Origin of the sequence: Salmonella sp. NW177 (genome assembly GCF_051811585.1) — a bacterium.
Classification (GTDB): Bacteria; Pseudomonadota; Gammaproteobacteria; order Enterobacterales; family Enterobacteriaceae; genus Salmonella; species Salmonella enterica.
Genome location: NZ_JAMMZV010000001.1, coordinates 1,034,203 through 1,256,446, shown reverse-complemented (window position 1 = coordinate 1,256,446; position 222,244 = coordinate 1,034,203). Strand labels below are relative to the sequence as shown.

Annotated in this window: 248 protein-coding genes, 4 tRNA genes and 6 pseudogenes (2 of these 258 running past the window's edge); 161 read left to right on the top strand and 97 right to left on the bottom strand. The window is 50.7% G+C overall.

Annotated elements, in window-relative coordinates; all coding sequences use genetic code 11:
* The 4 genes in view from csgG to csgD are tightly spaced (at most 26 nt apart) and all read right to left on the bottom strand, a layout consistent with a single transcriptional unit that may run on beyond the window.
* Window positions 1-349 carry the 5' end (the start) of a curli production assembly/transport protein CsgG gene (gene csgG, locus NA986_RS06620; protein ID WP_001137620.1) on the bottom strand. 485 nt of this gene lie to the left of the window's left edge, so 349 of the gene's 834 nt are visible here — the first part of the coding sequence; the start codon lies at window positions 347-349; the stop codon falls past the left edge of the window.
* Window positions 350-375: 26 nt separating this feature from the next.
* A complete protein-coding gene (gene csgF, locus NA986_RS06615; RefSeq protein WP_001264073.1) occupies window positions 376-792 on the bottom strand; it encodes a curli production assembly/transport protein CsgF in 417 nt (138 codons plus the stop codon).
* Between the two features lie 26 nt (window positions 793-818).
* The gene (csgE, locus tag NA986_RS06610) at window positions 819-1,214 is read right to left on the bottom strand and encodes a curli production assembly/transport protein CsgE (protein ID WP_000833307.1); all 396 of its coding nucleotides are present in this window, start codon (window positions 1,212-1,214) and stop codon (window positions 819-821) included.
* Window positions 1,215-1,218: 4 nt separating this feature from the next.
* Window positions 1,219-1,869: a biofilm master transcriptional regulator CsgD gene (gene csgD / locus NA986_RS06605; protein ID WP_023216570.1), complete on the bottom strand. Its 651-nt coding sequence runs from the start codon at window positions 1,867-1,869 to the stop codon at window positions 1,219-1,221.
* A 754-nt stretch (window positions 1,870-2,623) separates the two neighbouring features.
* On the opposite strand from csgD, the gene csgB reads away from it, so the two are divergent.
* The 6 genes from csgB to NA986_RS06575 all read left to right on the top strand — a co-directional run bounded on the left by csgB (window position 2,624) and on the right by NA986_RS06575 (window position 6,465).
* Window positions 2,624-3,079: a curli minor subunit CsgB gene (gene csgB / locus NA986_RS06600; RefSeq protein WP_000791655.1), complete on the top strand. Its 456-nt coding sequence runs from the start codon at window positions 2,624-2,626 to the stop codon at window positions 3,077-3,079.
* A 41-nt stretch (window positions 3,080-3,120) separates the two neighbouring features.
* Window positions 3,121-3,576 (top strand): curli major subunit CsgA, encoded by a 456-nt coding sequence (gene csgA, locus NA986_RS06595; protein WP_000771416.1) that lies wholly within the window; start codon window positions 3,121-3,123, stop codon window positions 3,574-3,576.
* Between the two features lie 61 nt (window positions 3,577-3,637).
* Window positions 3,638-3,964, top strand: coding sequence for a curli assembly chaperone CsgC (gene csgC / locus NA986_RS06590; protein ID WP_000557256.1), 327 nt, complete (start codon window positions 3,638-3,640; stop codon window positions 3,962-3,964).
* A 130-nt stretch (window positions 3,965-4,094) separates the two neighbouring features.
* Window positions 4,095-4,415 (top strand): type 1 fimbrial protein, encoded by a 321-nt coding sequence (locus tag NA986_RS06585; protein ID WP_000111257.1) that lies wholly within the window; start codon window positions 4,095-4,097, stop codon window positions 4,413-4,415.
* A gap of 87 nt (window positions 4,416-4,502) precedes the next feature.
* Complete coding sequence (ymdB, locus tag NA986_RS06580; protein ID WP_000203941.1) at window positions 4,503-5,042, top strand: O-acetyl-ADP-ribose deacetylase; 540 nt, start codon at window positions 4,503-4,505, stop codon at window positions 5,040-5,042.
* The gene (locus NA986_RS06575; protein WP_000976323.1) at window positions 4,978-6,465 is read left to right on the top strand and encodes a phospholipase D family protein; all 1,488 of its coding nucleotides are present in this window, start codon (window positions 4,978-4,980) and stop codon (window positions 6,463-6,465) included. The genes ymdB and NA986_RS06575 overlap by 65 nt, the downstream gene beginning before the upstream one ends.
* 16 nt (window positions 6,466-6,481) lie before the next feature.
* On the opposite strand, the gene mdoC is transcribed toward NA986_RS06575, so the two are convergent.
* Complete coding sequence (gene mdoC, locus NA986_RS06570; protein ID WP_000100069.1) at window positions 6,482-7,636, bottom strand: glucans biosynthesis protein MdoC; 1,155 nt, start codon at window positions 7,634-7,636, stop codon at window positions 6,482-6,484.
* A gap of 271 nt (window positions 7,637-7,907) precedes the next feature.
* On the opposite strand from mdoC, the gene mdoG reads away from it, so the two are divergent.
* The 3 genes from mdoG to NA986_RS06555 all read left to right on the top strand — a co-directional run bounded on the left by mdoG (window position 7,908) and on the right by NA986_RS06555 (window position 12,280).
* Window positions 7,908-9,443 carry a glucans biosynthesis protein MdoG gene (mdoG, locus tag NA986_RS06565; protein WP_001562609.1) on the top strand — a complete coding sequence of 512 codons (1,536 nt, stop codon included), beginning with the start codon at window positions 7,908-7,910 and terminating at the stop codon, window positions 9,441-9,443.
* Complete coding sequence (mdoH, locus tag NA986_RS06560; protein WP_001044610.1) at window positions 9,436-11,979, top strand: glucans biosynthesis glucosyltransferase MdoH; 2,544 nt, start codon at window positions 9,436-9,438, stop codon at window positions 11,977-11,979. The genes mdoG and mdoH overlap by 8 nt, the downstream gene beginning before the upstream one ends.
* Before the next feature lie 73 nt (window positions 11,980-12,052).
* Window positions 12,053-12,280, top strand: a complete 228-nt coding sequence (locus tag NA986_RS06555) for a YceK/YidQ family lipoprotein (RefSeq protein WP_001217832.1) — start codon at window positions 12,053-12,055, stop codon at window positions 12,278-12,280.
* Here the strand turns inward: NA986_RS06555 and NA986_RS06550 are convergent, their stop codons facing one another.
* From NA986_RS06550 to NA986_RS06540, 3 genes are all read right to left on the bottom strand, one after another.
* The gene (locus tag NA986_RS06550; protein ID WP_023216568.1) at window positions 12,281-12,655 is read right to left on the bottom strand and encodes a MysB family protein; all 375 of its coding nucleotides are present in this window, start codon (window positions 12,653-12,655) and stop codon (window positions 12,281-12,283) included. It lies immediately after the preceding gene.
* An 81-nt stretch (window positions 12,656-12,736) separates the two neighbouring features.
* Window positions 12,737-13,951 carry a multidrug efflux MFS transporter MdtG gene (mdtG, locus tag NA986_RS06545; protein ID WP_000075053.1) on the bottom strand — a complete coding sequence of 405 codons (1,215 nt, stop codon included), beginning with the start codon at window positions 13,949-13,951 and terminating at the stop codon, window positions 12,737-12,739.
* Between the two features lie 154 nt (window positions 13,952-14,105).
* Entirely contained in the window at window positions 14,106-15,026 is a 921-nt protein-coding gene (locus NA986_RS06540; RefSeq protein WP_000163977.1) for a Kdo(2)-lipid IV(A) acyltransferase, read from the bottom strand.
* Window positions 15,027-15,245: 219 nt separating this feature from the next.
* Between NA986_RS06540 and trhO the strand changes: the two genes are divergently transcribed.
* Entirely contained in the window at window positions 15,246-16,298 is a 1,053-nt protein-coding gene (trhO, locus tag NA986_RS06535) for an oxygen-dependent tRNA uridine(34) hydroxylase TrhO (protein WP_001144637.1), read from the top strand.
* Window positions 16,299-16,349: 51 nt separating this feature from the next.
* Here the strand turns inward: trhO and NA986_RS06530 are convergent, their stop codons facing one another.
* The 10 genes from NA986_RS06530 to mdtH form a co-directional block, all read right to left on the bottom strand.
* Window positions 16,350-16,925 (bottom strand): YceI family protein, encoded by a 576-nt coding sequence (locus NA986_RS06530; RefSeq protein WP_000739886.1) that lies wholly within the window; start codon window positions 16,923-16,925, stop codon window positions 16,350-16,352.
* Entirely contained in the window at window positions 16,922-17,494 is a 573-nt protein-coding gene (locus tag NA986_RS06525) for a cytochrome b (RefSeq protein WP_001159776.1), read from the bottom strand. Before NA986_RS06525 ends, NA986_RS06530 begins: the two co-directional genes overlap by 4 nt.
* A 262-nt stretch (window positions 17,495-17,756) precedes the next feature.
* Entirely contained in the window at window positions 17,757-17,870 is a 114-nt protein-coding gene (locus tag NA986_RS06520; protein WP_001253282.1) for a YceO family protein, read from the bottom strand.
* 40 nt (window positions 17,871-17,910) lie between these two features.
* Window positions 17,911-19,029, bottom strand: a complete 1,119-nt coding sequence (gene solA, locus NA986_RS06515; protein WP_023216567.1) for an N-methyl-L-tryptophan oxidase — start codon at window positions 19,027-19,029, stop codon at window positions 17,911-17,913.
* Between the two features lie 112 nt (window positions 19,030-19,141).
* Window positions 19,142-19,396 carry a biofilm formation regulator BssS gene (bssS, locus tag NA986_RS06510; protein WP_000414441.1) on the bottom strand — a complete coding sequence of 85 codons (255 nt, stop codon included), beginning with the start codon at window positions 19,394-19,396 and terminating at the stop codon, window positions 19,142-19,144.
* 289 nt (window positions 19,397-19,685) lie between these two features.
* Window positions 19,686-19,931 (bottom strand): DNA damage-inducible protein I, encoded by a 246-nt coding sequence (gene dinI, locus NA986_RS06505; RefSeq protein ID WP_001217763.1) that lies wholly within the window; start codon window positions 19,929-19,931, stop codon window positions 19,686-19,688.
* 73 nt (window positions 19,932-20,004) lie between these two features.
* Window positions 20,005-21,051 (bottom strand): dihydroorotase, encoded by a 1,047-nt coding sequence (pyrC, locus tag NA986_RS06500; protein WP_070793863.1) that lies wholly within the window; start codon window positions 21,049-21,051, stop codon window positions 20,005-20,007.
* Window positions 21,052-21,155: 104 nt separating this feature from the next.
* Window positions 21,156-21,716, bottom strand: a complete 561-nt coding sequence (locus NA986_RS06495) for a lipoprotein (RefSeq protein ID WP_000713054.1) — start codon at window positions 21,714-21,716, stop codon at window positions 21,156-21,158.
* 124 nt (window positions 21,717-21,840) lie between these two features.
* Window positions 21,841-22,488: a glutaredoxin 2 gene (gene grxB, locus NA986_RS06490; protein ID WP_000780893.1), complete on the bottom strand. Its 648-nt coding sequence runs from the start codon at window positions 22,486-22,488 to the stop codon at window positions 21,841-21,843.
* 63 nt (window positions 22,489-22,551) lie between these two features.
* Window positions 22,552-23,760 carry a multidrug efflux MFS transporter MdtH gene (mdtH, locus tag NA986_RS06485; protein ID WP_000092177.1) on the bottom strand — a complete coding sequence of 403 codons (1,209 nt, stop codon included), beginning with the start codon at window positions 23,758-23,760 and terminating at the stop codon, window positions 22,552-22,554.
* A 236-nt stretch (window positions 23,761-23,996) separates the two neighbouring features.
* On the opposite strand from mdtH, the gene rimJ reads away from it, so the two are divergent.
* From rimJ to murJ, 4 genes are all read left to right on the top strand, one after another.
* Window positions 23,997-24,581 carry a ribosomal protein S5-alanine N-acetyltransferase gene (gene rimJ / locus NA986_RS06480; RefSeq protein ID WP_000468204.1) on the top strand — a complete coding sequence of 195 codons (585 nt, stop codon included), beginning with the start codon at window positions 23,997-23,999 and terminating at the stop codon, window positions 24,579-24,581.
* 35 nt (window positions 24,582-24,616) lie between these two features.
* The gene (locus tag NA986_RS06475; RefSeq protein WP_000873047.1) at window positions 24,617-25,264 is read left to right on the top strand and encodes a YceH family protein; all 648 of its coding nucleotides are present in this window, start codon (window positions 24,617-24,619) and stop codon (window positions 25,262-25,264) included.
* Window position 25,265: 1 nt separating this feature from the next.
* Entirely contained in the window at window positions 25,266-26,189 is a 924-nt protein-coding gene (locus NA986_RS06470; RefSeq protein WP_001259725.1) for a Gfo/Idh/MocA family protein, read from the top strand.
* A 303-nt stretch (window positions 26,190-26,492) separates the two neighbouring features.
* Window positions 26,493-28,028 carry a murein biosynthesis integral membrane protein MurJ gene (murJ, locus tag NA986_RS06465; protein ID WP_001537775.1) on the top strand — a complete coding sequence of 512 codons (1,536 nt, stop codon included), beginning with the start codon at window positions 26,493-26,495 and terminating at the stop codon, window positions 28,026-28,028.
* Between the two features lie 81 nt (window positions 28,029-28,109).
* Here murJ and flgN read toward each other — a convergent pair whose 3' ends face one another.
* The 3 genes from flgN to flgA all read right to left on the bottom strand — a co-directional run bounded on the left by flgN (window position 28,110) and on the right by flgA (window position 29,581).
* Complete coding sequence (gene flgN / locus NA986_RS06460) at window positions 28,110-28,532, bottom strand: flagella biosynthesis chaperone FlgN (protein ID WP_000197547.1); 423 nt, start codon at window positions 28,530-28,532, stop codon at window positions 28,110-28,112.
* 4 nt (window positions 28,533-28,536) lie between these two features.
* Window positions 28,537-28,830: a flagellar biosynthesis anti-sigma factor FlgM gene (gene flgM, locus NA986_RS06455; RefSeq protein ID WP_000020893.1), complete on the bottom strand. Its 294-nt coding sequence runs from the start codon at window positions 28,828-28,830 to the stop codon at window positions 28,537-28,539.
* Between the two features lie 91 nt (window positions 28,831-28,921).
* Entirely contained in the window at window positions 28,922-29,581 is a 660-nt protein-coding gene (gene flgA, locus NA986_RS06450; protein WP_001194086.1) for a flagellar basal body P-ring formation chaperone FlgA, read from the bottom strand.
* Window positions 29,582-29,737: 156 nt separating this feature from the next.
* On the opposite strand from flgA, the gene flgB reads away from it, so the two are divergent.
* The 11 genes from flgB to flgL all read left to right on the top strand — a co-directional run bounded on the left by flgB (window position 29,738) and on the right by flgL (window position 39,588).
* Window positions 29,738-30,154, top strand: a complete 417-nt coding sequence (gene flgB, locus NA986_RS06445; protein ID WP_000887043.1) for a flagellar basal body rod protein FlgB — start codon at window positions 29,738-29,740, stop codon at window positions 30,152-30,154.
* Between the two features lie 3 nt (window positions 30,155-30,157).
* A complete protein-coding gene (gene flgC / locus NA986_RS06440) occupies window positions 30,158-30,562 on the top strand; it encodes a flagellar basal body rod protein FlgC (protein WP_001196448.1) in 405 nt (134 codons plus the stop codon).
* A gap of 11 nt (window positions 30,563-30,573) precedes the next feature.
* Complete coding sequence (flgD, locus tag NA986_RS06435; RefSeq protein WP_000020450.1) at window positions 30,574-31,272, top strand: flagellar hook assembly protein FlgD; 699 nt, start codon at window positions 30,574-30,576, stop codon at window positions 31,270-31,272.
* A gap of 26 nt (window positions 31,273-31,298) precedes the next feature.
* Window positions 31,299-32,510: a flagellar hook protein FlgE gene (gene flgE, locus NA986_RS06430; protein ID WP_000010567.1), complete on the top strand. Its 1,212-nt coding sequence runs from the start codon at window positions 31,299-31,301 to the stop codon at window positions 32,508-32,510.
* Window positions 32,511-32,530: 20 nt separating this feature from the next.
* Window positions 32,531-33,286 (top strand): flagellar basal body rod protein FlgF, encoded by a 756-nt coding sequence (locus tag NA986_RS06425; RefSeq protein WP_000349278.1) that lies wholly within the window; start codon window positions 32,531-32,533, stop codon window positions 33,284-33,286.
* Window positions 33,287-33,299: 13 nt separating this feature from the next.
* Complete coding sequence (gene flgG / locus NA986_RS06420) at window positions 33,300-34,082, top strand: flagellar basal-body rod protein FlgG (protein WP_000625851.1); 783 nt, start codon at window positions 33,300-33,302, stop codon at window positions 34,080-34,082.
* Window positions 34,083-34,136: 54 nt separating this feature from the next.
* On the top strand, window positions 34,137-34,835 hold the full coding sequence (flgH, locus tag NA986_RS06415) for a flagellar basal body L-ring protein FlgH (RefSeq protein ID WP_001174897.1): 699 nt from the start codon (window positions 34,137-34,139) through the stop codon (window positions 34,833-34,835).
* Between the two features lie 11 nt (window positions 34,836-34,846).
* On the top strand, window positions 34,847-35,944 hold the full coding sequence (locus tag NA986_RS06410) for a flagellar basal body P-ring protein FlgI (protein ID WP_001518955.1): 1,098 nt from the start codon (window positions 34,847-34,849) through the stop codon (window positions 35,942-35,944).
* Complete coding sequence (gene flgJ, locus NA986_RS06405) at window positions 35,944-36,894, top strand: flagellar assembly peptidoglycan hydrolase FlgJ (RefSeq protein ID WP_000578680.1); 951 nt, start codon at window positions 35,944-35,946, stop codon at window positions 36,892-36,894. The genes NA986_RS06410 and flgJ overlap by 1 nt, the downstream gene beginning before the upstream one ends.
* 64 nt (window positions 36,895-36,958) lie before the next feature.
* Window positions 36,959-38,620: a flagellar hook-associated protein FlgK gene (gene flgK, locus NA986_RS06400; protein ID WP_070793862.1), complete on the top strand. Its 1,662-nt coding sequence runs from the start codon at window positions 36,959-36,961 to the stop codon at window positions 38,618-38,620.
* Between the two features lie 14 nt (window positions 38,621-38,634).
* Window positions 38,635-39,588 carry a flagellar hook-associated protein FlgL gene (gene flgL, locus NA986_RS06395; protein ID WP_001223032.1) on the top strand — a complete coding sequence of 318 codons (954 nt, stop codon included), beginning with the start codon at window positions 38,635-38,637 and terminating at the stop codon, window positions 39,586-39,588.
* A 256-nt stretch (window positions 39,589-39,844) separates the two neighbouring features.
* Here flgL and rne read toward each other — a convergent pair whose 3' ends face one another.
* Window positions 39,845-43,048 (bottom strand): ribonuclease E, encoded by a 3,204-nt coding sequence (gene rne / locus NA986_RS06390; protein ID WP_070793861.1) that lies wholly within the window; start codon window positions 43,046-43,048, stop codon window positions 39,845-39,847.
* A 573-nt stretch (window positions 43,049-43,621) separates the two neighbouring features.
* Here rne and rluC point away from each other — a divergent pair.
* The 3 genes from rluC (at window position 43,622) to NA986_RS06375 (ending at window position 45,908) form a co-directional block, all read left to right on the top strand.
* Complete coding sequence (rluC, locus tag NA986_RS06385; RefSeq protein ID WP_000846319.1) at window positions 43,622-44,581, top strand: 23S rRNA pseudouridine(955/2504/2580) synthase RluC; 960 nt, start codon at window positions 43,622-43,624, stop codon at window positions 44,579-44,581.
* Window positions 44,582-44,736: 155 nt separating this feature from the next.
* Window positions 44,737-45,480, top strand: coding sequence for a DUF3053 domain-containing protein (locus tag NA986_RS06380; RefSeq protein WP_077248367.1), 744 nt, complete (start codon window positions 44,737-44,739; stop codon window positions 45,478-45,480).
* Window positions 45,481-45,683: 203 nt separating this feature from the next.
* Complete coding sequence (locus NA986_RS06375) at window positions 45,684-45,908, top strand: hypothetical protein (RefSeq protein ID WP_070793860.1); 225 nt, start codon at window positions 45,684-45,686, stop codon at window positions 45,906-45,908.
* A 70-nt stretch (window positions 45,909-45,978) separates the two neighbouring features.
* On the opposite strand, the gene NA986_RS06370 is transcribed toward NA986_RS06375, so the two are convergent.
* Window positions 45,979-46,563 carry a Maf family protein gene (locus NA986_RS06370; RefSeq protein ID WP_001137604.1) on the bottom strand — a complete coding sequence of 195 codons (585 nt, stop codon included), beginning with the start codon at window positions 46,561-46,563 and terminating at the stop codon, window positions 45,979-45,981.
* A 197-nt stretch (window positions 46,564-46,760) separates the two neighbouring features.
* On the opposite strand from NA986_RS06370, the gene yceD reads away from it, so the two are divergent.
* From yceD to ptsG, 14 genes are all read left to right on the top strand, one after another.
* Window positions 46,761-47,282, top strand: coding sequence for a 23S rRNA accumulation protein YceD (gene yceD / locus NA986_RS06365; protein WP_001174492.1), 522 nt, complete (start codon window positions 46,761-46,763; stop codon window positions 47,280-47,282).
* A 51-nt stretch (window positions 47,283-47,333) separates the two neighbouring features.
* Window positions 47,334-47,507: a 50S ribosomal protein L32 gene (rpmF, locus tag NA986_RS06360; protein WP_000290727.1), complete on the top strand. Its 174-nt coding sequence runs from the start codon at window positions 47,334-47,336 to the stop codon at window positions 47,505-47,507.
* Between the two features lie 133 nt (window positions 47,508-47,640).
* Window positions 47,641-48,720 (top strand): phosphate acyltransferase PlsX, encoded by a 1,080-nt coding sequence (gene plsX / locus NA986_RS06355; RefSeq protein WP_001518286.1) that lies wholly within the window; start codon window positions 47,641-47,643, stop codon window positions 48,718-48,720.
* A gap of 79 nt (window positions 48,721-48,799) precedes the next feature.
* Complete coding sequence (fabH, locus tag NA986_RS06350; RefSeq protein ID WP_000288148.1) at window positions 48,800-49,753, top strand: beta-ketoacyl-ACP synthase III; 954 nt, start codon at window positions 48,800-48,802, stop codon at window positions 49,751-49,753.
* Between the two features lie 15 nt (window positions 49,754-49,768).
* A complete protein-coding gene (gene fabD, locus NA986_RS06345; protein ID WP_001529843.1) occupies window positions 49,769-50,698 on the top strand; it encodes an ACP S-malonyltransferase in 930 nt (309 codons plus the stop codon).
* 12 nt (window positions 50,699-50,710) lie between these two features.
* On the top strand, window positions 50,711-51,445 hold the full coding sequence (gene fabG / locus NA986_RS06340; protein WP_000007236.1) for a 3-oxoacyl-ACP reductase FabG: 735 nt from the start codon (window positions 50,711-50,713) through the stop codon (window positions 51,443-51,445).
* Between the two features lie 155 nt (window positions 51,446-51,600).
* A complete protein-coding gene (gene acpP, locus NA986_RS06335; protein WP_000103754.1) occupies window positions 51,601-51,837 on the top strand; it encodes an acyl carrier protein in 237 nt (78 codons plus the stop codon).
* 85 nt (window positions 51,838-51,922) lie between these two features.
* Window positions 51,923-53,164, top strand: a complete 1,242-nt coding sequence (gene fabF, locus NA986_RS06330; RefSeq protein ID WP_000044664.1) for a beta-ketoacyl-ACP synthase II — start codon at window positions 51,923-51,925, stop codon at window positions 53,162-53,164.
* Window positions 53,165-53,287: 123 nt separating this feature from the next.
* The gene (gene pabC / locus NA986_RS06325; protein WP_000478653.1) at window positions 53,288-54,097 is read left to right on the top strand and encodes an aminodeoxychorismate lyase; all 810 of its coding nucleotides are present in this window, start codon (window positions 53,288-53,290) and stop codon (window positions 54,095-54,097) included.
* 2 nt (window positions 54,098-54,099) lie between these two features.
* Window positions 54,100-55,122 carry a cell division protein YceG gene (yceG, locus tag NA986_RS06320; RefSeq protein ID WP_000736459.1) on the top strand — a complete coding sequence of 341 codons (1,023 nt, stop codon included), beginning with the start codon at window positions 54,100-54,102 and terminating at the stop codon, window positions 55,120-55,122.
* Window positions 55,112-55,753, top strand: coding sequence for a dTMP kinase (tmk, locus tag NA986_RS06315; RefSeq protein ID WP_000535396.1), 642 nt, complete (start codon window positions 55,112-55,114; stop codon window positions 55,751-55,753). The genes yceG and tmk overlap by 11 nt, the downstream gene beginning before the upstream one ends.
* Window positions 55,750-56,754 carry a DNA polymerase III subunit delta' gene (gene holB, locus NA986_RS06310; RefSeq protein WP_000872450.1) on the top strand — a complete coding sequence of 335 codons (1,005 nt, stop codon included), beginning with the start codon at window positions 55,750-55,752 and terminating at the stop codon, window positions 56,752-56,754. Before tmk ends, holB begins: the two co-directional genes overlap by 4 nt.
* 10 nt (window positions 56,755-56,764) lie before the next feature.
* Complete coding sequence (locus tag NA986_RS06305) at window positions 56,765-57,562, top strand: metal-dependent hydrolase (protein WP_023216626.1); 798 nt, start codon at window positions 56,765-56,767, stop codon at window positions 57,560-57,562.
* 294 nt (window positions 57,563-57,856) lie between these two features.
* Window positions 57,857-59,290, top strand: coding sequence for a PTS glucose transporter subunit IIBC (gene ptsG / locus NA986_RS06300; protein WP_000475705.1), 1,434 nt, complete (start codon window positions 57,857-57,859; stop codon window positions 59,288-59,290).
* 85 nt (window positions 59,291-59,375) lie between these two features.
* Here the strand turns inward: ptsG and fhuE are convergent, their stop codons facing one another.
* On the bottom strand, window positions 59,376-61,550 hold the full coding sequence (gene fhuE / locus NA986_RS06295) for a ferric-rhodotorulic acid/ferric-coprogen receptor FhuE (RefSeq protein ID WP_023216625.1): 2,175 nt from the start codon (window positions 61,548-61,550) through the stop codon (window positions 59,376-59,378).
* A gap of 341 nt (window positions 61,551-61,891) precedes the next feature.
* On the opposite strand from fhuE, the gene hinT reads away from it, so the two are divergent.
* The 8 genes from hinT to NA986_RS06255 all read left to right on the top strand — a co-directional run bounded on the left by hinT (window position 61,892) and on the right by NA986_RS06255 (window position 67,966).
* A complete protein-coding gene (gene hinT, locus NA986_RS06290) occupies window positions 61,892-62,251 on the top strand; it encodes a purine nucleoside phosphoramidase (protein WP_001532068.1) in 360 nt (119 codons plus the stop codon).
* Window positions 62,252-62,253: 2 nt separating this feature from the next.
* Complete coding sequence (locus tag NA986_RS06285; protein ID WP_023216624.1) at window positions 62,254-62,628, top strand: YcfL family protein; 375 nt, start codon at window positions 62,254-62,256, stop codon at window positions 62,626-62,628.
* Window positions 62,629-62,641: 13 nt separating this feature from the next.
* On the top strand, window positions 62,642-63,280 hold the full coding sequence (gene lpoB / locus NA986_RS06280) for a penicillin-binding protein activator LpoB (protein ID WP_000164353.1): 639 nt from the start codon (window positions 62,642-62,644) through the stop codon (window positions 63,278-63,280).
* Window positions 63,261-64,085 (top strand): thiamine kinase, encoded by an 825-nt coding sequence (gene thiK / locus NA986_RS06275; protein ID WP_001257320.1) that lies wholly within the window; start codon window positions 63,261-63,263, stop codon window positions 64,083-64,085. Before lpoB ends, thiK begins: the two co-directional genes overlap by 20 nt.
* A gap of 10 nt (window positions 64,086-64,095) precedes the next feature.
* Window positions 64,096-65,121, top strand: a complete 1,026-nt coding sequence (nagZ, locus tag NA986_RS06270; RefSeq protein WP_000529340.1) for a beta-N-acetylhexosaminidase — start codon at window positions 64,096-64,098, stop codon at window positions 65,119-65,121.
* Between the two features lie 24 nt (window positions 65,122-65,145).
* Window positions 65,146-65,688, top strand: coding sequence for an alpha/beta hydrolase YcfP (ycfP, locus tag NA986_RS06265; RefSeq protein WP_000587943.1), 543 nt, complete (start codon window positions 65,146-65,148; stop codon window positions 65,686-65,688).
* Window positions 65,689-65,943: 255 nt separating this feature from the next.
* Window positions 65,944-67,248, top strand: coding sequence for an NADH-quinone dehydrogenase (gene ndh / locus NA986_RS06260; protein ID WP_000211053.1), 1,305 nt, complete (start codon window positions 65,944-65,946; stop codon window positions 67,246-67,248).
* Between the two features lie 178 nt (window positions 67,249-67,426).
* Window positions 67,427-67,966: a glycine zipper 2TM domain-containing protein gene (locus NA986_RS06255; RefSeq protein WP_001043449.1), complete on the top strand. Its 540-nt coding sequence runs from the start codon at window positions 67,427-67,429 to the stop codon at window positions 67,964-67,966.
* Window positions 67,967-68,040: 74 nt separating this feature from the next.
* Here the strand turns inward: NA986_RS06255 and comR are convergent, their stop codons facing one another.
* The gene (gene comR, locus NA986_RS06250) at window positions 68,041-68,676 is read right to left on the bottom strand and encodes a TetR family copper-responsive transcriptional repressor ComR (RefSeq protein ID WP_000205985.1); all 636 of its coding nucleotides are present in this window, start codon (window positions 68,674-68,676) and stop codon (window positions 68,041-68,043) included.
* A gap of 241 nt (window positions 68,677-68,917) precedes the next feature.
* Between comR and bhsA the strand changes: the two genes are divergently transcribed.
* Window positions 68,918-69,175, top strand: a complete 258-nt coding sequence (gene bhsA, locus NA986_RS06245) for a multiple stress resistance protein BhsA (protein WP_000800159.1) — start codon at window positions 68,918-68,920, stop codon at window positions 69,173-69,175.
* A 96-nt stretch (window positions 69,176-69,271) separates the two neighbouring features.
* On the opposite strand, the gene ldtC is transcribed toward bhsA, so the two are convergent.
* Both ldtC and mfd read right to left on the bottom strand, forming a co-directional pair.
* On the bottom strand, window positions 69,272-70,237 hold the full coding sequence (ldtC, locus tag NA986_RS06240) for a L,D-transpeptidase LdtC (protein WP_000482967.1): 966 nt from the start codon (window positions 70,235-70,237) through the stop codon (window positions 69,272-69,274).
* A gap of 147 nt (window positions 70,238-70,384) precedes the next feature.
* Window positions 70,385-73,831 (bottom strand): transcription-repair coupling factor, encoded by a 3,447-nt coding sequence (gene mfd / locus NA986_RS06235; protein ID WP_023216623.1) that lies wholly within the window; start codon window positions 73,829-73,831, stop codon window positions 70,385-70,387.
* A 337-nt stretch (window positions 73,832-74,168) separates the two neighbouring features.
* Here mfd and lolC point away from each other — a divergent pair, with 337 nt between their 5' ends.
* Genes lolC through cobB form a run of 5 tightly spaced genes read left to right on the top strand, consistent with a single transcriptional unit; the run spans window position 74,169 to window position 79,086 of the window.
* Window positions 74,169-75,368, top strand: a complete 1,200-nt coding sequence (gene lolC / locus NA986_RS06230; protein ID WP_001534775.1) for a lipoprotein-releasing ABC transporter permease subunit LolC — start codon at window positions 74,169-74,171, stop codon at window positions 75,366-75,368.
* Window positions 75,361-76,062, top strand: coding sequence for a lipoprotein-releasing ABC transporter ATP-binding protein LolD (gene lolD / locus NA986_RS06225; RefSeq protein ID WP_001033714.1), 702 nt, complete (start codon window positions 75,361-75,363; stop codon window positions 76,060-76,062). Before lolC ends, lolD begins: the two co-directional genes overlap by 8 nt.
* Window positions 76,062-77,306, top strand: a complete 1,245-nt coding sequence (lolE, locus tag NA986_RS06220; protein WP_000168091.1) for a lipoprotein-releasing ABC transporter permease subunit LolE — start codon at window positions 76,062-76,064, stop codon at window positions 77,304-77,306. Before lolD ends, lolE begins: the two co-directional genes overlap by 1 nt.
* A gap of 28 nt (window positions 77,307-77,334) precedes the next feature.
* Window positions 77,335-78,246 carry an N-acetylglucosamine kinase gene (gene nagK, locus NA986_RS06215; protein WP_023182050.1) on the top strand — a complete coding sequence of 304 codons (912 nt, stop codon included), beginning with the start codon at window positions 77,335-77,337 and terminating at the stop codon, window positions 78,244-78,246.
* A gap of 18 nt (window positions 78,247-78,264) precedes the next feature.
* On the top strand, window positions 78,265-79,086 hold the full coding sequence (gene cobB / locus NA986_RS06210) for a Sir2 family NAD+-dependent deacetylase (protein WP_070793859.1): 822 nt from the start codon (window positions 78,265-78,267) through the stop codon (window positions 79,084-79,086).
* A gap of 81 nt (window positions 79,087-79,167) precedes the next feature.
* On the opposite strand, the gene potD is transcribed toward cobB, so the two are convergent.
* The 5 genes from potD to potA all read right to left on the bottom strand — a co-directional run bounded on the left by potD (window position 79,168) and on the right by potA (window position 84,656).
* Window positions 79,168-80,214: a spermidine/putrescine ABC transporter substrate-binding protein PotD gene (potD, locus tag NA986_RS06205; protein WP_000759335.1), complete on the bottom strand. Its 1,047-nt coding sequence runs from the start codon at window positions 80,212-80,214 to the stop codon at window positions 79,168-79,170.
* A gap of 24 nt (window positions 80,215-80,238) precedes the next feature.
* A complete protein-coding gene (gene potC / locus NA986_RS06200) occupies window positions 80,239-81,018 on the bottom strand; it encodes a spermidine/putrescine ABC transporter permease PotC (RefSeq protein WP_000580299.1) in 780 nt (259 codons plus the stop codon).
* 315 nt (window positions 81,019-81,333) lie between these two features.
* Complete coding sequence (gene sifA, locus NA986_RS06195) at window positions 81,334-82,344, bottom strand: SPI-2 type III secretion system effector SifA (protein WP_001518907.1); 1,011 nt, start codon at window positions 82,342-82,344, stop codon at window positions 81,334-81,336.
* Window positions 82,345-82,672: 328 nt separating this feature from the next.
* Window positions 82,673-83,536, bottom strand: a complete 864-nt coding sequence (potB, locus tag NA986_RS06190; protein ID WP_000799391.1) for a spermidine/putrescine ABC transporter permease PotB — start codon at window positions 83,534-83,536, stop codon at window positions 82,673-82,675.
* Window positions 83,520-84,656 carry a spermidine/putrescine ABC transporter ATP-binding protein PotA gene (gene potA / locus NA986_RS06185; protein WP_000531607.1) on the bottom strand — a complete coding sequence of 379 codons (1,137 nt, stop codon included), beginning with the start codon at window positions 84,654-84,656 and terminating at the stop codon, window positions 83,520-83,522. Before potA ends, potB begins: the two co-directional genes overlap by 17 nt.
* 250 nt (window positions 84,657-84,906) lie before the next feature.
* Between potA and pepT the strand changes: the two genes are divergently transcribed.
* Both pepT and NA986_RS06175 read left to right on the top strand, forming a co-directional pair.
* Window positions 84,907-86,136, top strand: a complete 1,230-nt coding sequence (gene pepT, locus NA986_RS06180) for a peptidase T (RefSeq protein WP_000359412.1) — start codon at window positions 84,907-84,909, stop codon at window positions 86,134-86,136.
* 3 nt (window positions 86,137-86,139) lie between these two features.
* Complete coding sequence (locus tag NA986_RS06175; protein WP_023215765.1) at window positions 86,140-87,474, top strand: periplasmic protein; 1,335 nt, start codon at window positions 86,140-86,142, stop codon at window positions 87,472-87,474.
* A 39-nt stretch (window positions 87,475-87,513) separates the two neighbouring features.
* Here the strand turns inward: NA986_RS06175 and NA986_RS06170 are convergent, their stop codons facing one another.
* From NA986_RS06170 to rluE, 9 genes are all read right to left on the bottom strand, one after another.
* Window positions 87,514-88,635 (bottom strand): ribosomal protein uL16 3-hydroxylase, encoded by a 1,122-nt coding sequence (locus NA986_RS06170; RefSeq protein ID WP_070793858.1) that lies wholly within the window; start codon window positions 88,633-88,635, stop codon window positions 87,514-87,516.
* Between the two features lie 80 nt (window positions 88,636-88,715).
* On the bottom strand, window positions 88,716-90,179 hold the full coding sequence (gene phoQ, locus NA986_RS06165; protein ID WP_001031685.1) for a two-component system sensor histidine kinase PhoQ: 1,464 nt from the start codon (window positions 90,177-90,179) through the stop codon (window positions 88,716-88,718).
* On the bottom strand, window positions 90,179-90,850 hold the full coding sequence (gene phoP, locus NA986_RS06160; protein ID WP_001537766.1) for a two-component system response regulator PhoP: 672 nt from the start codon (window positions 90,848-90,850) through the stop codon (window positions 90,179-90,181). Before phoP ends, phoQ begins: the two co-directional genes overlap by 1 nt.
* Before the next feature lie 126 nt (window positions 90,851-90,976).
* A complete protein-coding gene (gene purB / locus NA986_RS06155) occupies window positions 90,977-92,347 on the bottom strand; it encodes an adenylosuccinate lyase (RefSeq protein ID WP_000423766.1) in 1,371 nt (456 codons plus the stop codon).
* Between the two features lie 3 nt (window positions 92,348-92,350).
* The gene (gene hflD / locus NA986_RS06150) at window positions 92,351-92,992 is read right to left on the bottom strand and encodes a high frequency lysogenization protein HflD (RefSeq protein WP_001519653.1); all 642 of its coding nucleotides are present in this window, start codon (window positions 92,990-92,992) and stop codon (window positions 92,351-92,353) included.
* An 86-nt stretch (window positions 92,993-93,078) separates the two neighbouring features.
* The gene (mnmA, locus tag NA986_RS06145; protein ID WP_000004540.1) at window positions 93,079-94,185 is read right to left on the bottom strand and encodes a tRNA 2-thiouridine(34) synthase MnmA; all 1,107 of its coding nucleotides are present in this window, start codon (window positions 94,183-94,185) and stop codon (window positions 93,079-93,081) included.
* A gap of 53 nt (window positions 94,186-94,238) precedes the next feature.
* Window positions 94,239-94,700, bottom strand: coding sequence for an NUDIX hydrolase (locus NA986_RS06140; RefSeq protein WP_023206782.1), 462 nt, complete (start codon window positions 94,698-94,700; stop codon window positions 94,239-94,241).
* An 11-nt stretch (window positions 94,701-94,711) separates the two neighbouring features.
* Window positions 94,712-95,041, bottom strand: coding sequence for a lysozyme inhibitor LprI family protein (locus NA986_RS06135; RefSeq protein ID WP_000825956.1), 330 nt, complete (start codon window positions 95,039-95,041; stop codon window positions 94,712-94,714).
* Window positions 95,038-95,703, bottom strand: a complete 666-nt coding sequence (rluE, locus tag NA986_RS06130; RefSeq protein ID WP_001249412.1) for a 23S rRNA pseudouridine(2457) synthase RluE — start codon at window positions 95,701-95,703, stop codon at window positions 95,038-95,040. The genes NA986_RS06135 and rluE overlap by 4 nt, the downstream gene beginning before the upstream one ends.
* A 171-nt stretch (window positions 95,704-95,874) precedes the next feature.
* Here rluE and icd point away from each other — a divergent pair, with 171 nt between their 5' ends.
* Complete coding sequence (icd, locus tag NA986_RS06125) at window positions 95,875-97,125, top strand: NADP-dependent isocitrate dehydrogenase (RefSeq protein ID WP_023182053.1); 1,251 nt, start codon at window positions 95,875-95,877, stop codon at window positions 97,123-97,125.
* A gap of 457 nt (window positions 97,126-97,582) precedes the next feature.
* Entirely contained in the window at window positions 97,583-98,707 is a 1,125-nt protein-coding gene (gene sopF / locus NA986_RS06120) for a type III secretion system effector SopF (protein ID WP_023215764.1), read from the top strand.
* Between the two features lie 285 nt (window positions 98,708-98,992).
* Here the strand turns inward: sopF and NA986_RS06115 are convergent.
* The 8 genes and pseudogenes from NA986_RS06115 to pagD form a co-directional block, all read right to left on the bottom strand.
* Window positions 98,993-99,175: pseudogene (locus tag NA986_RS06115) on the bottom strand (hypothetical protein); the annotation flags it as partial.
* Between the two features lie 394 nt (window positions 99,176-99,569).
* Window positions 99,570-99,671 (bottom strand): annotated as a pseudogene (locus NA986_RS06110) (tail fiber assembly protein); the annotation flags it as partial.
* A gap of 154 nt (window positions 99,672-99,825) precedes the next feature.
* Complete coding sequence (locus tag NA986_RS06105; RefSeq protein WP_023135351.1) at window positions 99,826-100,038, bottom strand: hypothetical protein; 213 nt, start codon at window positions 100,036-100,038, stop codon at window positions 99,826-99,828.
* A gap of 321 nt (window positions 100,039-100,359) precedes the next feature.
* Window positions 100,360-101,148, bottom strand: a complete 789-nt coding sequence (envF, locus tag NA986_RS06100) for a putative envelope lipoprotein EnvF (protein WP_079940881.1) — start codon at window positions 101,146-101,148, stop codon at window positions 100,360-100,362.
* A gap of 489 nt (window positions 101,149-101,637) precedes the next feature.
* A complete protein-coding gene (gene msgA, locus NA986_RS06095) occupies window positions 101,638-101,877 on the bottom strand; it encodes a virulence protein MsgA (protein WP_000497451.1) in 240 nt (79 codons plus the stop codon).
* A gap of 190 nt (window positions 101,878-102,067) precedes the next feature.
* On the bottom strand, window positions 102,068-102,589 hold the full coding sequence (locus tag NA986_RS06090; RefSeq protein ID WP_001805124.1) for an RICIN domain-containing protein: 522 nt from the start codon (window positions 102,587-102,589) through the stop codon (window positions 102,068-102,070).
* A 414-nt stretch (window positions 102,590-103,003) separates the two neighbouring features.
* Window positions 103,004-103,216 carry a cold shock-like protein CspF gene (gene cspF, locus NA986_RS06085; RefSeq protein WP_001537306.1) on the bottom strand — a complete coding sequence of 71 codons (213 nt, stop codon included), beginning with the start codon at window positions 103,214-103,216 and terminating at the stop codon, window positions 103,004-103,006.
* Window positions 103,217-103,347: 131 nt separating this feature from the next.
* Window positions 103,348-103,611 (bottom strand): virulence protein PagD, encoded by a 264-nt coding sequence (gene pagD, locus NA986_RS06080; RefSeq protein WP_024145049.1) that lies wholly within the window; start codon window positions 103,609-103,611, stop codon window positions 103,348-103,350.
* Between the two features lie 805 nt (window positions 103,612-104,416).
* On the opposite strand from pagD, the gene pagC reads away from it, so the two are divergent.
* Together pagC and NA986_RS06070 are read left to right on the top strand one after the other, a co-directional pair.
* Window positions 104,417-104,974: a virulence membrane protein PagC gene (pagC, locus tag NA986_RS06075; RefSeq protein WP_000789472.1), complete on the top strand. Its 558-nt coding sequence runs from the start codon at window positions 104,417-104,419 to the stop codon at window positions 104,972-104,974.
* A gap of 405 nt (window positions 104,975-105,379) precedes the next feature.
* Window positions 105,380-105,456: transfer RNA gene (locus NA986_RS06070), tRNA-Arg, on the top strand.
* Window positions 105,457-106,210: 754 nt separating this feature from the next.
* Here the strand turns inward: NA986_RS06070 and NA986_RS06065 are convergent.
* Window positions 106,211-106,555: a c-type lysozyme inhibitor gene (locus tag NA986_RS06065; RefSeq protein WP_000977722.1), complete on the bottom strand. Its 345-nt coding sequence runs from the start codon at window positions 106,553-106,555 to the stop codon at window positions 106,211-106,213.
* Between the two features lie 377 nt (window positions 106,556-106,932).
* On the opposite strand from NA986_RS06065, the gene NA986_RS06060 reads away from it, so the two are divergent.
* From NA986_RS06060 to NA986_RS06045, 4 genes are all read left to right on the top strand, one after another.
* Window positions 106,933-107,058, top strand: a complete 126-nt coding sequence (locus tag NA986_RS06060; protein WP_000758944.1) for a hypothetical protein — start codon at window positions 106,933-106,935, stop codon at window positions 107,056-107,058.
* Window positions 107,059-107,257: 199 nt separating this feature from the next.
* Complete coding sequence (locus tag NA986_RS06055; protein WP_031618890.1) at window positions 107,258-107,488, top strand: hypothetical protein; 231 nt, start codon at window positions 107,258-107,260, stop codon at window positions 107,486-107,488.
* Window positions 107,489-107,681: 193 nt separating this feature from the next.
* Window positions 107,682-108,149, top strand: a complete 468-nt coding sequence (locus NA986_RS06050) for an Hsp20 family protein (protein ID WP_001218118.1) — start codon at window positions 107,682-107,684, stop codon at window positions 108,147-108,149.
* Between the two features lie 338 nt (window positions 108,150-108,487).
* Window positions 108,488-109,531, top strand: a complete 1,044-nt coding sequence (locus tag NA986_RS06045; RefSeq protein WP_023215941.1) for a sialidase family protein — start codon at window positions 108,488-108,490, stop codon at window positions 109,529-109,531.
* A gap of 82 nt (window positions 109,532-109,613) precedes the next feature.
* Here NA986_RS06045 and NA986_RS06040 read toward each other — a convergent pair whose 3' ends face one another.
* Together NA986_RS06040 and NA986_RS06035 are read right to left on the bottom strand one after the other, a co-directional pair.
* Window positions 109,614-110,144, bottom strand: coding sequence for a cytochrome b (locus NA986_RS06040; RefSeq protein WP_000929977.1), 531 nt, complete (start codon window positions 110,142-110,144; stop codon window positions 109,614-109,616).
* Between the two features lie 148 nt (window positions 110,145-110,292).
* On the bottom strand, window positions 110,293-110,607 hold the full coding sequence (locus NA986_RS06035) for a TRL-like family protein (protein ID WP_000182479.1): 315 nt from the start codon (window positions 110,605-110,607) through the stop codon (window positions 110,293-110,295).
* Window positions 110,608-111,288: 681 nt separating this feature from the next.
* On the opposite strand from NA986_RS06035, the gene NA986_RS06030 reads away from it, so the two are divergent.
* From NA986_RS06030 to NA986_RS06010, 5 genes are read left to right on the top strand one after another with little or no spacing between them, the layout of a single operon-like run.
* Window positions 111,289-112,923 carry an ABC transporter substrate-binding protein gene (locus NA986_RS06030; RefSeq protein WP_000946082.1) on the top strand — a complete coding sequence of 545 codons (1,635 nt, stop codon included), beginning with the start codon at window positions 111,289-111,291 and terminating at the stop codon, window positions 112,921-112,923.
* On the top strand, window positions 112,923-113,897 hold the full coding sequence (locus NA986_RS06025; protein ID WP_001748353.1) for an ABC transporter permease: 975 nt from the start codon (window positions 112,923-112,925) through the stop codon (window positions 113,895-113,897). Before NA986_RS06030 ends, NA986_RS06025 begins: the two co-directional genes overlap by 1 nt.
* On the top strand, window positions 113,887-114,699 hold the full coding sequence (locus NA986_RS06020; protein ID WP_023217047.1) for an ABC transporter permease: 813 nt from the start codon (window positions 113,887-113,889) through the stop codon (window positions 114,697-114,699). Before NA986_RS06025 ends, NA986_RS06020 begins: the two co-directional genes overlap by 11 nt.
* Entirely contained in the window at window positions 114,693-115,490 is a 798-nt protein-coding gene (locus NA986_RS06015; protein ID WP_000950210.1) for an ATP-binding cassette domain-containing protein, read from the top strand. Before NA986_RS06020 ends, NA986_RS06015 begins: the two co-directional genes overlap by 7 nt.
* Entirely contained in the window at window positions 115,484-116,074 is a 591-nt protein-coding gene (locus tag NA986_RS06010) for an ATP-binding cassette domain-containing protein (RefSeq protein ID WP_000947459.1), read from the top strand. The genes NA986_RS06015 and NA986_RS06010 overlap by 7 nt, the downstream gene beginning before the upstream one ends.
* 81 nt (window positions 116,075-116,155) lie before the next feature.
* Here the strand turns inward: NA986_RS06010 and NA986_RS06005 are convergent, their stop codons facing one another.
* On the bottom strand, window positions 116,156-117,289 hold the full coding sequence (locus tag NA986_RS06005) for a mechanosensitive ion channel family protein (RefSeq protein WP_000456065.1): 1,134 nt from the start codon (window positions 117,287-117,289) through the stop codon (window positions 116,156-116,158).
* Between the two features lie 193 nt (window positions 117,290-117,482).
* On the opposite strand from NA986_RS06005, the gene NA986_RS06000 reads away from it, so the two are divergent.
* The 6 genes from NA986_RS06000 to NA986_RS05975 all read left to right on the top strand — a co-directional run bounded on the left by NA986_RS06000 (window position 117,483) and on the right by NA986_RS05975 (window position 121,204).
* Window positions 117,483-117,809, top strand: coding sequence for a four-helix bundle copper-binding protein (locus tag NA986_RS06000; RefSeq protein ID WP_001183699.1), 327 nt, complete (start codon window positions 117,483-117,485; stop codon window positions 117,807-117,809).
* Window positions 117,810-117,817: 8 nt separating this feature from the next.
* A tRNA-Arg gene (locus NA986_RS05995) sits at window positions 117,818-117,894 on the top strand.
* 111 nt (window positions 117,895-118,005) lie between these two features.
* Window positions 118,006-118,653: a metal-binding protein ZinT gene (gene zinT, locus NA986_RS05990; RefSeq protein ID WP_165850587.1), complete on the top strand. Its 648-nt coding sequence runs from the start codon at window positions 118,006-118,008 to the stop codon at window positions 118,651-118,653.
* A 107-nt stretch (window positions 118,654-118,760) separates the two neighbouring features.
* Window positions 118,761-119,549: a cryptic aminoglycoside nucleotidyltransferase ANT(3'')/ANT(9) gene (gene aadA / locus NA986_RS05985; protein ID WP_023217049.1), complete on the top strand. Its 789-nt coding sequence runs from the start codon at window positions 118,761-118,763 to the stop codon at window positions 119,547-119,549.
* Between the two features lie 144 nt (window positions 119,550-119,693).
* A complete protein-coding gene (locus tag NA986_RS05980) occupies window positions 119,694-120,287 on the top strand; it encodes a helix-turn-helix domain-containing protein (RefSeq protein ID WP_001738208.1) in 594 nt (197 codons plus the stop codon).
* Window positions 120,288-120,355: 68 nt separating this feature from the next.
* The gene (locus NA986_RS05975) at window positions 120,356-121,204 is read left to right on the top strand and encodes a MerR family transcriptional regulator (protein ID WP_000190263.1); all 849 of its coding nucleotides are present in this window, start codon (window positions 120,356-120,358) and stop codon (window positions 121,202-121,204) included.
* A gap of 254 nt (window positions 121,205-121,458) precedes the next feature.
* Here NA986_RS05975 and NA986_RS05970 read toward each other — a convergent pair whose 3' ends face one another.
* Window positions 121,459-121,707, bottom strand: a complete 249-nt coding sequence (locus NA986_RS05970; protein ID WP_000208086.1) for a biofilm/acid-resistance regulator YmgB/AriR — start codon at window positions 121,705-121,707, stop codon at window positions 121,459-121,461.
* A 78-nt stretch (window positions 121,708-121,785) separates the two neighbouring features.
* Window positions 121,786-121,940 (bottom strand): annotated as a pseudogene (locus NA986_RS05965) (hypothetical protein).
* Between the two features lie 82 nt (window positions 121,941-122,022).
* Between NA986_RS05965 and NA986_RS05960 the strand changes: the two are divergent.
* The 6 genes from NA986_RS05960 (at window position 122,023) to NA986_RS05935 (ending at window position 125,555) form a co-directional block, all read left to right on the top strand.
* Complete coding sequence (locus tag NA986_RS05960; protein WP_000617988.1) at window positions 122,023-122,568, top strand: chorismate mutase; 546 nt, start codon at window positions 122,023-122,025, stop codon at window positions 122,566-122,568.
* Between the two features lie 196 nt (window positions 122,569-122,764).
* Complete coding sequence (gene leuE, locus NA986_RS05955) at window positions 122,765-123,403, top strand: leucine efflux protein LeuE (protein WP_000457190.1); 639 nt, start codon at window positions 122,765-122,767, stop codon at window positions 123,401-123,403.
* Window positions 123,404-123,574: 171 nt separating this feature from the next.
* On the top strand, window positions 123,575-123,937 hold the full coding sequence (gene yeaR, locus NA986_RS05950) for a DUF1971 domain-containing protein YeaR (protein WP_001248993.1): 363 nt from the start codon (window positions 123,575-123,577) through the stop codon (window positions 123,935-123,937).
* Between the two features lie 2 nt (window positions 123,938-123,939).
* The gene (locus NA986_RS05945; RefSeq protein ID WP_000513733.1) at window positions 123,940-124,122 is read left to right on the top strand and encodes a DUF1869 domain-containing protein; all 183 of its coding nucleotides are present in this window, start codon (window positions 123,940-123,942) and stop codon (window positions 124,120-124,122) included.
* A 229-nt stretch (window positions 124,123-124,351) separates the two neighbouring features.
* On the top strand, window positions 124,352-124,993 hold the full coding sequence (locus NA986_RS05940; protein WP_001576139.1) for a hypothetical protein: 642 nt from the start codon (window positions 124,352-124,354) through the stop codon (window positions 124,991-124,993).
* Between the two features lie 313 nt (window positions 124,994-125,306).
* The gene (locus tag NA986_RS05935) at window positions 125,307-125,555 is read left to right on the top strand and encodes a GlsB/YeaQ/YmgE family stress response membrane protein (protein WP_000512149.1); all 249 of its coding nucleotides are present in this window, start codon (window positions 125,307-125,309) and stop codon (window positions 125,553-125,555) included.
* A gap of 138 nt (window positions 125,556-125,693) precedes the next feature.
* On the opposite strand, the gene NA986_RS05930 is transcribed toward NA986_RS05935, so the two are convergent.
* Window positions 125,694-125,792, bottom strand: coding sequence for a YoaK family small membrane protein (locus tag NA986_RS05930; protein ID WP_001589065.1), 99 nt, complete (start codon window positions 125,790-125,792; stop codon window positions 125,694-125,696).
* Window positions 125,793-125,987: 195 nt separating this feature from the next.
* Here NA986_RS05930 and NA986_RS05925 point away from each other — a divergent pair, with 195 nt between their 5' ends.
* Together NA986_RS05925 and NA986_RS05920 are read left to right on the top strand one after the other, a co-directional pair.
* Entirely contained in the window at window positions 125,988-126,239 is a 252-nt protein-coding gene (locus NA986_RS05925; protein ID WP_000673492.1) for a putative hemolysin, read from the top strand.
* Between the two features lie 68 nt (window positions 126,240-126,307).
* Window positions 126,308-126,619, top strand: a complete 312-nt coding sequence (locus tag NA986_RS05920) for a hypothetical protein (RefSeq protein WP_000487129.1) — start codon at window positions 126,308-126,310, stop codon at window positions 126,617-126,619.
* Here the strand turns inward: NA986_RS05920 and NA986_RS05915 are convergent.
* Window positions 126,605-126,952 carry a DUF488 domain-containing protein gene (locus NA986_RS05915; RefSeq protein ID WP_023216197.1) on the bottom strand — a complete coding sequence of 116 codons (348 nt, stop codon included), beginning with the start codon at window positions 126,950-126,952 and terminating at the stop codon, window positions 126,605-126,607. The genes NA986_RS05920 and NA986_RS05915 overlap by 15 nt on opposite strands.
* Window positions 126,953-127,070: 118 nt before the next feature.
* Complete coding sequence (locus NA986_RS05910) at window positions 127,071-128,255, bottom strand: CynX/NimT family MFS transporter (protein WP_023216198.1); 1,185 nt, start codon at window positions 128,253-128,255, stop codon at window positions 127,071-127,073.
* Between the two features lie 100 nt (window positions 128,256-128,355).
* On the opposite strand from NA986_RS05910, the gene NA986_RS05905 reads away from it, so the two are divergent.
* Window positions 128,356-129,150: an AraC family transcriptional regulator gene (locus NA986_RS05905; RefSeq protein WP_000579793.1), complete on the top strand. Its 795-nt coding sequence runs from the start codon at window positions 128,356-128,358 to the stop codon at window positions 129,148-129,150.
* On the opposite strand, the gene NA986_RS05900 is transcribed toward NA986_RS05905, so the two are convergent.
* Window positions 129,130-129,576, bottom strand: a complete 447-nt coding sequence (locus NA986_RS05900) for a DUF441 domain-containing protein (protein ID WP_000460698.1) — start codon at window positions 129,574-129,576, stop codon at window positions 129,130-129,132. The two genes, NA986_RS05905 and NA986_RS05900, sit on opposite strands and share 21 nt — an antisense overlap.
* Before the next feature lie 205 nt (window positions 129,577-129,781).
* On the opposite strand from NA986_RS05900, the gene yoaI reads away from it, so the two are divergent.
* Window positions 129,782-129,889 (top strand): small membrane protein YoaI, encoded by a 108-nt coding sequence (gene yoaI, locus NA986_RS05895; RefSeq protein WP_000272237.1) that lies wholly within the window; start codon window positions 129,782-129,784, stop codon window positions 129,887-129,889.
* On the opposite strand, the gene NA986_RS05890 is transcribed toward yoaI, so the two are convergent.
* Together NA986_RS05890 and dgcJ are read right to left on the bottom strand one after the other, a co-directional pair.
* A complete protein-coding gene (locus tag NA986_RS05890; RefSeq protein WP_010989016.1) occupies window positions 129,886-130,404 on the bottom strand; it encodes a YbaK/prolyl-tRNA synthetase associated domain-containing protein in 519 nt (172 codons plus the stop codon). The genes yoaI and NA986_RS05890 overlap by 4 nt on opposite strands.
* A gap of 49 nt (window positions 130,405-130,453) precedes the next feature.
* Window positions 130,454-131,947, bottom strand: a complete 1,494-nt coding sequence (dgcJ, locus tag NA986_RS05885) for a diguanylate cyclase DgcJ (RefSeq protein ID WP_079940880.1) — start codon at window positions 131,945-131,947, stop codon at window positions 130,454-130,456.
* A 310-nt stretch (window positions 131,948-132,257) separates the two neighbouring features.
* On the opposite strand from dgcJ, the gene NA986_RS05880 reads away from it, so the two are divergent.
* A complete protein-coding gene (locus NA986_RS05880) occupies window positions 132,258-132,464 on the top strand; it encodes a hypothetical protein (RefSeq protein ID WP_024147178.1) in 207 nt (68 codons plus the stop codon).
* Window positions 132,465-132,617: 153 nt separating this feature from the next.
* Here NA986_RS05880 and NA986_RS05875 read toward each other — a convergent pair whose 3' ends face one another.
* Together NA986_RS05875 and yeaG are read right to left on the bottom strand one after the other, a co-directional pair.
* The gene (locus tag NA986_RS05875) at window positions 132,618-133,901 is read right to left on the bottom strand and encodes a YeaH/YhbH family protein (protein WP_198889107.1); all 1,284 of its coding nucleotides are present in this window, start codon (window positions 133,899-133,901) and stop codon (window positions 132,618-132,620) included.
* A 122-nt stretch (window positions 133,902-134,023) separates the two neighbouring features.
* Entirely contained in the window at window positions 134,024-135,958 is a 1,935-nt protein-coding gene (gene yeaG / locus NA986_RS05870; RefSeq protein ID WP_001518010.1) for a protein kinase YeaG, read from the bottom strand.
* A 426-nt stretch (window positions 135,959-136,384) separates the two neighbouring features.
* Here yeaG and NA986_RS05865 point away from each other — a divergent pair, with 426 nt between their 5' ends.
* The 3 genes from NA986_RS05865 to NA986_RS05855 all read left to right on the top strand — a co-directional run bounded on the left by NA986_RS05865 (window position 136,385) and on the right by NA986_RS05855 (window position 139,571).
* Window positions 136,385-137,131, top strand: a complete 747-nt coding sequence (locus tag NA986_RS05865) for a MipA/OmpV family protein (RefSeq protein ID WP_000163762.1) — start codon at window positions 136,385-136,387, stop codon at window positions 137,129-137,131.
* A gap of 289 nt (window positions 137,132-137,420) precedes the next feature.
* A complete protein-coding gene (locus tag NA986_RS05860) occupies window positions 137,421-138,617 on the top strand; it encodes an anaerobic sulfatase maturase (protein WP_023216202.1) in 1,197 nt (398 codons plus the stop codon).
* A 96-nt stretch (window positions 138,618-138,713) separates the two neighbouring features.
* Window positions 138,714-139,571: an aldo/keto reductase gene (locus NA986_RS05855; RefSeq protein ID WP_077957203.1), complete on the top strand. Its 858-nt coding sequence runs from the start codon at window positions 138,714-138,716 to the stop codon at window positions 139,569-139,571.
* Window positions 139,572-139,669: 98 nt separating this feature from the next.
* Here the strand turns inward: NA986_RS05855 and NA986_RS05850 are convergent, their stop codons facing one another.
* Both NA986_RS05850 and gapA read right to left on the bottom strand, forming a co-directional pair.
* Window positions 139,670-140,554, bottom strand: a complete 885-nt coding sequence (locus NA986_RS05850; protein ID WP_000608660.1) for a D-hexose-6-phosphate mutarotase — start codon at window positions 140,552-140,554, stop codon at window positions 139,670-139,672.
* Window positions 140,555-140,888: 334 nt separating this feature from the next.
* Window positions 140,889-141,884 carry a glyceraldehyde-3-phosphate dehydrogenase gene (gene gapA, locus NA986_RS05845; RefSeq protein WP_000153505.1) on the bottom strand — a complete coding sequence of 332 codons (996 nt, stop codon included), beginning with the start codon at window positions 141,882-141,884 and terminating at the stop codon, window positions 140,889-140,891.
* Between the two features lie 341 nt (window positions 141,885-142,225).
* Here gapA and msrB point away from each other — a divergent pair, with 341 nt between their 5' ends.
* Both msrB and NA986_RS05835 read left to right on the top strand, forming a co-directional pair.
* A complete protein-coding gene (msrB, locus tag NA986_RS05840) occupies window positions 142,226-142,639 on the top strand; it encodes a peptide-methionine (R)-S-oxide reductase MsrB (RefSeq protein WP_001519539.1) in 414 nt (137 codons plus the stop codon).
* 41 nt (window positions 142,640-142,680) lie between these two features.
* Window positions 142,681-142,959 carry a YeaC family protein gene (locus tag NA986_RS05835; protein WP_001046864.1) on the top strand — a complete coding sequence of 93 codons (279 nt, stop codon included), beginning with the start codon at window positions 142,681-142,683 and terminating at the stop codon, window positions 142,957-142,959.
* Window positions 142,960-143,133: 174 nt separating this feature from the next.
* On the opposite strand, the pseudogene NA986_RS05830 reads toward NA986_RS05835, so the two are convergent.
* Window positions 143,134-143,557: pseudogene (locus tag NA986_RS05830) on the bottom strand (glycosyl hydrolase family 18 protein); the annotation flags it as partial.
* A 295-nt stretch (window positions 143,558-143,852) separates the two neighbouring features.
* Here NA986_RS05830 and NA986_RS05825 point away from each other — a divergent pair.
* The 8 genes from NA986_RS05825 to NA986_RS05790 all read left to right on the top strand — a co-directional run bounded on the left by NA986_RS05825 (window position 143,853) and on the right by NA986_RS05790 (window position 152,574).
* Window positions 143,853-144,929, top strand: a complete 1,077-nt coding sequence (locus NA986_RS05825) for a zinc-binding dehydrogenase (protein ID WP_000645184.1) — start codon at window positions 143,853-143,855, stop codon at window positions 144,927-144,929.
* Between the two features lie 26 nt (window positions 144,930-144,955).
* Window positions 144,956-146,335, top strand: a complete 1,380-nt coding sequence (locus NA986_RS05820) for an MFS transporter (RefSeq protein WP_023216204.1) — start codon at window positions 144,956-144,958, stop codon at window positions 146,333-146,335.
* A gap of 10 nt (window positions 146,336-146,345) precedes the next feature.
* A complete protein-coding gene (locus NA986_RS05815) occupies window positions 146,346-147,389 on the top strand; it encodes an NAD(P)-dependent alcohol dehydrogenase (protein ID WP_001624385.1) in 1,044 nt (347 codons plus the stop codon).
* 21 nt (window positions 147,390-147,410) lie between these two features.
* A complete protein-coding gene (locus tag NA986_RS05810) occupies window positions 147,411-148,247 on the top strand; it encodes a ketose-bisphosphate aldolase (RefSeq protein WP_000878870.1) in 837 nt (278 codons plus the stop codon).
* 4 nt (window positions 148,248-148,251) lie between these two features.
* Complete coding sequence (locus NA986_RS05805; protein ID WP_023210673.1) at window positions 148,252-149,199, top strand: sugar kinase; 948 nt, start codon at window positions 148,252-148,254, stop codon at window positions 149,197-149,199.
* A gap of 9 nt (window positions 149,200-149,208) precedes the next feature.
* On the top strand, window positions 149,209-150,192 hold the full coding sequence (gene ydjG, locus NA986_RS05800) for an NADH-dependent methylglyoxal reductase (protein ID WP_070793857.1): 984 nt from the start codon (window positions 149,209-149,211) through the stop codon (window positions 150,190-150,192).
* A 129-nt stretch (window positions 150,193-150,321) separates the two neighbouring features.
* Complete coding sequence (locus NA986_RS05795) at window positions 150,322-151,080, top strand: DeoR/GlpR family DNA-binding transcription regulator (protein ID WP_023216206.1); 759 nt, start codon at window positions 150,322-150,324, stop codon at window positions 151,078-151,080.
* Window positions 151,081-151,215: 135 nt separating this feature from the next.
* Entirely contained in the window at window positions 151,216-152,574 is a 1,359-nt protein-coding gene (locus tag NA986_RS05790; protein ID WP_023209894.1) for an MFS transporter, read from the top strand.
* A gap of 102 nt (window positions 152,575-152,676) precedes the next feature.
* Here the strand turns inward: NA986_RS05790 and pncA are convergent, their stop codons facing one another.
* From pncA to sppA, 3 genes are all read right to left on the bottom strand, one after another.
* Complete coding sequence (gene pncA, locus NA986_RS05785; RefSeq protein ID WP_000184701.1) at window positions 152,677-153,333, bottom strand: bifunctional nicotinamidase/pyrazinamidase; 657 nt, start codon at window positions 153,331-153,333, stop codon at window positions 152,677-152,679.
* Between the two features lie 26 nt (window positions 153,334-153,359).
* Entirely contained in the window at window positions 153,360-154,376 is a 1,017-nt protein-coding gene (gene ansA / locus NA986_RS05780; RefSeq protein ID WP_001170136.1) for an asparaginase, read from the bottom strand.
* A gap of 95 nt (window positions 154,377-154,471) precedes the next feature.
* The gene (gene sppA / locus NA986_RS05775) at window positions 154,472-156,328 is read right to left on the bottom strand and encodes a signal peptide peptidase SppA (protein ID WP_023242007.1); all 1,857 of its coding nucleotides are present in this window, start codon (window positions 156,326-156,328) and stop codon (window positions 154,472-154,474) included.
* 173 nt (window positions 156,329-156,501) lie between these two features.
* Between sppA and NA986_RS05770 the strand changes: the two genes are divergently transcribed.
* From NA986_RS05770 to topB, 3 genes are all read left to right on the top strand, one after another.
* A complete protein-coding gene (locus NA986_RS05770) occupies window positions 156,502-157,053 on the top strand; it encodes an NAD(P)H nitroreductase (RefSeq protein ID WP_000339313.1) in 552 nt (183 codons plus the stop codon).
* 117 nt (window positions 157,054-157,170) lie between these two features.
* Window positions 157,171-158,214, top strand: coding sequence for a selenide, water dikinase SelD (selD, locus tag NA986_RS05765; protein WP_001294889.1), 1,044 nt, complete (start codon window positions 157,171-157,173; stop codon window positions 158,212-158,214).
* A gap of 4 nt (window positions 158,215-158,218) precedes the next feature.
* Complete coding sequence (gene topB / locus NA986_RS05760) at window positions 158,219-160,168, top strand: DNA topoisomerase III (RefSeq protein WP_023216208.1); 1,950 nt, start codon at window positions 158,219-158,221, stop codon at window positions 160,166-160,168.
* Window positions 160,169-160,197: 29 nt separating this feature from the next.
* On the opposite strand, the gene gdhA is transcribed toward topB, so the two are convergent.
* Window positions 160,198-161,541: an NADP-specific glutamate dehydrogenase gene (gene gdhA / locus NA986_RS05755; RefSeq protein WP_000372869.1), complete on the bottom strand. Its 1,344-nt coding sequence runs from the start codon at window positions 161,539-161,541 to the stop codon at window positions 160,198-160,200.
* A 238-nt stretch (window positions 161,542-161,779) separates the two neighbouring features.
* Between gdhA and NA986_RS05750 the strand changes: the two genes are divergently transcribed.
* Window positions 161,780-162,055 carry a YnjH family protein gene (locus NA986_RS05750; RefSeq protein ID WP_000336847.1) on the top strand — a complete coding sequence of 92 codons (276 nt, stop codon included), beginning with the start codon at window positions 161,780-161,782 and terminating at the stop codon, window positions 162,053-162,055.
* On the opposite strand, the gene NA986_RS05745 is transcribed toward NA986_RS05750, so the two are convergent.
* Window positions 162,015-162,431: a pyrimidine (deoxy)nucleoside triphosphate diphosphatase gene (locus NA986_RS05745; protein WP_000592135.1), complete on the bottom strand. Its 417-nt coding sequence runs from the start codon at window positions 162,429-162,431 to the stop codon at window positions 162,015-162,017. The two genes, NA986_RS05750 and NA986_RS05745, sit on opposite strands and share 41 nt — an antisense overlap.
* A 72-nt stretch (window positions 162,432-162,503) precedes the next feature.
* The gene (xthA, locus tag NA986_RS05740; protein WP_000673954.1) at window positions 162,504-163,310 is read right to left on the bottom strand and encodes an exodeoxyribonuclease III; all 807 of its coding nucleotides are present in this window, start codon (window positions 163,308-163,310) and stop codon (window positions 162,504-162,506) included.
* Between the two features lie 445 nt (window positions 163,311-163,755).
* Here xthA and astC point away from each other — a divergent pair, with 445 nt between their 5' ends.
* The 6 genes from astC (at window position 163,756) to spy (ending at window position 170,604) form a co-directional block, all read left to right on the top strand.
* Window positions 163,756-164,982, top strand: a complete 1,227-nt coding sequence (gene astC / locus NA986_RS05735; protein ID WP_000059506.1) for a succinylornithine/acetylornithine transaminase — start codon at window positions 163,756-163,758, stop codon at window positions 164,980-164,982.
* On the top strand, window positions 164,973-166,007 hold the full coding sequence (astA, locus tag NA986_RS05730) for an arginine N-succinyltransferase (protein ID WP_023216209.1): 1,035 nt from the start codon (window positions 164,973-164,975) through the stop codon (window positions 166,005-166,007). Before astC ends, astA begins: the two co-directional genes overlap by 10 nt.
* On the top strand, window positions 166,004-167,482 hold the full coding sequence (gene astD / locus NA986_RS05725) for a succinylglutamate-semialdehyde dehydrogenase (protein ID WP_023216210.1): 1,479 nt from the start codon (window positions 166,004-166,006) through the stop codon (window positions 167,480-167,482). Before astA ends, astD begins: the two co-directional genes overlap by 4 nt.
* Window positions 167,479-168,822: an N-succinylarginine dihydrolase gene (gene astB / locus NA986_RS05720; RefSeq protein ID WP_023216211.1), complete on the top strand. Its 1,344-nt coding sequence runs from the start codon at window positions 167,479-167,481 to the stop codon at window positions 168,820-168,822. The genes astD and astB overlap by 4 nt, the downstream gene beginning before the upstream one ends.
* Window positions 168,815-169,783: a succinylglutamate desuccinylase gene (astE, locus tag NA986_RS05715; protein ID WP_023216212.1), complete on the top strand. Its 969-nt coding sequence runs from the start codon at window positions 168,815-168,817 to the stop codon at window positions 169,781-169,783. The genes astB and astE overlap by 8 nt, the downstream gene beginning before the upstream one ends.
* A 335-nt stretch (window positions 169,784-170,118) precedes the next feature.
* Window positions 170,119-170,604 carry an ATP-independent periplasmic protein-refolding chaperone Spy gene (gene spy / locus NA986_RS05710; protein WP_001228998.1) on the top strand — a complete coding sequence of 162 codons (486 nt, stop codon included), beginning with the start codon at window positions 170,119-170,121 and terminating at the stop codon, window positions 170,602-170,604.
* A 74-nt stretch (window positions 170,605-170,678) separates the two neighbouring features.
* Here the strand turns inward: spy and cho are convergent, their stop codons facing one another.
* The gene (cho, locus tag NA986_RS05705; protein WP_001728969.1) at window positions 170,679-171,560 is read right to left on the bottom strand and encodes an excinuclease Cho; all 882 of its coding nucleotides are present in this window, start codon (window positions 171,558-171,560) and stop codon (window positions 170,679-170,681) included.
* A 120-nt stretch (window positions 171,561-171,680) separates the two neighbouring features.
* Window positions 171,681-172,508 carry an ammonia-dependent NAD(+) synthetase gene (gene nadE, locus NA986_RS05700; protein ID WP_000174989.1) on the bottom strand — a complete coding sequence of 276 codons (828 nt, stop codon included), beginning with the start codon at window positions 172,506-172,508 and terminating at the stop codon, window positions 171,681-171,683.
* A gap of 218 nt (window positions 172,509-172,726) precedes the next feature.
* Between nadE and osmE the strand changes: the two genes are divergently transcribed.
* The 7 genes from osmE to chbG all read left to right on the top strand — a co-directional run bounded on the left by osmE (window position 172,727) and on the right by chbG (window position 178,632).
* The gene (gene osmE, locus NA986_RS05695; RefSeq protein ID WP_001039301.1) at window positions 172,727-173,068 is read left to right on the top strand and encodes an osmotically-inducible lipoprotein OsmE; all 342 of its coding nucleotides are present in this window, start codon (window positions 172,727-172,729) and stop codon (window positions 173,066-173,068) included.
* Between the two features lie 300 nt (window positions 173,069-173,368).
* Window positions 173,369-173,689 carry a PTS N,N'-diacetylchitobiose transporter subunit IIB gene (gene chbB, locus NA986_RS05690; RefSeq protein WP_000412161.1) on the top strand — a complete coding sequence of 107 codons (321 nt, stop codon included), beginning with the start codon at window positions 173,369-173,371 and terminating at the stop codon, window positions 173,687-173,689.
* Window positions 173,690-173,771: 82 nt separating this feature from the next.
* A complete protein-coding gene (gene chbC / locus NA986_RS05685; RefSeq protein WP_000073063.1) occupies window positions 173,772-175,130 on the top strand; it encodes a PTS N,N'-diacetylchitobiose transporter subunit IIC in 1,359 nt (452 codons plus the stop codon).
* A 50-nt stretch (window positions 175,131-175,180) separates the two neighbouring features.
* Window positions 175,181-175,528, top strand: a complete 348-nt coding sequence (gene chbA / locus NA986_RS05680; RefSeq protein WP_000459883.1) for a PTS N,N'-diacetylchitobiose transporter subunit IIA — start codon at window positions 175,181-175,183, stop codon at window positions 175,526-175,528.
* A gap of 10 nt (window positions 175,529-175,538) precedes the next feature.
* Window positions 175,539-176,381, top strand: coding sequence for a transcriptional regulator ChbR (chbR, locus tag NA986_RS05675; protein ID WP_000983393.1), 843 nt, complete (start codon window positions 175,539-175,541; stop codon window positions 176,379-176,381).
* A gap of 124 nt (window positions 176,382-176,505) precedes the next feature.
* Entirely contained in the window at window positions 176,506-177,861 is a 1,356-nt protein-coding gene (locus NA986_RS05670) for a 6-phospho-beta-glucosidase (protein ID WP_023212245.1), read from the top strand.
* 12 nt (window positions 177,862-177,873) lie between these two features.
* On the top strand, window positions 177,874-178,632 hold the full coding sequence (gene chbG / locus NA986_RS05665) for a chitin disaccharide deacetylase (protein WP_023216213.1): 759 nt from the start codon (window positions 177,874-177,876) through the stop codon (window positions 178,630-178,632).
* 43 nt (window positions 178,633-178,675) lie between these two features.
* On the opposite strand, the gene katE is transcribed toward chbG, so the two are convergent.
* Window positions 178,676-180,928 carry a catalase HPII gene (gene katE, locus NA986_RS05660; protein WP_000019105.1) on the bottom strand — a complete coding sequence of 751 codons (2,253 nt, stop codon included), beginning with the start codon at window positions 180,926-180,928 and terminating at the stop codon, window positions 178,676-178,678.
* A gap of 216 nt (window positions 180,929-181,144) precedes the next feature.
* Here katE and cedA point away from each other — a divergent pair, with 216 nt between their 5' ends.
* Window positions 181,145-181,387: a cell division activator CedA gene (cedA, locus tag NA986_RS05655; protein ID WP_000977510.1), complete on the top strand. Its 243-nt coding sequence runs from the start codon at window positions 181,145-181,147 to the stop codon at window positions 181,385-181,387.
* A gap of 102 nt (window positions 181,388-181,489) precedes the next feature.
* Here the strand turns inward: cedA and tcyP are convergent, their stop codons facing one another.
* From tcyP to hxpB, 3 genes are all read right to left on the bottom strand, one after another.
* Window positions 181,490-182,881, bottom strand: coding sequence for a cystine/sulfocysteine:cation symporter (gene tcyP / locus NA986_RS05650; protein ID WP_198910057.1), 1,392 nt, complete (start codon window positions 182,879-182,881; stop codon window positions 181,490-181,492).
* 136 nt (window positions 182,882-183,017) lie between these two features.
* Entirely contained in the window at window positions 183,018-183,617 is a 600-nt protein-coding gene (locus tag NA986_RS05645; RefSeq protein ID WP_000505804.1) for a metal-dependent hydrolase, read from the bottom strand.
* Window positions 183,618-183,754: 137 nt separating this feature from the next.
* On the bottom strand, window positions 183,755-184,423 hold the full coding sequence (gene hxpB, locus NA986_RS05640; RefSeq protein WP_000106856.1) for a hexitol phosphatase HxpB: 669 nt from the start codon (window positions 184,421-184,423) through the stop codon (window positions 183,755-183,757).
* Window positions 184,424-184,571: 148 nt separating this feature from the next.
* On the opposite strand from hxpB, the gene NA986_RS05635 reads away from it, so the two are divergent.
* Window positions 184,572-185,108: a YniB family protein gene (locus tag NA986_RS05635; RefSeq protein ID WP_000222158.1), complete on the top strand. Its 537-nt coding sequence runs from the start codon at window positions 184,572-184,574 to the stop codon at window positions 185,106-185,108.
* Window positions 185,109-185,150: 42 nt separating this feature from the next.
* Here the strand turns inward: NA986_RS05635 and NA986_RS05630 are convergent, their stop codons facing one another.
* From NA986_RS05630 to pfkB, 3 genes are all read right to left on the bottom strand, one after another.
* Window positions 185,151-186,011, bottom strand: a complete 861-nt coding sequence (locus NA986_RS05630; RefSeq protein WP_070793855.1) for a fructosamine kinase family protein — start codon at window positions 186,009-186,011, stop codon at window positions 185,151-185,153.
* A gap of 106 nt (window positions 186,012-186,117) precedes the next feature.
* Entirely contained in the window at window positions 186,118-186,408 is a 291-nt protein-coding gene (ghoS, locus tag NA986_RS05625; protein ID WP_000146133.1) for a type V toxin-antitoxin system endoribonuclease antitoxin GhoS, read from the bottom strand.
* Window positions 186,409-186,504: 96 nt separating this feature from the next.
* Window positions 186,505-187,437: a 6-phosphofructokinase II gene (gene pfkB / locus NA986_RS05620; RefSeq protein WP_000251707.1), complete on the bottom strand. Its 933-nt coding sequence runs from the start codon at window positions 187,435-187,437 to the stop codon at window positions 186,505-186,507.
* Window positions 187,438-187,725: 288 nt separating this feature from the next.
* Between pfkB and NA986_RS05615 the strand changes: the two genes are divergently transcribed.
* On the top strand, window positions 187,726-188,484 hold the full coding sequence (locus NA986_RS05615; protein WP_000770979.1) for a DUF481 domain-containing protein: 759 nt from the start codon (window positions 187,726-187,728) through the stop codon (window positions 188,482-188,484).
* A 48-nt stretch (window positions 188,485-188,532) separates the two neighbouring features.
* Here the strand turns inward: NA986_RS05615 and NA986_RS05610 are convergent, their stop codons facing one another.
* Window positions 188,533-189,492, bottom strand: coding sequence for a lipid A deacylase LpxR family protein (locus NA986_RS05610; RefSeq protein ID WP_023215746.1), 960 nt, complete (start codon window positions 189,490-189,492; stop codon window positions 188,533-188,535).
* A gap of 142 nt (window positions 189,493-189,634) precedes the next feature.
* Here NA986_RS05610 and NA986_RS05605 point away from each other — a divergent pair.
* The 4 genes and pseudogenes from NA986_RS05605 to NA986_RS05590 all read left to right on the top strand — a co-directional run bounded on the left by NA986_RS05605 (window position 189,635) and on the right by NA986_RS05590 (window position 192,421).
* Window positions 189,635-189,949: pseudogene (locus NA986_RS05605) on the top strand (hypothetical protein).
* Complete coding sequence (locus NA986_RS05600) at window positions 189,946-190,800, top strand: DNA/RNA non-specific endonuclease (protein ID WP_001044089.1); 855 nt, start codon at window positions 189,946-189,948, stop codon at window positions 190,798-190,800. Before NA986_RS05605 ends, NA986_RS05600 begins: the two are co-directional and overlap by 4 nt.
* Window positions 190,801-190,972: 172 nt before the next feature.
* Window positions 190,973-191,190, top strand: a pseudogene (locus tag NA986_RS05595) (hypothetical protein).
* 19 nt (window positions 191,191-191,209) lie between these two features.
* A complete protein-coding gene (locus tag NA986_RS05590; protein WP_023230808.1) occupies window positions 191,210-192,421 on the top strand; it encodes a tyrosine-type recombinase/integrase in 1,212 nt (403 codons plus the stop codon).
* A gap of 266 nt (window positions 192,422-192,687) precedes the next feature.
* On the opposite strand, the gene NA986_RS05585 is transcribed toward NA986_RS05590, so the two are convergent.
* The 12 genes from NA986_RS05585 to NA986_RS05530 form a co-directional block, all read right to left on the bottom strand.
* On the bottom strand, window positions 192,688-192,972 hold the full coding sequence (locus NA986_RS05585; protein WP_198910058.1) for an ASCH domain-containing protein: 285 nt from the start codon (window positions 192,970-192,972) through the stop codon (window positions 192,688-192,690).
* On the bottom strand, window positions 192,965-193,762 hold the full coding sequence (locus NA986_RS05580; protein ID WP_072832971.1) for a DUF551 domain-containing protein: 798 nt from the start codon (window positions 193,760-193,762) through the stop codon (window positions 192,965-192,967). Before NA986_RS05580 ends, NA986_RS05585 begins: the two co-directional genes overlap by 8 nt.
* A gap of 1 nt (window position 193,763) precedes the next feature.
* On the bottom strand, window positions 193,764-194,384 hold the full coding sequence (locus NA986_RS05575; protein WP_072832970.1) for an ead/Ea22-like family protein: 621 nt from the start codon (window positions 194,382-194,384) through the stop codon (window positions 193,764-193,766).
* On the bottom strand, window positions 194,381-194,548 hold the full coding sequence (locus NA986_RS05570; protein ID WP_198910059.1) for a DUF2737 family protein: 168 nt from the start codon (window positions 194,546-194,548) through the stop codon (window positions 194,381-194,383). The genes NA986_RS05575 and NA986_RS05570 overlap by 4 nt, the downstream gene beginning before the upstream one ends.
* A 16-nt stretch (window positions 194,549-194,564) precedes the next feature.
* Complete coding sequence (locus NA986_RS05565) at window positions 194,565-194,879, bottom strand: hypothetical protein (protein ID WP_000753555.1); 315 nt, start codon at window positions 194,877-194,879, stop codon at window positions 194,565-194,567.
* A gap of 11 nt (window positions 194,880-194,890) precedes the next feature.
* Window positions 194,891-195,373, bottom strand: a complete 483-nt coding sequence (locus NA986_RS05560; protein ID WP_021511837.1) for a siphovirus Gp157 family protein — start codon at window positions 195,371-195,373, stop codon at window positions 194,891-194,893.
* A complete protein-coding gene (locus tag NA986_RS05555) occupies window positions 195,357-196,259 on the bottom strand; it encodes a RecT family recombinase (protein WP_198910060.1) in 903 nt (300 codons plus the stop codon). The genes NA986_RS05560 and NA986_RS05555 overlap by 17 nt, the downstream gene beginning before the upstream one ends.
* Window positions 196,256-196,564 (bottom strand): hypothetical protein, encoded by a 309-nt coding sequence (locus tag NA986_RS05550; RefSeq protein ID WP_198910072.1) that lies wholly within the window; start codon window positions 196,562-196,564, stop codon window positions 196,256-196,258. The genes NA986_RS05555 and NA986_RS05550 overlap by 4 nt, the downstream gene beginning before the upstream one ends.
* Before the next feature lie 84 nt (window positions 196,565-196,648).
* Entirely contained in the window at window positions 196,649-196,801 is a 153-nt protein-coding gene (gene kil / locus NA986_RS05545) for a host cell division inhibitory peptide Kil (RefSeq protein WP_111771753.1), read from the bottom strand.
* A complete protein-coding gene (locus tag NA986_RS05540) occupies window positions 196,786-196,920 on the bottom strand; it encodes a hypothetical protein (protein WP_000983400.1) in 135 nt (44 codons plus the stop codon). Before NA986_RS05540 ends, kil begins: the two co-directional genes overlap by 16 nt.
* A gap of 210 nt (window positions 196,921-197,130) precedes the next feature.
* Window positions 197,131-197,898, bottom strand: coding sequence for a DUF7666 domain-containing protein (locus tag NA986_RS05535; RefSeq protein ID WP_395237145.1), 768 nt, complete (start codon window positions 197,896-197,898; stop codon window positions 197,131-197,133).
* 78 nt (window positions 197,899-197,976) lie between these two features.
* Window positions 197,977-198,339: an antitermination protein gene (locus NA986_RS05530; protein WP_198910062.1), complete on the bottom strand. Its 363-nt coding sequence runs from the start codon at window positions 198,337-198,339 to the stop codon at window positions 197,977-197,979.
* Between the two features lie 367 nt (window positions 198,340-198,706).
* Between NA986_RS05530 and fumD the strand changes: the two genes are divergently transcribed.
* Window positions 198,707-198,916 carry a fumarate hydratase FumD gene (gene fumD / locus NA986_RS05525; RefSeq protein WP_198910063.1) on the top strand — a complete coding sequence of 70 codons (210 nt, stop codon included), beginning with the start codon at window positions 198,707-198,709 and terminating at the stop codon, window positions 198,914-198,916.
* Between the two features lie 141 nt (window positions 198,917-199,057).
* On the opposite strand, the gene NA986_RS05520 is transcribed toward fumD, so the two are convergent.
* The 3 genes from NA986_RS05520 to NA986_RS05510 all read right to left on the bottom strand — a co-directional run bounded on the left by NA986_RS05520 (window position 199,058) and on the right by NA986_RS05510 (window position 201,179).
* A complete protein-coding gene (locus NA986_RS05520; protein ID WP_031608838.1) occupies window positions 199,058-199,816 on the bottom strand; it encodes a DUF1828 domain-containing protein in 759 nt (252 codons plus the stop codon).
* Entirely contained in the window at window positions 199,813-200,349 is a 537-nt protein-coding gene (locus tag NA986_RS05515; RefSeq protein ID WP_024140157.1) for a hypothetical protein, read from the bottom strand. The genes NA986_RS05520 and NA986_RS05515 overlap by 4 nt, the downstream gene beginning before the upstream one ends.
* Window positions 200,350-200,471: 122 nt before the next feature.
* Window positions 200,472-201,179 carry an XRE family transcriptional regulator gene (locus NA986_RS05510; RefSeq protein WP_024142240.1) on the bottom strand — a complete coding sequence of 236 codons (708 nt, stop codon included), beginning with the start codon at window positions 201,177-201,179 and terminating at the stop codon, window positions 200,472-200,474.
* 110 nt (window positions 201,180-201,289) lie between these two features.
* On the opposite strand from NA986_RS05510, the gene NA986_RS05505 reads away from it, so the two are divergent.
* From NA986_RS05505 to NA986_RS05335, 35 genes are all read left to right on the top strand, one after another.
* Complete coding sequence (locus NA986_RS05505) at window positions 201,290-201,514, top strand: transcriptional regulator (RefSeq protein WP_024142239.1); 225 nt, start codon at window positions 201,290-201,292, stop codon at window positions 201,512-201,514.
* Window positions 201,515-201,644: 130 nt separating this feature from the next.
* The gene (locus tag NA986_RS05500; protein WP_000424166.1) at window positions 201,645-201,923 is read left to right on the top strand and encodes a lambda phage CII family protein; all 279 of its coding nucleotides are present in this window, start codon (window positions 201,645-201,647) and stop codon (window positions 201,921-201,923) included.
* Window positions 201,924-201,957: 34 nt separating this feature from the next.
* Window positions 201,958-202,119 (top strand): hypothetical protein, encoded by a 162-nt coding sequence (locus tag NA986_RS05495; protein ID WP_023972188.1) that lies wholly within the window; start codon window positions 201,958-201,960, stop codon window positions 202,117-202,119.
* The gene (locus NA986_RS05490; protein ID WP_023233620.1) at window positions 202,106-202,954 is read left to right on the top strand and encodes a replication protein; all 849 of its coding nucleotides are present in this window, start codon (window positions 202,106-202,108) and stop codon (window positions 202,952-202,954) included. Before NA986_RS05495 ends, NA986_RS05490 begins: the two co-directional genes overlap by 14 nt.
* 107 nt (window positions 202,955-203,061) lie before the next feature.
* Entirely contained in the window at window positions 203,062-204,942 is a 1,881-nt protein-coding gene (locus NA986_RS05485) for a toprim domain-containing protein (protein ID WP_198910064.1), read from the top strand.
* The gene (locus NA986_RS05480; RefSeq protein WP_198910065.1) at window positions 204,943-205,221 is read left to right on the top strand and encodes a hypothetical protein; all 279 of its coding nucleotides are present in this window, start codon (window positions 204,943-204,945) and stop codon (window positions 205,219-205,221) included.
* Window positions 205,222-205,294: 73 nt separating this feature from the next.
* The gene (locus NA986_RS05475) at window positions 205,295-205,735 is read left to right on the top strand and encodes a recombination protein NinB (protein WP_023200928.1); all 441 of its coding nucleotides are present in this window, start codon (window positions 205,295-205,297) and stop codon (window positions 205,733-205,735) included.
* Window positions 205,732-206,259, top strand: coding sequence for a phage N-6-adenine-methyltransferase (locus NA986_RS05470; protein ID WP_058344967.1), 528 nt, complete (start codon window positions 205,732-205,734; stop codon window positions 206,257-206,259). The genes NA986_RS05475 and NA986_RS05470 overlap by 4 nt, the downstream gene beginning before the upstream one ends.
* Window positions 206,256-206,432 carry a NinE family protein gene (locus NA986_RS05465; RefSeq protein WP_043856233.1) on the top strand — a complete coding sequence of 59 codons (177 nt, stop codon included), beginning with the start codon at window positions 206,256-206,258 and terminating at the stop codon, window positions 206,430-206,432. The genes NA986_RS05470 and NA986_RS05465 overlap by 4 nt, the downstream gene beginning before the upstream one ends.
* Window positions 206,429-206,608, top strand: coding sequence for a protein NinF (locus NA986_RS05460; protein WP_042948987.1), 180 nt, complete (start codon window positions 206,429-206,431; stop codon window positions 206,606-206,608). Before NA986_RS05465 ends, NA986_RS05460 begins: the two co-directional genes overlap by 4 nt.
* The gene (locus NA986_RS05455) at window positions 206,583-207,191 is read left to right on the top strand and encodes a recombination protein NinG (protein WP_001531202.1); all 609 of its coding nucleotides are present in this window, start codon (window positions 206,583-206,585) and stop codon (window positions 207,189-207,191) included. The genes NA986_RS05460 and NA986_RS05455 overlap by 26 nt, the downstream gene beginning before the upstream one ends.
* Window positions 207,188-207,391, top strand: a complete 204-nt coding sequence (locus NA986_RS05450; protein WP_000188966.1) for a phage NinH family protein — start codon at window positions 207,188-207,190, stop codon at window positions 207,389-207,391. Before NA986_RS05455 ends, NA986_RS05450 begins: the two co-directional genes overlap by 4 nt.
* Window positions 207,372-207,551 carry a hypothetical protein gene (locus NA986_RS05445; protein WP_057518247.1) on the top strand — a complete coding sequence of 60 codons (180 nt, stop codon included), beginning with the start codon at window positions 207,372-207,374 and terminating at the stop codon, window positions 207,549-207,551. Before NA986_RS05450 ends, NA986_RS05445 begins: the two co-directional genes overlap by 20 nt.
* Window positions 207,548-208,321: an antitermination protein gene (locus tag NA986_RS05440; protein WP_024157168.1), complete on the top strand. Its 774-nt coding sequence runs from the start codon at window positions 207,548-207,550 to the stop codon at window positions 208,319-208,321. The genes NA986_RS05445 and NA986_RS05440 overlap by 4 nt, the downstream gene beginning before the upstream one ends.
* Window positions 208,322-208,456: 135 nt before the next feature.
* A tRNA-Asn gene (locus NA986_RS05435) sits at window positions 208,457-208,531 on the top strand.
* Window positions 208,532-208,536: 5 nt separating this feature from the next.
* Window positions 208,537-208,612, top strand: a tRNA-Thr gene (locus tag NA986_RS05430).
* A 245-nt stretch (window positions 208,613-208,857) separates the two neighbouring features.
* Window positions 208,858-209,061 (top strand): phage holin family protein, encoded by a 204-nt coding sequence (locus NA986_RS05425; RefSeq protein ID WP_024157167.1) that lies wholly within the window; start codon window positions 208,858-208,860, stop codon window positions 209,059-209,061.
* The gene (locus NA986_RS05420; protein WP_024157166.1) at window positions 209,039-209,536 is read left to right on the top strand and encodes a lysozyme; all 498 of its coding nucleotides are present in this window, start codon (window positions 209,039-209,041) and stop codon (window positions 209,534-209,536) included. Before NA986_RS05425 ends, NA986_RS05420 begins: the two co-directional genes overlap by 23 nt.
* Before the next feature lie 88 nt (window positions 209,537-209,624).
* The gene (locus NA986_RS05415; RefSeq protein ID WP_001674383.1) at window positions 209,625-210,062 is read left to right on the top strand and encodes a lysis protein; all 438 of its coding nucleotides are present in this window, start codon (window positions 209,625-209,627) and stop codon (window positions 210,060-210,062) included.
* Between the two features lie 118 nt (window positions 210,063-210,180).
* Entirely contained in the window at window positions 210,181-210,525 is a 345-nt protein-coding gene (locus tag NA986_RS05410) for an HNH endonuclease (RefSeq protein ID WP_020898878.1), read from the top strand.
* 132 nt (window positions 210,526-210,657) lie between these two features.
* The gene (locus tag NA986_RS05405; protein WP_000919034.1) at window positions 210,658-211,122 is read left to right on the top strand and encodes a phage terminase small subunit P27 family; all 465 of its coding nucleotides are present in this window, start codon (window positions 210,658-210,660) and stop codon (window positions 211,120-211,122) included.
* Window positions 211,076-212,818 carry a terminase large subunit gene (locus NA986_RS05400; protein ID WP_198910066.1) on the top strand — a complete coding sequence of 581 codons (1,743 nt, stop codon included), beginning with the start codon at window positions 211,076-211,078 and terminating at the stop codon, window positions 212,816-212,818. Before NA986_RS05405 ends, NA986_RS05400 begins: the two co-directional genes overlap by 47 nt.
* Window positions 212,818-214,125, top strand: a complete 1,308-nt coding sequence (locus NA986_RS05395) for a phage portal protein (protein ID WP_024147151.1) — start codon at window positions 212,818-212,820, stop codon at window positions 214,123-214,125. The genes NA986_RS05400 and NA986_RS05395 overlap by 1 nt, the downstream gene beginning before the upstream one ends.
* 13 nt (window positions 214,126-214,138) lie before the next feature.
* On the top strand, window positions 214,139-214,987 hold the full coding sequence (locus NA986_RS05390) for a head maturation protease, ClpP-related (RefSeq protein WP_042827537.1): 849 nt from the start codon (window positions 214,139-214,141) through the stop codon (window positions 214,985-214,987).
* Window positions 214,988-214,996: 9 nt separating this feature from the next.
* A complete protein-coding gene (locus NA986_RS05385) occupies window positions 214,997-216,214 on the top strand; it encodes a phage major capsid protein (protein WP_010835821.1) in 1,218 nt (405 codons plus the stop codon).
* 43 nt (window positions 216,215-216,257) lie between these two features.
* Entirely contained in the window at window positions 216,258-216,455 is a 198-nt protein-coding gene (locus tag NA986_RS05380; RefSeq protein WP_001648718.1) for a DUF7210 family protein, read from the top strand.
* Window positions 216,455-216,781, top strand: a complete 327-nt coding sequence (locus NA986_RS05375) for a head-tail connector protein (protein WP_001648719.1) — start codon at window positions 216,455-216,457, stop codon at window positions 216,779-216,781. The genes NA986_RS05380 and NA986_RS05375 overlap by 1 nt, the downstream gene beginning before the upstream one ends.
* Before the next feature lie 9 nt (window positions 216,782-216,790).
* Entirely contained in the window at window positions 216,791-217,129 is a 339-nt protein-coding gene (locus NA986_RS05370) for a phage head closure protein (protein WP_020898872.1), read from the top strand.
* A complete protein-coding gene (locus NA986_RS05365) occupies window positions 217,126-217,575 on the top strand; it encodes an HK97-gp10 family putative phage morphogenesis protein (protein WP_010835820.1) in 450 nt (149 codons plus the stop codon). Before NA986_RS05370 ends, NA986_RS05365 begins: the two co-directional genes overlap by 4 nt.
* The gene (gene gp17 / locus NA986_RS05360; protein ID WP_001648721.1) at window positions 217,572-217,919 is read left to right on the top strand and encodes a tail completion protein gp17; all 348 of its coding nucleotides are present in this window, start codon (window positions 217,572-217,574) and stop codon (window positions 217,917-217,919) included. Before NA986_RS05365 ends, gp17 begins: the two co-directional genes overlap by 4 nt.
* Before the next feature lie 56 nt (window positions 217,920-217,975).
* On the top strand, window positions 217,976-218,680 hold the full coding sequence (locus NA986_RS05355; RefSeq protein WP_198910067.1) for an immunoglobulin domain-containing protein: 705 nt from the start codon (window positions 217,976-217,978) through the stop codon (window positions 218,678-218,680).
* A 27-nt stretch (window positions 218,681-218,707) separates the two neighbouring features.
* The gene (locus NA986_RS05350) at window positions 218,708-219,097 is read left to right on the top strand and encodes a phage tail assembly chaperone (protein WP_048217936.1); all 390 of its coding nucleotides are present in this window, start codon (window positions 218,708-218,710) and stop codon (window positions 219,095-219,097) included.
* 8 nt (window positions 219,098-219,105) lie between these two features.
* On the top strand, window positions 219,106-219,384 hold the full coding sequence (locus NA986_RS05345; RefSeq protein WP_048217935.1) for a phage tail assembly protein T: 279 nt from the start codon (window positions 219,106-219,108) through the stop codon (window positions 219,382-219,384).
* A gap of 54 nt (window positions 219,385-219,438) precedes the next feature.
* Entirely contained in the window at window positions 219,439-219,852 is a 414-nt protein-coding gene (locus tag NA986_RS05340; RefSeq protein ID WP_048217934.1) for a lipoprotein, read from the top strand.
* Window positions 219,853-219,909: 57 nt separating this feature from the next.
* Window positions 219,910-222,244 carry the 5' portion of a phage tail tape measure protein gene (locus NA986_RS05335; protein ID WP_198910068.1) on the top strand. Its footprint extends 1,007 nt past the window's final position, so only the first 2,335 of its 3,342 coding nucleotides appear in the window; its start codon is at window positions 219,910-219,912; its stop codon lies off the right edge, out of view.

Here is a 222,244-nt window from a genome sequence, read left to right as displayed (position 1 = left end):
TTTCCTGGGCTGCGCGAATAATTTTCCGTTCATTCAAAAGATTCTGTAAGCCTTGTCGTTCCAGCGGGATAAACCAGCGCGAATCTTTCAGCGCAGTGACCAACATAGCGGTGGCGCTCTGCGGCACAGCCGTAGAAAAGTTACTTGCCGGGTAAGGTTTAAATTGGCCCGTTTCATCCTGAATGTTATATACCGAAACAAAGATCTTACCGGTGGGAGCAGGTAAGTGCGTCAAATCTTTGTAACTTTGTGCGCGGGGCATTAATGTCGGTTTCGCAGCTTGTTTCGGCGGGGCAGTTAAGCATCCGCTCAACAATAAAACGGCAACCAAAATAAGTAAGCGCGGCATGATTTATATCCTTTAGTGACTGTAGCTTAAAAATCGGTTGACTGAGTTTGTAAACCTGACACTTCGATGGTCGAGGTTCTTCCCGTTTTTCTGTCCGTGACGTTGAGCTGGAGCTGTCCGTCGCGGTTAGCGATATCGATAATAAAATCGTTGGTCACCATACGTCCTGGTTTCCCGGTATTAATATTGGTCAACAAGCCGCCCAGAATTTGCGATTGAATAGCCTGTGTAAAGTTATCCAACGCTGAGGGGGTTTCGATACCAAAATCGTTATCATAAGCGGGGTCTTTATATGAATTTTGCGCCTGGGCGCTATTCAATAAAAAGGAACCGTTATTGGGGTTTCCACCAAAGTTAGGATTACGGAACTGGAACGTCATATTTCCAGCCCAGGTTAATGGCGAAAAAAGCATGAGTAGCACTACTGCATGTTTAACACGCATGACAGCCTCCGGATAAAAATCATGTTTTAGAATTCATCACGCGCTAAATCACTCGTACTTAATAGCGTTTGATCTATTTGTCGGCGATTTAATGCTTCCTCTGTTTGCGCTAATGCGAAGACGACGGTTTTCTCGAAGTCTCTTTTCATTGGAAATAAAAAGGTCTGGAAAATAACGTCCTGATTTACCGTTATGGTGATCCAGCTTCCCCAACGCGCACTGGGTCTTTCATTAATGGTCAGATTGCCGGTGTATTCGCTTTCCCATTTGTCGCTGAATGCACGATAGAATTCATGTCCTATCGAAGAGACGGTATGGTCGGTTAACAATCCGGGAACCTCGACTTCAACTTCATTGGCATGCAGGTTTCCGGTAGCGAACAGTAACTCTGCTGCTACAATCCAGGTCAGATAGCGTTTCATGGCCTTACCGCCTGAGATTATCGTTTGCCCATGAAACTGCCTGGGTGCGATTTTTGACAGCTATCTTTTTGAAAAGATTATAAAGATGTGTCTTAACCGTATTCTCGCTGATAAATAGCGACCTGGCGATTTCATTATTAGAGGCACCAATACGTAACTTATTGAGGATCTCTTTTTCGCGATGAGTGAGTAATGCGGACTCGGTGCTGTTGTAGCGGTAATTTCCTGAGTGTGTAATCAGGTAACTGGCTAATTTTTGTGAAAAATAGCATTCGCCCCGCAGAACACCCTGTAATCCGCTGACCACGTGTTCCTGGTCTTCAGTGGCGTAAAACACGCCGTTAATATGAGGCCAGTTTTCAATTTCACGGTAGGGATAATCGTCAGGGGTATTTAACAATAATGTTTTTATATTATTGTTTTTGCGGCTTAAATTATCCTGCCAATAGTGGATAAGCTTCTTATCCGCTTCCATCATATCCATTAAAACAATGCAACCGGCTGAGATATCTTCCAGAGAACGTTGAATATTATGCAGTTTTCCGGTTATGGCCAGCGATTGCTTTAAATGTTGCAATAATGCCGTAGCTTGCAGAGATGGCTTTGTGATCAACAATAGTGTGTGACCATGACTACTATGGACTTCATTAAACATGATGAAACTCCACTTTTTTTAATCGCACATCTGACAGCTGCCCCCATAAAATAAAGGCACCAGAAGTACTGACAGATGTTGCACTGCTGTGGGTTGAAATAGCCCATTATCCAGAAAGAGAAAAATATTTACGAAAATACTTTTAACTGTTTTCAATCTAGCCATTACAAATCTTAAAGCAAGTGTTAAACTTGTAACAATATGTAAAAATATATATTAAAATGTTGTTTTTGGGTTTTTTTGAAGTTTAGATTTGATAGTAAAGTTGTACATTTCGCTGTTATTGCATAGATTTAAAAAATCATACAAATTATAATAATTCATTGATTTTTAATCATTTTAATTATTATATGTTATGTTTTGATTTTATTTTTTCTTAAAATTTGAGACGTGGCATTAACCTGGACAGCACAAAGACAAAAAAAACGAAGTGTGTCACGTCTTGTGCGTATTGCCCCCCATAGGAAGCATAAGAACATCCCCATGGCGGCATAACACACACCAACACTTCATTTTTTGGGTTCGCGATACACTATCTTCTATGGCCAAAAATCAATTATAAAAAATCACATGGCTATCGTTTTATTAGCACTTTGGTATGAGCTTAAATAACAAAATACCACGCGTGGGTGAGTTATTAAAAATGTTTCCACGGACATACTCTTCATCGTAACGACGCGTTAACAAAAAACGCATGTCGCTAACAAGGTAATAGATAATTTTCGCTATGTACGACCAGGTCCAGGGTGACAGCATGAAAAACAAATTGTTATTTATGATGTTGACAATACTGGGTGCGCCTGGGATTGCAACCGCGACAAATTATGATCTGGCTCGTTCAGAGTATAATTTTGCGGTAAATGAATTAAGCAAGTCTTCATTTAATCAGGCGGCCATTATTGGTCAAGTCGGCACGGATAATAGTGCCAGAGTACGCCAGGAAGGATCAAAACTATTGTCCGTTATTTCACAAGAAGGAGGAAATAATCGGGCGAAAGTCGACCAGGCAGGGAATTATAACTTTGCGTATATTGAGCAAACGGGCAATGCCAACGATGCCAGTATATCGCAAAGCGCTTACGGTAATAGTGCGGCTATTATCCAGAAAGGTTCTGGAAATAAGGCCAATATTACCCAGTACGGTACGCAGAAAACAGCAGTTGTAGTGCAGAAACAGTCGCATATGGCTATTCGCGTCACCCAACGCTAATACCGTTACGACTTTTAAATCAATCCGATGGGGGTTTTACCATGAAACTTTTAAAAGTGGCAGCATTCGCAGCAATCGTAGTTTCTGGCAGTGCTCTGGCTGGCGTCGTTCCACAATGGGGCGGCGGCGGTAATCATAACGGCGGCGGCAATAGTTCCGGCCCGGACTCAACGTTGAGCATTTATCAGTACGGTTCCGCTAACGCTGCGCTTGCTCTGCAAAGCGATGCCCGTAAATCTGAAACGACTATTACCCAGAGCGGTTATGGTAACGGCGCCGATGTAGGCCAGGGTGCGGATAACAGTACTATTGAACTGACTCAGAATGGTTTCAGAAACAATGCCACCATCGACCAGTGGAACGCTAAAAACTCCGATATTACTGTCGGTCAATACGGCGGTAATAACGCCGCGCTGGTTAATCAGACCGCATCTGATTCCAGCGTAATGGTGCGTCAGGTTGGTTTTGGCAACAACGCCACGGCTAACCAGTATTAATTTAGCGTCTGCGCTAATAAAAAAACAGGGCATAAGCCCTGTTTTTTTTCGGGAGGAAATTATGCATACTTTATTGCTCCTTGCCGCACTTTCAAATCAGATTACGTTTACCACGACTCAGCAAGGCGATATTTACACGGTGATCCCTCAGGTCACATTAAACGAACCCTGCGTCTGTCAGGTGCAAATTCTCTCTGTGCGCGACGGCGTCGGGGGACAAAGCCATACACAGCAAAAACAAACGCTATCTTTACCTGCTAATCAACCGATTGAGTTGTCTCGTCTTAGTGTAAATATATCTTCAGAGGACTCGGTTAAAATTATTGTTACTGTTTCGGACGGACAATCACTGCATTTATCACAACAATGGCCGCCTTCTGCACAGTAGTTTTTAATGGTGGCGGAAATGGATTGGCTGACCTGGGTATAAAGAGGCGATAAAAGCGTCTCATCGTCTCGGCATGTCGCTAAAAGGTAACGCCGAACCCTCGAGGATGACTAATCATTGAGGAGTTAACATGTCCGTAATCAAGAAAAATATCCCTGGCATAGGCCTGTGTATCTGCGCTTTTTTTATCCATTCTGCGGTAGGGCAACAAACGGTACAGGGCGGCGTTATCCATTTTCGCGGCGCGATTGTTGAGCCACTGTGCGATATTTCTACTCACGCCGAAAATATTGATTTAACCTGCCTACGCGAAGGTAAAAAGCAAATGCACCGGATTGACCTTCGGCAGGCATCTGGATTACCGCAGGATATTCAGTCCATTGCGACGGTACGGCTGCATTATCTCGATGCGCAAAAAAGCCTGGCGGTGATGAATATTGAGTACCGTTAACGGCGGTGTCATAGATATAAAAAGAGCGACTCTGTTGAAAGCCCTGCTGTACACTTTGCAGATAAGGTGAGACAAAGGGGGGGGGTTATGACATCACGTCTTCAGGTCATACAGGGTGATATCACTCAACTTAGCGTCGATGCGATTGTGAATGCCGCTAACGCATCATTAATGGGCGGCGGCGGCGTAGACGGCGCGATTCATCGCGCGGCGGGGCCGGCATTGCTGGACGCCTGTAAACTCATCCGCCAGCAACAGGGCGAATGTCAGACGGGACATGCGGTTATCACGCCTGCTGGCAAGCTTTCGGCAAAGGCGGTTATTCACACAGTGGGGCCCGTCTGGCGAGGCGGCGAACACCAGGAAGCTGAGCTACTCGAAGAGGCATACCGGAATTGTTTGCTGCTTGCCGAGGCGAATCACTTTCGTTCCATCGCTTTTCCGGCAATCAGTACCGGCGTTTATGGCTATCCACGCGCCCAGGCCGCTGAGATCGCCGTCAGGACGGTTTCAGATTTTATTACCCGTTACGCTCTGCCTGAACAAGTATACTTTGTCTGTTATGATGAAGAAACTGCCCGGCTTTACGCAAGATTACTTACTCAGCAAGGCGACGACCCTGCCTGATAAAACACGCCTGGAGCGTGCCGTTGAACCGCTATGCGCGCGCCATCCCGGAGAGTGCGGCATTCTGGCGCTGGATAACAGTCTGGACGCTTTTGCCGCCCGCTACCGCCTGACCGAAATGGCGGCGCGGACGCTGGATGTGCAGTATTATATTTGGGAAGACGATATGTCCGGGCGGCTGCTCTTTTCGGTACTGCTGTCGGCGGCGAAGCGCGGCGTTCATGTTCGTCTGCTGCTGGATGATAACAATACGCCTGGTCTGGATGATACGTTGCGCTTGCTGGATAGCCATCCTAATATCGAAGTTCGTCTGTTTAATCCTTTCTCTTTTCGTACGCTACGCGCGCTGGGATATTTGACGGATTTTGCGCGGCTGAATCGGCGGATGCACAATAAAAGTTACACTGCCGACGGCGTAGTGACGCTGGTCGGTGGGCGCAACATCGGCGATGCCTATTTCGGCGCTGGCGAGGAGCCGTTATTTTCCGATCTGGACGTGATGGCCATTGGCCCGGTGGTCAATGATGTCGCCAATGATTTTGAACGTTACTGGCGCTGTAGTTCAGTGTCGACATTGCAGCAAGTATTATCCCTTTCTGAGCAGGAACTGACGCAGCGTATCGAACTTCCCGAATCCTGGTATAACGATGAGATCACCCGCCGTTATCTGCATAAGCTGGAAACCAGCCAGTTTATGGCGGATCTCGATCGCGGAACGTTGCCGCTGATTTGGGCAAAAACACGCTTGCTTAGCGATGACCCTTCTAAAGGCGAGGGGAAGGCGCAGCGCCATTCGCTTCTTCCGCAGCGATTATTTGACGTGATGGGGTCGCCGACGGAGCGTATCGACATTATTTCCGCTTACTTTGTCCCTACGCGCGCAGGCGTGGCGCAGTTGCTTAATCTGGTCAGGAAAGGCGTGAAGATCGCCATCTTAACTAACTCTCTGGCGGCCAACGATGTGGCGGTCGTTCACGCAGGGTACGCGCGCTGGCGCAAGAAATTACTGCGCTATGGCGTGGAGCTCTACGAACTGAAACCGACCCGCGAACATGAAACCGCCGTACATGATCGCGGACTCACCGGGAACTCAGGTTCCAGCTTACATGCTAAAACGTTCAGTATTGATGGTAGTAAGGTGTTTATCGGGTCGCTTAATTTTGATCCCCGTTCAACGCTTTTAAATACCGAAATGGGCTTTGTCATTGAAAGTGAAACGCTGGCGACGCTTATTCATAAGCGTTTTACGCAGAGCCAACGCGATGCGGCCTGGCAACTGCGGCTGGATCGCTGGGGACGAATTAACTGGATCGATCGTCAGCAAGAAGAGGAAAAGGTGTTAAAGAAAGAACCCGCTACGCGTTTCTGGCAGCGAGTTCTGGTACGGTTGGCGGCAATTTTACCTGTGGAATGGTTGCTGTGAACCCGCGCGCGGAAAACTACCCGATCGCGGCGCGGCTTTCTTGTTTTACCGGCGGTTTACCTGAAAAGAGAAATTTCAGAAGCGGGATGCGTAAATGAATTTCATACAGAATTAACGCAATACCCATAACAAATATCAGCCCGCACAAGAACCCGATCAGGTTGGAGGAGATATGCGGCGTAATATACGCGCCAAAGAAAAGCGTTAAGGGATGATGCACCAGATAGATAAACAGCGAAGCATTCACGAAATAGGTGACACGCGCGGACTGGAAGTTTAACAAGCGATGCCCCAGTGAGAATACCACGTTCACCATCCACAGCCCCATTACCATCGTAATCACGGATTCGGTTTCGTACATCCAGGCGTCGCCGCTCCCATAACGTTGATTCAGCAGATACGCGATAAAAGCAACGGCAGCGCCTAAAGTGCATCCGCGTGAGGGCGTGGTGAAGCGCGCTTTCAGATCGGGGTGAATGAAGGCCAACGCGCCGAGAATAAAAAACGGCACATAAAATAGCGTTTGCATCACAATAAAATTGAACATGCCGTCACTGAGGATTGCCGGATATACGATGAAAATAATGCGCCTGATAGCGGCGTAAGCCATCCCCAGCAGGAAAAAAATAAGCGAAAGCCTGGCCAGTGAAATAGCGGCGGGACGAGGCTTGCTTGTTTCCTGCCTTTTTTGGAACCAGGTAAAAATCCCGATGCTGACTGTGGTTAATATCACCAGCACCAGTAAAAACCACAGATGTGAAATGAGTTCCCACGCTAACGTATTATATTTTTCATAGGCAGAGAGTGTAGGCCAGTTCTCTGTTTTCTCTTTGACATATTGCAACAGGATAAATTGCGGCAAGGTAAGCAAAGGGATTGCGGTAAGCATGGGAATACCCACACGTTCTACCCGTACTTTCCACCAGCGTTTTAACGGATAACGTAAAAACAACATGTACGAAAAATAACCAGAAATAACAAAAAATACCTGCATACGAAAAGCGTGGATAAAATCGTTAAACAGAGTTAGCCACCACGATGGCGTGGCGCTATTGACATGCCAACTGTGAGTGGAATAGATCAACGAGATATGAAAGGGAATCCCTAACAACATCAACCATGCGCGGATAGAGTCAAGAAAATATTCACGCGGCGCGGGTACAGAGCTCATATAAGGTCACGTATTCTCAGATTTTTCACCTTATCCATAAGGCGAATTATAGTTACATTCGGTAGCAACCCTACACCAACTCCGACAACCTGTCTCCAGGATAAGCACGCAAAGTGAAAACAGGCGCGGGAGGTGCTTAATCCATGAGCCAGCGCGCTGAACAAAGCCTGGATTCAGTTGTCGTAATGCCTGATTATCCATTAAAATGGATCGGATCGATATAAGCACACAAAGGGGGAAGTGCTTACTTATTATGAAACATAAACGACAAATGATGAAAATGCGTTGGTTGGGCGCAGCTATTATGTTAACGCTTTACGCATCATCGAGCTGGGCGTTCAGTATTGATGACGTGGCAAAACAAGCTCAATCTTTAGCCGGGAAAGGCTATGAGGCGCCTAAAAGCAACTTGCCCTCCGTTTTCCGCGACATGAAATATGCGGATTATCAGCAGATCCAGTTTAACAGCGATAAAGCCTACTGGAACAACTTAAAGACCCCTTTTAAGCTCGAATTTTACCATCAGGGGATGTACTTCGATACGCCGGTCAAGATTAACGAAGTGACGGCGACGACGGTCAAAAGAATCAAATACAGCCCGGATTACTTCAATTTTGGCAATGTTCAGCACGATAAAGACACGGTAAAAGATTTAGGCTTCGCCGGGTTCAAAGTACTGTACCCCATCAACAGTAAAGATAAGAACGACGAAATCGTCAGTATGCTTGGCGCCAGCTATTTCCGTGTTATCGGCGCAGGCCAGGTATATGGCTTATCTGCGCGCGGCCTGGCGATTGATACCGCCTTACCATCTGGTGAAGAGTTTCCCCGCTTTCGCGAGTTCTGGATTGAGCGTCCAAAACCCACCGATAAGCGTTTGACCGTCTATGCATTACTCGATTCTCCGCGCGCGACCGGCGCTTACCGTTTTGTGATCATTCCTGGCCGCGATACCGTGGTGGACGTGCAGTCAAAAGTCTATCTGCGCGATAAAGTAGGCAAGCTGGGCGTTGCGCCATTAACCAGTATGTTCCTGTTTGGGCCAAACCAGCCGTCGCCGACGACCAACTATCGTCCGGAACTGCATGACTCGAACGGCTTATCCATTCATGCGGGTAATGGCGAGTGGATTTGGCGTCCGCTGAACAATCCAAAACACCTCGCTGTGAGCAGCTATGCGATGGAAAACCCTCAGGGATTCGGCCTGTTGCAGCGTGGTCGCGAGTTCTCGCGCTTTGAAGATTTAGACGATCGCTACGACCTGCGTCCAAGCGCCTGGATTACCCCGAAAGGCGACTGGGGCAAAGGTAAGGTTGAACTGGTTGAAATTCCGACCAATGATGAAACCAACGATAACATCGTCGCTTACTGGACTCCGGATCAACTGCCGGAACCGGGTAAAGAGATGAACTTCAAGTACACTCTGACCTTCAGCCGCGATGAAGATAAACTTCATGCGCCGGATAATGCCTGGGTGCTGCAAACACGCCGCTCAACGGGCGACGTTAAACAGTCAAATCTGATTCGCCAGCCCGACGGCACTATTGCCTTTGTGGTGGATTTCGTTGGCGCCGACATGAAAAAACTGCCGCCGGATACGCCCGTCGCTGCGCAAACCAGCATTGGCGATAACGGTGAAATCGTTGACAGTAATGTACGCTATAACCCAGTCACTAAAGGCTGGCGTTTAATGCTGCGCGTGAAAGTCAAAGACGCGAAGAAAACCACGGAAATGCGTGCCGCATTGGTGAATGCCGATCAGACGCTAAGTGAAACCTGGAGCTACCAGTTACCTGCCAATGAATAAAACAACTGAGTATATTGACGCACTGCTGCTTTCTGAACGTGAGAAAGCGGCATTGCCGAAAACTGACATCCGCGCCGTACATCAGGCGCTGGATGCCGAGCATCGGACTTACTCGCGAGAAGACGATTCACCGCAGGGTTCCGTAAAAGCCCGCCTTGAACACGCCTGGCCGGATTCATTGGCGAAGGGGCAGTTAATTAAAGATGATGAAGGGCGCGATCAGTTGCAGGCTATGCCAAAAGCGACGCGCTCTTCGATGTTTCCCGATCCCTGGCGAACCAACCCGGTTGGACGTTTCTGGGATCGTCTGCGTGGGCGGGATGTAACGCCGCGCTATGTTTCTCGTCTGACAAAAGAAGAGCAGGCGAGCGAGCAAAAATGGCGTACCGTCGGCACTATACGCCGCTATATTTTGTTAATTTTGACTCTGGCGCAAACCGTCGTCGCGACCTGGTATATGAAGACCATTCTGCCTTATCAGGGATGGGCGCTCATCAATCCTATGGATATGGTGGGGCAGGATATTTGGGTCTCCTTTATGCAGCTCCTGCCCTACATGCTGCAAACCGGTATCCTGATTTTGTTTGCCGTGCTGTTCTGCTGGGTGTCAGCCGGATTCTGGACGGCGCTGATGGGCTTCCTGCAACTGCTTATCGGGCGCGATAAGTACAGCATCTCCGCGTCTACGGTTGGCGATGAGCCCCTCAATCCGGAACACCGGACGGCGCTGATCATGCCTATCTGTAATGAAGATGTTAGCCGCGTTTTCGCCGGTCTGCGCGCGACCTGGGAGTCCGTTAAAGCCACAGGCAACGCCGCGCATTTTGACGTCTATATCCTTAGCGACAGTTACAACCCGGATATCTGCGTGGCGGAGCAAAAGGCGTGGATGGAGCTTATTGCGGAAGTGCAGGGCGAAGGCCAAATTTTTTACCGTCGCCGCCGCCGCCGTATGAAACGCAAAAGCGGCAATATTGACGATTTTTGCCGCCGCTGGGGCAATCAGTACAGCTATATGGTGGTGCTGGACGCGGACTCAGTGATGAGCGGCGAGTGTCTGAGCGGTCTGGTGCGCCTGATGGAAGCGAATCCAAACGCCGGGATTATCCAGTCTTCGCCGAAAGCGTCGGGGATGGATACTCTGTATGCCCGCTGCCAACAGTTCGCGACCCGTGTTTATGGACCGCTGTTTACCGCCGGGCTGCACTTCTGGCAGTTGGGGGAGTCGCACTACTGGGGGCACAATGCCATTATCCGCGTGAAGCCGTTTATCGAGCACTGCGCTCTGGCGCCGCTGCCGGGAGAAGGTTCGTTCGCCGGATCGATTCTTTCCCACGACTTTGTGGAGGCGGCGCTAATGCGTCGGGCAGGGTGGGGCGTCTGGATTGCCTACGATCTCCCCGGTTCCTATGAAGAACTGCCACCAAACCTGCTGGATGAGCTTAAACGCGACCGCCGCTGGTGTCACGGCAACCTGATGAACTTTCGTCTGTTCCTGGTGAAAGGAATGCACCCGGTGCATCGCGCCGTGTTCCTGACGGGGGTAATGTCATATCTGTCCGCGCCGTTATGGTTCATGTTCCTCGCGCTTTCTACCGCGCTGCAGGTCGTTCATGCGTTAACAGAGCCGCAATATTTCCTTCAGCCGCGCCAGCTTTTTCCGGTCTGGCCGCAGTGGCGTCCGGAACTGGCAATCGCGCTGTTTGCGTCAACGATGGTGCTGCTGTTCCTGCCGAAGCTGCTCAGTATTATGCTGATCTGGTGTAAAGGCACCAAAGAGTATGGCGGTTTCTGGCGCGTTACGCTGTCGCTGTTGCTGGAAGTGCTGTTCTCCGTGTTGCTGGCGCCGGTGCGTATGCTGTTTCATACCGTGTTTGTGGTCAGCGCGTTCCTCGGCTGGGAAGTGGTCTGGAACTCACCGCAACGCGACGATGATTCTACGCCGTGGGGAGAAGCCTTTATGCGTCACGGCTCTCAACTGCTGCTGGGGCTGGTCTGGGCGGTGGGTATGGCGTGGCTGGATTTACGCTTTCTATTCTGGCTGGCGCCGATTGTCTTTTCGCTGATTCTGTCGCCATTTGTTTCGGTGATCTCTAGTCGTTCAACGGTAGGATTACGCACCAAACGCTGGAAGCTGTTCCTGATCCCGGAAGAGTATTCGCCGCCTCAGGTGTTGGTCGATACCGATAAATATCTGGAGATGAATCGCCGCCGTATTCTGGACGATGGCTTTATGCATGCGGTATTTAACCCGTCGCTTAATGCGCTGGCGACCGCGATGGCCACTGCGCGTCACCGCGCCAGTAAGGTACTGGAAATAGCCCGCGATCGTCATGTGGAGCAGGCGCTAAACGAAACGCCGGAGAAACTGAACCGCGATCGGCGTCTGGTTTTGCTCAGCGATCCGGTGACGATGGCGCGTTTACACTATCGGGTCTGGAATGCGCCAGAGAGATACTCTTCCTGGGTAAACCATTATCAGTCTCTCGTCCTGAATCCGCAGGCGTTGCAGGGACGAACATCGTCAGCGAGATAAGGTCTTCAGGTCTGGAGTGAGGTGAAAAATACCGGCGTGATGCCGGTATTTTTATAGTGAAATGAGGTATCAGGTGCGTATATTCGCGGTGAGCATAATGGTGATTACCCTGAGCGGCTGCGGCAGTATTATCAGCAGAACGATCCCCGGACAAGGACACGGCAACCAGTATTACCCTGGCGTGCAGTGGGATATGCGTGATTCCGCATGGCGCTATATCACTATCCTCGATCTGCCCTTCTCACTGATCTTCGATACACTGCTACTGCCGCTCGATATTCACCACGGGCCTTATGAGTAATTAACGCTCATCCCATTCGTCTGCCGCAGTACGGCTTTCCTCGGTATCAAGCGGGGGTTCAAGCTGGAATTCCCCTTCATCCCATTCATGCAAAGTATTCTCTTCCTGCCACTCCTGGCGGATCTCTATCTCATCATAATCGCCGTCAAACACGCTCTGCGCGGCTTCACCACTCAGCATCGGCAGACATTCGCCATCTTCACCTTCATCGGCGAAAAATTCGACCTGCCACATGATGTCCCCATCCTGCAGTACATATTTCTGAACGTTGAACTGCTGCACATTCGCTTCGTCTTGTTCGAGGCCTGGATGGTCAGCCAGAAATTCTTCCCGGGCTGCATCGATAGCTTCTTCCAGCGTGGCATACATGGTCATCAGTGTCTCCCTTTGATTTGATGAGGTATTTAGGGAAAGAATAGCTGATTCTGTAATATTGCAAGTATGAAAGCGCAAAAATTATTCTATTGCCAGTCTGCGCCGTCGTAAGCTGTTCCATGAATAGATAGCATTGAACAACACCACGCCTGCCGTGACGCAGAATACGGCGCGGAAGCCATAGCTCGCGGAAATTGCGGCGCCCATGAGAGGGCCGGTGACGTTGCCGATATCGCGGAAAGATTGGTTGTAACTGAATATGCGCCCGGCTATCTGGTTGGTAGAGTTGTAAACCAGCAGAGTTTGAACGGCTGGCAGCAGCGCGCCATCCGCCGCGCCAAGCAGAAACCGCAATAGCGCGAGCTGCCACGGCGTTTGCACAAAAGACATTGGAATCAGCAGCAGTACGGAAATAATCAGCGCGACGATAAGAATCTTTTCCGGGCCAATTCTGTCGCCAAGCTTGCCGAGCCGGGGGGCGCTAAGTAATGCCGCCACGCCGGGAACGGACGCTATCATCCCGCTAATGAACGCAATATTACTGACATTTCCCGCGAGTTCGCGCACATAGAGCGTCAGGATGGGCGCAATAGACCCCGTCGCCACCTGAATAATCAGCGTGGTGACAAACAGGCTTAACACCAGGCGGGGATTTTTTAACGAGGCGACCACTTCCCGAACGTGAAGCATCTCTTTTTTGCTCACCGGCAGGAAATTCTCGCGAATAAAAAAGAAGGTGAGCAGAAAACAGATAAACAAAACGCTAGCGGTAATAAAAAAGACCGGGCGAAGGCCGTAATGGTCGGCGAGCAGACCGCCCGCAAGTGGGCCAAGCAGAGCGCCGCTGACGCCGCCAGTAGAGAGCGTCCCTAACGCCCAGCCGCTTTTATGGCGCGGCACCTGAGTGGCGATGAGCGCATTGGCGTTGGGAATAAATCCGCCCAGCAGGCCTAATAACGCGCGGAGGATCAGAAATTGCCAGATATTTTGCGCCATGCCCATTAACAGCATCACAATGGCCATGCCGAGAGCGGAACGCAACAGCATGATCTTACGCCCTTTACGATCCGCCAGGCCGCCCCAAAAAGGGGAAGCGATAGCTGAAAAGAGGAACGTAATACTAAAGACCAGCCCGGACCACATGTTGAGCGCGCTATGGCCTGTTACGCCGAGTTGCTCAACGTAGAGAGGGAGAAAAGGCATGACCAGACTGAATGCCGCGCCGGTTAAAAAACAGCCCAGCCAGGTAACGGTTAGATTGCGTTTCCAGTTTATGGGGACATCAGAGGGTGACATAGCGTTCCACAGTATGATGCGCGGTTTGCGCTATCATCAATTTAATTATGAGCGTACTAATTATAATTATGCGCCGACCTTACCAGCCTCGCAATGTGGGGAGCTTTTAAAGCTAAAAGAGGGGAAAAATTGCAGCCTGACGGCTGCAATCCTGTCAATAGCGCGACGGTACGCCTTCAGGGCGAGTTTTAAAGCGGCGATGCAGCCACATATACTGCTCTGGCGCCATCATAATGCACTGCTCAACAATCTTATTCATCCATGCGGCAGTCGCTTCTGCGCTCTCCAGCGGAGGCGAATATTCCGCAGGAAGAATGATCAGTTCGTAGCCTTTCCCGTCGGGTTTACGGCGAGGCACGAAGGGGATAATACAGGCTTTAGACATGCGCGCGAGCATCCAGGTACCGGAGGTCGTAGCGGCCTGGTCGACGGCGAATAATGGTACAAAAACGCTGGCGCGCGGGCCGTAATCGTGATCCGGCGCATACCAGATCAATTCGCCGCTTTTCAATGCCTTAACCATGCCTTTCAGATCTTTGCGATCCAACATTGATTTATTGGAACGTAAGCGTCCCCAGGTCTGTAACCAGTCGAGCAACGGATTATCATTCGGGCGATAAACTCCGATCCCCGGGTTATGCATACCAAACATGCGGGCGCCAAACTCAAGGGTAAGGAAATGTATTCCTACCAGAATGAACCCCAGCCCCTGCGCTTTAACTTCACGGATATGCTCCAGACCGCTCGCTTCCATCCAGCGGTTCACTCGCCGATCGGGCCAGAACCAGGCCATGCCGGTTTCCATCACGCCCATACCGACGGATTCAAAGTTTTTGACCACCATGGTGTGGCGTTCCTGCGCGGTCATTTCCGGAAAGCATAATTCAAGGTTGCGATAGGCGATTTTCGCGCGGCGTTTCATTACGCGTCGCGCCAGGTGGCCCAATGCGCAACCCAATTTATAGATGACCGGGTAGGGGAGTTGCACGACCAACCAAAGCGCGCCTATACCCAACCAGGTTAACCAATAGCGCGGGTGCAGTAAGGCCACGGAGAACTTAGGCAACTTCGTCATTTCTATCCTGTCTTTCAACGAACAATTCCCCGTATTCTCGCATCTTTTTGCGTTGAGCAAAAATATGTAGCAGGAGAGTGGCGATTAAATCGACAATTGTTGTTAATTATTTAGTGTAAAGCAGGAAATGTAGCGCAAAATGTGTGGATGTAAATTGGCGAGACTTGCCTTATCATGCCTGCCCACTTTATTTTTTGCTGATTGCAGGATACGTACACCATGCCAGTGTTACACAACCGCATCTCTAATGACGAGCTGAAAGCCAAAATGCTGGCGGAAAGCGAGCCGCGTACGACAATTTCTTTTTATAAATATTTCACTATCGCCTCGCCGCAACAGACGCGGGACGCGTTGTATCAGGTGTTTACGGCGTTGGACGTTTTTGGTCGCGTTTACCTGGCGCATGAGGGCATCAATGCGCAAATCAGCGTGCCGCAAAGCAAGGTCGAGACCTTTCGTCAACAGCTTTATACGTTCGATCCCGCGCTGGACGGGCTGCGTTTAAATATCGCGCTGGAGGATGACGGAAAGTCATTTTGGGTGCTGCGTATGAAAGTTCGCGACCGTATCGTTGCTGACGGTATTGACGATCCGACTTTTGACGCCAGTAATGTCGGCGATTATCTGAAGGCGGCAGATGTGAATGCGATGCTGGACGATCCTGACGCGGTCTTTATTGATATGCGCAACCACTATGAGTATGAAGTCGGCCATTTCGAAAATGCTCTGGAAATCCCGGCGGATACGTTTCGTGAACAGTTGCCAAAAGCGGTTGAAATGCTGCGGGAACATGCAGATAAAAAGATAGTGATGTACTGTACCGGCGGTATTCGTTGTGAGAAAGCCAGCGCCTGGATGAAACACAACGGTTTCAATAAAGTCTGGCATATTGAGGGTGGCATCATTGAGTACGCCCGTCGCGCGCGCGAGCAGGGGCTTCCCGTTCGCTTTATCGGCAAAAACTTTGTATTTGATGAGCGAATGGGCGAACGAATCTCGGATGAGGTTATCGCGCATTGCCATCAGTGCGGCGCGCCCTGCGATAGCCATACCAACTGCAAAAATGACGGTTGCCATCTGCTGTTTATCCAGTGTCCGCAGTGCGCCAGTAAATTTAACGGCTGCTGTAGTGAACAATGCTGTGAAGAGTTGGCCTTGCCGGAGGAAGAACAGCGCCGACGTCGCGCGGGTCGTGAGAACGGCAACAAAATTTTTAATAAATCGCGTGGTCGGCTTAATAGCAAACTGAGCATTCCCGATCCGGCTGAGTAATATTTTTCCGGATAGCGGCGTAAAGGCCGCTATCCGGCATTTCGCCAGGCGTTACTTCTGCTGAACGCCTTCTACTGAGATGATAAGCTCAACCTCTTGTGAGGCCGGGCCGAGATCGGTAGTTATATTGAAATCCTTCAGCTTAATTTTTCCTTCGGCCTCAAAGCCCGCGCGCTTACCGCCCCACGGATCGTCGCCCTGGCCCATCAGCTTCGCTTCCAGCGTCACCGGTTTAGTCACGCCATTGAGCGTCAGATTGCCGGTAATATCCAGTTCATCGCCCTCTTTTTTCACGCTGGTAGAGGTGAAGGTTGCCTGAGGGAATTTCGCAACATTAAGAAATTCCGCGCTACGCAGGTGTTTGTCACGTTCGGCATGGTTAGTGTCGACGCTATTGGTGTTAATGGTCACGTTCACTTTGTCTGCCGACGGATTTTTTTCGTCAAAAGTGAACGTGCCGTCGAAATCTTTAAAGGTGCCGTATAGCCAGCTGTAGCCCAGATGCTGAATGCGGAAATTGACGAACGCATGTTGGCCTTCTTTATCAATTTTATACTCCGCCGCCACGGCGGAACCGGTCGTGAATAACAAGGATGCGAGGGTGAATCCCAGCAGGTTTTTTTTCATTTTTGAGCTCCATAGTCAGATGACGACATTCCTGTCATACGTTTCAGAGTGTCGTCTTTATCGATGAAATGGTGTTTTAGCGCCATAACCCCATGCGAGAGCGAGATAATGACCAGCGACCAGGCAAACCACAGATGCAGCGTTCCGGCGATGTCAGCCTGCGCGCCCGCGTCCGTAAGCGTGGCCGGAATCTCAAACCAGCCAAAGACGCTAATCGGTTTACCATCGGCGGTGGAAATCAGGTAGCCGCTAATGATTATCGCAAAGAGCAGGAGATACAGGAGGAGATGACCCGCGGCGGCGCCAGCGCGCGTTAAACGGGAATAGCTGGTCAACGCAACGGGCGGCGGAGAATAAAGCCGCCAGATAATACGCACGATCAGCGCCATCATCAGTAATATGCCAATACTTTTATGCATTTCCGGTGCCTGGTGATACCAGCCGTCGTAATAACTTAGCGTGACCATCCATAAGCCCAACGCAAACATGCCATAGACCACCAGGGCGGTCAGCCAGTGGAGCGCGGCGGAAATCACGCCATAACGCTGTGGAGTATTTTTAAATTGCATAAACACACCAACGAATATTTCACGAGAGAATGAAAATGGCGTGGAAAAGCGCCGAATGCAACTTATAAATAAGAATTTGAATGATATTTATTTTTATTTCAATAATTTTGATGTTGTTTGCGGTTCAGCTTCAGAAGTTTCGAGATATTTCCCCCTGATAACCGCACAACGGCAGGAACTGACATTATTGCCGTGCTTCAACGTTATGAAATAAAAAGTGAGGAACTTTCAGGAAGTGTCAGTTAACGTCAATGGAAAGCAATCAGAAGAAAAGGAGATAAACAATATCCATCACCGCCAGCAGCGACCAAAGAATAACGTAAAGCATGAAATGTTCGCGAATATTATTCATCAGAAAATGAAAGAGACGGCGCATAGCTTACCTTAATAAACAGCCCCTTTACGGGGCCGACAAATTATTGGCTAAAACGGGAAAGCCGGAACGGCGTCAGATCAAAGGAGGGCGTTTTTCCCAACGCAAAATCCGTAGCGATTTCTCCTAACACCGGGGCGAATTTAAAACCATGTCCGCTGAGTCCAGTGATGACAAGCGTGTTCTCATGGCCAGGCAGCGTATCGATAATAAAATCCTCGTCCGGCGAATTATCATAGGTACATGCCGCCCCATGTAAACAACCGCCGATACCCGGCAGTACGTTACGCAGGAAAGGAAATGCTTCCGCGCCATCGCTGGCAACGGCGGCAAAGGGCTTGCGCTCTTCCGGAGCCTGTATTCGCTGTCCGCCATTGTGTTTGCCGATTTTTAACTCGTCGTTCTCCGCCGGGAAGCCGTAATATTGATCGCCGTTGGGCATTTCGCCGGTAAAGGCCGGAAAGCGGTTTTTAGTGCTGTAACGTCCATCCGCCTTAAACCAGGCAAAAACTTTACGTACGGGCTGAACGGGCAGCTCCGGTACCAGCGCTTTTACCCAGGTGCCCGCGCTAATCAGCGCCTTGCTGGCGTGGTAGCTGCCTTCACTCGTCTCTATCGTCACACCGTTATCATCATGATGAATATGGCTTACCTGGCTGTTGAATAGCTGTGCGCAGCCAGCCTCTCGAGCCAGACGAAGCCATGTGGTAATGGCTAATTCGCTGCGCAGGAAACCGGAGTCAGCTTCAAACAGCCCGATATAATTATCGGGCACGCGAATTTCCGGCCAGCGCGTCATGAGGGCCGTCGCGTCCAGGCGCTCGACGTTCAATTGCCACTGTTGCGCGCTTCGTGCGACGTTGGCTAAGAAAGCGGAATCGGCCGGGCCGAGGTTGACGACGCCGGAGCGGACAAAAATAGGCTCTTCATTGTGTGTGGAGAGTTCATCCCAAAGCGTCTGGGCGCGAAGCACCAGCGGGACATATTTTTCGCCTTCACCATAAGCGTGGCGGATAAGTCGGGTATCGCCGTGGTGGCTGCCCTGTTGATGAGGCGGCATATGCGCATCGGTCATCAGGACCTTTAGCCCGGCGCGGGTGGCGTAATAACCAGCGGCGGCGCCAACCGAACCGCTGCCGATAATAATAAGGTCGTATTTCATCAGCTTCTCTCTGCTATCGCGATGATTTCAGGGTAAATAACTGCGCTGAGATATACAAGCCAGAAATAAGTGAGGCACCTTACGGTGCCTGAGAGAGGGGGAGCGCGTCACGCTAATGGCGACGATACTCGTTTTCCTGGTAATCACCTGATTCTATTTTGGCGATGCCGGCTTCTAATATTGAAATAAATTGCCTGGCTACATCTGTTGTTAACCAGAGCGTTTGACCAACTTCAGTCCCTTCCGGTTCCGGACGATTTGGGGTCTGGTAGTGTAAACGCAGCATCAGCGCGTCATAGCTATCGACGGTGCTGATGTCCCATCCTACAAGCGGATGGGTCTGAATGACTTCATTATTCTTTTCCATCATGCCCCCCTGGTACGTGTTATAAGACAACGGTTCTCGAGGTTCAATGCGTGTTTTTCTTCTGAAGCAACTTCAGTATACCAATTAATAAGGCTATTCACTGCGTTTTTAAAGAGACCGGAGGATAAATTTCTCTTTTTAAGAATTATATGAACAATAAAGCGGCAGTTCATTCATATTTTTTTAGGATGTTGTGCAATTATTTTGACGGTCAGGTGAAATATTCATCAGTTGCGCAAATAAAAAAGCCGGGGCGACCCGGCAAACATACATCACTGCATATCATTTTTTATTCATTGATGAACCAGTCATCAGCGCTCTCCCAGGTCTCCTGGAGAATCTCGCTAATGCGTTCTTTGTCCTCTTTTGATGCGCCAATGACGGACAAGTTGTTGGCGGTAGCGTAACGCACGGTGACGTTACCCAAGTTCTCAGGAAAATGATGGCTAATACGACGGGAGAGTTCGCCCGCCAGCGCATCAATCGCACCGGCAGGCAGAGGTGACGTTTTGGCTATAGTGACTTCAATACGCATAATGGCCCCCTGTTGAATATACTGGATATATATACAGTTAAATCCAATATATAGCAACAGGTAAGCGCATTTTTTATTTTTTTACTGACCAGCGTACTGTTTCACCCGCTAAAAAAGGCACCAGCGAATCATCAGCCAGCGCGATATTTTCCGGTACCTGTTGTTCATCGCGAACCAGTTCCACCCACCCCGTATTCACCGGCAGGCCATAGAATTGCGGGCCATTCAGTGAACAGAACGCTTCAAAGTGCGCCAGCGCGTTCATTTCCTCAAACACGGCGGCATAACTGCCAAGGGCGGAGGGGGCGTTGAAACAACCGGCGCAGCCGCAACTGGTCTCTTTACGATGACGTGAATGCGGCGCTGAATCCGTCCCCAGGAAGGCGCGCGTAAAACCACTGGCGACCAGGTCGCGTAACGCCTGCTGGTGAATATTGCGTTTCAGAATCGGCAGACAGTACAGGTGAGGACGAATGCCGCCGACCAGCATATCATTACGGTTAAACATTAAATGTTGAGGCGTAATGGTAGCCGCCAGGTAGTCGTTGCCGTCACGTACATACTGCGCGGCATCTTTGGTCGTGATGTGCTCAAAGACCACTTTAAGCGTGGTCAGACGCTGGCGTAGCGGTTCCATTACGGTGTCGATAAAACGCGCTTCGCGATCGAAGATATCAACATCCGCATGGGTCACCTCACCGTGGATCAGTAATGGCATTCCGAGTTTTTCCATCCGCTCCAGTACCGGCATGATAGCGTCGACTGACGTTACGCCATGACTGGAGTTAGTGGTGGCATTGGCCGGGTAAAGCTTAGCCGCAGTAAACACGCCTTCATGGAAACCACGCTCCAGTTCATCGGCATCGAGCGAATCCGTTAAATAGCAGGTCATTAACGGCGTGAAATCATGCCCGGCGGGCACCGCATCGAGAATACGCTGGCGGTAGGCGATCGCTGCATCAACGGTCGTGATGGGGGACGCCAGGTTCGGCATCACGATAGCGCGACCATAAATTTCGCTGGTATAGGGTACGACCGTTTTTAACATGTCGCCATCGCGAAGGTGAACGTGCCAGTCGTCCGGGCGGCGGATCTTTAAAACCAGGGATGGTGCAGTCATTAATAAGCTCCGGCTGAGGAATAGTCTTTTTGCCGGAAACAAAGGATAAGCGGAAACGTTTTCGTTTGCACGTAAAAAAAAGGGCGCGAGCGCGCCCTCCGAAATCAATTGGTGAAAGGAATAACGATTTCACCAGGTTTAACTTCAATGCCTTTCGCGAGTTTCTTCGCTAACGCTTCGCCTTTACTGCTGTCCTCACGCAACACGTAAGCGGGCCGCTGGTTAAAGTAGCTACGTAAAGACTGATTTAAATAGGGCAGGAGCGTTTGTAGCACCGATTGCATTTTCTCCGGCGTCACGGTGGCATCTACTACTTCCATCTCCTGAAGATAGATGGCGCCTTTTTCTTTATCAAAGACCGGCAGGGCTTTTAGCTTGAGTTTCATCGTCGCTTTTTGACTGCCAAACAGGGAATTCATATCCAGCCTGGCATCGCCAGTAAGGGTGACTTTATTAGGCTCTTCCCGACCAATCTGGCTGGCAAGGTTAGTCAATACGATATGCGCGTCGGCAATGCCGGGCAGACCAATATCTTTTGAGAAATTATTCCGTTTTTCAAGCGCTTGATTGATTTCTTGTTCGCTAATGGTGTATTGCGTAAGTTGATTACAACCCACTAACAGGCCGCTAACTACCAGCGCAGCGGCAAAAAAAAACTTTTTCATGGCGTTCCTTAGCATGTTGCCTGTGCCCTAATCTTGACACAAAGCAGCATGTCGCGCCAGCGGACATGGCGCCACTAGAAAAAGCTGAAAAAGGCGGCAAGAAAGGGTTGCCGCCTGGCGGGCGTTAGATAGCCATTGAGGAGAGTAAATTAATTTGCGTCTGCTTTGCCATATTATCGCGATAGTCCGCGACTTTTGTCGGCCAGTGAATACCGGCGACCAGCGTCAGATTACGCAGAAGCGGAAACAGATGAATATCATCTTCCGATAATTCGCCGTTAACGGCGTTAGGCTGTACGATGAGTTTATCCAGCAAACGTAAATCATCGCCGATCTTTTTAATCAGTCCGGCAGAGTGCGCAAGATGGTTGTCAAAACTGCCAGATGAGGCTTCTTTTTTGCGGATAAAATACTGGCGCGCCGCAGGGGTAGAAAATTCATCGAAAGCGGATTTTGCAAATCGCGGCAGCAGTAGCTGATTAACGTAACCGTTAACTTTGCGCAACCACTCTTCAATGGCTGGATTGCGTTTCCCGGTTAACAGCGGTTTGCCGTCGAGGTTGTCGACATAATGTACAATATCCATACTTTCAGGAAGGTAGCGACTATCATCTTTTTGCAGGATGGGCACCATCTTTTGACCAATCATCCGGGTGGGCGTCGCCTCGTCGTCATTTTGTAACACGTTAAGTTCAACGGGGATGTTCTTCAGGCCGAAAATCATGCGGGCTTTAACGCAGAAAGGGCAATGATCGTAAATATAAAGCTTCACGTTTCTCCTCCATTTGACTGTCGGTATCTGACCAGTATGGAGGAGATAGCGACAGGTATCAAATCAGGCGCCGGGTTCCAGCATCCGGCGCGGCGTGCGTTTATGACTAAATTGCCAGCCTAAAGCCAAAAAGGTGATGAAACCGATAATACCGAGCATCATCCACGGTAGTTCAGGCTGCGCAAACGCTTTACCCATATCAAACAACCAGCCGCCGCCGATATAACCAATCGCGCCGCCAATGGCTAATCCCAGACGGCTAAAGCCCATATAGCTTCCCCGCGCCCTCGCGTCCGCGAGCGACGCGCTGAGCGTTTCGCGCGCTGGTTCGGCGATAACCGAGCCGATGTAGAAAGCGCAAATAAGCGTAAAAAGCTGCTGTAAATTGCCCACCATCCCGATGGGGAGCATGCTCAGCGACATGACGAGCAAGCCGGCCATCAGCCGATGCTCCAGCCGAAAACGCTTTTCGCTCCAGCGGGCAATCGGGTAGAGCAACGTCAGCGAGAGACACGCCTCAATAGCGTACATCCATTTCACGGCAGCAGGCGAACCGGCGATATCGTTTACCATAATCGGCAGCATTAACATGACCTGTACCGCCAGCATATAGTAGCCCGCCAGCGTCAGCACGTAGGTGACAAACCTTTTATCGCTCATGACGCGGCGCATTCCTTCACGCACCGGCGTTCTGACCGTTGATAGCTTCCAGGCCGGAAGCAGCCATGCATTGAAAAGGGCGCATAATATGAACAAAATAGCGCCTGTCGCGCAGACCAGGCGAAAATCGTATTGTAGCAACCAGCTTCCCAGCAGCGCGCCAATCACCGCGCCCGCGCTGTCCTGCATCATCAACAGAGAGAAGAAGCGGCCCCGTTGCTCCGGACGAATTAATTTGACCACCAGCGCTGAACGCGGCGGGTCGAAAAGCGTACCGCCGAGACCGGAAAGAAAGCAGGAAAACCACAAGAGCCAGGGCTCATGCGCGATACCCATGGTGGCAAAGCCTGCGGCGCGCATCAGCATACCGGTGACAATCATCGGTTTCGCGCCAAAGCGATCGGCGATGGCGCCGCCAAAAATGCCCAGACCTTGTTGAATAAACTGGCGCAGGCCGAGCGCGATCCCTACCATTACGGCAGCCCACCCCATTTGATCGACAAAGCGAATAGAGATGAGCGGGAAGACGACGAAAAAACCCAGCACCACTAACATGTTATCGATGAGAAGAAAATATTTACCCAGGTTCCTCGCCTGCGAGACGCGCGACATTTCCCCTCCCGGGAAATAAAAGATGAGCGTCTTCTATTCTGCGGCGGCGTTTCGTTTTTTCCTACCGTTAGCGGGACAATATTTTTTTATCAAAAGTCCTTTTTAATCGAGAGTTTTCATCAAAATGTGGCAGCAATTCAAAAAATGACGATTTGCGCTTTTCACAGAGCCTGGTTGCGCAGGTATAGTAATGTTACTGGCGTGCTGAAGACGTTACAGGAAGGAGTAGGTATAGAATGTTTGGCTATCGTAGTAACGTGCCAAAAGTGCGCTTAACCACCGATCGTCTGGTGGTACGTTTAGTGCATGAGCGTGATGCCTGGCGTCTGGCCGATTATTACGCGGAAAATCGTCATTTTTTAAAACCCTGGGAACCGGTCCGTGATGAAAGTCATTGTTATCCTTCAGGATGGCAGGCGCGTCTGGGAATGATCGGTGAATTTCACAAACAGGGCTCCGCCTTCTATTTCGCGCTACTTGATCCGGAAGAAAAAGAAATTATCGGCGTGGCGAATTTTTCCAATGTGGTGCGCGGTTCTTTTCATGCCTGTTATCTGGGCTATTCCATTGCGCAGAAGTGGCAGGGGCAGGGGCTGATGTTTGAAGCCTTAACCGCTGCGATTCGCTATATGCAGCGCACTCAGCATATCCACCGTATCATGGCGAACTATATGCCGCACAACAAACGTAGCGGCGCGTTGCTGGCGCGGCTTGGCTTTGAGAAAGAAGGCTATGCGAAAGATTACCTGTTGATTGATGGACAATGGCGCGACCATGTCCTGACGGCGTTAACCACGCCGTTATGGACGCCGGGGCGTTGAGCGGCTTACGGAATGAGAGGCAAAGGGAGAAAACGATGAAATATGAATTAACCGCCACTGAAGCGCGAGTGATTGGCTGTCTGCTGGAAAAGCAGGTGACAACGCCGGAACAGTATCCGCTTTCCGTCAACGGCGTGGTGACGGCCTGTAATCAGAAAACCAACCGTGAACCGGTGATGAACCTGACGGAACAAGAGGTACAAGAACAGCTCGATAACCTGGTGAAACGCCACTTTTTGCGTACGGTCAGCGGGTTTGGCAATCGCGTCACCAAATATGAACAGCGTTTCTGTAATTCCGAATTTGGCGATCTGAAACTTAGCGCGGCGGAAGTGGCGCTTGTCACTACGCTGCTGCTGCGCGGCGCGCAAACGCCCGGCGAGTTGCGTAGCCGGGCGTCGCGGATGCATGAATTCAGCGATATGGCGGAAGTTGAATCCACGCTGGAACGGCTTGCCAGTCGTGAGGACGGCCCGTATGTCGTCCGTCTGGCGCGTGAACCGGGTAAGCGCGAAAGCCGTTATATGCACCTTTTTTGCGGCGACGTCGATGAACTGTCTCTCCAGACGTCTGCGCCGGAAAGTGCGTCGGGCGATCTTCAGTCGCGCGTCGAAGCGCTGGAAAGCGAAGTGGCGGAGTTAAAGCAGCGGCTGGATTCTTTGTTAGCTCACCTGGGAGAGTAATGTGAGAACATTACGGATTGGCATTGTCGGATTAGGCGGTATTGCGCAGAAGGCCTGGCTGCCGGTATTAACCAACACTGCCGGATGGACATTACAGGGCGCCTGGTCTCCTTCGCGGGATAAAGCCTTACGTATCTGCGAAAGCTGGCGCATACCGTATGTGGATTCGCTGGCGAATTTAGCGTCCGGCTGCGATGCGGTCTTCGTCCACTCCAGTACCGCAAGCCATTATGCCGTGGTCAGCGAACTTCTCAATGCCGGCGTCCATGTCTGCGTGGATAAACCGCTGGCGGAAAATCTACGTGATGCCGAACGGCTGGTGGCGCTGGCGGCGCAAAAAAAATTGACGCTGATGGTTGGCTTTAATCGCCGTTTCGCGCCGCTGTACCGCGAACTGAAGACGCGCCTCGGTACTGCGGCGTCACTGCGTATGGATAAACATCGTACCGATAGCATCGGGCCGCACGACTTACGTTTTACTTTGCTCGATGACTATCTGCATGTCGTGGATACCGCTCTGTGGCTGGCGGGCGGCGAGGCGCGCCTTGCCAGCGGCACGTTGCTCACCAGCGAGTCCGGCGAAATGTGCTATGCGGAACATCATTTTTCCGCCGACAAACTACAAATTACCACCAGTATGCACCGGCGTGCCGGAAGTCAGCGTGAATCGGTCCAGGCCGTCACCGACGGCGGGCTGTATGACGTGACGGATATGCGTGAATGGCGCGAAGAGCGCGGGCAGGGTATTCTCATCAAACCCATTCCTGGTTGGCAAACGACGCTTGAACAGCGTGGTTTTGTCGGATGCGCGCGGCATTTCATTGACTGCGTACAAAATCAGACGGTTCCGGAAACGGCGGGGGAGCAGGCGATTTTGGCCCAGCGCGTCGTGGAGGCGCTGTGGCGGGACGCCATCAGCGAATAACCCTCTGTAACATCTGGCGGTAGTAATTCATCGTAATCCAGGTACTATACCCTCAATAATTCGAGTTGCAGAAAAGCTAACGCACATGCAGCTCGAAGTATGGCGGGTATATATGCCCACTCTACACAATACCTCTTTTCACAGTGAATAATGGCAAACCGTGGGGAGTCTGTAAGGCCTGATAAGACGTTTTAACGTCGCCGTCAGGCGCGGTGATACAGCCGGATACGGCAGAAGTTGCGTTATCCGGTCGATGGATCAGCCATGCAGGAGTTTTACGCCAGGGTCTGGAATACAAAAGAAATGAATTTATTGAAATCGCTGGCTGCCGTCAGCTCGATGACTATGTTTTCACGCGTGTTGGGCTTTGCCCGTGATGCGATTGTCGCCAGAATTTTTGGCGCAGGGATGGCGACCGACGCCTTTTTTGTGGCGTTTAAACTCCCCAATCTACTACGCCGGATCTTTGCCGAAGGCGCTTTTTCTCAGGCCTTTGTGCCTATCCTGGCGGAATATAAGAGCAAGCAGGGTGAAGAAGCGACGCGGATCTTTGTCGCTTACGTTTCCGGCCTGTTGACGCTGGCATTGGCCGTCGTGACGGTGGCCGGTATGCTGGCCGCCCCGTGGGTGATTATGGTAACCGCGCCGGGTTTTGCCGATACTGCGGATAAATTCGCGCTGACGACGCAACTGCTGCGGATTACGTTTCCCTATATTCTGCTGATCTCACTGGCTTCACTGGTTGGCGCCATTCTCAACACCTGGAATCGCTTCTCTATTCCTGCTTTTGCGCCGACATTTCTTAATATCAGCATGATCGGTTTTGCATTATTCGCCGCGCCATACTTTAATCCGCCGGTGCTGGCGTTAGCCTGGGCAGTCACCGTCGGCGGCGTGCTGCAACTGGTGTATCAACTTCCGTATTTGAAAAAGATCGGTATGCTGGTGCTGCCGCGCATTAACTTTCGCGACACTGGGGCGATGCGGGTGGTCAAACAGATGGGGCCGGCGATTTTGGGCGTTTCCGTCAGTCAGATCTCCCTTATCATCAATACCATTTTTGCCTCGTTTCTGGCCTCCGGCTCGGTCTCATGGATGTACTATGCCGATCGGTTGATGGAGTTCCCGTCCGGCGTGCTGGGCGTGGCGTTGGGGACCATCCTGTTGCCGTCATTGTCGAAAAGCTTTGCCAGCGGCAATCATGATGAGTACTGCCGCCTGATGGACTGGGGGCTGCGTTTGTGCTTTTTACTGGCGTTACCGAGCGCGGTAGCGTTAGGCATTCTGGCGAAGCCGCTGACGGTCTCGCTGTTTCAGTACGGTAAATTCACCGCCTTTGATGCGGCGATGACGCAGCGGGCGTTAATCGCCTATTCGGTGGGGCTGATTGGCTTGATCGTCGTAAAAGTGTTGGCCCCGGGCTTCTATTCTCGCCAGGATATTAAAACGCCGGTGAAAATCGCCATCGTGACGTTAATCATGACGCAGTTAATGAACCTGGCGTTTATTGGACCGCTGAAACACGCCGGGCTGTCGCTCTCTATTGGTTTGGCGGCATGTCTCAATGCGTCGCTGCTGTACTGGCAACTGCGCAAACAGAATATCTTTACGCCACAACCGGGTTGGATGTGGTTCCTGATGCGTCTGATCATTTCCGTACTGGTGATGGCCGCCGTATTGTTCGGCGTGTTGCATATTATGCCGGAGTGGTCGCAAGGGTCGATGTTATGGCGTTTGCTGCGTTTGATGGCGGTAGTGATCGCGGGTATCGCGGCCTATTTCGCCGCGCTTGCCGTGCTGGGCTTTAAAGTGAAAGAGTTTGTTCGCCGGACGGCGTAAATTCAGTGCCTGATAGCGCTGTGCTATCAGGCCTACAAGGCATTCAGGCCGGAAAGGCGCAACGTCGCCATCCGGCAATGATTAGATAGAAATTTTTTTACCGCCGCGGTGAGAGACGGAAGTCTGACCGTCAGCCCCGTACAAGGTCGGCTCCTGGTGAGGTTTCAGCACCTCCAGCGCCTGTTGATTACGCTCGATTTGCCCTTCCAGCAGCCAGCCGTTGTGCTGGTTGAGGTCGCGAAGATGCTGCGTTTTTTCGGTAATCGCCTGCCAGCGCTCTGCAATGTCATCGTTTGCGCTACGCTGCGCGTTCTGCTCCAGACGGCGCTGTTGTTCCAGATAATCCAGCGTCGCCAGCAACGAGCTTTTTTCTTCTGTAATACGCTGTAGCTGGCTGCCGTTAATCTGGCCTACGGAAAGCTGTTGTTGCTCGGCGTCCATCACCGTCTTCAGGTCATTCAGGACGGTGGTCATCTGGTCAAGTATTTCTGACAAACGAGTCATACGCTTATTTACTCTGTAAGTAGCTCTGCGCCTCGCGAATGAGCGAGTCTGCTATTTTTCCCGTATCCATTTTTAACTCACCGTTACGGATAGCCGTTTTTAATGCTTCGACGCGTTCCATATTAATGTCGCTGACGCCTGGCTGCATGAGCTTCGCTTGCGCGTCGCTTAACGTTACGCTGGCGCTCGTCGCGGCGGACGTTTTTTCCTGACGCGTTTTTTGTACCGGCGTGTCGCTGGTTTCGCGCGTCTGGACAGTGCTAACGGGTTTCAAAGGTGAGGTACGGTCAATGCTCATTTATTTATCCTCATCGAGGGTTACGTTGTAGCGGCCAGCTACCATCATGGTTGAATATCTCATCGGCAGCCGCGACAAAATCTTTACACAATTATAGGTTAATAAGAATATTCCCATCAGAATCGACGGTTCCACTCACGATTTGACCCGATGTCATGCGCACGCGCGCATTTTGCGCGACGGCGGCATTATTCATCGCCTGACCTTCCGCATTGACGCTAAACCCCTCGCCATTGGCGATGACCTGTACTCGTTGACCCGCTTTGACGCGCCAGGCCTGACGTATCATCGTAAGCTGTACCGGCTGCCCGGGAGCGAGATCGCGCAAACTGACGGCATCCTGAATTTGACGGATATCCAGTACCGTCCGCGGCGGTAACTGATCCAGCCTGCCACGTTTTAGCGTGACGTTGGCCGGCGTCAATTTTCCGCCGCGCGCGACGGGCGCGGCAACGGCGACATAATTGCCGGTCGCTTGCACATTCACCTGCAAATAACGTTTTTCATTGGCGCAGCGCGCCACCACATTGACGTTGCCCCACAGCTTCGCGCTGCCCGTCATGCTGAAGGCTGGCTGCTCGCAGCTCGGTAGCAGATTGGGCGATGAACGGAGCGTGACAACCACCTCGTCGCTGAAGCCAGCCAGACGCTGGGAAAACCACGTGGTCAGCTGGGCGTTGATGTCCTGCGCCATTGTCAGGGGGCTGAACAGCAAAGCCGCCACGGCGAATCCTCGTTTTAACGTTTGCATGGTACTTCCCCCTGGTTGATGTCATGACAGGATTCTACCCGTGTGAAGCAAGCATCAACGCAATAAATAGCGACGCATTTTGCGTTTATTCCGGCGATAACGCGCGCGTGAAGGCATTTAAGCTGTCGGCTGAATTTTGCCATTTGCGGAGGAGATATGCTCGACAGGCTCGATGCCGCCTTACGATTTCAGCAGGAAGCGCTAAATCTGCGCGCGCAACGTCAGGAAATATTAGCGGCGAATATCGCCAATGCCGATACGCCGGGGTATCAGGCGCGCGATATTGATTTTGCCAGTGAGTTAAAAAAGGTGATGGTGCGTGGACGGGAAGAAACCGGCGGCGTCGCGTTAACGTTGACTTCCTCTCACCATATTCCCGCCCAGGCGGTCTCTTCTCCCGCAGTGGATCTGCTTTATCGCGTACCCGATCAGCCTTCTTTGGATGGTAACACCGTAGATATGGACAGGGAACGTACGCAGTTTGCGGATAACAGTCTCAAATATCAGATGGGGCTTACCGTTCTGGGTAGCCAACTCAAAGGCATGATGAATGTGCTACAGGGAGGAAACTAATTCGTGGCGCTGTTAAACATTTTTGATATTGCCGGATCGGCGCTTGCCGCGCAGTCCAAGCGGTTGAACGTTGCGGCCAGTAACCTGGCGAATGCGGATAGCGTCACCGGCCCGGACGGACAGCCTTATCGCGCCAAACAGGTGGTTTTTCAGGTGGACGCCGCGCCGGGTCAAGCCACTGGCGGGGTAAAGGTCGCCAGCGTGATTGAAAGTCAGGCACCGGAAAAGCTGGTTTATGAGCCAGGCAATCCGCTGGCGGACGCTAATGGTTACGTCAAAATGCCCAACGTCGATGTGGTCGGCGAAATGGTTAACACGATGTCAGCCTCGCGCAGCTATCAGGCAAATATCGAAGTCCTGAATACCGTAAAAAGCATGATGCTTAAAACGCTGACATTAGGCCAGTAAAGGAGGCGCGTATGTCTATTGCCGTAAATATGAATGACCCGACCAACACGGGCGTCAAAACGACGACCGGCAGCGGGTCGATGACCGGAAGCAACGCTGCCGATCTGCAAAGCAGTTTCCTGACCTTACTGGTCGCGCAATTGAAGAACCAGGACCCGACTAACCCATTACAAAATAATGAGTTAACGACGCAGTTGGCGCAAATCAGTACCGTGAGCGGCATTGAAAAACTGAATACGACGCTGGGGGCTATTTCCGGGCAAATTGATAATAGTCAGTCCCTACAGGCGACCACGCTGATTGGACATGGCGTTATGGTGCCTGGCACCACAATTCTGGCGGGTAAAGGCGCGGAAGAAGGGGCCGTGACGTCCACGACGCCGTTTGGCGTGGAATTGCAACAGCCTGCGGACAAAGTGACGGCAACCATTACCGATAAAGATGGCCGGGTGGTACGGACACTGGAGATCGGTGAGTTGCGAGCCGGGGTACACACCTTTACCTGGGATGGTAAGCAAACGGACGGAACAACGGTACCGAATGGTTCTTACAACATTGCGATTACCGCCAGCAATGGCGGAACGCAACTGGTGGCGCAGCCGCTGCAATTCGCTCTGGTACAGGGCGTGACGAAGGGCAGTAACGGCAACCTGTTGGATCTGGGTACCTACGGCACCACCACACTCGACGAAGTTCGGCAAATAATCTAAGCCCTTACACTTATCAGGAGTCAGTCATGTCTTTTTCTCAAGCGGTTAGCGGCCTGAACGCTGCGGCCACCAACCTTGATGTTATCGGTAATAACATCGCCAACTCCGCCACCTATGGCTTTAAGTCCGGTACGGCATCATTTGCCGATATGTTCGCCGGTTCCAAAGTGGGGCTGGGCGTAAAAGTGGCGGGGATTACCCAGGATTTTACCGACGGTACGACAACGAACACCGGGCGCGGGCTGGATGTCGCGATTAGCCAGAACGGTTTTTTCCGCCTGGTAGACAGCAACGGTTCCGTGTTCTATAGCCGCAACGGCCAGTTCAAACTGGACGAGAACCGTAACCTGGTCAATATGCAGGGGATGCAGTTGACCGGCTATCCGGCCACCGGTACGCCGCCGACCATTCAGCAGGGGGCGAATCCTGCGCCGATCACCATTCCGAACACGCTGATGGCGGCGAAATCGACCACCACCGCGTCAATGCAGATCAACCTGAACTCAACGGACCCTGTACCGTCTAAAACGCCCTTTAGCGTGAGTGATGCGGATTCGTATAACAAAAAAGGCACCGTCACCGTTTATGACAGCCAGGGTAATGCCCATGACATGAACGTCTATTTTGTGAAAACCAAAGATAATGAATGGGCTGTGTACACCCATGACAGCAGCGATCCTGCAGCCACTGCGCCAACAACGGCGTCCACTACGCTGAAATTCAATGAAAACGGGATTCTGGAGTCTGGCGGTACGGTGAACATCACCACCGGTACGATTAATGGCGCGACAGCGGCCACCTTCTCCCTCAGCTTCCTTAACTCCATGCAGCAGAACACCGGGGCTAATAACATCGTCGCCACCAATCAAAACGGCTATAAGCCGGGCGACCTGGTGAGCTACCAGATTAACAACGACGGCACCGTGGTTGGCAACTACTCCAACGAGCAGGAGCAGGTGCTGGGGCAGATTGTGCTGGCTAACTTCGCCAACAACGAAGGTCTGGCATCCCAGGGCGATAACGTCTGGGCGGCGACGCAGGCTTCCGGGGTTGCGCTGCTGGGGACTGCCGGTTCCGGCAACTTCGGTAAGCTGACGAACGGCGCGCTGGAAGCCTCTAACGTGGATTTGAGTAAAGAGCTGGTGAATATGATCGTCGCGCAGCGTAACTACCAGTCGAATGCGCAGACCATCAAAACTCAGGACCAGATCCTCAATACGCTGGTTAACCTGCGCTAAGCGCCTGACGGGATAGCTTAATGGATCACGCAATTTATACCGCTATGGGGGCGGCCAGCCAGACGCTTAACCAGCAGGCGGTAACGGCCAGCAACCTGGCTAATGCCTCAACGCCGGGCTTTCGCGCGCAGCTTAACGCGCTACGCGCGGTGCCCGTTGATGGCCTCTCTTTAGCAACGCGCACGCTGGTTACGGCGTCGACGCCCGGGGCGGATATGACCCCGGGTCAGTTGGACTACACCTCCCGTCCGCTGGATGTCGCGTTACAGCAGGACGGCTGGCTGGTAGTGCAAGCGGCGGATGGCGCTGAAGGATATACCCGTAACGGGAATATCCAGGTGGGTCCGACCGGGCAGTTAACCATTCAGGGACATCCGGTTATCGGCGAAGGCGGCCCGATTACCGTTCCTGAAGGGTCGGAAATCACCATTGCGGCAGACGGCACGATCTCCGCGCTCAATCCCGGCGACCCGCCAAACACGGTGGCGCCCGTTGGGCGACTGAAGCTGGTCAAAGCGGAAGGCAATGAGGTGCAGCGGAGCGATGACGGTTTATTCCGCCTTACCGCCGAGGCACAGGCTGAACGCGGGGCGGTACTGGCCGCCGACCCGTCAATTCGCATTATGTCGGGCGTGCTGGAGGGCAGTAACGTCAAGCCGGTTGAAGCAATGACCGACATGATCGCCAACGCACGTCGTTTTGAAATGCAGATGAAGGTTATCACCAGCGTAGATGAGAACGAAGGGCGAGCTAACCAACTGCTGTCGATGAGTTAATACAGGACATTTTATGATCAGTTCATTATGGATCGCCAAAACCGGTCTGGACGCGCAGCAAACCAATATGGATGTGATTGCCAATAACCTGGCAAACGTCAGCACCAATGGTTTTAAGCGTCAGCGCGCGGTATTTGAAGATCTGTTGTATCAGACCATCCGCCAGCCGGGCGCGCAGTCGTCCGAGCAGACGACGCTGCCTTCAGGGCTGCAAATCGGTACCGGCGTGCGTCCGGTCGCCACGGAGCGTCTGCACAGTCAGGGGAACCTGTCGCAGACCAACAACAGTAAAGATGTGGCGATTAAAGGGCAGGGCTTTTTCCAGGTCATGCTGCCGGACGGTACGTCTGCTTATACCCGCGATGGCTCTTTCCAGGTGGATCAGAATGGTCAACTGGTGACGGCGGGCGGTTTTCAGGTGCAGCCGGCAATCACCATTCCGGCCAACGCGTTAAGCATCACGATTGGCCGCGACGGCGTGGTCAGCGTGACCCAGCAGGGGCAGGCCGCGCCGGTTCAGGTCGGGCAGCTTAACCTGACCACCTTTATGAACGACACCGGTCTGGAAAGCATCGGCGAGAACCTCTATATCGAAACGCAATCGTCCGGCGCGCCGAACGAAAGCACGCCGGGGCTCAACGGCGCGGGGTTGTTGTATCAAGGGTATGTCGAAACGTCGAACGTTAACGTGGCGGAAGAGCTGGTGAATATGATTCAGGTTCAACGCGCCTATGAAATTAACAGTAAAGCAGTATCGACGACCGATCAGATGCTGCAGAAACTGACGCAACTCTAAGGGGCCGCCGGTGGGGGATACGCCACCGGCTCCCTGATTTTGAAGATGAAGGTAATGCAAAAATACGCGCTTCACGCTTACCCAGTTATGGCCCTGATGGTCGCGACGCTGACAGGATGCGCCTGGATACCTGCTAAACCGCTCGTGCAGGGGGCGACCACGGCGCAGCCGATACCTGGCCCGGTACCGGTGGCGAATGGCTCCATATTTCAGTCTGCGCAGCCGATTAATTATGGCTATCAGCCGCTTTTTGAAGATCGTCGACCGCGTAATATCGGCGATACGCTCACGATTGTGTTACAGGAAAACGTCAGCGCCAGTAAAAGCTCGTCGGCAAATGCCAGCCGCGACGGCAAAACCAGCTTTGGTTTTGATACGGTACCGCGTTATCTGCAGGGATTATTCGGTAATTCCCGCGCGGATATGGAGGCCTCCGGCGGCAACTCTTTTAATGGTAAAGGCGGCGCGAATGCCAGCAATACCTTTAGCGGCACGCTGACCGTGACCGTCGATCAGGTTCTGGCCAATGGCAATTTACACGTCGTGGGGGAAAAACAGATCGCGATTAATCAGGGAACGGAATTCATCCGCTTCTCCGGCGTGGTAAATCCACGCACCATTAGCGGCAGCAACTCTGTTCCCTCGACACAGGTGGCGGATGCGCGGATTGAATATGTCGGGAACGGCTATATTAACGAAGCGCAAAATATGGGCTGGCTGCAACGTTTCTTCCTTAATTTGTCGCCGATGTAAGCGAGGTGTATGTGTTTAAAGCTCTTGCAGGAATCGTTCTGGCACTGGTTGCCACTCTGGCGCACGCCGAGCGTATCCGGGATCTGACCAGTGTCCAGGGAGTACGGGAAAACTCGCTGATCGGCTACGGGCTGGTGGTCGGGCTGGACGGTACGGGCGACCAGACGACCCAGACGCCATTTACCACCCAGACGCTGAATAACATGCTGTCACAACTGGGGATTACGGTCCCCACCGGCACCAATATGCAGTTGAAAAACGTGGCGGCGGTGATGGTGACGGCGTCGTATCCGCCTTTTGCGCGACAGGGACAAACGATCGATGTCGTCGTTTCCTCAATGGGGAACGCTAAAAGTCTGCGTGGCGGGACGTTATTAATGACGCCGTTAAAAGGGGTGGACAGCCAGGTGTATGCTCTGGCGCAGGGCAATATTCTGGTCGGCGGCGCGGGCGCTTCCGCAGGCGGCAGTAGCGTACAGGTTAACCAGCTTAATGGCGGGCGCATCACTAATGGCGCGATTATCGAACGCGAGTTGCCGACTCAGTTCGGCGCTGGCAACACCATTAATCTGCAATTGAACGACGAAGATTTTACGATGGCGCAGCAAATTACCGACGCCATCAACCGCGCCCGCGGTTACGGCAGCGCCACTGCGCTTGATGCGCGAACGGTACAGGTACGCGTGCCCAGCGGCAACAGCTCGCAGGTGCGTTTTCTGGCGGACATTCAAAATATGGAAGTCAACGTGACGCCGCAGGATGCAAAAGTCGTGATCAACTCGCGTACCGGTTCGGTGGTCATGAATCGGGAAGTCACGCTGGATAGCTGCGCTGTGGCGCAGGGCAATTTGTCAGTGACAGTCAATCGCCAGCTCAACGTCAACCAGCCGAATACGCCATTTGGCGGCGGGCAGACCGTGGTGACGCCACAGACTCAAATAGATTTGCGTCAGAGCGGCGGATCGCTACAGAGCGTGCGTTCCAGCGCCAATCTGAACAGCGTAGTGCGTGCGCTGAATGCGCTTGGCGCGACGCCGATGGACCTGATGTCGATTTTGCAGTCCATGCAGAGCGCGGGCTGTCTACGCGCCAAACTGGAAATCATCTGATGATCGGAGACGGTAAATTGCTGGCCAGCGCGGCCTGGGATGCGCAATCTCTGAACGAACTGAAAGCGAAAGCGGGCCAGGACCCGGCGGCGAATATCCGTCCTGTGGCCCGTCAGGTGGAAGGGATGTTTGTGCAGATGATGCTGAAAAGTATGCGCGAGGCTTTACCCAAAGATGGTTTATTCAGCAGCGATCAGACGCGTCTGTATACCAGCATGTATGACCAGCAGATCGCCCAGCAGATGACCGCCGGTAAGGGATTGGGGCTGGCGGATATGATGGTTAAACAGATGACGGGCGGGCAGACGATGCCTGCAGATGATGCGCCGCAAGTACCGCTTAAATTCTCCCTGGAGACGGTAAACAGCTATCAAAATCAGGCGCTGACCCAACTGGTGCGCAAAGCCATACCGAAAACGCCGGACAGCAGCGATGCGCCGCTCTCCGGCGACAGTAAAGACTTTCTGGCCCGGCTTTCGCTCCCGGCGAGACTGGCCAGCGAACAAAGCGGGGTGCCGCATCATCTGATTCTGGCGCAGGCGGCGCTGGAGTCCGGCTGGGGGCAGCGGCAAATCCTGCGGGAGAATGGCGAACCCAGCTATAACGTATTTGGCGTGAAAGCGACCGCCAGTTGGAAAGGGCCGGTGACGGAAATCACCACCACTGAATACGAAAATGGCGAAGCGAAAAAAGTGAAAGCGAAATTCCGCGTCTATAACTCGTATCTGGAGGCGTTATCGGATTATGTCGCGCTGTTAACGCGTAACCCACGCTACGCTGCCGTGACCACTGCCGCCACGGCAGAGCAAGGCGCAGTGGCCCTGCAAAACGCCGGATACGCCACTGACCCGAATTACGCGCGTAAATTGACCAGCATGATTCAGCAGTTGAAAGCGATGAGTGAAAAGGTCAGCAAAACCTACAGCGCGAATCTCGACAATCTCTTTTAAATTGCTCAAGTCCACGTAGTCGCTGCCGATAACAACGAGTATTGAAGGATTAAAAGGAACCATCATGTCCAGCTTGATTAATCACGCCATGAGCGGACTTAACGCCGCGCAGGCCGCGTTAAATACGGTCAGTAATAACATCAACAATTATAACGTTGCGGGTTATACCCGGCAGACAACTATTCTGGCGCAGGCAAACAGTACGTTAGGGGCTGGCGGCTGGATAGGTAATGGCGTTTACGTTTCAGGCGTACAGCGCGAATATGATGCGTTTATCACTAATCAGCTACGCGGCGCGCAAAACCAGAGCAGCGGCTTAACCACGCGCTATGAACAAATGTCGAAAATCGACAACCTGCTGGCCGATAAATCCAGCTCGCTGTCTGGTTCGTTGCAGAGTTTTTTTACCAGCCTGCAAACGTTAGTCAGTAACGCGGAAGATCCTGCGGCGCGTCAGGCGCTGATTGGTAAAGCGGAAGGGCTGGTAAACCAGTTCAAAACCACCGATCAGTATCTGCGCGATCAGGATAAACAGGTCAATATCGCGATTAGCTCCAGCGTGGCGCAAATCAACAATTACGCGAAGCAGATAGCTAACCTGAACGATCAAATCTCCCGTATGACGGGCGTAGGCGCGGGCGCATCGCCGAACGACCTGCTCGATCAGCGTGATCAGTTGGTCAGCGAGCTTAACAAGATCGTTGGCGTCGAGGTGAGTGTACAGGACGGCGGCACCTATAACCTGACGATGGCCAATGGCTATACGCTGGTGCAGGGGTCGACGGCGCGTCAGTTGGCGGCGGTTCCCTCCAGCGCCGACCCGGCGCGAACGACTGTCGCTTATGTCGATGAGGCCGCCGGTAACATCGAAATTCCGGAAAAGTTGCTGAACACCGGTTCGCTCGGCGGATTACTGACGTTCCGTTCTCAGGATCTGGATCAGACTCGTAATACGCTGGGCCAGTTGGCGTTGGCGTTTGCCGATGCGTTTAACGCGCAGCATACCAAAGGTTATGACGCCGACGGCAATAAAGGGAAAGACTTCTTTAGCATTGGCTCGCCGGTGGTATATAGCAACAGTAATAATGCCGATAAAACGGTATCGCTAACCGCTAAGGTGGTCGACAGCACGAAGGTTCAGGCGACGGATTATAAGATTGTTTTTGACGGTACAGACTGGCAGGTTACTCGCACTGCGGATAACACCACCTTCACGGCGACAAAAGATGCTGACGGAAAACTGGAGATTGACGGTCTGAAAGTGACGGTAGGGACCGGCGCACAGAAAAACGACAGTTTTCTTCTCAAGCCGGTCAGCAATGCTATCGTCGACATGAACGTTAAAGTGACGAATGAAGCCGAGATTGCGATGGCGTCTGAGTCAAAACTCGATCCTGACGTGGATACCGGCGACAGCGATAACCGCAATGGTCAGGCATTGCTGGACTTACAAAACAGCAATGTAGTGGGCGGCAACAAAACCTTTAACGATGCTTACGCCACGTTGGTCAGCGATGTGGGTAACAAAACGTCAACGCTGAAAACCAGCAGCACCACGCAGGCGAATGTGGTTAAACAGCTTTATAAACAGCAACAGTCGGTTTCCGGCGTTAACCTCGACGAAGAGTACGGCAATTTGCAGCGTTATCAGCAGTATTATCTGGCGAATGCGCAAGTATTGCAGACCGCGAATGCGCTGTTTGATGCGTTATTGAATATTCGCTAAAGGAGAAGGATGACATGCGTATCAGTACCCAGATGATGTACGAACAAAATATGAGCGGCATCACTAATTCTCAGGCCGAATGGATGAAGCTGGGCGAGCAGATGTCTACCGGTAAGCGCGTTACCAACCCATCTGACGATCCGATCGCCGCGTCGCAGGCGGTAGTACTCTCTCAGGCGCAGGCGCAGAATAGCCAGTATGCCCTGGCGCGTACGTTTGCCACCCAAAAAGTGTCGCTGGAAGAAAGCGTACTCAGTCAGGTGACGACGGCGATTCAAACCGCGCAGGAAAAAATCGTCTATGCCGGAAACGGCACGTTAAGCGACGATGACCGCGCGTCGCTGGCGACGGATTTACAGGGGATCCGCGATCAGCTGATGAACCTGGCAAACAGCACTGACGGCAATGGTCGCTATATCTTTGCCGGGTATAAAACGGAAGCGGCGCCATTCGACCAGGCGACAGGTGGTTATCATGGCGGCGAGAAAAGTGTTACCCAGCAGGTGGATTCCGCACGCACGATGGTAATTGGCCATACGGGCGCGCAAATTTTTAATAGCATCACCAGCAATGCGGTGCCGGAACCGGATGGCTCGGACTCCGAAAAGAATCTGTTTGTCATGCTCGATACGGCAATTGCCGCGCTCAAGACCCCGGTGGAAGGCAATGACGTGGAAAAAGAAAAGGCCGCTGCCGCCATTGATAAAACCAATCGCGGCTTAAAAAATTCGCTTAATAACGTCCTGACCGTTCGTGCGGAACTGGGAACGCAACTGAGCGAACTCAGTACGCTGGATTCACTGGGAAGCGATCGTGCGCTGGGACAGAAACTGCAGATGAGCAACCTGGTAGATGTGGACTGGAACTCGGTCATTTCCTCCTACGTCATGCAACAGGCGGCATTACAGGCGTCCTATAAAACGTTTACCGACATGCAGGGAATGTCGCTTTTCCAGTTGAACCGGTAACGCCTCTTTTTGAAACATATCACGAAACTGGATATGTTTTGTCTGCCCGCGCCATCCACCCCGGCGCGGGCATTTTTTTAGTCGTCATTGAGTTAGTGGTCATATTGTCGCGCCCGTAGCGACGCCATCCGTACGTATTATCCCGCCCGATCTCATAAACGCCTGGAGTGACTAAAAGACGCCATGGGGTGAGGCATCGCCCTGTAAGGGGCATAAAAAAGCCGACCTGGCGGTCGGCTTTGTATCAGCATTTACATCATTCTACCGGCTGTGGTCGTGTCGCCGGGGCGCTGGCGTGACGTGTGGCGCTGTGTCCGCCTGCTGCGCCTTTACCTTCAAAGTGGAAGGAAGGGCGCTGCCAGTCGCTATGGTGCGGGGTTTCCGGCACATATTCCGGCGCTGGCGCACGCGTCATCGGCGCGCTGGCGTGGTTATGATCGTCAACGCAGACAACGTCCTGCGGCTTTTCCACCACCTGGGCCGGTGCGATAACGGTTTCTTCTGCCGTGTGCTCCACAACAGCCGCTTCCGCTTTTGTCTCTTCTTCTGGCTCGACAACGACAACATCAGCCACGTTTTCAGCCACCGTAATGGACGCGTCGGCGGTTTCTGCTACCGGTTCGGCGTCAGCAATAACCTCTTGCGCTTCCGGCGTATCGCTTTCGACAATCAGTTGCGGCTGTTCATCAACCGGCGCGGCAATCACTTCCGGATGCGTTGTCTCGACCTCGACGACTTCCGGCGCCTGTGGTTCGGCGACGGTCTGCGGCTCAACGGCAACGTTTTCTACTGCCTGTACCGACGCTTGTGGTTCGAGCGCTACGGTCGCAGCGATAACCTGCTGTTCAGCGACAACCGGTTGTGGCAGCGCCAGATCTGCTTCACGCTGCTCTTCAACAACCTGCGTTTCCTGAGGACGGACAATCGGGTAGCGGATCCAGACTTTACCGGATGCCATTTCCGGCGACGCGCAGGCGACGGTTAACGGCATTGGCGATTGTGTCGGGTAGCGCTCGTCACGATAGCGACGGCGACGCTGACCGCTTACGCGCAGGTGGCGCGGAGAACGGCGGGAGCGACGCGGCATACCGGTATTATCGCGAGGTTCTACGCTATCATCCTGCTCCGGCGTGATATCGGCAACGACAGGTAAATCAACTTTCGCCAGCTCGGTACGCGGCGCTGGAACGGGCTGTTCAACGTTTTCAACCGGGCGTGGTTCGTCGACGACGACCGGCGTGTCAACCGTTTCAACCACTGCGCTGTTGGTAAAGCGGACTTTCTGATTAAGCTGACGCTGCTTGCGGCGCGGCTGAACCTGCTGAACGCGTTCTTCCTGCTCGGTCTCCTGGACAGGCTGTTCTTCGCGGTTAAGCGCTTTTACTTCCTGCTGCGCCTGGCGCTTGTCATCATTGCGGCGGCGGCTGCGTTCGCGACGCGGCGTCTGTTGCTGCTCATCGCCAGTTTTCACTTTTTCCGCCGTTTCCTGCTGGCGGGTGTCGCGCGTTTCCGCATTTTGCTGCTGCGCCTGGCGACGGTTACGACGATTATCGTCGCGGCTCTCGCCGCCGTCACGTCCGGCACGGTTATCACGGGTGTCGCGGCGTTCGTTACGATCGCGACGGTTGTTCTGCCGTGGCTTGCGACGATCCTGCTGACGCTCCGCTTTTTCTTCCGCTTTCGGTGCGGCTGTTTCGACGGCTTTCGTTTCTTCACCGCTGAACAGTTGTTTCAGCGCGTTAAGGAAGCGGCTAAACAGACCCGGCTGGGCAGGCTGCGCGGCGGCAACATTATCCTTTTTCGCCGTGGCGACGCTAACCGCCGGTTCGACAGGCGTCGGCGCCGGAGGCACATCTGGCATAGCGAATGTCGCCAGCGCAGGCTGTTCCGGGCGTTTACGCTCGGCGTACTCTTCTTCAGAAGGCAGCGCCATCGCTTCTTCGTGCAGCTTCGGCAGCATGTAGCTCAGGGTCGGCGTTTCTTCCCCTTTGCGTACGCGCAGCACGGAATAGTGCGGCGTTTCCATCTGATCGTTCGGGACGATGACACAGCGGACGCCATCCTGACGCGTCTCAATAGCGTTCACTGCCGTCCGTTTTTCGTTAAGCAGATAAGAGGCGATCGGCACAGGAACAATGGCATGGACTTCCTGCGTATTCTCTTTCAGCGCTTCTTCTTCAATCAGGCGCAGAATGGACAGCGACAGAGATTCGTTATCGCGCACGGTGCCGGTACCGCTACAGCGCGGACACACGTGATGGCTGGATTCGCCCAGCGACGGGCTCAGGCGCTGACGCGACATTTCGAGCAGGCCGAAGCGGGAAATATGGCTAATCTGAATACGCGCCCGGTCCTGACGTACCGCTTCACGCAGACGGTTTTCTACCGCGCGCTGGTGACGTACCGGCGTCATATCGATAAAGTCGATAACGATCAGGCCGCCCAGGTCGCGCAGACGCAACTGGCGGGCAATCTCATCGGCCGCTTCCAGGTTGGTATTAAACGCCGTTTCTTCGATATCGCCGCCGCGAGTCGCGCGGGCGGAGTTGATATCGATGGCGGTTAACGCTTCGGTACTGTCAATGACGATGGAGCCGCCGGAGGGCAGGCGCACTTCACGCTGGAACGCTGACTCGATCTGCGATTCGATCTGGTAATGGCTGAACAACGGGATTTCACCGGTGTACAGCTTAATTTTGCTGCTAAAATCCGGGCGGCCCAACGCGGCGATATGCTGACGCGCCATTTCCATCACTTTTGGATTGTCGATCAGGATTTCACCGATATCCTGACGCAGATAGTCGCGAAACGCGCGTACGATGACGTTGCTTTCCTGATGGATCAGGAACGGCGCGGGACGGCTTTCAGCGGCTTTCTGAATGGCTTCCCAGTGTTTCAGGCGGAAGCTTAAATCCCACTGCAACGCTTCGGCGGATTTACCCACGCCCGCGGTACGCACGATAAGCCCCATCCCTTCAGGAAGTTCCAGACTGGCCAACGCTTCTTTTAACTCGGTACGATCGTCGCCTTCAATGCGACGGGAAATACCACCCGCGCGCGGGTTATTCGGCATCAGTACCAGGTAGCTGCCCGCCAGACTGATAAAGGTGGTTAACGCCGCGCCTTTGTTGCCGCGCTCTTCTTTATCGATTTGAACAATGACTTCCTGGCCTTCGCGTAACACGTCTTTAATGTTCGGGCGACCATGAGCGCTGTAGTTAGCGGGGAAATATTCGCGGGCAATTTCTTTTAACGGGAGGAAACCGTGGCGTTCTGCGCCGTAATCAACAAAAGCCGCTTCCAGGCTCGGTTCAATACGGGTAATTTTGCCTTTATAGATGTTCGCTTTTTTCTGCTCGTGTCCGGGGCTTTCTATATCCAGATCGTACAGACGCTGCCCATCTACAAGGGCGACGCGCAACTCTTCCTGCTGAGTCGCGTTGATTAACATTCTTTTCATCGTAACTTACTCATTATTCTTACGTTGACGACTAAGCTGCGGGCATGGTGACGCCTTACCGGGCATGAACCGATGGCCTCGTGACTATTTCGCGTCGCCAACCTCACGGTTATCGTCAGCTCAAAGAGGCGCAGAGTGTCGGTTGCCTGTATTTCATACGGAAACACAGCGCAATTATCAGGGAAGCAGCCTGGGCATTACTCTCCAGAGAAGATCCTATCTACCGGTAAGGACTGCAACCCGCAGCCCGCTAACTGTCTGAAAAATCAATACGTCTTACGCCATTGCTGCGTTGATGATCGGTCAGACAAAATGGGTTATTCCGCTAAACTTTTTGTTTTAACAAGTTTCGGTGCGGAAACCGCATCATTATTCCACTGCTAACCTTGTTATAGCAAGATGACTTTTACCATTTATCACCCGCTTACTCACAGTTTTTTCACCAGCGCGAGCCAATCGCTTTAATAACCAGCAAAACCGCAGTGAAAAATGTTCAACCACTGGCGTAGACGTCTCTATAAGCATAGAAAAATGTGTGGCGCGAATCTCACAGGCTATTTAGAATCGCCCCCCATGAAAACAGAAACGCCATCCGTAAAAATTGTTGCTATCGCCGCTGACGAAGCGGGGCAACGCATTGATAACTTTTTGCGCACCCAACTGAAAGGGGTACCAAAAAGTATGATTTATCGCATCTTGCGTAAAGGCGAGGTGCGGGTGAACAAAAAACGCATTAAACCGGAATACAAACTGGAAGCGGGCGATGAAGTCCGCATTCCGCCGGTTCGCGTTGCTGAACGCGAAGAAGAGGCCGTGTCGCCGCATTTGCAAAAAGTGGCGGCGTTGGCGGACGTCATTTTGTATGAAGACGACCATATTCTGGTGCTGAATAAGCCTTCCGGCACCGCCGTACACGGCGGGAGCGGGTTAAGTTTTGGCGTCATCGAAGGGCTGCGGGCGTTGCGTCCGGAAGCGCGATTCCTGGAACTGGTGCATCGTCTTGACCGCGATACCTCCGGCGTGCTGTTGGTGGCGAAAAAACGCTCCGCGCTGCGTTCGCTGCATGAACAACTGCGCGAAAAGGGAATGCAGAAAGATTATCTGGCGCTGGTGCGCGGCCAGTGGCAATCGCACGTTAAAACCGTACAGGCGCCATTATTAAAGAACATTCTGCAAAGCGGCGAACGCATTGTTCGCGTGAGCCAGGAAGGCAAACCGTCAGAAACGCGCTTCAAGGTGGAAGAGCGCTATGCCTTCGCCACGCTGGTGCGCTGTAGCCCGGTCACGGGCCGTACGCATCAGATTCGCGTACATACCCAATATGCCGGTCACCCTATTGCGTTCGACGATCGCTACGGCGACCGTGAGTTTGATCAACAGCTTACCGAAGCGGGAACCGGTCTTAAACGTCTCTTTCTGCACGCCGCGGCGCTGAAGTTCACGCATCCGGGAACGGGCGAAGTCATGCGCATTGAAGCGCCAATGGATAACGCCCTGAAGCGCTGTCTGCAGGTGCTGCGTAACGCAAAATAGTTCCTCTTTCGGGCAGGTTATCTGCCCGAATCTCACTTTTCTCATAATATTTTTGTTTTGCTGTATCCGACGCATTTTTACCGTTGTGTACTGTTTATTCTTGCGATCCGGATTTCGGCGCGTTTAAGGACGAACAGATGGCCAACACTAGCTGGATGCGCTCATTTACACAGCGTTGGGGAAAATACGTTATCGTGCCGTTCGTTATCGCGATGTTGGCCGGTTGCGAAGGGAAGGGCGATAGTTCACGACGGGCTTTCGTGGAGTATTTGAATACGCAAATCATTACGTCTCCCGTGGTGGGCGTCTGTGAGTTGACGCCAGCCCAACGTCAGGCTTTTGGTCATTACGCCGATGACTACGATGTACTATTAGCTGCCTACGGGCAAATCTTTGCTGTGGTGTATGAGACCGGCCAGGAGGATAAGATCACCGGTGTTATCCAGTCTGAGCGTGATAATCTGGTTTTCCTGAACGAGCTACGTGTGGCTCGTGACGTAAACAATCGATTTATCCTTCGGTTGAAAAATGTGAGTAGTGAAAACAGAAAAAAATATTCTGCTTTAAAGCTCCCCTCTGATGTGAAGCCTGTCTTTGACGCTGCGTGGAATAAAACCGTAACACCGCTGGATGAGACGATGACTCGCTATTATTTTCTGCGCGGAAAGCGGCTCGACCAGCTGGTCGCGATGGGCGAGTTTCTGCAAAAACAGGGAAATAAAGTCCGCTTTGAAACGAATGGAAAAGCGGTTTTTGCCGACCTGGCAGCAAAAGAACACTTTCAGGATCAACAATTTAATTTTTTCATTACGCAGAATGATATAAACCATCTTACTCAGCAGATGGTTGAATTTATAAATAGTCAACAAGATGCGGCGGATGCTGGCGGCGTTAATTAAAGGAATGTGTCGTGAGGTGAAGCAATGTTAGGGGGGGCGTAAACTCATCGCGAGATGGAATTTAACGAGTCGCAAAGGGAAGGTTTCAGGACAGTAAACGTCCTGAGAGTTGCTCGCGAGAATAAGTTTGTAAGCCGCTTTTGACGCCGTAGAGCGCGTCAGGCGAGTATTGAGAACATGTGTTTTTACAAAACTGAACTGAGATGGGGAATTCATTAACGCGCACGTACACCGCTGTTGATACCCTATGGGATAAAACGCACCGTACATCGGTTCGTAATACCAATGCTTTTTTTCTGGTCGGTGAATGGATTGACCAGGAAACGGGCCCGCACGAAGAGAGTGAAGATCGGCAGGAGCTAAATTGTTCACAACAAGCGCTTTCCAGTTGGTTAGAACTGGAAGCGGTCGAAACTGCTCCCCAATAAACGGGAGATAACTACCAACACGTGCAGAAACGGCTTTTAGCGGTATTTGAAAAGCCTACAGAATATCCGTTTACTGCAGTAGCGGGTTGAAGCCTTCCCGTCGCAGCATCTGGCACAGAGCAATAAGCGGCAAGCCGATCAGCGTGTTCGGATCGCGGCCCTCCAGGCGCTCAAATAATGCAATGCCTAAACCTTCGCTTTTAAAACTTCCCGCGCAGTGCAGCGGATGCTCTTTACGGACATAGTCGTCTATTTCCGCTTCGCTTAAATGGCGAAAATGAACGTCAAAAGGCTCCACTTCGGTTTGTAAGTGCCCGGAGGCGGAGTTATACAGTGCCAGTCCGGTATAAAACGTCACAATATTTCCGCTGGCTTTGGCTAATTGCTGACGCGCTTTTTCTTCCGTCAGCGGTTTGCCGGTGATTTCGCCGTCCAGAACACAAATTTGGTCGGAGCCAATAATCAAATGATTCGGGAAACGCGCGGCGAGCGATTGCGCCTTCGCCTGCGCCAGCCGCAGCACCAACTGACGCGGCGCTTCGCCCGGCATGGGGGTTTCATCAACATCCGGCGCGGCGCATTCGAAAGGAATCGTCAGCTTTTCCAGCAGCGCGCGACGCCAGGGAGAGGTAGACGCAAGGATGAGACGGGGCATATTTTTTCCCTCAGATATAGCGTAATGATGAGAGCCATCTTAAACTATGCTCTTCGGTCTTCAAGCCTGTCATACTGACTCGTCTTGAGCGAAAATAAGTCTGTAACCCGCAATGTGTGCGAATTATTGGCAAAAGGCAACCGTAGGCTGCCTTTTTCTTTGACTATATGACGTTACGAAGTTAATATGCGCGCCCTATGCAAAAGGTAAAATTACCCCTGACTCTTGATCCGGTTCGTACCGCTCAAAAACGCCTTGATTACCAGGGTATCTATACCCCCGATCAGGTTGAGCGCGTTGCCGAATCTGTAGTCAGTGTGGACAGTGATGTGGAATGCTCCATGTCGTTCGCTATCGATAACCAGCGTCTCGCCGTTTTAACCGGCGATGCGGTCGTTACGGTGTCGCTCGAATGCCAGCGTTGCGGGAAACCGTTTACCCATCAGGTTCACACAACGTATTGTTTTAGCCCTGTCCGTTCCGACGAGCAGGCTGAAGCACTGCCGGAAGCGTATGAGCCGATTGAGGTAAACGAATTCGGCGAAATCGATCTGCTGGCGACGGTTGAAGATGAAATCATCCTCGCCTTGCCGGTAGTTCCGGTGCATGATTCTGAACACTGTGAAGTGTCCGAGGCGGACATGGTCTTTGGCGAACTGCCTGATGAAGCGCAAAAGCCAAACCCATTTGCCGTATTAGCCAGCTTAAAGCGTAAGTAATAGGTCTTCCCCGCGGACGCAGGGATAAACCGTAATTGAGGAGTAAGGTCCATGGCCGTACAACAGAATAAACCAACCCGTTCCAAACGTGGCATGCGTCGTTCCCATGACGCTCTGACCGCAGTCACCAGCCTGTCTGTAGACAAAACTTCTGGTGAAAAACACCTGCGTCACCACATCACTGCCGACGGTTACTACCGCGGCCGTAAGGTCATCGCTAAGTAATCGCGCGATACTCGATGCCTTTTGCATCACAGGCGTGCCTGTGGTGTAAAAGCCGAAGAGTACAAGCGTGATAAAGCTTAGTGAGGATTTCTCCGCGTAAGCGGAGAACACCGAACCAGGCAGCGACGATACCTTGACACGTCTAACCCTGGCGTTAGATGTCATGGGGGGCGATTTTGGTCCTTCCGTGACGGTGCCTGCAGCATTGCAGGCACTGAACGCTAATTCGCAGCTCACTCTTCTTTTAGTCGGGAATCCCGATATTATCACGCCATTACTTGCCAAAGCTGACTTTGAACAACGTTCGCGTCTGCAGATTATCCCTGCACAGTCAGTTATTGCCAGTGATGCCCGGCCTTCGCAGGCGATCCGCGCCAGTCGCGGGACATCCATGCGTGTGGCCCTGGAGCTTGTGAAAGAAGGCCGAGCCGAAGCTTGCGTTAGCGCCGGTAATACCGGGGCGCTGATGGGGCTGGCGAAATTATTACTCAAGCCTCTTGAGGGGATTGAGCGTCCGGCGTTGGTGACGGTATTACCGCACCAGCAAAAGGGCAAAACGGTAGTGCTTGATTTGGGGGCCAACGTCGACTGTGACAGTACCATGCTGGTGCAGTTTGCCGTGATGGGCGCCGTTTTGGCGGAAGAGGTCGTCGGGATCAAAAATCCCCGCGTGGCGCTACTCAATATCGGGGAAGAAGAAACCAAAGGCCTCGACAGTATTCGCGAAGCCTCTTTAATGTTAAAAACAGTCCCAACCATCAATTACATCGGCTACCTTGAGGCGAATGAGTTACTGACGGGAAAAACCGATGTACTGGTGTGTGACGGTTTTACAGGCAATGTCACACTTAAAACGATGGAGGGGGTTGTCAGAATGTTCCTTTCACTGCTGAAATCACAGGGCGAGGGGAAAAAACGGTCGTGGTGGCTGCTGTTATTAAAACGTTGGTTACAAAAAAGCCTGACGAGGCGATTCAGTCACCTCAACCCCGACCAGTATAATGGCGCCTGTCTGTTAGGATTGCGCGGCACGGTGATAAAAAGTCATGGTGCGGCCAATCAGCGAGCATTTGCAGTCGCGATTGAACAGGCAGTGCAGGCGGTGCAGCGACAAGTTCCTCAGCGAATTGCCGCTCGCCTGGAATCTGTATACCCAGCCGGATTTGAACCGCTGGACGATGGCAAAGGCGTAAACCTGCGGGCGCACAGATAATATCGCTGTCTCCCCGGCGCCGCCAGCGTGCCAGACGTTTACAGGTAACGGTATATAACCGAAAAGTGACTGAGCGTACATGTATACGAAGATTATTGGTACTGGCAGCTATCTGCCCGAACAAGTGCGGACTAACGCCGATCTGGAAAAAATGGTTGAGACCTCTGACGAGTGGATTGTCACTCGTACAGGTATTCGTGAACGCCATATCGCCGCGCCGAATGAAACTGTCGCGACGATGGGCTTTACCGCTGCAAATCGCGCGATTGAGATGGCGGGGATCGATAAAGACCAAATTGGCTTGATTGTGGTGGCTACCACATCAGCAACGCATGCATTTCCAAGCGCGGCATGTCAGATTCAAAGTATGCTCGGTATTAAAGGTTGCCCGGCGTTTGATGTCGCGGCAGCGTGCGCAGGTTTCACCTACGCGTTAAGCATCGCCGACCAGTACGTTAAATCCGGCGCGGTTAAACACGCGCTGGTGGTCGGTTCCGATGTATTAGCCCGCACTTGCGATCCTGGCGATCGCGGTACGATCATTATTTTCGGCGATGGCGCAGGCGCGGCCGTACTGAGCGCTTCTGAAGAACCGGGTATTATCTCCACTCATCTTCATGCCGATGGCCGTTACGGTGAATTACTGACCCTGCCGAATGCCGATCGCGTAAATCCGGATAACCCGATTTACCTGACGATGGCGGGCAATGAAGTCTTTAAAGTGGCGGTCACTGAACTGGCGCATATTGTCGATGAGACGCTGGCGGCTAATAACCTGGATCGCTCAGAACTCGATTGGCTGGTGCCGCATCAGGCTAACCTGCGTATCATTAGCGCGACAGCGAAAAAACTCGGCATGTCGATGGACAATGTCGTCGTCACGCTGGACAGGCACGGTAATACCTCCGCGGCTTCTGTGCCGTGCGCGCTGGATGAAGCCGTGCGTGACGGGCGAATTAAAGCCGGTCAGCTGGTATTGCTTGAAGCCTTCGGGGGGGGATTCACCTGGGGCTCCGCGCTGATTCGTTTCTAGTATAAGGATTTAAACATGACGCAATTTGCATTTGTGTTCCCCGGTCAGGGTTCTCAGAGCGTTGGGATGTTGGCCGAAATGGCGGCAAATTACCCTATCGTAGAAGAAACGTTTGCTGAAGCTTCTGCGGCTCTGGGATATGATCTGTGGGCGCTCACCCAGCAAGGTCCAGCGGAAGAATTGAATAAAACCTGGCAGACGCAGCCGGCGTTATTAACCGCTTCCGTCGCGCTTTGGCGCGTTTGGCAGCAGCAGGGCGGTAAAATGCCTGCGTTAATGGCAGGTCACAGCCTGGGCGAATATTCCGCGCTGGTTTGCGCTGGCGTCATCAACTTTGCTGATGCCGTTCGTCTGGTGGAAATGCGTGGTAAATTCATGCAGGAAGCGGTTCCGGAAGGTACTGGCGGCATGTCTGCGATCATCGGGCTGGATGATGCCTCTATTGCTAAAGCCTGTGAAGAATCTGCCGAAGGGCAGGTTGTTTCGCCGGTTAACTTTAACTCGCCGGGACAGGTGGTTATCGCCGGGCATAAAGAGGCGGTAGAACGCGCGGGCGCAGCCTGTAAAGCCGCTGGCGCGAAACGCGCGCTGCCGCTGCCGGTGAGCGTACCGTCGCACTGCGCGCTGATGAAACCAGCGGCAGATAAGCTGGCGGTTGAATTAGCCAAAATTACCTTTAACGCGCCAACGGTGCCGGTAGTGAACAACGTTGACGTGAAATGTGAAACCGATGCCGCCGCTATCCGCGATGCGCTGGTTCGCCAGTTGTACAATCCGGTACAGTGGACGAAGAGCGTGGAATTTATCGCGGCGCAGGGCGTTGAACATCTTTATGAAGTGGGTCCAGGTAAAGTCCTCACTGGTCTGACGAAACGTATTGTCGACACCCTGACAGCGTCGGCGCTGAACGAGCCGGCGGCGCTGTCTGCGGCACTTACGCAATAAAAGAGGAAAACCATGAGCTTTGAAGGAAAGATTGCGCTGGTGACTGGTGCAAGCCGTGGCATAGGCCGCGCAATTGCAGAGACTCTCGTTGCCCGCGGCGCGAAAGTTATCGGGACTGCGACCAGTGAAAATGGTGCGAAGAACATTAGCGACTATTTAGGTGCTAACGGGAAAGGTTTGATGTTGAATGTGACCGATCCTGCATCTATTGAATCTGTTCTGGAAAATATTCGCGCAGAATTTGGTGAAGTGGATATCCTGGTTAATAATGCCGGTATCACTCGTGATAATCTGTTGATGCGAATGAAAGATGATGAGTGGAACGATATTATCGAAACCAACTTATCATCCGTTTTCCGCCTGTCAAAAGCGGTAATGCGCGCTATGATGAAAAAGCGTTGTGGTCGCATTATCACTATTGGTTCTGTGGTTGGTACCATGGGAAATGCAGGTCAGGCAAACTACGCTGCGGCGAAAGCGGGCCTGATCGGTTTCAGTAAATCACTGGCGCGTGAAGTTGCGTCCCGTGGTATTACTGTCAATGTTGTGGCTCCGGGTTTTATTGAAACGGACATGACGCGTGCGCTGTCTGACGATCAGCGTGCGGGTATCCTGGCGCAGGTGCCTGCGGGTCGCCTCGGCGGCGCTCAGGAAATCGCCAGCGCGGTTGCATTTTTAGCCTCTGACGAAGCGAGTTACATCACTGGTGAGACTCTGCACGTCAACGGCGGAATGTACATGGTTTAATCACGATTGAAAAATATTTGCGTTATTAGGGCGAAAGGCCGCAAAATAACGTAAAATCGTGGTAAGACCTGCCGGGATTTAGTTGCAAATTTTTCAACATTTTATACACTACGAAAACCATCGCGAAAGCGAGTTTTGATAGGAAATTTAAGAGTATGAGCACTATCGAAGAACGCGTTAAGAAAATTATCGGCGAACAGCTGGGCGTTAAGCAGGAAGAAGTAACCAACAATGCTTCTTTCGTTGAAGACCTGGGCGCAGATTCTCTTGACACCGTTGAGCTGGTAATGGCTCTGGAAGAAGAGTTTGATACTGAGATTCCGGACGAAGAAGCTGAGAAAATCACCACCGTTCAGGCTGCCATTGATTACATCAACGGCCACCAGGCGTAAGTGAACATCTCCAGGCGGTCGTTCGACCGCCTGAGTTTTATCTTTTTGTCCCACTAGAATCATTTTCCCTCCCTGGAGGACAACCGTGTCTAAGCGTCGTGTAGTTGTGACCGGACTGGGCATGTTGTCTCCTGTCGGCAATACCGTAGAGTCTACCTGGAAAGCTCTCCTTGCCGGTCAGAGTGGCATCAGCCTGATCGACCATTTCGATACTAGCGCCTATGCAACGAAATTTGCTGGCTTAGTAAAGGATTTTAACTGTGATGACATTATCTCGCGCAAAGAACAGCGCAAGATGGATGCCTTCATTCAATATGGAATTGTCGCTGGCGTACAGGCCATGCAGGATTCTGGCCTTGAAGTGACGGAAGAGAACGCAAGCCGTATTGGCGCCGCTATCGGCTCCGGTATCGGTGGTCTCGGTCTGATCGAAGAAAACCACAGTTCGCTGGTAAAAGGCGGACCGCGTAAGATTAGCCCGTTCTTTGTCCCGTCGACGATTGTTAACATGGTAGCAGGCCATCTGACTATCATGTATGGCCTGCGTGGGCCAAGCATCTCTATTGCGACTGCCTGTACTTCAGGCGTGCATAACATCGGCCATGCCGCGCGTATCATCGCCTATGGCGATGCGGACGCGATGGTGGCAGGTGGCGCAGAAAAAGCCAGTACGCCGCTGGGCGTAGGCGGTTTTGGCGCAGCGCGCGCGCTGTCGACCCGCAACGATAACCCACAGGCGGCGAGCCGTCCGTGGGATAAAGAACGCGATGGTTTTGTACTGGGCGACGGTGCCGGTATGTTGGTGCTTGAAGAGTACGAACATGCAAAAGCGCGTGGTGCGAAAATCTATGCTGAAATCGTCGGCTTTGGTATGAGCAGCGATGCTTACCATATGACGTCGCCGCCGGAAAATGGCGCAGGCGCTGCGCTGGCGATGGTTAACGCGTTGCGTGATGCCGCGATTGAGCCTGCTCAGATTGGCTACGTCAACGCGCACGGCACGTCGACGCCTGCCGGCGACAAAGCTGAGACGCAGGCGGTTAAGTCAGTCTTTGGCGATGCCGCAAGCCGAGTGATGGTGAGCTCGACCAAATCGATGACCGGCCATCTGTTGGGCGCCGCAGGCGCAGTAGAGTCTATTTTCTCTATTCTGGCGCTACGCGATCAGGCCATTCCGCCAACCATTAATCTGGATAACCCGGATGAAGGTTGCGATCTGGACTTCGTGCCGCATGAAGCGCGCCAGGTCAGCGATCTGGAGTATGCTCTGTGTAACTCCTTTGGCTTTGGCGGAACTAACGGTTCCTTGATTTTTAAAAAGATCTAAGTTAAGTCAGAGACAGACATTAATAAAAAGGTCCGCTTGTCGGGCCTTTTTTATCAGGCATATCATCTCTTGTTCTGCGTTATTCATCCTGCCACACTAGCAGGCGACGGATAAGGAGCCACTATGTTTTTAATTAATGGCCATGCGCAGGATCAACTTGCTGTAAGCGACCGGGCGACGCAGTTCGGCGATGGCAGTTTTACGACCGCACGTATTGTTGATGGCAACATTTGCCATCTGGAAGCGCATCTTCAGCGCTTGCAGGTTGCCTGTGAAAAATTACGGATCGCTTTTAGCCATTGGGCGACCCTTCGGCAAGAGATGACAATGTTGGCCACAGGGCATGATTCAGGCGTGTTGAAAGTGATCATTAGCCGTGGCAGCGGCGGCCGGGGATACAGCGCCATGAATTGTCAGGCAGCTACCCGAATCCTCTCCGTTTCTGCTTATCCCGCTTATTATTCTCAGTGGCGTAAGCAAGGCATCACTCTTACCCTTAGTCCCATACCGCTTGGGCGCAATCCTTATCTTGCCGGATTAAAACATCTGAACCGTCTCGAACAGGTGTTGATTCGCTCTCATCTTGAGCAGACGGACGCCGATGAGGCGCTGGTTCTTGACAGCGAGGGATGGGTTACGGAATGCTGTGCGGCTAATTTGTTCTGGCGTACAGGCGACATTGTTTTTACGCCGCGTCTGGATCAGGCCGGGGTGAACGGCATTATGCGACAATTTTGTTTACGCCAACTGGCGCAATCTCCTTTCCAGGTTCTTGAAGTACAGGCGAGAGAGGAGGCAGTCAGGCAGGCGGATGAGATTATCATCTGCAACGCGCTAATGCCGATTATTCCCATACGCGCCTATCACGGGACGTCGTATTCTTCGCGAACACTGTTTCAATTTTTAGCCCCATTTTGTGAGCATCCGAATTAGTTATGAAAAAATTGTCAGGCGTTTTCCTTCTGCTGTTGGTTGTGCTGGGTATTGCCGCGGGCGTGGGGATGTGGAAAGTTCGCCATCTGGCGAACAGCACGTTACTTATTAAAAACGAGACTATCTTTACGCTCAAGGCGGGAACGGGGCGGCTGGCGCTTGGCGACCAGCTTTATGATGAAAAAATCATTAATCGCCCCCGGGTATTTCAGTGGCTGCTGCGCGTGGAGCCTGAGTTATCGCACTTTAAAGCGGGAACTTACCGTTTTACGCCGGGGATGACCGTACGGGAAATGCTTGAGTTGCTGGAGAGCGGCAAAGAAGCGCAATTCCCGTTGCGGTTTGTGGAAGGGATGCGCCTTAGCGATTACCTGAAACAGCTACGAGAGGCGCCGTATATTCGCCATACATTGCCGGATGATGACTATGCCACTGTCGCTCAGGCATTAAAGCTTGCGCACCCGGAATGGGTAGAAGGGTGGTTCTGGCCTGATACCTGGATGTATACCGCCAACACCAGCGATGTCGCTATTCTCAAGCGAGCGCATCAAAAGATGGTGAAAGCTGTCGATACTGTCTGGAAAGGCCGGGCCGAGGGGCTGCCTTATAAAGATCAGAACCAACTGGTGACAATGGCCTCGATTATTGAAAAAGAGACGGCTGTCGCCAGCGAACGCGATCAGGTGGCCTCAGTCTTTATTAATCGCCTGAGAATCGGTATGCGCCTTCAGACCGATCCCACCGTGATTTACGGGATGGGGACGAGTTATAATGGTAACTTGTCGCGTGCGGATCTGGAAAAGCCGACGGCTTATAACACGTATACCATAACCGGGCTGCCGCCAGGACCGATCGCATCGCCCAGCGAAGCGTCATTGCAGGCGGCGGCGCATCCGGCGAAAACGCCGTATCTCTATTTTGTGGCCGACGGTAAAGGTGGTCACACATTTAACACCAATCTTGCCAGCCATAATCGGTCAGTGCAGGAGTACCTGAAAGTGCTTAAGGAAAAAAATGGGCAGTAATTATATCGTCATCGAGGGCCTGGAAGGCGCCGGAAAAACCACTGCGCGCGACGTGGTGGTGGAGACCCTTGAGCAACTGGGTATTCGTAATATGATTTTTACCCGTGAGCCGGGCGGTACGCAGCTTGCCGAAAAACTAAGAAGTCTGGTGTTGGATATTCGATCGGTAGGCGACGAAGTGATTACCGATAAAGCGGAAGTGCTGATGTTTTATGCCGCTCGCGTACAGCTCGTCGAAACGGTAATCAAACCCGCGCTGGCGCAAGGCATATGGGTGATCGGCGATCGCCACGATCTCTCAACCCAGGCGTATCAGGGGGGAGGGCGCGGCATTGATCAAACCATGCTGGCGACACTACGCGATGCCGTGCTGGGCGATTTTCGCCCTGACCTGACGCTGTATCTGGATGTCACGCCGGAAGTCGGGCTAAAACGCGCCAGAGCGCGCGGCGATTTGGATCGCATTGAGCAGGAATCTTTTGATTTCTTTAACCGGACTCGCGCGCGCTATCTGGAACTGGCGGCGCAAGACTCGCGTATCCGCACCATTGACGCGACCCAGCCGCTGGATGCCGTCATGCGCGACATTCGCGCCACGGTGACGAAGTGGGTGCAGGAGCAAGCGGCATGAAATGGTATCCATGGTTACGGCCCGCCTATGAAAAACTGGTAGAAAGTTACCAGGCGGGACGTGGGCACCATGCGCTACTGATTCAGGCCTTACCTGGCATGGGCGACGAGGCGCTGTGCTATGCGCTGAGCCGTTATCTGTTATGCCAGCAGCCTGAGGGCCACAAAAGCTGTGGGCATTGCCGTGGCTGTCAGCTTATGCAGGCTGGCACGCATCCGGACTATTACACGCTGACGCCGGATAAAGGCAAAAGCAGCCTCGGCGTAGATGCGGTACGCGAGGTCAGCGAGAAATTGTACGAGCACTCCCGTCTGGGCGGCGCGAAGGTGGTGTGGATTGCGGATGCGGCGCTATTAACCGACGCCGCCGCCAATGCGTTGCTCAAAACGCTGGAAGAGCCGCCGGAGCAAACCTGGTTTTTCCTTGCCAGCCCGGAGCCTGCTCGTCTGTTGGCGACATTACGCAGCCGCTGCCGGCTGCATCATCTGGCGCCGCCGTCCGAATCGTATGCGATGTCATGGCTATCACGAGAAGTGACGGCGTCACAAGAAGCATTGCTCACGGCGCTACGCCTGAACGCGGGATCGCCCGGCGCCGCGCTGGCGCTGTTGCAGTCTGAACGCTGGGCGCAGCGTGAGGCGCTGTGTCAGGCGTTAATGGACAGTTTGCATACGGGCGACTGGTATGCGTTATTAACGGCGCTCAATCATGAGCAAGCCCCGGCGCGCCTGCATTGGCTGGCGACGCTGCTGGTAGACGCGCTGAAACGTCAGCACGGCGCGTCGTACCTGACAAACGTTGATGCGGACGCGGTTGTTGCCGCGCTGGCGGGGCCGCTATCCCCGGCGCGTATTCAGGCAATCCTGAACGATGTTTGCCATTGCCGTGATCAATTACTCCATGTGACCGGATTAAACCGCGAACTGGTATTAACCGATCTCATTCTCCGCATCGAGCATTACCTGCAACCAGGCACCTTGTTGCCTGTTCCTCATCTTTGAGAGAGACATTATGTTTTTAGTCGACTCACACTGCCATCTTGATGGTCTGGATTATCAATCTTTGCATAAGGACGTGGACGATGTGCTGGCGAAAGCCGCCGCGCGCGATGTGAAGTTCTGTTTAGCGGTGGCGACGACGCTGCCGGGGTATCGCCATATGCGCAAGCTGGTGGGCAAGCGCGATAATGTGGTCTTTTCCTGCGGCGTGCATCCGTTAAATCAGGATGAAGCATATGACGTAGAAGAACTGCGCCTCCTTGCTGCAGAAGACGATGTGGTGGCGATGGGCGAGACCGGGCTTGATTACTTTTACACGCCTGAGACCAAAATCCGCCAGCAGGCGTCTTTTATTCATCATATCCAGATTGGCCGCGAATTGCGTAAACCGGTGATTGTCCATACTCGCGACGCGCGTGCCGATACGCTGGCTATCCTGCGCGAAGAAAAAGTGACGGATTGCGGCGGCGTACTACACTGTTTTACAGAAGACAGAGAAACGGCCGGCAAATTGCTGGATCTGGGGTTTTATATCTCTTTTTCCGGCATCGTAACGTTCCGTAACGCTGAACAGTTGCGTGATGCGGCGCGCTATGTGCCGCTGGATCGGTTGTTAGTCGAGACCGATTCTCCTTATCTGGCGCCGGTGCCGCATCGCGGTAAAGAGAACCAGCCTGCGATGGTACGCGACGTCGCAGAATATATGGCGGTATTGAAAGGGGTTGCCGTTGAAGAACTGGCGCAGATCACCACCGATAACTTTGCTCGCCTGTTCCATATTGACGCGTCTCGCCTGTCATCAATCCGTTAAACGAGTTTTTTTAAAGCTCGTAATTAATAAGCAAAGCGCGTAAAGTTCACCGCCACAAAAGGGGCGGTGAGCGAGCTTATGGAAACATTCGGAAACTCATTTTGGCAGAATGTGATACTTTTTAGGCTATCTGGCGCTGAAACGTGATAGCCGTCAAACAAAATCAGACGTATTTATTTTACTCTGTGTAATAAATAAAAGGGCACTTAGATGTCCTGTCCACGGCGGGGTTCTCCCCCCTCGCCAATGCGTGAGAACGTAGAAAAGCACAAATACTCAGGAGCACTCTCAATTATGTTTAAGAATGCATTTGCTAACCTGCAAAAGGTCGGTAAATCGCTGATGCTGCCGGTATCCGTACTCCCTATCGCAGGTATCCTGCTGGGTGTCGGTTCCGCTAACTTCAGCTGGCTGCCAGCCGTTGTATCGCACGTTATGGCAGAAGCGGGCGGATCTGTTTTTGCCAATATGCCGCTGATTTTCGCTATCGGCGTGGCGTTGGGCTTCACCAACAACGACGGCGTTTCGGCTCTGGCGGCGGTAGTCGCGTATGGCATCATGGTGAAAACCATGGCTGTGGTTGCGCCGCTGGTTCTGCATTTACCTGCTGAAGAGATCGCCGCTAAACACCTTGCTGATACGGGTGTTCTCGGGGGGATTATCTCCGGTGCGATCGCAGCGTATATGTTTAACCGCTTCTACCGTATCAAACTGCCTGAGTATCTGGGCTTCTTTGCGGGCAAACGCTTCGTGCCGATCATTTCGGGTCTGGCCGCTATTTTTACCGGTGTGGTGCTGTCTTTCGTATGGCCGCCAATCGGTACGGCTATTCAGGCGTTCTCGCAGTGGGCGGCTTATCAGAACCCGGTTGTCGCGTTTGGTATTTACGGTTTTATCGAGCGTTGCCTGGTGCCGTTTGGTCTGCATCATATCTGGAACGTTCCTTTCCAGATGCAGATCGGCGAATACACCAACGCAGCGGGTCAGGTATTCCACGGCGACATTCCGCGCTATATGGCGGGCGACCCGACGGCAGGTATGTTGTCTGGCGGCTTCCTGTTCAAAATGTACGGTCTGCCGGCTGCGGCCATTGCTATCTGGCACTCTGCTAAACCGGAAAACCGCGCAAAAGTGGGCGGTATCATGATTTCCGCCGCGCTGACCTCGTTTTTGACGGGTATTACCGAGCCTATCGAGTTCTCCTTCATGTTCGTGGCGCCGATCCTGTACATCATTCACGCGATTCTGGCAGGTCTGGCATTCCCGATCTGTATCCTGCTGGGGATGCGTGACGGTACGTCGTTCTCCCACGGTCTGATCGACTTTATCGTGCTGTCCGGTAACAGCAGCAAATTGTGGCTGTTCCCGATTGTTGGCGCCGGTTATGCGATTGTGTACTACACCGTGTTCCGCGTGCTGATCAAAGCGCTGGATCTGAAAACGCCGGGTCGTGAAGACACTACTGATGACGCAAAAGCGGGCGCGACCAGCGAAATGGCGCCGGCTTTGGTTGCGGCGTTTGGCGGTAAAGAGAACATTACTAACCTGGATGCCTGTATCACGCGTCTGCGCGTGAGCGTAGCCGATGTAGCGAAAGTGGATCAGGCTGGCCTGAAGAAACTGGGCGCGGCAGGCGTTGTCGTCGCGGGTTCCGGCGTTCAGGCTATTTTCGGTACGAAATCCGATAACCTGAAAACGGAAATGGATGAGTACATCCGTAACAGCTAAGCAGTAATGATGTTGGGGAGAATTAAGGCAGCCATTCGGCTGCCTTTTTTTAATGGCGCTTTACATGCCGCTCTCCGACAGTCTGTCAGAACTGATAATTGGCGGTGAGGCTCACGTTACGCGGCGCGCCGTAAACAATGGAACCATCAATATTGGTGTCGTAGGTTTTATCGAACAGGTTATTGATGTTTCCCTGTACGGAGAAATTTTTCGTCACCTGATAGCGGGTAAACAGATCGACCAGCGCATAGCTGCCCTGTTCGGCGCGGAAAGTGCCGTACGGCGTCGTGGTATCTTTGTAAACCCGATTCTGCCAGTTCACGCCGCCGCCGACCGTCAGCTCCGGCATCGCCGGCAGACGATAGCGGGTGAATAACTTCACGCTGGTGCGCGGAAGATTAGGGTTCACGGCGTTACCTTCATTGTCCTCGGCAACATACCGGGTAGCCCCGAAAGTCATCTGCCAGTTATCGGTAATTGCGCCGTTCACTTCGAATTCGACGCCTTTGCTCACCGTTCCGTCAGTAGACTTCCAGGCAAACTCCCCATTACTGCCAGGGATGGGAATAGTGGTTGCCTGAGCGACGTTATCCTGCTCAATGCGGAACACGGACAACGTGGTGGTGAGGCGACTGTTCATCCAGTCGGACTTCAGACCCGCTTCATAGTTATTACCGGTAATCGGAGCCAGATATTGACCCGCTTTGTCGCGTTTATTCTGCGGCTGAAAGATAGAGGTATAACTGGCATAAGCGGACCAGTTGTCGTTGATATCATAAATCAGCCCGGCATACGGCGTGGTATGGTTTTTCTCCATGCTGTAGGTCAGTGTATCAACACGCCAGTTGGTATAACGAGCGCCAAGAATCAGATGCAGCGGGTCGGCCAGCGAAATGCGCGTAGCGGCATACAGCGATTTCATATGCGTGGTATCGTCCTGCGCCAGATTTTGTGGCGCCCAGTGGGTTTGGGGGAAATTACCGTTAAAGGCGCTGAAGTTGCCAATGTCGTCCGGAAAGACGTTCGCCCAGGCGCTAAAATAGCGGTTATTCTGTTTACTATAACTGCCGCCAAACATCATATTGTGCTGACGGCCAAACAGCTCATAAGCGCCATCGGCAAAGAGATCTATGGCATCTACTTTGCGCTTGCCGCTGTTCCAGCCCGTACCGCCGACCACGGGGTAGCTTGCGCCATAAGGACTCACCAGCGTACCTGTCTCTTTATCGACTAACGCATCGATATACATCATTTTACTGTCGAATTTGACCTCAGTATGGGTCGCATTCAGGGTCGCCTGCCAGCTTTCGGCAAAACGCTGCTTAAGCGTGACGAAGAATTTATTTATCTCTTTGTTGTTATAAGCCCAGTCCGGGGCGGTACTACGCGCGCGGTCATAGCTATTTTTGCTGCCATCGGTGTTCCAGCGCGGCAAACCGCCCCAGGTCGGGCTGTTGACATCAATTTTTTGATATTCATAACCGGCTGAAAGGCTGGTAGTTGCACCCAGATCGGCATCGATAATTCCGGAAAAGAACGCTTTCTCACTGTTATAGCGGTCCAGCCAGGAATCATTATTCTGATAACCCGCCACGATGCGCCCACGGACATTACCGTCTGCGGTGAGCGGACTTTGCAGATCCATGACGTAACGCTGCTTATTCCAGCTACCGTATTCTGTGGAGACGTTACCTTTGAACTCCCGACTGGTGGCGTGTTTACGGATCATATTAATTGAGGCAGAAGGATTGCCGGTTCCGGTCATCAGCCCATTCGCGCCGCGAACCACCTCCACGCGCTCATACAGCGCGGTATCCGTTAGCGCATCGCCCAGATTCCAGCGGGACTCAAAATACGTTGGAATACCGTCAACCATATAGTTGTCAATTTCAAACCCGCGCGAGTAATAGCTGATGCGATCGGAGTCAGCCTGGCTTCCGCTGATCCCCAGCGTATTGGTCATCACCTCGCCCAGGGTTTGCAACTGCTGGTCTTCCATACGCTGCTGGCTGACAATACTGACCGACTGCGGGATATCGCGCTGAGTCATCGGCATTTTGGTGCCCGCTGCGGTCGTTTTCACGCTGTAATCCTGTTCTTCGCGGTTTACGGCGTCAGCGGTCGTCGCGCCTTCGACAATAACGGTATCCTCAGCCGCGAAGGCGGCAGGCATAAATGCCATCGCCATACCCATAGCTAACAGCGACGGTGCGGCGGTGGACGGAAGGTGTTTGTCCCGGCGGTATTGAATGAAAGACATCTGAAAATCCTTGCTTGTTATTGGGGTAAGTTCAGGACGTATGACGTTGAACCTTTTCATTCTTTGCTAGTTAATGCGCATAAAAATGCAAATGAGAAATATACGCATTTGTATTAAATGTGTAAAACGGTATAACCAGGGAAACTAGAAATATTTTTTAAGCGTACAAAGGCGTCATGGCAGGGGGATATGGCGGTAAGTCCAGCATGTAGTCATTTTTCGCTTAATAAATCGTGGGTTAAAGTTGAAAGAGCGTCGGTAACTCGCTCATACTCTATACTCGCAGTATGGCTCGGCGTAGCATGTGCGCTGCAAGGGCTATTATGAAAAAGGAAAACGTCGTGGCAGAAGAAACTATATTCAGCAAAATTATTCGTCGTGAAATCCCTTCGGATATCGTTTATCAGGATGAGCTGGTCACCGCCTTTCGTGATATTTCACCGCAGGCGCCGACGCATATCTTGATTATTCCCAATATCCTGATCCCAACCGTCAATGACGTGACGGCGGAACATGAACAGGCGTTAGGTCGGATGATCACCGTGGCGGCGAAAATCGCCGAACAGGAAGGCATTGCCGAAGATGGGTATCGTTTAATCATGAATACCAACCGTCATGGGGGCCAGGAGGTTTATCATATCCATATGCACCTACTGGGCGGCCGCCCGCTAGGCCCGATGCTGGCGCATAAAGGCTTGTAAGTATGATCAAAGGATGCATCGCGGTTTCTCTGGGCTTGCTGCTGCTTACCGGCTGCCGGTCACACCCTGAAATTCCGGTAAGCGACGCGCAGTCGCTGGTGATGGAGTCCACGGTTCTGGCGGCGGGCGTCACCGCAGAGACGCCTGAACTGACGGCGTCTGATATCCAGCCATCAGCCTCTTCCCGCGTCTATAACGAAAGGCAAGAGCCCATAACCGTTCATTATCGGTTTTACTGGTATGACGCGCGGGGGCTGGAGATGCATCCGCTGGAGGCGCCGCGTAGCGTAACCATACCCGCGCGTTCGTCGGTAACGCTATTTGGCAGCGCCAATTATCTGGGGGCGCATAAGGTCAGGCTTTATCTTTATTTGTGAGGAGTGAATTTTGATGACAAAAATGCATCGCTACGCTGCCATTGCTGCGCTGGCGATATTTCTCTCCGGGTGTATGGCGCAACGTCAACCTGCGCCAGTTGAAGAGGTAAAACCAGCGCCAGAACAACCCGCGCAGCCGCCGCAGCCTCCTGTTGTGCCGTCTGTGCCAACCATTCCACAGCAACCGGGGCCGATCGAACATGAAGATCAAACGGGCCAGCCAGCGCCTAAGGTGCGCCACTATGACTGGAACGGCGCGATGCAACCGCTGGTCAGCAAAATGTTGCAGGCTGATGGCGTGACGGCCGGAAACGTATTGCTTGTCGACAGCGTGAATAACCGGACGAATGGGTCGTTAAATGCGAACGAGGCAACGGAAACGTTACGTAATGCGCTGGCGAACAACGGTAAATTTACGCTGGTCTCCGTACAGCAACTCTCGATGGCAAAACAGCAGTTAGGGTTGTCTCCGCAGGATAGTCTGGGAACGCGCAGTAAAGCTATTGGCATTGCGCGCAATGTCGGGGCGCAATATGTACTTTACTCCAGCGCATCCGGTAACGTTAACGCGCCTGCATTACAGATGCAGTTAATGCTGGTGCAAACTGGCGAGATAATCTGGTCAGGTAAAGGTGCGGTCCAACAACAATAATCCCTTAACGCGCGACGAGATCCTGTCGCGCTATTTTCCCCAGTATCGTCCCGCCGTCGCCGCATCGCAGGGGCTAAGCGGCGGGAGCTGTATTATTGCTCACGATACTCACCGTATCGTGCTGCGCCGTCATCACGACCCCGACGCTCCACCAGCCCATTTTTTACGTCATCACCGCGCCTTATCCCAATTGCCAGCCAGTCTGGCGCCGCGAGCGCTTTTTTATACGCCGGGCTGGATGGCGGTAGAATATCTGCATGGTGTGGTAAATTCCGCTCTGCCAGATGCCGACGAACTGGCGGCCTTACTGTATCATTTGCATCAACAGCCGCGTTTTGGCTGGCGTATCGCGCTATCGCCACTATTGGCGCAGTACTGGTCGTGTTGCGATCCGGCAAGGCGTACGCCGTTTTGGTTGCGGCGGCTCAAACAGTTGCAAAAAAACGGTGAACCTCGCCCGCTGCGGCTCGCGCCTTTGCATATGGATGTCCATGGCGACAATATAGTATTAACGTCCGCCGGGTTGAGACTGATTGACTGGGAGTATGCCGGCGACGGCGATATTGCGTTGGAGCTGGCGGCAGTATGGGTTGAGGATGAACGCCAGCACCGACAACTGGCAGACGCTTATGCCGCGCGCGCGCGAATCGACGCCCGGCAGCTATGGCGACAGATACGATTATGGCACCCTTGGGTCATTATGCTAAAAGCAGGGTGGTTCGAATACCGCTGGCGACAAACCGGCGAGCAACAATTTATCAGGCTGGCCGATGAAACCTGGCGCCAGCTACGTATGAAAGGATAAGGAGAGCAGTGTGGGCCCAGTAATGTTGAATGTCGAAGGATGTGAGCTGGATGCGGAGGAGCGCGAGATACTGGCGCATCCGCTGGTTGGCGGGCTTATTCTGTTCACGCGTAATTACCATGACCCGGAACAGCTGCGCGAATTAGTGCGCCAGATTCGGGCGGCATCGCGTAACCATCTGGTGGTGGCCGTCGATCAGGAAGGCGGGCGCGTACAGCGTTTCCGTGAAGGGTTTACCCGCCTGCCCGCGGCGCAATCTTTTTTTGCGCTGCATGGGCTGGAAGAGGGGGGACGACTGGCGCAGGAGGCAGGGTGGCTGATGGCCAGCGAAATGATCGCGATGGATATTGATATCAGTTTTGCGCCAGTGCTGGACGTCGGGCATATCAGCGCGGCAATTGGCGAGCGCTCCTATCATGCCGATCCCGCAAAAGCGTTGGCAATGGCAACGCGCTTTATTGACGGCATGCATGACGCCGGGATGAAAACGACCGGTAAGCATTTCCCCGGCCACGGCGCGGTCACGGCGGACTCCCACAAAGAGACGCCGTGCGATCCACGTCCTGAAACGGACATCCGTGGCAAAGATATGTCGGTGTTCCGCACGCTGATTAGCGAGAATAAACTGGATGCGATTATGCCTGCCCACGTGATCTACCGCGCTATCGATCCGCGTCCGGCAAGCGGTTCGCCGTACTGGCTGAAAACGGTGCTGCGTCAGGAGTTAGGCTTTGATGGCGTCATTTTCTCCGACGATCTGTCGATGGAGGGCGCGGCAATTATGGGCAGCTATGCTGAGCGCGCTCAGGCGTCGCTGGATGCGGGTTGCGATATGATTCTGGTCTGCAATAATCGTAAAGGCGCAGTCAGCGTGTTGGATAATCTGTCGCCGATCAAAGCAGAACGTGTTACACGTTTGTATCATAAAGGTTCATTTTCACGCCGGGAGCTCATGGACTCAGCACGCTGGAAAACAGCCAGCGCCCAGCTCAACCAGTTACATGAACGCTGGCAGGAAGAAAAAGCAGGTCATTAACTCGAGTTTTCGTGAGGGTGCCAGATGATTATTTATTTACACGGTTTTGATTCAAATAGTCCGGGCAACCATGAAAAAGTGTTGCAATTACAGTTTATCGACCCGGATGTTCGGCTGGTAAGCTACAGTACGCGGCATCCTAAGCACGATATGCAGCATCTGCTGAAAGAAGTGGACAAAATGTTGCAGTTGAATGTGGACGAGCGCCCTTTAATCTGTGGCGTGGGGCTGGGCGGTTACTGGGCGGAGCGGATTGGCTTTTTGTGCGATATCCGTCAGGTGGTTTTTAACCCGAACCTGTTCCCCTATGAAAACATGGAGGGGAAAATCGATCGCCCGGAAGAATATGCGGACATCGCTACAAAGTGCGTGACCAACTTTCGCGAAAAAAATCGCGATCGTTGTCTGGTGATCCTCTCGCGTCATGACGAAGCGCTGGACAGCCAACGCTCAGCGCAAGCGCTTCACCCGTTTTATGAAATTGTGTGGGATGAGGAACAGACTCACAAATTCAAAAATATTTCGCCGCACTTGCAACGTATCAAAGCGTTTAAAACGCTGGGGTAACGCCATCCGGCAATATGGCGTTATCAGTGACTGGATAACCAGCCTTGCGGCTGGTTTTTTTTATGCTCAATTCTCGCAAACTGTCTATCTTTTCAGCATGAAAACTTGATGCACATCAATTTTGGTATGACCAATGCACCGTTCATGCTATTCTCATATCAGAAGCTTATTCTCATTAACGTAACTTGTTGTTAATTAAAGGCTATACTAATAACTTTTAATTAACAATTGGTTAATAAATTTAAGGGGGTCACGTTGACTACACCATTAAAAAAGATCGTGATTGTCGGCGGCGGCGCTGGCGGGCTGGAAATGGCGACGCAGTTAGGCCATAAACTGGGGCGCAAGAAAAAAGCGAAAATCACGCTGGTAGACAGAAATCACAGCCATCTGTGGAAACCATTGCTGCACGAAGTGGCGACTGGCTCTCTGGACGAAGGCGTGGATGCGCTGAGCTATCTGGCTCATGCGCGTAATCATGGTTTCCAGTTCCAGCTGGGGTCGGTGATGGATATCGATCGCGAAGCGAAAACCATCACCATTGCCGAGTTGCGTGATGAAAAGGGCGAACTGCTGGTGCCGGAGCGCAAAATCGCGTATGACACGCTGGTGATGGCGCTGGGCAGCACCTCTAATGATTTCAACACGCCGGGCGTGAAAGAGCACTGTATCTTCCTCGATAACCCGCATCAGGCGCGCCGTTTTCACCAGGAGATGCTGAACCTGTTCCTCAAGTATTCGGCTAATCTGGGCGCGAACGGTAAGGTCAATATCGCCATCGTTGGCGGCGGTGCGACGGGGGTTGAGCTGTCGGCTGAACTACATAATGCGGTAAAACAGCTGCATAGCTATGGTTATAAGGGGCTGACCAACGACGCGCTGAACGTGACGTTGGTTGAGGCTGGCGAGCGTATTCTGCCTGCGTTGCCGCCGCGTATCTCCAGCGCCGCGCATAATGAACTGACCAAACTGGGCGTTCGCGTGCTGACGCAAACTATGGTCACCAGCGCCGACGAAGGCGGTCTGCATACGAAAGAAGGTGAATATATTCAGGCCGATCTGATGGTGTGGGCGGCGGGTATCAAAGCGCCAGATTTTATGAAAGAGATTGGTGGTCTGGAAACGAACCGCATTAACCAACTGGTGGTGGAACCGACGCTGCAAACCACGCGCGATCCTGATATTTATGCGATTGGCGACTGCGCTTCCTGCGCACGTCCGGAGGGAGGTTTTGTGCCGCCTCGCGCTCAGGCGGCGCATCAGATGGCTACCTGCGCGATGAATAACATTCTGGCGCAGATGAATGGCAAACCGCTGAAAGCTTACCAGTATAAAGATCATGGATCGCTGGTCTCTCTGTCCAACTTCTCTACCGTGGGTAGTCTGATGGGGAACCTGACCCGCGGTTCAATGATGATTGAAGGACGTATCGCCCGCTTCGTGTATATCTCGCTATACCGTATGCACCAGATAGCGCTGCATGGATACTTTAAAACCGGCCTGATGATGCTGGTGGGCAGTATTAACCGCGTCATTCGTCCGCGCCTGAAACTGCATTAATTTCTCTGCGCCTCACCGGCTGCTCGCGCCGGTGAGCGCTTCTCCATCTCTTGCTTCGGAGTTGTCCGAATCCTTCAGCTTTACCGCCTCATCCCGCATTTTTCATCCTCATTCCGATTGGCTTTGTTCGCATACTGGTTGCAAAATTGTTACCAATAGCAACGAAGGAGGAACTCCCGTGAATAAATCAATGTTGGCGGGTATAGGGATTGGCGTAGCGGCTGCGCTGGGTGTGGCGGCAGTGGCCAGTCTCAACGTATTTGATCGTGGTCCGCAATATGCGCAGGTGATATCGGCTAAACCGATTAAAGAGACGGTAAAAACGCCGCGTCAGGAGTGCCGTAATGTCACGGTCACGCATCGTAGACCGGTTCAGGACGAAAACCGTATTGCCGGCTCGGTGCTTGGCGCAGTAGCAGGCGGCGTGATTGGACATCAATTTGGCGGCGGTCGTGGTAAAGATGTGGCGACGGTCGTCGGGGCGCTGGGCGGCGGTTATGCTGGCAATCAAATCCAGGGATCAATGCAAGAAAGTGATACCTACACTACCACGCAGCAACGCTGTAAGACGGTGTATGACAAATCTGAAAAGATGCTTGGCTACGACGTGACCTACAAAATTGGCGATCAGCAGGGCAAAATCCGCATGGATAAAGACCCCGGAACGCAAATTCCCCTCGACGGCAATGGCCAACTGGTTTTGAATAACAAAGCATAAAAAAGCTGTACTCTGCAAGTTAGCCCCTCATTCGCTCAGGCTGAGGGGCTTTTTTTTATCCGAAGCCGCGTCGTTCAGGGCTTGAGCAGTTCAGGCCAGATGCGCAGAGTCGTACGCGTAATTTGCATCAGTTGTTCGAAGGTGGCACCTTCACGGGCGCTGATCGACATTCCCTGTAAAATACAGTTTATATATTCTGCGAGCGCCTGCGGGTTACAGTGCGCCGGAATTTCACCGCGCTCCTGACGTTGGCGCAGAAACTGGATGAGCGTCTGTTCCTGCATGGCGTGGCGTGATTTTACCGTGCGGGCGATATCGCGCGAGGAGGCGGCCAGGGTGGCGGACGTATTAATCATAAAGCAGCCAGCCGGCGTGTCTGTACTGGTAAAGCAGGCGGCAATTTCTGTGAAGTAATCTTCCAGCGCCGATTCCACGCTTTTCTCTTCACAAAAGAGCTGGGCTTCGTGCTTTGAGGCAAAGCGAGTGATGTAGCGATCCAGGACAGCGCGAAATAATCCTTCTTTGTTAGTGAATTCCGCATAGAGAGTAGGCGCTTTCGCCCCGGTAGCCTCTACGAGATCGGCAAGCGAAGTTGCTTCATAGCCGTGCTGCCAGAAGAGAGTCATGGCCTTATCAAGCGCAGCTTCCCTGTCGAACACTTTTGGTCGGCCACGGCTTTTCTTCGCGCAACTCGTGGTATCCGTTGTCATGATGCCGTTGTACCTGTTTAAAGAGCGGTCTCTCTATTATAAAAACAAACCACTTCTGGCTCCAGAGTATTCATTAGAAAAATAAATCAATTCTATTCACATGAAAAATAACATCTTTATAAATTATATAACGATCATTATAAAAAGAGGTTGACGTGTGATGTAGATCACATCTATGATTAATTTATCGATCGTTAAGTTAATGCTTACGACACCCATTCATCTGCTAAAGGTCATCACTATGAAAAACGTAAAAACCCTCATCGCTGCTGCGGTACTGAGTTCGCTCTCATTCGCCAGCTTCGCCGCCGTTGAAGTTCAGGCAACGCCAGAAGGTCAACAGAAGTTCGGCACCATTTCCGCGAATGGCGGCACGAATCTGGGCTCGCTGGAAGATCAGCTGGCGCAAAAAGCGCAGGAGATGGGGGCGAAGTCTTTCCGTATTACCTCTGTTACCGGCCCGAATACCCTCCACGGTACGGCGGTAATCTATAAGTAAGCATTAACCCTCATTAATGCCGCTGCGATTGCCACAATAAAAAGAGAAAGCCTCGCGATGCATCGCGAGGCTTTTTTGTCGGTCAGCTATTCACGCTTACAGCGACTGCGGTTTCGCCTCTGCTTGACGGGTTACATCCACCGGCATTCCGGAACGCACTTCCATAACATGTTCCATCACCGCAGCATCGGTCTGCGGCGCGTCCTTAAAGGCCTGCATCGGGCCATTCAGCACAATCGGCAGCACCTGCGGATCGTCGCCTATATTTTTAGACAGCGGCTGATGAACTTCCACCAGTCGCACGCCGCCTGGCTCCACCGAGGCTTTAATCGGCGTATTGATAATATTCACTTTGGTTCCCGGCGTGACCTGACGGAACAATGTCTCTATATCACCGTCGCGCAGACGGATACAGCCGGAACTGACGCGCATACCAATGCCAAAATCGGCATTCGTGCCATGTAACAGATAGACGCCGCCGTAGGCCGCTAAACGAATCGCGTGATGCCCCATTGGGTTATCGGGACCGGCAGGCACCACGGCGGGGAGATCGATGCCTTGCGCTTTATAACGGGCGCGAATATTGGCGGTCGGCGTCCAGGTTGGATTGGCGCGTTTATCCGAAATGGTCGTCACCATCGTTGGCGTCAGGGTATCGCCGCCCAGTTGGCCAATCCCGATAGGGTAGACCGTGACCGTATTTTTCCCCGGTTGATAATAGTAAAGCCGTAATTCCGCGAGGTTAATGACGATACCTTCACGTGGCGCGTCCGGTAGCAGCGTTTGCAGCGGAATCGTTAGCACGCTGCCTGCGCGTGGCACGTAAGGATCAATGCCGGGGTTGGCCTGTAACAGGGCTAAAAAGCCCACGTTATATTTTTTGGCGATCGCCTCCAGCGAGCCGCCGTCGTCTTCAACGACATGGAATTTATTTTCTCCCACCAGTCGACTGCCGGGGGGCGGAAGAGGCCACGTATTCGCCTGCGCGGGAAGGGCAAGCATGATGGTCGCGGTAAGCGCAAGCAACGCCCACCAGCGAGAGAGTCGCGTATTGTTGAACATTATAATAAACCCATGATTATTATGTGGTTATTTTTATAAAAGAGGAAATAAGAATTATGGCGGCTGGCTGTGTCTGGAACTGCAGGGAAGTGCAAAGAATTTGTAAAGATTAGGCCGGACGCAAAGTAATGACGCCCGGCCTGACGCTTATGCAATAGCGTTTTCTTCCAGTTGCTGCATAAACTGGCGTACCCAGTCTATACGCGTTTTACGTTCGCTTAAATCCTGAATAAACTTGAGGCGCGTCGGACCATCCAGACGGAAATGCTGCGGCTGTTTTTGCAGCAACCCGATAAGCCAGGCGGGGTCAACGTGGTTTTTGTCGGCGAACTCAATCGCTCCGCCTTTCTCGTTACCCTCCAGTTTTCGGATGCCGAGCTTTTGCGCCTGTTGGCGCAGGCGGGCGATATCCAGCAGATTACGCGCCGGATCGGGCAGCAGGCCGAAGCGGTCGATCAATTCCACTTTGATCTCCTCCAGCTCGTTTTCGTTCTTCGCGCTGGCAATGCGTTTATAGAATGACAGCCGGGTATTAACATCCGGAATAAAATCATCCGGCAGTAACGACGGCATTCGCAGCTCGACTTCCGTTTGCTGACTGGTGAGATCTTCCAGCGAGGGTTCGCGGCCTGCTTTCAGCGCATCAACGGCGTTTTCCAGCAGTTCCATGTAGAGTGAGAAGCCGATGGTTTCCATTGAGCCGCTTTGCTCTTCGCCAAGCAGTTCGCCCGCGCCGCGGATCTCCAGATCGTGGGTCGCCAGCGCAAACCCGGCGCCTAAATCCTCCAGCGACGCAATCGCCTCCAGCCGTTTTTGCGCATCGGTGGTCATGGCCTTAGGATGTGGCGTCAACAGCCAGGCGTAGGCCTGGTGGTGCGAGCGCCCTACGCGGCCACGCAGCTGGTGCAACTGCGCGAGGCCGAAATGATCCGCGCGTTCAATGATGATCGTGTTCGCGGTGGGGATATCAATCCCCGTTTCGATAATGGTAGTACACACCAGCACGTTAAAACGTTGATGGTGGAAATCGTTCATGACCCGTTCCAGCTCACGTTCGCGCATCTGCCCGTGGCCTATAGCGATTCGCGCTTCCGGCACCAGTTCCGCCAGCCGCTCTGCGGCTTTCTGAATATTTTCGACGTCATTGTACAAATAGTAAACCTGACCGCCGCGCAGGATTTCACGCAGAATCGCTTCCCTTACTACCAGGCTATCATACTCGCGGACAAAGGTTTTTACCGCCAGACGACGGGCAGGGGGAGTGGCGATAATGGAGAGATCGCGCATACCGCTCATCGCCATATTCAGCGTCCGCGGGATCGGCGTCGCCGTGAGCGTCAGAATATCGACATCGGCGCGCATCGCCTTAATTCGCTCTTTGTGGCGCACGCCGAAACGGTGCTCTTCATCGACAATCAGCAGGCCGAGGTCGCGCAGCTTCACATCGCTTTGTAGCAGTTTATGCGTACCGATCAGAATATCGATCTTACCCTCGGCGGCTTCCGCCAGGATTTGCGTCTGCTCTTTGGCACTGCGAAAGCGAGACAGCATCTCAATGCGTACCGGCCAGTTGGCGAAACGGTCGCGGAAGTTGTCATAGTGTTGCTGCGCCAGCAGCGTAGTCGGCACCAGTACCGCCACCTGTTTATGGTTTTCCACCGCCAGGAACGCGGCGCGCATCGCCACTTCGGTTTTGCCGAAGCCGACGTCGCCGCACACCAGCCTGTCCATCGCCAGCGGTTGGCACATATCGCTCAATACGGCGTTAATCGCCTGTGCCTGATCGGGCGTCGTTTCAAACGGGAAGCTGTCGCAGAATAACTGATACTGCTCACGATCATGCTTAAAGGCAAAACCCTCTTTTGCCGCCCGTTGCGCATAAATATCCAACAGTTCCGCTGCGACATCGCGCACTTTTTCCGCCGCTTTCTGCCGGGCGCGCGACCAGGCGTCGCCGCCCAGTTTATGCAGCGGCGCACTTTCTTCCGCGCCGCCGGCATAGCGGCTAATCAGATGCAATGAGGAAACCGGCACATACAGTTTGGCGTCATTGGCGTAGGTGAGCATTAGATATTCACCCTTGATGCCGCCAGCCTCCAGAGTGGTCATGCCGGCATAGCGTCCGACGCCGTGCTCCAGATGCACTACCGGTTGACCGACGTGGAGCTCCGCCAGGTTACGAATCAACGTATCCGGGTTGATCGTGCGGCGGGAATCCAGGCGGCGACGCGCCACCCGTTCACCCAGGAGATCGCTTTCACAAATCAGCGCCAGATTGCGTTGGGTGTCGATAAAGCCATGTTCTGCGGCGCCAATCATCAGATAGCGTCCCGCATCCTGCGCCTCGTCCAGGCGTAATATTCGCTTCGGCGCGATTTTTATGCGAGCCAGGAGCTCTCCCAGAGCTTCGCGGCGTCCTTCGCTTTCCACCGAAAAAATCACCGGACCGCTGAAAGATTCGAGGAATTTACGCAGCGCGTCCAGCGGCGCTTTCTGCTGCGCCTGGATAGCCAAATCCGGTAATTTCTGGAAACCAAGATTGGTATTGGCGGCTTTTTCCGGCAGATGGTCGGTTTTAAGCTGGAGGCGAGGCCAGCGTTTAAGCTCGGAAAAGAGCTCATCTACCCGTAGCCAGAGGGCTTCCGGCGGCAAAAGCGGGCGCATAGGATCGACGCCGCGATTTTCAAAACGCGCCAGCGTATCGGCCTGAAAGCGTTCGGCGCTGGTTTCCAGCGAGCCAGTATTCACCACCAGAGTATTGGCGGGGAAATAGCTAAATAATGGCGGTAACGGTTCGCTGAAAAAGAGCGGCTGCCAGTATTCGATCCCGGCGGGCAGGGTGCCTTTGCTGACCTGCTGATAGATGTGCTCGGCGTCGCGTTTTACCTCAAAGGTATCGCGCCACTGGCTACGGAAAAGCTCAATAGCGGCTTTGTCGGTAGGAAATTCGTGCGCGGGCAACAAATTGATGGCCTCGACCTCCTCCAGCGTACGTTGGGTATCCGCGTCAAACAGACGCAGGCTGTCGATTTCATCATCAAAAAAGTCGAGGCGATAAGGCTGTTCGCTGCCCATCGGAAAGAGATCCAACAGCGCGCCGCGCGTCGCGTATTCGCCATGCTCCATCACCTGATCGACATGCCGATAACCGGCGCTGTCAAGCTGCGCGCGCAGAGCGTCGCGGGACAGCCGCTGGCCTTTTTTCATCACCAGCGCATGACCATGCAGATAGCTATGCGGACAAACGCGCTGCATCAGGGTGTTTACCGGTACAATCAAGACGCCGCGCTGCATCGACGGCAACTGGTAGAGCGTGGACAGACGCGAAGAGATAATTTCCTGATGCGGGGAGAAGCTGTCATACGGTAGCGTTTCCCAGTCCGCCAGGTTCATCACCATCTGATCGGTAAACTGGCGGATTTCATCATGCAATCGCAGAGCATTTTGCATGTCAGGCGCTATAAGTACCACCGGACCGGCATGGCGTTCGGCTATCTCCGCCACCAGCGTAGCGCAGGCGGCACCGGTAAGTTCGCCCAACTGGCGCTGATCGCCCGCTTTTGTCGGCAGCGTGTAACGTTGTTTTTCAGGCATAACGGTTGTCAGTATCTCTTTTTGTTTTACGCCGCACTCTACGCGTCACCCTTCAGGCTGCTTCATGGTTGGCTGCGCGCCGGGACAGCATGAAGGACTCAGGTATTCAGGGGCATATGACTGATAAGCAATGTTCTTTATTATCCGCGATCGTTGTTTATTAGCAAATTGAATCCGCCGGATAACACGTCGAACAGGTAAAGTATGAACATGTAAGTGACTTGATTTGTCGGCCTTTTTCAGAATAGCGCTGACGAACTCTTACGGTTCAGACATTTACGCATTCCGCTTTCGCTTATATACTCGGGACTTTGCTAACAGCAACCAGACGGATTACATGTATCAACCTGTCGCTCTATTCATCGGCCTGCGTTACATGCGCGGGCGTGCAGCAGATCGCTTCGGTCGCTTCGTTTCCTGGCTTTCCACTATCGGCATTACCTTGGGGGTGATGGCGCTGGTCACGGTATTGTCGGTGATGAACGGTTTTGAGCGCGAACTGCAAAATAACATTCTTGGTTTGATGCCTCAGGCCATCCTTTCTGCTGAACATGGTTCTCTTAACCCGAATCAGATGCCGGAAAAAGCGGTGAATCTGCAAGGCGTTAACCGTATTGCGCCGCTGACGACGGGCGATGTCGTACTGCAAAGCGCGCGTAGCGTTGCGGTTGGCGTGATGTTGGGTATCGATCCGGCGCAAAAAGATCCGTTAACGCCGTATCTGGTCAATGTGAAGCAAAGCGAATTACAGCCGGGTAAGTATAATGTCATCCTCGGCGAGCAGCTCGCCGGACAGTTAGGGGTCAACCGCGGCGATCAGATTCGGCTAATGGTGCCATCTGCCAGCCAGTTTACGCCAATGGGACGTCTGCCCAGCCAGCGTCTGTTTACGGTGATTGGCACATTTGCCGCCAATAGCGAGGTCGATGGCTATGAAATGCTGGTCAATATTCAGGACGCGTCGCGTTTAATGCGCTATCCGGCAGGCAATATTACCGGCTGGCGTTTGTGGCTGGATGAACCGCTGCAAGTCGATACCCTCAGCCAACAGCCGCTGCCGCAAGGCACTAAGTGGCAGGACTGGCGCGAACGTAAAGGCGAGTTGTTCCAGGCTGTGCGCATGGAAAAGAACATGATGGGATTGTTGCTGAGCCTCATCGTGGCGGTCGCGGCTTTTAACATTATTACTTCGTTGGGTCTGATGGTCATGGAGAAGCAGGGCGAAGTGGCGATTTTACAAACTCAAGGGCTGACGCCGCGACAAATTATGATGGTCTTTATGGTGCAGGGCGCCAGCGCCGGGATTATCGGCGCGCTGTTGGGCGCCGCGCTGGGCGCATTGCTTGCCAGCCAACTGAATAACCTGATGCCGATCATCGGCGCGTTTCTGGATGGCGCTGCGTTGCCCGTGGCGATAGAGCCGTTACAGGTGATCGTTATCGCTCTGGTGGCAATGGCCATCGCGCTGCTTTCTACGCTTTATCCTTCCTGGCGCGCTGCCGCCACTCAACCCGCTGAGGCTTTACGTTATGAATAAGATCCTGTTGCAATGCGACAACCTGTGCAAACGCTATCAGGAAGGCACCGTACAAACCGACGTGTTGCACGATGTCAGCTTCAGTATCGGCGAAGGCGAAATGATGGCGATCGTCGGCAGTTCCGGTTCGGGTAAAAGTACGTTGCTGCATCTGTTAGGCGGGCTGGATACGCCTACCTCTGGCGATGTGATTTTTAGCGGCCAGCCGATGAGCAAACTCTCTTCTGCGGCAAAAGCGGAATTACGTAACCAGAAACTGGGGTTTATCTATCAGTTTCATCATCTCCTGCCGGATTTTACGGCGCTGGAAAACGTGGCGATGCCATTATTGATTGGCAAAAAGAAACCGGCGGAGATTGATGCTCGGGCGCGAGAAATGCTGCACGCCGTAGGGCTGGAGCATCGCGCAACCCATCGACCTTCGGAACTTTCCGGCGGTGAGCGCCAGCGTGTCGCGATAGCGCGCGCGTTGGTGAATAATCCGCGTCTGGTACTGGCGGATGAGCCGACCGGTAATCTGGATGCGCGTAATGCCGACAGTATTTTTGAGCTTCTGGGCGAGTTAAATCGTCTGCAGGGAACCGCGTTTCTGGTGGTGACTCACGATTTGCAACTGGCGAAACGTATGAGCCGCCAGCTTGAGATGCGCGATGGCCGCCTGACGGCGGAACTGAGCCTGATGGGGGCGGAGTAATGGCGTCGCCTTTATCATTGTTAATTGGCTTGCGTTTCAGCCGTGGACGGCGGCGCGGCGGTATGGTTTCGCTCATTTCCGTCATTTCTACCATCGGTATCGCGCTGGGCGTGGCGGTATTGATTGTCGGTTTAAGCGCGATGAACGGTTTCGAACGCGAGTTGAATAACCGTATTCTGGCGGTGGTTCCACACGGGGAGATTGAAGCGGTCAATCAGCCGTGGACCAACTGGCGTGAAGCGCTGGCAAAAGTGCAGAAGGTGCCAGGCATTGCCGCCGCCGCGCCGTATATCAATTTTACCGGCCTGGTAGAGAGCGGGGCCAATTTGCGCGCCATTCAGGTTAAAGGCGTCGACCCTAAGCAAGAGCAGCAGCTTAGCGCGTTACCGTCATTTGTGCAAAATCACGCCTGGGATCATTTCAAAGCGGGCGAGCAGCAGATCATTATCGGTAAAGGCGTCGCCGATGCGCTGAACGTGAAACAGGGCGACTGGGTGTCCATCATGATCCCCAATGCGAATGCCGACCATAAGTTGCTCCAGCCCAAACGCGTGCGTTTGCATGTCATTGGGATTCTGCAACTGAGCGGCCAGCTCGATCACAGCTTCGCCATGATCCCGCTTGAGGATGCGCAGCAGTATCTGGATATGGGGTCCAGCGTTTCCGGTATCGCGCTTAAAGTCCACGACGTGTTTAATGCGAACAAACTGGTGCGTGACGCGGGTGAAGTGACTAACAGCTATGTCTACATTAAGAGCTGGATCGGCACCTACGGCTATATGTATCGCGATATCCAGATGATTCGCGCCATTATGTATCTGGCGATGATTCTGGTGATCGGCGTGGCCTGTTTTAATATCGTTTCCACCTTAGTGATGGCGGTAAAAGACAAAAGCGGCGACATTGCGGTATTAAGAACGCTGGGGGCGAAAGATGGTTTGATTCGTGCCATTTTCGTCTGGTACGGGCTACTGGCGGGCTTGCTGGGCAGCTTGATTGGCGTGGCGATCGGCGTTGTCGTTTCGCTTCAGCTTACCGCCATTATTAATGGGATTGAAAAGGCGATCGGGCATCAGTTTTTGTCCGGCGATATCTATTTTATCGACTTCCTGCCATCCGAATTACATTGGCTGGACGTTGTTTACGTACTGGTCACGGCGTTGTTGTTAAGCTTACTGGCGAGCTGGTATCCGGCGCGGCGGGCGAGCAACATTGACCCTGCGCGAGTATTGAGCGGCCAGTAATCGCGGAATATAAAAACAAGGAGCGGTGATGTATTACGGGTTTGACATTGGCGGAACAAAGATTGCGTTAGGCGTATTTGACTCAACGCGGCGGCTGCAGTGGGAAAAACGGGTTCCCACGCCCCATACCAGCTATAGCGCCTTTTTAGACGCCGTGTGCGAACTGGTCGCGGAAGCCGACCAGCGATTTGGCGTAAAAGGGTCGGTAGGGATTGGCATACCCGGTATGCCGGAAACCGAAGACGGCACGCTGTACGCCGCGAATGTCCCGGCAGCCAGCGGTAAGCCGTTGCGCGCCGATCTCAGCGCCCGACTGGATCGCGATGTGCGTCTGGACAATGACGCTAACTGTTTTGCCTTGTCCGAAGCCTGGGATGATGAATTCACGCAATATCCTTTGGTTATGGGGCTTATCCTCGGCACCGGCGTCGGCGGTGGCCTGGTGCTAAACGGGAAGCCGATTACCGGTCAGAGCTATATCACCGGCGAGTTTGGCCATATGCGTTTGCCGGTTGACGCGCTAACGTTGATGGGGTTTGATTTTCCTCTCCGCCGTTGTGGATGCGGTCAGATGGGCTGCATTGAGAATTATCTGTCCGGGCGCGGGTTTGCGTGGCTATATCAGCATTATTATGATCAATCGCTGCAGGCGCCGGAGATTATCGCGTTGTGGGAGCAAGGCGATGAGCGGGCACACGCGCATGTTGAGCGCTATCTGGATTTACTGGCGGTTTGTCTGGGGAATATACTGACGATTGTCGATCCCGATTTATTGGTGATCGGCGGCGGACTATCGAACTTTACGGCAATAACAACGCAACTGGCGGAAAGACTGCCGCGCCATCTACTCCCTGTTGCCCGCGCGCCGCGCATTGAGCGTGCGCGGCATGGGGATGCAGGTGGGATGCGCGGTGCTGCTTTTTTACATCTTACCGACTAATCAAAAAAAGAGGTTGTTATGCAGTCGCGTCGGTTTCATCGATTAAGCCGCTTTCGTAAAAATAAACGTCTGTTGCGTGAACGTCTGCGCCAGCGGATCTTTTTCAGAGACAGAGTGGTGCCGGAAATGATGGAAAACCCAAGAGTATTAGTCCTTACAGGTGCAGGAATTTCTGCAGAGTCTGGTATTCGTACGTTTCGCGCGGCGGATGGCCTTTGGGAAGAGCATCGGGTTGAAGATGTGGCAACGCCGGAAGGATTCGCCCGTAATCCGGGGCTGGTGCAGACATTTTATAATGCCCGCCGTCAGCAGCTTCAACAGTCGGAAATACAACCCAATGCGGCGCATCTGGCGTTAGCGAAGCTTGAAGAAGCGCTTGGCGATCGCTTTTTGCTGGTGACGCAAAACATCGACAATTTGCATGAACGCGCGGGCAACCGCAACATCATTCATATGCATGGCGAGCTGTTGAAGGTGCGCTGTTCGCAAAGCGGCCAAATTCTGGAATGGAACGGCGATGTGATGCCGGAAGATAAATGTCACTGCTGTCAGTTCCCGGCGCCGCTACGTCCGCACGTGGTGTGGTTTGGCGAGATGCCGCTTGGCATGGATGAAATTTATATGGCGCTGTCGATGGCGGATATTTTTATCGCCATTGGCACATCCGGTCATGTCTATCCGGCTGCGGGGTTTGTGCATGAAGCAAAACTGCACGGCGCACATACGGTGGAACTGAATCTTGAGCCAAGCCAGGTCGGCAGCGAGTTTGAAGAGAAGCACTACGGCCCGGCAAGCCAGGTTGTGCCGGAATTTGTTGATAAATTCCTGAAAGGGCTGTAGTGCTGTTTGCCCGGTAACGCCTTATCCGGCCTACATTTCACGTTACGTTCATCTGTAGGCCCGACAGGCGCTTTGGCTGAATTAGCGTCCTGCTTTTAGCTTCTGATAATACTCTTCATAAATGGCGCTGGCGTCGCCGACATCGTTTTGCCACTCGCCTTTGCTGATGGTTTGCGCATCCGGATAGAGCGACTTATCATTGGCGACCTCCGGGCTTAACAGCTTACGCGCCGCCAGGTTGGGGGTAGGGTAGCCGATGGTTTCTGCCACCTCTTTCGCGACGTCAGGACGCAGCAGGAAGTTGATTAGCTTCAGCGCGCCCTCTTTATTTTTCGCGTTCGCCGGAATAGCCAGGCTATCCATCCAGAAAATACCGCCTTCCTTCGGCCAGACGACCTCCAGCGGCGTGCCAGCCTGACGAGCAACGAAGGCCGAACCGTTCCACACCATCCCCAGGTTGACTTCCCCTTCCATATACGGATTCGCCGGATTATCGGAGTTGAAGGCCGCTACGTTCGGCATCAGTTTTTTCAACTCTTCATATGCCGCTTCGATCTCTTTCGGATCGGTAGTGTTACCGGAATAACCTAGCTTGCGCAGCGCCATCTGGAAGACTTCTCGCGCATCGTCGGTTAAAAGCAGGCTGTTTTTATATTCCGGTTTCCACAAGTCAGCCCAGCTGGTAATGGTTTTTGGATCGATAGCATCGCTGTTCACGCCAATCGCCGTTGCGCCCCAGATATACGGGACAGAATAATCGTTGTTGGGGTCAAACGGTTTGTTGAGCATTTCCGGATCGAGGTTGTGGAAATTGGTTAATTTCGACTTATCGATCTTCTGGATCATGCCTTCTTTGCGCATTTTGTCGACATAGTATGTAGAAGGAACAACCAGGTCATACGCGCCATCTTTATAGGTTTTGAGTTTGGCATACATGGTTTCGTTCGACTCGTAGGTCGAATAAATCACCTTAATGCCGGTCTCTTTAGTGAACTGTTCCAGCAGGCCCGGCGGCACATACTCAGTCCAGTTATAGAAATAGAGCGTGTCGTTGTCGGAGGCATGAGCGGTACTCATACCCAGCGCCAGGGCGCCCGCCGCGAGCAGGTGGCGTGACCATTTTTTCATTTAACGTCCCCTGAATTACGGGCCTTATCGGCCCTTGGTTTTATCACGAGCAATAAGCTGGCTGGCAATGACCATTACCAGAGACAGCACCAATAAAACGGTCGCCAGCGCGTTCACTTCTGGTGAAACGCCGACTTTTACCATGGAATAAATCTTTAAGGGTAAAATTTCATAGCCCGGCCCGGTGACAAACGACGAGACTACTACATCGTCCATCGACAACGTAAAGCTCAGCAACCAGCCCGCCGCCACCGCCGGCATCGCCAGCGGCAGAATGATTTTGCGTAAAATCGTTACCTCACTGGCCCCCAGGTCTTTTGCTGCTTCCAGCATTCTGACATCAAAGCCTTTCAGGCGCGAATAGACCGTGACGACCACAAACGGCAGGCTAAAGGTGATATGCGAGAACAGCAACGACCAAAAGCCCAGTTGAATGCCGAGTAACATAAACAGCACCAGCAGGGAGATCGCCATCACGATATCCGGCGACATCATCACCACAAACAGCATCCCGCTGACGAATGGCTTCCCGCGAAAGCGGTAGCGATAAAGCGCCACCGCGGTTAACGAGCCAATCAACGTGGCGAAGGTCGCTGAAAAAATCGCCATCGTCAGTGAATGTTGAGCGGCCTGCAACAGACTGTCGTTATTGACCAGGAGTTCGTACCATTTAGTGGTAAAGCCCTGCCAGTTAATGCCGAACCGCGAACTGTTGAAGGAGTTCACGATCAGAATAATGATGGGAATATACAGATACGCATAGATGGCAGTCATGAAACCGCCACGGAGCAGCCGACCGATCATTCAAGTTCCACCTTCTTATTCAGAGGATGGGGTGCTTTTAGAGTATTGAAAATGATCAATTTTTTCTCTTCTCCAAAATCTCTCCAAAACGTCTCGCGGTTATCAGCAGCAAGGAAGAAGCAAGCTGCCGCTTGAAGCCGCGAATTTTACAACAAATTGCCAGACGAGCGGGAAAAAAAGGCCATTTAAATGACTATTCTCATCCGATCCGGTCATATGCGGCATTATTGCGCCAGGCAAGAGGTTACTCTGTAGGCAAACAGGAAGTACGTGAGTAAACCCTGAACGTGACGTCTGAGAAAGCGTCGTCTGATTTTATAAAAAACAACATAAGCAGCCGCTTTGTTGTTCTGAGCGAACGTGTAGCGTGGTTAACTGTTCTTCCGCCATTTTTTGTATAGCCTGGGGGTCTATTCTAAAAATGGCGTGAAAAACCTTATCAGAGATGGCTTCGATTATCTCAGCTAACATACTTTGGCTGGTGCTGGGATCCGTTACGAGGAACGCCTGAAACGTCTTATCCGCCAGTAAAACCTCTTTTACCATTTTTTCAATAGGTATGTGGGTATGCGGTGGTGGTATTTCAAGCTGTTTTAATCCACACATCGCCATTGTTTCTAAAAATGCGTTTTGCTGAGTCCTTTCGGATATATTCGCATGCTGTAAAATGCGCGTTGTCTTTTCAATCCCAGACTGAATTTTCGCTGCCAGGTAGGTTACCTTTTCTTGCGTTTTCCACTCATCTAAATGTCCTTTTCTCAATTCAGAATATAAATACCCCTCTATGTTGTCTAATGAAACCGATAATGTCGGCGCGCCAGCAAGATTGAGACATAATGTCGAAGGGAGGGGGTAATCTGCGATGTCGCTATATCTTGTATTAATCATGGCCGTCATTTGTGGATGCGATTTTAAAATATCCGGGCGATCTTTCATTAAAAAATAGACCTTCCCCATGACTTCACAGCTAAAGGTATCGGTATTTTGAGTGATACGTAACAATTCGTTCTCTTCGTTTTGATCCATGATACGAAGAATCATGGTGGCATCATTTTCATGAGGATTATGAACCTGAAATCTATCTCTTTGCGATGCGCAGGCTAATGCCTTCAACTCAAAAAAAATCTCTGTAAGCCGCTCTCGTGTGGGGGTGCAATCGGCAAACAACATCTCATGTAGACAACGGTCCGCTTTTGCTTTGCCAGTAGAAAAAAAGAGGTCTTTAATTTTTTCCCATAAAACTTTGCAACATGTTTCTTTCGTATTCCCTGGGGGATTGATAAGTATTTCGCTTTTTAAAAAACCATTCCCTATTGTAATCGGCATAATAATCTCACTTAAACTGGAGTAAAAATGACTACATAATTGATTAAATCGACCCTTTTTATCTCAACTGCGGGCGCATCAGATGTAATATAATATTTAAAAGAGACTTGCAATCAGTATAAAACCTGAGAGCTTCGCGTATAAACGCATTACTGTCTGTGATAGCGTCGCTACAGGTAAAAATAAAAGAAGGCCTGGCGCGGATGATGTTGTAGATTTGCAATACTGGCGGCAACTGCTTTCATGCGTTTTTTATGCCGGAGGCATGAAGTTTACCCTTGAATAAACTTCATGCCTGGATGCGTGTGGATTTGTTAGCGTTGCGCAATTAATCGCTTATATCACTCACCTTCTTATTCAACAAGCGGGAAGCCCGCCAGTAAATCAACAGCATGAGTCCCATCACAATGGTCAGCGTAATGCTGGTAGCCGCGCCAAACGGCCAGTCGCGAATATTCAGGAACTGTACCTTAATGACGTTACCAATCAGCAGGTTTTTCGCGCCACCCATTAAATCGGAGACGTAGAACAGGCCCATTGCCGGTAGCATCACGAGCAGGCAACCGGCGACAATGCCCGGCATGGTTAATGGAATAATGATGCGGATGAACGTTTGCATTTTACTGGCGCCGAGATCGCGTGCGGCCTCCAGTAGCGGTTTGTCGAGCTTCTCAATGCTGGAGTAGAGCGGCATGACCATAAACGGCAGCAAAATGTAAACCAGGCCGATAATAACGGCGCTCGGGGTGAACATGATGCGAATCGGCGTATCAATCACGCCCAGCCACAGCAGGAATTCATTGAGATAACCTTTAGTGCTCAGGAATATTTTCAGCCCATAGATGCGGATCAGTGAGTTGGTCCAGAAAGGAACGATCAGCAAAAACAGCAATAACGGACGTATCTTTTCCGGTAACTTCGCCAGGAACCAGGCAAAAGGATAGCCCAGCACCAGGCAGGAGAGGGTGGCGATCAGCGCCATATTCAGAGAGTGCAGGAGCACTTCAAAATAGAGCGGATCGAGCAGGCGTGCGTAGTTATCCAGCGTAAAGACCATCTTGACGAAACTGGCGTCGTCACGGGTCAGAAAGCTGGTGCCAATGATCATCAGGTTGGGCAGAAAAACAAATAACACAAGCCAACCGACGATAGTGACAATCACTACATTCTGGAATTTACTTGTGTTCTTCATCAGCCAGTACGACCTCCCAGCTTTCTACCCAACTAATGGCCATTTTTTGGTCAAGTGAATGGTCGAAGTCAGGATCGTCTTCGTTGAAGAATTCGCTGACCATCACCATTTTGCCATTTTCCAGTTCAACCACCGATTCCAGCGTCATACCTTTATAATTGCGCTCGCGCACGTAGCCGATAAGCCCTTCGATGTGGTTATCATCGTTGATCTCTTCGACGCGTAGATCTTCCGGTCGCAGCAGGACGTTCAGTTTTTGGCCCGGTTCGACAGCGAAATTAACGTATATATTGCACTCCCGACCTTCTACGCTGGCGCGGACGCGCTGTTCATCAAGCCGTTCAATGACGGTTGCGTCAAAGCGGTTAATTTCGCCGATAAAACCGGCGACAAACAGGTTTTTTGGCTCTTCATAGATTTCACGCGGCGTGCCGTCTTGCTCAATCACGCCATTACGCATTACCACGATACGATCGGACATGGTGAGCGCTTCTTCCTGATCGTGAGTGACAAAAACAAACGTGATACCGAGTTTACGCTGTAATGCTTTAAGCTCGTTCTGCATTTGTTTGCGCAATTTATAGTCCAGCGCGGAGAGCGATTCATCCAGTAATAACAGGCGAGGTTTATTCACCACCGCGCGAGCGATAGCCACACGCTGCTGCTGTCCGCCGGATAGCTGGTGCGGTTTACGTTGTGCAAACTCTTCAAGCTGCACCATACGCAGCGCATCGGTCACGCGAGGCGCTATCTCGGCGGCTGGCGTTTTTTGCATTCGTAAGCCAAACGCGACATTTTCAAACACCGTCATATGCGGAAATAAAGCGTAGCTTTGAAATACGGTATTTACATAACGATTTTCGGCGGGAACGTGGGTGATATCCTGGTTATCCAACATGATATGCCCGGCATCAACGGTTTCCAGGCCGGCAATCAGGCGAAGAACGGTTGTTTTACCGCAGCCGGAAGGGCCAAGCAGCGTGAGGAATTCGCCATTGTTAATGGTCAAATCCAGTTGCGAAATGACCTCTTTGCCATCGAAACTTTTGCTAATTCCAGACAAAAGCACCAGCGGTGAAAGCGAACGCGGTTGATTATTCAATTTCTTACTCTGTCCCATGTAAACGCAACGGATGGCTGACCGCTGCGGGGTTTGTGGTTAACCACCTTAATCACTCTTAATGAGGGCGGTCATTCTACGGCAAACCACTGTGATCGCCAATCCTTGTTGCGAATTACTGACTTAGCTTTATAGTCAGAAAGCGTGTCAAAGTGAAATATTCTTGTTTGCAGGGATAAAAGTGACCTGACGCAATATTTGTCTTTTCTTGCTTATTAATAATGTTGTCACGAAAAGTGAGGGTGACTGCATGGATAAACTACTTGAGCGTTTTTTACACTACGTATCGCTGGATACCCAATCAAAGTCGGGTGTTCGGCAGGTTCCCAGCACTGAGGGGCAGTGGAAGTTACTACGTTTGCTCAAACAGCAGCTCGAAGAGATGGGGCTGGTTAACATTACATTAAGTGAAAAAGGGACGTTGATGGCGACGCTCCCGGCCAATGTTGAGGGGGATATTCCCGCCATTGGTTTTATCTCCCATGTGGATACCTCTCCGGATTTCAGCGGTAAAAACGTTAATCCGCAGATTGTCGAGAATTATCGCGGCGGCGATATAGCATTAGGGATTGGCGATGAGGTGTTGTCACCCGTGATGTTCCCGGTACTGCATCAATTACTGGGACAGACGCTGATTACTACCGATGGTAAGACATTGCTGGGCGCGGACGATAAAGCCGGTGTTGCGGAGATCATGACCGCGCTGGCGGTGCTGAAAGGTAATCCTATTCCCCACGGCGACATTAAAGTGGCGTTTACGCCTGACGAAGAGGTAGGGAAAGGCGCGAAGCACTTCGATGTTGAGGAGTTTGGCGCGCAGTGGGCCTATACGGTCGACGGCGGCGGCGTGGGCGAACTGGAGTTTGAAAACTTCAATGCCGCCTCGGTGAATATCAAAATCGTCGGCAATAACGTGCATCCTGGTACGGCGAAAGGTGTGATGGTCAATGCGCTGTCGTTGGCGGCGAGGATTCACGCGGAAGTGCCGGCGGATGAAGCGCCTGAAACCACTGAAGGTTACGAAGGGTTTTATCATCTGGCCAGCATGAAAGGCACCGTTGACCGGGCCGAAATGCACTACATCATTCGCGATTTCGACCGTAAGCAGTTTGAAGCGCGTAAACGCAAAATGATGGAGATTGCCAAAAAAGTCGGTAAGGGGCTGCATCCGGACTGCTATATCGAACTGGTGATTGAAGACAGTTATTACAATATGCGCGAAAAAGTGGTTGAGCATCCGCATATTCTCGATATCGCCCAGCAGGCCATGCGCGACTGTCATATTACGCCGGAGATGAAACCGATTCGCGGCGGTACAGACGGGGCGCAACTGTCGTTTATGGGCTTGCCGTGTCCTAATCTCTTTACCGGCGGATATAACTATCATGGTAAACATGAGTTTGTGACGCTGGAGGGGATGGAAAAAGCGGTACAGGTGATTGTACGTATCGCGGAGCTGACGGCGAAGCGCGGCCAGTAGCGAATGTTACGCATTGTGGTGAAGCGTTTTATTATTTATGGCGGGATATTTTCCGCCATCAATTTTTCTGCCTGGAGCGCCGAATATCCGCCTTCCTGGTCCCAGCGCCAGCAACAATCTGCAGCATGTTTTATGACCGGCGATGAAACCTGCATGACGTTTATTGATGATGCGGTGAGGCTGGCCTCGCGGCAATATGGCAAACGCTCAATACAGCTTGTTCGTAGCCTGCTATTACAAAGTGATATTTATCAATGGCTGGGTAAACCTGAATTAACGCCGCAAATGCTGCTGCGAGCGCGGGCAATCATGAAAACATTTCCGGCGGGCACTTATCCGGGCGATCGGGCCGATATGTTTGAACACCTTGCGGCCTTTAATGTTTACAGTGACGATCGCCATATAGAGTATTCATCTACAGAGCAGTGGCGATACGAGATCAAGGTTGATTACCGTCAGCGAATAGCCTGGCAAGAGCAGGCATTAACGTGGCGTCTTAAAGACAAAAAGGCATCGACGGAAGCATTGGTTTATACCTTAAACAGGATGCGCGACGCTTATTCTGATGCGCTGGAAGAGCGGGATGTCGAATGTGATAGTGCGCGTAAAGCCTATTATTTGGCGAAGATAGACGCAACGGAGCGGCAGTGGCTGAACGTTATTTTACGGGATAAAACCTGGGATAATCGTGAGCGCGTCGCCTCTTTTTTGCAGCAGAAAGCGGATATTGCTTATAATGCAGGACATATTAGCGAGGCGATTAATGCGCTAAGTCAGGCGCTAAAAATTAAGCAAACGCTTTATGGCGCCGAATTCGGCGAAATGACGGTTGACAGCAATAATCTTGCTGGCTTTTATGCACAGGGCCATCATTATAAGGAAGCGAAAGATCTCTACCTTAAACTTATCGCGTATTACCAGAGCCGTTTAACGCCAATGGCGACGGTAATATCACGATTACGCTTTTATTTGCCCGAAAACATCGACCTGGACAGTACCTCCCCCTATCTCCCATTGCTGGAAGAATATAAACGTCGGCAGTCCGACGTATCCATGGTGTTGTATGGTATTTCGCTGCTTTATAAGAATAATCAACAGCTTGAACAAGCAAAAGACTTTGCGGAACGCGCCTTTACGCTTGATGCCGTAGCTTATCCAGCAAAGATGCAGTATGAACGATTACAGCAACTGGCTAATATTGCCGAAGGTCTTGGCGATAACGTACTGGCGCGGCGCTATCGGCAAATGTCATTTCGCCATCGAATGGCCCACTCGCTTTATCCGGGCGATCCGCAATATAACGATTTCGCCAAACCTGGCGGCGATCGTTGTGGATAGTTTGCGTCAGCCCGGCGGTCGCCGGGCATTGCGATGTTCTTATCCTTCGAAGAACCAGTACCCGCTATTCACCAGCGCCGCCAGCATCGCGAGGAAGGACGGGTCTTCCAGCGCATCGCCGAAGTTTTCAGCGGTCAGTGCAATATGACTGGCGAGCGCCTCCAGAGCGGGGCGATGCGGAGAGTCTATTTTTTCGCCATTCGCATAGACCTCATCGCCGATACGCAATACGCGAAGCCCGCCGAGACGTACTAATACCTCGCCTTGCTTTAAGGCATCGTAAATTTCATCAGGCTGATACGGCGGCTCCGGCGGCGCAATATCCAGTTCGTGGCGTGACTGAGAGAGAAACTCGCCAAGCCACTGTTGGAAATGCGCGGGTTGATTGATCAAATCGAGCATCATATTACGCAGTTTATCCATCTCCTGCGGCAGGATATCCGCCGGATGCTTGCGGGACGGCATATCCGGATCGCTGTAGTATGTATTGCCCAACTCCCGTTGCAGGACGTAATCGGCAAAACCGCTGATCAGATCACGGCTATTGGGCGCGCGAAAACCGACCGAATAGTTCATGGCGTTTTCCAGCGCATAGCCTTCATGCGGGAATCCTGGCGGAATATACAGAATGTCGCCCGGCTCCAGCTCTTCATCAATAATGGCCTCGAACGGATCGACTTGTAACAGGTCGGGATGTGGGCAGTGCTGACGCATTTGCAGCTTTTCGCCCACGCGCCAGCGACGGCGCCCGGTTCCCTGGATAATAAACACATCATACTGATCCAGATGCGGGCCAACGCCGCCGCCGGGAACGGAAAAGGAGATCATCAGATCGTCGATACGCCAGTCCGGCAGAGCGCGGAACGGGCGCATCAAGGCGGCGGTGGGTTCGTGCCAGTGGTTTACCGCCTGTACCAGCAGCGACCAGTTGCTCTCACCCAGATGATCGTAGCTTTCGAAAGGGCCATGGCTGACCTGCCATTTGCCATCCTGATGGCTAACGAGTCGGCTGTCGATTTCGCTTTCCATCGCCAGCCCCGCCAGCTCATCCGGCGAGAGCGGATCGATAAAGTTGCTAAACCCACGTTTTAAGACCACCGGGCGTTTTTGCCAGTGGCGTTCAAGAAAGTCGGGCCAGTTAAGAGTTAATTGGTATTCCATGTTAAGTATCCGCAGGCTGGTATCTGACACCGATTATAACGGATGCTTAACGAGATGCGTGGAAGAACGCACAGAAATGTTTATTCCTCTTTCTGTGTGGGATGCTGTCGGCCAAAAACGACCTCCATACGGGCGCCGCCGAGCAGACTGTCGCTGGCAATGATCTGCCCGGCGTATTGTTCCGTAATCTCGCGCGCGACAGCCAGCCCCACGCCTTGTCCTGGTCGTAGGGTATCGGCGCGCTGACCGCGATCAAACACCAGGGAACGTTTGCTGTGGGGAATGCCTGGGCCGTCATCTTCGACGAAAATATGCAAATGATCGTCGGTCTGGCGAGCCGAAATTTCGACAAACTCCAGACAATATTTACAAGCGTTGTCCAGTACGTTGCCCATTACTTCGACAAAGTCGTTTTGCTCGCCGACAAAACTGATCTCTGGTGAAATATCCATACTGATATTCACCCCTTTACGCTGATAAACTTTATTGAGCGCGGAGATCAGGTTATCTAACAACGGCGCGACGGGATGCAGTTCGCGGCTTAACAACACGCCGCTACCGCGCATACTGGCGCGATGCAGATAATAGCCGATCTGCTGGGAAATCCGGCTGATCTGTTCCAGCATCACCGGTTCAGCTTTGCTGACGCTCATCTTTTCGTTGCGTAAAGAGCGTAACGTACTCTGCAAAACCGCGAGCGGCGTTTTTAAACTGTGCGTCAGGTCGGTCAGGGTCGTGCGGTATTTGTTATAACGTTCACGCTCGCTTTTGAGCAGTTGATTAAGGTTGCGCACAAGGCTGGTCAGCTCACGCGTCGTCTCCGGATTGAGCATTTCGCGGTGATGATCTTCAAGCTCGCGGACTTCCCGCGCCAGCGCCTCGATAGGGCGTAAGCTCCACCAGGCGGCGATCCACAGTAAAGGAATGACTAACAGTAAATTGGCGGCCAGCACGTATACAAACCAGCTCCACACCATATAGGAGCGTTTTAGTTCTATCGGAATGGTATCGACCACCACGATGGTTAACTGCGGCATCCGCGCCGTGGCAGGATAAATATTTACCGCTACCGAGTGGGTCATCTCGGCATCATCGTCATCTTCACGTACTTCTTTGAGTTTTTCCTGCGCGGAATGGTCCTCGCTCAACAGCGTGCTGGTAGCGTCTACGTTGGTTTCAATTTCATGGAAGCCGTTCGTTTTTAACCATTCCGGTTGAATGCTTTTAATCAACCAGGGGATGTTGCGCTGCGCCCATAATAATTTGCCCGTTTCATCGTAAATCAGCGTCATGGTCGGGCTTTGCATGTCCAGATTTTCAGGCAGCTCAACGCTGATTTTATTATTTTCCCATTTGGCGAGGGTATAAAACAGGTTGCTTTCGCCGCGCAGCAGACGAAAGGTGGTTTTATCAAAACTTACGCTATAGCCGACCAGCGCCACTATGCCATATGCCAGAGAAAGCACCAGCACGACGCCGGCTGTCGCCAGCAAAAAACGAACCCGCAGCGACAGCGGCAGAAAATGGCGAGCAAATTTATTCATTAGCGCAATTCAAAAAGATATCCTTGTCCGCGTACGGTGGTAATGACATCGTGCGGATACTGGGCCTGTATTTTTTTCCGCAGACGCCCCATGAGAACATCAATGGTATGACTTTCCCGCAGTTCCGCATCCGGATACAGTTGAAGCATCAGCGAATCCTTGCTGACCACTTTACCGTTGTTACGGATAAGCGTTTCCATAATGGTGTATTCGAACGCCGTGAGTTTGATGACCTCTTCATTGACGGATAATTCCCGACGTGAGAGATCCACCTGGAAAGGCGGGATGTTGATCACCTGGGAGGCCAGACCGCTATTACGGCGCATTAACGCCTGCATACGAGCCATTACCTCTTCGATGTGGAATGGCTTCGTTACGTAGTCATCGGCCCCGGAGCTGAGAACCTCGACTTTATCCTGCCAGCCTTCGCGCGCGGTTAACACCAGAACCGGCAGTGAAACATCACTGCTGCGCCAGCGGCGTATCAAGGAAAGGCCGTCTTCATCCGGCAGACCTAAATCGACAATAGCGATATCCGGAAGGTGTTCATTAAGGTAGTAATCAGCTTCCCTGGCATCTTCTGCGGCATCGACCTGGTGACCTGAATCCTGGAGCTGAACCTTCAGGTGGTGGCGTAATAATGCATTATCCTCTACAACCAGTACGCGCATCATCTCTTCTCCCTTGTGTTAACAATAAGAACAGTCTAGCGTTGATTATGGTGCTTTGGGGATAAACAGTTAATAAACCAGACAAATAGTCACCCTCTTTCTGAAGAAAAGAGGGTGAGGCAGACATTATTTAAGTTCGTCGACCAGAGTCACAGCGCGACCGATATAATTTGCCGGCGTCATGGCTTTAAGGCGCGTTTTTTCTGCTTCCGGCAGGGCCAGACTATCAATAAACTGTTTCATTCCTTCGGCATCAACACGCTTGCCACGGGTCAATTCTTTCAGTTTTTCATAGGGTTTTTCAATACCATAGCGGCGCATGACGGTCTGGATCGGTTCGGCTAATACTTCCCAGTTGTGATCCAGTTCGTCAAGCAGATGATCGCGGTTTACTTCCAGCTTGCTGACGCCCTTCAGGGTGGACTGATAAGCGATAAGCGCATAGCCGATGCCGACACCCAGGTTACGCAGGACGGTTGAGTCGGTCAGATCGCGCTGCCAGCGGGAAACCGGCAGTTTGTTTGCCAGATGGTGCAACACTGCATTAGACAGACCGAGGTTGCCTTCTGAGTTTTCAAAGTCAATGGGGTTAACTTTATGCGGCATGGTAGAAGAACCGATCTCCCCGGCGATGGTTTTCTGTTTGAAATGGTTCAACGCAATATAGCCCCAGACATCGCGATCGAAATCGATCAGGATGGTGTTAAAGCGCGCGATACAGTCAAACAGTTCCGCAATATAATCATGCGGTTCAATCTGGGTGGTGTAAGGGTTCCACTGGATGCCCAGCGAGGTGACGAACTCTTCGCTGAACTGATGCCAGTCAACTTCCGGATAGGCGGCGATATGCGCGTTATAGTTGCCTACGGCGCCGTTGATTTTACCGAGGATCTCCACCTGGTTGAGCTGGCGGAACTGACGCTCCATACGATACGCCACGTTCGCCATCTCTTTACCCAGAGTGGAAGGCGTTGCCGGCTGGCCGTGGGTGCGGGAGAGCAGAGGGATATCGCGATACTGTACGGACAGATCTTTCACTGCGTCGATAAGCTTACGCCAGTATGGCAGGACTACTTCGTCGCGAGCGGTTTTCAACATCAGCGCGTGAGACAGGTTGTTGATGTCTTCTGACGTACACGCGAAGTGGATAAACTCGGAAACGGCATGCAGTTCCGGGATATCAGCCACTTTTTCTTTCAGGAAATACTCAACTGCCTTCACATCATGGTTAGTCGTACGCTCAATGGTTTTAATGCGCGCGGCATCTTCTTCATTGAAGTTTGCCACAAGCGTATCCAGGTAACCGTTTGCGTCGGCAGCAAAAGCAGGAACTTCCTTGATCGCTGCGTGCGCGGCTAATTTCTGCAGCCAACGTACTTCGACTTGTACACGAAATTTCAGCAAACCGTATTCGCTAAAAATTCCGCGCAGCGCGCTGACTTTATCGCCGTAGCGTCCATCGACAGGGGAAACGGCGGTCAGTGAGGATAATTCCATAGATCATAACTCCGGGGTTAAATGAGCAAGAATTTGTTTTGCCTGAGTCGTCAGGCGATGACGAGAAAACATAAGCTGTAGGCGACCACCGCCTACCTGATGCCAGAGCACGGCTGCACGGATGCCTGCCAGTAGCGAGGCGCGGACTTTGGCCTGCACCTGCGGACTTTGCAGAACGGCCGGGGAGCCCGTCACCTGAATGCGCGGGCCCAATGGGCTAATCACATCCACGTAGATGCCCGCCATGGCGCTCATTAACGTGTCTGACTGTAAATCAAAATGATCAAGCTGGCGCTGCAGGCCGTTAATGCGATCGCCTAACGTATTCAATGCGCCTTTGGCGGATGACAGCTTGCGCTCCAGCACCATCAGGCTAAGCGTATAACGCGTCAGTTCGGCGTTAAGTCCCTGTCGGCTGCTGGCATTCAGCACGCCGAGCAGTGTTTCCAGACCAAGACGCAGGTTGGCTTCGCTGCCGCCGAACACGCCCAGAGTAGAACTGGGATTCATATCAATGACACTGTTGAGTGAAACGTGCAACGCGTCGGCATCACAGTGTCCCTGGTGCGCCAGTTGTTGCACCAGGCGTGCCGACTGGCAAATGCCAGACAGCGCGAGGGTGATGTCATAATAATTCTTTGCCACAATCACTGCTTCCTTGTATCAAATAAAATACACTTCATCTTTTAAGCCGCTTTGAGGCGACTTGAATGATGTTGTGTATTGAATAATCAGACCGTCAGCGGCAGTCGCTGCTCGATAATGCCGCCGCCCAGGCAGACTTCGCCGCTGTAAAAGACAGCGGACTGGCCCGGCGTAACGGCGGCAACCGGCTCGTCAAAAATGACCTCGATACGATCGTCATCCAGCGCGTTAATCGTGCACGGAATATCGGTCTGGCGGTAGCGGGTTTTTACCGTACAGCGCAGGGTGCCGGTGAACGGTTCGCGATCGACCCAATGTAGCTGCTGGGCGATGAGGCCTACCGACATCAGGCGTGGGTGCTCATGCCCCTGGGCGACAATTAACACATTGTTTTCAACGTCTTTATCCACCACATACCAGGGGTCTTCGCTACCGTCTTTGGTGCCGCCGATTCCCAGCCCTTTACGCTGACCGAGCGTATGATACATCAGACCCTGATGCTCGCCGATTTCATCGCCGTCAACGGTAATGATTTTCCCCGGCTGCGCAGGCAGATAGCGCCCTAAAAAGTCGCGGAATTTGCGCTCGCCGATAAAGCAGATACCGGTAGAATCTTTTTTCTTTGCGGTTACCAGCCCCAGATCTTCGGCGATTTTACGCACCTGCGGTTTTTCCAGCTCGCCAACCGGGAACAGACTTTGCGCAATCTGCTCATGGCCAAGCGTATAGAGGAAGTAGCTCTGATCTTTGTTACCGTCGAGCCCGCGCAACAACCGGCTTTTGCCGTTTACATCCGCGCGGCGAACGTAGTGACCGGTGGCGATATAGTCGGCGCCTAAATCTTCTGCGGCAAATTCAAGGAAGGCTTTAAATTTGATCTCTTTATTGCACAGAATATCCGGGTTCGGCGTACGGCCCGCTTTGTACTCTTCAAGGAACAGTTCAAAGACGTTATCCCAATATTCTGCGGCAAAATTAACGGTATGCAGTTCAATGCCAAGCTTGTCGCACACGGCCTGCGCGTCAGCCAGATCGGCTGCCGCGGTACAGTATTCCTCACCATCGTCCTCTTCCCAGTTCTTCATGAACAGGCCTTCTACCTGATAACCCTGTTGTTGCAACAGCCAGGCGGAAACGGAGGAATCGACACCGCCGGACATGCCGACGATCACTTTTTTTGGGCTTTCTGACATTGGAATACTCGCGACATTGAACTTCAAGGCGGCGTATTCTATCACGCAGCCCTTTACTTGACACCCTCTGTAAACGGCCAGTTAAATTCGCCCACTATAGATAAGGGGTAACGTTGTCCCGTTTGATAACTGCGAATGCTTTCAGCCACCAGCGGAGAACGTAAATTCGGCGCGTTCAGAATCTCGTCGGCGCTCACCCAATGGCAGCAATCGATGTCATTGTCATGGGGGTTGGTCGCGCAAATATGATCAAGCTTGATAGCGAATAAAAAGCGCAGGAACGGGGTTTTATCCGGAGCAATCCACTGATGCATACGGATAAAATACTGTGGTTGCGCCGTGATGCCAGTCTCTTCCCACAGTTCTCGCGCGGCGGCCTGCGCCAGCGTTTCATCTGCCTCCAGGTGTCCGGCAGGTTGATTCCATAACGATTTACCGTTGATGGTCTCTTCCACCACCAGAAATTTATCTTCGGCATGTACGATGCAGGCAACGGTCACGTGCGGCTTGAACATAGGCATCCTTATTAAAGCGGTTTATCAATGTGGTCATAGATCGCGTCAAGCTGTTTCAGACGCTCGTTATAAGCTTTTGTCAGGCAGGTGACGTCGGCCTTGCACTGCTGACGCTGTTTAAGCCAGCTCTGCTGGGCGTCCTGCAGGGCGCCGCGACTGCCCATCGCGAACAACCCTTTCAGAAACTGATATTTGGTGTGCATTTCCACGTCTTTATCATTCAGCGTCAGGTGCGCGCAGATAGCCTTTTCATCCGCAGCCTGCGCTTTCTGGCAGTCGAAGCTGGCCGCATTAACGGATAACGGTGTTAATAAAGCAAAAGCAATGAGAAGCCGTTTCATCTGTCTTTCTCCTGTGCGATCTCGCGCCACTGTCCATTATCGAGGCCGTTGAGCGTGTAGTCGCCCATGCTGTAACGAATTAATCGTAGAGTGGGATGACCGACATGCGCTGTCATGCGTCTTACCTGGCGGTTGCGGCCTTCATATAAGGTGACTTTTAGCCAACTGGTGGGAATATTCTTCCGTTCGCGAATCGGCGGGGTGCGCGGCCACAGCCAGTCCGGCTCCGCGACAATCTCAATACCGGCAGGCAGGGTAGGGCCATCGTTGAGCGTGACGCCAGTACGAAGCGCCTGTAGCGCTGCATTATCCGGGATACCTTCTACCTGAACATAGTAAATCTTGCCGGTGCGTTTGCCCGGTTGCGTGAGGCGCGCCTGCAGCGCGCCGTCATTAGTCAGCACCAAAAGCCCTTCGCTGTCGCGGTCCAGGCGGCCTGCGGCATAAACGCCTTGCACAGGAATAAAATCTTTTAACGTGCGGCGACCTGCTTCATCCGTGAACTGCGGCAACACATCGTAAGGTTTATTGAACAAAACCACGCGTTTTGGCTGGTTTTCTTTCCGTGATTTAGATGCTTGTCGTGAGCTGAATCGCTTAACGTAGTGATTTCTAAAAGAAGTTTTTTGCATGGTGTTTTCAGAACTTATTAATTGCCGCATTATAGCGCAATAATGAGTGTCTTTCATGGCGGCAAACAATAGGGTAGTATTGACATGCTCATTACAAAACATTAACAAAAAATTGCTCTAACGCAGTCGTGCAGCAGGATGCCATTGCACATGCAGCGCGATGACAGACGAGCAAACCAGAAGCGCTCGAAGGAGAGGTGAATGGAAAGCAAAGTAGTTGTTCCGGTGGAAGGTAAGAAGATCACCCTGCAAAACGGCAAACTCAACGTTCCTGAGAATCCGATTATCCCGTTTATTGAAGGCGATGGTATCGGTGTTGATGTCACTCCAGCCATGCTTAAAGTGGTCGATGCCGCCGTCGAGAAAGCCTATAAAGGCGAGCGTAAAATTTCCTGGATGGAAATTTACACCGGAGAAAAATCCACACAGGTTTACGGCCAGGATGTCTGGCTTCCCGCTGAAACCCTTGATTTAATTCGTGATTACCGCGTAGCGATTAAAGGTCCGTTGACCACGCCGGTTGGCGGCGGTATCCGCTCTCTGAACGTTGCCCTGCGTCAGGAGCTTGACCTGTACGTTTGTCTGCGTCCCGTTCGTTACTATCAGGGCACGCCAAGTCCGGTGAAACATCCGGAGCTGACCGATATGGTCATCTTCCGTGAAAACTCTGAAGACATCTACGCCGGAATTGAATGGAAAGCTGACTCTGCAGACGCTGAGAAAGTGATCAAGTTCCTGCGCGAAGAGATGGGCGTGAAGAAAATTCGCTTCCCGGAGCACTGCGGTATCGGTATCAAACCGTGTTCTGAAGAAGGCACTAAACGTCTGGTTCGCGCGGCGATTGAATACGCTATTACCAACGATCGCGATTCCGTTACGCTGGTACATAAAGGCAATATCATGAAGTTCACCGAAGGCGCGTTTAAAGACTGGGGCTACCAGTTGGCGCGCGACGAGTTCGGCGGTGAGCTTATTGACGGCGGTCCGTGGCTGAAAATTAAGAACCCGAACACGGGTAAAGAGATCGTGATTAAAGACGTTATCGCCGATGCGTTCCTGCAACAGATCCTGTTGCGTCCGGCGGAATACGACGTTATCGCCTGTATGAACCTGAACGGTGACTATATTTCCGATGCCCTGGCGGCTCAGGTTGGCGGTATCGGTATTGCACCGGGTGCGAATATCGGCGACGAATGCGCGTTGTTTGAAGCGACTCACGGGACTGCGCCGAAATATGCGGGCCAGGATAAAGTCAACCCAGGCTCCATTATTCTGTCTGCGGAGATGATGCTGCGCCACATGCAGTGGTTCGAAGCGGCGGATCTGATTGTTAAAGGTATGGAAGGCGCGATTGCCGCGAAGACCGTGACCTATGACTTTGAACGCCTGATGGAAGGAGCTAAGCTGCTGAAATGTAGTGAGTTTGGCGACGCGATTATCGCGAATATGTAATATCGATAATTGTTAAAAACAAAAACGGGGACTTAACGTCCCCGTTTTTATTATTAGCATTCGAACGGTTATCAAAACTTTATCAAAAAAATTTATCAAAACTCCCTCAATTCTGACCGCAATAGTAATCCATCCTTTACCCCGATCGTCATGATAACCTGAGCCCCGCTGAAAGTTGATAGTTACCGATTTTGATTGTGGTGGTTTTCTTTATGATGTGTGGTTTGGCTATTTTTTGAAAGTGCCTTATCAGATTTGTTTTTATTATCAGGATAATATTTCAATAAAAGGTGATAATTTATTGCCTGCAATAGTGGGTAGATTAAGCATTTTATGAAATTATTAGTATGCTTTATTTGCACTTCTACAAGGCGGCTAAGAAGTGTTGAAATATCAGCCTGATAAAGAATACGTCAGCGAAAGTGAATACTATTAATCGTAAAAATTCAGGAGACATATGCTCAAGCCTATCTGCTATAGTGGAAGTGTAAAGGTTCCGGAATATCTGGAAACAGATAAGGAAAAAAATGTCGGACGTACTTCTCTGTCTTCAGATATTCAGCAAATTAAAAATGTTGTTGAAGATGTTCCGCCATTTCCAGAAAGCAGAGCGGCGAGCGGTTCTGTAAGCGCAGCGTACAGGCTTTCTTTTGACGAAGTGTTTTGCGGTCTCAGCAATGAAGAGCGTAAAAAGGTGTATGGTCGCCTTTTTGGAAAACAAGTACTTGCGTATATTCATTCCAGGTGTCAGCGCGACGCTGTCATAATAAGAGAAAAAGCGCTCAGGCGGATAAGCCGTGAGTGCGGTGCCGAAATAGATTGCGCTCTCTTGCTAAATAAGATGGTGGATGTTTTACAAAATGCCCGGCTGACAATAAATTTTAATGCAGCCAAAATTGACTTTGTCTCTCTCTTAAAAAATAAAGAATATCTGAACTCTTATGCATTAGGTTGCAGACCAGGAGATTTACCTGCTTATAATGTCGGACGTGATTCAGTTGAAACTAAAGCATTTGAACTGGAGAAGCTTGCAGATTCACCTTATGCCCCATATGGTCAGACAGGCGGTTTTTCCGTAGCATATACTCCCAACAGTAAAACTTTTAGCCCTACAAGCAGACCAATTTATGCTGCACTGGACTTTCTGAACGGTGAAAATGGAGGTGCCAGCGCCTATGGGAAATCATTTTTTGAATTAAATGATAATGTAAAAACAAATTGTACATTCTCACCTTTTGATATCTACGGCCACAGATTTGGCCTGGATACGAGTAAATTATCTACATTTTGCCATATGGAGAACCTGATTGCATCCTGTCAAAATGATTTTTTTGGTTATAATTGCTTTAAGAGTTTGGTTAAAATGGCTAAGGGCGAAAAATTTTTAGCTCATTCTAATTATGGTAAAGGCTATGAAGGGAATTATATAGAGGCTCATATTCATGGTGATGTATGTTTATTCAGAGATATAAAACACGTTTATTTGTCTTTGCAAGAAAATTCTTACTCGAAAAGTCAACTATATGATTATGCAAAACAAATAAACCAGGCGCTTAATAGAGACTGCATAATATTATATTGACAAGCTTATTATCAGTCTCTTTAAAAGAGCTTTAAATGATCATGAGCACATACTTCTTGAGGTAGGCAGTAACTGCTTTTATATTTATTATCTCAGGACCGTTCTGTCAGATACCTGTGTGGCACTTCAGTATGGCCTGAAAAATAGAGGAATATGGACCAGCAGAAGCGCCTGCTGGCTACTTTTCACTTAAATCGCTGGAATTCACCGGCGCTACAGATGAAGCGACCTTAACAGTCATCAGCTGTCCAGCATTACCACAGGAGTGATTTACTGGCTATCGATATTCCTGCTCATCAGGTTTTTACGCCATCTACGCACATTTATTCTGCTATAAGTTGAAATACTGCAAAAAATATTAAGGCTTATTATTTTTTCTTTAAGTAAATTTTCGTTCAACAAACTTAATTGTTTATTCAATGATGATGAAGCATGAGTTATGCTGAAAATGAGGAAGGTTAACAGCAAGGATAATCTTAATATTTACGGGTGATATTATGAGACATCGTGTATTTTTCCCATTGCTTCTGGTGTTGTCGGCTACAGCCTTTTCGGCATCGGCGATGGCTGCCAGTGATTCAAAACCCCCACCAGATAATACAAAACACGCCTCCCGTGGCTGGCCGTCAGGCCCCGAAGCATTTATTCGCCCAGAATGGTGTGACCATTATCCAGCAGGTGAGGTGACGCCACCGGGGTGGTGTGATATTTGTGGTTGTTAGTTTTTTACAGAAAACTATATCAACCATATCAGGACTGAGGGTATATCAGGCTATTATGTTTCATCAGCTCATCCTGAACTGAATATTACCTCAGGCTGGTGTGTTTTATTAACGCCAGCCTGATTTTTCACAACGTTATATTATTGGCTTACAGGCACATCAGGCCAGTCAGGTTTTGATGTGTCCACACGGTTTACCAACACCCTGTATTTTTCCATTCGTCGCTCATCATCTGTTGCCATCAATGACAGTATTGCGCTCTTTCCCGTACATTGCTCTCCCGACCAGCTCACGGTCCAGTACATGACAGTCCTCTTCCACTTCGCTACGCCTAATTTTTTGTTTTTGAGTTGCTCTGTTTTATTGCGCTGAATTTGTACCTCAAAACAGTAATTTTCAATACTTATTTGAATATTTTTTTATGATTTTTTCACGAAATGAGTAAAAAACAAAATGAAGAATGATATAAATAATTAATGCAATAAAAAATGATATCACACCAATTGATGGTCCTGTTTTGTATACGAATAACATGCATAAAAATATAGCAAATAGATCAAGGGAAATATTCGTGATGAAATCAGTAATTATTTTGAAAAAATTCTTCATATTACCTCTTTAAAATATCTATTTTATTCGTCATTTTTAGGTCGGGCAGTGCTCGAAATTCTCACGTACAACGTATACGCTCCGGTTTCTGCGCGCTGCCCGGCTTTACACTGGCTCCAACAAGTACGCCCGCTGGACCAGGTTCCTGGCGTCACATAACGTCACCTGGTTATCCAAAAAAGACTCAATAAATAAATATTTTGAGTACGAAAAATGACAGTGTCAGAGAATGAAATGGCGATTCGCTGTCTTCAGGCAGTGCCTTAGTACCTGGCACGCGTTCTTTCGCGCTATAATTTTTATCAATGTTTGTATCGCCTACTATTTTTTAAATGTCTGCTGTATTTCGTTCATCTTTTCAGCTGCTTTTTTACGCTGACTTTCAATGTCTTTTCTCGATTGTTCAACAAGTTGCTGTGCTTTTTCGGCTTCTTTTTTGGGGTCGAAAGGTTCTTTGGTCTCATATCCGGCAATAGAACCATCCTTATTTAAGGTCATTACCGCACGTGCTGTATTTTTAGCAGTAATGGTAATGTCATAGACGAATTCGCCATTATGAGCTATCTCTGCTCGTACAACGATATCGCTATCTTCCGTAACGGAAATGATGCCACTGGCGTTAGCGCGTTTAATTGTTTCCTTAATACGCTCTGGTATAATGCTGAAATTGATCGAGTCGAATTTGAATAAAGCTTCTTTTAGTGCTTCTTGTTTTTGCTCCTCTGTTATAGTGCCAAAGATGGTTAAGTTGACAGGCGAAGGTCCCCCCCAGTAGCCGTTGTTAAATTTAAACATCTCTACTTTAGCAGGGGTGTTAACGCTCTGTCGAATGAATGAATACCCGCCCTTGAAGAAACGGACTTCAATAATCGCAAGATTGGCTCCACCTTTTGCGTTGATATTGGCAATAGCTTTTTGCATTTCGGCTTTGTCGTAAAAGAACATTGATTGCTGGTGCTCTTTTTGCTGGATTTCTTGCATGTATTTCTCTTGATTTTTTTCAGCTTCCGCCATGGCATCTTTATCGTTATCACAGGCGCTAATTAGAGTTGCCGCGATGAAGGTAATCGGAAGTAAGAGATTTTTATATGTAACATGTATTTTATTCATGTGAAGTATTTCCCTTTTTTATATAAAATAGATAGTCTTGACTGGTCGAGACTATCCTGGAAACATAGTAATAATGCGTGTGCATATCTGCAGTAAGTTTTAGTTATGCTGGTTTTATTTCGGATTTTTACCTGTTACTTTTTGTTCGTAAATAGGTATTTTACGTATTGATGATAAGTTTAGAACCTATCCCAGTAGGCGTAATCGTTAAAGCCAGTTTGGCGAATAAAAGAGTCTAATGGGATAGGCTCTTAATAAACAACAAAACCAAACGTACTTTCAGATTTCAGGCTGGAATGCGCACAGCTGATTGTTGATAAGGGCTACTCATACCGACAGGCCAGTGAAGCGATGAATGTCGGTTCCGCATACCGGTCTGAGGTATCAACAACAACATGTTCTGAGTGGTAGCGTTTGCGTTATATCGTCACAGACAGCGCCTCAGGGCGCTGTTTTCGATCGGACATGTCGCTTTCGCAGGAGGGGACGTTATTCGGCGACCAGCCACATATCAGCCTCTTCAAACATCTCTTCCAGCATACGGTGCAGCCGTTCTTTCTCGGTTTTTGTACAGTCACTGTTTAATGCGTTCGCCTGCATTGGCTTAACTTTCACTTGCGCATCGGGAAAAAGTTGATGTACGCGTTTTGTGAGTTCATTGAGGATGATTTCGCGTGCGCCTGGCAGACCTTCAACATTTCGCTTGTCATAAACGAGTTCGACGAACATCGCCATTTCCTTTTTACTGGTTGGATGACCAGTATTTAATCTGGGTATACAACCCGTGTCAAGGTTTAGCCGCCGTTTTGTCATCCTGACGTTGCGGACGTAAATGAAATTGACCGTATATGGAAGTAAAGGTCGCTAACCTGTTAGCGTGTCATGAGGTTAGCGGCTCTCTCTTCACAGCGGTGTCCTGCTACCTGATGGTAAATTCCAGGGCGCGACTAAAATCGCAATCGGCCAACACAACAGGGTCGCCTTTTCTGACAATAATGCTATTTGTGCCCAGGCATTTTCGGCTCTGTTTCCCCTTAATTTTGTTATCATCAGTGAGCCAGCGCTGGTTATCATTACCCGTGCATGAATAAAGAATGATTGGTGTGCCTTCTTTTGTACCTTGTCCTGCGGCATCCAGACATTTCTCACCCTGCGTGATTCTGTCTCGGTGAAATGAGAAAAGCTGAGATTGCACATGCTTACACTCCCGCAGCGTCAAACGATTCTGTTGATCTGAACCTGTATCAAGGCACAGACCATCAGTTGTCCGAATTTGTTCCGCGTCATTTATGTAATAACCACCGGAATTAATTTGGTTTTGTGTAATGACCGGGAACGACAAATTAATACTATAAGGTGCGGGTAAGCCGTTCGCCGTACATCCACATAAAATAGAGGAGAGGCAGAGAACCAGTGTGGTTTTTCCTGAAAGCAAAGTCATTCAATTATTACCCTAAAAATAAATAGCGTTACAACTATATTGGCGATTTATACCCACTGAATATGACGTAGCATTGAGCGACAATAGAGATAATTCCGATAGAATCACATAAATACTTCGGTTAAACGCGCGCAGTCTGCCACTCCTGTGACGATGGGTATATAGCGTTAAATACTTTTGCAATATTAGATGCTATCACAGTGAAAAACGGCTGTACATTTCTTCACGTTAAACAAAGTGAGAAGGGGGGACACCCGATATATGATAAAAGAGGTCACAGGAGTCATTAGCAAAATAAATCCTTTAGATTTTCGCCACTGAAAACATTCTGCAGCCTTTCAGGTAAAGCCTCATAGCAGACTGCGGAGGTATACGGGCTCGCTAAATTTTTCTGAAAAAATGCCGAGTGACGAATTATGAAAGATAAACGTTGGCGGCGGTAGGTCCGCGGAGGCCATTAATACGACAAAACTCAACGCGTATACCGGGGATAAGCGCTTCTGTTTCGTGTTGGCGACATGCTGAAATGTGGACCTGAACATCTTTGCGTCCATCGGAGGGGGTGATGAGACCTTTACCGCTCTTACAATCAAAGGTTTTGACAATTCCTGTCATTTTACGAGACAAACAAATTCCTTAATGGGGATAACGGGGCGCACTATACACGTCAGGAAAAATAATGCCAGCTATATTTGATGGCAATCAAGATTTCCGGATGGCTAAAAGTGGTCGTTCGGCACCATTGTAGATAAATAACATTATGTTCTGGAGAAAGTATTCCCTTTCCTGGCGTCGTTGGTTGGTGCGGACATCATGGGTTTTGTCGTCGGGCAGGATGGTGAACTAATCTGCCTGGCTTGCTTTTTATCAGTATTTGTAGGTGGTTGCGGGGTTTTACTACCAAAATCGTAGATAAAAATATCCCATGATGCCTGTTGTAAACCAGAACAATGGCCTGAACTGGCCAAAACATGGAATGAAAAAATAAGTAATGACCAAAGCATAAAAGCATGATGTTTCATAGCACCTCCTGTTATATGTAATGACTTGTGAAGTTCATCTAATGAATTATGGAACGTCATTGGCATTTTTTATTCAACGAAGAGTTAACCACTCTTAATAATAATGGGTTTTATAGCGAAATAGACTTTTTTATTGCGTGTTCAATATTTGCGTCTGTTATTATTTTTCTGGAATGTAAATTTTCTCTCAACACGGGTGATATTTATGTTGGAATTGTGGTGTTGATTCTATTCTTATAACAAGAAATGTTGTAACTGATAGACATATTAAAAGATTAAAGCGGAGCGGGAATAAATCGTGCTAAGCATCATGGTGAATATGATTACGGTGCCAGCGATGGCATATAACGGTATTGCGGCTGGAGCTTCACGTGAGGACTGTGAAGCACAATGCGATATGTTCTGGTTATATGGCGAGTTTGCTTAATGACATGTTTTAGCCGTTCGGCGTCAGGTTTCTTAATGTGGTTTTGAGATTTTTTATTTAAATATCAAATAGTTGTATGGAGAGTTTGTTGTTCTATAGTGGCTAAACACTTTATGGTTTCTGTTAAATATATATGCGTGAGAAAAATTAGCATTCAAATCTATAAAAGTTAGATGACATTGTAGAACCGGTTACCTTAATGAGCGATAGAGCGCTTTGGTAGTAAAAATATCTTTCAGGAAGTAAACGCATCAGGAGCGATAGTGGTGAATTATTCGTGGTTTTGTCGATTCAGCATAGTGGCGATAACTGAATGCCGGATCGGTACTGCAGGTGTTTAAACACACCGTAAATAATAAGTAGTATTAAGGAGTTGTTATGAAAAATATTATTTTATCCACTTTAGTTATTACTACAAGCGTTTTGGTTGTAAATGTTGCACAGGCCGATACTAACGCCTTTTCCGTGGGGTATGCACAAAGTAAAGTTCAGGATTTCAAAAATATCCGAGGGGTAAATGTGAAATACCGTTATGAGGATGACTCTCCGGTAAGTTTTATTTCCTCGCTAAGTTACTTATATGGAGACAGCCAGGCTTCCGGGTCTATTGAGCCTGAAGGTATTCATTACCATGACAAGTTTGAGGTGAAGTACGGCTCTTTTATGGTTGGGCCAGCCTATCGATTGTCTGACAATTTTTCGTTATACGCGCTGGCAGGTGTCGGCACGGTAAAGGCGACATTTAAAGAACATTCCACTCAGGATGGCGATTCTTTTTCTAACAAAATTTCCTCAAGGAAAACGGGATTTGCCTGGGGCGCGGGTGTACAGATGAATCCGCTGGAGAATATTGTCGTCGATGTTGGGTATGAAGGAAGCAACATCTCCTCTACAAAAATAAACGGCTTCAACGTCGGGGTTGGATACCGTTTCTGAAAAGCATAAGCTATGCGGAAGGTTCGCCTTCCGCACCGCCAGTCAATAAAACAGGGCTTCTTTACCAGTGACACGTACCTGCCTGTCTTTTCTCTCTTCGTCATACTCTCTTCGTCATAATGACGCTGTACATAACATCTCACCAGCATAAGCACAGATAAAGGATTGTGGTAAACAATCAAGGTTGCTCAGGTAGGTGATAAGCAGGAAGGAAAATCTGGTGTAAATAACGCCAGATCTCACAAGATTCACTCTGAAAAATTTTCCTGGAATTAATCACAATGTCATCAAGATTTTGTGACCGCCTTCGCATATTGTACCTGCCGTTGAACGACTACTGAAAAGTAGCAAGGTATGTATTTTATCCAGGAGAGCACCTTTTTTGCGCCTGGCAGAAGTCCCCAGCCGCCACTAGCTCAGCTGGATAGAGCATCAACCTCCTAAGTTGATGGTGCGAGGTTCGAGGCCTCGGTGGCGGTCCAATGTGGTTATCGTATAATGTTATTACCTCAGTGTCAGGCTGATGATGTGGGTTCGATTCCTACTGACCACTTCAGTTTTGAATAAGTATTGTCTTGCAATCCTGTTACAGAATAATTTCATTTATTACGTGACAAGATAGTCATTTATAAAAAATGCACAAAAATGTTATTGTCTTTTATTACTTGTGAGTTGTAGATTTTTCTTATGCGGTGAATCCCCCTTTGCGGCGGGGTGTCCAGTCAAATAGTTAATGTTCCTCGCGAACCATATTGACTGTGGTATGGTTCACCGGGAGGCACCCGGCACCGCAATTTTTTATAAAATGAAATTCACACCCTATGGTTCAGAGCGGTGTCTTTTTACATCAGGTGGGCAAGCATAATGCAGGTTAACGTGAAAGATACGAGCAATAGCAGAAACCAGTGATTTCGTTTATGGCCTGGGGATTTAACCGCGCCAGAGCGTATGCAAGACCCTGGCGCGGTTGGCCGGTGATCGTTCAATAGTGCGAATATGAATGGTTACCAGCCGCTGCGAATTCTACCTGGGTCACTTAATAAAGCAAAACATTTAAACACTCAACAACGACAATTCAGACAGTTCGAACTTTTCTTTAAAAATAGGATTAACCATGTTTAAAAGTGGTTACTAATTAGCCATTATACTATGGTAGTGATTCACATATTCTTTAACGTTACGTTACAGGAAAGTTGAAGTGGAAATGCCTGATGAGCCTTCAGGCATTTCTTAAGGTTAGTTAGCTAAGGAACAGTTACTGAGAACAGGTTTATCATCACCTTCCACCAGTTCAGCCGTTTTGCCTTTGGTATAAAGTTTATAAGTATAATTTTTGTCTATGGCTTCGTAATTTGCTCCGGAGGCCATTTTCATTAACCGCATCGGGATCATCTCGTTTACCTGACTGATAATCGCATAGGCGTTTCCAGCCTCGGTGTTGACGTAAATCACCTCCATAACCTGGTTATCATTACAGGTGTATATAGATTTAGAAATCTCCTGCGAAGCTGCTATAGATGTGGAACTGGCGCTAAGCGCAGCGAGAAAGAGGGTAAATGGGATCAATTTACGTTTCATCATTAGTATCCTTTGTGCATAAAATTGTCGTTAATTCCCTGAAGAACGGGAGATAAAGCGGCATCAATACGATGAATGCTGTAGTATTCCTGTTTACTGACGAAAAGTGCGCCAGAAAAGCGTATTATAATTTATCCATCACTGACATATGTGATGAGTAGACAAATCTTAAAAGCATAAACTATAGGCTGCAAATCATTATGGTGCGATAGAAAATGATTGTCACCACTGCTCAATACTATGGCATAAAAACCGAAGAAAACGGTACTGTTCACTGTCTCGTTTCATACGGTATCTGTCAGTGAAACTATTTCTTCAAATGATGGTCTTTTTATTATCGATCAGATAATGGCATCAACAGGGGTTATTCAGGAGTATATGTGAAAAAGTGGCTTATAGGAGGGATATTGATCGCAAGTTTTCTGACCGGTTGTCTGATGTGGCACAACATTGATAAATGGTTTAATAAAGATATCGAATTTTTCTACGCCGGAGACGATGACTAAAATTCCTGTCAGTTGGCAACGGGTGTCATATCTTCAGGTATGGCGCCCGGAGTAGCCGGGCGCAAATTGTAGGTGTATAAAAGTCATTTCATTAAAATTTTAGCGACAACATGGACAGTCACTACCGCGTGCTAGCGGCCCTCTGAAGTCACAAGATGAATAAGCCAGTTTTTTGTTTCAGCGGTGACTGAAACATATTTTGTTCCTGGTGGGCTTACCGCCAGTTGCTGAAAAAGACAACGATGATGTGACTGTTGCAGAGATTGACGAATACGACGACCGTGAATTTTATTTTTGGCGACCATATTTCCTCCCAAAAGGCCGCCCGAAGGCGGCGCTGGGTTTGATAATGGAGAAGGGCGTTGGTCACTGCCATAACCAACCTGTATACACTAATGCAATTGATAATCATTATCAATTCTGCTGGTGAAGAAAAATTGTAAAGATGAAGGGACAGCGGAAATGGCAATGAACGGGATGAGACTTTTCGTTAACCACTTAAATTCGTGACTAAAAAAAGCTTTTATAGGCTTGAAAATGTTTTTTCCGTCCCTATGTAGTCAGTGGACAAGCAATGCTTGCCTTGATGTTGAACTTTTGAATAGTGATTCAGGAGGTTAATGATGGCACTCAGAACCTTGTCAGCACTTCCCGTGTTTGCTGATTCTCTTTTCTCTGACCGTTTCAACCGTATTGATAGACTTTTCAGTCAATTAACAGGAGATACGCCAGTCGCTGCGACGCCAGCTTACGATCTGCAAAAGCGCGATGCGAATAACTATCTGCTTACCGTGAGCGTTCCTGGCTGGAAAGAGGAAGAGCTTGAAATTGAAACGGTTGGCGGCAACCTGAATATTACGGGTAAACACACTGAAGAGACGGTAGAGGATCAGACGCACTGGATTTATCGTGGTATTCGTAAGGCGGACTTCCAGTTGAGTTTTTCTTTGCCTGAACATGCTAAGGTGAATAATGCGAAACTGGAACAGGGCCTCTTGTTGGTCGAGATTTACCAGGAGATCCCTGAAAGCGAGAAACCGAAAAAAATTGCCATAGAAAGTAAACCAAAGGCGATTGAACACAAATCATAATCGCGTTAATGAAGGCCCGTTTAGACGGGCCTTCATTGTCTGTAGCGAAAAGTATCCCGTCATGCTTGTAGGCACAGATCGCTAAATATTATAGCCCTGACCTCTATATTATCCCGTGCCACTGACCTCGTCGCCATTGGACGGCGGTAAGTTGGAATTATCCGCGAGGTCAGTCCAATTTTTGTCCACTCTCGACATTCTGCCTGTTATGGGCGCGATATCTGAACATAAATTCGTATAGCGGTTCATCGTTTTCACCGCGTTGATGCTATTTCTGCTAACACTACTTTCATACATAAAAAAGCTGATGCTTTTTACCTTATTTAATAGAGGCAGGTATGAAATTAGCGCTCGTCAATCGGCAGGTCATTTTACCGGAAAGCGGAACCGAGTCCTTTCAGTGCCATGCCTCTACGCTTGTTCGCTTACCGTGCGGTACGCTAGTGGCCGCATGGTTCGCGGGGTTGCGCGAAGGAAGCGAAGATACAGCCATCTGGCTATCTCGCTATGAACATAATCTCTGGACAACACCGCAGCGAGTGGCGGCACGCGAGGGGGAAGCGCACTGGAATCCGGTGTTATTTTACCCGTCGGATAAATTGTGGTTATTTTATAAAGTAGGCAGCGACGTACACGTGTGGAAAACCTGGTTTATCACCTCCAGCGATCGAGGATTTACCTGGAGTACGCCAGCTCCGTTGGTCAACGATGATATTTTGCCGCGCGGTCCCGTAAAAAATAAACTCCTGCTGGCATCAAATGGCGCCTGGATTGCGCCAGGGTCGATTGAAAGTCCTGAACGGTGGAGGGCATTTGTGGATCGATCCTCTGACGAAGGAAAACACTGGAATATCTCTTTTGTTCCGCTGGAGCCTGATAACGCTATTTCCGGGACAAACGTAGCGTTGTGGGATGGTATAAAAAAGGGGGTGTTGTGGGAATGTTGTCTGGAAAACCTCCTGCGCTGGGATGGCGTTATTCAGCCTACGCTGTGGGAGTCTTCTCCGGGGCATATCCATATGTTGTTACGAAGCACACGCGGGGCAATTTTTCGCAGTGATTCAATCGACTATGGCGCTACCTGGTCTGTTGCCCGCGCGACATCTTTACCGAATAATAATAGTGGTATCGATCTGGTTAGTATGCAGAACGGTACGCTGATTCTTGCGTTAAATCCGGTCAATGGCAACTGGGGAAAGCGCTATCCGCTTTCACTGATTGCTTCCCAGGATAATGGCGAATCATGGCTACCGCTACTGGACCTGGAAAGTGACCGCGGTGAGTATTCTTATCCCGCTATTATTAGCGAGGGGAGCGTCGTACATATCACTTACACGTGGAACCGGAAAAATATCGTATATTGTCGATTACAAACGGTATAAGGCGCTATCAGTCGAAACCGATAGCGCTGGAATAATAATGCCTTGCCCGGCGTGCTCTCTCACGCCGGGATGGCCGAAATAGTCATGATTTACCGGGTAACATCCTTGAAAATGTATCGTCTTTTTGTATGTAATGGTGAAACAACGCCGCTGCTGCATGCATGGCAATCAGGAAATAGCCGATATTGGCCAGCATTTCATGAATACGCTTTATATCCGATTTTAGGGTGCTATCTGGCGTCAAAAATACCGGTACAGTAAAACCAAAAAAGCTCCAGCTTTTCCCGCCTGACGCCATCATCGCGACGCCCAGCAGCGGTAAGGCGAGAAAAGTGAGATAAAGCGCGATATGCATTAATTTAGCGGCTACGAGCTGCCAGTGAGGAGGGGGAGGCGTAATGACCGGATCCGGGTATTTGTGTTTAAGATATAACCGTAAAAACATCAGCGCCCAGACCAGAACGCCCATGTCATAGTGCATGTCTTTCATAAACAGGTAAACGCTGGAGCCTTTTGGCGCCCACCCCCGTAACTCAATAGCCGCATATGCGATGCCTGTCAGGAGCAGCGTTAACCAGTGAAGCGTTATTTGCAGTCTTGAGAAATGTGCCATTATTATTATCCTTTATTAACAACTGCTTGTAGGGTATGCGTAAAATCTTAACAGAACCTTAAAGCGGGGGCTGAGTCGCAAGGAACAGACAGAGATAGCGGCACGTAAAATGGGATAAAAAGCCGGCGGCATCGCCGGCTTACTGTTGTTATTGTCCTCTTACGACAACACAGGTTTTACCATAAAACGGATATGAGCCTGTAGTTTCATAATCAACACTCGACACTAAAGAAATATCGCCCGCTTTTTTCGCTGAATCAATAGATGCGTCGCCGGTATTTACAATACCCAATACCGTTTGCGCACACGCTTTACCGGTTTTGGTTGCCGGGAGACTCGTGGCAGTAATTGGCCCTTTAACATCCGTATATAAGCCAATCCCTGTCGGTGATGGTCCTGTAGCACACCCCGTTAAAAGAGAACCAATAAAGATAATTGAAAAAATGTGTTTTTTATTTGTCATGGGATTAGTCCATTATAAATTAATAGAAAACTTACCGTCCGAAAATGTCCGGACAGTCATTTAAAAAGTGGTGTATATTAAATATGCGATATTACTCTTTGCACCCTCCTGTTGATGTCGTACCTGATGGACAAATATCCGTTGAAGCCGGATATATTCCCCATGCCGTGTTTTTATAACTTGCGCATCCTGTCAGCAATGAGAACAGTACGGCTAAAAAAATCATCACGAGCCCTGGCGGCGTTAACATTTTTCGGTTGGACTCCATAGCATGTCATTTCATCGGGTTGCCATATGACTGGCGTTCTGCTGGTAAGTTTCATTAACGCCCGGTTCGTTTAATATTGGTTTAGGTTTAAAGCCAGGAAGCGCTAATTACGATACCTTCTTACGTTTCAGTACTGACTAATAACGTTGAGAAAATGAACAGCGTCGGATGGGAAGACGTAATACAGAATAGAAAGGAAATAAGAGAATAAGATGGCGTTAATTAACCCGGTATTCCTGGCGTCATTTCCCTTGCGTTTTATCCCCGTCAAAAGCGGCCTTTAGCCCACGTTGGCGCTCCCGATGTTTGTGCGTATGATGTTTTTAAAAGATCGTCATACTTTCTGTTCTGCGTCAATTTTTTCATTACAAATGCTCGCCATAATGCCGTCCTCAGGAGGTCTCCCGACGTTTATGCTGCGCCGGGAGAAACAAAAACAACGCATAATCTGGGACAAATTGATGATTAAAGGCAAACTGGCGCTCGTGACGTGCGCGCTGACTCTGGTATTCACTTCGTCGCTTTTCGCCGCGTCGGACACGGCAGACGGTCGTACCCTGAAGCTGGCCATTGGCCCTGAGCCAACGGAAGGCTTTGATCCTATGCTGGGCTGGAGCCACGGCAGCTACTTATTGCTTCATGCGCCGTTGCTTAAGCAAAACGCCGACATGAGTTGGGGTAATTTACTGACGGAAAAAGTGGATACCAGCCCCGACGGTAAAATCTGGACGCTAACCTTAAAGCCCGGGCTGAAATTCTCCGATGGCTCGCCATTAACTGCCGAAGATGTCGTATTTACATACAACAAAGCGGCGAAGAGCGGTGGTAAAATTGACATGGGCAATTTTAGCCATGCGCGAGCGCTGGATGCGCGCCGAATTGAGATGACGCTGAGCCATCCGCAGAGCACCTTTGTGAATGTATTAGGATCGTTAGGGATTGTTCCGGCCAGCCGTTATGATGAAAAAACGTTCGCCCGTGAACCGATAGGCGCCGGTCCATACCGACTGGTCAGCTTTCAGCCGGGTCAGCAACTGATCGTTGAAGCTAATCCCTGGTATGCGGGTAAAAAGAATGACTTTAACCGGCTGGTTTTTGTCTTTCTGGATGAAGATAATGCTTATGCCGCCGCGCGCAGCGGACAGTTGGGACTGGTGCGCATTGCCCCTTCTATGGCGGTGGCCCCGCAGCAGGATAATCTTAAACTCTGGGTACGCGATAGCGTTGAAAACCGGGGCATTGTCTTCCCGATGGTGCCAGCCGGTAAAAAGGATGCTAACGATTATCCTGTCGGCAACGATGTGACCGCTGATGTCGCTATCAGACGCGCAATTAACTATGCCATTAATCGTAAGCAACTGGCGGAACAGGTGATGGAAGGCCATGCGATACCCGCCTATAGCGCGGTGCAGGGATTACCGTGGCAAAATCCTTCAGTGATATTCAGCGATGGCGATATTGCAAAAGCGCGCGCCATCCTGGAAGAGGCTGGCTGGAAAATAAACAGTGCGGGCGTGCGTGAAAAAGCAGGTAAAGAAGCGCGTCTGACCTTATGGTATGCCAGTGGCGACAGCACCCGACGGGATCTGGCCGAGGCGGTGCGCGCCATGTTGCAGCCTTTAGGCATTGTCGTCTCGTTGCAATCGGGAAGCTGGGAAACTGTAGAGCGCCATATGCACGCTAACCCTACGCTGTTTGGCTGGGGAAGTCTGGACCCGATGGAACTCTTCCATCACTACAGCGGGAAAGCCGCTGGTGTGGAATATTATAACCCGGGCTATTACAGCAACCCTGCGGTAGAAGCACATCTGAAACAGGCTATAGATGCGCCTGACTGGCAAAAGGCGATTCCTTTCTGGCAGCAGGTTGAGTGGGATGGAAAGCAGGGCGCGGGCGTCCAGGGCGATGCGGCATGGGCATGGCTGCTTAATATTCAGCATACCTATCTGGCCAACCCCTGTATTGATCTGGGAAAAGGCGCGCCAGAAATCCACGGTAGCTGGTCGGTGTTAAACAATCTTGATGACTGGACCTGGACCTGTCGGTGATGAAATTGTTCTTCAGTCATTTTTTGCGGCTGATTATTCTGTTGGTGCTGGTGGCTGCCGGCACCTTCATTTTGCTTAGCTTTTCGCCCGTTGATCCTATCCGTGCTTATATTGGCAACGATCTGCTCCATGTTCCGCCAGAACAATATGCGCGGATTGCGGCGCGCTGGGGGCTCGACCAGCCGCTGTGGGAGCGTTTCGGTCACTGGTTTTGGCGTTTGCTCCAGGGTGACATGGGGTATTCCATGCTGTTCAACATGCCTGTCGCCAACGTGATCCGGGAACGTTTTGCAACGTCATTCGCGCTGCTGGCAGGCGCCTGGCTATTGTCTGGTGTGTTGGGCGTGACATTGGGTTTTCTGGCCGGACGTTTTCTCTACCGCTGGCCGGATAAGATGATTTGCCGTATCAGCTACTTATTGTCATCGTTGCCCACTTTCTGGATAGCAATGCTGTTGCTGGCGCTGTTTGCCGTCCGCTGGCCGGTATTACCTGTTTGTTGCGCCTGGGACCCCGGAAATAATGCAGGAACAGCTCTTTTATCGGAACGCTTACGCCATCTTGTGTTGCCGGTATGTGCGTTAAGTCTGTTGGGCATGGGGCAAATTGCGCTGCATACGCGAGAAAAAATAGCCAGCGTAATGAAGAGCGAATTTATTCGTTTTGCGCGCGCTCAGGGGGATAAAGGATGGTCGCTGTTACGTCACCAGGTGTTACGTCATGCGATTACCCCAGCACTCTGTTTACAGTTTGCTTCTCTGGGAGAACTGATGGGGGGGGCGTTACTGGCAGAAAAAGTCTTTGCGTATCCGGGGCTGGGACAGGCCACTATCGATGCCGGCCTGCGTGGCGATGTCCCGCTACTCATGGGGATCGTTTTATTCTGTACGCTATTAGTGTTTGCCGGAAATACGATTTCAGCCTGGCTTGTGGTGGTGCTTAATCGATCGCTGGAGCGTCCCGATGCTCTATAATCCTGCCCCGACGTTGTTTCGTCTGATCCTCTCCGTTACCTGTCTGCTGTTTATTGCCGGATACGGTTATGCCACGTTGAGCCAGTCGCCAGAGGTTAATCTGCTTGCCCGGCATCTGTCGCCTGATATCCAGCACTGGTTTGGCACCGATAATCTGGGGCGCGATGTATGGCTTCGTTGCTTTCAGGGGGCCTTCACCAGTTTACAAATTGGCGTTGGCGCCGCGTTGTGCAGCGGCGTTATCGCGCTAATGATGGCGGCAGCGGCGCGCATTCATCCCCGGCTGGACCTCCTGATGCGGCTGATAACCGATGCTATGCTCGCCATGCCGCATTTACTTTTGCTGATCCTTATCTGTTTTACACTCGGCGGCGGTAAAAGCGGCGTCATTGCGGCCGTGGCGTTAACGCACTGGCCCCGTCTGGCGCTGATTCTGCGCGCCGACGCGGAGCGGGTAGCGCAGAGTGACTACCTGACACTGACCTATCGTCTGGGGCATGGACACCTTTATTGCTGGCGATATCACTATTTTCCGGCGCTATTGCCGCAATGGTTGACGGGAACGTTATTGATGTTTCCTCATGCGGTATTGCACAGCGCGGCGTTAAGTTTTCTGGGGTTTGGGCTGGCGCCGCATGAGCCTTCGCTGGGGCTGTTGCTGGCGGATGCGTTACGGTTTATTAGCCATGGAAACTGGTGGCTGGTGCTGTTTCCCGGCCTAATGTTATTCACGCTGGTGATGCTCTTCGATCAGTTTGCGCGCGCCATTCGGCGGCTGTGGCTAAGGAGTGACGTATGCTGAGTTTACAACAGGTTACGCTGGAAAGCGCGCGTTATCGCTGGTATGGCGCGAGACGCTGGTCGCCGTTATTACAGAATGTCTCTTTTGATATCGCGCCCGGCGAAATGGTGGCATTGGTTGGCGGCAGCGGGGAGGGAAAAAGTCTGTTGCTGCAATGCCTGCTCGATCTGCTGCCGGAAAACTTACGCTTTCGGGGGGAGATTACGCTTGATGGCAACCGGCTGGACAGACATACCATCAGGCAGCTTAGGGGCAATACGTTTAGCTACGTGCCGCAGGGGGTACAGGCGCTTAATCCCATGCTGAATATCAGAAAACATTTGAGCAGAGCATGTCATCTGACCGGACGCGCCTGGGATGAGACGCAGATGGTACAGCTATTACAGCAAAGCGATCTCGAACCGACAGTTCTGGAACGCTTTCCCCGCCAGCTCTCCGGCGGGATGGCTAAACGAATTCTGGCGTGCCACGCCTCGCTCAGCCAGGCACGTTATATTCTCGCGGATGAGATCACCGCCTGGCTTGATACGGCACTGGCAAACCAGTTGCTTGAGCACTTGCGAGGTCTCTGCGAGCGGGGATGCGGCGTGCTGTGGGTGACTCATGACCTGCTGCTGGCGGCGCGGTATGCCGATCGCATTGTGGCGCTGCATCAGGGTTATATCACGGACAATATCCGCTGCGAGCAGTTACAGCCGGAAGAGATGAGTGAGCCGTTAAAACGGCAATGGCAAGCATTGCCTGAACTAAGCCCGTTATTTATGCCGACCGGAGAGGGAATAGAATGTTGAGCTGCCGCGACCTCGTTATTCGTCAGGGCGGGAAAGTCTTATGGCAGAACCTGACGTTTACGATTTCTGCCGGTGAACGGGTAGGAATTCATGCGCCAAGCGGAACGGGGAAAACAACGTTGGGGCGCGTCCTGGCCGGATGGCAAAAGCCGACGGCGGGCGATGTTCTGCTGGACGGCAGCCCGTTACCCCTGCATCAGTATTGTCCGGTACAGCTTGTTCCCCAGCATCCTGAACTGACGTTTAATCCCTGGCGAAGCGCCGGAGACGCTGTGCGTGATGCCTGGCAGCCTGATCCGGAAACGATGAGGCGTTTGCATGTGCAGCCCGAGTGGCTGACGCGTCGGCCAATGCAGCTCTCAGGCGGGGAGTTGGCGCGTATTGCGATACTGCGCGCGCTTGACCCACGAACGCGTTTTCTGATTGCCGACGAAATGACGGCGCAACTCGATCCGTCTATTCAAAAAGCGATATGGGGATACGTGCTTGAGGTGTGCCGCAGCCGTTCATTAGGGATGTTGGTGATTAGTCATCAGTCTGCGCTACTTGATCAAGTCTGTACCCGCCATTTACAGGTGGAATAGCCGCAAGTCGTTTCTCCGCATTGCCGTGTCGCCGTTAACGCACCGGGAACCCATGGGTTCCCGGTATTGTCGGCAGAGATTTTACTGCATGACGCGTTTATCTGCGTTTTTTGCATCAGCGGTATTACTGTAGTCCCTGGTCTCTTCAACCTGTACAGGGGCTCTGACGACCAGACTTGGCAGCGCCAGTTCAATATCATTCTCAATGAGTTTTTCAATAATACGGATATTTATCTCTTGCTGAATATCCATGTATTTATTGTAATCCGCGGTATTGACGATATGTACCACCTCATAGGTCAGCCGATCCTGACCAAAGGCCAGTAGATGGGCGCGGTCGAATTGTGTTTCGCCGACATCGGTAATAATCTTTTTCACCATATCGCCGATGAGGCGTAACTTTTCCGGCGGTGTCGCAGTGGCGACGCCAAAAGTAAACACGATACGACGCGTTTGCATCCGCTTATAGTTGTGTATGGTTTGCTGCAACAACTGCGCGTTCGCACAAACGATCTGTTCGCCGCTGAGGCTACGGATGCGAGTGGTTTTCAAACCGATATGTTCAATCGTACCGGCTACATCATTAAAGACGACGAAATCGCCGATCTCGAAGGGCTTATCGAAACCAATCGACAGCGAAGCGAAGACATCGCTCAGAACGGTTTGTACCGCCAGGGCAATAGCAATACCGCCCACGCCGAGGCTGGCTACCAGTGCGGTAATATCCACGCCGACGTTCGCCAGGATGGAGAGCAACATCATAGACCAGACGAGCACGCGCAAAATCATACCAAGAATGACTAACGTCACCGGGTTTTTATTGGAGCCTGGGGCATACAGTAAATGACGCATCCATGACTGTACGCCCTGATCAAGCCAAATCGCCATTTGAATCGCAACCACTAAAAACCAGGCGTGAGAGAGGGTAGAGAATAACCGGTCGGGCAGGGCGACAAAGCGCAGGCTAAAGAGAAATGCGGCAAAAAAGATGAGCATCTTACTGGTCTTTTTCAGCATCTCGAAAACAATAGGCCGCAGCCGCCCATGAGCATCATCCTTTTTATCCGGGCGTTGTAGCGCTTTATAGACCACATTAAGTAGCCAGTTGATGAGCCAGTAAGTAATGAGGGTGACGAAAAAAACGACCGCCAGATTGATCCAGAACGTCGTTGACATCAGCATCGCAACGATATTTAGTCGTGCTAAATACTCCATTTTACCTCCGATGAAAAGCAGATGAACATTACAGTATAGACGTCACATCACGGAGGCCGATTTCCGGCTTTACTATTGCTGTTTTATTCAGCACTTTTGTTCAAAAAGTATGAAAAAGAGGGGTAGCCGTTTGGCTATCCCGGCGTTTCTGTGCAGACTTATCTACTCCTCTTAATAAAATAAGGAGTTATTTATGCAACAAGAACATCGTGAGTGTATTGAGCAGTGTTATGAATGCGCGGCGGCGTGTGATATCTGCGCCTCTTCTTGTCTGCGTGAAGATAACGTCGAAATGATGAAGCACTGCATCCAGTTAGATATGCAATGTGCGGCCATTTGTCGCCTGGCGGCGCAATTTATGGCATTGGAAAGCGAGTACTCACAAAAATTATGCCGCCTGTGCGCGGATATCTGCAAAGCCTGCGCCGAAGAGTGTGCAAGGCACGATCACGACCATTGCCAGAATTGCGCGCGGGCATGCAGCCAATGCGCAGACGCCTGCCTTAAAATGGCCGCGTAATTTTTCTTCCGCCATTAGCTCAACCGGATAGAGCATAGAGCTTCTACCTCTAAGGTTCGGGGTTCAATTCCTCGATGGCGGACCAGTTGATATCAAAAAAGGCCACCTGCGCGGTGGCCGCTGAGTTTCTGTTGAAATAAATGCAATGTTATAATATAACAATCATCTTTCTAAGAAAGATGAGGGTAACGTTTTGGTGATTCATTTAAAAAAACTGACAATGCTTCTGGGAATGCTGTTGGTAAATAGTCCTGCCTTCGCGCATGGTCATCATGCTCATGGCGCGCCGATGACGGAGGTTGAGCAAAAAGCGGCAGCGGGCGTGTTTGATGACGCTAATGTACGCGATCGCGCGCTCACCGACTGGGATGGTATGTGGCAATCCGTCTATCCTTATCTGGTCAGCGGCGAGCTGGACCCTGTCTTCAGGCAAAAGGCGAAGAAAGACCCGGAGAAAACGTTTGAGGATATTAAAGCGTATTATCGCAAAGGATACGCGACGAATGTTGAGACTATCGGCATTGAAAATGGCGTTATAGAATTCCATCGCGACAATAACGTTGCATCTTGTAAATACAATTATGCCGGCTATAAAATTCTGACTTACGCATCGGGTAAAAAAGGGGTGCGCTATCTGTTCGAATGTAAAGATGCGAATAACAAAGCGCCTAAATATGTTCAGTTTAGCGATCATATCATTGCCCCGCGCAAATCGGCGCACTTCCATATCTTTATGGGAAATACCTCGCAACAGGCATTGTTGCAAGAGATGGAAAACTGGCCTACCTATTATCCTTATCAGTTAAAGGCGAATGAGGTCGTTGACGAAATGCTACATCATTAAGTCTGATTGCAATGTTAAAAGCTCGCTATGAATAGTGAGCTTTTTTTCTGCCGTTATGCCATATTTCTGGCAACCAATATAAAAATACCTGCGCCCCCGGAGCGATGATGACGCTGTCCATACCGCCCTCGATTCAATGCCAAACGGAAGCGGCATGTCGCCTGATTACTCGTGTCACAGGCGATACGTTGCGTGCTATTCATTTATATGGTTCCGCTGTCGCGGGCGGTCTGAAGCCAAACAGCGACATTGATCTACTGGTGACAATATGCCAGCCGCTGACGGAGGCCCAACGCGCAACGCTGATGCAGGAATTGCTGGCGCTTTCATCGCTGCCGGGGGCGTCGGCAGAAAAACGCGCTCTGGAGGTCACTGTCGTGCTTTATTCGCAGCTGGTTCCCTGGTGTTTTCCACCTTCCAGGGAAATGCAATTTGGCGAGTGGCTAAGAGAGGACATTTGTCAGGGGATTTATGAACCAGCGCAGCAGGACTGGGACATTGTGTTACTGATAACCCAAATTCTGGAAACCAGTATACCGCTAAAGGGAGAACGCGCGGAACGGCTGTTCACGCCAGCCCCTGCGGCGCAGTTGCTGAAGGCCTTGCGTTATCCCCTCGACCTTTGGCAATCCACGGCAGATGTGCAGGGAGATGAGTATCATATCGTTTTAACCCTGGCGCGTATCTGGTACACCCTTTCTACCGGGAGATTTACCTCTAAGGATGCGGCGGCTGACTGGCTGTTACCTCAGTTGCCAGAAGATTATGCTGCTACGTTGCGTGCGGCGCAGCGTGAATATTTAGGTCTGGAGCAGCAGGACTGGCATATTTTGCTGCCTGCGGTCGTACGCTTTGTGGATTTTGCCAAAGCGCACATTCCCACGCAGTTCACATAAGATGCCCCAGGACGTCTGTCAGGTTGCGCAAACGGCGTTCCTCAACTACTACTTAATAGGTTCTCATCGCTGAAGTAAGCAGATGATCTTATGCGGGCCATCGAATGGATATTCCCACATGGCTCTCGTTTTGTTGAGGTGGATATGACTGGTTCCGCATCATCTGTTTTAAAGACAGATACAAGACTATTGAGCGAAAACCTGTTTCTTAATTATGGTCTGGAGTCCTTATTTAAGGACGTCGCAATAATAGCTGGTAACGTAAATTATATTATTTTTGATATCGACGATTACTACACCGTACAGCAGTATATTACTTCCACATTTAAAACGGTACTCATTGGAATTGTTACCCATAATGAATATAACTTTATTGATGAACATCATGTCATATATCGAATAAAGGTCGATGCCTCTATTGCTGAGTGGCGTGAGTTACTGATTTTGGCCGCTGCTGGTCAATTTTTTCCCAGGTCAGAGAAGGTCAGATTAACGGCGAATGAAAGAAATGTTTTGGCGATGCTTGTTAAAGGAATGGATATCCGACAAATAAGCTGTGAGCTGAATGTACATTTAAAAACTATTTACTCAGTACGCTACCATGTTCTGACTAAATTAGGTTGTAGAACAGTTCTGGATTATCAAATACTGTCCGTCTCTAAAGCCTTTACGCACTGGCTTACAATAAATAATGTCGATAATGTAATTTCCCGTGTAAATAGTAAGGTCATTGCTTAATAATGATTTGCTTCTGATGGCGTTTAGGTTCACTATGCTTTCTTACATCATCATGAGGCCAGACAGGCATGGCTACTTTTAGTATTAGCGCAATGGCGGCGCAGTGTGGTGTCACAACAGCAAATATCAGGTCCTGGGAACGCTATGGCCTGCTTCAACCTACCAAAGATGAAGCTGGCAATCGTTTTTATTGCATAGAAGATGCTATCAGAATACAGCATATTATCGACGCGTTAAGCAAAGGCTTCTCATTAAAAGAGATTAAACCTGCCCTCTATGGTGAAGAAACGCATTGCCGCTCGGGATGGTTATTCTACCAGGAAGAGATTTTAGCGCAGTGTAGAAAATTCGAACCCGCCAAATTGCGAAAATTACTCTGGCGTTATGGTCGGGAAATTCCGCCGTGTATCGTCATTGAGTCAATACTGCGTCCTTTACGGCTGTGGTTGTCCGCAGGCGATGATGATGCACGCCGATTTGAAAAGGCATTACTGGATACTGCGATTATTGAATACGCCACATTCCAGCTAAGTAGCGTACGAAAGGCGCCAGCAGGCACAATGCTTATTGCTGCGTTTTCGCTGAACGACCCCATTGAGCTATGGCTGGAAACGATTAAATATTGTAGTGAAGGTATGCGAGTTGAAGTCATCCCCTGGCAGGCGCCGATGCCCGATCTTTTATCAACGTCTTTCGAGCATATTGTTCTGTGGCATGATGAGACATTAACTCCCGCGCAGGAAAATCTTATTCAGGCTTTAAAAGAATCGGGTAAATTTAGTCTTCATGTGAAAAATGGTTCAGGTTTAACATTACTGCCAGCCGTATACCGGCAGCATGAGATGCCAGAAAGCATGCAGCATGTTGCACCGCAAATCCATGCAAACGGCTACGAAAAATCAGGCACCGCACGTTGAGGCATCTGCATTATTAACGAACAGGGGAGGAGTAACCCCCTCCCTTGTTTATACCTTTCATACTTCAAGTTGCTTATGTGTTGGCTACGGATTACTCGGCCCATCCATGGGCCTCGCCCTGACGGGCCGTCGCTCGCGACGTTCACATCTGCTCCCGGCAGATTTGTCGTTCACCCCAGTCACATAGTTATCTATGCTCCTGGGGACTCACTCCCTTGCCGCCTTTAAGCAACTCGCATTATTTTGGGTATATATTAGATGTCGTCAGGTGTCTGAAACAAAACGGCTTCTAAGGCATTACGGTAAATATCAAGCTGCACTACGTCTTTTTCTGTTTCCAGTTTTTCAATAAGTTTGGCGATGATATCCTTATTTGAGACATGCTGCTGCGATTGCAATAGTTCGTAAGTAATTTCCTGAATAGCTCGCTGTTCACATAACATATGTGCAGAAAAAGGATTGCCAGTACTATTTTGTTCGTTGACTAGTGTAATGGTAGTCATATTTCACCATATTCGATGTAAATTGAAGCCGATCTCCCTGAGCGGGGGAGAGAAATTAGTGACCTATTAAAATTAGACCTATATCATAAAACCGTAATAAAAAATCATAAAAACGTGATGTACATCACATTTGTGTGATTTGTTGTATATTTTATACACTTTAAGTGAAGGTGAAGATTCCGTAGAATCAACGGCCTGTTCTTTTTATCACTCCAGTTTAAACGAATAAGCATTAATACCCATCTGTAATAATTACTTAATGTTATCTTAATAAAGGTAAATTACTGTCAGGCCTCCGTAAAAGGAGGTTGATTAATGATTCGTCATATCGCCATTTTTCTTTGTTCTTTATTGATGTGCAGCACCACTTTTGCCGATTCGGTAACGTCGGTATCGCTTGGCGCGCTCTTAACCGCGCTCAATGAACGCATGTTATTAATGAAAGATGTGGCTGCTTATAAAATGAAGCACCATCTGCCGATAGAGGATTTCACGCGTGAACAAAATGTTTTTGCCGAGGCCGAAGAAGAAGCGAAAAATAACGGTCTGGACCCGCATTCGATAACCCCTTTTATTCGTTCGCTAATGGATGCCAGTAAAGCGATACAGTACCGCTATTTAGCGCAGTGGCGAACCGGCTCAGAACCCTCCTTTCCGATACAAACCTTGTCGGTCACCCGGCAACGTATTCGACAACTTGATAATCAAATGTTGATCATTATCAGCCAGCGCTTGATGGTCGGCGCTTTCAGCCACGAGGATATGGTGTGGCTGAGAGCGAAGTTTAATGCGCCGAATCTGAATGAGAGCGATATCAGTGATGTGTTGGCAGCCCTATCTCTGGTACGACGCGCGCGTTAATTCCCCATGAGGAAACGTGGGCCAATACCGGGTGATTGCCTGCGGGGGGCGCGATACAAGAACGTTTTTGGGTGATGGGGATATAAGCGTGGCGGAATAGCGGCTGGAGAGACGTGGTTTCGCTTCCCATCTTCCGGTGCATTCGTTAGCATACTGTTTCGCAGTTAAGCGTAAATGTTTTCAGGAAGAGGTTAATGTGTTCGCGGAGTATGGTGTTCTGAATTATTGGACGTACCTGGTTGGGGCGATTTTTATCGTTCTGGTACCGGGGCCGAATACGCTTTTTGTGCTTAAAAACAGCGTAGGACGCGGGGTTAAAGGAGGATATCTTGCCGCATGCGGCGTGTTTATCGGCGATGCGATATTAATGTTTCTGGCGTATGCGGGCGTGGCGACGCTGATCAAAACAACGCCGGTTCTGTTTAACATTGTTCGCTATCTCGGCGCGTTTTATCTGCTCTACCTTGGCGCAAAAATTCTTTACGCCACTCTGACCTCAAAAGGGCGTGCGGCGACGGAAACGGTAGTTCCTTTTGGCGCTATTTTTAAGCGTGCTTTAATTCTTAGCCTGACGAATCCTAAAGCCATACTTTTTTATGTTTCCTTTTTTGTGCAATTTATTGATGTTACTGCGCCGCATACTGGCGTGTCATTTTTTATTTTGGCCACCACCCTTGAAATCGTCAGTTTTTGCTATCTGAGCTTTTTAATTCTTTCTGGCGCTTTTGTAACCCACTATATTGGTACCAAAAAGAAACTGGCAAAAGTGGGCAATTCGTTGATTGGCCTTCTTTTCGTCGGATTTGCCGCCCGGCTGGCAACGCTCCAGTCTTAACCCCTGGACCCGTCGACAACGGCGGGTCATTGCTCTCCTTTCGGTTTTATCGCGTGGAAAACAGCAAAATAGTAACCAATAAATGGTATTTAAAATGCTGTTTTTGGAGCGTAACCTTTTTACGACAGCGATGAGATTATCGTTGAGTAACCTGCGGGAAGAGGGAAGCAAATGCGGCAAATTCCACAAAATCATATCCATACACGTTCCACGCCATTCTGGAACAAAGAGACGGCGCCTGCCGGAATTTTCGAACGCCACCTTGATAAGGGAACGCGACCCGGCGTTTATCCTCGTCTCTCGGTGATGCAGGGGGCGGTCAAATATCTCGGATACGCTGATGAACATTGCTCTGAGCCGGAAGAGATCATGGTGATCAATGCCGGCGAGTTTGGCGTGTTTCCTCCGGAAAAGTGGCACAATATTGAGGTCATGACGGATGATACCTATTTTAACATCGACTTTTTTGTCGCGCCGGAAGTACTGATGGAAGGGGCGACCTCACGAAAAGTCATTCATGCCGGGAGAGAATAATAATGGGAAAAGCTACTTATACCGTCACGGTCACGAATAATAGCAACGGCGTCTCTGTGGACTATGAAACGGAAGCACCGATGACGTTGCTGGTACCTGAAGTTGCAGCAGAAGTTGTGAAGGATTTGGTCAATACCGTGCGTTCCTACGATACCGAAAACGAACACGACGTTTGCGGTTGGTAAGGATCTTGTAGTATCTATTTGATATAAAGTGATTTTTTAAATCAGAAGCCGCATCGCGCGTCGCCAGCGTGATGCGGTTTTTGCGTATTGAAAAGTGCTGTTTATTTACATCAGACATGGGTTGAAAAGAAACATTAAGAAAACATTAAGAATATCGCATTGTTTGCTAATGAGAGCGTATTCATAAAACTTATGATTGGGTATTAAAAACCAGAAGAGTCTTATAATCATGAAACTCGATACCCGATTAACTTCGTCAGCACTTACTCTTGCGCTTGCCGCTGTGGTCATCCCGTTTACGGCGGACTGGCAATTGCCTTTGCTTAACGGCGTGGTGGTCCGATGGATTGAAAACGGACAAGCGTTATGGTTACTGTTTGGGGCGCTATTTACCGCCTGGTATATACGGCCACTTTCCCGTCCCGAAGGGGCAAAGCAGTTTTGGCTATGGGCTGTTGTCTGGTGGGTGGTGCTATTGGGTAGAAGCACCAGTTGGGGGCGTGACTATTTCCCTGACGAGCCGCGTATGCTGTTCAGAACGATTTCAGTGCTATTAATTGCTGCGTTAGTCTTGCCAGTCCTGTTTTCTGCCGGGCTCCGTAAGGAGATTGTTCGTCGCCTACGGGACGCTCCTCTGCCATTGTGGCTGTTTACCGTGACGGCATGTTCATATCTGATTTCCGACACTGTCGAGCATCATCGGTGGTTGTCGCCGATATTCCTGCATAACGCTCGTTACACAGATTTGATTGAAGAGCTTTATGAAGTGCCATTTATGATCGGTTTGTTTATGGTGACCGTGGTGTTTATGCAGCAGGACAAGCAGGATGAATGTACGGCGCTGGAGATGACCCCGTATCACGCAAAATAGCGCGGCTGAAAAAGACCATGAATTCGACATGGGATAGATAGCGGTTAGCAAAAAAAGCCCGCACTCGGTGAGGCGGGCAAATAATACTGGAAGCAATGTGAGCAATGTCGTACCGAACAGGTGGGTTATAAACTCAACCACTCGGTGTTGATAAAGATAATCGTTATCATTAATGATTGCAACCCTGATATTTATGCGCTTTTATCCACGACGCTAAAAGGTGATGGACATCACAAACTTCACTTTCCTGACGATGTGCTATTCTTTTTAACGGCAAATAAACCGCTAACGTAAAGACATAAGTGAGGAAAAAATGGGCATTCTTTCATGGATTATTTTTGGACTTATTGCGGGTATTTTGGCTAAGTGGATCATGCCAGGTAAAGATGGCGGCGGATTCTTTATGACGATCATTCTGGGGATCGTTGGTGCGGTAGTCGGAGGATGGATCAGTACGTTCTTTGGCTTTGGCAAAGTGGATGGTTTCAACTTCGGCAGCTTTGCAGTCGCGGTGATCGGCGCGATTGTCGTGCTGTTAATCTACAGAAAAATCAAAAGCTAAACGCAGAACTTTCAGAGATAATAAAGGCTACGACAGGTAGCCTTTATTATTCAAAATGAATTTACCACCAGCCCAGTTCGGTACCCGCCGCCGCAATTAGCGCGATGCCCATCAACACCATCGTTGTTTTCCTCATGGTTATGCTCCTGGCGCGGCGTAACCGCCAATAAAAAACCATGCCAAAAATAATATTGCCGTAATGAAAATGACGACAGGGAAGAGGATACCCACTCTCATGCTATTACCTTCACTGTTCAGGGGGCGCCAGAATAGCAGGGTTTTCTCAGCGACAAAAGGTCGGTTGCTTTGTGACAGGGCGTGGCTATTACTGACTTAACCCGGGATAAACACCCGCTAAAGCGCTGACAGAAAGTATGGAAATAGCGTACCCGCCAGGTTATCCTGGACAAAATATCGCTTTAAGGAGTCGTTATGAAATTTACGTGGATTGCGTTGCCAGGCGTATTGCTGCTGAGCGCTTGTTCATCGTCGCAACCCAACGCCCCCAGGCCGCCGCGTATTGGGATGCCTAATCCGGCAGCCGTCTACTGTGAGCAACAGGGCGGTACGCTGATGCCGGTGCAGACCCCACAAGGCGTGCGTTCCGATTGCAAATTGCCCAATGGCGAAATCATTGATGAGTGGACATTATGGCGCAGAGAGCACCCTGATACGAAAAAGTGACAACCTGCGGTCCGACGGGATATGATTAAGAACAATCTGATAATGAGTTTCATGCGGCGCAAGAAAATATGTTTCAGTTAAAGCCGGGCGCGTTGGCAATAGTTATTGGCGCTAAAACACCCGCCGGACGGCGGAATATTGGTAAATCGGTTGAGCTATTTTGCCTGTGTCAACCCGGAGATGAATTCATTAACCCGGTAAATGGACACGTCACCTTACTGCCGAAAGAAGCGCCTCGGGCGCTGTGGCTGGTCACGGGCGATGTAGCCTCCGCCGATGGCCAGCACGGTTTTGCCTGGGTGCGGGCAGAACATTTGATGCCGTTGTCCCCGGACAGACAACCAGGCCAGGCGGCGGCACGACAATCACAGCTCTCGTAGCCACTCTGCCAGCACAATGGCATGGTTCTGGCGAGTATCTTTAGTGGCGTATAGCAACGTTAGCGGCTGGTGTCGGGCAATATCCGCCAGACGTTTGCCTTCTTGATGCTGTTGCGCAAGTTCTGCCCGGTATTGCTGCGCGAAGTGGTTAAAATCAATCAGTTCGCTATGAAAGGCTTTGCGCAATTCGGTGGAGGGCGTAATGGCCTTATTCCATTCATCATAGACCAGCGCCGATTTTTTAATGCCGCGCGGCCATAGCCTGTCAACCAATACCCGATAACCATCGTCTTTTTCCGCCGGGAAATAGACGCGCTTACACTGGATTCGCATTTTTCCCTCCTGTGATGGTGTCGCTTACGGTACTTTTGTCGGATAGCGGTAATGATTTTAATGGATCAGGCCTGATAAACGAAGCGTCATCAGGCATTCAAGTGGGTATCAGGTTTATTTATGACGCTATCTCTCGATCGCGTCCGGCGTAGAGGCCGAAAATCGCCATGATGATAGCCAGAACCGTTACGCCCGATAGCGGCAGATACCAGCTACCGCTGGCATCATGAAGTTTTCCCATGACGGGCGGCCCAGATGCCGCCAGTAAATACCCGACCGACTGCGCCATGCCGGAAAGCGCCGCCGCCTGATGCGCCGAACTGGCGCGCAGGCCGATAAACGTCAGGCCGAGGATCATCGTCGCGCCTGAACCGAAGCCGAACAGTAGCGTCCAGATGATCGCCTGGCCCGGCACAAACCAAAGCCCCGCCGCACCCACTGCGCACAATAGTGAGACCAGCGCGGCAATCCAGCGTTGATCGTTAAAGCGATGCAAAATAAGCGGAATGGCTAACCCAGGCGCCGCGGTCGCCAGTTGCAGCAGGCCATGTAGCGATCCTGCCTGTGCTTCGCTGTAACCGTGGCTGATGAGTATTGTTGGTAACCAGCCGATAATCACATAATAAATCAGTGAGTTAAGCCCAAGAAACAGAGTAACTTGCCAGGCTAAAGGCGAACGCCAGATACCGCGTTCATGTAATGCCCGGGAGCTACTCAGGTTAGCTGAGCGGGTAGTGCGCCACTGCGGCAACCAGATAAGAAACGCCAACAGCGGAAACAGCATTAGCATTAACAGCGCGCCGCGCCAGCCAAAACCGTGCAACGCCAGCGGAACCACCAGCGCGGACCCCAACGCGGCGGCGGCGCCCATCGTCAATGAGTACGCGCCCGTCAGCCTGGCGACATGTTGTGAAAAATCGCGCTTAATCAATCCTGGTAGCAGCACATTACCCAGCGCGATCCCGCACCCAATAATGGCAGTTCCGGCAAATAACAATGCAGCGGAGGGCAGGGAGCGGAGGGCAATACCCGCGCAAATCAGCAGCATTGCGGCAAACAGACTGCGTTCCATCCCAAACCGGCGGGCAATACCGGCCGCCAGCGGCGAAACCAGTGCAAACGCCAGAAGCGGCAAGGTTGTTAGCAGGCCCGTCTGGGCGGTGGAAAGACCGTAATCCGAACGGATTGTCTCCAGCAACGGCGCAGCGCCGGTAAATGTTACACGTAGCGTAGTGGCTATCATCAAAATACCGGCAATCAGTAAAGCGCCCTGTTTGCCGCGTGGTGAAAGGGCTGTCGTCATCGTTTTCTCATCTTGTCAGGCGAGGCGATACCTTAACAGTTTTTACTGTTTGGATGAATCAAGCTAAAATGACAATTTATCGCTAAAATCGGACAATATAATGATTGGCCTGAGACTGGACGGTTACGATCCCGACCTTCACCACGATGCCGCTGTGGCCTTTTGTATTCGCGCCAGGGATGATGAACTGTTTAGCCCTCGCCATCAGCATCGCAAGGGACAGTTGATTCTCGCTCTGCACGGCGCGATTACCTGCGAGGTGGAAAATGCGATGTGGATGGTTCCGCCCCAGTATGCCGTCTGGCTCCCCGGCTCGCTGCCGCACAGTAATCATGTGACCGCAGGGGCGGAGCTGTGCTTTTTATTTATTGAACCTGCGGCGGTCGTCATGCCGGAGCGTTGCTGCACGCTGAAAATTTCGCCGTTATGCCGGGAGTTGATTTTGTCGCTGGCGCGCAGAACCGATCCCGAAAGAGCGCAAATGCCAACGCAGCGCCTTATTCAGGTGTTGTTTGATGAACTGCCGCAGCAGCCGCAGGAACAATTACAATTACCGGTATCGGGGCATCCGAAAATTCGCCAAATGGTTGAGACAATGGCGCAGGAGCCCGCGCGATGGAATACGTTAGGGCAGTGGGCCAGCGTATTCGCGATGAGCGAGCGTAACCTTGCCCGGCTGGTCGTCAAAGAGACGGGACTAAGCTTTCGTCGCTGGCGTCATCAGTTGCAATTAATCCTGGCGCTACAAGCGCTGATCGCGGGACGTAATGTACAACAGACGGCGCAAATGCTGGGTTATGATTCCACCACGGCATTTATTACCATGTTTAAAAAAGGCCTGGGGCAGACGCCAGGCCAGTATCTGACGGGCGAGTTACTGCTTCCCCACAATTAAAGAGACCAGCCCCGCCGCAATCAGTGGGCCGACCGGCACGCCGCGAAACAGCGCGACGCCAAGTACCGTACCGACCAGCAGCCCGGCGACGAGCTGCGGTTGGTTTCCCATCAGCGTAATGCCGCGACCGCCCAGCCAGGAGACGAAAACGCCGACGGCAATCGCGACCAGCGATTTCCAGTTCACAAAAGAGTGGATCAATGTGGAGGGCGGTAGGGTTCCGCTGGCGATGGGAGCCATTACGCCGATGGTCAGAATGATAATCCCGACGGTGAGTCCCTGTTTTTCAATCCAGGGAAAAAAGGTATTCAACGGGGTTACGCGGACAATAATCAGCACCAGAATTGAGACGGCGACAGTGGTGTTGTGGCTGATAAATCCCAGAGCTGCCAGTCCGAGCAGGATCAGCAGAGTGACATCAAACATTATGGTTTCCTTGCCAAAAAGTAAGCCTGACTACTTTACGCCCAAACGGCAAAGCGCACAGGCCTTTTTAACGATTGATGCGGATTTCAGGCAACTGCCTGAAAGACAATCTCTACGTGAAAAACGGCGTTGTCATTAAATTGCCATCAACGCCGCGTATTGCTAACAGGTGAACCGTCATTGTTGTCTTCCTGAGGATACAATTATGTACGATCCACCGTTTCTTGAAGCGCTGATGATTACGGCGTCGTTTTTCGCCATTTTTATCATTATCGTTGTGTCGGTATTGCTCCTTGAAGAGGGAGGGGACTAAGCCGTTGGCGATGACTGAAAGCGGCGGAAGACTGCCAGTTCTGGTCGGGCGATGCGCAGATAGTCCTGTGTATTCATAATGACTGATTTTTCCAGCAGGCCGGCATTAAAGGCAATTTCATCGAAACGCTCAAACAGGAGCGGATCGGCGACCAGTTTCAGATTAGGGTGAAAACTGAAAGGCGGGATCGCGCCAAAAACGCAGCCGGTCAGCATATCGACTTCCGCCGGGCTGGCAAGGGAAGCGCGTAAGCCGCCCAGATGTGAAGCAAGCTGAGAGAGGTCGGCTTGCTGATCGGCCGCCAGAATAGCAAGAACGTGCTGGTTGACGCCGTTGCCTTTGACTTTACAGACCAGCGCTTTTGCGCCCTGGCCCAGCGCAGTACCGCGTATTTCAGATACCGCTTCGCATTTTCCTACCGCTTCATGGTTCACCACACGATAGCGCGCGTTCTCCTGGGTTAATAAAGCCACTAAACGTTGGTGTGTAGCGACACCCTTCGCGACTTCAGTCATTTCGGCCATTTCTCACTCCTGGTGCAATATGAACATTTACTGCGAAGCACTATGATGAACGATGTTGTTTTTGTTGTTTGTTCAGATAGAGCTGCGCATCGGAAGCCTGGTAGGCATCATTAATCGTATCATTGGGCTGCATATTATAAATCCCGGCAGAAAAATGGACTGTCTTATCCGGTGCGATAATTTGCAGGTTACGAATAATACGCTCCGGCAGATGGATAGCCAAATCCGCCGCGTAATCAACAAGAATAATACAGAACTCATCGCCGCCGAGGCGAATGGCGTAATCGCTTTTACGAATCGATGTTTTAATCGCTTTCGCCAACAGGGTAATAATTCGGTCGCCTTCCTGGTGCCCCTGGGTATCGTTGATCAGTTTTAACCTATCGCAATCAATAGCGACAAATGTCACCGGCGTCCCGGTATTGACCAGGCGTTGCAATCGCTGCTCCAGCACCGGTGTTAATATTTTACGGTTGTAAAGCCCGGTCATGGCATCGCTAATATTTTCGCGTGTGACGTTGCGATAAAGCCGAAAGTGCATCCGTACCATATTAAGCAGGAGCGCCGTTGCCAGTAAGTAAAAGGCCAGCGCTTTCCAGGACGAGACAAGGAAATAGGTTAAATCAAGGGACAACGAAACGCGCAGTCCACCAGGGATATCATGGCTATAATTCACATATTGAAACAGATTATTTTTGCTTTGATTAATAATAATTTCTTTTCCGGAATCCAGATCCTTTAGTGTTACGTTAAGATAACGCCAAACCAGCGGACGATCCTGGGTATAAAAAATATTTTTTAAATTATCCTGGTTAACATCCACCATCACGATACCTTTTAACGTTCCCGCCAGATAGACTGGCGTTAAAAAGCTCATGACGTTTTCCTGGGTAATATCATCCATGTAAATACTTGAAATAACCGTACGGCCGGTAAAAAGTTTATCTATATCTTTTCTGTTAATACCCATTGTACCTTTTTGTAAAAAAGTCCAACGATGCATGGCGAAGCGCCGTGAGTTGATTAAATCATAGAAATAGACATAATGTTTATTTAAATCAACGTAATAACGGAATTTAAGCTCCAGTGTGCCCAGCCCGTGACTGTGGTCGTCCTGCGAACGGTTGATGCTTACCGCCTGATCAAATGCAGGCAGTAAAAGGGCGTCATCAAGATTATCGGTACATTGTGTAGCGGCAGTTTGCAGGGTGCCATGTAGCGCCGGGTAATTATGCCGGGTCAGGTTGACGCCGTGCGTACCGTTAATAGCCTCAAAGGCGTCGCAAAACGCGCGGCGTTTTTCTGCGGTGACGGGGTCTCCCGGCGCTTCAAAAGTTCGCATCAAATGTGCGGCGATGCTTTGATTCTGGTACTTATCGTACAAAAACGACGAATCGGCTCTCTCCATGATATAACGCATATAGGCATTCATTGCCCTGTCGCTGGCAATAAGTTCGTAAATCAGGAAGGACGATGTCAAAACGATGACGCTTGCCGAGATAAAGTGCCTGAGCGCTTTATGATGCAAATTCATGATGAACTACAGCCCTGAAAGTCGGATGCGTTAGTTTACCATAGCGATGAGAATTCCTCTAATAGACTGTTTAAAAATAAAACGTGTTGATGTTATGGAATAAAAATCATTCTCGGTTTAATTACGGCAATAATTCGATGTGTTGATATTTTCAATGGTTATTAATGGTAGCGAAAGTAAATTTTCAGGTAACGATGTTACGTTATTTCTTTTAAAAATAGGAAAGCCATTATTATTACAGTGAAAGGAGCGTCGAGCGGTAAGGATAATCTATTTATTCTCTTATTCCTGTAGGGGGAATGATGAAAAGTTGAAAGAAATGGCTGCTATCTCGCTTTTTACATTATTGGCGGCGGGTTTTTCCGCATCGGTTATGGCAGACGACCAGGCGCCTGAAAGAGTTCCAGCAGCTGAAGTTAAGCCCGTTGGTGAACATGTACACTGGTGTACTCTCTTTGATCCAGATGGTATGGAGTTGCCGCCGTTGCCAGGCATGGAATGGCCGTGGTGTTTGTAATATTAACGCAAAGGCATAGCGCTAACGAATCAATTTGTAACATAGGCCAGAACAGCTTTATTCATGCTATACGCGAATAATGATATCAGTCGCGAAGGGTGAACGTTAAGTTGCTAATAAACCTGCCCGTAATAACAACGGGCAGGTTTAGGGTTATACACTTTGATTGGCGCTCTGTTTCTGAAACAATTCGCGGAATACCGGATAAATATCCTCCTGATCGCGAATATGCTGCATGGCGAAGTTATCGAACGTCGCCTGCAGATGTTCATACTCGCGCCATAAGGTCTGGTGGGCGCGGCGGGTAATCTCGATATAGCTGTAATAGCGCACTACCGGCAGCAGCTTTTTCGCCAGAATCTCATGACACAGCGGTGAATCGTCGGCCCAGTTATCACCGTCTGACGCTTGCGCCGCATAGATGTTCCACTGCCCCAGGTCGTAGCGCTCTTTAACCACTTCATCCATGAGTTTAAGCGCGCTGGAGACAATCGTCCCCCCGGTCTCTTGCGAATAAAAGAACTCATGTTCGTCCACTTCCTTCGCCTGGGTATGGTGGCGGATATAAACCACTTCTACGTTCTTATACGTTCGGCTCAAAAACAGATAAAGCAGAATGTAAAAACGCTTGGCCATATCTTTGGTTGCCTGGTCCATCGAACCCGAGACGTCCATCAGACAGAACATCACCGCCTGGCTGGAGGGCTCAGGCCGTTTTTCATAATTTTTATAGCGTAAATCAAAGGTGTCGATAAACGGCACTCGTTCGATTTTAGCCCGCAGTTCGGCAATCTCCCGACGTAACCGCTCCTCTTCAAGCAGTTGCGCTGGTTCGCTGTGGCTGATGGTCTCCAGTTCCGTTTCCAGCGCGTGCAGTTCGCGGCGTTTTCCTGCCGTCATTGCTGTACGGCGCGCCAGAGAGTTTTGTAGCGAACGTACCACGCTGATATTGGCCGGTACGCCGTTTGAGGTGAAACCGGCGCGGTGAGTTTTATACTCGTTAAGCTGGCGATGCTGGTTTTTTTTCAGATTAGGCAGCGCTAAATCTTCAAAGAGCAGATCCAGATACTCATCTTTTGAAATCTGAAAAACAAACTCATCCTGGCCTTCGCCGTCCTGGCTGGCCTGACCTTGACCGCTGCCGGAACCGCCGCCACCGCCTTGCGGACGCTCAATGCGATCATTCTGGATAAAGTGATCGTTACCCGGATGGACGCGATGGCGCAGACCGCCGCGCCCCTGATGAAACATCGGTTCGCTAATATCATCGGTTGGAATAGAGACGGACTCTCCGCTGTCGACATCGGTCACTGAGCGTTTATTAATCGCTTCGGAAATCGACTGCTTAATTTGTGCTTTATAACGACGCAAAAAGCGCTGGCGATTCACCGTGCTTTTATTTTTGCCGTTAAGACGTCGGTCTATGAACCAGGTCATATGCCCCCCGTACTGCCAACTGAGCGCCTGTTCTGTTAGTGCCGGATAGCGCTAACGCTTAGCCAGTCTACAGAACATTACTTTGTAGGCCCGGTAAGCGCAAGCGCCACCGGGCATTAACATCACGACGATTTACGCACGCGCAGGTACCACTCGCACAGCAAACGAACCTGCTTACGGGTATACCCTTTTTCCATCATCCGATCGACAAAGTCGTCATGCTTTTTCTGCTCGTCAGTCGACGTTTTGGCGTTAAAAGAAATGACCGGCAACAGCTCTTCAGTATTAGAGAACATTTTTTTCTCAATCACCGTGCGCAGCTTCTCGTAACTGGTCCAGTTTGGATTACGGCCGCTATTGTTGGCTCTGGCGCGCAGGACAAAGTTTACTATCTCATTACGGAAATCTTTCGGGTTACTGATACCCGCTGGTTTTTCAATTTTTTCCAGTTCGGCGTTCAGCGACTCGCGATCGAACAGTTGACCGGTATCCGGGTCGCGATACTCCTGATCCTGAATCCAGAAATCCGCATAAGTCACGTAACGATCAAAAATGTTCTGCCCGTACTCAGAGTAAGATTCGAGATAGGCCGTCTGGATCTCCTTGCCGATAAATTCGGCGTATTTCGGGATCAGGTAGCCTTTCAGGAACTCCAGATAACGCTCAGCTTGCTCCTGCGGGAACTGCTCGCGCTCGATTTGTTGTTCCAGAACGTAGAACAGATGTACCGGGTTTGCCGCCACTTCCGCATGGTCGAAGTTGAATACGCGGGAGAGGATCTTAAAGGCGAATCGGGTGGAGAGACCGTTCATCCCTTCGTCCACACCCGCATAGTCGCGATACTCCTGGTACGATTTAGCTTTGGGGTCGGTATCTTTCAGGCTTTCACCGTCATAAACGCGCATTTTCGAGTAAATACTGGAATTTTCCGGCTCTTTCAGGCGGGAAAGAATCGAGAAGCGCGAAAGCGTTTCCAATGTGCCCGGCGCGCAGGGCGCATGAGCCAGCTCGCTATGATTAAGTAGTTTCTCGTAGATTTTGATCTCTTCGGAGATTCGCAGGCAATAAGGCACCTTCACAATATAGACACGGTCGAGGAACGCTTCGTTATTTTTATTGTTACGGAAAGTCACCCATTCAGATTCGTTTGAGTGGGCAAGTATGATGCCATTAAAGGGCAGGGCGGAAATACCTTCCGTACCATTGTAGTTACCTTCCTGAGTTGCGGTCAGCAAGGGGTGCAGCACCTTAATAGGCGCTTTAAACATCTCGACGAACTCCATGATCCCCTGGTTAGCGCGGCACAGCGCGCCAGAGTAACCATACGCATCCGGATCGTTCTGGGCGTGGTGTTCGAGTTTACGAATATCCACCTTGCCGACCAGCGCCGAAATATCCTGGTTGTTTTCATCGCCGGGTTCCGTTTTGGCGATGGCAATCTGCTCCAGAATGGAGGGCCAGACTTTCACCACGCGGAATTTAGTAATATCGCCGCCAAACTCATGCAGGCGTTTGGCCGCCCACGGGGACATAATCGTACCGAGATAGCGGCGCGGAATACCGTACTCTTTTTCCAGAATCTGCGCATCTTCCTGCGGATTAAACAGGCATAACGGATGATCGTTGACCGGACTACGCTCGCCGTTGGCGCTTAAAACATAAATTGGCACGCGCTGCATTAGCGATTTCAGCCGTTCAGCGAGCGATGATTTGCCACCCCCCACAGGTCCCAGCAAATAGAGAATTTGCTTCTTCTCTTCCAGCCCTTGCGCCGCATGTTTCAGATAAGAGACAATCTGTTCAATCGCGTCTTCCATGCCGTAAAACTCTTCAAACGCAGGATAGCGAGCAATAACCCGGTTGGAGAAGAGTCGGGAAAGTCGGGGTTCCTGGGCAGTGTCGACCATATTAGGCTCGCCGATAGCCATTAATAGCCGCTCTGCCGCGTTGGCATAAGCACTGCGATCTTGCCGACAAATGGTAAGAAAATCCTGCAGTGTGAACTCTTCGTCCTTGGCAGCTTCGTAACGCTGGCGATAGTGATCGAATATATTCATGATATGCCATCCTTTCGTTTTTTCGCACATGTTAAGAGCCGTTCATATGAATAGTAGAGGCTCCCGGAAGAGGTAGACTGAACGCCGTCTCTGCTAAGGAAAAAAAAGCAACTCTCATGCCATTTTATTGGTCAGAAGATCAACGTGTCCGGTGATACACCTTCTTAACATTAAGCGTAGATGGCATTTGCAAAACTTGCCTGTACGCGTCAGTGGATTTCGATGACATATCAATAACTCATCAGGTAGAAAAGGCTGGTGGATATCAGAAAAAGCGTTCCCGGTCACATAACGATCATCAGCCGATCATCTGAAAATAATCGGTTGTGGTGATATTAAACGGTTACATTGTGTAAAATAGTTGGGCTTACAGGTATTGGCGGTTACACTTTTGCCGCAGAACATTTGAATAAGGAATTATGGATTGTGACCAAACTTAAACTTCTGGCTCTTGGCGTGTTTATTGCAACATCCGCCAGCGTCGCGCACGCTGAAAGCAACCTGACGTTGGGCGCAGGCGTTGGTGTGGTTGAACACCCTTATAAAGATTACGATAGCGACGTTTATCCGATACCGGTCATCGCTTATGAAAGCGAAAACTTCTGGTTCCGTGGTCTGGGCGGCGGGTACTACTTGTGGAATGACAATGCCGATAAGTTGTCAATCATGGCATACTGGTCCCCGATGTACTTCAAACCGGGCGACAGCGATGACCATCAGTTGCGTCGCCTGGATAGGCGTAAAAGTACTATGATGGCGGGCGTTTCTTACGCGCACCACACCCAGTATGGATTCCTGCGTACCTCACTGGCAGGGGATACGTTAGATAACAGTAACGGTATTGTCTGGGATCTGGCCTGGCTGTATCGGTATACCAATGGCGGGCTGACCTTAACGCCTGGTATCGGGGTTGAATGGAATAGCGAGAACCAGAACGATTACTATTACGGCGTATCACGTAAAGAATCTTCGCGTAGCGGCCTGCGCGGCTATAACCCGAACGATAGCTGGAACCCGTATCTTGAACTGAGCGCTAACTATAATTTCGCCGGTAACTGGAGCGTATATGGTACTGCGCGCTACACCCGCCTGTCGGATGAAATTACCGACAGCCCGATGGTGGATAAATCCTGGACCGGTATCCTTTCTACTGGCGTGACCTATAGATTCTGATTGATTGAATTTGCCGGAAAAACCATGACAAAGCCTGCGTTATGCAGGCTTTGTGCTAACTGAAACGCGAACATGGCGGCTTGCATAAATGCGCTGTTGACCGGGGATGGCACAACCTTACGTGATTTATACTTTGTTACATCAATTTAAAAAACTAGCCTTTTATATGAAAAATCTAGGTGATTACAACTGCGCTAACAATTAGCGTAATAATTGTTGCAATGCTGGCTGATATCGCCCTGTCACGTCCCGCTTATGCTATACCCATTCTTCACAGCGAGTAAGACGAATGAGCATAGTATTCAATACCGTGGCCAAGCCCAGCGGCAGTCTGTGTAACTTATCCTGCAAGTACTGTTTCTATCTTGATAAACCCCGGGGCCAGCGCGTCATGTCTGACGATGTGCTGGAGACGTATATCCGCCGGGTAATTGATGATACGCCATCCTCAGAGGTCTCGTTTTGTTGGCAGGGGGGAGAGCCGACGCTATGCGGTCTTTCTTTTTATCAAAAAATGGTGTGCTTGCAGCAACGCTATGCCAACGGCAAAACTATTTACAACAGTCTGCAAACCAATGGCGTATTAATCAATGAAGAGTGGGCGGCTTTCTTTGCGCAGCACCAGTTCCTGATTGGTATATCGATTGATGGGCCGCAAGTCGTTCATGATAATTACCGGAGAACGCCGTCAGGGCGGGCGTCTTTTTCCCGGGTCGTGAATGCTATCCGCCTTCTGCAGGCAAATGATGTCGAGTTCAATACGCTCACTGTCGTGAATGATGCATCATGCCGTCATGGCAACGCTATTTATCATTTTTTGACGCAGGAACTGGAAAGTAAACACCTGCAATTTATTCCCATTGTTGAGCCGCTCGCGCAAAAAGCGCAGCGTTCTTTGACGTTATCTGACAATGAAGATTCGCCTTCGCTGATGCCCTTTTCCGTCACGCCTGAAGGGTGGGGCGCCTTTATGTGCGATGTTTTTGATCAATGGATACGTCACGATGTCGGACGCATATTCGTACAGCTTTTTGACAACTTACTTGGCGTCTGGATGGGGGAGCCCGCCACGCTTTGTACGATGCAGTCGACCTGCGGGCAAAGTTTGCTGGTGGAGCAGAATGGCGACGTGTTTAGCTGCGACCATTTTGTTTTTCCCGCCTATAAACTGGGCAATCTGCAGCAACACTCTTTAGAAGAAATGGCGGCCTCTCCTTTTCAGCAGCAGTTTGGCGCGGCTAAAGCAAACCTTTCTTCACGCTGCCAGAACTGTACGTGGCGCTTTGCCTGTCACGGCGGTTGTCCGAAACATCGAATTTGTATGGACGGCGGCGAACGGCAAAATTATCTCTGTAAAGGATATCTGGAGTTCTTTCAACATGTGACGCCCTATATGAATGTGATGCGTCAATTATTACTGAATCAGCGACCCGCCGCGCATATTACTCGCATCGTCGACATGATTGCGGATGACGTTCGTCAGTGACAAGAAAATCGCCCCCTTGCGCGGTATGATGCCGGACATTACCGTAGGGTCTAAGAGTCCTGTATTGTTTTACCGTCGAGTGACATTGAAAAGGAAATGAAATCAGTGAAAAACGTAACGTTTTGCGGACAGGTGACGCTTCCTGCTATCGGACAGGGAACATGGTATATGGGCGAGCGCGCGGATCAACGTCAGCGCGAGGTTTCGGCGTTGCGCGCGGGGCTGGATTTGGGGTTACGCCTTATTGATACAGCGGAAATGTATGCCGACGGCGGGGCGGAAAAGGTCGTGGGCGAGGCGTTAGCAGGGCGACGCAATGAGGCATTTCTGGTGTCAAAAGTGTACCCGTGGAACGCTGGCGGCCAGAAGATAGTTGCCGCCTGTGAAGAAAGCCTGCGTCGTCTGAAAACAGATTATCTCGATCTCTATTTATTGCACTGGGCCGGAAGCTTTTCATTCGAAGAGACCGTTGAAGGTATGGAGCGGCTAATCGCGCAGGGAAAAATTCGCCGTTGGGGAGTCTCTAATCTTGATTATGACGATATGCAGGCGCTGTGGCGCATCCCTGGGGGACAGCAATGCGCGACAAATCAGGTGCTCTATCATCTGGCGTCACGCGGTATTGAGTATGATTTATTGCCGTGGTGTCAACAACAGCGAATGCCAGTGATGGCCTATAGCCCGTTGGCGCAGGCTGGCCGGTTACGTAGCGGTTTACTGAATCATCCGGTGGTGAATGAAATTGCGCAAGCGCATAACGCAACGGCGGCGCAAATCTTACTGACGTGGGTGATTGCGCATCCGGGCGTGATGGCGATCCCGAAAGCCGGAAGTACAGAACACGTGAAGCAAAATGCGGCGGCGCTTGAGATCGCCTTGTCAGCAAACGAACTTGCCTTACTGGACAACGCCTGGCCTGCGCCAAAAGGGAAAACCGCGTTGGATATGGTGTGACGCCGGATAAAATGTGTAAGCGCCGCCATCCGGCAGGTCATGCCTGATGGCGGCTGACGCCTTTCAGATCCTATAGCAACGCCGTTATCCATTCACTTTTAGCGTTTAGCGACGCAGATAGTCTGCGCCAGACGAGAGGGTTTTTCTTCTGTGGCTTGTTGCGGCGCAGTAGCGTAAACCGTTTCAACGCAGACAAACGTTTTATAGCCGTCATCCGGCATGTCGCCCATGCTGACGGACAACGCCGGGCCAGGGTTCCAGCCTACGACGTTAAGGTGATGGTGGTGGACCACATCAATCGTGCGGTTTAATGTCGCATCGTGGATCACGCTACATGCTTCAGGATTGAGGTAAACGCGATCGGTACGGTCCGGAAAGGTTTGTATACCGCCGGCCAGGACACCTTCTTTAGCGTCGTTAACTTTATCAATAAACCGATCGCCGAGTCCGCTGACCTTAACGTTGGCGATGTCGCCAACGTTAAAATAGCTGTGGAGCGCGGATGTGGTTGCAAATTCGCCATGCGCTTCCAGTTCAATTTCACAGGTTTTACCCACTTTAAAACGTGCCAGCAGCGTGAAATCGTGCGGCCAGTATTTCCGGGTGGCCTCACTGCTTTGCAGCTCAAATGTCAGCATTACGCCATTATCATCTTCATTATGCGCTTTTAGCGCCCACGGAAGATTACGCGCAAAGCCGTGTGACGGCAGACCCTGTTGAGCCGCAGGTCCAAACCAGGGCCAGCAGATCGGTACGCCGCCGCGTAGCGCCACGCCGGTTTTGAAAGGCGTATTATTACTGAGCCACAATACCTCTTCCTCGCCAACGGGTTTCCAGGAGAGAAGGTGCGCGCCCTGTAATGCAAAAGAGGCTTTAACCTGCGGATGGTCAACGACGATCAGATCCAGGTCATCAAGCTGACGACGGGAAAGGACAGGGGTAAGCTGTTCGATAACCGGGAGGGCAAAAATTTTATTAATCATTACGCAATCCTCTTAACCCTAAATAATTCGAGTTGCATGACAAGGCGATTGTGCCTTGATCAGTGCTTGCGCTGGCCCGTAGAGGCGAGGACGCAGGCCGAGTAACGCGGCAAGTGAACGACAAATTCATCGGGAACGAATTTGAACAACCGTAGGTCATCTCCGGCCAGGGACATGGACATCCCTGATTCATCCCGATAAGTTCGACTTCCGTCAGTGATTCGGGTGAGAAAGCATAGCCAACACACCTGCAACTTGAAGTATGACGGGTATATCTTTAAGCAAAAAAAAGAGCGACCTGAGTCGCTCTTACCAATGACTGTGTCATCTCAACTTATTTGGAGATGTGAGCAATCAGGTCCAGTACTTTGTTGGAGTAACCGGTTTCGTTATCGTACCAGGAGACCAGTTTCACGAAGTTGTCGTTCAGCGCGATGCCTGCTTTAGCATCGAACACGGAAGTGCATACTTCGCCGTTGAAATCGGTAGATACAACGTCGTCTTCGGTGTAACCCAGAACGCCTTTCATTTCGCCTTCGGCAGCAGCTTTAACAGCAGCTTTGATCTGCTCGTAGGTAGCCGCTTTTTCCAGACGAACGGTCAGGTCAACAACGGATACGTTCGGAGTCGGAACGCGGAACGCCATACCAGTCAGTTTGCCATTCAGTTCCGGCAGTACTTTACCTACCGCTTTAGCAGCGCCAGTAGAGGACGGGATGATGTTCTGAGATGCGCCGCGGCCGCCGCGCCAGTCTTTGTGAGACGGGCCGTCAACGGTTTTCTGGGTTGCGGTAGTCGCGTGAACAGTAGTCATCAGACCTTCGATGATGCCGAAGTTGTCGTTGATAACTTTAGCCAGCGGCGCCAGGCAGTTGGTGGTGCAGGAAGCGTTGGAAACGATGTCCTGGCCTTCGTATTTGTCAAAGTTAGCGCCTTTAACAAACATTGGGGTGTTGTCTTTAGACGGACCCGTCAGAACCACTTTTTTCGCGCCAGCGGTGATGTGTTTACGCGCGGTTTCGTCAGTCAGGAAGATACCGGTAGCTTCAGCCACTACGTCAACACCAACTTCGTCCCATTTCAGGTTAGCCGGATCGCGTTCAGCGGTAACACGGATTTTTTTACCGTTAACGATCAGATGACCGTCTTTCACTTCAACAGTACCGTCGAAACGGCCGTGAGTGGAGTCATATTTCAGCATGTATGCCATGTACTCTGCGTCTAACAGGTCGTTGATTGCAACGATCTCGATGTCAGAACGTTTCTGAGCAGCACGGAAAACAATGCGACCGATACGGCCAAAACCGTTGATACCTACTTTGATAGTCATATATTCCACCAGCTATTTGTTAGTGAATAAAAGGTTGCCTGTAAAATTACAAAAACCTTACGCAGCGTCAAGCGGAATCGTGTCAATCATTGCGACAAATCAATCCTCTGCACAACCTTTGCGCGGCTGATTCGCCTCACTCTTCCTTTCGGCTTGAAACCACATGGGGGCGCCGCCCCGAATTTTAAAGGGCAACCGAGATAATAATGTGACATCAGTCACGATTCGTGAGCCGCCATTTCGCAATGATCAAGTTTAGAACAAAAGTTGGTACTGAGGTGTTAATGTTTTGTTAGAATCGGTCAGGCAATGTGAGCACGTTTAAAGTGAGATGTGAGCAAATGGCTAACCAACCTTCAGCAGAAGAACTCAAGAAAAAATTGTCCGAAATGCAATTCTATGTGACGCAGGATCGTGGCACAGAACCGCCATTTACCGGACGCCTGCTACATAATAAACGCGATGGGGTTTATCACTGCCTGGTCTGTGATACGCCGCTTTTTCACTCCCACACCAAATACGATTCAGGCTGCGGCTGGCCTAGCTTTTACCAGCCTGTCAGCGAAGAGGCGATTCGTTACATAGACGATTTTTCTCATGGCATGCAGCGTGTCGAAATTCGTTGCGGTAACTGCGATGCGCATCTCGGACACGTTTTCCCGGACGGGCCGCAGCCAACCGGTGAGCGCTATTGCGTTAACTCGGCCTCGCTGGCCTTTTCTGACGAGAAAAACGGCGATCAACTGAAAGGCTGAAAAAACGATTCAGCAAATTATTCCACAGGAGCGGACACATCATGAATCTTGATGAGATCATTAACAGCATGACGCCGGAAGTGTATCAACGTTTATCCACCGCCGTTGAGCTGGGTAAATGGCCGGATGGCGTGGCGTTGACGCCGGAACAGAAAGAAAACAGCCTGCAACTGGTGATGCTATGGCAGGCGCGGCACAATACCGAAGCGCAACATATGACGATCGATACTCACGGTCAGATGGTGATGAAAAGCAAGCAGCAGCTCAAAGCGGATTTCGGTATTACGTCAAAGCCGATTGCGACATTGAAAATGCAGTAACGGCAGCCGGATAAGAGGTAGCCGCCATCCGGCGGTTTCATTGCCAATGCGTTGTGCTTACCGGGCCTGCTCATTGCTGCCAGACACAGGCCCGCCATATTTTTACGAATAACGCTTAATGTCCAGCGAGTCCGCCAACTGTGTCGCTAACTGATTATTGTCATCGGTGCCTTATTCCCAGAACATTGCGCCAGCCAGCCCGCGCTTTTTAATCTGTTCCGCGTTGATCGCCACCGAGCGCGGATTTTCATAAGGGAGGGCAAACAGCGCTTTCCCCCGGCAGACTTCACTGTCAGCAGCAGGCCAGGCGTTTGAGTCATACGTATTGGCGTTGAAATACTGTGTGCCATAGGGCCATGTCGTAAGTCATCAGATTGATAAAATCGAGCTACGGGGCTATAGCTTTCACGTCCAGCCAGCTTTTCGGACTTTCCGCATTCGCGCCGACGACGAGGGTGACCCATTTTTGGGGCCCATTAGCTGACGAAGCGCTTTTAAATGCGACGTTAAACGAATATTCCCAGTCAAGATCGATCCCATCGAGACCATATTTGTCGACAATCTTCTGCGCCGGTTGAATAAACACCGCACAGGCTTCTTTAACGATCCTCTTCGACATCTAAAACAGAAACACGCCACAGAATGGGGTGGCGAAAAAATAACCGCAGCAGATTAGCATCTTCATCCATGGAAACCTGCGCAGGCGTTCACGCCGTCTTTCGCGATACGGCTTCCATCTTTTTGGTTTTATCGCCGTTTGTTTCGTTGAGTTTGTGATCTTGGTTGGCAAATACAGATCATTATCTGTGTTTTAAAGATTTGTCGTTGACCTTAAAGATTTTATGGTTAAGTATGATGAGCATTGATGCACACCAAACACAAAGGAAGATGCAATGAAAGCACTGGCGAGATTTGGCAAGGCCTTTGGCGGCTACAAAATGATTGATGTCCCGGAGCCGGTATGCGGTCCGGAAGACGTGATTATCGAAATCAAAGCGGCGGCGATCTGCGGCGCGGATATGAAGCACTATAACGTTGACAGCGGGTCCGACGAATTTAACTCCGTTCGCGGTCATGAATTCGCCGGACGTATCGCGCGGGTGGGCGAAAAAGTGAAAGACTGGAAAGTCGGCCAGCGCGTGGTTTCTGACAACAGCGGACACGTTTGCGGCGTTTGCCCTGCCTGTGAACAAGGCGATTTTCTGTGTTGTACAGAAAAAGTGAATCTGGGACTGGATAACAATACCTGGGGTGGTGGATTCTCCAAATACTGCCTGGTTCCGGGAGAAATCCTGAAAATCCATCGCCATGCCCTGTGGGAGATCCCGGAAGGCGTGGATTACGAGGAAGCCGCAGTACTGGACCCTATCTGCAACGCCTATAAATCTATTGCCCAGCAATCCAAATTTTTACCCGGCCAGGACGTAGTAGTCATCGGCACCGGTCCGTTAGGCCTGTTTTCGGTCCAAATGGCCCGCATTATGGGGGCGGTAAATATCGTGGTGGTTGGCCTGGATGAGGATGTTCCTGTCCGTTTCCCTGTGGCCAAAGAACTCGGCGCGACGGCGTTTGTTAACGGCTCCACGGAAGATGTCGTCGCACGCTGCCGGGAGATTTGCGGCAAAGACAACCTCGGTCTGGTGATCGAATGCTCCGGTGCCAACATTGCGCTTAAACAGGCCATCGACATGCTGCGGCCAAATGGTGAAGTGGTTCGCGTCGGTATGGGATTTAAGCCGCTCGATTTCTCCATTAACGACATTACTTCCTGGAACAAAAGCATCATTGGGCATATGGCCTATGACTCCACATCCTGGCGCAATGCGATTCGCCTGCTTGCCAGCGGCGCTATCAAAGTAAAACCAATGATCACCCATCGTATCGGTCTTTCTCAGTGGCGCGAAGGCTTTGACGCAATGGTCGATAAGACAGCCATTAAAGTGATCATGACCTACGACTTTGATGAATAACCCTTCTGCTAAAGGAACGTTATCGCATGGAACAGATAACAAAACCGCACTGCGGCGCCCGGCTGGATCGCCTGCCGGATTGCCGCTGGCATTCATCAATGTTTGCCGTCGTCGCCTTTGGTCTGCTTGTTTGCTGGAGTAATGCCGTCGGCGGATTAATTCTTGCCCAGCTCAAGGAGTTAGGCTGGACCGATAATTCCACGACAGCCACCTTCTCCGCCATTACCACGGCGGGGATGTTTCTCGGCGCGCTGGTGGGTGGCATTATCGGCGATAAAACCGGACGCAGGAACGCCTTTATTCTTTATGAAGCGATTCACATTGCCTCGATGATCGTGGGCGCATTTTCACCAAATATGATGTTCCTGATTGCCTGTCGTTTTGTGATGGGCGTGGGATTAGGGGCACTACTGGTCACGCTGTTCGCCGGATTTACCGAGTACATGCCCGGCAGAAACCGGGGAACCTGGTCGAGTCGCGTTTCGTTTATTGGCAACTGGTCATATCCATTATGTTCCCTGATTGCAATGGGGCTGACGCCGCTAATTAGCGCGGAATGGAACTGGCGCGTGCAGTTACTGATCCCGGCTGTGCTGTCGCTGATTGCTACCGCGCTTGCCTGGCGATACTTCCCTGAATCTCCCCGCTGGCTGGAATCGCGCGGGCGTTATCAGGAAGCCGAAAAGGTTATGCAGGCCATTGAAGCAGGCATCGAACGTCAGACAGGAAAACCGCTGCCGCCGGTTGTTATTGAAAGCAGCGGCAAGCCGCCGCGTTCCGTACCGTATTCAGCATTGTTCACTGGCGTATTACTGAAACGCGTTATTTTGGGTTCCTGCGTGCTGATTGCCATGAACGTTGTGCAATACACGTTAATTAACTGGCTGCCCACCATCTTTATGACACAGGGCATCAACCTCAAAGATTCGATCGTTTTAAATACCATGAGTATGTTCGGCGCACCGTTTGGCATATTTATCGCTATGCTGGTAATGGATAAAATTCCGCGCAAAACCATGGGTGTCGGTTTATTAATTCTGATTGCCGTGCTGGGATATATTTATTCACTGCAAACCAGCATGTTGCTTATCACCTTAATTGGCTTTTTCCTGATTACCTTTGTCTATATGTATGTCTGTTATGCCTCGGCGGTCTATGTGCCGGAGATCTGGCCAACAGAAGCGAAACTTCGCGGTTCCGGCCTGGCGAACGCTGTCGGCAGAATCAGCGGTATCGCTGCCCCCTATGCTGTGGCGGTATTACTCAACGGTTATGGCGTGACGGGCGTTTTCGTCCTGCTGGGCGCTGTCTCGATTATCGTCGCCGTCGCAATAGCGACTATCGGAATCGAGACCAAGGGTGTTTCGGTTGAAAGTCTGGGCATTGATAAGGTCACGAGTAAATAAAGGAATAAAAATGAAAAATTCAAAAGCGATATTAAAAACGCCGGGCACCATGAAAATTATCGCAGCGGATATTCCGGTGCCAAAAGATAACGAAGTGCTGATTAAAGTGGAATATGTGGGGATTTGTGGTTCAGATGTTCACGGTTTTGAGTCCGGGCCATTCATTCCGCCGAAGGATCCAAATCAGGAAATTGGTCTCGGTCATGAGTGTGCCGGAACGGTCATTGCGGTCGGCAATCGGGTAAGCAAATTTAAGCCAGGCGATCGGGTTAATATCGAGCCGGGCGTGCCGTGCGGCCACTGCCGCTATTGTCTGGAAGGAAAATACAATATTTGTCCGGATGTTGATTTTATGGCGACGCAGCCGAATTATCGCGGGGCCTTAACGCACTATCTGTGCCATCCGGAAAGTTTTACGTACAAGCTTCCGGACAATATGGACACTATGGAAGGTGCGCTGGTGGAACCTGCTGCTGTTGGAATGCACGCGGCAATGCTGGCGGATGTTAAACCGGGTAAGAAAATCGTCATTCTCGGCGCGGGCTGCATTGGTTTAATGACCCTGCAAGCGTGTAAGTGTCTGGGGGCGACCAATATCGCGGTAGTGGATGTGCTGGAAAAACGGCTGGCAATGGCTGAACGACTGGGAGCGACAACCGTTATCAATGGGGCGAAAGAAGATACTGTCGCGCGCTGCCAGCAGTTCACCGACGATATGGGCGCCGATATTGTGTTTGAAACCGCCGGTTCCGCCGTCACAACTCAGCAAGCGCCGTATCTGGTCATGCGCGGCGGGAAGATCATGATTGTTGGCACTGTCGCGGGAGATTCAGCGATTAATTTCCTCAAAATTAACCGTGAAGTCTCCATCCAGACGGTATTCCGCTATGCCAACCGCTATCCGGTGACTATTGATGCCATCTCCTCCGGGCGTTTCGATGTGAAATCAATGGTGACGCATATTTACGATTACAAAGACGTGCAACGTGCATTTGAAGAATCGGTGAATAACAAACGCGACATTATTAAAGGCGTTATTAAAGTTTGTGATTAATAAAAAACGGGAGAAACAGCGATGTTGGCAGATATAAAATATTGGGAAAATGATGCACAAAATAAACATTACGCGATTGCGCACTTTAACGTGTGGAATGCGGAAATGTTGATGGGAGTGATTGATGCGGCGGAAGAGGCAAATTCGCCGGTTATTATCTCCTTTGGTACCGGATTTGTGGGCAATACTTCATTTGAAGACTTCTCTCATATGATGGTTTCCATGGCTAAAAAAGCCTCTGTGCCGGTAATTACCCACTGGGATCATGGACGTAGCATGGACATTATCCATAATGCCTGGACGCACGGCATGAACTCGCTGATGCGTGACGCTTCATCCTTTGACTTTGAAGAAAATATTCGCCTGACCAAAGAAGCCGTTGATTTCTTTCATCCGCTGGGTATTCCGGTAGAGGCGGAGTTAGGGCACGTAGGGAACGAAACGGTGTATGAAGAGGCGTTGGCGGGGTATCACTATACCGACCCGGATCAGGCGGCGGAATTTGTAGCGCGCACCGGTTGTGACTCGCTGGCGGTCGCCATCGGCAACCAGCATGGCGTGTACACCTCTGAACCAAAACTGAATTTTGAGGTCGTGGAGCGCGTGCGCCAGGCAGTTTCCGTACCGCTAGTGTTACACGGCGCTTCCGGTATTAGCGACGCGGATATCAAAAAAGCCATTTCGCTGGGCATCTCGAAAATCAATATCCACACCGAACTGTGTCAGGCCGCGATGGTAGCGGTAAAAGAGAATCAGGATCAGCCGTTCCTGCATCTGGAACGCGAAGTACGCAAAGCGGTAAAAGCCCGCGCGCTGGAAAAAATCAAACTGTTCGGTTCAGATGGTAAAGCGGAATGATGATATGGACGAAATCGAAGTTCTTTGCATAGGGGCGGCCATTGTCGACATTCCTTTGCAACCGGTTAGTAAAAATATCTTTGATGTCGATTCGTATCCATTAGAACGAATTGCCATGACCACAGGGGGAGATGCGATTAATGAAGCCACGATTATTTCGCGTCTCGGGCATCGCACTGCGCTAATGAGTCGCGTTGGCGACGATGCGGCAGGATATTTTATTCTCGACCACTGTCGGAAGGAGAATATCGATATTCAGAGCCTGAAGCAGGATGCTGATATTGATACCTCAATTAATGTTGGGCTGGTGACTGATGATGGTGAGCGCACCTTTGTCACTAACCGTAACGGCAGTCTGTGGAAGCTAAATATTAACGATGTCGATTTTGACCGTTTTTCTCAGGTCAGGCTGTTATCACTGGCAAGTATCTTTAACAGCCCGCTGCTGGATGGCAAAGCATTAACGGCTATTTTTACGCAGGCGAAAGCGCATCAACTGGTTATCTGCGCTGACATGATCAAACCGCGGCTGAATGAAACTCTGGACGATATTCGCGAAGCGCTAAGTTTTGTCGATTATCTGTTTCCTAATATTGATGAAGCCAAAAAACTGACCGGGAAAGAGACGCTGGATGATATTGCCGATTGTTTTTTGCAATGTGGCGTAAAAACAGTGGTGATTAAAACTGGCAAGAAAGGCTGCTTTATCAAAAGCGCCGATATAAAAATGGAGGTGCCTGCGGTGGCAGGCATTACCGCCATCGACACTATTGGCGCCGGCGATAATTTTGCATCGGGATTTATCACCGCGCTGCTGGAGGGAAAAACGCTGCGTGAATGCGCACGGTTCGCCAATGCGACGGCCGCGATATCGGTACTCAGCGTGGGCGCCACAACGGGCGTGAAAAACAGAATGCTAGTGGAACAACTCCTGAATGAATACGAAGGGTAATAGCGGCAGATGAAAATGATACCTTTAGGTAATACAGATATAGCGCTTTCCCGTATGGGACTCGGCACCTGGGCTATCGGCGGCGGTCCGGCATGGAATGGCAACCTCGATATGCAGGTCTGCATCGATACTATCGTTGAGGCGCACCGTTGCGGTATTAAGCTGATTGATACGGCACCGGGCTATAACTTTGGCAATAGCGAAGTGATTGTCGGCCAGGCGCTGAAAAAATTACCGCGTAACGAGATGGTGGTGGAGACCAAATGCGGGATCGTCTGGGAGCGGGAAGGGAGTCTGTTCAATAAAGTCGGCGATCGCCAGCTTTATAAAAATCTTTCTCCGGACTCTATTCGTAAAGAAGTTGATGCCAGTCTCCAGCGACTAGGGATTGATTATATCGATATCTATATGACCCACTGGCAGTCAGTACCGCCGTTTTTTACGCCGATTGCAGAAACCGTTGGCGTGCTCAATGAGCTGAAAGCAGAGGGGAAAATCCGTTCTATCGGGGCGGCGAATGTAGATGTCAGCCATATCCGCGAATACCTTAAACATGGCGAGCTGGACATCATACAGGCGAAATACAGCATTCTTGACCGGGCGCTGGAAACGGAGCTGCTGCCTCTATGCCGCGAGCACGGCATCGTGGTACAGGTTTATTCGCCACTGGAGCAGGGATTGTTAACCGGCACCATTACCCGTGACTATGTTCCCGGCGGGGCGCGAGCGAATAAACTCTGGTTCCAGCGTGAGAATATGTTGCGGGTTATTGATATGCTGGAGCAGTGGCAGCCATTGTGCGACAAATACCATTGCGCCGTCCCGACGCTGGCGCTGGCGTGGATATTGCGACAAAGCGAATTGATTTCGATACTGAGCGGCGCCACGTCGCCGGAGCAGGTACGAGAGAATATCGCTGCGCTGTCCATCACCTTAACGGATGACGATGCGTTATTGATGAGACAAATGGCGGAAGCGCTGAACAATCCATAAGCAATACATTACACCTCTTTTTTGGCGAAATGCAGATAAAATCTGTTATTCAAACGGCTTATTTTGAAAGTAAACATAGTCTGTGAGATACTCAACGTTTATCATGACGTCGAAAACAGAGGTGTAATCGTGGCGGCGAAAGACAGGATTCAGGCGATCAAAAAAATGGTCGCTAATGATAAAAAAGTAACAGTCTCTAACTTGAGTTCAATTTTTCAGGTAACCGAAGAGACAATTCGACGCGATCTGGAAAAACTCGAAGATGAAGGCTTTTTGACTCGAACTTATGGCGGTGCGGTATTAAATTCGGCGGTGCTGGCTGACAATATCCATTTTTATAAGCGTGCAAAATCGTTCTATGAAGAGAAGCAAATTATAGCCCGTAATACGCTTCCGTTTATTAAAAACAAAACAACGATGGCCGCCGACTCCAGCAGTACGGTAATGGAATTGCTAAAACTCCTGAAAGACCGAAACGATCTTACTTTGTTAACTAATTCAGCGGAAGCTTTCCATGAACTGGCGCAATCGGACATTAATCTTGTTTCTACGGGCGGTGAGTTAAATAAAAATACGCTATCGCTGCAGGGGCGTATCACTAAAGAAATAATCAGCCGTTATCATGTTGATATTATGGTAATGAGTTGTAAAGGGCTGGATATGGCGAGCGGGGCGCTTGATTCTAACGAGGCGGAAGCTGAAATCAAAAAAACGATGATTCGCCAGGCCACAGAGGTGGCGTTATTGGTGGACCACTCAAAATTTGATCGCAAAGCGTTCGTGCGGTTGGTCGATTTTAGTCATATCCATTACCTGATAACGAATAAAACGCCAGGTGATGAATGGATCGCATTTTGCGATAAAAATAATATCCAGCTTGTCTATTAATCGATAGATTATCCTTGACTGGATTGTTTTCGCCTGGACTATGCCAAAAAAAACGGCAGATGATAGCAAGTGCGGCAAATACCCCTTTGCCGCGAGACAATAATTTATTATTTTGCTGCGTTAGAGGCCATCCAGATGGAAGACAATGATCATATCGGCGCCAGACTAGACCGCTTACCTTTATCCCGGTTTCATTTTCGTATTTTTGGAATAATTAGTTTTGGCCTGCTATTAACGGGGTTTTTGAGTTACTCAGGAAATGTGGTTCTGGCCAAATTGATAAACAATGGTTGGTCGAATAATTATCTTAATGCCGCGTTCACATCGGCACTGATGCTTGGCTATTTTATTGGTTCGCTTACCGGCGGTTTTATTGGGGATTACCTGGGGCGTCGAAAAGCGTTTCGCATTAATTTGTTGCTTGTGGGCATCTCCGCAACGGCTGCCGCATTTGTTCCCAATATGTACTGGCTGATTTTCTTTCGTTGTCTGATGGGGACAGGCATGGGGGCATTGATTATGGTTGGGTATGCTTCTTTTACCGAGTTTATCCCTCCCGTTGTACGAGGAAAATGGTCCGCGCGTCTCTCTTTTGTAGGGAACTGGTCACCGATGCTGTCTGCGGGGATTGGCGTAGTGGTCATTGCGTTTTTAAGCTGGCGGATGATGTTTCTTCTTGGCGGGATAGGGATGCTGCTGGCGTGGTCTCTTTCGGGGAAGTACTTTATCGAATCGCCCAGGTGGTTAGCAGGTAAAGGGCGGCAACGCGAGGCTGAACAGCAGCTTCTCATGATTGAATCGCAAATAGAAAAAGAAAAAAGTATTGTTTTGCCGCCGCATCAGGAAAGCAATAAATCCACGGAATCGCGCTTTGAAAACGGTACATTCTGGCTCTTATTCAAAGGACAAATGCTGCGGCGCACGTTAGTGGCGATCACTGTATTGATTGCGATGAACATTTCGCTTTATACCATTACGGTATGGATCCCGACAATTTTTGTTAATTCAGGAATTGATGTTACAAAATCCATTTTCATGACCGCCATCATTATGATTGGCGCGCCGGTGGGCATATTTATCGCCGCGCTCATTATTGACCATTTCCCCAGACGGTTATTTGGTTCGCTGTTGCTTATCGTTATTGCGGTAGTAGGATATTTTTACTCAATACAGACTGAGGAATGGGCCATTCTGCTTTATGGACTAGTAATGATTTCCTTTCTGTATATGTACGTCTGCTTCGCCTCGGCGGTTTACGTTCCCGAATTATGGCCTACGCACCTTAGACTACGTGGATCGGGTTTTGTGAATGCGGTAGGGCGGATCGTCGCTGTCTTTACCCCCTACGGCGTGGCGGTTTTATTGACCCGCTATGGATCTGTCACCGTTTTTGTTGTGCTGGGTATGCTGCTGGCGGCGTGCGCGCTGATATTATTTTGTTTTGGCATTGAAACGAGAAGAGTTTCGTTAGAAGCGCTCTCCAGCCTGCGTTGAGCTTTGCCTGGTAGCGATGCTGGCGTGACGTATCCGGCCCAAAGATCTATGCAATGGTCTCACCGTTGCGTGATGTATTGACCGGATACGATACCTGCTCCGCTACCTGGCGACAGCCTGGCCCTGCGTCTCTTCCCAGTCTGCCAGCGTATACAGCGTCGCGCCTGCCGCCGCCATCTCCATAAACGCGTGTGCGCTATCCTGCGGGTGAATATTCACGCCGCGACAGCCATCGGTGATAACGTTAACGGCATAGCCCAACTCTAGCGCATCCAGCACCGTAAATTTTACGCAGTAATCGGTCGCCAACCCCATCACGATAAGCTCGGTAACGTCATGCTCGCGAAGCCAGGTATCAAGGGTAGTTTTCTGCCGATGTTCGTTGTCAAAAAACGCGCTGTAGCTATCAATCAGCGGGTTTTCACCCTTATAGATGCAGGCGTCAATCGCATGTTGGTTAAGCAGGGGATGTAACGCCGCGCCGTCGGTATGTTGAACGCAGTGATCCGGCCAGAGCGTTTGCGGCAGCCCGTCCAGCTCTCCCTGACTATAGGGTTCCGCCTGATGCTGGCTGGCGAAGCTGCCATGCTGTGCGGGATGCCAGTCCTGGCTGGCCAGCACCGGAATCTGCCGGGGCTGGCACCAGTCAATAAGAGCGTTGGCGATGTCGATGGTGCTGTCGCCTTCCGCTACAGCCAGCGCGCCGCCGGCGCAAAAGTCATTTTGCAAGTCGACCAGTAATAAGGCCCGGTTTGTCATTATCTTCTCCTTGTCGTCGGGATTTTTTAATCATCCGGCGTCAATTCACCACGCAAGTTTTGCGCCATCGCGCTACGAATCGCCTGAGTGTCCAGACCCTGGCTTAACAAATAATGCAGTTTGGTTAAGGTGGCTTCGACGGTCATATCGGCACCGCCAATCACGCCAGCGTGCGCCAGCGCATTACCGGTAGCGTACCCGCCCATATTGACTCGCCCTGACATGCATTGGGTCAGGTTAACCACCACGATGCCGCGCGAACTGGCCTCTTTCAGCTCCTGTAAAAACGCTTTATTTTGCGGCGCGTTGCCTACGCCATAAGAGCGCAGAATCAGCGCTTTTACCGGCTGACGCAGAAAGTTACGTACTACCTCGGCGGAAATCCCCGGATAAATCGTCACTACGCCTATCGGCTGCGGCGTAATAGGGTGAACGATTAATTCACCAGAACCGTAGGGCGCGGGAGGCGTATTTAAACGGCGAATGTGAATTCCTGCTTCCAGCAAGGGCGGCAGATTAGGAGAGGCAAAAGCGTCAAAACCATCCGCATGGGCTTTGGTCGTGCGATTGCCGCGGAACAGACGATTATTAAAAAACAGCGTTACTTCATTAACAGGATAGTTGGCGGCGACATAAAGCGCATTCAGCAAATTAATTTGCCCGTCGGAACGCAGCTCAGCCAACGGAATTTGTGACCCTGTCACAATAACCGGTTTACCCAGATTTTCCAGCATGAAAGAGAGCGCCGATGCGGTAAACGCCATCGTGTCGGTGCCGTGCAGAATAACAAAACCGTCATACTCATCGTAGTGTGCTTTGATATCTGCAGCGATATGCTGCCAGTCTTCCGGCGTCATATCTGATGAATCCATCAGCGGGGCATATTCATGGATGGTAAAATCCGGCATCTCCGGGCGGTGGAATTCCGGCATCAGCGCCAGCTGGCGCTGAAGGTGCCCGGACACCGGGATATACCCTTTATCTGAGCGCTGCATACCGATAGTACCGCCGGTATAGGCAACGTAAATTGATTTCTTTTGCATGATAATGTTCAGTCGTGTCGCGAAGGACGTATTAATGATTACCGGATGGCGGCTATGAGCAGACGCCGCCATCCGGTATGGCTATTGATGAAGCATTAGCGAACGTTCGCGCAAGTCAAACAGAACGCATAACGGTTTTGCGGATCGTTAAATGCCGCCAGTTTATCCCCCTCGGCCTTCACCGTGTTGGCGGCGGAAACGAGCGGCGCCGGGAGCATCGCCTGAATGGCCTCCGGCAGCATGGCGCGTACTGATCCGGTCATACTGTCCATGACCATATCAAGGACCGTCGGTTCGTCCTGATAGTAATCAAGATGCCACTGTTTCAGTTTCGCCAGCTCCGCCGCTTTGGCGACGGCGTCGTCAAAGTCGCCGAGACTGTCCACCAGACCATTGGCTTTCGCGTCTTCTCCGGTCCAGACATGGCCTTGTGCGATTTTATCAATCTGCTCCGGCGTACGCTTACGCGCGTCTGCCACCAGTGTGATAAAGCGTTTGTAGCCGTACTCAATACTGAGTTGCATCATCTGCTGCACTTCCGGTGACAGCGCTTTGGTCATCGAAATATCCGCCAGCGGCGAGGTGGAAACGCCGTCGCTGTGTACGCCAATCGACGACAGGCTGTTTTCTACCGTATTGATGACGCCGAAGATGCCAATTGAACCCGTCAGCGTGCTGGGGCTGGCCACGATATAGTTTGCCGGCGTAGAGATCCAGTAACCGCCGGAGGCCGCCATGCCGCCCATTGAGACCACCACCGGTTTGCCAGCCGCTCTTGCCGCCGCCAGTTCGGCGCGGATAACTTCGGAGGCGTTGACGCTACCGCCTGGGCTATTGACGCGCAGCACAATCGCTTTCACTTTAGGATCAAGGCGTGCGTCGCGGATCTGCGATGCCGTAGTGTCGCCGCCGACATTCCCTGGCGTTTCTTCGCCATCCATAATCGCGCCATTGGCGAAAATAACCGCAATAGTACCGCCGGTATCCGCAGGCGTTTTCAGCGAATAATCGTAATAGCTGATCGCGCGATAGTTATTTTCGGTTTTGCTCCAGCCAAACTGCTTCGTCAGCGCTTTTTCAACATCTGCGCTGGAGGCGAGGGCGTCCACCAGTTTATGGTCGAGCGCATATTTGGCGGTGTCGCCGCCCACGCTAGTTAACCCGTCGATAATAGCCTGCGCGCCGGGGAAGAGTTGTTGCGGCGAAATCTGGCGATTGGCGGAAACGGTATGCAGGTAGTTCTGCCACAGTTCGCCTATCCAGCGGCTGTCGGCCTCGCGGGCGGCGGGCGACATATCGTCGCGGATAAACGGCTCGACGGCGGATTTATAGGTGCCGACCCGGAAAACGTGGGTAGAGACTTTCAGTTTATCCAGCAGCGTTTTGTAGTACAGGCCATTCGTAGCGAAGCCGTGAAGATCTACCTGACCCTGTGGGGAAAGCCAAATTTTATTGGCGAAACTGGCGAGGTAATACTGACCCTGGCTGTAGTTTTCACCCACGGCGAAAACCGGTTTGCCGCTATCGCGGAATTCGCGCAGCGCTTTACCGATATAGCGCATTGACGGCTGATCGGCGCCGGTGAAGTTTTTCAGATCCAGAACGATACCCGTGATGTTACGGTCATCTTTCGCCTGACGAATAGCGTTGACGATGTCAAACAGGGAGTTTTCCTGCAGACGGTCGGAGCTGGCGCCAAATAACTGGCGTCCCAGCGCGCCCAGACGGTGATTGGTGGAGGGTTTATCCACAATGATGCCGGAAATATCCAGCAGCAAAGCGCCGCGCGCCGTTTGCTCACTGTTGCTGCCGTTACCGATCTGCATCCAGATCCCAACGCCCACCAGAACCAAAAAAATAAAGAACAGGTTGAGTACCATTTCACGGACGAGGTTCAACACTCGCCACGTCCATTTAAAAAATCCGGCAATAAATCGCCACAGGGTTCGCATGTATTCTCCCTATCTGAGTAACAACGCTTATACCTTGGTGAGGATAAAGCATTAAGATGTGGCTATCGTAATGACCCATCAGGCAGTTGTCAGCAGGAATCACTGCCTGCGCTGTAACAAAATCCGCTCCCGTGTTAATTTTGTGAATAAATATCATTGCTGGAGTTAATCAAATGGATGCACTAGAACTGCTGGTCAACCGTCGTAGCGCCTCTCGTCTCGCAGAACCGGCGCCTGTCGGAGAGCAATTACAGAACATTCTGCGGGCGGGAATGCGTGTTCCCGATCATAAATCTCTACAGCCGTGGCGTTTTTTTGTGATTGAAGGAGAGGGGCGCGACCGCTTCAGCGCCGTGCTTGAACAAGGCGCTGTCGCTGCCGGGGGCGATGAGAAAGCGATCGAAAAAGCGCGTAATGCGCCGTTTCGCGCACCGCTGATCATTACCGTGGTGGCGAAATGCGAAGAAAACCATAAGGTTCCAGTGTGGGAGCAGGAGATGTCTGCCGGATGCGCGGTGATGGCGATGCAAATGGCGGCGATTGCGCAAGGGTTTAATGGTATCTGGCGTAGCGGCGCATTAACGGAGAGCGCTATCGTGCGGGAAGCCTTTGAGTGCCGCCCGCAGGATAAAATTGTTGGTTTTCTCTATCTCGGCACGCCGCAGCTCAAAGCGTCAACGACGATCAGTACCCCCGACCCCACGCCGTTTGTGCGTTATTTCTGACGCTGAGGGATAAAACTGTCTGGATTCTGAGCAAAGGCGCGGTAATTCAGACAGTGATACTTACCACATCAGGGAATGAGCGCTACCATAGCGCGAATGCAATGACAGGAGATGTCCATGAGCGAGCAAGCCATTCGTTTAACGCAATACAGCCACGGCGCTGGTTGCGGTTGTAAAATTTCCCCTAAAGTGCTGGAGACTATCCTGCATAGCGAGCAGGCGAAGTTCGTTGACCCGAATCTGCTGGTGGGTAATGAAACCCGCGATGATGCGGCGGTTTACGATCTGGGTAATGGCACCAGTATCATCAGCACCACCGACTTCTTTATGCCGATAGTCGACAACCCGTTTGATTTTGGCCGCATTGCGGCAACAAACGCCATCAGCGATATTTTTGCGATGGGCGGCAAACCGATTATGGCGATCGCGATCCTTGGCTGGCCGATTAATACCCTGTCGCCCGATATTGCGCGTGAAGTGACCGAGGGGGGGCGTTTTGCCTGCCGTCAGGCCGGTATCGCGCTGGCGGGCGGACACTCTATTGACGCCCCGGAGCCGATCTTTGGTCTCGCGGTCACAGGCGTAGTGCCGACCGAACGGGTGAAGAAAAACAGTACCGCGCAGGCGGGATGCAAACTCTTTCTGACCAAACCGTTGGGGATTGGCGTGTTGACCACCGCCGAGAAAAAATCGCTGCTTAAGCCTGAACATCAGGGGCTGGCGACGGAAGTCATGTGTCGGATGAACATTGCTGGCGCGGCGTTTGCCAATATCGACGGCGTAAAAGCTATGACTGACGTTACCGGTTTTGGCCTGCTGGGGCACCTGAGCGAGATGTGCCAGGGCGCAGGCGTGCAGGCGCTGCTTTGCTATCAGGACATCCCTAAACTGCCGGGCGTGGAAGAGTATATTGCTCTGGGCGCCGTACCGGGCGGCACAGAGCGCAACTTCGCCAGCTATGGTCATTTGATGGGCGACATGTCGCGTGAAGTTCGTAGCCTGCTGTGCGATCCGCAAACGTCAGGCGGTCTGCTGTTGGCGGTAACGCCGGACGCCGAAGACGATGTTAAAGCCACCGCGGCGGAATTTGGTATCGATCTGACCGCGATTGGCGGACTGGTCGAGGCCCGCGGCGGTCGCGCTATGGTTGAGATTCGTTAACCTGATGCGGTTGTTTATTGCCGAAAAACCGAGTCTGGGGCGCGCCATTGCGGATGTGCTGCCAAAACCGCACCGTAAAGGCGATGGTTTTATTGAGTGCGGAAACGGGCAGGTCGTCACCTGGTGTATTGGTCATTTGCTGGAACAGGCGCAGCCGGATGCGTATGACAGCCGTTATGCGCGCTGGAATCTGGCTGACCTGCCTATCGTGCCGGAAAAATGGCAGCTTCAGCCTCGTCCTTCCGTCACCAAACAGCTCAATGTGATTAAGCGCTTTTTGCATCAAGCCGGTGAAATTATTCACGCCGGCGACCCGGATCGCGAAGGGCAGCTTCTGGTTGATGAAGTGCTGGATTATCTCCAGCTTCCTGCCGAAAAGCGCCAGCAGGTGCGGCGTTGTCTGATAAACGACCTTAACCCGCAGGCGGTCGAGCGTGCTATTGACAGGCTGCGGGCGAACAGCGACTTCGTGCCGCTGTGCGTCTCCGCGCTGGCGCGAGCGCGAGCGGACTGGCTGTATGGCATTAATATGACCCGCGCTTACACGATCCTGGGCCGTAATGCCGGCTATCAGGGCGTGTTATCCGTGGGACGCGTGCAGACGCCGGTACTGGGGCTGGTGGTGCGGCGAGACGAAGAGATTGAGAACTTCGTCGCCAAAGACTTCTTTGAAGTGAAGGCGCACATCGTTACGCCTGCCGACGAGCGTTTTACCGCTATCTGGCAGCCGAGCGAGGCGTGCGAACCTTATCAGGATGAAGAGGGGCGCTTGCTTCATCGTCCGCTGGCGGAGCATGTAGTGAACCGAATCAACGGTCAGCCCGCGCTGGTAACCAGTTATAATGATAAACGGGAATCAGAATCCGCGCCGCTGCCGTTTTCGCTCTCGACGCTACAGATTGAAGCCGCTAAACGCTTTGGCCTGAGCGCGCAAAACGTGCTTGATATTTGTCAGAAGCTCTATGAAACCCACAAACTGATTACCTATCCGCGTTCCGACTGCCGTTATCTGCCGGAAGAACACTTTGCCGGACGGCAGGCGGTCATGAACGCGATTAGCGTCCACGCCCCGGATTTACTGCCGCAGCCTGTGGTTAACCCTGATACGCGCAATCGCTGCTGGGATGACAAAAAAGTGGATGCGCACCACGCGATTATCCCGACGGCGCGCAGTTCTTCTGTCCATCTGACGGAAAACGAAGCGAAAGTGTACACCCTGATTGCGCGTCAGTATCTGATGCAGTTCTGCCCGGACGCGGTGTTTCGTAAATGCGTTATTGAACTGGAAATCGCCAAAGGAAAATTTGTCGCCAAAGCGCGTTTTCTGGCGGAGGCCGGTTGGCGGACGTTACTGGGCAGTAAAGAGCGCGACGAGGAAAACGACGGTACGCCGCTGCCGGTTGTCGTCAAAGGTGATGAGTTGCTGTGTGAAAAGGGGGAAGTGGTCGAGCGCCAAACCCAGCCGCCGCGTCATTTCACCGATGCGACATTGCTTTCCGCGATGACCGGAATTGCCCGCTTCGTGCAGGATAAAGATCTGAAAAAGATCCTGCGCGCGACCGATGGGCTGGGGACGGAAGCCACGCGAGCGGGGATTATCGAGCTGCTGTTCAAACGTAGCTTTCTGACCAAAAAAGGGCGCTATATTCATTCTACCGATGCTGGCAAAGCGTTAATACATTCGCTGCCGGAAATGGCGGCCCGTCCAGATATGACCGCGCACTGGGAATCTGTTTTGACGCAAATCAGCGAAAAGCAGTGCCGTTACCAGGATTTTATGCAACCGCTGGTCGGCACGTTATATCAGCTGATCGAGCAGGCTAAGCGCACGCCGGTGAAGCGCTTCAGAGGGATAGTCGCGCCAGGCGGTGGAGACAAGAAAAAGAGCGCGCCGCGTAAGCGAGCGGGCAAAAAAAGCCCGCCTGCTGAGGAGACAGGCCGTCAGACCGAATAAGCGTAAAGCCATCTGGCCTGACGACGGGATTAAATGACGCCCTGCGCCAGCATGGCGTCGGCGACTTTCACGAAACCGGCGATGTTGGCGCCCTGAACGTAGTTGGTATGCTTATTATCGCCGCCGTACTCGACACAGGCGTGGTGGATATCCAGCATAATGTGATGCAGACGGGCGTCCACTTTCTCGGCTTTCCAGCTCAACCGCGCGGCGTTCTGCGCCATTTCCAGCCCCGATGTCGCCACGCCGCCCGCGTTGGCGGCTTTACCCGGCGCAAACAGTACGCCTGCCTCAAGGAAGAGATCGGTCGCTTCAATCGTGGTTGGCATATTTGCCCCTTCCGCCACGGCTTTTACGCCATTGGCAATCAGTACGCGCGCGGCGTCAACGTCCAGTTCGTTCTGCGTCGCGCATGGCAGGGCGATATCCACCGGTACGCTCCAGGGCTGCTGGCCTTCCAGATAGGTTAAGCCAAACTCACGGGCGTAGTCAGCGACGCGACCGTCACGGCTGGCTTTAATTTCACACAGACGCGCCAGCTTCTCTGGCGTGAAGCCACTTTCATCGACCACCGTCCCGCTCGAATCCGACGCGGTAACCACGCGCGCGCCAAAGGCCATCGCTTTCTCAATGGCGTATTGCGCTACGTTGCCGGAGCCGGACACGGCGACGCGCATCCCTTCGAAACCAAGACCATGACGTTTAAGCATCGCTTCAGTGAAGTAGACCAGGCCATAGCCCGTCGCCTCCGGGCGAATCAGGCTGCCGCCGAAGGAAAGCCCTTTGCCGGTGAAGACGCAGGAGCTGTTATTGGAAAGCTTGCGCATCATTCCCGCCATAAAGCCCACTTCGCGCCCGCCCACGCCGATATCCCCGGCAGGCACGTCGGTATCCGGCCCTAAATGGCGATACAGTTCAGTCATCAGCGCCTGGCAGAAACGCATCACTTCGCCTTCGCTTTTCCCTTTCGGATCGAAATCGCTGCCGCCTTTACCGCCGCCCATCGGCAACGTGGTGAGGGCATTTTTAAAGGTTTGCTCAAAGCCGAGGAACTTAAGGATGGAAAGGTTTACCGAAGGATGGAAGCGCATACCGCCTTTATAGGGGCCGATAGCAGAGTTGAACTGCACACGCCAGGCGCGATTTACCTGCACCTGGTTTTTGTCGTCCAGCCACACTACGCGAAACTGAATTACGCGCTCTGGTTCAACCAAACGTTCCAGTAAAGACATGTGGCGGTAACGGGGGTTTTGTTCAAGAAACGGCCACAGGGTGGTCATGACTTCACGGACGGCTTGCGCGAACTCGGTTTGATGCGGGTCGCGCTTTTGTACATGGTTGAGGAACGATTCCAGAGAACATGTCTGATCCATAGATATAAAAACCTCTTATATATTAATGTGGTTGTATTTGCGTTTTATCAGAATATGTATTTGCAGTTTTCGACTATACCATCAGCAATGTGACGGTAAGCAAGAAAAAAATGACGCTGCTAAGTAAATTCATAACGGGGCGAGGGTCATAACTAAAAGCGATGACAAAAGAGGATTAAAGTTTTCACGGCGGCTTACCGTTATACTGAGAATATACTTAGAAAAATAAGGAACTCCTATGTGCCGAAGCCTCGTGGTCGCCGTGATGGCGATAATGCCAATGGTCGGGCTGGCAAACCAGAACAGTCGTCCTGATATTCAGGTGAATGTCCCGCCGGAAGTTTTCAGCACGCGCGGTCAGTCGTCCCAGCCCTGCATTCAGTGCTGCGTTTACCAGGATCAGAATTACTCCGAAGGCGCGGTAATAAAAGTGGAAGGCGTCTTGCTCCAGTGCCAGCGTGACGAAAAAACCATCAGCACGAATCCGTTAGTCTGGCGTCGCGTAAAGCCATAAACGCCTGCAATAGCGGAATATCCGCCGGGGCGAGGGGGTATTCCAGCGCCTCTTCCGGCGTACACCAGGCTAAGGCCTGATGTTCCAACGCACGTATCAGACCGTTAAACGCAGGCACATGCCAGGCGTGCAAATGAATCCGTCGGCCAGACACGTCGCGTTGATGGCTGGCGATATAGACGCCGGGCGTGGCGTCAATCCCTAACTCTTCGCGTAGCTCGCGGATAAGCGCCTGCGGCTGGGTTTCGCCGGGTTCGACTTTACCGCCGGCAAACTCCCAAAAACCAGCTTGATCCGCATGAGCTGGGCGCTGGGCCAGCAGTATTTTGCCGTCGCGTTCAATGATGGCGGCAACAACATCGAGTTTTTTTATCATTGTCGTTAAGGTCGTTATTCCTGCCGGGAAGCGTCGCGCTATCCCGGCCTTACGGTTAATCAGAAAGCGGAATCAAACACGAAACGTCGCCCAGACCGGCGCATGGTCGGAGGGTTTTTCCATACTGCGAATGTCGTAGTCTATACCGGTTTCTGCGCAACGTTCCGCCAGCGGAGCGCTTGCCAGCAAGAGGTCAATGCGCAGCCCGCGATTATCCACGAAACCTTTTGAGCGGTAATCAAACCACGAAAATTTATCCATCGTTTGCGGATTCGCCTGACGGAACGTGTCCACTAATCCCCACTTCAGTAACCGTGACATCCATTCACGCTCCTCCGGCAGGAAGGAGCATTTACCGGTACGCAGCCAGCGTTTGCGGTTCTCTTCGCCGATGCCAATATCCAGATCGGTCGGGCTGATATTCATGTCGCCCATAATTAATACCGGATTATCACACTTGAGTTCCGTTTCAAGATAGTTTTGCAAGTTCTGGTAAAACTGCGCTTTCGCGGGGAACTTCAACGGATGATCCCGGCTTTCCCCCTGCGGGAAATAGCCGTTAATGACGGTAATATTACCCAGCGGCGAGGGGATTTCCGCCATGATAATGCGGCGTTGCGCCTCTTCGCCATCATCCGGGAAACCGCGTCTGACGGAAATGGGCGTGGCTTTTGTTAGCAGCGCGACGCCGTAATGGCCCTTTTGTCCATGATAGAAAACGTTATAGCCCAGCTTCGCGACCTCTTCGAGCGGGAACATTTCGTCGTGGACTTTTGTCTCCTGTAGACCGATCACATCGGGCTGGTGTTTTTCGACAATCGCTTCAAGCTGATGGGGACGGGCGCGCAGGCCGTTGATATTAAAAGAGACAAATTTCATAGTCACTGCCACTTTGCAAGGTGAATCGTGTTGGGATGGTAGCAGAAATTTTACCGGGTGACTGCCACTCATCGTCAGATTCGGCCAATGGAAGCGTATGGTGTTTTCTATAGCGCGAAAATGGCACAGTTTGCGTGCAGATGCGCCAGAACGGGGCGGTAATTTCCAGTAAATTTCGTATAAGATCACAATTCCAGAATTATATTTGGCAGCTGAATAATATTTCGCTTTTTCCTCTTTTTAGCCACCGATTATGCGGAAATATTCACTTTTCATGCAGTAAAAGTGAATATCGCTACGCTGTAACCCATTGATTTACCGTTTATCACTTCTGTTTATGCAATGTTAACGCTGGCTGGCACGAATGCTGCAATCTACATTTACAGCGCAAACACTCATATTAATTAACATATAAATAACTTTATTTTTACCAAAAGAGGTCGCTATGTCTCTGTCAGTTACGCGCGAAAACTTTGATGAATGGATGGTGCCGGTATATGTTCCCGCGCCTTTTATTCCTGTACGCGGAGAAGGCTCACGCCTGTGGGATCAGCAGGGGAAAGAGTACATTGATTTTGCTGGCGGGATCGCGGTCAACGCATTGGGACATGCGCATCCGGCGCTGCGCGAGGCGTTAAATGAACAGGCGAATCGCTTCTGGCATACCGGGAACGGTTACACCAATGAACCGGCGCTGCGACTGGCGAAAAAACTGATCGACGCTACCTTCGCCGAACGCGTTTTCTTTTGTAATTCAGGCGCTGAAGCAAATGAAGCTGCATTAAAACTGGCGCGCAAATATGCCCACGATCGTGTCGGCAACCATAAAAGCGGCATTGTGGCCTTTAAAAACGCGTTCCATGGCCGCACGCTCTTTACCGTCAGCGCTGGCGGTCAACCCACCTATTCACAGGACTTTGCGCCGCTGCCGCCGGATATTCGTCATGCAGCCTATAACGATCTGAACTCCGCCAGCGCGCTAATTGATGACAATACCTGCGCCGTAATCGTAGAACCGGTGCAGGGCGAGGGCGGCGTGATCCCCGCCACGAAAGCTTTTTTGCAGGGGCTGCGTGAATTGTGCGACCGGCATCAGGCGTTACTGATTTTTGATGAGGTGCAGACGGGCGTCGGACGTACCGGCGAACTGTATGCATATATGCATTATGGCGTTACGCCCGATATCCTGACGACTGCTAAAGCGTTGGGTGGGGGCTTCCCGATCGGCGCGATGCTGACCACGCAAGACTATGCCAGCGTTATGACGCCAGGCACGCATGGCACCACCTACGGCGGTAATCCGCTGGCGACGGCAGTTGCCGGAAAAGTACTGGATATCATCAATACGCCGGAGATGCAAAACGGCGTCAGACAGCGCCACGATGCGTTTATTGAGCGCCTAAATACCATTAATGTACGTTTTGGCATGTTCAGTGAAATTCGCGGTCTGGGGCTACTGCTTGGCTGTGTGCTACAGACGGAGTTTGCCGGAAAAGCCAAACTCATCGCCCAGGAAGCGGCAAAAGCAGGCGTGATGGTGCTCATTGCCGGTGGCGACGTGGTGCGTTTTGCGCCAGCGTTAAATGTGAGCGACGAGGAGATAGCCACCGGGCTTGATCGTTTTGCCCTGGCGTGCGAACGCCTTCAGACGGGAGGCGCATCATGCGGGTGATTCGTCCTGTCGAACATGCGGATATCGCCGCGCTGATGCAGCTTGCAGGCAAAACGGGCGGCGGCTTAACCTCGCTACCGGCAAATGAAGCGACGCTGGCGGCCCGCATTGAACGCGCGCTAAAAACCTGGTCCGGCGAGCTGCCAAAAGGCGAACAAGGGTATGTATTCGTTCTCGAAGACAGTGAAACGGGTGAGGTCGGCGGGATCTGCGCCATTGAGGTCGCGGTCGGTCTTAACGACCCCTGGTATAACTATCGTGTCGGTACGCTGGTTCATGCCTCCAAAGAGCTGAATGTATATAACGCGTTGCCAACATTATTCCTGAGTAATGATCACACTGGCAGCAGTGAGCTTTGCACGCTGTTTCTCGATCCCGAATGGCGTAAAGAGGGTAACGGCTACCTGTTGTCAAAATCGCGCTTTATGTTTATGGCCGCGTTTCGCGATAAATTCAATGAGAAAGTGGTGGCGGAAATGCGCGGCGTCATTGACGAGCACGGTTATTCTCCCTTCTGGCAAAGTCTCGGCAAACGCTTTTTTTCTATGGATTTCAGCCGGGCGGATTTTTTATGCGGTACCGGGCAAAAAGCGTTTATCGCCGAGCTGATGCCCAAACATCCTATTTATACCCACTTCTTATCTGAAGAGGCACAGGCCGTGATTGGCGAAGTCCACCCGCAAACGGCGCCAGCCCGCGCGGTGCTGGAAAAGGAAGGCTTTCGCTATCGCCACTATATCGACATCTTCGACGGTGGGCCGACGCTGGAGTGTGATATTGACCGCGTGCGGGCTATTCGTAAAAGCCGACTGGTGGAAGTCGCGGAAGGGCAACCCGCGCCTGGCGACTATCCGGCATGTCTGGTCGCCAATGAAAACTATCACCACTTTCGGGCCGCGCTGGTGCGTGCCGATCCGCAGACTTCACGACTTGTACTTACCGCCGCGCAGTTGGATGCGCTGAAATGTCGCGCGGGCGACCACGTTCGGCTGGTACGCCTTTGCGCTGAGGAGACAACCGTATGACGCTATGGATAAACGGCGACTGGATAACCGGTCAGGGCGAACGCCGCCGCAAAACGAACCCGGTGAGCGCGGAGATAATTTGGCAGGGGAATGACGCTAATGCGGCACAGGTCGCCGAGGCCTGTCAGGCGGCGCGTGAGGCGTTTCCTTGTTGGGCCAGACAGCCTTTTGCGGCACGACAGGCTATCGTAGAGAAATTTGCCGCCCTGCTGGAGGCGCATAAAGCCGATCTCACGGAGGTCATCGCGCGTGAAACCGGTAAACCGCGCTGGGAGGCGGCAACGGAAGTGACGGCGATGATCAATAAGATTGCCATCTCGATTAAGGCTTACCACGCCAGAACAGGCGAACAAAAAAGCGAACTTGTCGATGGCGCCGCGACTTTGCGCCATCGTCCTCACGGTGTGCTGGCGGTATTCGGCCCTTATAACTTTCCCGGCCATTTACCGAATGGCCATATTGTGCCCGCGTTGCTGGCAGGCAATACGCTGATTTTCAAACCTAGCGAGCTAACGCCATGGACCGGGGAAACGGTAATAAAACTCTGGGAACGGGCGGGGCTACCGGCAGGCGTTCTTAATCTGGTGCAGGGCGGCCGGGAGATCGGACAAGCGCTGAGTTCGCTCGACGATCTCGACGGACTGCTGTTTACCGGCAGCGCCAGTACCGGATATCAGCTTCATCGCCAGCTATCCGGCCAGCCGGAAAAAATCCTGGCCCTTGAAATGGGCGGAAACAACCCGCTCATTATTGAGGATGCGACAAATATGGATGCGGCGGTACATCTGACGCTGCAATCGGCGTTTATTACCGCCGGACAGCGCTGCACCTGCGCGCGACGCCTTCTGGTAAAACAGGGTGCGCAGGGAGATGCATTTCTGGCGCGGCTGGTTGACGTCGCCGGACGTCTGCAGCCCGGCAGATGGGACGACGATCCGCAGCCGTTTATCGGCGGACTGATTTCAGCGCAGGCGGCACAGCATGTGATGGAGGCCTGGCGTCAACGAGAGGCATTAGGCGGTCGCACGCTACTGGCGCCGCGGAAGGTCAAAGAGGGAACCTCTCTGCTGACGCCTGGCATCATTGAGCTGACGGGCGTCGCGGATGTGCTGGATGAAGAGGTGTTTGGTCCGCTGCTGAACGTCTGGCGTTATGCGCATTTCGATGAGGCGATTCGTCTGGCGAATAATACCCGTTTTGGTCTGTCGTGTGGGCTGGTGTCGACGGATCGCGCGCAGTTCGAACAGCTCTTGCTGGAGGCGCGGGCAGGGATCGTTAACTGGAATAAACCGCTCACCGGGGCAGCGAGTACTGCGCCGTTTGGTGGTGTCGGCGCGTCTGGCAACCATCGACCCAGCGCCTGGTATGCCGCCGATTATTGCGCCTGGCCGATGGCTAGTCTGGAGTCTCCCGAACTGACGTTGCCTGCGACATTAAGCCCCGGCCTCGACTTTTCTCGCAGGGAGGCGGTATGACGGCGCATGAAGTTAATTTTGACGGGCTGGTGGGGCTTACGCACCATTATGCCGGGCTATCCTTCGGCAATGAGGCATCGACCCGCCACCGTTTTCAGGTGTCGAATCCTCGTCTGGCAGTAAAGCAGGGGCTGCTAAAGATGAAGGCTTTGGCGGATGCCGGCTTTCCCCAGGCGGTGATCCCGCCGCATGAGCGGCCTTTTATTCCGGCGTTGCGTCAGCTCGGCTTCACGGGTAGCGATGAACAGATTCTGGATAAGGTTGCGCGTCAGGCGCCACGCTGGCTTTCCAGCGTGAGTTCCGCGTCGCCAATGTGGGTTGCGAATGCGGCGACGGTTTGCCCATCGGCAGACGCGCTGGACGGGAAAGTTCACCTGACGGTGGCGAATTTAAACAATAAATTTCATCGCGCTCTTGAGGCGCCTGTTACCGAAGCGCTGCTACGCGCCATATTTCGCGATGAAAGTCAGTTTTCAGTGCATAGCGCGTTACCGCAGGTCGCATTATTGGGAGATGAAGGCGCGGCGAATCATAACCGTCTTGGCGGCGAGTATGGTTCGGCAGGCGTGCAGCTTTTTGTCTATGGGCGCGAAGAGGAGAATGAAATACGACCCGCTCGTTATCCGGCGCGCCAGAGCCGCGAAGCCAGCGAGGCCGTGGCGCGTCTTAATCAGGTGAATCCGCAACAGGTTATCTTCGCTCAACAAAACCCGGAGGTCATCGATCAAGGCGTATTCCATAATGATGTCATCGCCGTTTCGAATCGACAGGTATTGTTTTGTCACGAAGCGGCGTTTGCCCGGCAGAAAGTGCTCATTAATCAGTTGCGTACGCGCGTTGACGGTTTTATGGCGATAGAGGTGTCCGCCGGAGAGGTTTCTGTATCAGATGCTGTGGCGACCTACCTGTTTAATAGTCAGTTGTTAAGCCGTGACGACGGCTCAATGCTGTTAGTGTTGCCGCGGGAATGTCAGGATCATGTCGGCGTCTGGCGCTATCTGAATAAGCTGGTGGCGGAGGATAACCCCATCAGCGCGATGCAGGTGTTTGATTTGCGAGAAAGTATGGCTAACGGCGGCGGGCCGGCCTGTCTGCGATTACGCGTGGTGTTAACAGAAGAAGAACGACGGGCGGTGAATCCAGCGGTAATGATGAATGACGCTCTGTTTACGGCCCTTAACGCGTGGGCGGATCGTTATTATCGCGATCGCCTGACCGCCGCCGATCTGGCCGATCCGTTATTATTGCGAGAAGGCCGGGAGGCGCTGGATGTGTTAACGCGTCTGCTGGATTTGGGGTCGGTTTATCCTTTCCAGCAAACGGGGGCGGCTGATGGATAACTTTCTGGCGTTGACGCTAAGCGGCACGACACCACGGGTGACGCAGGGGAAGGGCGCGGGTTTTCGCTGGCGCTGGTTAAGCCATGGTCTGCTTGAACTCACGCCCGATGCGCCGGTCGACCGCGCGTTAATTCTTTCTGCGGGGATACACGGCAATGAAACCGCGCCGGTCGAGATGCTGGATAAGCTGCTGTCGGCGCTGTATTCAGGCAGCTTGACGTTAACGTGGCGAGTGCTGGTGGTACTCGGCAATCCGCAGGCGCTGGCGGCGGGAATACGCTATTGTCACAGCGATATGAACCGTATGTTTGGCGGGCGTTGGCAGTCCTTTGCCGAAAGCGATGAAACGCGGCGGGCGCGTGAGCTGGAGCTAAGTCTGGATACCTTCTTTTCATCTGGCCAGGCGCGGGTACGCTGGCATCTGGATCTGCATACCGCCATTCGTGGCTCGCATCATTTGCGTTTTGGCGTATTGCCGCAGCGCGACCGCCCGTGGGAGACAGATTTTCTGGCGTGGCTGGGCGCGGCAGGACTGGAGGCGTTGGTATTTCATCAAGCGCCCGGCGGTACGTTTACGCACTTTAGCTCTGAACATTTCGGCGCGCTTTCTTGTACGCTGGAGTTGGGAAAGGCGTTGCCGTTTGGGCAAAACGATCTGACGCAGTTCAGTGTAACCTCGCAGGCGTTGTCGGCGCTGCTGAGCGGTGTCGAAACGTCAACCTCGTTTTCGCCGCCGCTACGCTATCGGGTGGTGTCGCAAATCACGCGTCACAGCGACAAGTTCGCGCTTTATATGGATGCGCAAACGCTGAATTTTACTGCCTTTGCGAAGGGAACGTTGCTGGCCGAGGAGGGGGATAAGCGCGTGACGGTGACGCATGACGTTGAATATGTTCTCTTTCCTAATCCCTCTGTCGCCTGCGGATTGCGGGCTGGATTAATGCTGGAAAGACTGCCCTGATAAATGTCCCTGTAAGCTCACGTTAGGGTTACAGGGATGATTTGGGATACAGTTTCATGCTATTACGGATTATTCCTGGAGAATTGCTTTATTAATAAGCGTTGCTGCGTTATAGTTCTGCATAATTTCTGCTATATCATGCTGTTGTATATTTCTCTTTCAACTCTGCGCAATTTATTCTTTTTTTCTTCACAATTGGCGAAAAAGTGTTTTTTATACTTTCATTGTTTTACCGTTGTTATGACTAATTGACGCTAAGACGGTTAAAGTTAATCACGACAACACGGCGCTGTTTTAAATATGCCGTAAAAATAACTGAAAGGAAGGATGGAAATATGCGTAAACTGACTGCTCTATTTGTTGCCTCTACCCTGGCGATGGGCGCTGCGAATCTGGCTCATGCCGCTGAGACTACCACCGCCGCGCCAGCGGATGCGAAGCCAATGATGCAGCATAAAGGTAAATTTGGCCCACATCACGATATGATGTTTAAAAACCTGAACCTGACAGACGCACAGAAGCAACAAATTCGCGACATTATGAAAGCGCAGCGCGAGCAAATGAAACGTCCGCTGCTGGAAGAGCGTCGCGCCATGCATGATATTATTGCCAGCGATACCTTCGATAAAGCCAAAGCCGAAGCGCAAATTACGAAAATGGAAGCGCAGCGCAAGGCCAATATGCTGGCGCATATGGAAACCCAGAATAAAATTTATAACGTTCTGACGCCGGAGCAGAAAAAGCAATATAACGCTAATTTTGAGAAGCGTCTGACAGAACGCCCGGCGCAAGAAGGTAAAATGCCTGCTGCGGCAGAATAACTTTCCGCATAATTTAAGACCGCCGGTCTTGTCGACAACACAATCGTTGAGGTGGACAGGATCGGCGGTTTTCTTTATGACTGGCGACAGTCGGTGTGCAGTTCAATGATCTCATATTGACCTGACATTAGTGGCTTACAGAGAATTTTATAGCCATCCTGATCAAAGCCCGCAGGGGTGCGCACCAGGGTGGCGGCCTCATCCAGCGAGGGGACCGCCCCCAGCCATAACCAGTTGTTGATAATATGGAACTGGGTCATTTGCGGGCGGCTCTCTTTTAACGCGATAGCGCCTTTCCAGGGCCAGCAAACCACACGTAACCGTTCCAGTGAGGCCTGCAGGCGAAGAAAATGCGCCTGCGGGGTTTCTTGCCCACAACACGCGCCAGCGCAGCGCTTCAGAGCGAAACGAAAACAGGCGCGCCCACGGCTTACCGATTCAAGCCCCAGCAGGCCATAACACAATTTTTGTTCATCGGCGAGGTTCTGTAAGCTTTGCAGCGCTGCCCGACGGTTGGCGAAGAGCCCAAACAGGTTCGGCTCATGGGAAAAATCGACGCTGCGGGCGGAAACGACCTCAATCTTTTGTTCGCTCAACTGTAGAGAGCAAAGCTGGCGATTACGCCGTAACCGCTTGTTAAACAGCGGCTGTTGTTCTTTGATCAGCCGCGCCTCCAGCAGCAACGCGCCCATTTCCCCAGCGGTGCAGATCCAGCTTATCCGCCGCGCCTGTCGCAGCATAGCGGCCTCGTCAGGCGTTCGCAGATGTGAAAGCACCCGGCTGCGAATATTTACGCTTTTACCGATATAAAGCGGCAGCGTATCGCTTTCGCTATGAAATATATAGACGCCCGGTAAGGCTGGCGCTTCGCTGAGGAAAGGACGTAAATGTTCTGGATATTCGTAAATGGCCGCCGCTTCAAACTCAAGGCGGGGGGCTGATTGACGCCGTACCACAGTGATCTCCGTTAACTGGTTATTCATCCAGTATAACAGCGGATGGGTGATTAAAAAAGAGGCTGGGAAGAGAGGCGGCCGGATAGACGAGCGATATCCGGCACAACAGTAGAAGTACGTTTACTTTTTCCAAAAGTCGTCGAATACCGTAATCGGTAAACGGCGCTTATGTTCAGTTTTTACATACCAGCCTTCGATAGTTTTAGCGATGGCGGAGTCCAGCGTTTTGCCTTCCAGGTAATCGTCAATATTGTCATACGTTACGCCCAGCGCGGCTTCATCAGGCAGTGAAGGGCGGTCGTCTTCCAAATCGGCGGTGGGGACTTTTTTATACAGATGCTCAGGACAGCCCAGCGCTGCGAGAAGCTGTTTGCCCTGGCGTTTGTTAAGGCGATGAAGCGGGTTAATATCGGTACCGCCATCGCCATATTTGGTGAAGAACCCGGTTATCGCTTCCGCCGCATGGTCGGTGCCCACCACGACGCCGTGAGTCATACCGGCGATGCTATATTGCGCTTTCATTCGCTCACGCGCTTTTTCATTGCCGCGAACAAAATCGCTCAGCTCAATTCCCGCTTCGCGCAGCGCCTGTTCGCTGGCGAGGACGGCGCCTTTAATATTGACGGTGAGTACTCTGTCCGGCTGAATAAAAGCAATGGCGTCCTGGCAATCCTGTTCATCGGCCTGCACGCCATAAGGCAGACGAACGGCGATAAACTGCAGCGCATTATCACCGGTCTCTTCCCGCAATTCGGTGATAGCCATCTGGCTGAGTTTCCCGGCCAGCGTCGAATCCTGCCCGCCGCTGATGCCTAACACCAGCGATTTCAAAAAGGGATAGGTTTTCAGGTACGCTTTAAGAAAATCCACGCTGCGGCGAATTTCTTCTTCAGGGTTGATATGCGGTTTCGCGCCAAGCGCCTGGATTATCTCTTGCTGCAGAGTCATTTAACCCCCTTCGACATTAAAAAAATGAATCTTTACCCTGTTAAAGCTAACCCTTCGCCGCTGAAACGACAAGGTTTGGCGGGCTAAGCGGTGTTTAAAACAACATATCGTTGCGTTAGAGAATTTTCCGAAAGGCTTTTTGTGGCGGGTCGCGGCTTGAAAAATATTCTGATGTATTCCAGGCTTACATAACACGCTGATAAACAAGAGGACGGAAAATGAACAAGAACGTAGCAGGAATTTTAAGCGCAGCGGCGGTAATGACTATGCTGGCAGGCTGTACGGCGTATGATCGTACAAAAGACCAATTTGTTGAGCCTGTCGTTAAAGATGTTAAAAAAGGAATGAGCAGGGCACAGGTTGCGCAGATTGCGGGCAAACCGTCATCTGAAGTGAGCATGATTCATGCGCGCGGTACCTGTCAGACCTACATCCTGGGTCAACGTGATGGTAAAGCGGAAACCTACTTTGTTGCGCTGGATGATACCGGGCACGTGATTAACTCCGGCTACCAGACCTGTGCGGAGTACGACACTGACCCACAGGCGCCGAAGCAGTAACAACTGTACATTGCCTGAACATTCAAGGAAACCGGCCTGCGAGCCGGTTTTTTTGTGCCTGCCATAACCTTATTTATTATCGCGAATTATTTGCCCGAAATGTGAGGGGGGTCATAACGCCAGGTCAATGAGAGACAATTTAGTGGGTCAAGGAAATACCATCCGGCGGTCCGATCCCGTATACTCATTTCAGCCACCTAAAAAAGTAAATCCGGTTACGCAAGTCGCCCAGAGTATGGATGCAGGTTGAGGCTTGCGGCGTATCTGGTTGACAGATAATCGCACATGAGGAAGGTTTTTATGGAAAAGAAACACATTTATCTGTTTTGTTCTGCGGGCATGTCAACATCGTTACTGGTATCAAAAATGCGCGCTCAGGCTGAAAAATATGAAGTGCCGGTGATTATTGAAGCATTCCCTGAAACCCTGGCCGGTGAAAAAGGCCCGGCAGCGGACGTCGTGTTATTAGGCCCGCAAATTGCTTATATGCTCCCCGAAATTCAGCGTTTATTACCCGGTAAACCGGTAGAAGTCATTGATTCAATGTTGTACGGCAAGGTAGATGGCTTAGGCGTGCTTAAAGCTGCGGTAGCGGCAATTAAAAAAGCCGCCGCGAATTAATTATTTTTTAATTTTTCCCGTCAAAGAGTTATTTCATACACTAACCGCAATATTTTATTGCGGTATTTAAGGGTATTTTTCTATGAGTAACGTTATTGCTTCACTTGAAAAGGTACTCCTTCCTTTTGCTGTAAAAATAGGAAAGCAGCCACACGTTAATGCAATCAAGAACGGCTTTATTCGTTTAATGCCATTAACCCTTGCGGGGGCGATGTTTGTATTAATTAATAACGTTTTCCTGAGCTTTGGGGAGGGGTCGTTTTTTTATTCCATGGGCATTCGGCTTGATGCCTCAACCATTGAAACACTTAATGGATTGAAAGGCATCGGCGGGAACGTCTATAACGGCACATTGGGCATTATGTCGCTCATGGCGCCATTTTTTATCGGCATGGCGCTGGCGGAAGAGCGCAAGGTTGATGCGCTGGCCGCCGGATTGCTTTCCGTGGCGGCATTTATGACCGTAACGCCGTATAGTGTCGGCGAGGCCTATGCCGTAGGCGCTAACTGGCTGGGTGGTGCAAATATTATCTCCGGTATTATTATTGGCCTGGTGGTCGCGGAGATGTTTACATTTATTGTCCGGCGCAACTGGGTGATTAAGCTACCGGACAGCGTACCGGCTTCGGTGTCTCGTTCATTCTCAGCATTAATTCCCGGCTTTATTATTCTCTCTATTATGGGGATTATTGCCTGGGCGCTGTCTAATTACGGTTCTAACTTCCATCAGATTATTATGGACACTATCTCTACGCCGCTGGCATCGCTGGGTAGCGTGGTAGGGTGGGCATATGTCATTTTTGTACCGCTGCTGTGGTTCTTTGGTATTCATGGTTCGCTGGCGCTGACCGCGCTGGATAGCGGCATCATGACGCCCTGGGCGCTGGAAAACATCTCTATTTACCAGCAGTATGGCTCCGTCGATGCGGCGCTGGAAGCCGGTAAAACGTTCCATATCTGGGCGAAACCGATGCTGGATTCTTATATCTTCCTCGGTGGCAGCGGCGCAACGCTGGGTCTGATCATCGCTATCTTCCTCGCATCCCGTCGCGCGGACTATCGCCAGGTGGCAAAACTGGCGCTGCCGTCAGGTATCTTCCAGATTAACGAACCCATCCTGTTTGGCCTGCCGATTATTATGAACCCGGTGATGTTTATCCCCTTCATTCTGGTTCAGCCGATTCTGGCGGCGATTACGCTGGTGGCTTACTATTTGGGTATTATTCCGCCGATTACCAATATTGCGCCGTGGACCATGCCAACCGGGCTGGGGGCGTTCTTTAACACCAACGGCAGTGTCGCCGCGTTGCTGGTTGCGCTATTTAACCTGGCAGTCGCTACCCTGATTTATCTCCCCTTCGTGGTGGTGGCTAACAAAGCGCAGAACGCCATCGAGCAGGAAGAAAGCGAAGAAGATATCGCTAACGCACTGAAATTCTAAACTCCGCGCCGGCATGGGATGCCATGCCGGGCTGAATCAGAGGAAAGACTATGTTTGATCTTGAAAATGTTGTAGATAACCAGACAGCGGCTGAGGAACTCGAAGAAGTCGTTATGGGGCTTATCATCAATTCTGGTCAGGCACGCAGCCTGGCATATGGCGCGCTCAGAAAAGCGAAAGAAGGCGATTTTGAGGCGGCGAAAGCGATGATGGACCAGTCGCGCATAGCGCTCAATGAAGCGCATCTTGTGCAGACAAAACTCATCGAAGGCGATCAGGGCGAAGGCAAAATGAAAGTCAGTCTGGTCCTGGTTCACGCTCAGGATCATTTGATGACCTCAATGCTGGCTCGTGAACTGATCGCCGAGTTGATTGAGCTCCATGAGAAACTGAAATAACAGGGGGCGGATGATGCAGCTACAGGTTAACGCAACGGAAATCAAAACGGTTTATGAGCAGCAGCTCTTCAATGGCAAAAATTTCCATGTGTTTATCTATAACAAGACGGAAAGCGTCACCGGGCTGCATCAGCACGACTACTATGAATTTACCCTGGTATTAACCGGACGTTATTACCAGGAGATCAACGGGAAGCGTGTGCTGCTGGAACGTGGAGATTTTGTTTTTATCCCGGTGGGGTCGAATCACCAAAGTTTCTATGAGTTTGGCGCAACGCGTATTCTGAACGTAGGAATTAGTAAACGTTTTTTTGAACAGCATTATCTTCCGTTACTGCCGTTTTGTTTTGTGGCATCGCAGGTATACAGGGCGAATAGCACCTTCCTTACCTATATTGAAACGGTGATTGCGTCGTTGAATTTTCGCGGCAATGGGCTCGACGAATTTATCGAAGTGGTGACATTTTATATTATAAACCGCTTACGTCATTACCGCGAAGAGCAGGTTTATGATGATATTCCACAATGGCTGAAAGCAACCGTGGAGATAATGCATGATAAAACGCAGTTTGGCGAACATGCGCTGGAAAATATGGTGCGCCTGTCGGCAAAATCCCAGGAGTATCTGACGCGCGCCACCCGACGTTATTACAGCAAAACGCCGATGCAAATCATTAATGAGATTCGCATTAATTTTGCCAAGAAACAGTTGGAAATGACCAACTATTCGGTTACGGATATTGCTTATGAAGCCGGGTATAGTAGTCCAAGTCTGTTTATTAAAACGTTTAAGAAGATGACCTCATTTACGCCGAATAGTTATCGGAAACGATTGACGGAAATTAATGAGTAACGGTTTGCATTGCTCGATTAATTACATTTCACGCTTGCCCCAATAGCGCGGGGAACGTCACGCTATTTCTTACGAGCGGGCATAGCGTAATACATATCAGTGTCATACACTGAAGGGAGATATTATGAGCCAGAAATTAAAAGTCGTCACTATTGGTGGCGGGAGCAGCTACACCCCTGAATTACTTGAAGGCTTTATTAAACGCTACCATGAATTACCTGTCACCGAATTATGGCTGGTTGACGTTGAAGGCGGGAAAGAGAAGCTGGGCATTATTTATGATCTCTGCCAGCGAATGATTGATAAAGCAGGCGTTCCGCTAAAATTGTATAAAACGCTGGATCGCCGGGAAGCGCTGAAAGACGCTAATTTTGTTACTACCCAGCTACGCGTTGGTCAACTCAAAGCCCGTGAACTGGACGAGCGTATCCCGCTTAGCCACGGCTATCTGGGGCAAGAAACCAACGGCGCTGGCGGTTTATTTAAAGGGTTGCGTACCATTCCGGTTATTTTTGACATCATTAAAGATGTTGAAGAATTATGTCCGAATGCGTGGGTCATTAACTTTACTAATCCGGCGGGGATGGTGACGGAAGCGGTTTATCGTCATACCAACTTTAAAAAGTTCATTGGCGTATGTAATATTCCTGTCGGCATGAAAATGTTTATTCATGACGTGCTGGCGCTGAATGAGAATGACGATCTTTCCATTGACCTGTTTGGTCTAAACCATATGGTCTTTATTAAAGATGTGCTGGTGAATGGCACCTCACGGTTCGCAGAATTACTGGATGGCGTGGCGTCCGGTCAGTTGAAAGCGTCAACCGTAAAAAATATCTTTGATCTGCCGTTTAGTGAAGGATTGATTCGCTCGCTGAACATGCTGCCGTGCTCTTATTTGTTGTATTACTTCAAGCAAAAAGAGATGCTGGCGATTGAAATGGGCGAATATTACAAAGGCGGCGCGCGCGCTCAGGTCGTACAGAAAGTGGAGAAACAACTCTTCGACTTGTACAAAAATCCTGAGCTAAACGTGAAGCCGAAAGAGCTTGAGCAACGCGGCGGCGCTTATTATTCCGATGCCGCTTGTGAAGTCATTAACGCTATTTATAATGACAAGCAGACTGAGCATTACGTTAATATTCCACATCATGGGCATGTCGAGAATATCCCGGCGGACTGGGCGGTGGAAATGACCTGCATTCTGGGACGCAATGGCGCGACGCCGCACCCGCGTATCACCCGTTTTGACGAAAAAGTGCTGGGGCTTATCCACACTATTAAAGGATTTGAGGTCGCGGCCAGCAATGCGGCGCTGAGCGGAAACTTTAATGATGTGCTGCTGGCGCTTAACCTGAGTCCGCTGGTGCATTCCGACCGAGACGCAGAAGTCCTGGCGCGTGAGCTCATTCTGGCGCATGAAAAATGGCTGCCTAATTTTGCCGCTTGCATCGAAGCGCTTAAAGGTAAGCACCACTGACAGAGGTAGGCTATGGAACGCGTGTTGATTGTGAATGCCGATGATTTTGGCCTGAGTAAAGGGCAAAATTACGGCATTGTTGAAGCATATCGCAACGGCGTTGTGACCTCCACGACGGCGCTGGTCAATGGCGAGTCTATTGACCATGCGGCGCAGCTTAGCCGCGAGCTGCCTGCGCTTGGGGTGGGAATGCATTTTGTTTTGACGTTAGGCAAACCGGTGTCAGAGATGCCGGGCCTGACGCGAGACGGCCTGTTGGGGAAATGGATCTGGCAAATGGCGGAGGAGGATACGCTTCCGCTGGATGAAATTGCGCATGAACTGGCGTGTCAGTATCAGCGTTTCATCGACGTATTTGGCCGCGAGCCAACGCATCTCGACAGTCACCATCATGTGCATATGTTCCCGCAAATTTTCCCCATCGTCGCCCGCTTTGCGGCGCAGCGCGGGATTGCGTTACGTATTGACCGCCAGACGGTGTTGAATGCAGACGATCTGCCGTCGGATTTGCGCAGCACTCAAGGATTTAGTAGTGAATTTTACGGCGAGGAGATCACCGAAGCGTGCTTTTTACGCATTCTGGACGCCTCGGCGCATCGAGGAGAAGCCTCTCTGGAGGTGATGTGTCATCCGGCGTTTGTGGACAACATTATTCGCCAGAGCGCCTATTGTTACCCCCGCTTAACTGAACTGGAGGTGTTGACGTCTGCGTCACTCAAGGCAGCGATTGCGGAACGTGGATATCGTCCTGGCAGTTTTCTTGATATTTAGCTCCTGAGTTTGCGGCGCAAGAATGCGCCGCATTTTTTGCTGTTTATGCAGGAATCGCGTTAATTTTCCCCGCACGCGACCAGACACGGTGTGCCGCCATCAGCGTCAGCAGAGTGTCCATAAAGTGGTGGTCAACGTTATCGGCCTCAACAAGTCCTTCTTCCCCCTGGCTATCAATGTTTAAAAGCGCCTTAAACCGTCGGGCGTCGCCTGCCAGTGCGATGGGCTTCAGATGTTTGTAGGCTTCCAGAAGGTAGTAACGGGCATCGCCGCAACTCTCGATATCGGCAATATTGCCGCACGGTACTATTACTGCATCGACCGTTAGCGACGGCGCGCCGGCAAAGGTTGCCGCAATAGTTAATGTTGAACCGTCATCAGCCGTTACTTCACCCATCCGTGAATAGAGCAGTTTTGCGTGGACGCCTTTGGCTTTTAAAGCCTGCAAAATGGTCAACAGTTCGGCGGCGTTAACCTTGTCGTTCAGCAGAATAGCGACCACGCGACCTTTAACATCGCCGTCCGGCACCGCATACAGGCTGAGCGCCGGATCTTTTTTCAGACCGTTGACATCAGGAGGCGGGGCAATTTGCGTTTGCTCATGGGTGAGTGCAAAACCGAGATTATGCGCGACGCCCTGAGCCAGCGTAACATCAATATGCGCTAACTGATCGACCACCCGCTCCCGAATATACGCGCGGGCGACTTTACCCAGTTCAAAGCTGAACGCGTCAATAATATGCTGCTGTTCTATCGGCGTCTGACTGAGCCAGAACAGGCGAGGATGCGAGTAATATTCACCGAAAGAGGGGCTGCGTTCGCGGATTTTATTGCCATCCACGCGTTCCTGATATGATTCGAAGCCGCCGCGTTTTGGCGCTGGCGGCGTTTCGCGTGGCCAGTTGTCATTAATGGAGTTTGGTTCATAGTTCGCCGGATTGGTGTCGATATCCATCCGGTGCATACCGTCACGCTGGAAGTTATGGTAGGGGCAGGTAGGGCGGTTAATCGGAATTTCGTGGAAGTTTGGCCCGCCCAGACGACTGATTTGCGTGTCGGTATAAGAGAACAGACGCCCCTGTAACAGCGGATCGTTGGTAAAATCAATGCCGGGAACAATATGCCCTGGATGAAATGCCGCTTGTTCGTTTTCAGCGAAAAAGTTATCCGGATTACGGTTTAACACCATTTTGCCGACGCGTTGTACTGGCACCAACTCTTCCGGAATCAGTTTGGTCGGATCGAGCAGATCAAAATCGAATTTAAATTCATCCTCTTCGGCAATGAGTTGTAGGCCCAGCTCGTATTCCGGGAAATCGCCCGCTTCGATGGCCTCCCACAGATCCCGGCGGTGAAAATCCGGATCGCGACCGGTCAGTTTTTGTGACTCATCCCACACCAGCGAGGCTTTACCTGCCAACGGTTTCCAGTGGAAACGGACAAAGGTCGCTTTCCCTTGTGCATTGATCAGACGGAAGGTGTGAATGCCGAACCCTTCCATCGTCCGATAACTCCGTGGAATACCGCGATCCGACATTGCCCACATGACGTTGTGCAGCGTCTCAGGCTGTAAGGAAACATAGTCCCAGAAGGTGTCGTGCGCGCTCTGTCCTTGCGGAATAGCCCAATGTGGTTCGGGCTTAACGGCGTGCACAAAATCCGGAAACTTATGCGCATCCTGGATAAAAAAGATCGGCGTGTTATTACCGACGAGATCGAAAATTCCCTCTTCGGTATAAAATTTGGTCGCAAAACCGCGGATATCACGTACGGTATCAGCAGACCCTGCGCCGCCCTGTACTGTCGAAAAGCGAACAAAGACCGGGGTAATTTTCTGTGGATCGCACAGAAACGCGGCTTTCGTGATGTCGCTCAGGTCTTTATATGGCTGGAAATAGCCGTGCGCTGCAGATCCGCGGGCGTGAACGATCCTCTCCGGGATACGCTCATGGTCAAAGTGGGTAATTTTCTCGCGCAGGATAAAATCTTCCAACAGCGTAGGGCCGCGGCTGCCGGCGCGAAGAGAATTTTGATCGTCGGCGATGCGCACGCCCTGATTGGTGGTCAGCGCATAATTTTCGCTGCCTTTACGAAAGGCGTCGAGGGCAGTGAGCTTATCATTCGCGGTCTCGGGCGCTTTTAAGCTGCCGGGGGCCGTTGGTTGCGCGCCCGGCGGCGTCGGTTCTGGCGTGGGGCGATGTGAACCGTCTGACGGCGCCAGGGAGTCCAGGCCGGGCTGTGATTCACGGGTATCATGCACGGGGGACTGATGGGGGGATTTCTCATTATGCGACATTGAACTCGTCTCCTGCTTTCATCACTGAAATGGGCGTGGTAGTAGTCAAAATCACTCTAACTATAGAACATTTCAGCAATTATGCCGGGGGAGAGCGGAACGGCAGACAGGGTACAACGGGGAAATCGCACGCGCGGAACAGGACGTCGGGGGCGAAGATCGGCTAAAATAGTGTTTTTCTGATTTTTAGCCTTAGCCTCTTTTAGTGAAGCATTAATGATGAAACCTCTTCGCCAGCAAAATCGCCAGATTATTAGCTATATTCCGCGTGTTGAACCCGCGCCGCCGGAACATGCGATAAAAATGGATACGTTTCGCGACGTCTGGATACTGCGCGGTAAATATGTTGCCTTTGTTCTGACGGGGGAGTCATTTCAACGGTCGCCCGCCTTTAGCGTGCCAGAATCGGCGCAACGTTGGGCGAATCAGGTTCGCCAGGAAAACGAAATCGCTGACTAAGAAAAAAACAAAACGCCGGTACTGGAGACCGGCGTTTTTAGTGACAGACATTTTGAGTTGCCGATCGTCGTGTCTCAGACGATGTGAACGCCCGATAATGTATTATCGATGCGCCAGTTCAGCGTCTTCTTCGCTATCGAGAATGGTTTTATCGGTCTGCTTCAGCCACTGGCTGGTCAGCGTACCCGCGGTCATTGAGCCACTCACGTTCAGTGCGGTACGGCCCATATCAATCAACGGTTCGACGGAGATTAACAGCGCGACCAGCGTGACCGGTAAGCCCATGGCAGGCAGCACAATCAGCGCGGCGAAGGTCGCGCCGCCGCCAACGCCGGCAACACCCGCCGAACTTACAGTAACGATACCCACCAGCGTGGCTATCCATACGGGGTCTAAGGGGTTGATGCCGACCGTCGGCGCAACCATTACCGCCAACATCGCAGGATAAAGACCGGCACAACCGTTTTGGCCGATGGTCGCGCCAAAAGAGGCAGCGAAGCTGGCGATGGACTCCGGCACGCCCAGGCGGCGGGTTTGCGCTTCGACATTAAGTGGAATGGAGGCGGCGCTGGAGCGGCTGGTAAAGGCAAATGTCAGCACCGGCCACACCTTGCGGAAATATTTCAGCGGGCTAATCCCGTTCACGCCCAATAGTATGCCGTGAACCACAAACATTATCGCCAGACCAAGATATGACGCTATCACGAAGCTTCCAAGCTTAATAATGTCCTGCAGATTGGAGCCAGCAACCACTTTCGTCATCAGCGCCAGTACGCCGTAAGGCGTAAGTTGCATCACCAGACGCACCAGCTTCATCACCCAGCTTTGCAGGGTATCGATAGCAACAAGCACACGCTCGCCTTTTGGCGCATCATCTTTCAGCAGTTTAAGCGCGGCCACGCCCAGGAATGCGGCGAAAATCACCACGCTGATAATAGACGTAGGATTTGCGCCAGTCAGATCCGCAAACGGATTTTTCGGTACAAAAGACAGCACCAGTTGCGGCACGCTGAGATCGGCCACTTTGCCGACATAGCTCGTCTCAATGGCATTCAGACGCGCGGTTTCCGCGCCGCCCTGAACCAGACCTTCCGCCGTCAGTCCGAACAGATTGGTGACCAGCACGCCCACCAGCGCTGCGATAAGGGTAGTAAATAGCAGTGTGCCGATAGTCAGAAAACTGATTTTCCCCAATTGAGAGGCGTTATGCAGTCGTGCCACGGCGCTTAAAATAGAGGCGAATACCAGCGGCATCACAATCATTTGTAGCAATTGCACATAACCGTTGCCGACAATATTGAACCACTGAATGGAGTCTTTTAACACCTGACTGTCAGCGCCATAAATGGTGTGCAGGGCCAGACCAAAGACCACGCCCATCACAAGGCCGACAAGCACTTTTTTAGCCAGACTCCACTGTTTATGACGGGCCTGCGCCAGTACAAACAGCAGAATGACGAACACCGCAATGTTCGCAATTAATGGAAAATTCATCCCCGTTCTCCTGATTTTTTTATTATGAAGCGCTGTGTTTTAGCGATTCTGTTCGCGCAAGATTAGCAGAACTGTGAGCTGGCTCTTATATTCAAATGGAATGGTTTATACCAAAAATGACTTTGGCGTTGATTTACTAATCAATCTGGTGATTTATAAAACGATTGAACTGCATTTGCAGGATAGTGATCATCTGCGAAGACCAGCGTATGACGTTGTTTTCCGGCATGGACTGCGGCATCCACACCGCCCAGGCAAACAACGCCATACATAAAAATCGCTCCAGCTGATTGCCTTTGCGCGGCGCCAGAATAGGCAGGCGGAAACGCCAGCGGCACGGCCACAGTAAGGGAACGCCTGCGGGGGTGAGCATATCCGCGACGATATGGCTTAAATAGCCAAGTACCATGCCTTGCAGCGCATCCGCCGGGATAATCCACGTATCCGGTACCTTGAGATAAAAGGTCGCCAGTAGGGCAAAGACCGCCAGCAGACTATGGGTAAACCCCCGGTGACCGAACGCGCGGGCGATTGGTTTTGATACCCATTTCAGGCGCTGACCAAGAAAAGATTTGGGGTGGTCGATATCCGGCAGCAGACAGGTCAAAATAGCCGAAGGAATAATATGCCACCAGTCGCCGTGCGCAAGGACGGGCGTTAACTCGGCATTCTTGGCGAAAACCGCGCTGGCTATAGAAAAAAGAAGATGTCCTTCCGCCGTCATGATAAAACCCATTAAACTGTCAATTCATACAGTATAGGGTTTTTATACAGTAGGCGGAAGTGGTGACGTTGTAACTCTTTGTCTCTGTCAAAGCCGCTTGCCGTCTGGCTCAGCGGCTAATTGCCCGTTGACTTTGTTTCGGAAACATCTTAACCGAGTAGATGCGCCGCCGTCAGCTCTGTCAGTGAGTTAAGTTTGACATTCGCCAGCGCAAAGCGCGGATCAGGCTGGTTTTCTTCTGCTGGCACCACAATGGCGCGCATTCGCGCCGCCTTTGCCGCGATTAAACCATTCACCGAATCTTCCAGCGCCACGCAGGTTAATGGATCAACGCCTAATTTGGCCGCACAATCCAGATAGACCTGCGGGTGCGGTTTGCTGTAGGGCAATTTTTCCGCAGAAGCCAGCGCGTCAAAACTGTCGCGCAGTTCAAACATGGTGAGCACTTTTTCCAGCATATGCAGCGGCGATGCCGAGGCAAGCCCCACTAATAACCCCTGCGCTTTACACAGTGCCACGGCCTCGCGCACACCCGGCAAAAGAGGGCGCGTCTCTTCGATAAGCGTAATCGCGCGGGCAATAACACGGTTTGTCACTTCCTGGCGATCGGGGCCGCTCCACGGTTGCTGCGCAAACCAGAGATCGACAACCATATCAATGCGTAGCCCAAGCGTGTCTGGTAACTCATGGCGCCGAGTAATATCTACGCCTAAACTTGCCATCACGTCCAGTTCAGCGCGATCCCAGAGCGGTTCGGAATCGATCAGTAGTCCATCCATATCGAAAATTGCAGCAAGAATTTGACGTGGGGTTGACATCACAACCTCTCCTGTTGAGATTAAAAAATAACGAATTAAGCGTTCATTATGACCATGTTCTTAGTATATCGCCCTTAAAGATCAGGCGAAAACGGGAATCAACAGGTAGACTTAGGCCAAAACGACGCGTCTTTATCAAGGGGAACTCATGACGTATCAACAAGCTGGACGCATTGCAATCCTAAAAAGAGTTGTTGGGTGGGTTATTTTTATTCCGGCACTGCTTTCCACGCTCATCTCAGTCCTTAAATTTATGTATGCGCACAGTGAAAAGCAGGAGGGGATAAATGCGGTAATGCTGGATTTTACCCACGTAATGATAGACATGATGCGCGTGAATACGCCGTTTCTGAATGTTTTTTGGTACAACTCGCCGACGCCGAATTTTCAGGGAAGCCTGAATATCGGTTTCTGGCTCATTTTTATTCTGATTTTTGTCGGGCTGGCGATGCAGGATTCCGGCGCCAGAATGAGCCGCCAGTCACGTTTTTTACGTGAAGGCGTGGAAGATCAGTTGATCCTGGAAAAAGCAAAAGGCGCGGAAGGACTAACGCGTGAGCAGATAGAGTCACGTATCGTGGTGCCGCACCATACCATCTTTTTACAGTTTTTCCCGCTCTATATTTTGCCGGTCATTATTATCGTGCTCGGCTACTTTTTCTTTTCCTTGTTAGGCTTCATGTAAACTGAAAAATGCCGGATAGCCCGTATCCGGCATGGGCTGTACCTATACCGCAAGCAGCCGATCCATCGCTTTTTGCGCAATAGCCAGGTGCTGACCGCCAAACAGCCTTGCCCGATTAAGCAGGGTGTAGAGCTGGTAAATCGGCTGCCTGTCGAGAAAATCCAGCGGTAGCGGCGAAACGGACTGATAGCCATCATAAATCTGCGGTGGCTGATCGGTATGCAGCGGTAGCATCGCCAGATCGCATTCTCTGTCGCCCCAATAGCAGGCTGGATCGAAGATATAGGGGCCGTCAGGGCCAAGCGCGCAGTTCGCCGACCATAGATCGCCATGCAAAAGAGAAGGCTGCGGTTGATGCGACGCCAGACGTTGCTGAACATGTTCAACAATGGCGTCAATATTACCAAAGGTAATGCCTTTTTCCGCGGCGAGTTCAAGTTGCCAGCCAATGCGCTGTTCGGCGAAAAAAGTCGACCAACGGCGTTGCCAGGTATTCGGCTGCGGCGTGGTAGAGAGCGCGTTGTCAAAATCGAGGCCGAATTGAGGTTGGTCGCTCCATTGGTGCAGGCGCGCCAGCTGTTGCCCAAGAATAAACGCATTATGGGCATCCAGCGGGCGGGGCGAGAGGTAGTCCATGACTAAAAAGCTGTAATCCCGATCCGAACCTACCGCCCATACCTTAGGCACAACAACGGTTTTACTGCGGGAGAGCAGCTCCAGCTGATCGGCTTCTGCGGTAAAACCGCGAAGCATTTCTCGTTCATCGCACTTCACGAAAAAATCATGGCCTGCATAACGTAAATGCCATGCGGCATGAACTTCTCCGCCTGGCAGTTCATTACGCAGTTCGATTTCGCCTTCACCGACTTGCTCGCTTAAAAGACGACTGATAGCTTGCCACATAATGTCTCTCCCCACGTTGTCTGCCAGATCATAAGGTTAGCGCAAAAATGCGGTTAAAAAATACGAACTAACGCACATCGCGGACGCGCCGCGGCGGGAATGGCACTTATTGTGCGTTTTTACTCCACGCCTCCCAGGTCGCCACGGTAATGTCGACATCCTTATCTAACGCGCTTTTCGCAAGTCCGGCGACAAGCGCTTTGATTTCATCAGCGCTCTGAGCGCTAACAAAGCCAAACGTATTGGTGCCGAGCTCATGCACATTCCCTTCATCGTCCGTTAATGTCAGCAAAAAACCGCTGCGCGTCAGATGATTATTGAGTTCGTTAATCTCGGTCAGGGAATCTTCATGGAAGGTTACGGTAATAACATAACGGGTAATATCGCCACTGGCCATCGTTCACCTCGTTGGGAGCAACTGTGTTTTTAACAGCGGCGGATGCGCCGCCCGTTAACCGATTTTCCGGTATCCCCCTCGGCGAGGGGGAAACGATTATTGCGCGGAAAGATAGGCGTATATTTTTTGGGTATCGTCACGAGAACACAGACGCGTACCTTGATTGAGCGTAGCGGCGCTGCCTGCCGCCACACCGAAGCGCACCATCTCTTCCAGCGACGCGTCTTGCGCCAGTTTTAACGTCATCGCGCCCACCATACTGTCGCCTGCGCCGACAGTACTTTGACTTTTCACCGGGGGAGGAACAACCTGGATGCAATTCTCACTGTCTATGCCCAGCGCCCCTTGCGGCCCCAGAGAGACCACTACCCGGCGAGCCTTGCCGCTTTGCACTAATTCCTGGGCCGCTTTACGCACATCATCAGGCTGCGTCAGATCGCGATTGACTAACGCGCTCAATTCTTTCAGGTTAGGTTTCACCAGTTCGATATCGCCAAGCGCCAACGCAGCGGTGAGCGCGTCGCCAGAGCTATCAATAATGCAGCGAATGCCTTGCTTCTGCGCGGCGGAAATCAGTTGCGTGAGTTTCTCGACCTTAACGCCGGGCGGAAGGCTGCCGCTGATAACCAGAATTGCCCCGGATTCAATTTCCAGTACCTGTTCTTCAAGCTGGCGAAATTCGTCATCGTCCAGCGTGGCGCCGGGCATAACAAAACGATATTGTTCGCCGCTGGACTCGACGTGAACGTGCAGGTTCTGACGCGTCCAGTCCTTCGCATCGACGGTAGACACGGGGACATTTTCGTCAGCCAGTAGTGCGACCAGATGTTCGCCGGTAGCGCCGCCAGCCGGGAAAATTGCGGTCGCGGTGCCGCCAAGATGCGCAATGGCGCGAGCGACATTAATACCCCCGCCGCCGGGTTCGAATACTGGCGCGGAGCACCGCAGTTTACCTTCGGGATAAATTTGCGGCGTGATTGTTGCGCTATCGAGAGAGGGCGCAAGCGTCAACGTATAGATACGTACCATCGTTACCTCCTGTTAGGCTGATTTCAGTCTGGCACTTAATCCCCGGAAAGTGAAGGAATTAACAATATGATTTTCCGGATCTTTATTTAAAGAAGTACGATGTAAAGTTATATAAATAAATGAATGCTTCGGGAGGGTTCTTATTCAAAAAATGAAATAGTAATTGATTGCTATGTTATTCGGGGCTTCTTATAATTCGCTACCTTTCCAGGGGCGTTTGTCATTGATCCCTATGAAAGTTTCCGGGACCGTCGTGGTCTCTTTTTTAGTTGTACGGACTCTATATAAATGAAGCTTTTGAAGGCAGTACCCGCTGTAGTTATGCTGGCGGGTGGCGTGTTCGCGTCTCTGTATGCCGCCGCCGATGATTCCGTTTTTACTGTCATGGATGATCCCTCCACCGCGAAAAAACCTTTTGAAGGTAATCTGAATGCGGGCTACCTTGCTCAGTCAGGCAATACTAAAAGTTCTTCCTTAACGGCTGACACGGCGATGACCTGGTATGGACAACGTACCGCCTGGTCATTATGGGGCAATGCCAGCAATACCTCCTCTAATGATGAGCGCTCTTCAGAAAAATATGCGATAGGCGCGCGTAACCGTTTTAATATGACGGATTATGATTATACCTTTGGCCAGGCCAGTTGGCTGACAGACCGTTTCAACGGTTATCGTCAGCGCGACGTACTGACCGCCGGTTACGGGCGGCAGTTCCTTAATGGCCCAGTGCACAGCTTCCGTTTTGAATTCGGTCCAGGGGTTCGCTATGACGAACATACGGACGATACCACTGAAACGCAGCCGTTGGGTTATGCTTCCGGCAGCTATGCCTGGCAGTTAACTGACAATGCTAAGTTTACACAGGGGGTGTCAGTATTTGGCGCAGAAGACACCACACTAAATTCGGAAACAGCCCTCAATGTCGCCATTAACGAACATTTTGGTCTAAAGGTGGGGTATAATTTAACGTGGAACTCGCAGCCGCCTGAATCAGCGCCTGAACATACCGATCGCCGCACTACGGTAACGCTGGGCTATAAGATGTAATATTGCGCCGGGTTACGTTACGTAACCCGGTTATTCCGTGGTGACGCCTCAGAAGAAGAAGGTGATGTCGCCGTTGATATAAGAATAGTCGTCTCCGGTGCGAAATTCCGACGTGACTTTGTTTAAAGAAAGAGAAAATGCGACGGGAGAATAGCCGATGGTGGCACCGACGCGATATTCATCCACGGTTTTATTAATATCCACCGTTTCCATTTTTGTTTGCAGCGTTTTCCCCTGTAACGTGTAGTTTTTATCAACTTCCCTGCGCTCAACGCCAGCAAATACTTTATAGATCAATCCCTCTTTTTGAGTGTGTATTAACCCTCGGCGGGACAGTAACCCAAACCCATTATCAGAGTTGAAGGTCTTATCATTTCCCAGCGCAACGGTTGCGCCGTACCCCAAATACTGGAAGAGATTGCCGCCGACAGCAGAGACTTCTGGATAGAAGCCCACATTGACACCCAGAATATCAATAGCTGGCGTAAGGGAGACCATTCCTTTTGCCGTGTAACCATAACGGTTTTCAATTTGATCCTGCCAGGCAGGGTATTTTTCTGTGCCTATTATTCGATGCGCCCGATTCTGAACCTCCTGACCGCCTGCGTCAGGACCAATAACGCCAATATCGGTACCTAAACGATAACGTAACCAATTGGTGGCTAATGAATTCCACTCCAGTCCGGTATGAAGAAAGGCGCTGAACGCGCGGTCGCCTTTGACGGCTTCAGGCTTTCTCTTATTGGCGCCTGATGGAGAATAAATATCTTGCGCGATATGAAAAGAGAGTTGACTGGCGTCAGTGAGATCGTGGCTGTAGCCTAAAAAGAGCCCGGCAGTATAATCACCCCGGTCTGCAGCCTTGTGCCCGTAAAGGGCATTTAAGGATGGTTGAAATATACCTGCATCATCATTCGCCACTGAAATAGCAAGGCTACTGGCATTGGCCATTGTGGTCGTACTGAGTATGGCGGCAATCATCGTTGCGCAATAGCTGTATTTGTTCACTTTTTACCCCTGAATATGAAAGTGAATACTCTTATTTTTACAAAGTAATAAGCACAGCAGCATGATGCGCAGTGCTTATTAAACCTTTAAATATAACTAAACTCCTGCCAGCAGCGAGTCATTGAGAGGATACGTTGCCTTAATGTTGAAAAATGGTGTTGAAAAACATGCGCCAGATATTATTGAATATCCATTTTTCATTCGCTATCTGAGTGCGAGAAATTATTGGCTTCACGATTATGCATATAATACGATGTTTTTTGGTATCAATATGAATATCACGTTGTATTCTTTTGAGCTCATTTTCTATGATGGCTTCGATGTTTATCTGTTATTAATTTTTACCGTGATAGTGTTGTCTTTAATGATGAGAGTATCTAACGGCTGGTAGGGTAATATAACCAAATTATTACTATCTGAATTATTAGGGCAGTTATTATTAAGGAAGCAAAAGTGAATAAGACCATTAATCTGCTAAAATTACTGCCCGTAGTATTATTAAGCGCATGTACTACATCGTATCCTCCCCAGGATACAACATCGGCACCCGAGTTACCCCATCGTAACGTACTCGTTCAACAACCTGATAACTGTAGCGTTGGCTGTCCTCAAGGAGGAAGTCAACAAACAATCTATCGCCATGTCTATACGCTCAATAATAATAGCGCCACGAAATTTGCCAACTGGGTTGCCTATAGCGTGACAAAGACCAGCCAGGCAAGCGGTCGCCCGCGGAACTGGGCGCAGGACCCCGATTTACCGCCCTCGGATACGTTGGCCCCTTCGGCCTATAAAAATGCCCATGCGCTATTAAAAGTCGACAGGGGACACCAGGCGCCGTTGGCAGGATTGGGCGGCGTTTCGGACTGGCCGTCGTTAAATTATTTATCGAATATTACGCCGCAGAAATCCGCCCTGAACCAGGGAGCATGGGCTGCACTGGAAAACCGGGTACGCGAACTTGCCAAACAGGCTGATGTATCTGTAGTGCACGTAGTGACCGGCCCCCTTTTTGAGCGGCATATCGCCACATTGCCAGAAGATGCGACGGTAGAAATTCCCAGCGGGTACTGGAAGGTTTTATTCACCGGAACGGCGCCGTCAAAAAGTGAAGGAAATTACGCTGCGTTTATTATGGATCAGAATACACCCCGTTCGGCGAATTTTTGCGACTATCAGGTTACCGTGGAGGCTATCGAACATAAAACGAAGCCAGTGCTGACGCTGTGGTCTGCCTTGCCTGAAGCGGTAGCCAGCGAGGTGAAAACAACAAAGGGGAGTCTGGCGCAGAAGTTAGGTTGTCGATGAGAAGCGCTATACGGCGCGTAGAAAGATAATGGAGAAACCCTGTCAAGGGTCTTGATTTGCTACAGAGTGATGCAATCTCCCTTTTTTTAGTGTTACCATCGTCATGCCGGACGAAAATAGCGATTTTCGTCTGTGTCGAAGGTTGTGCGCCAATTTAGCAATGGTTGGCTAGATGGATACACAACTCACTGTCAATAAATTCATTTTCTCTTTGTATGTGATCTTGCGTATAAGTACTATCCTTCATTCACATCCATTCACGTTCGTTTAAACCTGTTTCACCAGTTCCGCGTCATTACTGGTAATAACGCATGTATATGTTTCATACCGTTTCGCATTGATCCCTTTCGTGCCGTAAGATGTGTGTACCAAATTGCGTACCAAATCTAACTTAGGCAGGCAGGGAACTATGCCACTTAACGACACGAAACTTAGACGTATTGACGGAAAGCCCTATGATGGACCTGTTGAAATTCCTGATGGTGGTGGATTGTCTGTCAGGATCAGTCCCAAAGGACTTATAACATTCCAGTATCGCTATCGCTTCAATGGAAAGCCTGTACGTCTAAAATTAGGCGTCTACGGAAGCATGTCCATTAAAGAAGCAAGAGATGCGGTGGAGGTTTGCAAAAAGTGGTTGAGTGAAGGCAAGAATCCAGCCGTCTATAGAAAGCTGGACAAGAAAAAGAAAACTGAATCTCCCGATATCGCCACTTTGGTTAATGAATGGCTAGATACACCATCCGCTAAGGATCTGGTCAAATACGAATACTGGAAGAGGATGCTTAAACTTCATGTCACCGATCTGTATGGACAATTGATTGTCGACGACATGGACCCCACGCACTGGGAAAAGATTTTTCTCGCGATTACGAAATCCGGCTCTCCTGTACAGGCAGGAAACGTACTGGTGAAAATGAAACAAGTGATAAAGTATGCACTTCGTAGAAAACGGATTACGTCTAATTCGCTAATGCTTCTAGAACTGACTGATGTTGGTAAATTACCAGAAGACGGGGAGCGGTTTCTCAACGATGTTGAAATAGGGAAATTCTGGCTAGCTATCGATAAAACCAGAATGTCATGGCAGAACAAAATGGTAATGCGATTGCTTCTGTTAACTGGATGTCGTGGGGTTGAGTTAAGGCTTGCGAGGAAGGTGGATTTCGATCTTGATGGTAGGATATGGGTTATCCCGAAAGAAAACTCAAAGACCAGAAAGCGGTTTGTGCGTGGCTTGTCTGAGCTATCTGTTGAGTGTCTTAAGCAGGTATTCGAGGTTTATCCAGGCAATTCTATAGTTTTTCCTCCAGCGACACTACAGGAGGACAGGCCGATGGCTGCGGGAACAATTATTTCACTGGCAGAACAGGTAGAAACAATGATGGATTGTCCACACTGGTCTGCACATGATCTTCGGCGTACCTGTAAAACTAAAATGGCTGAATTGGGCGTTGCGCCACATGTTTCTGAAAAAATACTTGGGCATAAACTTACCGGGATGCTGGCAGTCTATGACCAGTATGATTACATCCCGGAGCAGCAGGAGGCAGCAGATAAATGGGCTCAGAAGGTACTTGATTGCGCATCAGCAATCAGCCCCTTATCTTTGCAGAACTGAATGACCTCAACATAACGGAAAAGAGCCCCTCCTTTTGGAGGGTGAAGTTCTGTTACTTCCTTTGGGAATGGGGTGCCTGTTTGCTCCCACTGTTTACGTTTGCGGTAGAATGTGGTTCTGGAGATGCCACCCAGCATCTCCTGTACGCGCTCCCGGTTTATAAGAACCGGTTGAATATTGATTGGTTGCATATTCAACTATCTCCATAAAACAAAACCCGCCGTAGCGAGTTAAGATAAAAGAAATCCCCGCGAGTGCGAGGATTGTCATTCATTGTCGATATTCACCTTTATCGCGAACACCTTTACCGGTTTATCGCCGAAGTGGGGATGTGTGATTGTCTTGATTTCATATCCGTCATACGGGACGTCAATTCTGCGGCTGGAGTCGTCGCGCTTCGGATATCCCTTTGTGATAATCAGGCGGTCATACTTACGGTTAACGAGGCGCTTTTCCCAGTAGTCATTACACAAGCGATACTCTTCCGTTTTCTCCCCGCGAATCATGGCATCGAAGTATTCACCTTTGACGGCAAGTTGCAGGTTAGCCACGGTTAACCTCCTGCGGCGGTTCTGGTAGCGGCATCCAGTGAGTTGCTTGCTCAATACCATTACCCGGCTTAATCGTTGCATCTCCGCGCCGAAAGGTGCTTCCGGTATAGCGTGCGGAGCATATTAGCGGTTCAACCAGAGAGCTATCGAAATTCACCGAAATAAGCACGTTCTGGTTCTTTTCAGGCATCCGCTCACTACAGCTTATCCAACCATCCGGAATTACCGGAGAGTTGCCAGACAGTGCGTTCTGCAATCGTTCCAGCTTAACGTATTCCTGAACCCTGTTTCCGTCGCACGCCTGAAGCCATTGCACAGCCTTTTGCGCATCAGTGTGAAAGGTACAAGTGCGACCGTCATCAAATTGCATTTCGTAGAGGTCAGCAACCTGTTTAAACTGCGTTTGTGGCAACTTGTAAGCCTGGCTTGCAGGTACGGCACCATAGAGCATGGCGGCGCGGCAGGCATTCCAGCCTCTCACCTCTGCAATAGCGGCAACAGCATCAACCGCGTACATTTTAAGAGGGTTAGGCATTGGTTTTTCTTCAGGTACTACTGGCACTGGAGGGGCGGCATAAACAGGAATAACGTCCGATTGCTCTTTATTGCTTTCATCCGTTAAAGCCCAGAATAATTTTCCAGCCGGATGTTTGAAAATATAAGCAACTGGTTCTGCTTCCAGCGATGCCAGTGCAATTCGTGCCAGTTCCATTTGTTCGCCACGGGTAAGCCCGTTTTCAAGCGGGGATTTAATGAACAATTCGATACGTTCTTTAGTGATAGTGCTCATATCACTCTCCTTTGATTCGAATGCCAGCGACGCGTGGCACATTAACTTCCACGATGCGCACAGTTGGTTTGTACATCTCAATCGCTGTCAGCCAGTCAGCGCCAGTCATGCGCTTTTCTGCATCGCCATTAGTCCACTTAACCGGTACACCAATAGCCTTCATCGCGATTTCTATTTCCCCGGCAATGGCGCTTTTCCCGCAACCAGTAAAACCAGAGACAACGACAAGAACTTCACCTTTGGCTGGTTTTATTTCCCGTGCTTCCAGTTCTGCTATGCGCTTTTCTGAGGCTTCAAGTAATGCCTGCTTATCGCGTAGCGCTTCTTCCAGTTCAGCAACATGGCATTCACTATCAATAAGGTTGTTATCTGCTGCTTCCAGCTCAACACGCAGCTTCCCTACCGTTAGCGCAATTTCCTCGTTCTCCTGGTCGCGGGATTTGATGTATTGCTGGTTCCTTTCCCGTTCATCCAGCAGTGCCAGCGCGATATCTGGCGAAAAGTGCTTCATAAAATCGTTAAGCGCATTAATTCGCTGATCGAAAGGCATTACAGGTGCTTCACCAGCAATTTTTGTTTTTTCAGCGATTTCACGAAGCTTTTGATAATCAATCTTGCTCACTGCTTGACTCCTTTACGCCACATCGCATTCAGATATTTGTTTTGATTCACTGATGGAAAAGAATTTCTCTTAAGCAATTCCTCTCTCGATGGCATTGGCTTTACGCGTTGGCGAATAATCATTTCTGCTGGAAGAATGCCGGGATTGTATGCAAGCCCTCTCATGGTAAATTCCTCTTTGTTAATTTATTCGTATGCCTGCTCTTTCTTCATCGAGTTTTTTTAGCTTGTATCGCATAGCTCTTACTGAATAAATTGATCGGCAGGTTGCAATTGCTATTTCTTCTGCGGAGAACTTACCGAAAAGTGATACTTCGGCTCTTGTCCATCGTCTTCCACGAAGTCGGCTAACAATGTCAGCGCCAATCCTTGTTGCTTTCGCCATAACTGCTTTTTCAGTCCTTTCCAGTTTTTCTGCGATAACTTCAACTGGCATTGTCGCCGCTACCTCGCGCAAGAAATCGACTTCCCATTTCTCCCATGGAGTCTTTTTCATAGGCGATACCGTTATTTGATAAGAAGTGAAGGTTTCCCAACTTTGAGTTGAGCGCCGGGGATATTTATTCCTGCTTTTAGTTGGTGTTTGATTGCCAGTTTGTCGGCTTTAATTGTCGTTTCAAACTCAACGTATTCAGGAGGAAGGGCGCTTGAGTCGATTATTTCTACAATTTCTGACGGTTTGCGGATTGTTACCTGGTGAATACCTGCTCGAATCTTTTTCTTGCCAACCATTTCAAGCGATGACGCTATATATGATTTGATGCTGTCAATCTTATTTTGGATTACTGCGGCTCGCTCATTAAGTGACTTTGCCTCTTCCTTGAGGCGTTCAGCATAACCAGATTCATTTTTAATGACGGAAAGAAGTTGCTCTATTTTATCGGTAAATTCTCCTTCCATGCCTTCTATTGTGTCAGCAATCATCTCTGGTTCTAAATCTGAATCCATCAATTTTGCGTATTCATTGGCTATTTCATACAGTTTGCTCACTGGCAACCTCCAGTTTCGCTTTGCATTCTATGTAAATGGCTTGTATGTTCTGCTGCAATTTCATTCCAGATGTCAGGCGATATGCTTCTGCAAAATATCTCTTCAAATCATCCATGTTTTCAGCCTGAGCCATTTCATCACAAAGAAGTTGTGCTTTATCCATTATTTCCTGCTGGCGTTTCCGTTCATCTTCGCGTATATCTTCCTCTGATTTGTGCGGCATAACTGGTTCCTGATGCATACCTTCATCTTCGTTAAGCAGGTGAATGGCATTATCCAGTCGCTGGGCTTTAGGCCAGTATTTGCTGGCGCGTTTAACTATTGTTTTACGCGCCATCTCTTCCCAGAATGTTTTCCACGGTCCATTCTTTGCCTTGCTCGTTGCTTCCACAGCTTTAATTTCTGCCAGACTCATTTCTTCAGTCAGGTAGTCACCATCTGCTGTTTTAACCGTGCAATAACCACCAACAATAGAGCCTCGCTCACCAAATGCGTTGTATTTGTGGGTTGGTGCTGAATCAAGGCCGTTTGATTCATAGGTGTCGTTTGAGTACACCAGTTTGCATTGCCCCCACTTAATTGATCCTGTCGACTGTGCAAGGTGAAGTAATCCCATATAGCTGATATCAAGGCAAACCATGCCGTCGCGCGGAACTAGATAAGCAAGTTTGCTGGCCGGGTTTAAGGTGATGCCGATCGCCGCAACATTGATGATGGCGTTCTGTGCGCTGGTTGGATTTGCCAGTGCCGTTTTAGCCAGGTAATCATTTTTCTGGAAATACTGAATTGCAAACTGGCTTTCCTTAGCCCATGTCACCGTCTGTTCAGTCAATGCTCCGCAGAATAACTGCTCTTGCTGTTTAACGAATTCAACGATATTGCTCATGCTGCTTCTCCAAAAATGTGTCTGCGTTTGAATATTGCGAAGGCATATTCAGCCTTAACTCTTTTGGTTATTGCATCCCAGAACCATTCAGCGGCTTTTTCCTGATAGTCACAGTCATCATCTTCCAGCCAGTCGATAGCGTCCTTAGTGTGTTCATCTGGTTTATATGAGCGAAGCATTTCGCTTATTGGTTCGCAATGTTTGCAAAGGCGATCAACTTCACTGTTAATTCGTTCATAATCATCATCGGTAAAACTTGCGATGATTTGCGTTATTTCACGCTTATCATTCAGAGTCAGAATCATCATCGTTCTCCTGTTCTTTCTGCTGATTGAGCATGTCCTGCATTAATCGGATAAAAGCATCATCTGTCCATGTGTCAGCGATGCTCATTTCTTGCGGTACCATTGAAAGTTGATTGCTGATTTCATTTCCTCGGTAGCTTGTTTCCACATGTGTCCGTCACCAAGAAAACGAGCGATAACAGCCTTGCTTTGTGCTGCAATTAACTTCTGGTGATTGATGGTTATTTGGCTTTGCATAACGCCTCCAGTTGCTTACGGACAGAGCGAATAAGGCGACGAATACGTTTTGATAATTCGGATTCAGCGGGGTAAAAAGCGGACATGACGCCGCTTCCCGCAAAGCTGAGTTGCATCATGGGAAGTTCCTTATGTTTATTTATTGGCATAGCGAAAACGCCTCGATATGAAGCGCTATTGATATACTGGCAAAAAAAAGCCGCCCTGACTGCGAGCGGCAAATAACATCAAGGGATGATTTTTCGATTAACCAGAACGAGTCGTCGTCCTCGTTTGGTTACGAGCGATATTGCTCGCAATGCGGAATCACAGAATCCGCATTAAGTGCATCACTCACACTCTACAAACTCACCATCTTTATCCAGTTGATACCATGTATTCGGCATAATACCGTTCTCGCCAACCTTGCTTGCTCGAATATGAATTAACTCGCCATCTTCATCTCGATAGCAAAGCACAATAGCTCCGCCTTCAGATGCCCTGGCTTTTCCTTCTATTCCGAGTGATGCCGCTACGGATTGCGATCCAGACACTTCCGCTGCTGACCGGTCGCCAGTGTTGGTTGCTGCTGACTGGTAGCCAGTGTTGGTTGCCGCTGACCGGTCGCCAGTGTTGGTTGCTGCTGACCGGTCGCCAGTGTTGGTTGCTGCTGACTGGTAGCCAGTGTTGGTTGCCGCTGACCGGTTGCCAGTGTTGGTTGCTGCTGACTGGTAGCCAGTGTTGGTTGCCGCTGACCGGTTGCCACACATGATCTGCTGCTCAAGAGACTTATCTATCTTGCTCCAAATCCATTCGATACCACGTTGAATGAACTGAGGAAGCGTTAACTCATCCTTAATTGTGATACTGGAACTGGCTATTTTAGTGTCACCTCCTTCTTCACTGTCTGTAATACCAAAAGATATTGTTTCCGCATAGCGGCTTTCTGCCGGCGGATAATAACTGAAAACATCGAAAGGACATTCACAGGCGTGAAATCCAGAACCGCAAGCCTCTACTTTTCCATCGTGATGGAAGGTTTCACCGATTGCAAACTGAAAGCCACGGCACTTTAGGTCTTTGTTAAATCCCTTGAATGTCACAATTTCTTTGGTCATGTTGTTATTCCTTAAATTTTGGCAATAAAAAAGGCCGCATTGCGACCTGATTAGATGAGATGATTTCTTCCTGAATAATTATCTAGCGGTAATTTGCCCACACTTACGATGACCAGCCGCGTAAAGTGCTACGTCTGGCAAACATACACCGGTTTCTGGTGGCTTATGACCAAACTCATTTGCGTACACAATGGCTGCCCGCTCCAGATTGCGTCTGTATTCTTCCAGTTGCCAGAATGCATCTTTCGCCATGAACTGAAGTGATTTTGCGTCTTCAATACGTTTTGGCGTTTCATGTTTTCCTTTGGCCTGAATCTGTACACGGCTAAGGGTGGGGCGGTGTAATACTTCTGAACTGGCTGTAGTCTCATTCTGAAGCGCAGCGCGACGTTCGCGGCGACGACCTGATGCTGAACCATTGAAAACTGTTCTGCGTGTCATAGTGACCTCCTGATGAACTTTGGTGAAAGCGCCGGGACCTGTTTCAATTCCCGGATTTCAAGTCGCTTCTCAGTCCGGCCCGATTTATTACTAGGCCTAAGCTCCACGACACGCTTTCCCAAAGCTCACTTTGGTCGTTCCGGCTTTTCAGCCGCGTAGATTCATCACTGAATCGTTGTATGTCCACCGTCCTGGTGAGTAGTGCGTCCTGTTGATGTGATAAAGATAACTTAGGTTATTGAGTTGGTCAATAACTTAATTTATATTTATGTGATATTTGTTATAAATATAAGATAACAAAAGGAATTTATTTTTAATAATCCTCTATGCCATACTGTTCTGAACAAAAAATGAGCGAGGTATCAGTGTGAAAAACGAGGAACTGGCGCAGTTGCGCTATCAGGAAATGTGCAGGATTGTCGGTGATGTCGTTTTTGCTATGGTTGCGGAGGGGCATGAGACTAAGCGAGTGGCTATAACTGACGTGATACGAACTGAGTTAGCGAAGGGGCTGGACAAGTGGGATATTGACCAGATTCAGGTTATGGAACTAGCGGTGAAGCTACTGGAAGAGTAGGTATCTGGGTGGTGACAAAGTGGCGGGCAAATGGATGAAATAGCGATGCGTTGGCATAATTATCAATGAGTTACGTTGACGGGCGAATGGTTGACGTAGGGATCGGCAGGAAAAGTAAACCCGGCGCGGTGGCCGGGTTACTTATGCAGCTAATTTTGGAAGCCATAAACTTCTGCTTTCGAATGGAAGAACTTGGCTTACGTCGTTGAACAGCAGTATCAGTTGCTGCATTTGCGAGCCGATAGATTCATTGTCAATAACTACGTATCGATTGTTAACAGCGTTGTTGGCCTGATAAAGATCCATCAGCTTTCCAAGCAATGAATATGCGCTGTTCCATGATCCACCTTCTTTAATGCTTGAGGTAAATATGTATTTGGGCATTGCGGTTTTAATGGTAACAGGTATGACAATATTGTGACCACTCATGCCACTGACTTCCTCTCGAAGGGACATTAAATTTGATAGTGAACTTTTTGAGATGAAATCAATCACTTCAGCTTCAAATCTTTTAGATTGGTTAGATGAATACCAATCGATGGACATAGCTGAAGCAAGAATACCAGCCCTAATAACATCTGATGTTACCTTTCCAAGCTCACCTTCATCATGAGCCCACTTAAGAATTTCGCCTCTTTCATTTAGCTCAGCGCCTTCTCGCGCGAGTGCCTGCCTGATCACATCAAGGCGACTTTGGTTAAGTGAAATTCCACGAGCCTCCATGTTCATAAGTGCGTCGCATCGATCAGTTACTTTGAAACTCCCATTAATATGCTGTACGAATGCGCCAACATGCTCCCCATCGTCACAATAGGGAAACGGACTGATTATTCTCAAGGACTCTTCACCTATGGGTAGGCATTCATAGCCGAGTCTGGAAATTATCGTTGAGCACATCATAGCAATGGAATTTGTCCCGAATCTTCTTGGGTCGGCAAAGGCAGTATTCCTTTGCATGTAACATTCAGTTTATAGCAGAAAAAGCGCCAGTGTCCTAACAAGTCATCCGGGGCTATCTTCTCGCGTATGATCAGACCTATTTCATACGGCAACGCTGATTCAAAGTAAAGGTGATAATGTGGGCCAAGAATGCTTTCAGCATAGTCAGGATGGCATACCCGGACTCTGTTAGTATGTCTATCATTTGGGTAAGAGTCCACACCAAAAATTCTTCGACCAAAGTAAAGCGCCACCATCTGAATTTTAGGGGAATCTCCGTATTCATCAGCTGGTCGCCACTGTAAAACAAACTTTAGGCCAGGCAAAGGTGAGCCATCCTCATAAGGTGTGATAGCCGTTTGTAACCACATCGGTGACCTGCCAGGTGGCGGCTTCTTACCCCATTTTATGCTGCTAACATCCACTATTTTCTTGGAGTTTATGACGCGATCAACATCCGACTGTAACAGAGGACTCTCGTTTTTCTTTGCCACTAGATATCCGTTTGCCTTTCTATGTTAGCCCATTGAATTAGTTAACAGAACCCAATCTTCTTGAATATCACCCAAACATCGCTTCAGTCCATCATCACCCGAATATCTCATCAGGCCACTGGCTACCAGCTATGAGATGACCAGAACACTCTTCCAATGACTCTTACGTTTTTGTGGAAGTCTTCTCTCTCCAGCACTTCATCAGGGTATTCCTCGCGATTTATCGATCTGATTATTACTGATGTTGGAGTAGCTATCAGTGTCTTTACTCGCAGCAGATCAGATTGACAAATTGCGTAGGTCTTGCCATCGCGTATGGTTGTGTCCTGCGTGTTTACCCCAACAACATCTCCATCGTTTAAAGTTGGCTCCATGCTTTGACCGCTTACCCGAACTAATTTTGCAGCGCTCTCTGGAACGCCCATTTTTTTGAGGTAATATCGACGGAATACCAAAGCAAAATCTGAAGACTCTTCCAACTCGCAACTCCCATTCCCGGCAGAAAGAGAAACATTTAATAAAGGGATTTCAACAAACTCCTCAGAGTCCCTGTTCATATCCTCCCAAATAGTAGCCTTAAGGGAAGATTCTCGGATATTTGATGGTTCTGGTCCTTCTGGATATCTCATATCACCAACCCCTGAGCTTAACCATTCAGGGCGTACTTTTAAGGCATTAGCTAACTCAACCATCTTTCTTGTCCCATTGGTTTTGCCTGAGGACATTTTTTGGATAGCTGGTTGCGATATTCCTACCTTTTCTGCCAACTGAGCTTGCGATAGCCCAGATGCAGACATGGCGGCGTTAAGTCTGTCAGCAAAAGTTTTCATATGCATAATCTATAACCGTGGTTATCAAAAGTAAAATAACAATGCTTATGGACAATCTTCATAACTTGAGTTATCTTTAGGTTCATCCAATAACCACGAGAGGCAAATTTATGAATTTAGTTATTCAGCGAGCCTTAAATATCGTCGGAAGCCAAAAGCGGTTAGCCGATGAATGTGGTGTAACGCAGCCAGCAGTTCATAAATGGCTTAAAGGTGGGATGGTATCTCCTGAGAAGGTATCCGCCATTGTTAACGCCACTGGTGGGCAGATCAAGGCATATGAGATACGCCCTGACCTACCACACTTGTTTCCTCATCCGAATCAGGCCGCGTAAGTAACACCACTCACAACGGACATTCGTCCTACGTCGCTGAAAAGCGAACTCCAGATAACAAATCAACCACAGGTTTATGCGCCAGTGCGCATAGCCACAACTAACTATTAACTACAGGAAATACTAAGTAATGGAACTCACAAGCACTCGCAAGAAAGCCAACGCAATTACCAGCAGCATTCTGAACCGGATAGCTATTCGTGGTCAGCGGAAAGTCGCTGATGCGTTAGGCATTAACGAATCTCAAATTTCACGATGGAAAGGCGATTTCATTCCGAAGATGGGGATGTTATTGGCGGTTCTGGAGTGGGGTGTCGAGGATGAGGAGTTGGCAGAACTGGCAAAGAAAGTTGCGCATCTGCTGACAAAAGAAAAAGCCCCGAAGAACGGCGAATTCTTCGAGGCCTGATGTAGAAAGACTGGATCAATCCACAGGAGTAATTATGCCAAAACGTAGTAAGAAATACCAGGAAAAAGAAGAGATTCGACACCCTGATTCACCTGAGGGATTAGTGGTAGCAGCAGCAAATAACAGGGCGTTCGCAGAGCGCTTTGTTGGTGTTTACAGACTAGCCAAAGCAGGAGTGAGACATGGGCGTCGTTAAGTTAGCAGACTACAGACCGTTAGAGCCGGTCGTGGAGCGTAATGTGGCAGATCTCGATGATGGTTACGCCAGACTATCAAATATGCTGCTTGAAGCTTATTCAGGCGCAGATCTGACCAAGCGACATTTTAAAGTGCTGCTTGCCATTCTGCGTAAAACCTATGGGTGGAATAAACCAATGGACAGAATCACAGATTCTCAACTTAGCGAGATTACAAAGTTACCCGTCAAACGGTGCAATGAAGCCAAGTTAGAACTCGTCAGAATGAATATTATCAAGCAGCAAGGCGGCATGTTTGGACCAAATAAAAACATATCAGAATGGCGCATCCCTCAAAATGAGGGAAAATCCCCTAAAACGAGGGATAAAACATCCCTCAAATTGAGGGAGTGCTATCCCTCAAAACAGGGGGACACAAAAGACACTATTCAAAAGAAAGAAATACAAGATAAAAACATTATGTCCGAAAGTGTTCGGACGAAGTGTGAAAAATCATCTGGCCATCACGAAGAAACCGACAAGGCATTCGAGGAAATTTTCTGGTGTGCTGGAATGCGGAAAGCCGGGAAGAAAAACGCAGCTTCGGCATTCAGAACACAGTTCAGGGAGTGGCGTAAAACCACCAGGGGGACGGCAAGCGAGTTTGCCACAATGCTGGCAGAAGATATCGCGTGCAGGAACGGTAAGCAGTTCGGATTCGACAGGTTGTTACCATCGAGCTACCTGAACGGTCAACGCTGGAACGACGAGAAGCCAGAAACCATTCAACCACAATCCAAACCATCATCCGCAATCACCGTATCGAAAACTGGCTACGTGTTTTTCGACAGGTGAACCATGAAATCAAAAATCAAATCGCTACTGGTCGCTGGTTATAACCACGGCTGGTTAAGTATTTCGTTTGTCGATTTCTGGTTTAAAAATCTCAATCTGAGGGAATTATGACACCGAGTGAACTCAGCGACCTGCTTTGGGCGCAGGTTGACAGGGTGGCTCCTCACCTGTTGCCAAACGGCAAGAAAGAGGGGCATGAGTGGGTTGCTGGCAACGTCAACGGCGACAAGGGGAACAGCCTTAAGGTCAACCTTAGCGGCAAGAAAAAATGGGCTGATTTCGCTGAGGGCGACGGCGGTGACATGCTTGATTTGTGGATGGCCTGTCGGGGAATAAATCTGCATCAGGCTATGCAGGAGGCAAAGGCATTTCTCGGTATCAAGGATGATGATCACCATTTCGACGCCAGACGTGAGAAGAAATTTTCCAGACCTGACCGCAAGAAAATCGTCCGTTACGTTACCAGAACAGAATCCCATCTTGAGTACCTGCAATCGCGTGGCATATCTCCAGAAGTCGTAAAGCGGTACGAGGTTGTCAGCGGCAAGGTGTGGAATGGAGAGCGAGAACTGGATGCTTTGGTGCTTCCGTACAAACGCGATGGTGAGTTGTTGCAGGTCAAGAGAATCAGCACCGAACGTCCGGACGGGAAGAAAGTCATCATGGCAGAAGGTGACTGTGAACCCTGTCTGTTCGGATGGCAGGCTCTCGATGCTGGCGTGAGGGCGGTTGTGCTTTGCGAAGGCGAAATTGATTGCATGAGCTATGCGCAATACGGAATTCCGGCGCTATCTGTCCCGTTCGGTGGCGGGAAAGGCGCTAAACAACAGTGGATTGAGTTTGAATACCATAACCTAGACAGGTTTGAGGAAATATTCATTTCGATGGATGTTGATGATGTAGGTCGCGAAGCTGCAAGGGAAATCGCAAGCCGACTGGGTGAACATCGCTGTCGTCTGGTTACACTGCCACACAAAGATATCAACGAATGCCTGATGAACGGCGTCACCGAGGATGAAATCTGGCAGTACATCGGGACAGCGTCATATTTCGACCCCGAAGAGCTTTACAGCGCCCGTGAGTTTTATCAGGACACCATCAATGCTTTCTACGGCAAGCAGCAGTATCTGTTTAACCCACCGTGGGAAACGCTGGCTTACAACTTCCAGTTCCGCGAGGCGGAGTTAACTCTTGTCAATGGCGTGAACGGTCATGGGAAAACGGAGGTTGTCGGGCATATGGCACTTGAGGCCATGAGACAGGGGGTAAAAACATGCGTCGCCTCGCTTGAACTGAAGCCCGGGATTCTGCTTAAACGCCTGACACGGCAGTCTACATGTTGCAAAATGCCACCAGTTCTGGAAATAGAATCAGCATTTAAGTTTTACGATGACCGGCTATGGTTATTTGGCCTTACAGGTACAGCCAAGGCTGAACGCCTGATTGAAATCTTCACATACGCCAGAAGACGCTACGGCATCCAGTTATTCATCATCGACAGCCTCATGAAGTGCGGTATTGGCGATGACGATTACAACGGGCAAAAGGCGTTTGTTGACGCGCTGTGCGACTTCAAGAATAAAACAAACTCTCACATTATCCTCGTCACTCACTCCAGAAAGGGAGACAGCGAGGAGAAACCTACCGGAAAGATGGACGTAAAAGGCTCAGGAGCGATTACAGACCTGACAGATAACCTGTTTATCATCTGGCGCAATAAAGCTCGCGAGAGAGCGTTACAGCGCGTTCAGGCTGGCGAGCAAATTAACGAGAAAGACCAGCAACTTCTTGCTGCGCCCGCATCTGTTTTAATGCTTGAGAAGCAGCGAAACGGGGAAGGGTGGGAAGGCGGTGTGCCGTTATTTCTTGACGAGCAGTCTCACCAGTTCCTGCAAATGGAAGGTGCGTCACCATACAACTACATAGCTAACATGCCGAAGTCGGAGTATGACGAAGTGTGGAGGCAGGAGAATGTTACGGAGTACTGAATGAACAACCAAATAATACCTGAAATGCTTTTGAATCCCCGCTTCATTGCTGTTTTGAACAGATGTATCGACGAAGAAGAGCTCATTATGCAATTTGAAAGGTTGTCAGGTGTCACTCTACCACCAAAGGGGCAACATCCAATAGAGCTGATGGTTGATAAAGCGACAGGATTTTCTGATGAGCAGTGGAAACGGTTTTTTGAGGCATTTATCCCGTTCGTCTATGAGTTTATATGGCTCACATGGAGAGACCGTGACAATGAGGAGTGCTGGCAATGACCATCTACATCACTGAGCTAGTAACAGGCCTGCTGGTAATCGCAGGCCTTTTTATTTGGTGGAGAGGGAAGACATGAAAAAACTAACCTTTGAAATTCGATCTCCAGCACATCAGCAAAATGCCATTCACGCAGTACAGCAAATCCTTCCAGACCCAACCAAACCAATCGTAGTAACCATTCAGGAGCGCAACCGCAGCTTAGACCAAAATAGGAAGCTTTGGGCCTGCTTAGGTGACGTCTCGCGTCAGGTTGAATGGCATGGTCGCTGGCTGGATGCAGAAAGCTGGAAGTGCGTGTTTACCGCAGCATTAAAGCAGCAGGACGTTGTTCCTAACCTTGCCGGTAATGGCTTTGTGGTAATAGGCCAGTCAACCAGCAGGATGCGTGTAAGCGAATTTGCGGAACTATTAGAGCTTATACAGGCATTCGGTACAGAACGTGGCGTTAAATGGTCAGATGAAGCCCTGTTAGCGCTGGAATGGAAAGCGAGATGGGGAGACAAAGCGGCATGACTATCAAATCAAACACCCCAGCACAGGACAAGGATTGCTGGCAAACACCGATTTGGCTTTTTGATGCGCTGGATATTGAATTTGGATTCTGGCTGGATTCGGCGGCGAGCGACAAAAATGCGCTTTGCGCTCACTGGCTAACTGAGTCCGACGACGCACTCAATTCTGAGTGGATAAGCCGCGGTGCAATCTGGAATAACCCACCGTACAGCAATATCAGACCGTGGGTGGAAAAAGCCGCTGAGCAGTGCGTACAACAGCGACAGACGGTAGTGATGCTTGTGCCGGAGGATATGTCTGTCGGATGGTTCAGCAAGGCTCTGGAGAGCGTTGACGAAGTTCGCATTATCACTGATGGGCGGATTAATTTTATTGAGCCATCAACAGGACTGGAGAAGAAGGGAAACAGCAAAGGCTCCATGCTGCTGATTTGGCGACCGTTCATCAGTCCTCGACGGATGTTCACTACCGTATCTAAAGCAGCATTAATGGCGATTGGACAGGGCGCCAGGAGGGCAGCATGAGACGACAGCGACGAAGTATCACCGACATAATCTGCGAAAACTGCAAATACCTTCCAACGAAACGCTCCAGAAATAAACCCAAGCCAATCCCCACAGAAAGCCAGGTCAAGACATTCGATTATGTCTATGGGTTGTTGCAGTCCAAATGGAACCGCATGAGGAAAACGCGATGATTGACCCAAATCGAAGTTACGAGCAGGAAAGTATAGCGAGAGCCTTATGCGCCGGATGTAACAAGCAACTGGCACCTGATGAAATTTACGCCTGTGCCGAATGTGTTAACGAATGGCTGGTATATCGCGATCCGAATGGAGATATGTCGAATGAGGAAGGTAAGGCGGCGTTGTAAGAACGAAGAGTGCAGGGAATGGTTCTTCCCGCAATTTCAGAACCAACAGTGGTGTTGTGTTGATTGTGGTACGAAGTTAGCACTCGAACGACGAAGCAAAGAACGCGAAAAAGCGGAAAAAGCAGCAGAGAAGAAACGACGACGAGAGGAGCAGAAACAGAAAGATAAACTGAAGATTCGAAAACTCGCCTTAAAGCCCCGCAGTTACTGGATTAAACAAGCCCAACAAGCCGTAAACGCCTTCATCAGAGAAAGAGACCGCGACTTACCATGTATCTCGTGCGGAACATTCATGTCCGCTCAGTGGGATGCTGGGCATTACCGGACAACTGCTGCGGCACCTCAACTCCGATTTGATGAACGCAATATTCACAAGCAATGCGTGGTGTGCAACCAGCACAAAAGTGGAAATCTCGTTCCGTATCGCGTCGAACTGATTAACCGTATCGGGCAAGAAGCAGTAGACGAAATCGAATCAAACCATAACCGCCACCGCTGGACTGTCGAAGAGTGCAAGGCAATCAAGGCGGAGTATCAGCAGAAACTTAAAGACCTGTGTGAAAGCAGAAGTGAGGCAGCATGACTCCATCTATCAAAACCATCCCAGAGTTACTCATTGAGACATACGGAAACCAGACAGAAGTAGCACGGCGCTTATCGTGCCACCGCAACACAGTCAGGCGTTATCTGTACGACAAAGAAGCCAGGTATCACGCCATCGTTAACGGCGTTTTAATGATTCATCAGGGCGGGAGAGGTATCTATGACCGTAACCAGCATTAACCAGGCGAAACAGCAGCGTGAACGTGACGAAGCTGAATTGCGCAGCGTCAGACAGATGACGGAGCAACACCAGAAGGCGATGGATTATCTGCATGAGCGAGAGCGTGAACTGGTGAACCGGCTTGGATTGAACAAGCCGTCGGGAGGCAATGCTGCATGAATTTGGAAAACACTGTGAAATTCCACTCTCCGAAGTCTCCTCAACTATCAGATTCACCGAGAGCAACGGCATCAGACTCACTGACTAATACCGATGTGATGGCAGCATTTGGTATGGCGCAAAGTCGCGCTCCGCTCGGGTTCAGTGCTTTCAGCGGCAAGATGAACCTGAGCGACAACGATAAGCGTAAGGCAATTCAGTTACTGGTACAGCATGGGATGAAGCATTGCGACAAGGTGGCTGCCTTGCGCAAACTTGATACCAATGTTAAAGGGAAAGTAGTGCAAACGCTCGCAACTTTCGCGTATCAGGATTACTGCCGGTCGGCAGCTAGTAATGTCATGTGTTCGTGCTGCAAGGGGCGCGGAGTATTAAGGAAAAAGAAGCGGATCGTTAAACATCCCGGGTGTGGAGAGAAAACTCCTGCAAAGACGGCTGTGGAGGTAACGGAATCACTATGCACTAAATGCAATGGCGCAGGTGTTGTATCTACATCTTGCGTTAAATGCCGCGGGCGTGGCGTAGCGCTGGACAGGAAGAAATCAGAACTACAGGGCGTTCCAGTTTATTCACCCTGCAAGCAGTGCTCAGGGCGTGGGTATGAGCGCATACCTGCAGCTTCATGCTTTCGTGCAATATGTCAGTTCACCGATGCAATTTCACCAGGCGTATGGGATAAGGCTATTAAGCCATTCTATGAGTCATTAATTAGCAAGGTTGAAATGGAGGAGTCTGCTGCAAATGTAGTTTTATCGAAAGTTACCAGCTAAGTTTTATTCCGATAACGATTGCATATTGCAAAATGACGAAAAGTAGAATATCATAACCCTAACAGTAGAAATCCGTCCTTTGTTAAGGTGGATTTGAAAGTAGGCCCTGCGGATTCCGTGGGGCTTTTTTATTTTGGGTCGGTCGTATAAAGGTTATTACGGAAGGCTGTTAACCTTCTTATCGTGGTTCGAGTCCACGCTGTCCCGCCAAACATGCTGGTTTAGCTCCAATGGTAGAGCAGTCGCCTTGTAAGCGAATGGGTAGCGGTTCAAGTCCGTTAACCAGCACCATAACTGAGCCGTAGCCACTGGCTATCCTGAATTCGTCAGTGATAGTTATGCTGCGTCCTTCTACACATGACCTTCGTGAAAGCGGGTGGCAGGAGGTTACGCTAACAACCTCCTGCCGTTTTGCCCGTGCATATCGGACACGAACAAATCTGATTACTAAACACAGTAGCCTGGATTTGTTCTATCAGTAATCGACCTTATTCCTAATTAAATAGAGCAAATCCCCTCAATAAAGGGGGTAGAGCATGTACCGTATGGACAAAATCAGAGAATGGTTCAGTTACAGCTTCGGAGGACTGACTGCGATGGGTGGCATTCTCTCCCTGAATGACTGGGCTGTAATCATTGGTATTCTTTGTACTGTCGGCACATTTGGCATCAACTGGTACTACAAGCGCAAAGAGCGCGAGGACAGATTGAATGGGAATGTCACCGGCGCTCAGAAATAGCGTAATAGCGGCGATAAGTGGCGGGGCTATTGCCATAGCATCTGTGTTAATCACTGGCCCCGGTGGTAACGATGGTCTGGAAGGTGTCAGATACAAACCATATAAGGACGTAGTTGGTGTGTTGACTGTTTGTTATGGCCACACCGGAAAAGACATCATGCCTGGTAAAACGTATACCGAAGCAGAATGTAAAACCCTCCTGAATAAAGACCTTGCCACTGTCGCCAGGCAAATTAACCCGTACATCAAAGTCGATATACCGGAAACAACGCGTGGCGCTCTTTACTCGTTCGTTTACAATGTTGGCGCAGGAAACTTCAGAACATCGACACTTCTTCGCAAAATAAATCAGGGTGACATCAAAGGCGCATGTGATCAGCTACGTCGCTGGACATACGCTGGCGGTAAGCAATGGAAAGGCCTGATGACTCGTCGTGAGATTGAGCGAGAAGTCTGTTTGTGGGGGCAGCAATGAGCATGATTTGCTTTTTCATGGCAACGTTGCTCGCATTCAATGGCAACGATGCGTGGCCGTGGTTTCTGGCCGTTGGGGTGTTGATGTCATGAGTCGGTTAACCGCGATTATCTCCGCTCTGATTATCTGCATCATCGTCTGTCTGTCATGGGCTGTTAATCATTACCGTGATAACGCCATCGCCTACAAAGAGCAGCGCGATAAAGCCACATCCACAATCGCTGACATGCAGAAGCGTCAACGTGACGTAGCAGAACTCGACGCCAGATATACAAAGGAGCTTGCTGATGCTAACGCGACTATCGAAAGTCTCCGTGCTGATGTTTCTGCTGGTCGTAAGCGCCTGCAAGTCGCCGCCACCTGTGCAAAGTCAACGACCGGAGCCAGCAGCATGGGCGATGGAGAAAGCCCAAGACTTACAGCAGATGCTGAACTCAATTATTACCGTCTCCGAAGTGGAATCGACAGGATAACCGCGCAGGTTAACTACCTGCAGGAGTACATCAGGACGCAATGCCTGAAATGATTCGTCAACCAATAAACAGAACATCCTGACTTCGGTCAGGCTTTTTTATACCCAAATTTCACCGCGCATCACACACGCACATCAAAGAGACGCTTTCGTCTGTAAGCAGGGTAATCACATGAACAAATCGCCCCGTATCTACGGCAGCAGATGGGACCGTGAGCGTCTCATATTTCTTCGTACTCATCCGCTGTGTGTCATGTGTCATGAGCAGGGAAGAGTGACGGCGGCAACGGTGGTCGATCATATCATTCCGCACAAACTGAAAGAGGCGCTGAATAGTGGAAACGCCGAAGCGATAGCGAAGGCACAAAAGCTATTCTGGAGCCGGAAGAACTGGCAGGGGTTGTGTAAGCAGCACCACGACTCTACGAAGCAACGAATGGAGAAACGCGGTGTCGTCGTGGGCTGTGACGAGAACGGTATTCCACTTGACCGTGCATCGCACTGGTTCAGACGATAACAATTCTCATATGTGTGGCAGCTATGAAGGAGGAGGGCGGGTTAAAAGTTCACAGCTTTGTGCCTGCGTGACCGCCCGCCCTCCTCTGTTTGCACAACCGCGAAATGAAAAGTTTTTTTCCGGGAGGTTCCGATGGCAGGACGGCGCCCGAAACCGACCCACCTGAAAGTGGTAACCGGCAATCCGGGCAAACGTAAACTCAACGATAAAGAACCCCAACCTGCAAAAGAAATCCCCAGCCCGCCAGCACATCTTAGCGACTGGGGAAAAGTTGCGTGGGGCAGGCTCACAGTTTTACTTGATGGCATGGGTATTCTTACAGTTGCCGATTCACTGGCGCTGGAGCGTCTTTGCGATATCTATGCAGATATCCTTCAGCTTCGTCTGACGATCGCGGACGAAGGGAGAACTTATACAGTCCAGACTGAAGGGGGATTTTTGATTAAGGCGAACCCGGCTGTTGCGATGCTGGCTGATGCCGATCGACGGTTTAAAAGTTACCTGGTCGAATTTGGTCTCACCCCGGCCGCCAGAACAAAGGTGAAAGTTGATGGTGGAGAAGAGAAAGAAGACCCGCTCAACCAGTTCTTCGGTTGACCCCACCACTCGTTATGCGATGGATGTGGCGTCCGGTAAGGAAATTGCCGGACCTGATATCCGCAATTCCTGCAAGCGTCACCTGAAGGATCTGGAGTCCTGCCATGCCCGCGGTCTGGTATGGGATACGGTAACAGCGCAGCGTGCCATCGACTTTTTCGCGAAAGTGCTGAAACTTAACGGCGGAGAACACGAAGGCAAGCCGTTCAATCTGTTACCCTGGCAGTGCTTTATCGTGGGGTCTGTATTTGGCTGGCAAAACTCAGACGGCTATCGCCGGTTTCGCATGGCGTACGTCGAATCCGGTAAAGGGTCAGGTAAATCACCGCTTGCAGCCGGTATCGCTCTTTACTGCCTTGTCGCCGACAAGGAGCCACGCGCGGAAGTCTACGCGGCCGCCACGAAAAAAGACCAGGCCATGATACTGTTTCGCGATGCTGTGGCGATGGTTGACCAGTCGCCAGCACTGGCACAGCGGATTAACAAATCAGGCGGTGCCGGGAAAGAGTGGAATCTGGCTTTTCTGCAGACCGGTTCTTTTTTCCGGCCTATCAGCTCAGACGACGGCCAGTCAGGTCCGCGCCCGCATTGTGCTCTGATAGACGAAATTCACGAACATAAAAATAACCAGGTCGTGGAAATGATGCGCGCCGGTACGAAAGGCCGCCGGCAGGCGCTGATTTTCATGATAACTAACAGTGGCCATGATAAAACCAGCGTCTGTTATGACTATCACGAATATGGCCGCAAGGTTGCTGAAGGTTCAGTTGACGATGACAGCTTCTTTTCTTTTATCTGTTCGCTGGACGAAGGGGAAGATCCCTTTAAGGACGAGACCTGCTGGAAAAAGGCTAACCCGTCGCTGGGACACACCTTTACTGAGCGCTATTTGCGTGAGCAGGTCACGCAGGCCCGCGGAATGCCGTCGAAGGAAAGCATTGTCCGGCGGTTGAACTTCTGCCAGTGGGTGGATGCCGATAATCCCTGGATGAGTAGCGATGTGTGGATGGGGTGCGAAGAGGACTTTGACCTGCAGGAGCTGCAGGGAGAAGAATGTTATGGCGGCCTGGACCTTTCAGGAACTCGCGACCTTACGTCTCTGGCGCTTTTTTTCCCTAAAAAAAGAAAGCTGCTGGTGGAGTTCTGGACACCAAAAGATACTTTGCTGGATAGAGCGAAAACGGACCGCGTACCTTATGACGCATGGGAACGGGGAGGGCATATTCATACTACGCCTGGAAAGGCGGTGAAATATGGTTTTGTTGCTGAACGTATTGCTGATCTTTCCATGTTGTTCGATATCAAGGCGATCGCCTTCGACCAGTACCGCATCAAATATCTTGAACCAGAACTGGAAAACGCTTCTGTATCAGTACCGCTTATTCCTCATGGGCAGGGATACTACAAGGCACAGGATTCAGGACTGTGGATGCCTCATTCCATCGAACTTTTTGAACAGATGCTCGATGATGGCGTAATCATTATTAAAACAAACCCCTGCCTCCGATGGAACGCTGCTTCCGCCGTAACCGAAGCCGACCAAAAAGAAAACCGCATATTCGCCAAGAAAAAGAGTACTGGTCGAATTGATGGTGTGGTTGCGTCGGCGATGGCAATTGGTGCTGCAGAAGGTTATGAGCCTGATGATGGCGATATAGAGGGCTTTTTTGACGATCCGATCATAGTGGGTATCTGATGGCTAAGAATAAACAGCAACCAGGGCGCGTTAAGAGCGCTCTTTTAAACTGGCTTGGTGTTCCCATAAGCCTGACGACCGGTGAATTCTGGCGGGAGTGGTACGGAACCAGCAGTAGCGGAAAAGTGGTTACCGCTGACAAAGTTATCCGGCTTTCTGCTGTCTGGGCGTGCGTAAGACTCTTAAGTGAGTCAGTTTCCACGCTTCCGCTTAAAATTTACGAGCGGCAGGCTGATGGATCGCGAAAGCTGGCCCAGAACAATCCCGCCTACCAGATATTATGCAGGCGTCCTAACCCGGAAATGACCCCTTCCCGTTTCATGTTGATGATTGTGGCCAGTATTTGCCTGCGTGGTAATGCATTTGTCGAGAAGCTATATATCGGCAGCAAACTGGTATCGCTGGTGCCGTTACTTCCGCAGAATATGGTTGTAAAGCGACTCGATAGCGGGAAGTTACAGTATACATACACGGAAAATAGCGTTAAGCGGATCATTCCAGTAGACCGGATGATGCATATCCGCGGATTTGGTCTTGATGGTGTGTGCGGGATGATTCCGACAATGGCCGGGGTTGACGTTTTCGGCGCTGCTATGTCGGTTGATGAAGCCGCAGCAAAAATCTTCGAAAATGGCCTGCAAAGTACCGGTTTCCTGTCTTCAAAAACGGCGCTTAATAAGGAACAGCGAGAAAGATTGCGTCAAAATCTTCAGTCTTTTATTGGTTCTAAAAACGCCGGGAAACTGATGGTTCTGGAAAATGAACTGACTTACCAGAATGTCACTATGAACCCGGAGGCCGCGCAACTCCTTGAAAGCCGTTCATTCAGTATTGAGGAAATTTGTCGCTGGTTTCGCGTACCGCCATTTATGGTCGGCCATACGACAAAACAATCCAGCTGGGCTTCGAGTCTTGAAGGGATGAACATGCTGTTCCTGACTCATACCCTGCGTCCTCTCCTGGTCAATATTGAGCAGGAAATATCGCGTTGTCTTCTGAACAGTGATGAGGACTTGTTTGCTGAGTTCTCCGTTGAAGGGCTTCTGCGCGCCGATAGCGCTGGTCGTGCTGCTTACTATACCAGCGCACTGCAGAATGGTTGGATGTCTCGCAATGACGTTCGCCGTCTTGAGAACATGCCGCCGATAGAAGGGGGCGATATTTACACCGTTCAGCTCAACCTGACGCAACTGAAAAATCTCGAAAGCAGCAACCCTGCCGTTCAGGCGCTGGCTCTGCGAGAGCTGCATAACCACATATTCCCCGACATTTCCTTTGAACAATCTCCGCTGAAACAGTCCGCTTAGGAGCACTTTCCTGATGAGCAAAAAACAACTTCCGGTGGCGCCGGCGGGTCGCCCCTGCGCGCGCGTTACCTGTGAAACATTACCGTCCGCACTGGACCGCTGGAACGGCGGGATCAAAGCTGCGGCCACCGACGATAACAGCATTTCTGTTTTTGATGTTATCGGGCAGGACTACTGGGGCGAAGGGGTGACGGCGAAACGCATTGCCGGTGCGCTTCGGGTGATGAATGGCGCTGACGTCACGGTGAATATTAACTCTCCGGGCGGCGACATGTTCGAAGGACTGGCCATCTACAACCTGCTGCGTGAATACCAGGGGAAAGTTACGGTCAAGGTGCTGGGCATTGCCGCCAGCGCCGCCTCTGTTATCGCGATGGCCGGGGATGATATTCAGATTGGTCGTGGGGCCTTCCTGATGATCCACAACTGCTGGGTGGTGGCAATGGGTAACCGGCATGACTTTGCTGAATTATCTGCCTCTCTCGAACCGTTTGATAACGCAATGGCTGACATTTACGCCGCACGCTCCGGGCTTGATATGGTCACAGTGCAAAAACTGATGGATGCCGAAAGCTACATCGGCGGTAGCGATGCCGTGGAGAAAGGTCTGGCCGACAGCCTTCTTTCTGCTGATGCCGTAAGTGACGGTGACGAAACTCCTGCTGCAGCGTTGCGTAAGCTCGATGCGTTGCTGGCAAAGACCAGCACTCCGCGATCTGAACGCCGGAAACTGATTAAAGCCCTGTCCGGTGGCATGTCTGGCGCTGCCACCAACCATGACGGCACGCCGGGCGCTGCCGAAGAAATAAAACCTGAAGTCATCAATTCTCTTGAAAACGCCCTCGCTGCGTTAGTCAAATAAGGACCTTTTATGTCTGAAGTAAATGAAATTCTGAAAAAAGTTACCGCCAGCATTGAAGAGGCGACGGATAAGTTTAATGCCAGGGCTGAAGATGCACTTAAAGAAGCGAAGAAGTCCGGCAAACTGTCAGAAGAAACAAAGGCAGCCGTTGACAAGATGGCGTCTGAATTTAACGCCCTGCGTGAAGCTGAAAAAACGCTGAAGGCGGCAATAGGGGAACTTGAGCAGCATGTTGCGCAGATGCCGCTGGCCAATGCAAAACATATTGTTGAGACGGTTGGCCAACAGGTCATTTCTGCGGAAGCTCTTAAAACATTTTCCGCCAGCGTGGAAGGAGGGAAACGCGTCAGCATCCCGGTAAACGCTGCACTTATCTCCTCCGGTGTCGCTGAAGGCGTGGTAGAGCCTCAGCGCCTGCCGGGTATTGATACTACCCCCAAACAACGCCTGTTTATACGTGATCTGATTGCACCTGGTCGCACATCATCTCCGGCAATCTTCTGGGTTCAGCAAACGGGGTTTACCAACAAAGCCGCCGTGGTTGCGGAGAACACCACCAAGCCGTACAGCGATATTGCGTTCGCCACGAAGATCACCCCGGTAACCACCATTGCGCATATGTTCAAGGCGTCAAAACAGATTCTGGATGACTTCGCACAGTTACAGTCCACCGTTGATGCCGAAATGCGCTACGGCCTGAAATATGTTGAAGAGCAGGAAATCCTTTTTGGTGACGGTACCGGCGTTCATCTGCACGGTATCGTTCCGCAGGCTTCGGCCTTCAGTGCAGAATTCAGGGTTGAACAGCAAAACGGCATTGATGACCTGCGCCTGGCAATGCTGCAGGCGCAACTGGCGCGCTTCCCGGCGTCAGGGCATGTTCTGCACTTTATCGACTGGGCAAAAATCGAACTCACTAAAGACACGCTTGGGCGTTATATCCTTGCCAATCCATCAGGTCTGACTGGCCCGACATTGTGGGGGCTTCCGGTGGTGGCGACCGAAGCTGCGGCATTTAAGGGCAAGTTCCTGACAGGCGCATTTAACGCTGGTGCGCAGATTTTTGATCGTGAGGATGCCAATGTGGTTATTTCCACTGAAAACGCCGACGATTTTGAGAAAAACATGATCTCAATTCGTTGTGAAGAGCGTCTGGCACTGGCAGTCAAACGTCCGGAAGCATTCATCTATGGTTCCTTCACTGTCCCGGCACCTGCTGGCGCATAAAACCTGCTGCGGCCTGCGGGCCGCTTTTTTATGGGAGTGAGCTATGAAAATAATTGCACAAAAGCCGCTGTACATAAACGGCGAAGTGGTTACCGAAGGCTCGGTATTCGAAACCATTGAGCAGCACGGACGCGAACTGATTAATAAAGGGTATGCACATCTGATTGAGGTCGATAACTCTGCGCAGCCGGAACAGCCGGAACAGCCGGAAGCAAAAGCAGACAAAAAGGCGAGAAAGTGATGCTTGAGCTTGTTGTGGTGAAACAGCATTGTCGCATTGATACCGATTTTACGGGTGATGATGCTCTGCTGGAGATTTACTCAGGTGCGGCAGCCCGGTACGTCCAGACATGGACGCGCCGCACGCTCTATGAAAATGAAAGCAGCCCAGGCTACGCAGAAGATCCGGACCAGATTCTCCTCAATGATGATGTTAAGGCGGCCATGTTACTGCTGATAGGTCACTGGTATGCCAACAGAGAATCAGTGGCCGTCGGTCAGACCGCTACAGATGTCCCGTTTGCAGTTGAAGCCCTGCTTCAGCCATACCGAATTTACGGTGTGTAGGAGGATTTTATGCAGGCCGGAAGACTGAGAGACAGGGTGGTAGTTCAGAACATCACAACATCCAGAGATCCTTCTGGCCAGCCTGTTGAAACGTGGCATGACGGTGCGAGTACATGGGCAGAAGTCAAAGGCATCAGTGGCCGTGAAATTGTAGCGGCCGGTGCTGAAACCGCTGTAGCCACTATCAGGGTTTGGACACGATTTCGTAACGATATAACTGCTGCGTCCAGACTCAGGGTTATCACTGGACCGTTCAAGGGTGCCATTTTGAATATCATTGGCCCACCGATTTCTGATTCTCGCGGTGTTCAGCTCGAAATTTTATGCAAGCAGGGGGCCGAAAAATGATTGAAACGAGCCTCGACTTTTCCGGGTTGAATGACATAGCAAAAGACCTGGAGTTACTTAGCCGCGCTGAAAATAACAAGGTTTTGCGTGATTCCACACGCGCCGGGGCAGAAGTGCTTAAGGAAGAAGTGATCGCACGCGCTCCTGAGAGAACCGGAAAACTGAAGAAAAACGTGGTCGTTTTGACTCAGCGCTCACGACGCCGCGGTGAAATTACTTCCGGCGTACATATCCGTGGTCGCAACATGCGAACCGGTAATAGCGACAACACCATGAAAGCCAGCGATCCGCGAAATGCGTTTTACTGGAGGTTTGTTGAGATGGGGACTGTAAATATGCCGCCTCATCCGTTTGTTCGCCCCGCGTTCGATGTTCGCCTGGAGCAGGCGACGGAGGTCGCGATCAGGCGTATGAACCAGGCGATTGACGAGGCATTAAGCAAATGACGGAAGACGATCTCTATCCTCTGCTGGCACCGCTGGCCGGAGGGCGGGTTTATCCCTACGTTGCACCGCTCGGCAGTGACGGGAAGCCCTCAGTCTCGCCGCCCTGGGTAATTTTCTCGATTATTACCGACGTGGCCGCAGACGTTCTCTGCGGCCAGGCAGAGTCATCTGTTTCGGTGCAGGTCGATGTCTATTCCAGCAGCATCACTGAGGCGCGCACGATCAGGAATATGGCGCTGGATGCTTTGCAGGTACTGAGGCCTGCAAATGTTGTTAAAACGCCAGCTTATGAGCCTGATCTGCGCTATCACCGGGCCACGCTCGAATTTCAGGTCACCGTCTGACCAGACCTAAACCATACCACCCGCTCCGGCGGGTTTTTTTATTTCAGGAGACAGTTATGTCCTCACTTTATGAAAAATCACAGGGCACGAAGATTCAGATCACTTCTGCCCCGGCAACGCCAGAAACGGTCGGTTCAGCAACGTATCTGGATTTGCAGTGCACCATTAAAGAGGTGCAATTCACTGGTGGCCAGAAACAGGATATCGACGTCACAACGCTGTGTTCTACAGAACAGGAAAATATTAACGGCTTGGGCGCTCAGTCAGAAATCTCAATGTCGGGTAACTTTTACTCTAACCCTGCACAGGATGCCCTGCGTGAAGCATATGACAACGACACCACCTATGGCTTCAAAATCATTTTCCCTTCCGGGATCGGCTTCCAGTTCCTGGCTGAAGTTCGCCAGCACACTTGGTCTTCAGGGACAAACAGCGTAGTGTCTGCAACGTTCTCGCTACGTCTGAAAGGTAAGCCAACGAAAATTGATAACGCGCTGCGCCTTACCACCGATCTGCCTGATACCAAATCCGTAACATCTGGATCAGCTTTATCACTGACGGTAGTAGCAGCGGGAGGAACCACACCTTATTCCTACGTATGGAAGAAGGGCGGTAGCGCAGTTAGTGGGCAGACGACTGCAACGTTCAACAAGTCAAACACTGCCGCAGGTGATGCCGGTGATTATGTTTGTGAGGTTACTGACGCCTCCACGCCTGCCGGGAAAGTTACCTCATCAACCTGCACAGTAACGGTGGCATAACTCATCTTCTTTAATCAGGGATAAAAAATGGCTAAAAGTCTTAAAGAACTGGCGCTGGCTAAAATGTCAGGCTTTCGTCATAAAATCATTACGGTCCCTGAATGGGGCGGTGTGAAGGTTGTTCTGCGGGAACCTTCTGGCGAAGGGTGGCTACGCTGGCAGGAAATTGCAAAATCAGGTACTGATGAAGAAGGCGAGGTATCTGTATCAGAAAAAGCACACCGTAATCTTTGTGCTGACGTGGTGTTGTTCATTGATGTCCTTTGCGATACCAACAAGCAACCGGTATTCAGCGTCGATGAAGAAGAACAGGTACGTGAAATTTACGGACCCGTTCATTCACGCTTGCTCAAACAGGCGCTTGACCTCATCAACAGTGCGGACGAAGCGCGGGAAAAGTCGCAACCCCCGGCGTAAAGTTTCTGATGTCGCTTGCGCTCCGCATGGGGCGCACGCTCTCAGAGCTTCGCCAGACCATGACAGCAAGCGAGCTACTGATGTGGATTGAGTTCGACAGGCAAAGCCCCATTGGCGATATTCGTGGTGATATCCAGGCTGCGCAGATCGTCTCTGCCATCTACGGCTCACAGGGGGCGAAAGTACCGCTGGACGATGCGATCCTGCGCTGGGGTGGTGATGAACAATCAGCACCGAAGGACCCGTTTGCAGGGCTTGAGGCTGCATTAACAGCAGCAACTCAGTGACATTGTAATCATTCCACATTAATATTTATTGCCTTCTAAACATGGAATAGGGATATGAATAAATTACTTCTGGTTGTTGCTATCGCTCTATTATCTGGATGTTCTACGCAGCCCGTTTCTACAGAACAAGCAAGAAGTGTTTCTGCTGACAGAATTTGGGATAAAAAAATCGTTAATAATTCTGCTGATACCGGGACAGTTGTCGTCAAAAGAGATTCCGGACTAATGGGTAGTGCGTGCCTTATCAGTATTTATATTGACGGAAATCCAATTGCAGATATTGATTCAAGGGAAAAAGTGACCTTCTACCCAAATCCAGGTCGGCATGTTTTAAGTGCCACTCCGCATGGCTGGTGTGCTGGTGGTATGGTTGAGGTTGGGGCTGAAGTAGTAAAAGATAAGGTATTAATATACCGGGTTGGATACGGGGCTAACGGCGATTTCAGATTTTCACCTACAGCCTTTTAAGTTAATTCTTGAATTAAAGACACCCGCCCAAAAAGCGGGTTTTTTATTAGGTGAAATATGGCGACACTCCGTGAATTGATAATTAAAATCTCGGCTAACTCCCAGTCTTTCCAGACGGAGATCGCGCGCGCTTCACGCACCGGACAAGATTATTACCGAACCATGCAAAATGGCGGGCGTCAGGCGGCAGCAGCATCAAGAGAAACACAGAAAGCGCTGGCGGAGGTAACCAGTCAGCTTAATTCAGCAAAGGCTTCTGCTATGGGCCTGGCTGGCGCTTTTGCAGGCGCATATGCCACTGGGCACCTTATTTCTCTGGCGGATGAATGGAGTTCGGTTAACGCAAGGTTAAAGCAGGCATCGCAATCGACTGATGATTTTAAAGAATCACAGCGTGCGCTGATGGATATCAGCCAGCGAACCGGCACCGCATTTTCAGATAACGCCAGCCTGTTTGCTCGTTCGGCGGCTTCCATGCGCGAATATGGTTACAGTTCAGAAGAGGTTCTGAAAGTAACCGAAGCTATTTCAACGGGACTTAAGCTGTCTGGCGCCAGCACATCTGAAGCTAGCTCAGTAATCACCCAGTTCAGCCAGGCGCTGGCGCAAGGCGTCCTTCGTGGAGAAGAGTTTAACTCTGTCAATGAAAATGGAGATCGTGTAATTCGTGCCCTTGCTTCAGGGATGGGAGTAGCCAGAAAAGACCTTAAAGCTATGGCCGATCAGGGGCAATTAACCGCTGACAAGGTGGTGCCCGCTCTAATCAGCCAGCTTGGATCACTTCGCGAAGAATACAGCGCTATGCCGCAGACAGTGGCGGCAGCATCAACAAAAATTGAAAATGCCTTCATGGCATGGGTTGGCGGGGCTAATGAAGCGACCGGCGCGACAAGCGCACTGACCGGTGTTCTCAATACCATTTCAGATAATATTAACACCGTAGCTGCTGCCGCTGGTGCTCTTGCCGCTATTGGTGGAGCAAGGTTTCTTGGTGGTATGTTCGGTGATCTCAGCGGGCAAACAGCACAACTGATCGATGCACGTAAAAATGAGATTGCGCTCGCTGCCGCCCGCGCCAGTTCAGCAACACAGTCTCAACGAAAAGCAGCAGCTGATGCAATTGCAGCTGAAAGAGCATATCAACTGGCCCAAATGGAACTTGAGCTTACCCGTAATACTAATGCAGAAGCGACGGCAACCCAGAACGTGATTGCCAAACGTCGCGCAATGATTACGGCTAATGCTGCACTGGTTCAGTCTAACCGCGCTGTTACTGCATCACAGCAGGCTCTTAACTCTGCGACATCTGTGATGGGACTAGTCAAAAGTGGAGCTACAGGGCTGCTTTCACTGGTTGGTGGTCTGCCAGGATTATTGATGCTCGGCGCTGGTGCCTGGTACACCATGTACCAGAATCAGGAACAGGCCCGACAATCTGCCCGCGAATACGCAAACCAGATTGACGAGATCAAAGAGAAGACATCGAAAATGTCTCTTCCTGAGTTGGACAGTAACCGTAGCCAGACTGTCACAGCACTGGAAGAACAAAAAAGGCTGATTACAGAACAGGAAAAAAGTGTAGCCAGCCTGAATCGCCGGATTAATGAACTCAATGAAGCGAGGAATGATCCAGCAATAAATCAGGAAAACGCCCTCAATATTCTTAAGTCAATTTCAATACTGACTGATCAAATCTCAATTGAGGAAGAAAAACTTGCTCAACTGAGAGAAAAATCTCGATCGGTATCGCAAGCTCTTGAGGAAAACGAAAGGCGGCGTAATGACCTGATTAAAGAGCGAGCCTGGCGACAGAACGCAGAATATCAGTCTCTGGTGAACATGAATGGGCAACATACTGAGTTCAATAGGTTGCTGGGGTTAGGTAATGAATTACTCAGGGCACGGCAAGGCCTGACTAACTCCCCGTTGCGTATTCCTCAGGCGACTCTTGATAATAAACAAACAGATGCGCTTGAAAAAAGTAGGCGTGAACTTGAATTATCTCGCCGTAAAGGTGAGGAGAGAGAACGCTTACGATTAAGTTATTCTGCTGATGATCTTGGCTTCGCTTCTAACGACCCTCGTTACCAGACCAGCCGTCAGGAGTTAATTAACAATGGCTTAGAAGAGTGGCGGAATAACCAGGCTAATAAACCGCAAAAGAAAGGACCAAAGAGCGATGAAGAAAAGGCGGTAGATACCTATGACCGTTTAATTAAGCAGCAAAAAGAGCAGATCGCGCTTGAAAGCCAAAATACTGAATTAGCGAAAGTTAAATATCAGGTTAGTCAGGGGGAACTCTCGACATTAAGTCAGTCGCAAAAAGCCGAATTAATGCGCAATGCTGCACTTATTGATCAGGTTAAACTACGTGAACAATTGCGTAATTACG

What these genes read in the sequence shown, in the direction of transcription:
- csgF (WP_001264073.1), bottom strand. Translation starts at nt 792, where the DNA reads ATGCGTGTTAAACATGCAGTAGTGCTACTCATGCTTTTTTCGCCATTA.
- csgE (WP_000833307.1), bottom strand. Translation starts at nt 1,214, where the DNA reads ATGAAACGCTATCTGACCTGGATTGTAGCAGCAGAGTTACTGTTCGCT.
- csgD (WP_023216570.1), bottom strand. Translation starts at nt 1,869, where the DNA reads ATGTTTAATGAAGTCCATAGTAGTCATGGTCACACACTATTGTTGATC.
- csgB (WP_000791655.1), top strand. Translation starts at nt 2,624, where the DNA reads ATGAAAAACAAATTGTTATTTATGATGTTGACAATACTGGGTGCGCCT.
- csgA (WP_000771416.1), top strand. Translation starts at nt 3,121, where the DNA reads ATGAAACTTTTAAAAGTGGCAGCATTCGCAGCAATCGTAGTTTCTGGC.
- csgC (WP_000557256.1), top strand. Translation starts at nt 3,638, where the DNA reads ATGCATACTTTATTGCTCCTTGCCGCACTTTCAAATCAGATTACGTTT.
- NA986_RS06585 (WP_000111257.1), top strand. Translation starts at nt 4,095, where the DNA reads ATGTCCGTAATCAAGAAAAATATCCCTGGCATAGGCCTGTGTATCTGC.
- ymdB (WP_000203941.1), top strand. Translation starts at nt 4,503, where the DNA reads ATGACATCACGTCTTCAGGTCATACAGGGTGATATCACTCAACTTAGC.
- NA986_RS06575 (WP_000976323.1), top strand. Translation starts at nt 4,978, where the DNA reads ATGATGAAGAAACTGCCCGGCTTTACGCAAGATTACTTACTCAGCAAG.
- mdoC (WP_000100069.1), bottom strand. Translation starts at nt 7,636, where the DNA reads ATGAGCTCTGTACCCGCGCCGCGTGAATATTTTCTTGACTCTATCCGC.
- mdoG (WP_001562609.1), top strand. Translation starts at nt 7,908, where the DNA reads ATGATGAAAATGCGTTGGTTGGGCGCAGCTATTATGTTAACGCTTTAC.
- mdoH (WP_001044610.1), top strand. Translation starts at nt 9,436, where the DNA reads ATGAATAAAACAACTGAGTATATTGACGCACTGCTGCTTTCTGAACGT.
- NA986_RS06550 (WP_023216568.1), bottom strand. Translation starts at nt 12,655, where the DNA reads ATGACCATGTATGCCACGCTGGAAGAAGCTATCGATGCAGCCCGGGAA.
- mdtG (WP_000075053.1), bottom strand. Translation starts at nt 13,951, where the DNA reads ATGTCACCCTCTGATGTCCCCATAAACTGGAAACGCAATCTAACCGTT.
- NA986_RS06540 (WP_000163977.1), bottom strand. Translation starts at nt 15,026, where the DNA reads ATGACGAAGTTGCCTAAGTTCTCCGTGGCCTTACTGCACCCGCGCTAT.
- trhO (WP_001144637.1), top strand. Translation starts at nt 15,246, where the DNA reads ATGCCAGTGTTACACAACCGCATCTCTAATGACGAGCTGAAAGCCAAA.
- NA986_RS06530 (WP_000739886.1), bottom strand. Translation starts at nt 16,925, where the DNA reads ATGAAAAAAAACCTGCTGGGATTCACCCTCGCATCCTTGTTATTCACG.
- NA986_RS06525 (WP_001159776.1), bottom strand. Translation starts at nt 17,494, where the DNA reads ATGCAATTTAAAAATACTCCACAGCGTTATGGCGTGATTTCCGCCGCG.
- NA986_RS06520 (WP_001253282.1), bottom strand. Translation starts at nt 17,870, where the DNA reads ATGCGCCGTCTCTTTCATTTTCTGATGAATAATATTCGCGAACATTTC.
- solA (WP_023216567.1), bottom strand. Translation starts at nt 19,029, where the DNA reads ATGAAATACGACCTTATTATTATCGGCAGCGGTTCGGTTGGCGCCGCC.
- bssS (WP_000414441.1), bottom strand. Translation starts at nt 19,396, where the DNA reads ATGGAAAAGAATAATGAAGTCATTCAGACCCATCCGCTTGTAGGATGG.
- dinI (WP_001217763.1), bottom strand. Translation starts at nt 19,931, where the DNA reads ATGCGTATTGAAGTCACTATAGCCAAAACGTCACCTCTGCCTGCCGGT.
- pyrC (WP_070793863.1), bottom strand. Translation starts at nt 21,051, where the DNA reads ATGACTGCACCATCCCTGGTTTTAAAGATCCGCCGCCCGGACGACTGG.
- NA986_RS06495 (WP_000713054.1), bottom strand. Translation starts at nt 21,716, where the DNA reads ATGAAAAAGTTTTTTTTTGCCGCTGCGCTGGTAGTTAGCGGCCTGTTA.
- mdtH (WP_000092177.1), bottom strand. Translation starts at nt 23,760, where the DNA reads ATGTCGCGCGTCTCGCAGGCGAGGAACCTGGGTAAATATTTTCTTCTC.
- rimJ (WP_000468204.1), top strand. Translation starts at nt 23,997, where the DNA reads ATGTTTGGCTATCGTAGTAACGTGCCAAAAGTGCGCTTAACCACCGAT.
- NA986_RS06475 (WP_000873047.1), top strand. Translation starts at nt 24,617, where the DNA reads ATGAAATATGAATTAACCGCCACTGAAGCGCGAGTGATTGGCTGTCTG.
- murJ (WP_001537775.1), top strand. Translation starts at nt 26,493, where the DNA reads ATGAATTTATTGAAATCGCTGGCTGCCGTCAGCTCGATGACTATGTTT.
- flgN (WP_000197547.1), bottom strand. Translation starts at nt 28,532, where the DNA reads ATGACTCGTTTGTCAGAAATACTTGACCAGATGACCACCGTCCTGAAT.
- flgM (WP_000020893.1), bottom strand. Translation starts at nt 28,830, where the DNA reads ATGAGCATTGACCGTACCTCACCTTTGAAACCCGTTAGCACTGTCCAG.
- flgA (WP_001194086.1), bottom strand. Translation starts at nt 29,581, where the DNA reads ATGCAAACGTTAAAACGAGGATTCGCCGTGGCGGCTTTGCTGTTCAGC.
- flgB (WP_000887043.1), top strand. Translation starts at nt 29,738, where the DNA reads ATGCTCGACAGGCTCGATGCCGCCTTACGATTTCAGCAGGAAGCGCTA.
- flgD (WP_000020450.1), top strand. Translation starts at nt 30,574, where the DNA reads ATGTCTATTGCCGTAAATATGAATGACCCGACCAACACGGGCGTCAAA.
- flgE (WP_000010567.1), top strand. Translation starts at nt 31,299, where the DNA reads ATGTCTTTTTCTCAAGCGGTTAGCGGCCTGAACGCTGCGGCCACCAAC.
- NA986_RS06425 (WP_000349278.1), top strand. Translation starts at nt 32,531, where the DNA reads ATGGATCACGCAATTTATACCGCTATGGGGGCGGCCAGCCAGACGCTT.
- flgG (WP_000625851.1), top strand. Translation starts at nt 33,300, where the DNA reads ATGATCAGTTCATTATGGATCGCCAAAACCGGTCTGGACGCGCAGCAA.
- flgH (WP_001174897.1), top strand. Translation starts at nt 34,137, where the DNA reads ATGCAAAAATACGCGCTTCACGCTTACCCAGTTATGGCCCTGATGGTC.
- flgJ (WP_000578680.1), top strand. Translation starts at nt 35,944, where the DNA reads ATGATCGGAGACGGTAAATTGCTGGCCAGCGCGGCCTGGGATGCGCAA.
- flgK (WP_070793862.1), top strand. Translation starts at nt 36,959, where the DNA reads ATGTCCAGCTTGATTAATCACGCCATGAGCGGACTTAACGCCGCGCAG.
- flgL (WP_001223032.1), top strand. Translation starts at nt 38,635, where the DNA reads ATGCGTATCAGTACCCAGATGATGTACGAACAAAATATGAGCGGCATC.
- rne (WP_070793861.1), bottom strand. Translation starts at nt 43,048, where the DNA reads ATGAAAAGAATGTTAATCAACGCGACTCAGCAGGAAGAGTTGCGCGTC.
- rluC (WP_000846319.1), top strand. Translation starts at nt 43,622, where the DNA reads ATGAAAACAGAAACGCCATCCGTAAAAATTGTTGCTATCGCCGCTGAC.
- NA986_RS06380 (WP_077248367.1), top strand. Translation starts at nt 44,737, where the DNA reads ATGCGCTCATTTACACAGCGTTGGGGAAAATACGTTATCGTGCCGTTC.
- NA986_RS06375 (WP_070793860.1), top strand. Translation starts at nt 45,684, where the DNA reads ATGGGGAATTCATTAACGCGCACGTACACCGCTGTTGATACCCTATGG.
- NA986_RS06370 (WP_001137604.1), bottom strand. Translation starts at nt 46,563, where the DNA reads ATGCCCCGTCTCATCCTTGCGTCTACCTCTCCCTGGCGTCGCGCGCTG.
- yceD (WP_001174492.1), top strand. Translation starts at nt 46,761, where the DNA reads ATGCAAAAGGTAAAATTACCCCTGACTCTTGATCCGGTTCGTACCGCT.
- rpmF (WP_000290727.1), top strand. Translation starts at nt 47,334, where the DNA reads ATGGCCGTACAACAGAATAAACCAACCCGTTCCAAACGTGGCATGCGT.
- fabH (WP_000288148.1), top strand. Translation starts at nt 48,800, where the DNA reads ATGTATACGAAGATTATTGGTACTGGCAGCTATCTGCCCGAACAAGTG.
- fabD (WP_001529843.1), top strand. Translation starts at nt 49,769, where the DNA reads ATGACGCAATTTGCATTTGTGTTCCCCGGTCAGGGTTCTCAGAGCGTT.
- fabG (WP_000007236.1), top strand. Translation starts at nt 50,711, where the DNA reads ATGAGCTTTGAAGGAAAGATTGCGCTGGTGACTGGTGCAAGCCGTGGC.
- acpP (WP_000103754.1), top strand. Translation starts at nt 51,601, where the DNA reads ATGAGCACTATCGAAGAACGCGTTAAGAAAATTATCGGCGAACAGCTG.
- pabC (WP_000478653.1), top strand. Translation starts at nt 53,288, where the DNA reads ATGTTTTTAATTAATGGCCATGCGCAGGATCAACTTGCTGTAAGCGAC.
- yceG (WP_000736459.1), top strand. Translation starts at nt 54,100, where the DNA reads ATGAAAAAATTGTCAGGCGTTTTCCTTCTGCTGTTGGTTGTGCTGGGT.
- tmk (WP_000535396.1), top strand. Translation starts at nt 55,112, where the DNA reads ATGGGCAGTAATTATATCGTCATCGAGGGCCTGGAAGGCGCCGGAAAA.
- holB (WP_000872450.1), top strand. Translation starts at nt 55,750, where the DNA reads ATGAAATGGTATCCATGGTTACGGCCCGCCTATGAAAAACTGGTAGAA.
- NA986_RS06305 (WP_023216626.1), top strand. Translation starts at nt 56,765, where the DNA reads ATGTTTTTAGTCGACTCACACTGCCATCTTGATGGTCTGGATTATCAA.
- ptsG (WP_000475705.1), top strand. Translation starts at nt 57,857, where the DNA reads ATGTTTAAGAATGCATTTGCTAACCTGCAAAAGGTCGGTAAATCGCTG.
- fhuE (WP_023216625.1), bottom strand. Translation starts at nt 61,550, where the DNA reads ATGTCTTTCATTCAATACCGCCGGGACAAACACCTTCCGTCCACCGCC.
- NA986_RS06285 (WP_023216624.1), top strand. Translation starts at nt 62,254, where the DNA reads ATGATCAAAGGATGCATCGCGGTTTCTCTGGGCTTGCTGCTGCTTACC.
- lpoB (WP_000164353.1), top strand. Translation starts at nt 62,642, where the DNA reads ATGACAAAAATGCATCGCTACGCTGCCATTGCTGCGCTGGCGATATTT.
- ycfP (WP_000587943.1), top strand. Translation starts at nt 65,146, where the DNA reads ATGATTATTTATTTACACGGTTTTGATTCAAATAGTCCGGGCAACCAT.
- comR (WP_000205985.1), bottom strand. Translation starts at nt 68,676, where the DNA reads ATGACAACGGATACCACGAGTTGCGCGAAGAAAAGCCGTGGCCGACCA.
- bhsA (WP_000800159.1), top strand. Translation starts at nt 68,918, where the DNA reads ATGAAAAACGTAAAAACCCTCATCGCTGCTGCGGTACTGAGTTCGCTC.
- ldtC (WP_000482967.1), bottom strand. Translation starts at nt 70,237, where the DNA reads ATGTTCAACAATACGCGACTCTCTCGCTGGTGGGCGTTGCTTGCGCTT.
- mfd (WP_023216623.1), bottom strand. Translation starts at nt 73,831, where the DNA reads ATGCCTGAAAAACAACGTTACACGCTGCCGACAAAAGCGGGCGATCAG.
- lolC (WP_001534775.1), top strand. Translation starts at nt 74,169, where the DNA reads ATGTATCAACCTGTCGCTCTATTCATCGGCCTGCGTTACATGCGCGGG.
- lolD (WP_001033714.1), top strand. Translation starts at nt 75,361, where the DNA reads ATGAATAAGATCCTGTTGCAATGCGACAACCTGTGCAAACGCTATCAG.
- lolE (WP_000168091.1), top strand. Translation starts at nt 76,062, where the DNA reads ATGGCGTCGCCTTTATCATTGTTAATTGGCTTGCGTTTCAGCCGTGGA.
- nagK (WP_023182050.1), top strand. Translation starts at nt 77,335, where the DNA reads ATGTATTACGGGTTTGACATTGGCGGAACAAAGATTGCGTTAGGCGTA.
- cobB (WP_070793859.1), top strand. Translation starts at nt 78,265, where the DNA reads ATGCAGTCGCGTCGGTTTCATCGATTAAGCCGCTTTCGTAAAAATAAA.
- potD (WP_000759335.1), bottom strand. Translation starts at nt 80,214, where the DNA reads ATGAAAAAATGGTCACGCCACCTGCTCGCGGCGGGCGCCCTGGCGCTG.
- potC (WP_000580299.1), bottom strand. Translation starts at nt 81,018, where the DNA reads ATGATCGGTCGGCTGCTCCGTGGCGGTTTCATGACTGCCATCTATGCG.
- sifA (WP_001518907.1), bottom strand. Translation starts at nt 82,344, where the DNA reads ATGCCGATTACAATAGGGAATGGTTTTTTAAAAAGCGAAATACTTATC.
- potB (WP_000799391.1), bottom strand. Translation starts at nt 83,536, where the DNA reads ATGAAGAACACAAGTAAATTCCAGAATGTAGTGATTGTCACTATCGTC.
- potA (WP_000531607.1), bottom strand. Translation starts at nt 84,656, where the DNA reads ATGGGACAGAGTAAGAAATTGAATAATCAACCGCGTTCGCTTTCACCG.
- pepT (WP_000359412.1), top strand. Translation starts at nt 84,907, where the DNA reads ATGGATAAACTACTTGAGCGTTTTTTACACTACGTATCGCTGGATACC.
- NA986_RS06175 (WP_023215765.1), top strand. Translation starts at nt 86,140, where the DNA reads ATGTTACGCATTGTGGTGAAGCGTTTTATTATTTATGGCGGGATATTT.
- NA986_RS06170 (WP_070793858.1), bottom strand. Translation starts at nt 88,635, where the DNA reads ATGGAATACCAATTAACTCTTAACTGGCCCGACTTTCTTGAACGCCAC.
- phoQ (WP_001031685.1), bottom strand. Translation starts at nt 90,179, where the DNA reads ATGAATAAATTTGCTCGCCATTTTCTGCCGCTGTCGCTGCGGGTTCGT.
- phoP (WP_001537766.1), bottom strand. Translation starts at nt 90,850, where the DNA reads ATGCGCGTACTGGTTGTAGAGGATAATGCATTATTACGCCACCACCTG.
- purB (WP_000423766.1), bottom strand. Translation starts at nt 92,347, where the DNA reads ATGGAATTATCCTCACTGACCGCCGTTTCCCCTGTCGATGGACGCTAC.
- mnmA (WP_000004540.1), bottom strand. Translation starts at nt 94,185, where the DNA reads ATGTCAGAAAGCCCAAAAAAAGTGATCGTCGGCATGTCCGGCGGTGTC.
- NA986_RS06140 (WP_023206782.1), bottom strand. Translation starts at nt 94,700, where the DNA reads ATGTTCAAGCCGCACGTGACCGTTGCCTGCATCGTACATGCCGAAGAT.
- NA986_RS06135 (WP_000825956.1), bottom strand. Translation starts at nt 95,041, where the DNA reads ATGAAACGGCTTCTCATTGCTTTTGCTTTATTAACACCGTTATCCGTT.
- rluE (WP_001249412.1), bottom strand. Translation starts at nt 95,703, where the DNA reads ATGCGGCAATTAATAAGTTCTGAAAACACCATGCAAAAAACTTCTTTT.
- icd (WP_023182053.1), top strand. Translation starts at nt 95,875, where the DNA reads ATGGAAAGCAAAGTAGTTGTTCCGGTGGAAGGTAAGAAGATCACCCTG.
- sopF (WP_023215764.1), top strand. Translation starts at nt 97,583, where the DNA reads ATGCTCAAGCCTATCTGCTATAGTGGAAGTGTAAAGGTTCCGGAATAT.
- NA986_RS06105 (WP_023135351.1), bottom strand. Translation starts at nt 100,038, where the DNA reads ATGAAGAATTTTTTCAAAATAATTACTGATTTCATCACGAATATTTCC.
- envF (WP_079940881.1), bottom strand. Translation starts at nt 101,148, where the DNA reads ATGAATAAAATACATGTTACATATAAAAATCTCTTACTTCCGATTACC.
- msgA (WP_000497451.1), bottom strand. Translation starts at nt 101,877, where the DNA reads ATGTTCGTCGAACTCGTTTATGACAAGCGAAATGTTGAAGGTCTGCCA.
- NA986_RS06090 (WP_001805124.1), bottom strand. Translation starts at nt 102,589, where the DNA reads ATGACTTTGCTTTCAGGAAAAACCACACTGGTTCTCTGCCTCTCCTCT.
- pagD (WP_024145049.1), bottom strand. Translation starts at nt 103,611, where the DNA reads ATGAAACATCATGCTTTTATGCTTTGGTCATTACTTATTTTTTCATTC.
- pagC (WP_000789472.1), top strand. Translation starts at nt 104,417, where the DNA reads ATGAAAAATATTATTTTATCCACTTTAGTTATTACTACAAGCGTTTTG.
- NA986_RS06065 (WP_000977722.1), bottom strand. Translation starts at nt 106,555, where the DNA reads ATGATGAAACGTAAATTGATCCCATTTACCCTCTTTCTCGCTGCGCTT.
- NA986_RS06050 (WP_001218118.1), top strand. Translation starts at nt 107,682, where the DNA reads ATGGCACTCAGAACCTTGTCAGCACTTCCCGTGTTTGCTGATTCTCTT.
- NA986_RS06045 (WP_023215941.1), top strand. Translation starts at nt 108,488, where the DNA reads ATGAAATTAGCGCTCGTCAATCGGCAGGTCATTTTACCGGAAAGCGGA.
- NA986_RS06040 (WP_000929977.1), bottom strand. Translation starts at nt 110,144, where the DNA reads ATGGCACATTTCTCAAGACTGCAAATAACGCTTCACTGGTTAACGCTG.
- NA986_RS06035 (WP_000182479.1), bottom strand. Translation starts at nt 110,607, where the DNA reads ATGACAAATAAAAAACACATTTTTTCAATTATCTTTATTGGTTCTCTT.
- NA986_RS06030 (WP_000946082.1), top strand. Translation starts at nt 111,289, where the DNA reads ATGCTGCGCCGGGAGAAACAAAAACAACGCATAATCTGGGACAAATTG.
- NA986_RS06025 (WP_001748353.1), top strand. Translation starts at nt 112,923, where the DNA reads ATGAAATTGTTCTTCAGTCATTTTTTGCGGCTGATTATTCTGTTGGTG.
- NA986_RS06020 (WP_023217047.1), top strand. Translation starts at nt 113,887, where the DNA reads ATGCTCTATAATCCTGCCCCGACGTTGTTTCGTCTGATCCTCTCCGTT.
- NA986_RS06015 (WP_000950210.1), top strand. Translation starts at nt 114,693, where the DNA reads ATGCTGAGTTTACAACAGGTTACGCTGGAAAGCGCGCGTTATCGCTGG.
- NA986_RS06010 (WP_000947459.1), top strand. Translation starts at nt 115,484, where the DNA reads ATGTTGAGCTGCCGCGACCTCGTTATTCGTCAGGGCGGGAAAGTCTTA.
- NA986_RS06005 (WP_000456065.1), bottom strand. Translation starts at nt 117,289, where the DNA reads ATGGAGTATTTAGCACGACTAAATATCGTTGCGATGCTGATGTCAACG.
- NA986_RS06000 (WP_001183699.1), top strand. Translation starts at nt 117,483, where the DNA reads ATGCAACAAGAACATCGTGAGTGTATTGAGCAGTGTTATGAATGCGCG.
- aadA (WP_023217049.1), top strand. Translation starts at nt 118,761, where the DNA reads ATGACGCTGTCCATACCGCCCTCGATTCAATGCCAAACGGAAGCGGCA.
- NA986_RS05980 (WP_001738208.1), top strand. Translation starts at nt 119,694, where the DNA reads ATGACTGGTTCCGCATCATCTGTTTTAAAGACAGATACAAGACTATTG.
- NA986_RS05975 (WP_000190263.1), top strand. Translation starts at nt 120,356, where the DNA reads ATGGCTACTTTTAGTATTAGCGCAATGGCGGCGCAGTGTGGTGTCACA.
- NA986_RS05970 (WP_000208086.1), bottom strand. Translation starts at nt 121,707, where the DNA reads ATGACTACCATTACACTAGTCAACGAACAAAATAGTACTGGCAATCCT.
- NA986_RS05960 (WP_000617988.1), top strand. Translation starts at nt 122,023, where the DNA reads ATGATTCGTCATATCGCCATTTTTCTTTGTTCTTTATTGATGTGCAGC.
- yeaR (WP_001248993.1), top strand. Translation starts at nt 123,575, where the DNA reads ATGCGGCAAATTCCACAAAATCATATCCATACACGTTCCACGCCATTC.
- NA986_RS05945 (WP_000513733.1), top strand. Translation starts at nt 123,940, where the DNA reads ATGGGAAAAGCTACTTATACCGTCACGGTCACGAATAATAGCAACGGC.
- NA986_RS05940 (WP_001576139.1), top strand. Translation starts at nt 124,352, where the DNA reads ATGAAACTCGATACCCGATTAACTTCGTCAGCACTTACTCTTGCGCTT.
- NA986_RS05935 (WP_000512149.1), top strand. Translation starts at nt 125,307, where the DNA reads ATGGGCATTCTTTCATGGATTATTTTTGGACTTATTGCGGGTATTTTG.
- NA986_RS05930 (WP_001589065.1), bottom strand. Translation starts at nt 125,792, where the DNA reads ATGAGAGTGGGTATCCTCTTCCCTGTCGTCATTTTCATTACGGCAATA.
- NA986_RS05925 (WP_000673492.1), top strand. Translation starts at nt 125,988, where the DNA reads ATGAAATTTACGTGGATTGCGTTGCCAGGCGTATTGCTGCTGAGCGCT.
- NA986_RS05920 (WP_000487129.1), top strand. Translation starts at nt 126,308, where the DNA reads ATGTTTCAGTTAAAGCCGGGCGCGTTGGCAATAGTTATTGGCGCTAAA.
- NA986_RS05915 (WP_023216197.1), bottom strand. Translation starts at nt 126,952, where the DNA reads ATGCGAATCCAGTGTAAGCGCGTCTATTTCCCGGCGGAAAAAGACGAT.
- NA986_RS05910 (WP_023216198.1), bottom strand. Translation starts at nt 128,255, where the DNA reads ATGACGACAGCCCTTTCACCACGCGGCAAACAGGGCGCTTTACTGATT.
- NA986_RS05905 (WP_000579793.1), top strand. Translation starts at nt 128,356, where the DNA reads ATGATTGGCCTGAGACTGGACGGTTACGATCCCGACCTTCACCACGAT.
- NA986_RS05900 (WP_000460698.1), bottom strand. Translation starts at nt 129,576, where the DNA reads ATGTTTGATGTCACTCTGCTGATCCTGCTCGGACTGGCAGCTCTGGGA.
- yoaI (WP_000272237.1), top strand. Translation starts at nt 129,782, where the DNA reads ATGTACGATCCACCGTTTCTTGAAGCGCTGATGATTACGGCGTCGTTT.
- NA986_RS05890 (WP_010989016.1), bottom strand. Translation starts at nt 130,404, where the DNA reads ATGACTGAAGTCGCGAAGGGTGTCGCTACACACCAACGTTTAGTGGCT.
- dgcJ (WP_079940880.1), bottom strand. Translation starts at nt 131,947, where the DNA reads ATGAATTTGCATCATAAAGCGCTCAGGCACTTTATCTCGGCAAGCGTC.
- NA986_RS05875 (WP_198889107.1), bottom strand. Translation starts at nt 133,901, where the DNA reads ATGACCTGGTTCATAGACCGACGTCTTAACGGCAAAAATAAAAGCACG.
- yeaG (WP_001518010.1), bottom strand. Translation starts at nt 135,958, where the DNA reads ATGAATATATTCGATCACTATCGCCAGCGTTACGAAGCTGCCAAGGAC.
- NA986_RS05860 (WP_023216202.1), top strand. Translation starts at nt 137,421, where the DNA reads ATGAGCATAGTATTCAATACCGTGGCCAAGCCCAGCGGCAGTCTGTGT.
- NA986_RS05855 (WP_077957203.1), top strand. Translation starts at nt 138,714, where the DNA reads ATGAAATCAGTGAAAAACGTAACGTTTTGCGGACAGGTGACGCTTCCT.
- NA986_RS05850 (WP_000608660.1), bottom strand. Translation starts at nt 140,554, where the DNA reads ATGATTAATAAAATTTTTGCCCTCCCGGTTATCGAACAGCTTACCCCT.
- gapA (WP_000153505.1), bottom strand. Translation starts at nt 141,884, where the DNA reads ATGACTATCAAAGTAGGTATCAACGGTTTTGGCCGTATCGGTCGCATT.
- msrB (WP_001519539.1), top strand. Translation starts at nt 142,226, where the DNA reads ATGGCTAACCAACCTTCAGCAGAAGAACTCAAGAAAAAATTGTCCGAA.
- NA986_RS05835 (WP_001046864.1), top strand. Translation starts at nt 142,681, where the DNA reads ATGAATCTTGATGAGATCATTAACAGCATGACGCCGGAAGTGTATCAA.
- NA986_RS05825 (WP_000645184.1), top strand. Translation starts at nt 143,853, where the DNA reads ATGAAAGCACTGGCGAGATTTGGCAAGGCCTTTGGCGGCTACAAAATG.
- NA986_RS05820 (WP_023216204.1), top strand. Translation starts at nt 144,956, where the DNA reads ATGGAACAGATAACAAAACCGCACTGCGGCGCCCGGCTGGATCGCCTG.
- NA986_RS05815 (WP_001624385.1), top strand. Translation starts at nt 146,346, where the DNA reads ATGAAAAATTCAAAAGCGATATTAAAAACGCCGGGCACCATGAAAATT.
- NA986_RS05810 (WP_000878870.1), top strand. Translation starts at nt 147,411, where the DNA reads ATGTTGGCAGATATAAAATATTGGGAAAATGATGCACAAAATAAACAT.
- NA986_RS05805 (WP_023210673.1), top strand. Translation starts at nt 148,252, where the DNA reads ATGGACGAAATCGAAGTTCTTTGCATAGGGGCGGCCATTGTCGACATT.
- ydjG (WP_070793857.1), top strand. Translation starts at nt 149,209, where the DNA reads ATGAAAATGATACCTTTAGGTAATACAGATATAGCGCTTTCCCGTATG.
- NA986_RS05790 (WP_023209894.1), top strand. Translation starts at nt 151,216, where the DNA reads ATGGAAGACAATGATCATATCGGCGCCAGACTAGACCGCTTACCTTTA.
- pncA (WP_000184701.1), bottom strand. Translation starts at nt 153,333, where the DNA reads ATGACAAACCGGGCCTTATTACTGGTCGACTTGCAAAATGACTTTTGC.
- ansA (WP_001170136.1), bottom strand. Translation starts at nt 154,376, where the DNA reads ATGCAAAAGAAATCAATTTACGTTGCCTATACCGGCGGTACTATCGGT.
- sppA (WP_023242007.1), bottom strand. Translation starts at nt 156,328, where the DNA reads ATGCGAACCCTGTGGCGATTTATTGCCGGATTTTTTAAATGGACGTGG.
- NA986_RS05770 (WP_000339313.1), top strand. Translation starts at nt 156,502, where the DNA reads ATGGATGCACTAGAACTGCTGGTCAACCGTCGTAGCGCCTCTCGTCTC.
- selD (WP_001294889.1), top strand. Translation starts at nt 157,171, where the DNA reads ATGAGCGAGCAAGCCATTCGTTTAACGCAATACAGCCACGGCGCTGGT.
- topB (WP_023216208.1), top strand. Translation starts at nt 158,219, where the DNA reads ATGCGGTTGTTTATTGCCGAAAAACCGAGTCTGGGGCGCGCCATTGCG.
- gdhA (WP_000372869.1), bottom strand. Translation starts at nt 161,541, where the DNA reads ATGGATCAGACATGTTCTCTGGAATCGTTCCTCAACCATGTACAAAAG.
- NA986_RS05750 (WP_000336847.1), top strand. Translation starts at nt 161,780, where the DNA reads ATGTGCCGAAGCCTCGTGGTCGCCGTGATGGCGATAATGCCAATGGTC.
- NA986_RS05745 (WP_000592135.1), bottom strand. Translation starts at nt 162,431, where the DNA reads ATGATAAAAAAACTCGATGTTGTTGCCGCCATCATTGAACGCGACGGC.
- xthA (WP_000673954.1), bottom strand. Translation starts at nt 163,310, where the DNA reads ATGAAATTTGTCTCTTTTAATATCAACGGCCTGCGCGCCCGTCCCCAT.
- astC (WP_000059506.1), top strand. Translation starts at nt 163,756, where the DNA reads ATGTCTCTGTCAGTTACGCGCGAAAACTTTGATGAATGGATGGTGCCG.
- astA (WP_023216209.1), top strand. Translation starts at nt 164,973, where the DNA reads ATGCGGGTGATTCGTCCTGTCGAACATGCGGATATCGCCGCGCTGATG.
- astD (WP_023216210.1), top strand. Translation starts at nt 166,004, where the DNA reads ATGACGCTATGGATAAACGGCGACTGGATAACCGGTCAGGGCGAACGC.
- astB (WP_023216211.1), top strand. Translation starts at nt 167,479, where the DNA reads ATGACGGCGCATGAAGTTAATTTTGACGGGCTGGTGGGGCTTACGCAC.
- astE (WP_023216212.1), top strand. Translation starts at nt 168,815, where the DNA reads ATGGATAACTTTCTGGCGTTGACGCTAAGCGGCACGACACCACGGGTG.
- spy (WP_001228998.1), top strand. Translation starts at nt 170,119, where the DNA reads ATGCGTAAACTGACTGCTCTATTTGTTGCCTCTACCCTGGCGATGGGC.
- nadE (WP_000174989.1), bottom strand. Translation starts at nt 172,508, where the DNA reads ATGACTCTGCAGCAAGAGATAATCCAGGCGCTTGGCGCGAAACCGCAT.
- osmE (WP_001039301.1), top strand. Translation starts at nt 172,727, where the DNA reads ATGAACAAGAACGTAGCAGGAATTTTAAGCGCAGCGGCGGTAATGACT.
- chbB (WP_000412161.1), top strand. Translation starts at nt 173,369, where the DNA reads ATGGAAAAGAAACACATTTATCTGTTTTGTTCTGCGGGCATGTCAACA.
- chbC (WP_000073063.1), top strand. Translation starts at nt 173,772, where the DNA reads ATGAGTAACGTTATTGCTTCACTTGAAAAGGTACTCCTTCCTTTTGCT.
- chbA (WP_000459883.1), top strand. Translation starts at nt 175,181, where the DNA reads ATGTTTGATCTTGAAAATGTTGTAGATAACCAGACAGCGGCTGAGGAA.
- chbR (WP_000983393.1), top strand. Translation starts at nt 175,539, where the DNA reads ATGATGCAGCTACAGGTTAACGCAACGGAAATCAAAACGGTTTATGAG.
- NA986_RS05670 (WP_023212245.1), top strand. Translation starts at nt 176,506, where the DNA reads ATGAGCCAGAAATTAAAAGTCGTCACTATTGGTGGCGGGAGCAGCTAC.
- chbG (WP_023216213.1), top strand. Translation starts at nt 177,874, where the DNA reads ATGGAACGCGTGTTGATTGTGAATGCCGATGATTTTGGCCTGAGTAAA.
- katE (WP_000019105.1), bottom strand. Translation starts at nt 180,928, where the DNA reads ATGTCGCATAATGAGAAATCCCCCCATCAGTCCCCCGTGCATGATACC.
- cedA (WP_000977510.1), top strand. Translation starts at nt 181,145, where the DNA reads ATGATGAAACCTCTTCGCCAGCAAAATCGCCAGATTATTAGCTATATT.
- tcyP (WP_198910057.1), bottom strand. Translation starts at nt 182,881, where the DNA reads ATGAATTTTCCATTAATTGCGAACATTGCGGTGTTCGTCATTCTGCTG.
- NA986_RS05645 (WP_000505804.1), bottom strand. Translation starts at nt 183,617, where the DNA reads ATGGGTTTTATCATGACGGCGGAAGGACATCTTCTTTTTTCTATAGCC.
- hxpB (WP_000106856.1), bottom strand. Translation starts at nt 184,423, where the DNA reads ATGTCAACCCCACGTCAAATTCTTGCTGCAATTTTCGATATGGATGGA.
- NA986_RS05635 (WP_000222158.1), top strand. Translation starts at nt 184,572, where the DNA reads ATGACGTATCAACAAGCTGGACGCATTGCAATCCTAAAAAGAGTTGTT.
- NA986_RS05630 (WP_070793855.1), bottom strand. Translation starts at nt 186,011, where the DNA reads ATGTGGCAAGCTATCAGTCGTCTTTTAAGCGAGCAAGTCGGTGAAGGC.
- ghoS (WP_000146133.1), bottom strand. Translation starts at nt 186,408, where the DNA reads ATGGCCAGTGGCGATATTACCCGTTATGTTATTACCGTAACCTTCCAT.
- pfkB (WP_000251707.1), bottom strand. Translation starts at nt 187,437, where the DNA reads ATGGTACGTATCTATACGTTGACGCTTGCGCCCTCTCTCGATAGCGCA.
- NA986_RS05615 (WP_000770979.1), top strand. Translation starts at nt 187,726, where the DNA reads ATGAAGCTTTTGAAGGCAGTACCCGCTGTAGTTATGCTGGCGGGTGGC.
- NA986_RS05590 (WP_023230808.1), top strand. Translation starts at nt 191,210, where the DNA reads ATGCCACTTAACGACACGAAACTTAGACGTATTGACGGAAAGCCCTAT.
- NA986_RS05580 (WP_072832971.1), bottom strand. Translation starts at nt 193,762, where the DNA reads ATGAGCACTATCACTAAAGAACGTATCGAATTGTTCATTAAATCCCCG.
- NA986_RS05570 (WP_198910059.1), bottom strand. Translation starts at nt 194,548, where the DNA reads ATGAGAGGGCTTGCATACAATCCCGGCATTCTTCCAGCAGAAATGATT.
- NA986_RS05565 (WP_000753555.1), bottom strand. Translation starts at nt 194,879, where the DNA reads ATGAAAAAGACTCCATGGGAGAAATGGGAAGTCGATTTCTTGCGCGAG.
- NA986_RS05555 (WP_198910060.1), bottom strand. Translation starts at nt 196,259, where the DNA reads ATGAGCAATATCGTTGAATTCGTTAAACAGCAAGAGCAGTTATTCTGC.
- NA986_RS05550 (WP_198910072.1), bottom strand. Translation starts at nt 196,564, where the DNA reads ATGATTCTGACTCTGAATGATAAGCGTGAAATAACGCAAATCATCGCA.
- kil (WP_111771753.1), bottom strand. Translation starts at nt 196,801, where the DNA reads ATGCAAAGCCAAATAACCATCAATCACCAGAAGTTAATTGCAGCACAA.
- NA986_RS05540 (WP_000983400.1), bottom strand. Translation starts at nt 196,920, where the DNA reads ATGATGCAACTCAGCTTTGCGGGAAGCGGCGTCATGTCCGCTTTTTAC.
- NA986_RS05535 (WP_395237145.1), bottom strand. Translation starts at nt 197,898, where the DNA reads ATGACCAAAGAAATTGTGACATTCAAGGGATTTAACAAAGACCTAAAG.
- NA986_RS05530 (WP_198910062.1), bottom strand. Translation starts at nt 198,339, where the DNA reads ATGACACGCAGAACAGTTTTCAATGGTTCAGCATCAGGTCGTCGCCGC.
- NA986_RS05520 (WP_031608838.1), bottom strand. Translation starts at nt 199,816, where the DNA reads ATGATGTGCTCAACGATAATTTCCAGACTCGGCTATGAATGCCTACCC.
- NA986_RS05510 (WP_024142240.1), bottom strand. Translation starts at nt 201,179, where the DNA reads ATGAAAACTTTTGCTGACAGACTTAACGCCGCCATGTCTGCATCTGGG.
- NA986_RS05505 (WP_024142239.1), top strand. Translation starts at nt 201,290, where the DNA reads ATGAATTTAGTTATTCAGCGAGCCTTAAATATCGTCGGAAGCCAAAAG.
- NA986_RS05500 (WP_000424166.1), top strand. Translation starts at nt 201,645, where the DNA reads ATGGAACTCACAAGCACTCGCAAGAAAGCCAACGCAATTACCAGCAGC.
- NA986_RS05495 (WP_023972188.1), top strand. Translation starts at nt 201,958, where the DNA reads ATGCCAAAACGTAGTAAGAAATACCAGGAAAAAGAAGAGATTCGACAC.
- NA986_RS05490 (WP_023233620.1), top strand. Translation starts at nt 202,106, where the DNA reads ATGGGCGTCGTTAAGTTAGCAGACTACAGACCGTTAGAGCCGGTCGTG.
- NA986_RS05485 (WP_198910064.1), top strand. Translation starts at nt 203,062, where the DNA reads ATGACACCGAGTGAACTCAGCGACCTGCTTTGGGCGCAGGTTGACAGG.
- NA986_RS05480 (WP_198910065.1), top strand. Translation starts at nt 204,943, where the DNA reads ATGAACAACCAAATAATACCTGAAATGCTTTTGAATCCCCGCTTCATT.
- NA986_RS05475 (WP_023200928.1), top strand. Translation starts at nt 205,295, where the DNA reads ATGAAAAAACTAACCTTTGAAATTCGATCTCCAGCACATCAGCAAAAT.
- NA986_RS05470 (WP_058344967.1), top strand. Translation starts at nt 205,732, where the DNA reads ATGACTATCAAATCAAACACCCCAGCACAGGACAAGGATTGCTGGCAA.
- NA986_RS05465 (WP_043856233.1), top strand. Translation starts at nt 206,256, where the DNA reads ATGAGACGACAGCGACGAAGTATCACCGACATAATCTGCGAAAACTGC.
- NA986_RS05460 (WP_042948987.1), top strand. Translation starts at nt 206,429, where the DNA reads ATGATTGACCCAAATCGAAGTTACGAGCAGGAAAGTATAGCGAGAGCC.
- NA986_RS05455 (WP_001531202.1), top strand. Translation starts at nt 206,583, where the DNA reads ATGAGGAAGGTAAGGCGGCGTTGTAAGAACGAAGAGTGCAGGGAATGG.
- NA986_RS05450 (WP_000188966.1), top strand. Translation starts at nt 207,188, where the DNA reads ATGACTCCATCTATCAAAACCATCCCAGAGTTACTCATTGAGACATAC.
- NA986_RS05445 (WP_057518247.1), top strand. Translation starts at nt 207,372, where the DNA reads ATGACCGTAACCAGCATTAACCAGGCGAAACAGCAGCGTGAACGTGAC.
- NA986_RS05440 (WP_024157168.1), top strand. Translation starts at nt 207,548, where the DNA reads ATGAATTTGGAAAACACTGTGAAATTCCACTCTCCGAAGTCTCCTCAA.
- NA986_RS05425 (WP_024157167.1), top strand. Translation starts at nt 208,858, where the DNA reads ATGTACCGTATGGACAAAATCAGAGAATGGTTCAGTTACAGCTTCGGA.
- NA986_RS05420 (WP_024157166.1), top strand. Translation starts at nt 209,039, where the DNA reads ATGTCACCGGCGCTCAGAAATAGCGTAATAGCGGCGATAAGTGGCGGG.
- NA986_RS05415 (WP_001674383.1), top strand. Translation starts at nt 209,625, where the DNA reads ATGAGTCGGTTAACCGCGATTATCTCCGCTCTGATTATCTGCATCATC.
- NA986_RS05410 (WP_020898878.1), top strand. Translation starts at nt 210,181, where the DNA reads ATGAACAAATCGCCCCGTATCTACGGCAGCAGATGGGACCGTGAGCGT.
- NA986_RS05405 (WP_000919034.1), top strand. Translation starts at nt 210,658, where the DNA reads ATGGCAGGACGGCGCCCGAAACCGACCCACCTGAAAGTGGTAACCGGC.
- NA986_RS05400 (WP_198910066.1), top strand. Translation starts at nt 211,076, where the DNA reads ATGGTGGAGAAGAGAAAGAAGACCCGCTCAACCAGTTCTTCGGTTGAC.
- NA986_RS05395 (WP_024147151.1), top strand. Translation starts at nt 212,818, where the DNA reads ATGGCTAAGAATAAACAGCAACCAGGGCGCGTTAAGAGCGCTCTTTTA.
- NA986_RS05390 (WP_042827537.1), top strand. Translation starts at nt 214,139, where the DNA reads ATGAGCAAAAAACAACTTCCGGTGGCGCCGGCGGGTCGCCCCTGCGCG.
- NA986_RS05385 (WP_010835821.1), top strand. Translation starts at nt 214,997, where the DNA reads ATGTCTGAAGTAAATGAAATTCTGAAAAAAGTTACCGCCAGCATTGAA.
- NA986_RS05380 (WP_001648718.1), top strand. Translation starts at nt 216,258, where the DNA reads ATGAAAATAATTGCACAAAAGCCGCTGTACATAAACGGCGAAGTGGTT.
- NA986_RS05375 (WP_001648719.1), top strand. Translation starts at nt 216,455, where the DNA reads ATGCTTGAGCTTGTTGTGGTGAAACAGCATTGTCGCATTGATACCGAT.
- NA986_RS05370 (WP_020898872.1), top strand. Translation starts at nt 216,791, where the DNA reads ATGCAGGCCGGAAGACTGAGAGACAGGGTGGTAGTTCAGAACATCACA.
- NA986_RS05365 (WP_010835820.1), top strand. Translation starts at nt 217,126, where the DNA reads ATGATTGAAACGAGCCTCGACTTTTCCGGGTTGAATGACATAGCAAAA.
- gp17 (WP_001648721.1), top strand. Translation starts at nt 217,572, where the DNA reads ATGACGGAAGACGATCTCTATCCTCTGCTGGCACCGCTGGCCGGAGGG.
- NA986_RS05355 (WP_198910067.1), top strand. Translation starts at nt 217,976, where the DNA reads ATGTCCTCACTTTATGAAAAATCACAGGGCACGAAGATTCAGATCACT.
- NA986_RS05350 (WP_048217936.1), top strand. Translation starts at nt 218,708, where the DNA reads ATGGCTAAAAGTCTTAAAGAACTGGCGCTGGCTAAAATGTCAGGCTTT.
- NA986_RS05345 (WP_048217935.1), top strand. Translation starts at nt 219,106, where the DNA reads ATGTCGCTTGCGCTCCGCATGGGGCGCACGCTCTCAGAGCTTCGCCAG.
- NA986_RS05340 (WP_048217934.1), top strand. Translation starts at nt 219,439, where the DNA reads ATGAATAAATTACTTCTGGTTGTTGCTATCGCTCTATTATCTGGATGT.